The sequence below is a fragment of the Kitasatospora sp. NPDC004614 genome, assembly GCF_042873675.1.
Classification (GTDB): Bacteria; Actinomycetota; Actinomycetes; order Streptomycetales; family Streptomycetaceae; genus Kitasatospora.
The window spans coordinates 1-225,277 of the sequence record NZ_JBIALR010000009.1 but is presented as its reverse complement, the minus strand read 5'-3'; the positions used below and the strand labels follow the sequence as shown (position 1 = coordinate 225,277).

At 72.7% G+C, this 225,277-nt stretch carries 209 protein-coding genes and 7 pseudogenes (1 of these 216 cut by a window edge); 120 read left to right on the top strand and 96 right to left on the bottom strand.

Annotation, left to right across the window (positions count from 1 at the left end; translation table 11 throughout):
* Positions 1–468 carry the 3' portion of a class I SAM-dependent methyltransferase gene (locus ACFYST_RS20845; protein ID WP_387864325.1) on the top strand. It extends 255 nt beyond the left edge of the window, so 468 of the gene's 723 nt are visible here — the last part of the coding sequence; its start codon lies off the left edge, out of view; its stop codon occupies positions 466–468.
* Between the two features lie 77 nt (positions 469–545).
* Here the strand turns inward: ACFYST_RS20845 and ACFYST_RS20840 are convergent, their stop codons facing one another.
* Positions 546–1,979 (bottom strand): FAD-dependent monooxygenase, encoded by a 1,434-nt coding sequence (locus ACFYST_RS20840; RefSeq protein ID WP_387864322.1) that lies wholly within the window; start codon positions 1,977–1,979, stop codon positions 546–548.
* 400 nt (positions 1,980–2,379) lie between these two features.
* Here ACFYST_RS20840 and ACFYST_RS20835 point away from each other — a divergent pair, with 400 nt between their 5' ends.
* Positions 2,380–2,832, top strand: a complete 453-nt coding sequence (locus ACFYST_RS20835) for a hypothetical protein (RefSeq protein ID WP_387864321.1) — start codon at positions 2,380–2,382, stop codon at positions 2,830–2,832.
* A 308-nt stretch (positions 2,833–3,140) separates the two neighbouring features.
* Positions 3,141–4,625, top strand: coding sequence for a SulP family inorganic anion transporter (locus ACFYST_RS20830; RefSeq protein ID WP_387864318.1), 1,485 nt, complete (start codon positions 3,141–3,143; stop codon positions 4,623–4,625).
* A gap of 165 nt (positions 4,626–4,790) precedes the next feature.
* Here the strand turns inward: ACFYST_RS20830 and ACFYST_RS20825 are convergent, their stop codons facing one another.
* Genes ACFYST_RS20825 through ACFYST_RS20815 form a run of 3 tightly spaced genes read right to left on the bottom strand, consistent with a single transcriptional unit; the run spans position 4,791 to position 7,191 of the window.
* Positions 4,791–5,831, bottom strand: coding sequence for an ABC transporter permease subunit (locus ACFYST_RS20825; protein ID WP_387864316.1), 1,041 nt, complete (start codon positions 5,829–5,831; stop codon positions 4,791–4,793).
* On the bottom strand, positions 5,828–6,766 hold the full coding sequence (locus ACFYST_RS20820; RefSeq protein ID WP_387864314.1) for an ABC transporter ATP-binding protein: 939 nt from the start codon (positions 6,764–6,766) through the stop codon (positions 5,828–5,830). The genes ACFYST_RS20825 and ACFYST_RS20820 overlap by 4 nt, the downstream gene beginning before the upstream one ends.
* Entirely contained in the window at positions 6,763–7,191 is a 429-nt protein-coding gene (locus tag ACFYST_RS20815; protein ID WP_387864312.1) for a GntR family transcriptional regulator, read from the bottom strand. The genes ACFYST_RS20820 and ACFYST_RS20815 overlap by 4 nt, the downstream gene beginning before the upstream one ends.
* A 223-nt stretch (positions 7,192–7,414) precedes the next feature.
* Here ACFYST_RS20815 and ACFYST_RS20810 point away from each other — a divergent pair, with 223 nt between their 5' ends.
* Positions 7,415–8,380: a TIGR03557 family F420-dependent LLM class oxidoreductase gene (locus ACFYST_RS20810; protein WP_387647084.1), complete on the top strand. Its 966-nt coding sequence runs from the start codon at positions 7,415–7,417 to the stop codon at positions 8,378–8,380.
* 32 nt (positions 8,381–8,412) lie between these two features.
* Here the strand turns inward: ACFYST_RS20810 and ACFYST_RS20805 are convergent, their stop codons facing one another.
* The 4 genes and pseudogenes from ACFYST_RS20805 to ACFYST_RS20790 form a co-directional block, all read right to left on the bottom strand.
* Positions 8,413–8,673, bottom strand: a complete 261-nt coding sequence (locus tag ACFYST_RS20805) for an alpha/beta fold hydrolase (RefSeq protein WP_387864418.1) — start codon at positions 8,671–8,673, stop codon at positions 8,413–8,415.
* A 302-nt stretch (positions 8,674–8,975) separates the two neighbouring features.
* Positions 8,976–9,050 (bottom strand): annotated as a pseudogene (locus ACFYST_RS20800) (hypothetical protein); the annotation flags it as partial.
* Between the two features lie 136 nt (positions 9,051–9,186).
* Positions 9,187–9,753: a type 1 glutamine amidotransferase domain-containing protein gene (locus ACFYST_RS20795; protein WP_387864309.1), complete on the bottom strand. Its 567-nt coding sequence runs from the start codon at positions 9,751–9,753 to the stop codon at positions 9,187–9,189.
* A gap of 245 nt (positions 9,754–9,998) precedes the next feature.
* On the bottom strand, positions 9,999–10,574 hold the full coding sequence (locus ACFYST_RS20790; protein ID WP_387864307.1) for a hemerythrin domain-containing protein: 576 nt from the start codon (positions 10,572–10,574) through the stop codon (positions 9,999–10,001).
* A gap of 119 nt (positions 10,575–10,693) precedes the next feature.
* On the opposite strand from ACFYST_RS20790, the gene ACFYST_RS20785 reads away from it, so the two are divergent.
* Positions 10,694–10,903, top strand: a complete 210-nt coding sequence (locus ACFYST_RS20785; RefSeq protein ID WP_387864305.1) for a hypothetical protein — start codon at positions 10,694–10,696, stop codon at positions 10,901–10,903.
* A gap of 87 nt (positions 10,904–10,990) precedes the next feature.
* Here the strand turns inward: ACFYST_RS20785 and ACFYST_RS20780 are convergent, their stop codons facing one another.
* Complete coding sequence (locus ACFYST_RS20780) at positions 10,991–11,218, bottom strand: hypothetical protein (protein WP_387647068.1); 228 nt, start codon at positions 11,216–11,218, stop codon at positions 10,991–10,993.
* Between the two features lie 336 nt (positions 11,219–11,554).
* Here ACFYST_RS20780 and ACFYST_RS20775 point away from each other — a divergent pair, with 336 nt between their 5' ends.
* The gene (locus ACFYST_RS20775; protein ID WP_387864303.1) at positions 11,555–12,568 is read left to right on the top strand and encodes an AI-2E family transporter; all 1,014 of its coding nucleotides are present in this window, start codon (positions 11,555–11,557) and stop codon (positions 12,566–12,568) included.
* A gap of 36 nt (positions 12,569–12,604) precedes the next feature.
* On the opposite strand, the gene ACFYST_RS20770 is transcribed toward ACFYST_RS20775, so the two are convergent.
* From ACFYST_RS20770 to ACFYST_RS20755, 4 genes are all read right to left on the bottom strand, one after another.
* Positions 12,605–12,943, bottom strand: a complete 339-nt coding sequence (locus ACFYST_RS20770) for a hypothetical protein (RefSeq protein ID WP_387864300.1) — start codon at positions 12,941–12,943, stop codon at positions 12,605–12,607.
* Positions 12,944–13,075: 132 nt separating this feature from the next.
* Positions 13,076–13,777 carry a hypothetical protein gene (locus ACFYST_RS20765; RefSeq protein WP_387864298.1) on the bottom strand — a complete coding sequence of 234 codons (702 nt, stop codon included), beginning with the start codon at positions 13,775–13,777 and terminating at the stop codon, positions 13,076–13,078.
* 52 nt (positions 13,778–13,829) lie between these two features.
* Positions 13,830–14,453 (bottom strand): class I SAM-dependent methyltransferase, encoded by a 624-nt coding sequence (locus ACFYST_RS20760; RefSeq protein WP_387864296.1) that lies wholly within the window; start codon positions 14,451–14,453, stop codon positions 13,830–13,832.
* Positions 14,454–14,517: 64 nt separating this feature from the next.
* Positions 14,518–15,102 carry a TetR/AcrR family transcriptional regulator gene (locus ACFYST_RS20755; protein WP_387864295.1) on the bottom strand — a complete coding sequence of 195 codons (585 nt, stop codon included), beginning with the start codon at positions 15,100–15,102 and terminating at the stop codon, positions 14,518–14,520.
* A gap of 60 nt (positions 15,103–15,162) precedes the next feature.
* Here ACFYST_RS20755 and ACFYST_RS20750 point away from each other — a divergent pair, with 60 nt between their 5' ends.
* The gene (locus ACFYST_RS20750) at positions 15,163–16,068 is read left to right on the top strand and encodes an alpha/beta fold hydrolase (protein ID WP_387864292.1); all 906 of its coding nucleotides are present in this window, start codon (positions 15,163–15,165) and stop codon (positions 16,066–16,068) included.
* Positions 16,069–16,082: 14 nt separating this feature from the next.
* Here ACFYST_RS20750 and ACFYST_RS20745 read toward each other — a convergent pair whose 3' ends face one another.
* Positions 16,083–16,361, bottom strand: a complete 279-nt coding sequence (locus ACFYST_RS20745; RefSeq protein ID WP_387864291.1) for a hypothetical protein — start codon at positions 16,359–16,361, stop codon at positions 16,083–16,085.
* Positions 16,362–16,366: 5 nt separating this feature from the next.
* The gene (locus ACFYST_RS20740; protein ID WP_387647051.1) at positions 16,367–16,690 is read right to left on the bottom strand and encodes a plasmid stabilization protein; all 324 of its coding nucleotides are present in this window, start codon (positions 16,688–16,690) and stop codon (positions 16,367–16,369) included.
* A 211-nt stretch (positions 16,691–16,901) separates the two neighbouring features.
* On the opposite strand from ACFYST_RS20740, the gene ACFYST_RS20735 reads away from it, so the two are divergent.
* The 9 genes from ACFYST_RS20735 (at position 16,902) to ACFYST_RS20695 (ending at position 28,597) form a co-directional block, all read left to right on the top strand.
* Positions 16,902–17,858, top strand: coding sequence for a SigB/SigF/SigG family RNA polymerase sigma factor (locus tag ACFYST_RS20735; protein ID WP_387647050.1), 957 nt, complete (start codon positions 16,902–16,904; stop codon positions 17,856–17,858).
* An 81-nt stretch (positions 17,859–17,939) separates the two neighbouring features.
* A complete protein-coding gene (locus ACFYST_RS20730) occupies positions 17,940–18,524 on the top strand; it encodes an STAS domain-containing protein (RefSeq protein WP_387864289.1) in 585 nt (194 codons plus the stop codon).
* Positions 18,521–19,039, top strand: a complete 519-nt coding sequence (locus tag ACFYST_RS20725; protein WP_387647045.1) for an ATP-binding protein — start codon at positions 18,521–18,523, stop codon at positions 19,037–19,039. The genes ACFYST_RS20730 and ACFYST_RS20725 overlap by 4 nt, the downstream gene beginning before the upstream one ends.
* 166 nt (positions 19,040–19,205) lie before the next feature.
* Positions 19,206–22,721: a HAMP domain-containing protein gene (locus ACFYST_RS20720; RefSeq protein WP_387864408.1), complete on the top strand. Its 3,516-nt coding sequence runs from the start codon at positions 19,206–19,208 to the stop codon at positions 22,719–22,721.
* A gap of 4 nt (positions 22,722–22,725) precedes the next feature.
* The gene (locus tag ACFYST_RS20715; protein WP_387864287.1) at positions 22,726–25,059 is read left to right on the top strand and encodes a SpoIIE family protein phosphatase; all 2,334 of its coding nucleotides are present in this window, start codon (positions 22,726–22,728) and stop codon (positions 25,057–25,059) included.
* A gap of 22 nt (positions 25,060–25,081) precedes the next feature.
* Positions 25,082–25,507, top strand: coding sequence for an SRPBCC family protein (locus tag ACFYST_RS20710; RefSeq protein WP_387864284.1), 426 nt, complete (start codon positions 25,082–25,084; stop codon positions 25,505–25,507).
* Between the two features lie 59 nt (positions 25,508–25,566).
* The gene (locus ACFYST_RS20705) at positions 25,567–26,433 is read left to right on the top strand and encodes a Rieske 2Fe-2S domain-containing protein (RefSeq protein ID WP_387864282.1); all 867 of its coding nucleotides are present in this window, start codon (positions 25,567–25,569) and stop codon (positions 26,431–26,433) included.
* Positions 26,430–27,029 (top strand): endonuclease, encoded by a 600-nt coding sequence (locus ACFYST_RS20700; RefSeq protein ID WP_387864280.1) that lies wholly within the window; start codon positions 26,430–26,432, stop codon positions 27,027–27,029. The genes ACFYST_RS20705 and ACFYST_RS20700 overlap by 4 nt, the downstream gene beginning before the upstream one ends.
* Positions 27,030–27,130: 101 nt before the next feature.
* Positions 27,131–28,597, top strand: a complete 1,467-nt coding sequence (locus tag ACFYST_RS20695) for an MFS transporter (protein WP_387647029.1) — start codon at positions 27,131–27,133, stop codon at positions 28,595–28,597.
* A gap of 30 nt (positions 28,598–28,627) precedes the next feature.
* On the opposite strand, the gene ACFYST_RS20690 is transcribed toward ACFYST_RS20695, so the two are convergent.
* Positions 28,628–29,908, bottom strand: coding sequence for a ricin-type beta-trefoil lectin domain protein (locus ACFYST_RS20690; RefSeq protein ID WP_387864278.1), 1,281 nt, complete (start codon positions 29,906–29,908; stop codon positions 28,628–28,630).
* Between the two features lie 198 nt (positions 29,909–30,106).
* On the opposite strand from ACFYST_RS20690, the gene ACFYST_RS20685 reads away from it, so the two are divergent.
* Positions 30,107–31,471 carry an NAD(P)/FAD-dependent oxidoreductase gene (locus ACFYST_RS20685; protein WP_387864276.1) on the top strand — a complete coding sequence of 455 codons (1,365 nt, stop codon included), beginning with the start codon at positions 30,107–30,109 and terminating at the stop codon, positions 31,469–31,471.
* A 98-nt stretch (positions 31,472–31,569) separates the two neighbouring features.
* Here the strand turns inward: ACFYST_RS20685 and ACFYST_RS20680 are convergent.
* Both ACFYST_RS20680 and ACFYST_RS20675 read right to left on the bottom strand, forming a co-directional pair.
* Positions 31,570–31,725, bottom strand: a pseudogene (locus tag ACFYST_RS20680) (AAA family ATPase); the annotation flags it as partial.
* A 50-nt stretch (positions 31,726–31,775) separates the two neighbouring features.
* Entirely contained in the window at positions 31,776–32,366 is a 591-nt protein-coding gene (locus ACFYST_RS20675) for a histidine phosphatase family protein (protein WP_387647021.1), read from the bottom strand.
* 69 nt (positions 32,367–32,435) lie between these two features.
* Here ACFYST_RS20675 and ACFYST_RS20670 point away from each other — a divergent pair, with 69 nt between their 5' ends.
* The 6 genes from ACFYST_RS20670 (at position 32,436) to ACFYST_RS20645 (ending at position 36,311) form a co-directional block, all read left to right on the top strand.
* The gene (locus ACFYST_RS20670; protein ID WP_387864273.1) at positions 32,436–32,942 is read left to right on the top strand and encodes a hypothetical protein; all 507 of its coding nucleotides are present in this window, start codon (positions 32,436–32,438) and stop codon (positions 32,940–32,942) included.
* Positions 32,943–32,952: 10 nt separating this feature from the next.
* Positions 32,953–33,798 carry a hypothetical protein gene (locus ACFYST_RS20665; protein WP_387647018.1) on the top strand — a complete coding sequence of 282 codons (846 nt, stop codon included), beginning with the start codon at positions 32,953–32,955 and terminating at the stop codon, positions 33,796–33,798.
* Positions 33,799–33,911: 113 nt separating this feature from the next.
* On the top strand, positions 33,912–34,472 hold the full coding sequence (locus ACFYST_RS20660; protein WP_387864272.1) for a hypothetical protein: 561 nt from the start codon (positions 33,912–33,914) through the stop codon (positions 34,470–34,472).
* A gap of 129 nt (positions 34,473–34,601) precedes the next feature.
* Positions 34,602–35,336: a hypothetical protein gene (locus ACFYST_RS20655; RefSeq protein ID WP_387864269.1), complete on the top strand. Its 735-nt coding sequence runs from the start codon at positions 34,602–34,604 to the stop codon at positions 35,334–35,336.
* 119 nt (positions 35,337–35,455) lie between these two features.
* Positions 35,456–36,157 (top strand): DUF6338 family protein, encoded by a 702-nt coding sequence (locus ACFYST_RS20650; RefSeq protein ID WP_387864267.1) that lies wholly within the window; start codon positions 35,456–35,458, stop codon positions 36,155–36,157.
* The gene (locus tag ACFYST_RS20645; RefSeq protein ID WP_387647009.1) at positions 36,123–36,311 is read left to right on the top strand and encodes a hypothetical protein; all 189 of its coding nucleotides are present in this window, start codon (positions 36,123–36,125) and stop codon (positions 36,309–36,311) included. The genes ACFYST_RS20650 and ACFYST_RS20645 overlap by 35 nt, the downstream gene beginning before the upstream one ends.
* 5 nt (positions 36,312–36,316) lie before the next feature.
* Here ACFYST_RS20645 and ACFYST_RS20640 read toward each other — a convergent pair whose 3' ends face one another.
* The gene (locus ACFYST_RS20640) at positions 36,317–41,182 is read right to left on the bottom strand and encodes a CHAT domain-containing protein (protein WP_387864265.1); all 4,866 of its coding nucleotides are present in this window, start codon (positions 41,180–41,182) and stop codon (positions 36,317–36,319) included.
* A complete protein-coding gene (locus tag ACFYST_RS20635; protein ID WP_387864262.1) occupies positions 41,179–44,700 on the bottom strand; it encodes a right-handed parallel beta-helix repeat-containing protein in 3,522 nt (1,173 codons plus the stop codon). The genes ACFYST_RS20640 and ACFYST_RS20635 overlap by 4 nt, the downstream gene beginning before the upstream one ends.
* A gap of 201 nt (positions 44,701–44,901) precedes the next feature.
* On the opposite strand from ACFYST_RS20635, the gene ACFYST_RS20630 reads away from it, so the two are divergent.
* Both ACFYST_RS20630 and ACFYST_RS20625 read left to right on the top strand, forming a co-directional pair.
* A complete protein-coding gene (locus ACFYST_RS20630; RefSeq protein ID WP_387864259.1) occupies positions 44,902–46,533 on the top strand; it encodes an AMP-binding protein in 1,632 nt (543 codons plus the stop codon).
* Between the two features lie 25 nt (positions 46,534–46,558).
* Positions 46,559–47,428 carry a DMT family transporter gene (locus tag ACFYST_RS20625; protein WP_387864258.1) on the top strand — a complete coding sequence of 290 codons (870 nt, stop codon included), beginning with the start codon at positions 46,559–46,561 and terminating at the stop codon, positions 47,426–47,428.
* 68 nt (positions 47,429–47,496) lie between these two features.
* On the opposite strand, the gene ACFYST_RS20620 is transcribed toward ACFYST_RS20625, so the two are convergent.
* Entirely contained in the window at positions 47,497–49,701 is a 2,205-nt protein-coding gene (locus ACFYST_RS20620) for a M4 family metallopeptidase (RefSeq protein WP_387864407.1), read from the bottom strand.
* A gap of 493 nt (positions 49,702–50,194) precedes the next feature.
* On the opposite strand from ACFYST_RS20620, the gene ACFYST_RS20615 reads away from it, so the two are divergent.
* A complete protein-coding gene (locus ACFYST_RS20615; RefSeq protein WP_387646996.1) occupies positions 50,195–51,082 on the top strand; it encodes a S41 family peptidase in 888 nt (295 codons plus the stop codon).
* A gap of 193 nt (positions 51,083–51,275) precedes the next feature.
* On the opposite strand, the gene ACFYST_RS20610 is transcribed toward ACFYST_RS20615, so the two are convergent.
* Together ACFYST_RS20610 and ACFYST_RS20605 are read right to left on the bottom strand one after the other, a co-directional pair.
* Positions 51,276–52,052: a sigma 54 modulation/S30EA ribosomal C-terminal domain-containing protein gene (locus ACFYST_RS20610; protein ID WP_387864255.1), complete on the bottom strand. Its 777-nt coding sequence runs from the start codon at positions 52,050–52,052 to the stop codon at positions 51,276–51,278.
* A 131-nt stretch (positions 52,053–52,183) separates the two neighbouring features.
* Positions 52,184–52,864 (bottom strand): DedA family protein, encoded by a 681-nt coding sequence (locus ACFYST_RS20605; protein WP_387864253.1) that lies wholly within the window; start codon positions 52,862–52,864, stop codon positions 52,184–52,186.
* Here ACFYST_RS20605 and ACFYST_RS20600 point away from each other — a divergent pair.
* Positions 52,854–53,504: pseudogene (locus tag ACFYST_RS20600) on the top strand (TerD family protein); the annotation flags it as partial. The gene ACFYST_RS20605 and the pseudogene ACFYST_RS20600 sit on opposite strands and share 11 nt — an antisense overlap.
* 135 nt (positions 53,505–53,639) lie before the next feature.
* On the top strand, positions 53,640–55,070 hold the full coding sequence (locus tag ACFYST_RS20595) for a VWA domain-containing protein (RefSeq protein ID WP_387864404.1): 1,431 nt from the start codon (positions 53,640–53,642) through the stop codon (positions 55,068–55,070).
* A gap of 15 nt (positions 55,071–55,085) precedes the next feature.
* Here the strand turns inward: ACFYST_RS20595 and ACFYST_RS20590 are convergent, their stop codons facing one another.
* Together ACFYST_RS20590 and ACFYST_RS20585 are read right to left on the bottom strand one after the other, a co-directional pair.
* Positions 55,086–55,697 (bottom strand): CBS domain-containing protein, encoded by a 612-nt coding sequence (locus ACFYST_RS20590; protein WP_387864250.1) that lies wholly within the window; start codon positions 55,695–55,697, stop codon positions 55,086–55,088.
* Positions 55,694–56,221 (bottom strand): pyridoxamine 5'-phosphate oxidase family protein, encoded by a 528-nt coding sequence (locus tag ACFYST_RS20585; RefSeq protein WP_387646984.1) that lies wholly within the window; start codon positions 56,219–56,221, stop codon positions 55,694–55,696. The genes ACFYST_RS20590 and ACFYST_RS20585 overlap by 4 nt, the downstream gene beginning before the upstream one ends.
* Positions 56,222–56,422: 201 nt before the next feature.
* Between ACFYST_RS20585 and ACFYST_RS20580 the strand changes: the two genes are divergently transcribed.
* From ACFYST_RS20580 to ACFYST_RS20530, 11 genes are all read left to right on the top strand, one after another.
* Positions 56,423–58,018, top strand: a complete 1,596-nt coding sequence (locus tag ACFYST_RS20580) for a M4 family metallopeptidase (RefSeq protein WP_387864248.1) — start codon at positions 56,423–56,425, stop codon at positions 58,016–58,018.
* 47 nt (positions 58,019–58,065) lie between these two features.
* Complete coding sequence (locus tag ACFYST_RS20575) at positions 58,066–58,419, top strand: zinc ribbon domain-containing protein YjdM (RefSeq protein WP_387864246.1); 354 nt, start codon at positions 58,066–58,068, stop codon at positions 58,417–58,419.
* A gap of 136 nt (positions 58,420–58,555) precedes the next feature.
* Positions 58,556–58,924 (top strand): ArsR/SmtB family transcription factor, encoded by a 369-nt coding sequence (locus tag ACFYST_RS20570; protein WP_380482595.1) that lies wholly within the window; start codon positions 58,556–58,558, stop codon positions 58,922–58,924.
* 163 nt (positions 58,925–59,087) lie between these two features.
* Positions 59,088–59,291, top strand: coding sequence for a hypothetical protein (locus tag ACFYST_RS20565; protein ID WP_387646976.1), 204 nt, complete (start codon positions 59,088–59,090; stop codon positions 59,289–59,291).
* A gap of 146 nt (positions 59,292–59,437) precedes the next feature.
* Complete coding sequence (locus ACFYST_RS20560) at positions 59,438–61,048, top strand: SulP family inorganic anion transporter (protein WP_387864401.1); 1,611 nt, start codon at positions 59,438–59,440, stop codon at positions 61,046–61,048.
* Positions 61,049–61,241: 193 nt separating this feature from the next.
* Positions 61,242–61,703, top strand: a complete 462-nt coding sequence (gene crcB, locus ACFYST_RS20555; RefSeq protein WP_387864244.1) for a fluoride efflux transporter CrcB — start codon at positions 61,242–61,244, stop codon at positions 61,701–61,703.
* Positions 61,700–62,050 carry a DUF190 domain-containing protein gene (locus tag ACFYST_RS20550; RefSeq protein WP_387646970.1) on the top strand — a complete coding sequence of 117 codons (351 nt, stop codon included), beginning with the start codon at positions 61,700–61,702 and terminating at the stop codon, positions 62,048–62,050. The genes crcB (ACFYST_RS20555) and ACFYST_RS20550 overlap by 4 nt, the downstream gene beginning before the upstream one ends.
* The gene (gene crcB / locus ACFYST_RS20545) at positions 62,047–62,421 is read left to right on the top strand and encodes a fluoride efflux transporter CrcB (protein WP_387864242.1); all 375 of its coding nucleotides are present in this window, start codon (positions 62,047–62,049) and stop codon (positions 62,419–62,421) included. Before ACFYST_RS20550 ends, crcB (ACFYST_RS20545) begins: the two co-directional genes overlap by 4 nt.
* A 282-nt stretch (positions 62,422–62,703) precedes the next feature.
* The gene (locus ACFYST_RS20540) at positions 62,704–63,906 is read left to right on the top strand and encodes a cytochrome P450 (protein ID WP_387646965.1); all 1,203 of its coding nucleotides are present in this window, start codon (positions 62,704–62,706) and stop codon (positions 63,904–63,906) included.
* Between the two features lie 47 nt (positions 63,907–63,953).
* A complete protein-coding gene (locus ACFYST_RS20535) occupies positions 63,954–64,151 on the top strand; it encodes a ferredoxin (RefSeq protein WP_387864399.1) in 198 nt (65 codons plus the stop codon).
* A gap of 62 nt (positions 64,152–64,213) precedes the next feature.
* Positions 64,214–64,843: an AAA family ATPase gene (locus tag ACFYST_RS20530; RefSeq protein ID WP_387864241.1), complete on the top strand. Its 630-nt coding sequence runs from the start codon at positions 64,214–64,216 to the stop codon at positions 64,841–64,843.
* Positions 64,844–64,846: 3 nt separating this feature from the next.
* On the opposite strand, the gene ACFYST_RS20525 is transcribed toward ACFYST_RS20530, so the two are convergent.
* The 6 genes from ACFYST_RS20525 to ACFYST_RS20500 form a co-directional block, all read right to left on the bottom strand.
* Positions 64,847–65,401, bottom strand: a complete 555-nt coding sequence (locus ACFYST_RS20525; protein ID WP_387864238.1) for an RICIN domain-containing protein — start codon at positions 65,399–65,401, stop codon at positions 64,847–64,849.
* A 23-nt stretch (positions 65,402–65,424) separates the two neighbouring features.
* Positions 65,425–65,979, bottom strand: a complete 555-nt coding sequence (locus ACFYST_RS20520) for an RICIN domain-containing protein (RefSeq protein ID WP_387864236.1) — start codon at positions 65,977–65,979, stop codon at positions 65,425–65,427.
* 23 nt (positions 65,980–66,002) lie between these two features.
* Positions 66,003–66,548 (bottom strand): RICIN domain-containing protein, encoded by a 546-nt coding sequence (locus ACFYST_RS20515; protein WP_387864234.1) that lies wholly within the window; start codon positions 66,546–66,548, stop codon positions 66,003–66,005.
* Between the two features lie 153 nt (positions 66,549–66,701).
* The gene (locus tag ACFYST_RS20510) at positions 66,702–67,331 is read right to left on the bottom strand and encodes an MBL fold metallo-hydrolase (protein ID WP_387864231.1); all 630 of its coding nucleotides are present in this window, start codon (positions 67,329–67,331) and stop codon (positions 66,702–66,704) included.
* Positions 67,331–68,416, bottom strand: coding sequence for an S-(hydroxymethyl)mycothiol dehydrogenase (locus ACFYST_RS20505; protein ID WP_387646951.1), 1,086 nt, complete (start codon positions 68,414–68,416; stop codon positions 67,331–67,333). The genes ACFYST_RS20510 and ACFYST_RS20505 overlap by 1 nt, the downstream gene beginning before the upstream one ends.
* An 88-nt stretch (positions 68,417–68,504) precedes the next feature.
* A complete protein-coding gene (locus ACFYST_RS20500) occupies positions 68,505–69,185 on the bottom strand; it encodes a phosphatase PAP2 family protein (protein WP_387864228.1) in 681 nt (226 codons plus the stop codon).
* A gap of 148 nt (positions 69,186–69,333) precedes the next feature.
* Here ACFYST_RS20500 and ACFYST_RS20495 point away from each other — a divergent pair, with 148 nt between their 5' ends.
* From ACFYST_RS20495 to ACFYST_RS20460, 8 genes are all read left to right on the top strand, one after another.
* Positions 69,334–70,443, top strand: coding sequence for a PucR family transcriptional regulator (locus tag ACFYST_RS20495; protein WP_387864226.1), 1,110 nt, complete (start codon positions 69,334–69,336; stop codon positions 70,441–70,443).
* A 611-nt stretch (positions 70,444–71,054) separates the two neighbouring features.
* Positions 71,055–73,058: a LodA/GoxA family CTQ-dependent oxidase gene (locus ACFYST_RS20490; RefSeq protein WP_387864224.1), complete on the top strand. Its 2,004-nt coding sequence runs from the start codon at positions 71,055–71,057 to the stop codon at positions 73,056–73,058.
* A complete protein-coding gene (locus tag ACFYST_RS20485; RefSeq protein ID WP_387864221.1) occupies positions 73,055–74,200 on the top strand; it encodes a tryptophan 7-halogenase in 1,146 nt (381 codons plus the stop codon). Before ACFYST_RS20490 ends, ACFYST_RS20485 begins: the two co-directional genes overlap by 4 nt.
* Positions 74,173–74,898, top strand: a complete 726-nt coding sequence (locus ACFYST_RS20480; protein ID WP_387864218.1) for a hypothetical protein — start codon at positions 74,173–74,175, stop codon at positions 74,896–74,898. The genes ACFYST_RS20485 and ACFYST_RS20480 overlap by 28 nt, the downstream gene beginning before the upstream one ends.
* A 316-nt stretch (positions 74,899–75,214) precedes the next feature.
* Entirely contained in the window at positions 75,215–76,318 is a 1,104-nt protein-coding gene (locus ACFYST_RS20475; RefSeq protein ID WP_387864216.1) for a hypothetical protein, read from the top strand.
* Positions 76,319–76,466: 148 nt separating this feature from the next.
* Positions 76,467–78,182 carry a cytochrome c oxidase subunit I gene (gene ctaD / locus ACFYST_RS20470; protein ID WP_387864214.1) on the top strand — a complete coding sequence of 572 codons (1,716 nt, stop codon included), beginning with the start codon at positions 76,467–76,469 and terminating at the stop codon, positions 78,180–78,182.
* Positions 78,179–78,550 (top strand): hypothetical protein, encoded by a 372-nt coding sequence (locus tag ACFYST_RS20465; protein ID WP_387864213.1) that lies wholly within the window; start codon positions 78,179–78,181, stop codon positions 78,548–78,550. Before ctaD ends, ACFYST_RS20465 begins: the two co-directional genes overlap by 4 nt.
* 167 nt (positions 78,551–78,717) lie before the next feature.
* Positions 78,718–79,566, top strand: a complete 849-nt coding sequence (locus ACFYST_RS20460; RefSeq protein WP_387864211.1) for an LLM class F420-dependent oxidoreductase — start codon at positions 78,718–78,720, stop codon at positions 79,564–79,566.
* A gap of 7 nt (positions 79,567–79,573) precedes the next feature.
* Here ACFYST_RS20460 and ACFYST_RS20455 read toward each other — a convergent pair whose 3' ends face one another.
* The gene (locus ACFYST_RS20455; RefSeq protein WP_387864209.1) at positions 79,574–80,641 is read right to left on the bottom strand and encodes an aldo/keto reductase; all 1,068 of its coding nucleotides are present in this window, start codon (positions 80,639–80,641) and stop codon (positions 79,574–79,576) included.
* Between the two features lie 85 nt (positions 80,642–80,726).
* Here ACFYST_RS20455 and ACFYST_RS20450 point away from each other — a divergent pair, with 85 nt between their 5' ends.
* The 5 genes from ACFYST_RS20450 (at position 80,727) to ACFYST_RS20430 (ending at position 83,309) form a co-directional block, all read left to right on the top strand.
* The gene (locus ACFYST_RS20450) at positions 80,727–80,921 is read left to right on the top strand and encodes a hypothetical protein (protein WP_387864207.1); all 195 of its coding nucleotides are present in this window, start codon (positions 80,727–80,729) and stop codon (positions 80,919–80,921) included.
* Positions 80,922–81,018: 97 nt separating this feature from the next.
* Positions 81,019–81,423, top strand: coding sequence for an SsgA family sporulation/cell division regulator (locus tag ACFYST_RS20445; RefSeq protein ID WP_387864205.1), 405 nt, complete (start codon positions 81,019–81,021; stop codon positions 81,421–81,423).
* A 49-nt stretch (positions 81,424–81,472) separates the two neighbouring features.
* Complete coding sequence (locus ACFYST_RS20440) at positions 81,473–81,856, top strand: VOC family protein (RefSeq protein ID WP_387646918.1); 384 nt, start codon at positions 81,473–81,475, stop codon at positions 81,854–81,856.
* Positions 81,857–81,912: 56 nt separating this feature from the next.
* The gene (locus ACFYST_RS20435) at positions 81,913–83,073 is read left to right on the top strand and encodes an anion permease (protein WP_387864203.1); all 1,161 of its coding nucleotides are present in this window, start codon (positions 81,913–81,915) and stop codon (positions 83,071–83,073) included.
* On the top strand, positions 83,070–83,309 hold the full coding sequence (locus tag ACFYST_RS20430; protein WP_387864200.1) for a hypothetical protein: 240 nt from the start codon (positions 83,070–83,072) through the stop codon (positions 83,307–83,309). Before ACFYST_RS20435 ends, ACFYST_RS20430 begins: the two co-directional genes overlap by 4 nt.
* A gap of 24 nt (positions 83,310–83,333) precedes the next feature.
* Here ACFYST_RS20430 and ACFYST_RS20425 read toward each other — a convergent pair whose 3' ends face one another.
* Positions 83,334–85,526 carry an MMPL family transporter gene (locus tag ACFYST_RS20425; RefSeq protein ID WP_387864199.1) on the bottom strand — a complete coding sequence of 731 codons (2,193 nt, stop codon included), beginning with the start codon at positions 85,524–85,526 and terminating at the stop codon, positions 83,334–83,336.
* Between the two features lie 305 nt (positions 85,527–85,831).
* Between ACFYST_RS20425 and ACFYST_RS20420 the strand changes: the two genes are divergently transcribed.
* Together ACFYST_RS20420 and ACFYST_RS20415 are read left to right on the top strand one after the other, a co-directional pair.
* On the top strand, positions 85,832–87,088 hold the full coding sequence (locus ACFYST_RS20420) for a sensor histidine kinase (protein WP_387646908.1): 1,257 nt from the start codon (positions 85,832–85,834) through the stop codon (positions 87,086–87,088).
* On the top strand, positions 87,085–87,771 hold the full coding sequence (locus tag ACFYST_RS20415) for a response regulator (RefSeq protein ID WP_387864196.1): 687 nt from the start codon (positions 87,085–87,087) through the stop codon (positions 87,769–87,771). The genes ACFYST_RS20420 and ACFYST_RS20415 overlap by 4 nt, the downstream gene beginning before the upstream one ends.
* Before the next feature lie 35 nt (positions 87,772–87,806).
* Here the strand turns inward: ACFYST_RS20415 and ACFYST_RS20410 are convergent, their stop codons facing one another.
* On the bottom strand, positions 87,807–89,018 hold the full coding sequence (locus ACFYST_RS20410) for a GDSL-type esterase/lipase family protein (RefSeq protein ID WP_387864193.1): 1,212 nt from the start codon (positions 89,016–89,018) through the stop codon (positions 87,807–87,809).
* A 203-nt stretch (positions 89,019–89,221) separates the two neighbouring features.
* On the opposite strand from ACFYST_RS20410, the gene ACFYST_RS20405 reads away from it, so the two are divergent.
* Positions 89,222–90,463, top strand: coding sequence for a benzoate/H(+) symporter BenE family transporter (locus tag ACFYST_RS20405; RefSeq protein WP_387864191.1), 1,242 nt, complete (start codon positions 89,222–89,224; stop codon positions 90,461–90,463).
* 46 nt (positions 90,464–90,509) lie between these two features.
* On the opposite strand, the gene ACFYST_RS20400 is transcribed toward ACFYST_RS20405, so the two are convergent.
* The 5 genes from ACFYST_RS20400 to ACFYST_RS20380 form a co-directional block, all read right to left on the bottom strand.
* Positions 90,510–91,361 carry an alpha/beta fold hydrolase gene (locus ACFYST_RS20400; protein ID WP_387646899.1) on the bottom strand — a complete coding sequence of 284 codons (852 nt, stop codon included), beginning with the start codon at positions 91,359–91,361 and terminating at the stop codon, positions 90,510–90,512.
* A 305-nt stretch (positions 91,362–91,666) separates the two neighbouring features.
* Positions 91,667–92,743, bottom strand: a complete 1,077-nt coding sequence (locus tag ACFYST_RS20395; RefSeq protein ID WP_387864189.1) for an alpha/beta hydrolase — start codon at positions 92,741–92,743, stop codon at positions 91,667–91,669.
* A gap of 222 nt (positions 92,744–92,965) precedes the next feature.
* The gene (locus tag ACFYST_RS20390; protein WP_387864186.1) at positions 92,966–93,937 is read right to left on the bottom strand and encodes an alpha/beta hydrolase; all 972 of its coding nucleotides are present in this window, start codon (positions 93,935–93,937) and stop codon (positions 92,966–92,968) included.
* A gap of 331 nt (positions 93,938–94,268) precedes the next feature.
* The gene (locus tag ACFYST_RS20385) at positions 94,269–94,595 is read right to left on the bottom strand and encodes a hypothetical protein (protein ID WP_387646892.1); all 327 of its coding nucleotides are present in this window, start codon (positions 94,593–94,595) and stop codon (positions 94,269–94,271) included.
* Positions 94,596–94,681: 86 nt separating this feature from the next.
* Positions 94,682–95,266 (bottom strand): peroxiredoxin-like family protein, encoded by a 585-nt coding sequence (locus ACFYST_RS20380; RefSeq protein WP_387864183.1) that lies wholly within the window; start codon positions 95,264–95,266, stop codon positions 94,682–94,684.
* A gap of 66 nt (positions 95,267–95,332) precedes the next feature.
* On the opposite strand from ACFYST_RS20380, the gene ACFYST_RS20375 reads away from it, so the two are divergent.
* Positions 95,333–95,932 carry a TetR/AcrR family transcriptional regulator gene (locus ACFYST_RS20375; RefSeq protein ID WP_387864181.1) on the top strand — a complete coding sequence of 200 codons (600 nt, stop codon included), beginning with the start codon at positions 95,333–95,335 and terminating at the stop codon, positions 95,930–95,932.
* 3 nt (positions 95,933–95,935) lie between these two features.
* Here the strand turns inward: ACFYST_RS20375 and ACFYST_RS20370 are convergent, their stop codons facing one another.
* Positions 95,936–96,355 (bottom strand): restriction endonuclease, encoded by a 420-nt coding sequence (locus ACFYST_RS20370; RefSeq protein WP_387864179.1) that lies wholly within the window; start codon positions 96,353–96,355, stop codon positions 95,936–95,938.
* Between the two features lie 270 nt (positions 96,356–96,625).
* On the bottom strand, positions 96,626–97,276 hold the full coding sequence (locus ACFYST_RS20365; protein ID WP_387646880.1) for a MerR family transcriptional regulator: 651 nt from the start codon (positions 97,274–97,276) through the stop codon (positions 96,626–96,628).
* 92 nt (positions 97,277–97,368) lie between these two features.
* Here ACFYST_RS20365 and ACFYST_RS20360 point away from each other — a divergent pair, with 92 nt between their 5' ends.
* From ACFYST_RS20360 to ACFYST_RS20350, 3 genes are all read left to right on the top strand, one after another.
* Positions 97,369–97,932: a DUF4188 domain-containing protein gene (locus tag ACFYST_RS20360; protein ID WP_387864176.1), complete on the top strand. Its 564-nt coding sequence runs from the start codon at positions 97,369–97,371 to the stop codon at positions 97,930–97,932.
* A gap of 126 nt (positions 97,933–98,058) precedes the next feature.
* Positions 98,059–98,538 (top strand): hypothetical protein, encoded by a 480-nt coding sequence (locus ACFYST_RS20355; RefSeq protein ID WP_387864173.1) that lies wholly within the window; start codon positions 98,059–98,061, stop codon positions 98,536–98,538.
* 188 nt (positions 98,539–98,726) lie between these two features.
* Positions 98,727–99,248: a cysteine/serine endopeptidase inhibitor gene (locus ACFYST_RS20350; RefSeq protein ID WP_387646872.1), complete on the top strand. Its 522-nt coding sequence runs from the start codon at positions 98,727–98,729 to the stop codon at positions 99,246–99,248.
* A gap of 86 nt (positions 99,249–99,334) precedes the next feature.
* On the opposite strand, the gene ACFYST_RS20345 is transcribed toward ACFYST_RS20350, so the two are convergent.
* The gene (locus tag ACFYST_RS20345) at positions 99,335–100,105 is read right to left on the bottom strand and encodes a hypothetical protein (protein ID WP_387864396.1); all 771 of its coding nucleotides are present in this window, start codon (positions 100,103–100,105) and stop codon (positions 99,335–99,337) included.
* Between the two features lie 367 nt (positions 100,106–100,472).
* On the opposite strand from ACFYST_RS20345, the gene ACFYST_RS20340 reads away from it, so the two are divergent.
* The 7 genes from ACFYST_RS20340 to ACFYST_RS20310 all read left to right on the top strand — a co-directional run bounded on the left by ACFYST_RS20340 (position 100,473) and on the right by ACFYST_RS20310 (position 106,452).
* On the top strand, positions 100,473–101,240 hold the full coding sequence (locus tag ACFYST_RS20340) for a PE-PGRS family protein (RefSeq protein ID WP_387864171.1): 768 nt from the start codon (positions 100,473–100,475) through the stop codon (positions 101,238–101,240).
* A gap of 139 nt (positions 101,241–101,379) precedes the next feature.
* On the top strand, positions 101,380–102,003 hold the full coding sequence (locus tag ACFYST_RS20335; protein ID WP_387646868.1) for a sigma-70 family RNA polymerase sigma factor: 624 nt from the start codon (positions 101,380–101,382) through the stop codon (positions 102,001–102,003).
* A 224-nt stretch (positions 102,004–102,227) separates the two neighbouring features.
* Positions 102,228–102,455, top strand: coding sequence for a heavy-metal-associated domain-containing protein (locus ACFYST_RS20330; protein WP_387864169.1), 228 nt, complete (start codon positions 102,228–102,230; stop codon positions 102,453–102,455).
* Positions 102,456–102,983: 528 nt separating this feature from the next.
* Complete coding sequence (locus ACFYST_RS20325) at positions 102,984–104,051, top strand: ABC transporter substrate-binding protein (protein WP_387864166.1); 1,068 nt, start codon at positions 102,984–102,986, stop codon at positions 104,049–104,051.
* Positions 104,052–105,092, top strand: a complete 1,041-nt coding sequence (locus tag ACFYST_RS20320; RefSeq protein WP_387646860.1) for a FecCD family ABC transporter permease — start codon at positions 104,052–104,054, stop codon at positions 105,090–105,092. It begins immediately after the preceding gene.
* Positions 105,089–105,865, top strand: a complete 777-nt coding sequence (locus tag ACFYST_RS20315) for an ABC transporter ATP-binding protein (RefSeq protein WP_387864164.1) — start codon at positions 105,089–105,091, stop codon at positions 105,863–105,865. Before ACFYST_RS20320 ends, ACFYST_RS20315 begins: the two co-directional genes overlap by 4 nt.
* A 113-nt stretch (positions 105,866–105,978) precedes the next feature.
* On the top strand, positions 105,979–106,452 hold the full coding sequence (locus ACFYST_RS20310) for a DUF2231 domain-containing protein (protein WP_387864161.1): 474 nt from the start codon (positions 105,979–105,981) through the stop codon (positions 106,450–106,452).
* A 7-nt stretch (positions 106,453–106,459) separates the two neighbouring features.
* On the opposite strand, the gene ACFYST_RS20305 is transcribed toward ACFYST_RS20310, so the two are convergent.
* The 6 genes from ACFYST_RS20305 to ACFYST_RS20280 form a co-directional block, all read right to left on the bottom strand.
* A complete protein-coding gene (locus ACFYST_RS20305; protein WP_387646854.1) occupies positions 106,460–107,134 on the bottom strand; it encodes a response regulator in 675 nt (224 codons plus the stop codon).
* Positions 107,131–108,372 carry a sensor histidine kinase gene (locus tag ACFYST_RS20300; RefSeq protein WP_387864159.1) on the bottom strand — a complete coding sequence of 414 codons (1,242 nt, stop codon included), beginning with the start codon at positions 108,370–108,372 and terminating at the stop codon, positions 107,131–107,133. The genes ACFYST_RS20305 and ACFYST_RS20300 overlap by 4 nt, the downstream gene beginning before the upstream one ends.
* A 129-nt stretch (positions 108,373–108,501) precedes the next feature.
* On the bottom strand, positions 108,502–110,703 hold the full coding sequence (locus tag ACFYST_RS20295; RefSeq protein WP_387646848.1) for an MMPL family transporter: 2,202 nt from the start codon (positions 110,701–110,703) through the stop codon (positions 108,502–108,504).
* 196 nt (positions 110,704–110,899) lie between these two features.
* Complete coding sequence (locus ACFYST_RS20290) at positions 110,900–112,114, bottom strand: alpha/beta hydrolase family protein (RefSeq protein ID WP_387864157.1); 1,215 nt, start codon at positions 112,112–112,114, stop codon at positions 110,900–110,902.
* Positions 112,115–112,143: 29 nt separating this feature from the next.
* Complete coding sequence (locus ACFYST_RS20285) at positions 112,144–112,980, bottom strand: ABC transporter permease (protein WP_387864155.1); 837 nt, start codon at positions 112,978–112,980, stop codon at positions 112,144–112,146.
* Entirely contained in the window at positions 112,977–113,888 is a 912-nt protein-coding gene (locus ACFYST_RS20280) for an ABC transporter ATP-binding protein (protein ID WP_387646841.1), read from the bottom strand. The genes ACFYST_RS20285 and ACFYST_RS20280 overlap by 4 nt, the downstream gene beginning before the upstream one ends.
* Positions 113,889–114,022: 134 nt before the next feature.
* Here ACFYST_RS20280 and ACFYST_RS20275 point away from each other — a divergent pair, with 134 nt between their 5' ends.
* The 3 genes from ACFYST_RS20275 to ACFYST_RS20265 all read left to right on the top strand — a co-directional run bounded on the left by ACFYST_RS20275 (position 114,023) and on the right by ACFYST_RS20265 (position 116,837).
* Positions 114,023–115,231 carry a sensor histidine kinase gene (locus tag ACFYST_RS20275; RefSeq protein ID WP_387864153.1) on the top strand — a complete coding sequence of 403 codons (1,209 nt, stop codon included), beginning with the start codon at positions 114,023–114,025 and terminating at the stop codon, positions 115,229–115,231.
* On the top strand, positions 115,228–115,887 hold the full coding sequence (locus ACFYST_RS20270) for a response regulator (protein ID WP_387864150.1): 660 nt from the start codon (positions 115,228–115,230) through the stop codon (positions 115,885–115,887). Before ACFYST_RS20275 ends, ACFYST_RS20270 begins: the two co-directional genes overlap by 4 nt.
* Positions 115,888–116,030: 143 nt before the next feature.
* On the top strand, positions 116,031–116,837 hold the full coding sequence (locus ACFYST_RS20265; protein ID WP_387864148.1) for an alpha/beta fold hydrolase: 807 nt from the start codon (positions 116,031–116,033) through the stop codon (positions 116,835–116,837).
* Between the two features lie 135 nt (positions 116,838–116,972).
* Here ACFYST_RS20265 and ACFYST_RS20260 read toward each other — a convergent pair whose 3' ends face one another.
* Both ACFYST_RS20260 and ACFYST_RS20255 read right to left on the bottom strand, forming a co-directional pair.
* Complete coding sequence (locus ACFYST_RS20260; RefSeq protein WP_387646830.1) at positions 116,973–117,341, bottom strand: hypothetical protein; 369 nt, start codon at positions 117,339–117,341, stop codon at positions 116,973–116,975.
* A 305-nt stretch (positions 117,342–117,646) separates the two neighbouring features.
* Positions 117,647–117,850: pseudogene (locus tag ACFYST_RS20255) on the bottom strand (IS701 family transposase); the annotation flags it as partial.
* Positions 117,851–118,010: 160 nt separating this feature from the next.
* On the opposite strand from ACFYST_RS20255, the gene ACFYST_RS20250 reads away from it, so the two are divergent.
* The 8 genes from ACFYST_RS20250 to ACFYST_RS20215 all read left to right on the top strand — a co-directional run bounded on the left by ACFYST_RS20250 (position 118,011) and on the right by ACFYST_RS20215 (position 134,020).
* Positions 118,011–118,310, top strand: coding sequence for a hypothetical protein (locus ACFYST_RS20250; protein WP_387646828.1), 300 nt, complete (start codon positions 118,011–118,013; stop codon positions 118,308–118,310).
* Positions 118,311–118,719: 409 nt separating this feature from the next.
* Positions 118,720–119,370, top strand: coding sequence for a DUF4232 domain-containing protein (locus ACFYST_RS20245; RefSeq protein ID WP_387864146.1), 651 nt, complete (start codon positions 118,720–118,722; stop codon positions 119,368–119,370).
* 158 nt (positions 119,371–119,528) lie between these two features.
* Complete coding sequence (locus tag ACFYST_RS20240; protein WP_387864144.1) at positions 119,529–120,383, top strand: DUF4132 domain-containing protein; 855 nt, start codon at positions 119,529–119,531, stop codon at positions 120,381–120,383.
* Entirely contained in the window at positions 120,380–125,389 is a 5,010-nt protein-coding gene (locus ACFYST_RS20235) for a hypothetical protein (protein WP_387864141.1), read from the top strand. The genes ACFYST_RS20240 and ACFYST_RS20235 overlap by 4 nt, the downstream gene beginning before the upstream one ends.
* A 20-nt stretch (positions 125,390–125,409) precedes the next feature.
* Positions 125,410–126,537, top strand: a complete 1,128-nt coding sequence (locus ACFYST_RS20230) for an AAA family ATPase (protein ID WP_387646821.1) — start codon at positions 125,410–125,412, stop codon at positions 126,535–126,537.
* A gap of 77 nt (positions 126,538–126,614) precedes the next feature.
* Positions 126,615–130,706 carry a DUF5682 family protein gene (locus ACFYST_RS20225; protein WP_387864140.1) on the top strand — a complete coding sequence of 1,364 codons (4,092 nt, stop codon included), beginning with the start codon at positions 126,615–126,617 and terminating at the stop codon, positions 130,704–130,706.
* Positions 130,703–132,529 carry a hypothetical protein gene (locus ACFYST_RS20220; RefSeq protein WP_387864138.1) on the top strand — a complete coding sequence of 609 codons (1,827 nt, stop codon included), beginning with the start codon at positions 130,703–130,705 and terminating at the stop codon, positions 132,527–132,529. Before ACFYST_RS20225 ends, ACFYST_RS20220 begins: the two co-directional genes overlap by 4 nt.
* A gap of 60 nt (positions 132,530–132,589) precedes the next feature.
* Positions 132,590–134,020, top strand: coding sequence for a DUF2252 domain-containing protein (locus ACFYST_RS20215; protein WP_387864135.1), 1,431 nt, complete (start codon positions 132,590–132,592; stop codon positions 134,018–134,020).
* A gap of 42 nt (positions 134,021–134,062) precedes the next feature.
* On the opposite strand, the gene ACFYST_RS20210 is transcribed toward ACFYST_RS20215, so the two are convergent.
* The 6 genes from ACFYST_RS20210 to ACFYST_RS20185 form a co-directional block, all read right to left on the bottom strand.
* On the bottom strand, positions 134,063–134,953 hold the full coding sequence (locus ACFYST_RS20210; RefSeq protein ID WP_387864134.1) for a PaaX family transcriptional regulator C-terminal domain-containing protein: 891 nt from the start codon (positions 134,951–134,953) through the stop codon (positions 134,063–134,065).
* A 52-nt stretch (positions 134,954–135,005) separates the two neighbouring features.
* Positions 135,006–137,378: a bifunctional salicylyl-CoA 5-hydroxylase/oxidoreductase gene (locus ACFYST_RS20205; RefSeq protein WP_387864132.1), complete on the bottom strand. Its 2,373-nt coding sequence runs from the start codon at positions 137,376–137,378 to the stop codon at positions 135,006–135,008.
* On the bottom strand, positions 137,375–139,003 hold the full coding sequence (locus tag ACFYST_RS20200) for an AMP-binding protein (protein WP_387864129.1): 1,629 nt from the start codon (positions 139,001–139,003) through the stop codon (positions 137,375–137,377). Before ACFYST_RS20200 ends, ACFYST_RS20205 begins: the two co-directional genes overlap by 4 nt.
* The gene (locus tag ACFYST_RS20195; protein WP_387864126.1) at positions 139,000–139,914 is read right to left on the bottom strand and encodes an acyl-CoA thioesterase; all 915 of its coding nucleotides are present in this window, start codon (positions 139,912–139,914) and stop codon (positions 139,000–139,002) included. Before ACFYST_RS20195 ends, ACFYST_RS20200 begins: the two co-directional genes overlap by 4 nt.
* Positions 139,914–140,417, bottom strand: a complete 504-nt coding sequence (locus tag ACFYST_RS20190; protein WP_387646796.1) for a cupin domain-containing protein — start codon at positions 140,415–140,417, stop codon at positions 139,914–139,916. Before ACFYST_RS20190 ends, ACFYST_RS20195 begins: the two co-directional genes overlap by 1 nt.
* Before the next feature lie 86 nt (positions 140,418–140,503).
* The gene (locus ACFYST_RS20185; protein ID WP_387864123.1) at positions 140,504–141,310 is read right to left on the bottom strand and encodes a fumarylacetoacetate hydrolase family protein; all 807 of its coding nucleotides are present in this window, start codon (positions 141,308–141,310) and stop codon (positions 140,504–140,506) included.
* Positions 141,311–141,471: 161 nt separating this feature from the next.
* Between ACFYST_RS20185 and ACFYST_RS20180 the strand changes: the two genes are divergently transcribed.
* Positions 141,472–141,906 carry a RidA family protein gene (locus ACFYST_RS20180; RefSeq protein WP_387646791.1) on the top strand — a complete coding sequence of 145 codons (435 nt, stop codon included), beginning with the start codon at positions 141,472–141,474 and terminating at the stop codon, positions 141,904–141,906.
* Positions 141,907–142,027: 121 nt separating this feature from the next.
* Here ACFYST_RS20180 and ACFYST_RS20175 read toward each other — a convergent pair whose 3' ends face one another.
* Positions 142,028–143,263: a peptidase S8 gene (locus ACFYST_RS20175; RefSeq protein WP_387646788.1), complete on the bottom strand. Its 1,236-nt coding sequence runs from the start codon at positions 143,261–143,263 to the stop codon at positions 142,028–142,030.
* 400 nt (positions 143,264–143,663) lie between these two features.
* On the opposite strand from ACFYST_RS20175, the gene cynS reads away from it, so the two are divergent.
* On the top strand, positions 143,664–144,134 hold the full coding sequence (gene cynS / locus ACFYST_RS20170; protein ID WP_387646787.1) for a cyanase: 471 nt from the start codon (positions 143,664–143,666) through the stop codon (positions 144,132–144,134).
* Between the two features lie 193 nt (positions 144,135–144,327).
* On the top strand, positions 144,328–148,281 hold the full coding sequence (locus ACFYST_RS20165) for a cell envelope integrity protein TolA (protein ID WP_387864120.1): 3,954 nt from the start codon (positions 144,328–144,330) through the stop codon (positions 148,279–148,281).
* Between the two features lie 58 nt (positions 148,282–148,339).
* Here the strand turns inward: ACFYST_RS20165 and ACFYST_RS20160 are convergent, their stop codons facing one another.
* The 6 genes from ACFYST_RS20160 to ACFYST_RS20135 all read right to left on the bottom strand — a co-directional run bounded on the left by ACFYST_RS20160 (position 148,340) and on the right by ACFYST_RS20135 (position 152,851).
* Entirely contained in the window at positions 148,340–149,308 is a 969-nt protein-coding gene (locus ACFYST_RS20160) for a serine hydrolase domain-containing protein (RefSeq protein WP_387864118.1), read from the bottom strand.
* Positions 149,305–150,216, bottom strand: a complete 912-nt coding sequence (locus ACFYST_RS20155) for a DUF6895 family protein (RefSeq protein ID WP_387864116.1) — start codon at positions 150,214–150,216, stop codon at positions 149,305–149,307. Before ACFYST_RS20155 ends, ACFYST_RS20160 begins: the two co-directional genes overlap by 4 nt.
* Positions 150,213–150,887, bottom strand: a complete 675-nt coding sequence (locus ACFYST_RS20150) for a hypothetical protein (protein ID WP_387864115.1) — start codon at positions 150,885–150,887, stop codon at positions 150,213–150,215. Before ACFYST_RS20150 ends, ACFYST_RS20155 begins: the two co-directional genes overlap by 4 nt.
* Positions 150,888–150,945: 58 nt before the next feature.
* Positions 150,946–151,128, bottom strand: a complete 183-nt coding sequence (locus ACFYST_RS20145; RefSeq protein ID WP_387646773.1) for a hypothetical protein — start codon at positions 151,126–151,128, stop codon at positions 150,946–150,948.
* Positions 151,129–151,256: 128 nt separating this feature from the next.
* Complete coding sequence (locus ACFYST_RS20140) at positions 151,257–152,483, bottom strand: RNA polymerase sigma factor (RefSeq protein ID WP_387864112.1); 1,227 nt, start codon at positions 152,481–152,483, stop codon at positions 151,257–151,259.
* A complete protein-coding gene (locus ACFYST_RS20135; RefSeq protein WP_387864110.1) occupies positions 152,480–152,851 on the bottom strand; it encodes a YciI family protein in 372 nt (123 codons plus the stop codon). Before ACFYST_RS20135 ends, ACFYST_RS20140 begins: the two co-directional genes overlap by 4 nt.
* A 217-nt stretch (positions 152,852–153,068) precedes the next feature.
* Here ACFYST_RS20135 and ACFYST_RS20130 point away from each other — a divergent pair, with 217 nt between their 5' ends.
* Positions 153,069–154,574 (top strand): MFS transporter, encoded by a 1,506-nt coding sequence (locus tag ACFYST_RS20130; RefSeq protein WP_387864107.1) that lies wholly within the window; start codon positions 153,069–153,071, stop codon positions 154,572–154,574.
* 26 nt (positions 154,575–154,600) lie between these two features.
* On the opposite strand, the gene ACFYST_RS20125 is transcribed toward ACFYST_RS20130, so the two are convergent.
* From ACFYST_RS20125 to ACFYST_RS20115, 3 genes are all read right to left on the bottom strand, one after another.
* Positions 154,601–155,659, bottom strand: coding sequence for an NAD(P)-dependent oxidoreductase (locus tag ACFYST_RS20125; protein WP_387864106.1), 1,059 nt, complete (start codon positions 155,657–155,659; stop codon positions 154,601–154,603).
* A 119-nt stretch (positions 155,660–155,778) separates the two neighbouring features.
* Positions 155,779–156,987 carry a HEAT repeat domain-containing protein gene (locus tag ACFYST_RS20120; protein WP_387864103.1) on the bottom strand — a complete coding sequence of 403 codons (1,209 nt, stop codon included), beginning with the start codon at positions 156,985–156,987 and terminating at the stop codon, positions 155,779–155,781.
* A 106-nt stretch (positions 156,988–157,093) separates the two neighbouring features.
* The gene (locus tag ACFYST_RS20115; RefSeq protein WP_387864100.1) at positions 157,094–158,125 is read right to left on the bottom strand and encodes a zinc-dependent alcohol dehydrogenase family protein; all 1,032 of its coding nucleotides are present in this window, start codon (positions 158,123–158,125) and stop codon (positions 157,094–157,096) included.
* Between the two features lie 225 nt (positions 158,126–158,350).
* Here ACFYST_RS20115 and ACFYST_RS20110 point away from each other — a divergent pair, with 225 nt between their 5' ends.
* Together ACFYST_RS20110 and ACFYST_RS20105 are read left to right on the top strand one after the other, a co-directional pair.
* Positions 158,351–158,851 carry a hypothetical protein gene (locus tag ACFYST_RS20110; protein WP_387864098.1) on the top strand — a complete coding sequence of 167 codons (501 nt, stop codon included), beginning with the start codon at positions 158,351–158,353 and terminating at the stop codon, positions 158,849–158,851.
* Between the two features lie 191 nt (positions 158,852–159,042).
* Positions 159,043–160,374 carry an MBL fold metallo-hydrolase RNA specificity domain-containing protein gene (locus tag ACFYST_RS20105; protein WP_387864095.1) on the top strand — a complete coding sequence of 444 codons (1,332 nt, stop codon included), beginning with the start codon at positions 159,043–159,045 and terminating at the stop codon, positions 160,372–160,374.
* A 46-nt stretch (positions 160,375–160,420) separates the two neighbouring features.
* On the opposite strand, the gene ACFYST_RS20100 is transcribed toward ACFYST_RS20105, so the two are convergent.
* The 3 genes from ACFYST_RS20100 to ACFYST_RS20090 all read right to left on the bottom strand — a co-directional run bounded on the left by ACFYST_RS20100 (position 160,421) and on the right by ACFYST_RS20090 (position 163,424).
* Positions 160,421–161,464 (bottom strand): hypothetical protein, encoded by a 1,044-nt coding sequence (locus ACFYST_RS20100; RefSeq protein ID WP_387864092.1) that lies wholly within the window; start codon positions 161,462–161,464, stop codon positions 160,421–160,423.
* 410 nt (positions 161,465–161,874) lie between these two features.
* Positions 161,875–162,564, bottom strand: a complete 690-nt coding sequence (locus ACFYST_RS20095; protein WP_387864089.1) for a response regulator — start codon at positions 162,562–162,564, stop codon at positions 161,875–161,877.
* Positions 162,561–163,424: a sensor histidine kinase gene (locus ACFYST_RS20090; RefSeq protein ID WP_387646751.1), complete on the bottom strand. Its 864-nt coding sequence runs from the start codon at positions 163,422–163,424 to the stop codon at positions 162,561–162,563. The genes ACFYST_RS20095 and ACFYST_RS20090 overlap by 4 nt, the downstream gene beginning before the upstream one ends.
* 101 nt (positions 163,425–163,525) lie before the next feature.
* On the opposite strand from ACFYST_RS20090, the gene ACFYST_RS20085 reads away from it, so the two are divergent.
* The 11 genes from ACFYST_RS20085 to ACFYST_RS20035 all read left to right on the top strand — a co-directional run bounded on the left by ACFYST_RS20085 (position 163,526) and on the right by ACFYST_RS20035 (position 176,147).
* On the top strand, positions 163,526–164,260 hold the full coding sequence (locus tag ACFYST_RS20085; protein WP_387646749.1) for an ABC transporter ATP-binding protein: 735 nt from the start codon (positions 163,526–163,528) through the stop codon (positions 164,258–164,260).
* Positions 164,257–166,611: an FtsX-like permease family protein gene (locus ACFYST_RS20080; RefSeq protein ID WP_387864086.1), complete on the top strand. Its 2,355-nt coding sequence runs from the start codon at positions 164,257–164,259 to the stop codon at positions 166,609–166,611. Before ACFYST_RS20085 ends, ACFYST_RS20080 begins: the two co-directional genes overlap by 4 nt.
* Positions 166,612–166,850: 239 nt before the next feature.
* Entirely contained in the window at positions 166,851–168,089 is a 1,239-nt protein-coding gene (locus tag ACFYST_RS20075; RefSeq protein WP_387864085.1) for a cytochrome P450, read from the top strand.
* A gap of 49 nt (positions 168,090–168,138) precedes the next feature.
* The gene (locus ACFYST_RS20070) at positions 168,139–169,269 is read left to right on the top strand and encodes an acyl-CoA dehydrogenase (protein WP_387864082.1); all 1,131 of its coding nucleotides are present in this window, start codon (positions 168,139–168,141) and stop codon (positions 169,267–169,269) included.
* Positions 169,270–169,273: 4 nt separating this feature from the next.
* Positions 169,274–170,452, top strand: a complete 1,179-nt coding sequence (locus ACFYST_RS20065) for a GNAT family N-acetyltransferase (RefSeq protein ID WP_387864080.1) — start codon at positions 169,274–169,276, stop codon at positions 170,450–170,452.
* Positions 170,439–170,894, top strand: coding sequence for a type II toxin-antitoxin system RatA family toxin (locus ACFYST_RS20060; protein ID WP_387646736.1), 456 nt, complete (start codon positions 170,439–170,441; stop codon positions 170,892–170,894). Before ACFYST_RS20065 ends, ACFYST_RS20060 begins: the two co-directional genes overlap by 14 nt.
* Positions 170,891–172,135, top strand: a complete 1,245-nt coding sequence (locus tag ACFYST_RS20055) for an aspartate aminotransferase family protein (RefSeq protein WP_387864078.1) — start codon at positions 170,891–170,893, stop codon at positions 172,133–172,135. The genes ACFYST_RS20060 and ACFYST_RS20055 overlap by 4 nt, the downstream gene beginning before the upstream one ends.
* A gap of 50 nt (positions 172,136–172,185) precedes the next feature.
* Complete coding sequence (locus tag ACFYST_RS20050; RefSeq protein WP_387646731.1) at positions 172,186–172,440, top strand: acyl carrier protein; 255 nt, start codon at positions 172,186–172,188, stop codon at positions 172,438–172,440.
* On the top strand, positions 172,437–173,684 hold the full coding sequence (locus tag ACFYST_RS20045) for a beta-ketoacyl-[acyl-carrier-protein] synthase family protein (RefSeq protein ID WP_387646729.1): 1,248 nt from the start codon (positions 172,437–172,439) through the stop codon (positions 173,682–173,684). The genes ACFYST_RS20050 and ACFYST_RS20045 overlap by 4 nt, the downstream gene beginning before the upstream one ends.
* A 31-nt stretch (positions 173,685–173,715) precedes the next feature.
* Positions 173,716–174,747 (top strand): SDR family oxidoreductase, encoded by a 1,032-nt coding sequence (locus tag ACFYST_RS20040; protein WP_387864076.1) that lies wholly within the window; start codon positions 173,716–173,718, stop codon positions 174,745–174,747.
* A gap of 224 nt (positions 174,748–174,971) precedes the next feature.
* Positions 174,972–176,147, top strand: a complete 1,176-nt coding sequence (locus ACFYST_RS20035) for a GyrI-like domain-containing protein (RefSeq protein WP_387864074.1) — start codon at positions 174,972–174,974, stop codon at positions 176,145–176,147.
* Positions 176,148–176,160: 13 nt separating this feature from the next.
* Here the strand turns inward: ACFYST_RS20035 and ACFYST_RS20030 are convergent, their stop codons facing one another.
* From ACFYST_RS20030 to ACFYST_RS20010, 5 genes and pseudogenes are all read right to left on the bottom strand, one after another.
* A complete protein-coding gene (locus ACFYST_RS20030) occupies positions 176,161–176,406 on the bottom strand; it encodes a hypothetical protein (protein ID WP_387864416.1) in 246 nt (81 codons plus the stop codon).
* Positions 176,407–176,512: 106 nt separating this feature from the next.
* Positions 176,513–177,142, bottom strand: a pseudogene (locus tag ACFYST_RS20025) (NAD(P)H-binding protein); the annotation flags it as partial.
* A complete protein-coding gene (locus tag ACFYST_RS20020; protein ID WP_387864072.1) occupies positions 177,102–178,142 on the bottom strand; it encodes an NAD(P)-dependent alcohol dehydrogenase in 1,041 nt (346 codons plus the stop codon). The gene ACFYST_RS20020 and the pseudogene ACFYST_RS20025, both read right to left, overlap by 41 nt.
* A gap of 118 nt (positions 178,143–178,260) precedes the next feature.
* Entirely contained in the window at positions 178,261–178,728 is a 468-nt protein-coding gene (locus ACFYST_RS20015) for a nuclear transport factor 2 family protein (protein ID WP_387864070.1), read from the bottom strand.
* Positions 178,729–179,197: 469 nt separating this feature from the next.
* Positions 179,198–179,410 carry a hypothetical protein gene (locus tag ACFYST_RS20010; protein WP_387864068.1) on the bottom strand — a complete coding sequence of 71 codons (213 nt, stop codon included), beginning with the start codon at positions 179,408–179,410 and terminating at the stop codon, positions 179,198–179,200.
* Positions 179,411–179,503: 93 nt separating this feature from the next.
* On the opposite strand from ACFYST_RS20010, the gene ACFYST_RS20005 reads away from it, so the two are divergent.
* From ACFYST_RS20005 to ACFYST_RS19995, 3 genes are all read left to right on the top strand, one after another.
* Positions 179,504–179,641, top strand: a complete 138-nt coding sequence (locus ACFYST_RS20005) for a hypothetical protein (RefSeq protein ID WP_387864066.1) — start codon at positions 179,504–179,506, stop codon at positions 179,639–179,641.
* 22 nt (positions 179,642–179,663) lie between these two features.
* Positions 179,664–180,161, top strand: coding sequence for an NUDIX domain-containing protein (locus ACFYST_RS20000; RefSeq protein ID WP_387864064.1), 498 nt, complete (start codon positions 179,664–179,666; stop codon positions 180,159–180,161).
* 97 nt (positions 180,162–180,258) lie between these two features.
* Positions 180,259–180,969: a carbon-nitrogen hydrolase family protein gene (locus tag ACFYST_RS19995; RefSeq protein ID WP_387864061.1), complete on the top strand. Its 711-nt coding sequence runs from the start codon at positions 180,259–180,261 to the stop codon at positions 180,967–180,969.
* An 86-nt stretch (positions 180,970–181,055) separates the two neighbouring features.
* Here ACFYST_RS19995 and ACFYST_RS19990 read toward each other — a convergent pair whose 3' ends face one another.
* Positions 181,056–181,433, bottom strand: coding sequence for a hypothetical protein (locus ACFYST_RS19990; RefSeq protein ID WP_387864058.1), 378 nt, complete (start codon positions 181,431–181,433; stop codon positions 181,056–181,058).
* A gap of 153 nt (positions 181,434–181,586) precedes the next feature.
* The gene (locus ACFYST_RS19985; protein WP_387864056.1) at positions 181,587–182,096 is read right to left on the bottom strand and encodes an MFS transporter; all 510 of its coding nucleotides are present in this window, start codon (positions 182,094–182,096) and stop codon (positions 181,587–181,589) included.
* Positions 182,097–182,265: 169 nt separating this feature from the next.
* Here ACFYST_RS19985 and ACFYST_RS19980 point away from each other — a divergent pair, with 169 nt between their 5' ends.
* From ACFYST_RS19980 to ACFYST_RS19970, 3 genes are all read left to right on the top strand, one after another.
* Positions 182,266–183,444: a M20 family metallopeptidase gene (locus tag ACFYST_RS19980; protein WP_387864053.1), complete on the top strand. Its 1,179-nt coding sequence runs from the start codon at positions 182,266–182,268 to the stop codon at positions 183,442–183,444.
* Positions 183,445–183,674: 230 nt separating this feature from the next.
* A complete protein-coding gene (locus ACFYST_RS19975) occupies positions 183,675–184,214 on the top strand; it encodes an SMI1/KNR4 family protein (protein WP_387864051.1) in 540 nt (179 codons plus the stop codon).
* Between the two features lie 149 nt (positions 184,215–184,363).
* On the top strand, positions 184,364–184,858 hold the full coding sequence (locus ACFYST_RS19970; RefSeq protein WP_387864050.1) for a cupin domain-containing protein: 495 nt from the start codon (positions 184,364–184,366) through the stop codon (positions 184,856–184,858).
* A gap of 72 nt (positions 184,859–184,930) precedes the next feature.
* On the opposite strand, the gene ACFYST_RS19965 is transcribed toward ACFYST_RS19970, so the two are convergent.
* Positions 184,931–185,404 (bottom strand): MarR family winged helix-turn-helix transcriptional regulator, encoded by a 474-nt coding sequence (locus ACFYST_RS19965; RefSeq protein WP_387864047.1) that lies wholly within the window; start codon positions 185,402–185,404, stop codon positions 184,931–184,933.
* Positions 185,405–185,461: 57 nt separating this feature from the next.
* On the opposite strand from ACFYST_RS19965, the gene ACFYST_RS19960 reads away from it, so the two are divergent.
* The 3 genes from ACFYST_RS19960 (at position 185,462) to ACFYST_RS19950 (ending at position 187,108) form a co-directional block, all read left to right on the top strand.
* Positions 185,462–186,238 (top strand): alpha/beta fold hydrolase, encoded by a 777-nt coding sequence (locus tag ACFYST_RS19960; RefSeq protein WP_387646689.1) that lies wholly within the window; start codon positions 185,462–185,464, stop codon positions 186,236–186,238.
* A gap of 118 nt (positions 186,239–186,356) precedes the next feature.
* A complete protein-coding gene (locus ACFYST_RS19955; protein WP_387864045.1) occupies positions 186,357–186,512 on the top strand; it encodes a hypothetical protein in 156 nt (51 codons plus the stop codon).
* Positions 186,513–186,514: 2 nt separating this feature from the next.
* Positions 186,515–187,108, top strand: coding sequence for a hypothetical protein (locus ACFYST_RS19950; RefSeq protein WP_387864043.1), 594 nt, complete (start codon positions 186,515–186,517; stop codon positions 187,106–187,108).
* A 170-nt stretch (positions 187,109–187,278) separates the two neighbouring features.
* On the opposite strand, the gene ACFYST_RS19945 is transcribed toward ACFYST_RS19950, so the two are convergent.
* Both ACFYST_RS19945 and ACFYST_RS19940 read right to left on the bottom strand, forming a co-directional pair.
* A complete protein-coding gene (locus tag ACFYST_RS19945; protein ID WP_387864040.1) occupies positions 187,279–187,923 on the bottom strand; it encodes a hypothetical protein in 645 nt (214 codons plus the stop codon).
* 312 nt (positions 187,924–188,235) lie between these two features.
* Positions 188,236–188,820, bottom strand: coding sequence for a hypothetical protein (locus ACFYST_RS19940; RefSeq protein ID WP_387864038.1), 585 nt, complete (start codon positions 188,818–188,820; stop codon positions 188,236–188,238).
* A gap of 746 nt (positions 188,821–189,566) precedes the next feature.
* Here ACFYST_RS19940 and ACFYST_RS19935 point away from each other — a divergent pair.
* The 6 genes from ACFYST_RS19935 (at position 189,567) to ACFYST_RS19910 (ending at position 195,326) form a co-directional block, all read left to right on the top strand.
* Positions 189,567–190,040 (top strand): hypothetical protein, encoded by a 474-nt coding sequence (locus ACFYST_RS19935; RefSeq protein WP_387864036.1) that lies wholly within the window; start codon positions 189,567–189,569, stop codon positions 190,038–190,040.
* Positions 190,041–190,624: 584 nt separating this feature from the next.
* Complete coding sequence (gene hutH / locus ACFYST_RS19930) at positions 190,625–192,283, top strand: histidine ammonia-lyase (RefSeq protein WP_387864033.1); 1,659 nt, start codon at positions 190,625–190,627, stop codon at positions 192,281–192,283.
* 275 nt (positions 192,284–192,558) lie between these two features.
* Positions 192,559–193,554: a beta-ketoacyl synthase N-terminal-like domain-containing protein gene (locus ACFYST_RS19925; protein WP_387864032.1), complete on the top strand. Its 996-nt coding sequence runs from the start codon at positions 192,559–192,561 to the stop codon at positions 193,552–193,554.
* A 10-nt stretch (positions 193,555–193,564) separates the two neighbouring features.
* Positions 193,565–194,332: an SDR family NAD(P)-dependent oxidoreductase gene (locus ACFYST_RS19920; RefSeq protein WP_387648216.1), complete on the top strand. Its 768-nt coding sequence runs from the start codon at positions 193,565–193,567 to the stop codon at positions 194,330–194,332.
* 194 nt (positions 194,333–194,526) lie between these two features.
* Positions 194,527–194,685 carry a 4-hydroxyphenylacetate 3-hydroxylase N-terminal domain-containing protein gene (locus tag ACFYST_RS19915; protein ID WP_387648247.1) on the top strand — a complete coding sequence of 53 codons (159 nt, stop codon included), beginning with the start codon at positions 194,527–194,529 and terminating at the stop codon, positions 194,683–194,685.
* Positions 194,682–195,326 (top strand): hypothetical protein, encoded by a 645-nt coding sequence (locus tag ACFYST_RS19910; RefSeq protein WP_387864029.1) that lies wholly within the window; start codon positions 194,682–194,684, stop codon positions 195,324–195,326. Before ACFYST_RS19915 ends, ACFYST_RS19910 begins: the two co-directional genes overlap by 4 nt.
* 642 nt (positions 195,327–195,968) lie before the next feature.
* On the opposite strand, the gene ACFYST_RS19905 is transcribed toward ACFYST_RS19910, so the two are convergent.
* Positions 195,969–197,300 (bottom strand): NADH-quinone oxidoreductase subunit D, encoded by a 1,332-nt coding sequence (locus tag ACFYST_RS19905; RefSeq protein ID WP_387864027.1) that lies wholly within the window; start codon positions 197,298–197,300, stop codon positions 195,969–195,971.
* Between the two features lie 799 nt (positions 197,301–198,099).
* Here ACFYST_RS19905 and ACFYST_RS19900 point away from each other — a divergent pair.
* Complete coding sequence (locus ACFYST_RS19900) at positions 198,100–199,083, top strand: CapA family protein (protein WP_387864024.1); 984 nt, start codon at positions 198,100–198,102, stop codon at positions 199,081–199,083.
* Between the two features lie 208 nt (positions 199,084–199,291).
* On the opposite strand, the gene ACFYST_RS19895 is transcribed toward ACFYST_RS19900, so the two are convergent.
* Positions 199,292–199,867: a flavodoxin domain-containing protein gene (locus ACFYST_RS19895; RefSeq protein WP_387864022.1), complete on the bottom strand. Its 576-nt coding sequence runs from the start codon at positions 199,865–199,867 to the stop codon at positions 199,292–199,294.
* A 469-nt stretch (positions 199,868–200,336) separates the two neighbouring features.
* On the opposite strand from ACFYST_RS19895, the gene ACFYST_RS19890 reads away from it, so the two are divergent.
* A complete protein-coding gene (locus ACFYST_RS19890; protein ID WP_387864019.1) occupies positions 200,337–200,969 on the top strand; it encodes a hypothetical protein in 633 nt (210 codons plus the stop codon).
* Here ACFYST_RS19890 and ACFYST_RS19885 read toward each other — a convergent pair.
* Positions 200,966–202,180, bottom strand: a complete 1,215-nt coding sequence (locus ACFYST_RS19885; RefSeq protein ID WP_387864018.1) for an NAD(P) transhydrogenase subunit alpha — start codon at positions 202,178–202,180, stop codon at positions 200,966–200,968. The two genes, ACFYST_RS19890 and ACFYST_RS19885, sit on opposite strands and share 4 nt — an antisense overlap.
* Before the next feature lie 145 nt (positions 202,181–202,325).
* Here ACFYST_RS19885 and ACFYST_RS19880 point away from each other — a divergent pair, with 145 nt between their 5' ends.
* The gene (locus ACFYST_RS19880) at positions 202,326–205,916 is read left to right on the top strand and encodes a hydantoinase B/oxoprolinase family protein (protein ID WP_387864015.1); all 3,591 of its coding nucleotides are present in this window, start codon (positions 202,326–202,328) and stop codon (positions 205,914–205,916) included.
* 258 nt (positions 205,917–206,174) lie between these two features.
* Here ACFYST_RS19880 and ACFYST_RS19875 read toward each other — a convergent pair.
* The 3 genes and pseudogenes from ACFYST_RS19875 to ACFYST_RS19865 all read right to left on the bottom strand — a co-directional run.
* Positions 206,175–207,233 (bottom strand): annotated as a pseudogene (locus tag ACFYST_RS19875) (JmjC domain-containing protein); the annotation flags it as partial.
* A 251-nt stretch (positions 207,234–207,484) separates the two neighbouring features.
* Complete coding sequence (locus ACFYST_RS19870; protein ID WP_387864013.1) at positions 207,485–207,643, bottom strand: hypothetical protein; 159 nt, start codon at positions 207,641–207,643, stop codon at positions 207,485–207,487.
* Between the two features lie 197 nt (positions 207,644–207,840).
* Entirely contained in the window at positions 207,841–208,092 is a 252-nt protein-coding gene (locus ACFYST_RS19865; RefSeq protein ID WP_387864010.1) for a hypothetical protein, read from the bottom strand.
* 557 nt (positions 208,093–208,649) lie between these two features.
* On the opposite strand from ACFYST_RS19865, the gene ACFYST_RS19860 reads away from it, so the two are divergent.
* The 4 genes from ACFYST_RS19860 to ACFYST_RS19845 all read left to right on the top strand — a co-directional run bounded on the left by ACFYST_RS19860 (position 208,650) and on the right by ACFYST_RS19845 (position 211,404).
* A complete protein-coding gene (locus tag ACFYST_RS19860) occupies positions 208,650–209,513 on the top strand; it encodes an SDR family oxidoreductase (protein WP_387864008.1) in 864 nt (287 codons plus the stop codon).
* A gap of 161 nt (positions 209,514–209,674) precedes the next feature.
* Positions 209,675–210,370: a type 1 glutamine amidotransferase domain-containing protein gene (locus ACFYST_RS19855; RefSeq protein ID WP_387864005.1), complete on the top strand. Its 696-nt coding sequence runs from the start codon at positions 209,675–209,677 to the stop codon at positions 210,368–210,370.
* Positions 210,371–210,637: 267 nt separating this feature from the next.
* Positions 210,638–210,811 (top strand): hypothetical protein, encoded by a 174-nt coding sequence (locus tag ACFYST_RS19850; protein WP_387864004.1) that lies wholly within the window; start codon positions 210,638–210,640, stop codon positions 210,809–210,811.
* Entirely contained in the window at positions 210,808–211,404 is a 597-nt protein-coding gene (locus ACFYST_RS19845; protein ID WP_387864002.1) for a hydroxylase, read from the top strand. Before ACFYST_RS19850 ends, ACFYST_RS19845 begins: the two co-directional genes overlap by 4 nt.
* A gap of 183 nt (positions 211,405–211,587) precedes the next feature.
* On the opposite strand, the gene ACFYST_RS19840 is transcribed toward ACFYST_RS19845, so the two are convergent.
* Complete coding sequence (locus ACFYST_RS19840) at positions 211,588–212,376, bottom strand: SDR family NAD(P)-dependent oxidoreductase (RefSeq protein WP_387864000.1); 789 nt, start codon at positions 212,374–212,376, stop codon at positions 211,588–211,590.
* Between the two features lie 715 nt (positions 212,377–213,091).
* Here ACFYST_RS19840 and ACFYST_RS19835 point away from each other — a divergent pair.
* Positions 213,092–213,778: an alpha/beta fold hydrolase gene (locus ACFYST_RS19835; RefSeq protein ID WP_387863998.1), complete on the top strand. Its 687-nt coding sequence runs from the start codon at positions 213,092–213,094 to the stop codon at positions 213,776–213,778.
* 106 nt (positions 213,779–213,884) lie between these two features.
* Here ACFYST_RS19835 and ACFYST_RS19830 read toward each other — a convergent pair whose 3' ends face one another.
* A complete protein-coding gene (locus ACFYST_RS19830) occupies positions 213,885–214,076 on the bottom strand; it encodes a hypothetical protein (protein ID WP_387863995.1) in 192 nt (63 codons plus the stop codon).
* A 193-nt stretch (positions 214,077–214,269) separates the two neighbouring features.
* On the opposite strand from ACFYST_RS19830, the pseudogene ACFYST_RS19825 reads away from it, so the two are divergent.
* Positions 214,270–214,815 (top strand): annotated as a pseudogene (locus ACFYST_RS19825) (class I SAM-dependent methyltransferase); the annotation flags it as partial.
* A 140-nt stretch (positions 214,816–214,955) separates the two neighbouring features.
* On the opposite strand, the gene ACFYST_RS19820 reads toward ACFYST_RS19825, so the two are convergent.
* The 5 genes from ACFYST_RS19820 to ACFYST_RS19800 form a co-directional block, all read right to left on the bottom strand.
* Positions 214,956–216,317 (bottom strand): carotenoid oxygenase family protein, encoded by a 1,362-nt coding sequence (locus ACFYST_RS19820; protein WP_387863992.1) that lies wholly within the window; start codon positions 216,315–216,317, stop codon positions 214,956–214,958.
* A 65-nt stretch (positions 216,318–216,382) separates the two neighbouring features.
* Complete coding sequence (locus ACFYST_RS19815) at positions 216,383–216,823, bottom strand: SRPBCC family protein (protein WP_387863991.1); 441 nt, start codon at positions 216,821–216,823, stop codon at positions 216,383–216,385.
* Between the two features lie 53 nt (positions 216,824–216,876).
* Positions 216,877–218,349 (bottom strand): MFS transporter, encoded by a 1,473-nt coding sequence (locus ACFYST_RS19810; RefSeq protein ID WP_387863988.1) that lies wholly within the window; start codon positions 218,347–218,349, stop codon positions 216,877–216,879.
* Between the two features lie 114 nt (positions 218,350–218,463).
* Positions 218,464–219,030 (bottom strand): TetR/AcrR family transcriptional regulator, encoded by a 567-nt coding sequence (locus ACFYST_RS19805; RefSeq protein WP_387648176.1) that lies wholly within the window; start codon positions 219,028–219,030, stop codon positions 218,464–218,466.
* Between the two features lie 529 nt (positions 219,031–219,559).
* Positions 219,560–220,210, bottom strand: a complete 651-nt coding sequence (locus ACFYST_RS19800) for a restriction endonuclease (protein WP_387863986.1) — start codon at positions 220,208–220,210, stop codon at positions 219,560–219,562.
* Positions 220,211–220,422: 212 nt separating this feature from the next.
* Here ACFYST_RS19800 and ACFYST_RS19795 point away from each other — a divergent pair, with 212 nt between their 5' ends.
* Complete coding sequence (locus tag ACFYST_RS19795; RefSeq protein ID WP_387648170.1) at positions 220,423–220,623, top strand: hypothetical protein; 201 nt, start codon at positions 220,423–220,425, stop codon at positions 220,621–220,623.
* Between the two features lie 292 nt (positions 220,624–220,915).
* Here the strand turns inward: ACFYST_RS19795 and ACFYST_RS19790 are convergent, their stop codons facing one another.
* Positions 220,916–222,913: a hypothetical protein gene (locus ACFYST_RS19790; RefSeq protein WP_387863984.1), complete on the bottom strand. Its 1,998-nt coding sequence runs from the start codon at positions 222,911–222,913 to the stop codon at positions 220,916–220,918.
* A complete protein-coding gene (locus ACFYST_RS19785) occupies positions 222,910–223,326 on the bottom strand; it encodes a hypothetical protein (RefSeq protein WP_387863982.1) in 417 nt (138 codons plus the stop codon). Before ACFYST_RS19785 ends, ACFYST_RS19790 begins: the two co-directional genes overlap by 4 nt.
* Positions 223,327–223,518: 192 nt before the next feature.
* Between ACFYST_RS19785 and ACFYST_RS19780 the strand changes: the two genes are divergently transcribed.
* Positions 223,519–224,109 (top strand): TetR/AcrR family transcriptional regulator, encoded by a 591-nt coding sequence (locus ACFYST_RS19780; RefSeq protein WP_387864394.1) that lies wholly within the window; start codon positions 223,519–223,521, stop codon positions 224,107–224,109.
* Here ACFYST_RS19780 and ACFYST_RS19775 read toward each other — a convergent pair.
* Positions 224,091–224,633 (bottom strand): GntR family transcriptional regulator, encoded by a 543-nt coding sequence (locus ACFYST_RS19775; RefSeq protein ID WP_387863979.1) that lies wholly within the window; start codon positions 224,631–224,633, stop codon positions 224,091–224,093. The genes ACFYST_RS19780 and ACFYST_RS19775 overlap by 19 nt on opposite strands.
* Positions 224,634–224,673: 40 nt before the next feature.
* Positions 224,674–224,934, bottom strand: coding sequence for a hypothetical protein (locus tag ACFYST_RS19770; RefSeq protein WP_387863977.1), 261 nt, complete (start codon positions 224,932–224,934; stop codon positions 224,674–224,676).
* Between the last annotated feature and the right edge of the window lie 343 nt (positions 224,935–225,277).

The following is a 225,277-nucleotide window of genomic DNA, read 5'->3' as shown; positions in this document are numbered from 1 at the left end:
GGTACGGTGAGCTACTCGATCGACGACGGATGCGTGCTGAGGACGGTCGCCACCGACTCGGTCGACTGGGTGACCGCCGGACTGTCCCTGAACAACGTGCCCGACCTCGACGCCGCACTCTCGGCCGTCCGGCGAGTGCTGACGGCGCACGGCTCGCTCGTCTTCACCATCCCGCACCCCTGCTTTGAGGCACCCCACGCCACCTGGACGCAGACCGAGGACGGCACCGCCCGCCGGGTCGTCGGCGCCTACCTCGCCGAAGGATTCTGGCGCTCGACCAACCCCGAGGCCGTCCGCCGAGCCGGCAACCAACACCGGACCCTGTCGACGTACCTGACGGCCCTTGTCCGCCACGGTTTCGTCCTGGACGCCATCACCGAGCCGGCCCCGGGCTCCCAACTCGCGGCCGCACAGCCACAGCGAGCCGGGCTCCCGCCATTCCTCGCCGTCCGCGCGCACCGCGGTTGAGCGCGGACCAGTACCAACCGCGCGCCCTCGGCCCCGACGTTCACGAGGGCAGTGGCATCAACTGCCCGCAGTGAGGTTTACCGGCCATGGGGTCGCGGGGTGCCGAACCAGCGGGTCAGGGCGGCCGTCAGGGTGTGCTGGTCGTCGCCGAGCCAGGCTACGTGGCCGTCCGGGCGGAGCAGGATCGCGGGGGCGGGCAAGTCCGGGCAGGGGTCGGTGAGTTGGTCGACGCGGTCGGACCAGGGGGCGGCCGAGAGGTGGCCGGTGCGGTCGAGGAGGAGGCCGCGGGCGGTGTGCAGGTGGGCGTAGAGGCGGCCGGTGGTGAGGGGGATGTCCCGCTGGTGGCGGCCGAGTTGGTCGGGGCCGTCGCCGAAGTCGTAGCGGATGTCCAGGGCCGTGATGATGCCGGTGATGTGGCGGTTGACCTCGGGGAAGTCCATCAGGCGGGTGAACAGGTGGCGCAGGGCGGTCGGGCCCGGGTCGGTGCCGATCATGATGCTCTGGGCGCGGGTGTTGTCCAGGACGGCGGCGCCCACCGGGTGGCGTTCGGCGTGGTAGGTGTCCAACAGGCCGGGCGGGGCCCAGCCGTTGACCTCCGCCGCCAGTTTCCAGCCCAGGTTGAACGCGTCCTGCACGCCGAGGTTGAGGCCCTGGCCGCCGGTCGGCGGGTGGATGTGCGCGGCATCGCCCGCGAGCAGGACCCGGCCCACCCGGTACTGCTCCGCCTGGCGGGTCGCGTTGCCGAAGCGGGACAGCCAACGCGGCGAGTGCACACCGAAGTCGGTGCCCGCCACCGTACGCAGCTGCTGCCGGAAGTCGTCCAGCGTCGGCGCCGTCCGATCCTCGGACACACCGTCGGCCGGCACCACCACCCGGTACTGCCCGTCGCCCTCCGGCTGCAGGCCGAACCGCACCTGGGTGCGCCGCACCCGCTCCACCACCTCGGCGATCCGCTCCGGGTCCTCCGCGGCCGACAGCTGTCCCACCAGGGTCTCCACCGTCGCCGCCTCGCCCGGGAACGCCACACCCGCCAGCCGGCGCACCGTGCTGCGACCACCGTCGCACCCCACCAGCCAGCGCGCCCGCAGCCGCGAGCCGTCCGCCAACTCGACCTCGACACCCTCCTCGTCCTGTGCCAGACCGACCACCTCGCGCCCGCGCCGCAGCTCCACGCCCAACTCCGCGGCGCGCTCCGCCAACAGCCGCTCCGTCACCGGCTGCGGCGTCGCCAGACCGTACGGATGGGCGGTGTCCATGCCCTCCGGCCAGTCCTTCATCACGCCGCCGAACAGGCCGCCGACCCGGTACTCCGGACTCACCGCCCGGAAACGCTCCAACAGACCGCGCTGATCCATCACCTCCACACTGCGCGCATGCAGACCCTGCCCGCGGGACTCCCCAGTCGGAGCCGTCAACCGCTCAAGAACCACCACCTCCACCCCGTGCAGCCGCAACTCGCACGCCAGCATCAGCCCGGTCGGCCCGCCGCCGACCATCAGCACGTCGATCATCAACTCTCCCAAATCGTCCAGCAAGTGAGTTTTCGTCAGATTCGGCGCGCACTTCGCTTCCCGCGCTTCCCCGCCCTTGGTCGGACATTCTGCGACAGCCCGGGGGCCTTGCCGCAAGCCCCCCGTCGCGCTATAGCTTGAGAGTGGCAGGAGCGGCCCGACCGCCCTGCCGTTGCTGTTCCCGGCACCTGTGTTCGAGCCGGCGGCCGGCGCGACGGCGCGCCGTCCCCGGATGCGGCGTGTGCGCGGCGTGTGCGCGGCTGGGAACCGGACAAACCCGTGGCCGAGACCCCGGCAGACCGCCCGCAGCCGCACACCCACGGTGACCGTCCGGATACGATGACGGCACATCAAGTCCGCCGGCGGGGAGCCGGGACGGACGCGAGCCGGGGAGGGCGGGATGCGCCGAGCCGTGCCGCCGATCCGGCTGTTGCGCGCCGGTCCGAGCGCCGCGAGGGTCGCCACGTCGGTTGCCGCGTTGGTCGCCGCGTTGGTCGCCGCGTTGACGGTGACGCTGGTCGTGGCGCTGCTCCCCGGCCCGGCCGGCGGCGACCGGTTCGCGGACGCCCACGGGGCAGCGGTCCGGGCCGCCGGCGCCGCCACTGGCAGCGCCGGCAGCGCGAGCGTCGCGGGCAGCACGGCGGAGGAGGAGCCGGAGAGCGCCGAACGTGGACGCGGCTCCACAACTCCCGCCCCCGCAGCCCCCGTTCGCCGCGAGGCCCGGCCGTCCGCGGTGGCGAAGCGATCGGCGGTCGGCGCGGCCCCGCGCACGCCGCCCGATACCGCCGGCCGTCAGTCCGCACCGGCCGCACGTCCGGCCGGGCCCGCCGTACTTCAGGTGTTCCGCCACTGAGCTGGAGCCGTCCCGCCCGGCCCCGACACCCCGTCACCGACCGACCACCGTCGCGCCGCACCGTGCAGTATCGCCCCGCACCGCACCGTGCCGTATCGCCCCGCATCGCCCCGCACCGCACCGTGCCGTATCGCCCCGCATCGCGCCGTGCCGCCCCGCATCGCGCCGTGCCGCACCGCATCGCCCCGCGCCGCGCAACGTCGCTCCCGCCTGCCCGCGCCCGCCCGCACGCCGGACGGCCGCCGGGCGGACCGGGCGTGCCCCGCGCCACCGGAAGTCCCCGTCACTGCTACGTCCGAGGACCCGCCATGCCCTGGAACCCTGCCCGGGTGCGCGCCGTGCTGCGCACCGATCTGCCCGCCTCGATCACCGTCTTCCTCGTCGCCGTCCCGCTCTGCGTGGGCGTCTCCGTCGCCTCTGGCGCGCCCGCCGAACTCGGCCTGGTCACCGGCATCATCGGCGGCCTGGTGGCCGGCGCGCTGCCCGGCAGCAGCCTGCAGGTCAGCGGGCCCGCCGCCGGGCTGACCGTGCTGGTCCACTCCGCCGTCACCACCTACGGGTTGCCCGCGCTCGGCGTGGTGGTGCTGACCGCCGGGTTGGTGCAGGTGTTGCTCGCGGTGCTGCGCCTGGGGCGCTGGTTCCGGGCCGTCTCCGCCGCGGTGGTGGAGGGGATGCTCACCGGGATCGGCATCGTGCTGATCGCCTCGCAGTCCTATGTGTTGCTGGATCGTAAGGCCGGCGGCGAGGCGCTCGCCAACCTGGTCGGTCTGCCCCTCGCCGCCGTCCGGGCGGTGCACACGGCGGCCGGCGGGGCGTCGCTCGCCGTCGGCGCGGGGGTGGTCGCGGTGCTGGTGCTGTGGAAGTTCGTGCCGCGCCGACTCGCGCTGCTGCCCGGCCCGTTGGTGGCCGTGGTGCTCGCCGCGGCCGCTGTCCGGCTGCTGCACCTTCCGGTGCCGACCGTCCGGGTGGACGGCCTGCTCGACACCCTGCAGCCGCCGGGCGCCGAGCAGTTCGCGCTGCTGGTGCGGCCCGAAGTGTGGGGCGCCGTGCTGGCGTTCGCGCTGATCGCGTCCGCCGAGAGCCTGTTCAGCGCGTCCGCAGTCGACCACATGCACGCGGGGCCGCGCACCGCGTACAACCGGGAGTTGCTCGCCCAGGGCGTCGGAAACACGGTGGCGGGGGCGCTCGGCGCGCTGCCGATGACGGCGGTGATCGTCCGCAGCGCCGCCAACGTGCAGGCGGGCGCCCGGACGAAGGCCTCGCGGATCCTGCACGGCGTCTGGCTGCTGCTGTTCGCGCTGGTGCTGCCGGGTCTGCTGCACCTGGTGCCGCTGGCCGCGCTCGCCGGGCTGCTGGTGCACGCGGGCGGCAAACTCGTCGCGCCCCGGGCCCGGTTGAGGATGTGGCGCGCGGATCGCTCCGAGGCGTTCGTGCTGCTCGCCACCGCGATCGGCATCGTCGCCCTCAACCTGCTGGAGGGCGTGGTGATCGGCCTGGTCGCCGCGCTCGCCAAGACCGCGTGGGACGTCACCCACATCCGGCTGCACGTCGAGCAGTCGCCGGACGGCACCGTGGTGCGGGTGCACGGGAACGCCACCTTCGTCAAACTCCCCACCCTGGTCGACCGGTTGGAGGACGTCACCCCGACCGGCCCGGTGGAACTCGACCTGTCCGCCCTCACCCACCTCGACGCGGCCTGCCGCCAGGCCCTCACCTCCTGGGCCGACCAGCACCGCCGACGCGGCGTCCCCGTCACCGTCACCCCCGGCCCCGAGCTGGTCGGCTCGACCTGACGTATCATCAATAGGTGAGCCCGGCGCCGTGGTTGACAGCCCACGGCGCCGGGCATCGGCGCGTTCAGACGCGGCGGACCGGGCGGCCCGCCGTCGCGTTCAGACGGCGGACCGGGTGACCCGCCGTCGCGTTCAGACGGTGGACCGGGTGACCCGCCGTCGCGTTCAGACGGCGGACCGGGTGACCCGCCGGTAGACCAGGAACACCATGGCGGCCGAGAGAGCCAGCAGCAGGCCGCCCTCGACCAGCTGCATCGGGATGAAGTGCGAGTTCGGGTGGTAGGTCGCCCAGGCCTGGGTGGCCTTGTCGCACGCGTCACCGAGGCGGTAGCAGTCGGCCTCGGTCGCCCGCGTCCCGTTCGCCAGCACCGGTCCGTGGTCCACCAGCCAGGCCCCGTACGGAATTTGGCCGGGGACGCCGCGCCAGTGGCTGATCTGCCCGCCGAGGTTGCCCGTCGCCTCGGACACCGGAACGAAGTACACCCGGAGCGAGCGGACCAGCAGTTCGGCCCCCAGCACGAGGACGCCGGTCACCAGCATCGACACCACGGTGCGGCGCACCAGTTGACCGACCGCCACGCCGACGGCCAGCGCGAACAGCGACCAGGCGAGCGGCGCCAGGCCGATCGTCGCGTAGGTGAAGCCGGGGAAGAGGTCGTTCCGCCCGAAGTCGAGACGGTTCATGTCGAGCGCGAGCCAGGTGTTCAGCGCGGCGAACAGGCCGATCGCGAGGATCACCAGCGCCGCCGGCGCGGCCAGCCGGGCGGTCAGCCAGCGCGCCGGCGACACCGACTGGGCGCGGATCATCCGCACCGTGCCGCGCTCGTACTCCTGGGCGAGCAGCGGTGCGCCCAGGAACATGCCGACCACCGCGGGCAGCAGGAAGAACGGCCGGTGCATCCAGTCGGCGGTCCAGTTCACCGCGTCGTTGACGTCGGTGATGAAGCGGTCGCAGGCCGGCACACCCCAACCGCCGCCATCGCGGCACTCGCCGTGGTACAGGGAGATCTCGCGCTGGAGCTTGAAGTGCAGGAACAGCTGGACGGCGGCCACCAGCAGCATCGCGCCGCCGACGGTCCAGACGGCGAGGCGGTTCTGACGCCAGGCCAGCCAGGCGAGGCCGTGCAGGCGGGAACGGCGGGCGGGAGTGGGCTCCTTGGCCGGGCCGGAAGCGGTGTCGGGCGAGGTCAGCTGTGCGGTGCTCATGCGGCGGCCTCGCTGATGGTCGAGAGGCGGTCGCCCGGGGTACCGGCCTCGGCGGGGTTGCGCAGGTGGGCGAGCAGGAGTTCCTCCAGGCGCGGACGCGTTGCGTCCCACGACTCGGGCAGGTCCCCGGTCGGCGGGCCGGCCGGGTCGGTGCGGATCAGGCCGGTGGCCTGGCGGCCGGTGACCCGCCACTCGATCACCTTCCCGGCGGGCCGCTCCGCGTCGGCCAGGCCGGCCACCAGCCGGTGCCCGTCCAGGAGTTCGTCCAGGTCGCCGGCCAGCCGGACGCGGCCGGACTGCACCAGCAGGACGTGGTCGACCACCTCCTCCAGCTCGGACATCAGGTGCGAGGAGATCACCACGGTGGTACCGCGCTCGGCGGCCTGGGCCAGCAGCAGGCCGGTCAGGTCGTGCCGGGCCAGTGGGTCCAGATCGGCGAACGGCTCGTCCAGCAGCAGGAGTTCGGCCCGCTTGCCGAGCGCCATGGCCAGCGCGACCCGGCTGCGCTGGCCGCCGGACAGCCGGCCGACCCGGGCGTCCGGCCGCAACTCGCCGAGCTCGACGACGCGTTGGGCGGTCGCCTGGTCCCAGGACGGGTTCAGCTCGCGGCCCATCCGCAGCGTGTCGGCGACCGTGAACGTCCGGTACAGCGGCTTCTCCTGCGTCACATAGGCCACCTTGGCCCGCAGTTCGGGCGCCGCGGGGCCCGTCACCGACTCGCCGAGCACCCGCAGTTCGCCCTCGGACGGGGCGAACAGCCGTGCCGCCAAGCCGAGCAGTGTGCTCTTGCCCGCCCCGTTCGGCCCGACCACGCCGCAGACCCGGCCGGTCGGCACCGTGAAGTCGCAGTGCCGGACCGCCCATTGATTCCGGCGGTAGGCCCAGCCGAGGTCCTTCGCCTCGAGTGCGAGCGGCGTACCCATCGCTTCTGTCATTCCTCACCCTTGTCCAGTGTCGTCCGCTCCGCCGGGCGGACCCCGGTCGCGAAGCGCTGATCCAGTACGGAGGCCACCAGCGCGCCGATGTCCTCCCGCTCGAGCCCGGCCTTCCGGGCCCCGTCCACCCACGCCGTCAACTGCGCCCGCAGCGGCCCGTCCTCGGCCGTCTCCGGCCGGGACAGCGACCGCAACACGAACGTCCCCAGCCCCGGACGCGGCGCCACCAGCCCCTCCCGTTCCAGCTCCCGGTACGCCTTCAGCACGGTGTTCGCATTGACCGCCGTCCGCTCCACCACCTCCCGCGCCGTCGGCAACCGGTCCCCGGGCTGAAGGGAGCCGAGCCGCAACGCGTGCTTGGTCTGCTGGACGATCTGCTGATAGGTCGGCACGCCACCGCGCCGATCCAGGCGGTACTCGATCACGGCACCACCACCCTTTCACTAATTGATTAGTGGAATGGTGGCGGTCGGGCGTGGCCAGGTCAAGTCGCCTGGTGAGAGGCATGTTTGACGCCACCTCGGGTCGGGCGGGGTGAGATGCGCGGGCCGTGGTGGACGTTCCACGAGGTGCCCGGGCTTGCTGCGAACGGCGGGAAAACGGGCGGATCCGGGTGCGGGCCCGTGTGACCTGGGCACACGCGCAACCATGGTGCGAATCGGATACACGATGATGACGGAGCAGCGCGGCCCGGCCGATCTGGTCGCGGACGTGGTGGGTGCGGAGCGGGCCGGGTTCGACTTCTCGGTGATCAGCGACCACTACTTTCCGTGGCTGGCCGAACAGGGGCATGCCTCGAATGCCTGGGTGGTGCTCGGCGCGGCCGCCCGGGCCACTGACGCGCTGCCGCTGATGACGTACGTGACCTGCCCGACGTTCCGCTACCACCCGGTGGTGGTCGCGCAGCAGGCCGCGACCGTTCAGCTGCTCTCCGGCGGGCGGTTCCGGCTGGGGCTGGGTAGTGGCGAGAACCTCAACGAGCATGTGATGGGCCGGGGTTGGCCCGCCGCGGCGGTGCGGCAGGAGATGCTGGCGGAGGCCGTCGAGATCATTCGGGCGCTGTTCGCCGGGGGGTACGTCACCCATCACGGGCAGCACTTCCAGGTGGACCGCGCGAAACTGTGGGATCTGCCCGAGCCGCCACCGCCGATCGGCGTCGCCGTCTCCGGCCCGGCCTCCTGCGCGCTCGCCGGACGCCTCGCCGACTTGGTGATCGCGGTCCAGCCGGAACGGTCGCTGCTGACCGGGTTCGCCGAGCACGGCGGAGCGGGAAAGCCCGCCGTCGGGCAGATCCCGATCTGCTTCGACCGCGACCGCGACGCCGCCGTCACCCGCGCCCACCAGCAGTTCCGCTGGCTCGGCGGCGGCTGGAAGGTCAACGCCGAACTTCCCGGCCCGGCCGCGTTCGCCGCCGCGAGCCGGTTCGTGCGCCCCGAGGACGTCGCCCGGATCGTCCCCTGCGGCGACCGGACGGAGGACTTCCTCGGCGCCGTCCGCCCGTTCACGCAGGCCGGGTTCGACGAGCTCGCGCTGATCCAGATCGGCGGCGAGAGCCAACCCGCGTACCTGGACTGGGCGGAGCGCGAGCTGCTGCCCGCGCTCCGCGAACTCTGACGGAACGCCCCGCGCACGCGCCGGCGGAGCGCTCACTCTCGACGGGCCGCCGCACCGCCTGCGGGGCTGACTGCCGAAACGGACCGGCGCGTCGCGTGGGCGCGCAGCTCGTCCGCGTACGGCGCCCAGTGTTCGCGGGTGAGCAGGTGGCCCGCGCCCGGCATGATGCGCAGGCGGGCTCCCGGGACGGCGGCGGTGAGGGTGCGGGCGGCGGACGGGCGCAGCAGCGGGTCGCGTTCGCCGTGCAGGGCGAGGGTCGGTGCGGCGTCCGGGCGAGCGGCCCGCCGGACCACTTCGCGCCGATCTGCCGGCTCTGCGCCTGGGCGTCGCGGAACCCGGCGAGGCCGCGCGCGGCCTCCCGTTCGACGAACTCTCGGACGTCGTCCGGCCCGACGGCGCGTTCGGGAGCGGCGAGGATCCGGGCGAGCGCGACCGCCAGGGCGAGGTTGCCCTCGGGGGTCTCCGGGTGGTGCAGCCGGGCCAGTCGGAGCACCGGCCCCGGGCGGGCGTGGCGCAGCGCGCCGAGCGCGCCCGCGTCGCTGGGCATCGCCGCGGAGGAGGTCAGGGTGAGCACCCGCTGCGGGTGCCGGACGGCGACGCGCTGGGCGACCAGCCCGCCCAGCGAGTGCCCGAACAGGTGGGCGCGCGGCCAGCCCAGTGCGTCCAGCACGGCGACGGCGGCCACCCCCGGATCGCCGCCCTCTTCACCACCCCCGGCCCCGCCGCCCCCCGCGACCCGTTCGAGGACGTACTCACCCGCGCCCTTGCGGGCGTGCTCGGCTGACCGGGCTTCGGTACGGGTCGGCTCAGCCCGCGGCCGGGCGGCCGGCGAAGGCGTTGACCAGGGCGCGCTCGAACGCGGGCAGGTCGTTCGGCCTGCGGCTGGACACCAGCGTGTTGGGCCCGTCCACGCAGACCACCACCTCCCGGTCCACCCAGGTCGCACCGGCGTTCACCAGGTCCGTGCGAAGGCTCGGCCAGGACGTCAAGGTGCGGCCGCGCACCGCGTCGGCCTCGATCAGCGTCCACGGACCGTGGCAGATCACCGCGACCGGTTTGCCGCGCGCGAAGAAGCCGCTGACGAAGTCCACGGCGTGGCGGTCGGTGCGCAGGAAGTCCGGGTTCGCCACGCCCCCCGGCAGCACCAGCGCGTCGAAGTCGGCGGCCGAGGTGTCCGCGGCGACCGCGTCCACCGGGAAGGCGTCCGCCCGGTCCAGGTGGTGGAACGCCCGGATCCTCCCGGGTTTCGTCGACACCAGCCGGGGCGTGCCGCCGCGGTCCGCGACCGCCTGCCACGGCGAGGTCAGTTCGACCTGCTCCGTTCCTCGGGGTGCCGCCAGAAAGGCGACCACGACCTCGTTCAGCTCGTTCATCTCGACTCTCCGCTCCGCGGTCGATCCGGCCCCCGCGGCGCGTTTCACCACCATCGCCACCCGGCAAACCGGCCGGCCGGGACCGGCAGGGCCTGGACCACGTACCGCGCCGCCTCGGAGCCCCCGACCCACCGGGCGGCGCCTGCGTCCTCGCCGGTCCGGCTCACCGGCACGGCGGCGAGCCGGACCGGTCAGCCGGACCGACGCCTGCCCGGCGGTTCTTCTGCGACCTGGTGCCGCGCCGGTCAGCCCTCGCGCATGTCGCCGAAGCGGAACCGGCGGTGCATCCGCTCGTGCCAGGTCAGCTCGGGCGCGACCAGGTCGTCCGGGGGCAGGGTGTCGCGCGGCAGAACGGCCCTGGAGAGCGGCGGGGCGGTCCGCTCGGTGTCGCGGGCCTGTTCGCCCAGGGCCGCCAGCTGGAGCGGGGTGGCGTGGGTGCGGACCGTCGGGAACAACTGGGCCTCCTCCACCCCGAAGTGCCCCGTCGCCTCCTCGATCAGCCGGGCCAGCAGCCGGTCGAACTCGGCCGAGCCGGACGAGGTCGCCCGCAACTCGCGCACCAGCTCGTACAGCACCGCGTGCGTCTGCAGGCCGTGGTCCACCGTGTCGTCACGGGCCGGCCGGCCGCTGCGTGCGATCGGGTACAGGTACTCGTCCTCCGCCGCCAGGTGCCGCACCAGCCCGTCGGCGGTGAGCAGCGCCAGCCAGTTCCGCCGCGGATCGCCCAGCGGCAGGCCCGCCAGCTCACTGAAGCGCACCCGCAGCACGTCGTGATCCGTCGTCATCTGTTCCAACAGGTCCAGCTCCAGGTCGGTCGCCATCGTCAAGCACCTCTTCGTCGCGGTCCCAACCCCTCGCGGATGCGCCTGCCCGCCTCCGCGAACCGGAAACCGCACTCTCCGGCTGCGCCGCGAGACCGCCCCGGGGTTAGCCTCGCAGCGTGACGAACCCGTTCACGGACCCGGACGTCGAGCCGACGCGCGACAAGATCGCCGACGTGCTGGGCCCGGCGATCGAGGGCTGGGACGCGTTGCTGCGCGTGCTGGCGGATGCCGGGGTCGAGACACCCCGGCGGTGGTTCCGGGACGGCGGCCGGCTGGTCAAGGCCGCGGACCGCACCCGGGTGTCGACCGCCTGCGCCCCATCCTGAAGGCCCGCATCGCGCTGCGGTAGCGCGCCTGCGGTAGCGCGCGCGGCCCCGGAACGGGGACGGTTCCTGGTGGGCGGACCGACCCGTTCAGCCCTCGCTGGTGATCTCGATGCAGGCAAGGTCGATCTGGTCGGCGAGTTGGCGGACCAGGCTGGCGAACACTGCGGCCGTCACCGGGTCGAGTTCGTTGTCGTCGCGCTGTGCCCAGTCCTGCCACTCCTCGGGGAGTGCGCGCAGCAGGGCGACCACTTGCAGGGCGGGAATGGCCAGGTCGCCGGAGAGTCCGCAGACGATCGGGACGCTGAGTTGCGCCATGGTGTCCACCTCCTGCTGCGTCGATGCCCGTCCGGGCGTCTGCCCGCGAGCGGGGGGCGGAAACGGGGGGCGGTGCGGCTGTCCTGCGGATGTGCTGCGAGCGGGCCCGGGGCGGCGGGGGTAGTAGTGGTGGTGGCGGGTGGTGAAGGCGCGGGCCGGCGTGCGGGTTGCGGCGCGTTCGGGCGGACGGGAGGCGGGAGTGTGATGGCCGGACGCGCAGGTGGGCCGCGCTCGCGCAACGTCCGTGCGCCGCGAGGCAGTCGCCCGGCCAGGTCGGGGCGGCCGGCGGCCGCGCGCGGCGCCGAGGTGCCCCGGCGGCCGAGCGGGCTGGAGCGGATGGCCGGACGGGCCTGGCGGTTGCTGGCCATCGCGGTGGCCGGGTACGCCGGTTATCTGATCGTCAGTCGGCTGCTGCTGCCGGTGGTGGCGGTGTTCGTCGCGCTGGTGGTCACCGCCGTGCTGCGCCCGCCCGTCGATCTGCTGGCCCGCCGGATGCCGCGCGCGTTCGCGGTGCTGTTCACCGTGCTCGGCGCGATGCTGCTGCTCGCCGGGGTGGGGACGCTGATCGCGGTGGTGATCCAGGCCCAGTCCGGGCAGCTGGGAGGGCAGGTGCGGGACGGCCTGGACCGGCTGGAGCACTGGCTGGAGGGCCCGCCGTTCCACGCCCGGGCCGGCACCCTCGGCGACCTGCGGCACCGGCTCGGCCAAGTGCTCAGCACGCACCGGCAGGCCGTGCTGTCCACGGCCGTCACCGGCGCCGGCTGGGTGGTGGAGGCGGCGGCCGGCGCCGCGCTGGCCCTGTTCTGCGCGGTGTTCTTCACTCACTCCGGCGAACGGATGTGGAGCTGGGGGACGTCCATGCTGCCCGCCCGCACCGGCGAACTGTGGCAGCGGGGCGGCCGCGCCGGGTGGCGGACCTTCGCCGGCTACACCCGGGGCCTGTTCCTGGTCGCGGGCACCAACGCCATCCTGGTCGGCGTGGTGCTGGCCGTACTCGGCGTGCCGCTCGCCGTGCCGCTGGCCGGCCTGGAGTTCGTCGCGGCGCTGATCCCGCTGATCGGCTCGCCGATCGCCCTCGCGATCGCCTCGCTGGTCGCACTCGCCACCCGCGGACCGGTGACCGCGCTGGTGGTGCTCGCCCTGATCGTGGTGATCGGCCAGCTGGAGGGCCACATCCTGCACCCCCTGGTGATGGGCTGGGCGGTGCGCCTGCACCCCGTCGCCATCGCTCTGGCCGTCGCCGCCGGCGCCACCCTGGGCGGGATCGTCGGCGCGGCCGTCGCGGTGCCGGTGCTGTCGGTGGGCTGGGGGGTGTTCCGCGAACTGCGCGGACCGGCGGGAACGACCTGAGGGGGCGCGCGGCGGGGGAGTTCGTGCGCCCGGCGCTCAGTGGTCGTAACGGTGGCTGCCCCGTGACGGGGTGCCGGTGGTCGGGTCGATGGTGCCCGTGCCGAGCGAGTCGGTGGTGGTGGTGGCGGCCGGCTGGCTGTGGCGGTGGCCGTAGTGGTGGCGCCGGTGCAGGCCCGCGCGGATCAGGAGCAGGCCGGCGCCGAAGATCAGCGTCAGGGCGATTCCGGCGAGGAACGCGCCCAGGGTGCTGATGGTGGCGATCTGGTGACCGAACATCGTCACGGCCGTCTCGGGTCCGCCGCCCAGGTTCTCGGCGATCAGCAGCCCGGCGAACGCACCGGACGCGGCGAACAGGAGGAGTCCGAGCAGCAGCATGGGTCCACGTCCTTTCGCGTGCTCCATTGCTCCGTTCACGCGGCGTCTGCCCGCTGGCCCCCCGCTCAATCACCGGGCCCGGCCGAGACGCGTGACCTGTCGCTGTGTCCGGCCGGGTCGGGATGCGCGCCCTCAGATGAGGTCCGGGCACTCCGTGGCGAAGCCGTCCGAGACGGGCTGCCAGACGCCTTCGTCCTGGCGTGCGCTCAGTCGGTCGGCTTCGGTGGCGGTCTCGATCAGCTGGGCGGTGGTCAGGTGGACGGCCGCCGTGAAGACCCGGCCGAGGTGGTGGCAGTGCATCACCGGCCGGAACTCCTCGGAGTACGGCTCGTCGGCGACCGCGAACAGGTCGGGCAGCGTCCAGCCCAGTGGGCCCGCGATGGCGCGCAGCTGGTACCTGTGGTGCGGACCCGGCTCCCAGCTCTCCACCATGCTGTGCAGGGTGCTGCGGGACAGGCCCATGAACGGCAGTTCGCGGAGGCCGAAGCCGCGGTTGTGGATCATCGCGCCGAGCGTGGCGGCGAAGCCGGTCTCGGCGGGAAATGGCTCGGGCCGCACCGGGGGCTCCGTCGCCGCGATGCGGGGCAGTGAGCGGACGAACGCCTCCAGGGCGACGAGTTGCGCGTGGTCGCAGTGGCTGACGCGGTAGGAGAACTGGTACAGGACCTTGGCGTCGCGCTGCGGGGGGAGGAGTTCCGGCGGGACCGGGTGACCGGCGACGGCGTACAGGTCGGCGAGGGGTAGGCCGAGTTCGGCGGCGAGTTCGGTGAGCCGCTGCTGGCTGGTGTCGGTTCCGCTCGCGGCGAGGCTGCTGAGGATGGTGGCCCGTTCCATGGGAGGAAGGTAGCGGATCCGTGAACTCCCCTTCCGGGCAGGCCGGGTGGGGTCAGGCGCCCTGACGGAAGACGAGCAGGTAGCGCCAGAACAGCAGGCGGCGAATGCGGCACCCGGGCAGCAGCGACGCGGCCTCCCGGCGGATCTCGTGCAGGGGCATGGTCGGCATGGCGACCGGCGCCGTGCCCGCCGGTGGAGCCTGGCGGCGGCGGAGCGTTTCGGCGGCTGCCACGGCGAGCCGGGCGGCGGCGTTGACGGGTACGGCTGCCAGGCTCCACGCCCAGTCGAGGCGGGTCTTCTCGGGGTAGCAGCCCAGGATCACCAGGACGCCGCCGGGCGCCAGCGCGTCGCGCAGTGCGGAGACGGTGGCGAAGGGCATGTGGTGGACGGTGGCGAGGCAGGAGATGAAGTCGTAGTGCCCCTGGGGGAGTTGGAGCTCCGTGAGGTCCGCGTGCCGGAACTGGGGTGCCCGGTGGCCGGCCGTCCGTGCGGACGCCGCGCGGGCCTCCGCTATCGCCTCCGCCGACCGGTCGATCGCATCGACCCGCAGGCCCGACTGCGCGAGCCTGCGGGCGAATCGGCCGGTCCCGCAGCCGACGTCCAGGGCCGCACGGCCGTTCCGCGGCACCTGGCGCAGTAGCAGGCGGTGGTAGTGGTCGTTGTGATCGAAGGGCATGATCCGATCCTGCCACGGCGACCGCAAAGGCAACTCGCCTGCTTACCGCTGCTGTTGGGGGGAGTCAGGCCGTCCGGAAGAGCCGGTCCAGGTGGTGGCGGAGGACGGCGGTGGCGGCCTCGGGGGTGCGCTGGCCCAGGAGCACGCTCAGGCCGAGGCCGGCGGAGAGGGCGAGGAGGACGACGGCCTCGTGCTGGGGGTCGGTGATGGCGGCGGCGGTGAGGTGGGCGACGAGGAAGGCCTCCATCTCGTTCGGGGCGGAGAGGAAGGATTGCTCGGCGAGGGCCGGGTCGGTGACGGAGAGGACGGCGTACGCGGTGTAGACGAGGTGGAAGGTGCGGCTCTCCTCGTCGGTGGGGACGGCCTCGACCAGGACGGCTTCGACGATCTCGCGCGGGGACGGGGTGGCGGCGGTGGCCCGGACGCGGTCGCGGACGCGTTCGCCCATCCGGACCCCGAGGCGGGTGAGGGTGGCCAGGAGCAGCTGCTCCTTGGTGTCGAAGTAGTACTGCACCAGGCGGACCGAGACGCCCGCCTCCTGTGCGACGGAGCGCATCGTGACGGCGTGCAGGCCGGTCCGTGCGGCGGAGCGCAGCAGGGCGTCGATGATCACGGCCCGCCGTTCCTCGTGGTCGACCAGCTTCGGCATACGGGCCCCTTCGAACGTTTTTGTGGTACAAACATACCACCAAAAGTTCCGGAGGGGATCATGACCAGGACCAGCGTCGGACACTTCGTCAACGAGGAGGCCCGCACCGCGTTCCTCGACGCCTACGATCGGGCCATGGGCCTGTGGCCCGCCCCGCACAGTGCCCTCGACGTCGAAACCTCCTACGGCACCGTGCACGTCCACCACTACGCGGGGCCCGGCGCGGGGGAACCGGTCGTGCTGCTGCACGGCCACGCCGGCCACCCGGCCAACTGGTACCCGCAGATCGCGGCGCTCGGCGCCCACCATCCCGTGTACGCGATCTCCACCCTCGACGACCCCGGCCGCAGCGTGCAGCGCGCCGTCGCCGCCGGGCCGGCCGAGAACGCCGAGTGGCTCGGCGAGGTGCTGGCCGGGCTCGGCCTGGAACGGGTGCACCTGGTCGGCGTCTCGTACGGCGGCTGGCTGGCCCTCAACCAGGCGATCCGCGCGCCCGGGCGGCTGGCGTCCGTCGCCCCGCTGGACCCGGGCGGCATCGAGAAGGTGCCGGTCCGGTTCTACTTCCACATGATCGCGGGCCTGTTCGGCATGCTCGCACCCCGCCGCTTCCGTCCCGCCCTCGCCCGGCTGCTCGCCAACCCCGCGCTGGTCGCCCCACCCGAGATGCTCGCCCCGATGATGCTCGCCATGCGCAGCTGGAAGCCCACCGGCCGTCCCGCCGCCCCGCCGTTCGGCGACCAGGAACTGCGTGCCGTCACCGTCCCCACCCTCGTGCTGGTCGGTGCCCGCAGCGCGCTGCTGCGCCCGCGCCGGGTGCTGGCCCGGGTCACCGGCCTGATTCCGGGCGTCCGGGCCGAGATGGTTCCGGGCGCGGGGCACGGTCTCACCCTGGAACGGCCGGAGCTGGTCAACGCCCGCCTGCTGGAGTTCTTCGCGGCCACGAGGTCGGAGCACGCGGCGAGTTGACGTTGTTCGGCGCGCTACCGGCCGAGCGGGGGAGAGGCGGGCTGGGGCTCGGGTTCGGGGGTCGGCTCGGGGCCGGGCCGGCCCGGGTCCGGCGGCTCGGGCTCGCTCGGGGGAGGCCCGGGGACGGGCTGGAGCGGCTGCGGGTCGTGCGGAATGGGCGGCGAGATCGGCGGGTCCGGGTCCGGCGTGACGGGCGTCGGGCTGTACGGGCCTGGCGGGTCGGTCGGACGCGGCGGGCTGTCCGGCGGTTCGGGCGGACGCACGTCCGGGTCGGCGGGGATCGGCATCGTCATCCCACTCACCGCCCCAGAGCCTTTTCGAGCTGGTGCTTGTTCATCTTCGAGCGGCCCTCGACGTTGCGCCGGCGGGCCTCGTTGTACAGCTGGTCGTAGGTCGGCCCTTCGGCTCCGCTGTGCGAGCGCTTGCCGCCGCGGTGCGCGGAGGAGACGTCCCGCACCGAGCTGCGCGAGGCCGTCCGGCTCTCGCCGTGCCGGGCGCGTTCCTTGTTGACGGTGCGCGCCGCGATCTCCTCGGCGCGCTGCTCGCTCGCGCCGCGCTTCAGTTGGCTCTCCTTGATGTGCTCGTACTGGCGCTCCCGCTTGGGGCTCGATCCGGCGGGCATGACGGCTCTCCTTTCGTGGCCGGAAGGGGTCACGTCCGCGCATACCCGGATCAGTCGGGACGAATCGGGTTCAAACGCGGCCGATCGGGTACAGGTGGGGCGTCGCTCCGAGCAGGCTGCCCAGTGCGTCCCATTAGCGACGTGCCCGGAGCCATGACCAGAAGCCCGGGCAGGCGCCAGGGCCCACGCCGTCCCCGGGAGATGACTCCCAGTGATCACCACGACCCACCGCCACCGGCCGGCGCGCCGTCGCCGCGCCGGCCGGCCGAACGACCGCCGGTACGGAGAGAGCGACCGCCGGTACGGAGAACGCGGCAGCCGTGAGATCGACCCGATGTACCGGCCGACCCGGCGCGAGATGCGGGCCATGGGCAAGTTCGAGGCCCGGGAGCTCAGTGACGCGCTGTTCCGGCGGCTGGCCGAACTGCCGCCCGAGGATTCGCGGTCGAGCTATGTGCGCGGCACCGTGATCGAACTCAACATGCCGCTGGTGCGGTTCGTCGCCGCCCGGTTCCGGCACCGCCCGGAGGAGCTCGACGACATCCTGCAGGTCGGCACGATCGGCCTGATCAAGGCCGTCGACGGGTTCGACCCGGACCGGGGCGTCGAGTTCGTCACCTACGCGATCCCGACCATCGCCGGTGAGATCAAACGATTCTTCCGCGACACCTCGTGGCCGCTGCGGGTCCCGCGCAGCGTCCAGGAACGCTACCTGGCCGCCGCCCGCGCCTCCGACCGGCTCGAACAGGACCTCGGCCGGCTGCCCGACACCGCCGAACTCGCCGAAGAACTGCACGTCACCGAGGCCGAGGCGGCCGAAGGGCTGGACGCCGGGCGGCTGTGCCGCTGCGACTCGCTCGACTCGCTGCGCGACGACGAGTCCGACGAGACCGGCAGCGCGCTGATCAACCGGCTCGGCTGCTGCGACCCGGAACTCGAACTCGCCGAACTGCGCGTCGCGGCAAGGCCGTTCATCGGCCGACTGCCCGAACGGGAACTCACCGTGCTGCTGCTGCGGTTCTGGGGCGGACTCACCCAGAGCGAGATCGCCGTCGAGATCGGCGTCTCGCAGATGCACGTCTCGCGGATCCTCACCGCCACCCTGACCGGGCTGCGCGAACAGATCGAGGGCGGGACGCGCGGCACCACGGACACGGCGCGTGATTGAGCCTCGCCCAGCCGGGTAGCCGCGCGGACCGTAGCCGCCCCAGGGCGGGAAACCCTACCGCCGGCAGGAGGTGTTCGCACCGTGGACGCCCGGACTGCCACCGGTGCCCCCCTCACCGTCACCCTGCGCCGTCCCCCTGGCGCACTGGTGGTGCGCCCCGAGGGCGAACTCGATCACGACAGCGTCGGCCCGCTCCGCGAAGCCCTGGAGAGGGCCGTCGCCAACCCGCCCGCCCGGCTGGTGGTGGACTGCGGCGGCCTCGACTTCTGCGACTCCACCGGCCTCAACCTGCTGCTGCGGGCGAACGCCGCCATCCGGCAGGCGGGCGTCCCGCTGCTGGTGGCCGCTCCCGGGCGGGTGATGCTCCAGATACTGGAGATCACCGGCGCGGACGAGGTGCTGGCCGTGCGGCCCACCGTCGAGGACGCGCTGACCGACGGGCCGGCCGGGAACGCGGCAGCGCCGGCGAGCAGCGACGAGAGGCCGGCAGCGCCGCCGGGTGGTGGCGGGCCTTCGGGCGGTACTGAGTCCGGCGGTGCCGCGTCTTCGGACAGCACCGAGCCTTCTGCCGCGTCTTCGGACAGTGCTGGGCCTTATGCCGCGTCTTCGGACAGTGCCGCGAGTCCGGAGCCGGGCGGCGCGGAGAGGCCCGGGGAGCAGCGATGAGCGGCCGGCCCGTCGAGGGTCGCACCGAGCGCCGCCGCCTGCCGCTCACTGCCGCGCCCGGCGCGGTCGCCCGCAGCCGGGAGTTCACCCGCCTCGCCCTGCTGGAGTGGGGCTGGCTGCCCGCGCGCGACGCCGTCGGCCGGGCCGCCGCCGAGGACGTGCTGCTGATGACCGGCGAACTCGTCACCAACGCCTGCCAGCACGCGGCCGGCCCGTACGCGCTGGAACTGACCAGGTGCGGGCCGCTGCTGCGGGTCGCGGTGTGCGACGGCGACGACCGGATGCCGGTGCTGCGCGCCCCGCACGTGCCCGCGCGGCCGGGCGGCCACGGTCTGCGGGTGGTCGACCGGCTGGCCGCGGCCTGGGGCAGCGAACCGGTTCCCGGCGGCGGCAAACGGGTGTGGCTGGAGACGATCCGCCCCCCGGCGGAACCCTGGCGGCGACGGTGCCACAGTGGAAGAGATGTCAGTGAACGGCCGGGGCCCCGCCTCACCCGGCGGGCCCGGCCCCGTTGACCGGACCCGAGGTGGTGGTGACGTGGACAGCGCGTCCGACCCGCGCACACCGGAGCCCGCACGGCCCGCGCCCGAATCCGAGCCCGCGCCCGCGCCCGAATCCGAACCCGAGCCCGACCACGCCGACGCGCGGCACCCCGCGGCGCCCCGGCCCACGTCCGACGGCGTGGCGCTGCGCCGGCTGCTGGCCGGGCTGACCGCCGTCCGGGACGGCGACCTGTCGCTGCGGCTGCCGAACGCGCCCGGGGTGCTGGGCGAGATCTCCGGCGTCTACAACGACATGGCGGAGCGGCTGTCCCGGCTGAACGCCGAGGTGACCCGGGTGGCCCGCGAGGTGGGCACCGAGGGCATGCTCGGCGGCCAGGCCGAGGTGCCGCAGGCGGTGGGCGCGTGGCGGGAGCTGGCGGACTCGGTGAACGCGATGGCCGGCAACCTCACCGCGCAGGTCCGCAACATCGCGCAGGTGACCACGGCGGTGGCCCGCGGCGACCTGACCCGTACCATCGCGGTGGACGCCCGGGGCGAGATCCTGGAACTCAAGAACACCGTCAACACCATGGTGGAGCAGCTCAGTTCGTTCGCCGCCGAGGTGACCCGGGTGGCCCGCGAGGTCGGCACCGAGGGCATGCTCGGCGGGCAGGCGGACGTGCGGGGCGTGTCGGGGACGTGGCGCGACCTGACCGACAGCGTGAACTTCATGGCGGGGAACCTCACCGCGCAGGTCCGCTCGATCGCCCAGGTGGCGACGGCGGTGGCCCGCGGCGACCTGACCCGGAAGACCGACGTGGTGGCCCGGGGCGAGATCCTGGAACTGAAGAGCACCGTCAACACCATGGTGGAGCAGCTGAGTTCGTTCGCCGGCGAGGTGACCCGGGTGGCCCGCGAGGTCGGCACCGAGGGCATGCTCGGCGGGCAGGCGGACGTGCGCGGCGTGTCGGGGACGTGGCGCGACCTGACCGACAACGTCAACGTGATGGCGTCCAACCTGACCGGCCAGGTCCGGTCGATCGCCCAGGTGGCGACGGCGGTGGCGCGCGGCGACCTGTCGCGCCGGGTCACCGTCGAGGCGGAAGGCGAAGTCGCCGAGCTGGTCCGCACGTTGAACGCGATGGTGGACACCCTGTCGGCGTTCGCGGCGGAGGTGACCCGGGTGGCCCGCGAGGTCGGCACCGACGGCATCCTCGGCGGCCAGGCCCGGGTGCCGAACGTGGCGGGCACCTGGAAGGACCTCACCGACAGCGTCAACTTCATGGCGCACAACCTGACCAGCCAGGTCCGCAACATCGCGCAGGTGACCACGGCGGTGGCCGGCGGCGACCTGACCCGCAAGATCGACGTGGACGCCCGGGGCGAGATCCTGGAACTCAAGAACACCGTCAACACCATGGTGGAGCAGCTCAGTTCGTTCGCCGCCGAGGTGACCCGGGTGGCCCGCGAGGTCGGCACCGAGGGCCGGCTCGGCGGACAGGCCGAGGTGGAGGGCGTCTCCGGCACCTGGAAACGCCTGACCGAGAACGTCAACGAACTCGCCGGGAACCTGACCCGGCAGGTGCGGGCGATCGGCGAGGTCACCAGCGCCGTCACCGCGGGCGACCTGACCCGGTCGATCACCGTCGAGGCGTCCGGCGAGGTCGCCGACCTGAAGGACAACGTCAACGTGATGGTGGAGTCGCTGCGCGAGACCACCCGGGCCAACCGCGAACAGGACTGGCTGAAGACCCACCTGGCCCGCCTCACCGGCCTGATCCAGGGCCGCCGCGAGCCCGCCGCCGTCGCCGAACTGCTGATGGACGAACTCTGCCCGCTGCTGAACGCCCAGTACGGCACCTGCTACCTCTCCGAGGAGTACCTGACGGAGGACGGCGCGGCCCGGGCCGGCGCCGGGCGGCCGGTGCTGGTGCGGGCCGCCGCCTACGGCCACCGGGCGAGCGACACCCCGCGCCGGTTCGGCCTTGGCGAGTCGCTGATCGGCCAGGCCGGGCGCAGCCGCCGCCCGATCGCCCTCACCGACCTGCCGCCCGGCTACGCCGAGATCGGCTCCGCGCTGGGCTCCGGCCCCCCGCGTGAACTGCTGATCCAGCCGATCACCATGGAGGACCGGCTGCTGGGCGTGGTCGAGGTCGCCACCCTGCACCACTTCACCGACCTGCACCGGGACTTCCTGGAACGCCTCGCCCAGGACATCGGAACCACCCTGGCCACCCTGCTGGCCAACGCCCGCACCGACGAACTGCTCCAGGAGTCGCAGCGGCTGACCGCCGAACTCCGGGCCCGGTCCGAGCAGTTGGTCGACGGCCAGGAGGAACTGCGGCGCTCCAACGCGGAACTCGGCGAGAAGGCCGAACTGCTGGCCGCGCAGAACCGCGACATCGAGGCGAAGAACCTGCAGATCGAACAGGCCCGCCGCGAACTCGAGGACCGCGCCCGCCAGTTGACCTCCGCCTCGATGTACAAGTCGGAGTTCCTGGCCAACATGAGCCACGAGCTGCGCACCCCGCTCAACAGTCTGCTGATCCTCGCCCAGCTGCTCGCGCAGAACTCGGAGGGCAACCTGACGGACAAACAGGTCGAGTACGCCGAGGTGATCCGCTCGGCCGGCTCCGACCTGCTGCAACTCATCAACGACATCCTCGACCTGTCGAAGGTCGAGGCCGGCAAGCTCGACGTCACCGTCGAACGGTTCCCGCTGCGCGAACTGCTCGACTACGTCGACACCGCCTTCCGCCCGCTGGCCGCCGAGAAGAACCTCGACTTCCGGATCGGCGCCGCGCCCGGCGCGCCCGCCGAACTGCGCACCGACCAGGCCCGGTTGCGGCAGATCCTGCGCAACCTGCTCTCCAACGCCGTCAAGTTCACCGACCGCGGCTTCGTCGAACTCACCGTCGAACCCGCCCGGACCGGTGAACTTCCCGGCGGGCAGCGGGAGTCGGGCGCCGTCGCGTTCCGCGTCCAGGACTCCGGCATCGGCATCGGCGCGGACCACCTGGAATCCATCTTCGGCGCCTTCCAGCAGGCCGACGGCACCACCAGCCGCAAATACGGCGGCACCGGCCTCGGCCTGTCCATCAGCCGCGAACTCGCCCGGCTGCTCGGCGGCGCGGTGAGCGCCGAATCGGTACCGGGCGAAGGGAGTTGCTTCACCCTGCTGCTGCCCGACCGGCTCGCCCCCGCGCCCGAAGCCACCGCCGAACCCCGCGCCGGCGAACCCCGCGCCGGCGAACCCCGCGCCGCCGAACCCCGCGCCGGCGAAGCCGCCGGCCCGCCCGGCGCCGCACCCGCCGCCCCGTCACCCGCCCGCGCAGGCCGACTGGCCGGCCGCACCGTCCTGGTCGTCGACGACGACTCGCGCAACGTGTACGCCCTCAGCACCGCCCTCGAACTCGAAGGCGCCACCGCCCTGCACGCCGCCAACGGCCGCACCGGACTCGCCATGCTGCGCGCCCACCCCGAGACCGACCTGGTGCTGATGGACCTGATGATGCCCGAACTCGACGGCTACGCCGCGACCGCCGCGATCCGCGAGAGCGCCGAACACGCCACCCTCCCGATCATCGCCGTCACCGCGAAGGCGATGCCCGACGATCGCGCCCGCAGCCTCGCCGCCGGCGCCGACGACCACCTCACCAAACCCGTCGACACCAACCACCTGATCACCACCGTGCAGCACCGGTTGGAGAGTTGACGCCGTGTCGAAGAGCCGCGAGCAGCACCGCACGGGAGCCGACCCGCGCCGTCTGCTCGCCCTGCGGCTGCGCCACGCCCAGGACGAGACCGAGGACCTGCGCGCCGCCCTCGCCGCCCGCCCGCTCACCGCCCTCGCCACCGGCGTCCTCGCCGAACGGCTCGGCTGCGGACCCGCCGAAGCCGGCAGCCAACTGCTCGCACTCGCCGAACGCGCCCGGCTCACCCCGCAGGAACTCGCCGCCGACATCCTCACCACACTGCCCGGCCCCGCCGACGGCGACACCACGCCCGCCGCCACCGCACCGCCCGACCGACTGCCCGGACGGCCCGAACCCACCGTCGAGGCCGCCCTCACCCAGGCCGCCGCCATGGTCGCCGCCACCGCCGCCGTGCTGTGGACCGCCCGCCCCGGCGGCGTCCTGCACCCCGCCGCCGCACCCGGCTTCGGCGACACCGAACGCGCCGACTGGCGACACGTCCCGCCCGGCCTCGACACGCCCGCCGGGCGCGCCCTGCGACAGCGCACCACCCAGGGCCCCGAAGGCCCGGTCGCCGCCACCCTCGGCGCCGCCCGCGCCCCCTACCGCCTCGCCGTGCCCGTGCACCGCGCCGACGGGCCCGCCGCCGTCCTCGAACTCGCCTGGCCCGAGCGCCCCGGCGACCCCACCACCGCCGAACGCCGCCGCCTGCAAACGATCGCCGAGGTCTGCGCGCTCGCCCTCACCGACCCCGGGCTCGCCACCACCGGCCCCGCCCCCACCGACACCGGCGCCATCGACGCCGCGCTCGCCCCCGCCGCGCTGCTCGACCCCGAACCCGCCCACGGCACCCCCGCCGACTTCCGCCTCGCCCGGGTCAACGCCGCCTTCACCGACCTCGCCGAGCGGCCCCCGCACCGCCTCGAAGGCCACACCCTCACCGAGACCTACCCGCTGGCCTGCGCCGACGGCCTGCTCGACCTGCTGCTCGAGGTGCACGCCACCGGCCGCCCGCAGCACCACGACAGCCTCGCCCTCACCTTCCTGGCCGGTCAGACCCCCGCCCCCGTCCGGCTCGAACTCGCCGCCGCCCGCCACGGCAACCGCCTGCTGGTCAGCTGGCAGCCCGCCGCCGGAACCGACCGCACCGACCACCTGCTGCGCGCCGCCCAGCGCCTCAGCCACCTGGCCGGGTTCGAGGAGGACCTGCGCACCGGCGAGATCCACTGGACGCCGCGCACCGCCGACCTGCTCGGCCTGCCCGCCGGCACCGCCCCCGTCCCGCTCGCCGCCCTCGCCGCGCACGTCCACCCCGACGACGAACAGACCGTCCGCCGGGTCGTCAACTCCGCCGTCCAGCACGGCCGCGCCGACTCCGCGGTGTTCCGGATGCGACACCTCAGCAGCTACACCCACTACGTGCGCCTGGTCGCCGAACCCGTCCTCGACGCCCACGGGCACACTGCCGCCGTCCGCGGCGCCTACCAGGACGTCTCCGCCCAGCACTGGACCGAGACCGCGCTCGCCGCCACCACCGAACGCCTCGCCGACACCCGGCAGGAAGCCGCCGACAACCACCGCCTCGCGCTGCGCCTGCAACAGGCCATCCTGCCGCCCGCCCCGCCGCCGCTGGAGAGCGCCGGCCTGCGCGCCGCCGTCCGCTACCGGCCCGCCTCGCAGCGCGACCGGGTCGGCGGCGACTGGTACGACACCACCCTGCTGCCCGACCGCACCGCGCTGCTGGTGGTCGGCGACATGGCCGGACACGGCGTCGAGGCCGCCACCGGCATGGTCGCCCTGCGCAACGCGCTGCGCGGCCTCGCCTACACCGGCGCCGGGCCCGGCCGCCTGCTCGGCTGGCTCAACGAGGCCGCCGCCGACCTCACCGACGCCACCGCCACCGCCGTCTGCGCCCGCTACCACCCCGACACCCGCACCCTGCACTGGGCCCGGGCAGGCCACCTGCCGCCACTCCTGCTGCGCGACGGCACCGCCGGCCCGCTGCCCATGCCGCACGGCATCCTGCTCGGCGCCGCCGAAGACCCCGAGTACGAGGAGGCCCGGCACACCCTGAGGCCCGGCGACATCCTGGTGCTGTACACCGACGGCCTGATCGAACGACGCGACCAGTCCGTCGAGGAAGCGCTCGACCACCTCGCCCAGGTGCTCGCCGAACCCGCCGCCGACCTCGACACCCTGCTCGACCGGGCCCTGGAACTGAGCGTGGCCGACACCGACGACGACACCTGCCTGATCGCCGTCGAGGTCCTCGGCACGGTCCTCGGCACCACGAACGACGCGTCGGACCACGCGTCCGACCCACCCGCACCGGCCGCACACCCGGCCGGGACGACCTGACGAGAGACGGAGGAGAGCAGCCATGACCATGATCCAGGAGACCGTCGAGGTGGACGTCCCACTGCACACCGCCTACAACCAGTGGACGCAGTTCGAGGACTTCCCCCAGTTCATGGACGGCGTCGAAGAGGTCACCCCGCTCGACGAACGGCACAACCACTGGCGGACCAAGATCTCCGGTATAAGCCGCGAGTTCGAGACCGAGACCGTCGACCGGCAGCCCGACCGGAAGATCGTCTGGCGGACCGTCGGCGGCGACACCGACCAGATGGGCATGGTCAGCTTCGCCCGGCTCGACGACGACCGCTGCGAGGTGCGCCTCGCGATGGACTACGACCGGCAGGGGATGGCCCACCACACCGCCGACACCACGGGGATCATCGACCGACGGGTCCGCGGCGACCTGGAACGGTTCAAGTCCTTCATCGAGGAGCGTGGCGTCGAATGAGGACCCCGGGTTCGCGGCCGGCCGGGTTTGAGGCCCGCCACAACGGACAGCCGCCCCACATGGACAGAGCATGCTGCTCAGGCCCCGCCGACTGGCTGGACGCCCCCACCCACTGGACGTTCCTCGACCCGGTCGCCGACCGCCTCGCCGACTTCATCCAGGCCCTGCCGCTCGGCCGGGTGCGCGACGTGCTGCACGGCGTCCCGCTCGGCCACCCGCTGCACCCGGCGCTCGTCGAGACCCCGATCGGCTGCTGGCTGGCCGCCGGAGTGCTCGACCTCACCGGCGGCGACGACCGGGCCGCCCGCACCCTGACCGCCGTCGGGCTGGTCAGCCTGCCGCCGGTCTTCTGGTCCGGCTGGGTGGACTGGTCCCGGCTGCCACCCGCCCAGCGCCGCCTCGGCCTGGTGCACGCCGCGAGCGCCGCCACCGCCGCCATCCTGCACGGGTGCTCGCTGCGGGCCCGCTGCCACGGCCACCCGCTGCGCGGCCGGGTGCTCGGACTGAGCGGCACCACCGTCGTCGGCCTCGCCGCCGGGCTCGGCGGACACCTGGCGTACCGGCACGCCGCCGGCGCCGCCCACGCCGAGGCCGAGTTCCGGCTCGCGCCGCCCGACTGGCAACCGCTCGGCGACACCGCCGAGTTCCCCGAAGACGTCCCGGTGCGCCGCCGGCTCGGCGAGGTCGCCGTGCTCGTCGTGCACGGCTCCGACGACAGCTGGACGGTCCTCGCCGACCGCTGCACCCACACGGCCGGATCGCTCGCGGACGGCGAACTGATCGACGGCTGCGTGCAGTGCCCGGAATGCCAGTCCCGGTTCCGGCTCAGCGACGGCCACCCCGTACAGGGCCCCGCCACCGCCGTACAGCCCCGCTTCGAAACCCGGATACTGGCCGACCTGCTGGAGGCCCGGCCACCCCGATGACCACCGTCCAGGACCTGCTCGACCGGCACGGCACCACGTACGCCGAGCAGGCCGGCATCCGGCTGCGCGACACCCCCGCGCCGCTCTACCAACTGCTGGTCCTCACGCAGCTGTGCGCGATCCGGATCCGCGCCGACACCGCCGCCGACGCCGCCCGCGAGCTGTTCGCCGACGGGCTGCGCACCCCCCGCGCGATGACCGGGTCCAGCTGGCAGCAGCGGGTCGACGCGCTCGGCCGCGCTCACTACGTCCGGTACGACGAGAGCACCGCCACCGTGCTGGGCGAGGGCGCCGCACTCGTCCGGGAACGCTGGCACGGCGACCTGCGGCGGCTGCGCGAAGAGGCCGAACGCGACCCCGCCGCGATCGGCCGGCTGCTGCGCGAGGTGCCCCGGATCGGCCCCGTCGGCGCGGACATCTTCCGCCGCGAGGCCCAGCTGCTCTGGCCCGAGCTGCGCCCGTTCTTCGACCGCCGCGCCCTGTCCGCCGCTGCCGGTCTGGGCCTGCCGCGCGAGCCCGACGCGCTTGCCGCGCTGGTCCGCCCCGACGACCTGGCCCGGCTCTCCACGGCGCTCGTTCGGTCCACGTTGAGCTGATCGACGGTCGGCCAGGTGGGCGCCGGGGACAGAGCTGGGCAGACGCGCTGACGGTACGTTCGGAACCGCCGGATGTTCGGGACGGTTCGACGGAGGCCGAGATGTCCGCACCGCAGCGCCAGTCCACCGTGGCCGTGGAGACCGACGTCCCCGGCAGACTCGACCGGCTGCCGTGGTCGCCCTGGCACTGGCGGATCCTGATCGGCCTCGGCACCGTCTGGATCCTGGACGGCCTGGAAGTCACCATCGTCGGCAACCTCGCCGCCCGGCTCGCCGAACCCGGCAGCGGCATCGCCATCAGCACCGCCCAGGTCACCACCACCGCCGCCGCGCTGTACGTGGCCGGCGCCTGCTGCGGCGCGCTGTTCTTCGGCTGGCTCACCGACCGGCTCGGCCGCAAGAAGCTGTTCATGGTCACCCTCGCGGTGTATCTCGCCGCGACCGCCGTCACCGCACTCTCCTGGACCGCCTGGTTCTTCTTCCTGTGCCGCTTCTTCACCGGCTTCGGCATCGGCGGCGAGTACGCGGCGATCAACTCCGCCATCGACGAACTGATCCCCGCCCGGGTCCGCGGCCGGATCGACCTGATCGTCAACGGCAGCTTCTGGATCGGCGCGGCGATCGGCGCGTTCGCCTCGATCGCCCTGCTCAACACCGCGCTGTTCGCCACCGACGTCGGCTGGCGGCTCGCCTTCGGCATCGGCGTGGTGCTCGGCCTGGTCATCCTGCTGGTGCGCCGGCACGTCCCGGAGAGCCCGCGCTGGCTGATCACCCACGGCCGCCGCCGGGAGGCCGAGAAGATCGTCACCGAGGCCGAGAAGACCGTCGAACGGGAGACCGGCGAACCCCTGCCGCCGGTGGACGAACCACCGATCCGGATCCGCGAGCGCGGCCCGATCGGCTTCGGCACCATCACCCGCACCCTGGTCGCGCACTACCCGCGCCGCACCGTCCTCGGGCTGGCGCTGTTCATCGGCCAGTCCTTCCTCTACAACTCCGTCACCTTCGGCTACGCCGCGATCCTCACCACCTTCTTCGACGTCCCCGCCGGCGACACCGGCTACTACTTCGCGGTGATCGCCGTCGGCAACTTCCTCGGCCCGCTGCTGCTCGGCCACCTCTTCGACTCGGTCGGCCGCAAACCGATGATCGCCGGCACCTACATCGGCTCCGGCGTCCTGCTGTTCGGCACCGCCTGGCTGTTCCAGCGCGGCTCGCTGGACGCCACCACCATGACCGCCTGCTGGACGGCCGTGCTGTTCCTCGCCTCCGCCGGGGCCAGCGCCGCCTACCTCACCGTCAGCGAGATCTTCCCGCTGGAGACGCGAGCGCTGTGCATCGCGTTCTTCTACGCCGTCGGGACCGCCGCCGGTGGTATCTCCGGCCCGCTGCTGTTCAACGGCCTGGTCTCCAGCGGCCAAGTCGGCGACGCCACACTGGCGTTCTGCATCGGCGCCGCGCTGATGACGCTGGCGGGCCTGGTCGAGGCACTGATCGGCGTCAAGGCCGAACGGCGCAGCCTGGAGTCGCTGGCCGCGCCGCTCAGCCAAGTGCCGTCCGAGCGGTGACGGTGCGTCAACCGTCGCGCGGGGGTCGCGTCAGCCAAGCGTCCACTGCTGGGCGGGCGTGCCGTTGCAGGTCCACAGCTGGAGCCGGGTGCCGTCGGCGGACGAGCCGTTGGGGGAGTCCAGGCACTTGCCGGAGCCGGTGTTCACGAAGGCGCGGCCGCTGCCGTACGACCACTGCTGGGCGCCGGTGCCGTTGCAGGTGTACAGCTGGATCGCCGCGCCGTCGTTGTGCGAAGCGGCGTCCACGTCCAGGCACTTGCCGAGGGCGCGAACGGTGCCGTCGCTGCCGACCGACCACTGCTGGGCGGCGCTGCCGGTGCAGTTGTGCAACTGGATCGGCGTGCGGTCGGCACTGGAAGCCCCCGCCACGTCCACGCACATGCCGCCCGGGCCGGTGATCCGGCCGGTGTAGGGCACCGGGCCGGTGCCCGACGTGGTGGCGTGCACGTAGTCGACCACCATGGTCTGCGGGAAGGCCGACGACCCGTCCGGGCTGCCCGGCCAGTCGCCGCCGACGGCCAGGTTGAGGATCACGAAGAACGGGTGGTCGAACACCCAGCGGTTGCCGCCCAAGTCGGCCGGGGTGCGGGTCTGGTAGGCGTGGCCGTCCACCGACCAGGTCACGGCGGACGGGCTCCAGTCGACGGCGAAGACGTGGAAGTCGTCCGCGAAGGACTGCCCCGCCGGCAGCGAGTACGGCGCGCCGATGCCGCCCGCGCCCGAGTAGCCCGGCCCGTGGATGGTGCCGTGCACGGTGCCCGGCTCGCGGCCGATGTTCTCCATCACGTCGATCTCGCCGCTGTTCGGCCACTGCACCGTGCCGATGTCGTTGCCGAGCATCCAGAACGCCGGCCAAATCCCCTGCCCGCGCGGGATCTTGATCCGGGACTCGAAGTGCCCGTACGCCTGGGCGAAGCTCCGGGCGGTGTTCAGCCGGGCCGAGGTGTACTGGCAGGTGCCGTACCAACAGCCCAGCCCCGCATCGGTGTTGCGCTTCGCCGTGATCACCAGATGCCCCTGGCCGTCCAGCGCGGCGTTCGCCGCACCCGCCGTGTAGTACTGGAGCTCGTGGTTGCCGTTGCCCGAACCGCCGGTCTCCACCGTCCACTTGGCGGGATCGACCGCGGATCCGGCCGGGCCGTCGAAGTCGTCGCCCCAACTCTGTGCGGCGGTCGGTTGGTTGGCGATCGGCGTGGCGACCGTGGCGGCGTGGGCAGCTGGTGCGGCCGGGGCGGCGCCGAGCAGCGCGGCGGCCAGGAGAAGCGCGAGGCCGCCGAAGGATCGGCGGCGGGTGGACGGTGCAGCAGTCATGGACGAACCCGCTTCCTGCTAGCGCTCGTTGACGGTACGCCTGATGGTAAGAACGCGCTCTCGCCATGGCAATGTCAAGGTAGCGCTCACCGCGTGACGGATTTCGATCACCTGGTGTGCACAATCGGTCGCCGTGTGTGAGCGGTGCGGCTTGTGGGCACGGGCACCCCGCAGCCCTCTCGCGGATCGGAGCTCACGGTGAACCTGGCACGCAGCTCGGAGATGGGCGCCGGCCATGCCCTGGTGCTCGGCGCCGGCATCAGCGGCCTGTGCGCCGCCCGGGCCCTCTCCGAGGTCTACGACCGCGTCACCCTGGTCGAACGGGACACCCTCACGGGCGACGGCACCGTCCGGCGGGGAGCGCCGCAGGGGGCGCACGTGCACTCGCTGACGGTCCGCGGCGCGAACGTCCTGGAGGAGTTCTTCCCCGGCTTCGCCGACGAACTCGCCACCGACGGCGCCACCTTGGTCACCGCGCTGAGCGAGGTCGACATCGTGTTCTTCGGCTCCCTGCTGCACAAAGTGCCGCTGGGCACGGTCCTCCAGGCCGGGCGCCCCTTCCTCGAGGAGCGCCTGCGCGCCAAAGTCTGCGCGGCGCCCAACGTCACCCTGCTGGACGGCCGGGAAGCGACCGCCCCGCTCACCACACCCGACCGCACCAGGGTGACGGGAGCCCGGCTGGCGCGCTCGGGCACCTTCGAGGACATCGACGCCGACCTCGTCGTCGACGCCATGGGACGGGCGGGCCGAGGCGCCACCTGGCTGGCGGCACTCGGATACGACAAGCCCACCGAGCAGCGCCAGCGCGTCGACGTGGCCTACGCGAGCCGCCGCTACCGGCTCCCCCCGGGCGCCCTCGGCCCGAACAAGGCCCTCCTGGTCGGCGCGACCCCCGCACGCCCACGCGGCCTGGTCCTCACCCAGCAGGAGGACAACCTCTGGGTGCTCTCCCTGTACGGATTCGGCCGCCAGGACCACCCGCCGACCGCACCCGACGAATTCCTGCTGTTCGCACAGGAGTTGGCCACCGTCGAAGCGTGGGAAGCCCTTCGGAACGCCGACCCGGTCACCGGCGTCGCCTCCTTCGCGTACCCCCACTCCGTGCGCCGGCACTTCCACCGGCTCCGCCGCCTCCCCGACGGCCTGATCTCCATCGGCGACGCGATCTGCAGCCTCAACCCGATCTACGGCGCCGGCATGACCGTCGCCGCGCTCGAAGCCGCCGCTCTGCGCGACTGCCTCGCCGACGGCACACGAGACCTCCCCCGCCGCTTCTACCGGTCCGCCGCGAAATCCGTGCAACTCTCCTGGCTCTTCGCCACCCTGGCCGACCGCTCCATGCCCCAAGTCCCGGGCACCCGCCCCGCGTTGGCCGCCCTCCTGGCCAAGTCCTTCCGCGCCACCATGCGAGCCGCGGCCACCGACCCCAGGGTCGCCGCCGCCGTCTGGAACGCCGTCAGCCTCACCGGCTCCCCGGCCGACCTGGCCCGCCCGCACATCATCGCCGCGACGCTGCGCAACTGGCCGCGCGAGAAGCCGAAGGCTAGCCCAGAGCGACGCTGAACACGTCGCCGTGCCCCGGCCAGCCGTCACGTTCCTCGTGGCTGTCGACGACGAGCGCCGAGACCCGCAGGGCCTGCGCCCGGTACTCGACGTAGCCGCACGTCGCGCTTCTCGCCCGGATCGGCCCGGTCGAACAGCGGGAGCAGCCACTCGTCCGGTGTCAGCCGCAACGCGCGGTGCTGTTCGGCGAGTTGGCGGGCCGTCGTGGTCTTTCCGGCCCCGGGGAGGCCGACCATCAGGAACAGTGTGGGCACGCCCCGATGGTGTCAGCCTGCCGATCTGGACGGCCACCCGATTGTTGCCCTCACGGGACGTTCCAGGCGGCGATGACCGGGTGGCCGTGTTCGGTGGCGAGGGTGCTGAGGGTGCCGGGGTGGGGGTGGCCGAGGAGGCCGGCCGCGGACGGGTCGAGGTCGAGCCAGCGGGCGGCGAGGATGCGGGCCAGGTGGCCGTGGGCGACGACGGCGACGTCACCGTCGGCCAGCAGGGGGCGGATTCGGGCCAGTGCCGCGTCCGTGCGGGCGGCGACCTGCTGGAGCTGCTCGCCGGGGAAGGCCGCTTCGCCGGGGATGACGCCGTCCCGCCACAGGTCCCAGCCCGGCCGGGACTGTTCGATCTGGTCGGCCGTCAGGCCCTCGTAGCCGCCGTAGTCCCACTCGATCAGGTCGGGGTCGGCCATGACGTCGGACAGGCCCGCGAGTTCGGCCGTCCGCAGGGCGCGGCTCAGCGGGCTGCTGAACACCGCCACCGGGCGGCGGCGGGCAGCGAGTCGCGGCGCGAGCGCCCGGGCCGTCGCCTCGCCGGCGGCGGTCAGCGGGACGTCGGTGCGGCCGGCATGACGGCCCGACAGGCTCCACTCGGTCTGGCCGTGCCTGATCACTGTCAACTCGCCCATGGCTGTGCAGGTTAGCCGATGATGTGATCACCATGGCGGGGGTATGTGCGATGCGGCAGGCTGACCGTCATGGAGACGACGCCGTTGGCCGATGGAGATGTTCGCTGGGTGTTTCCGGAGCTGGAGCGCCCTGCCGAGGTCGAGGCGCTGCTGCGCGAAGCGGGCGCGCTGATCGAGGCGCTGGCGGAGCGGTTGGGCGTCCGGCCGAGCCGGACGGGCAGCGGGTTGGAGTTCTGCCGCCCGGGCGGCGAGCCGAACGCGTTCCTGTTCGGTTGCGCCGAAGTGCCCGAGGTCTCGTTCGTCGTCGACCTGGAGGCGGAGCGTGGTGCCGTGCGGCGCTGGGAGGTCGAGGCGAGGATCTCGGTGCGCTGCGACCACGTGGGGCCCTGGGACTGCGGCCATCACATCATCGAGGAGAGGTCCGCGTCGTTCGGCTCCCCGGCGGCCGCAGCGCGAGGCCTGGTGGAGGCGGCCGCGTGGTTGCGGGAGCGTTGCGCGGCCGAGCCGCTGAGCGTCTGGCGGGAGCGGGACGACGAGCCCGGGGAGCGCCGGTCGGTGCCGTCGCGGGCAGTGTGACAATCGGGGCGTGAGTGAAGAATTCGTCGACCTGGGGTTCGTGACGGCGCCGTCCGGTGTGCTGGTGTTCGGCATGGCGTCGTGGATCGACTACTGGCCCGAACTCGGGCTGCCGCTGTCCGAGCGGGCCGCGGCGGCTGCGGCGTCCGGTGGCGGCCATCTGTGGGACGGCGAGTGCGAGGCGGTGGCCGTGCCGGCGGCCGGGGACCGGAAGTTGGCGGTGCGGGCGCAGACCGCGCTCTCCTGGTACACCGAGGAACCGGTGATCTCGCTGCTCGAGGTCGACCTCGGCCTACCCTGGGCCGGGGTTGACGACGTCCCGATCCCGCTCGGGGACCTGCCGGTCGATCGGTGTGGCATGGTCCTCGGCGACGGTGTGGCGCTCGACGCCTGGATCGGGATGGAGGGCGAACCGGCCGACGGTCTCGCCGACCTCACCTACTGGGGGCTCCACGGGCCGGACGCCCACGCGCAGTTCGGCGGGCAGGAGTTCACGACGGACGGCACCTGGGGCTGGCTCGACCTGCCGGTCGCGCAGGCGGAGGCGCGCGCGGTCGAGATCGAGGCGTGGCGGGGCGGCCTGCGGAGCGGAAAGGGCGTTGCCGTCACGGTCAGCAAGCACACCGACTACCACCTGTTCCAGCGTGCCGGCGCGAACCACCCCCTGCTGGCCGGAGCGATCGAGGTCGGCGGCTGCCAGGTGCTCGGCATCGACTGGGAGCCGGCCGACCACTCGATGACGCACCACGGCGAACGGGCCCTCGGCCAGGTCTACCCCGTCACGCTCGAAGCGGACGGGGCCGGCGGGACGGTGCTGCGATGGGCGGTTCAGCCGGCTGATGAGCACGAGGATTGACGGTCAGGTGGCCTCACCGCACAGGTCCGCGCCGTCGCGACGACTGCCAGGCCGCTCGGGATCGTACATCGCGCCAGCATGCCCACCGGCGCCGATGTCGACAAATTGTGCGGGTGCCCGATGAGTTCGTCGGTGCAGGCGTGCTACACAGGCGCATGACGTTCTTTCGTGACCTGAGCCCGTACACCTATTCCGAACGGGAAGTCATTGCCGACGGGCCCTATTTCGCGACGTTCGCCCCCACCTACCGCAGGGTGAACGTGGGGTGGCTGAGCAGATGGCACCGATACTCGAGCGGCGCCGCCCCGGAGGGTTTCCTCGTCCGGCTGCTCGACATCGTCCAGCGGCAGCGCGTGAACGGCACGCGGGGGTTCCACAGTTGCGGGCTCTGTCCGCCCTGGCGGCGGCAGGGCGGGGCGTTGACGGTCGAGCACCAGGGTGGGGCCGTCGCTCTGGGGTCCAGCGAGATTCGTGTCCCGGGCCGGGCCGGCGAGGTCTTTGCGGCGCCGACGTTGGTGGTGCATTACGTGAGCGCGCACGGGTATCTTCCGCCGCCGTCGTTCGTCGAGGCGGTGCTGGCCTGTCCCGAGGGGTGGATGTCCGGGCCGGACGCGGCTGGGGTGCCGGACGGGGCGGAGCGGCAGGACTATTCGGCTCGGGTCGGGGAGGGGTAGACGGACCGTCAATTCGCGAATACCGAGAGCTGTGGTCAATTCCCTTGGCGGAGCCGGCAGCTGCGGCCCATTCGGCGGTGGGGGACGCGACTTTCCAATGACGGCGTTGATCACTAAGGTCTGGGGTCTGTGACCACGAGTGAACCCGGCGACGACCTGTGGGCAGAGTTCGTCAGGGAGTTTGAGAAGAACAACGCGGTGCACGAGCCGAGCGCCGCGGAGCGGGCGGCGGCGGCCCGGCAGCGGCCGGTGCGGCGGCGTTCGCGGCGGTGGCTGGTGCTTCCGGCGGCGGCCGTGCTGCTGGCGGCGGCGGGTGCGACGGCGTACGTGATGCGGCCCGCGGAGAAGAAGGCGCCCGTGGTGGCGGCCGGCCCATCGGGGGTGGCGGGTGCGGCGATCCCGCTGGCCGTGTTCCCGAAGCAGGTGCAGGGGTTCACGCTGGTGGCGGCCGTGCAGAACCCGAGTTGCACGGGCCCGGACACGGTGGGGGCGACCCTCGCCGGGGTGATCGCGCAGGGGAAGGGGTGTCTCGGCGTCGATCTGGCGCTGTACAAGGACGCCGACGGCAACCAGTACAACCTGGCGCTGTTCACCATGAAGGACCCGGTCGAGGCGCTGCACCTGGTGACGTTCCTGGCCGGCAACGCCGACACGTACCAGGTCGCCGTCCAGCTCCCGCCGAAGGACTCCGGCCTGCGCGAACTGCCCGCCGACAGTGGCCTGGTGCAGAACTTCGGGTCGTACGGGCACGGCATGCTGGTCGGCATGGCGCAGTGGTCGGACGGCCGCACCGCCGACTTCAACAAGCTGGCGGACCGGCTCAAGCCGCTGACCGATGCCGTCATGAAAGACATTCCGGCCTGAGGAAAAGCATGACGATGCGTCAACTCGCTTGAACCGTCCCGGGCCGGTGGCCTGCTCGGTTAGGGTGAGGCTGCGCTTCGGTGCGGCGGCGGACGCGGTCGTCGCGGGGCGGGGGAGGAATGGACGCGGTGGTTCCGAGCACGGTGCAGCAGTTGGCCATCCTGGTGGCTCTCGTTCTGCCCGGGATCTTCTACCAGGCCGTCTCCGACCGCCTGCGCGGGCCGCGGGCCTCCGAGCAGGAGCCGCAGAACCGTGCGCTGCGGGCGGTCGCGATCAGCGGTCTGCTGGACGCCGTGTACGCGGTGGTCGCGGGGCCGTGGTTGGCGCGGCTGTTGACCGGGGGCGACGGCGGGCCGCTGGCGGGGGTGCTGCGGCATCCGCGGCAGGCGGGGCTGGCGGTGCTGCTGCTGGTCGTGGCGGTGCCGGCGGGCGCGGCCTGGGTGGCGGCGGCCGTGCGGCGGCGGCGCGAGCGGGCGCACTACGAGCCGACGCCGACGGCCTGGGACTTCCTGTTCGCCGACCGGGACCCGTGCTTCGTCCGGATCCGGCTCAAAGGCGGCCTGTGGGTGGGCGGTTGGCTCGGCTCGCGGTCGGCGGTGTCGGCGTTCCCGCAGCAGCAGGACATCTATCTGGAATCGCAGTGGCGCCTGGGCAGCGACGGGACGTTCCTCGGCAAGGTGCCCGGCACCGCCGGGGTCTACGTCAAGGGCAGCGAGGTCGAGGTGCTGGAAATGCTGGCGCCGCCCGAGTTGGTGGAGGTGCCGGTGACACGGAGGGAGCAGAACGATGGCAGCGAGCAACCCGAAGAAGCGCGGCAGTGACGACGACCTGTCGCTGGAGGGCCTGATCGAGGAGCACGGTTCCCGCCGGATCTTCCGGATCGGCGGCGGCTCGACCGAGCCGGACCAGGGCCCCGAGGGCGCCTCCGGCACGGCGCAGAGCGAGAAAGCACCCGAGAACGGCAGTTCCGAGTAGCTCACTCACGGCCCGATGTGGAGGTGCGCCGCCCACAAGTGCGGTGCGGGCAGTAGGCGTTCACGCAGTGAGCGGACGGCGTGGTGCAGGGCCAACGCCGGGTCGAACGGTCGGAGGCCGGCGGCGTCGTCCTCCGCCAGGGCGGCGTAGAAGTCTCCGGTGACGCGGCGGGCGACCTTGTCGGAGACGCTCCACAGCGTGCCGACGACGTGGGTGAAACCGGCCAGCTGGAACGACGGCGCGAGGTGCACCGCCTCGTCCGGCAGATCGACGCCGCCCTGGGACGTTGAGCAGGCCGACAGGAAGGCCAGTTCGGCGTCCACCGGGCGCTGCGCGAAGAGGTCGAGGGCGCTGAGCCGGCCGTCGTGCAGGATCAGGCCGCTGTTCGACGGGCTGCCCGGGTCGCTGATGCCGTGACAGCTGAAGTGCACCCAGGAGTGCCGGGACAGCGCCCGGCGGACCTGCTCCACGGTGGCGTGCTCGCCGTCCAGCCGCAGGCCGCCGGGGAAGAGCTCCGTCACCAGTGCCGCCTCGGGCTCGGCGCCGGGCAGCGGCGGGCCGCCCGGGGTGTGCGGGAGCGCGACCACCAGCGGGGCGGGTCGCCGTCGGGGTGACGCGGTGGCCCTGCGCCGGGCGCGCAGCAGGGAGCGCACGGTCGGCGTGTACGAGGAGACGGCGCGGTCCATCACCCAGGTGCCGGGGATGTTCCGGCCCTTGCCCGCGGCGTGCAGCGGCAGGAACGCCAGCCGGCCGGTCGGGCACCACCGCAGCCGCGGCCACTCCTCGCCGTCCAGCGGGGTCCCGCGCAGGCCGAGCCGGTTCAGGACGGGCGCGGCCAGGCTGTCCCACAGCCACTCGAGGAGTGTGCTGTGGAAGGTGATCATCTGCTTGGCGGCCGCCATGCCCTGGTCCCCGTAGGCGACGTCGATGCGCCGCTCGTCGAAGGCCAGCGCGGCCGTCAGCACCTCGTCCGGGCTGAGGTCCGGCAGCGGCAGGACGTCGATGCGCGGCTCGCCGCCGCCGCGGGCGGCCAGGATCAGGGCGTGCGAGCCGTACGCGCTGACGTTGACCACCACCACCGGCCCGTGCTCCGCCACCGAGAGCAGCTGACGGGTGGCCGGTGGGCGCAGGAAGTCGTCGAGCCCGTCCAACTCCCGGATTTCCTCAAGGAGTTGGTTCCATCGGCGGGACAGCGTGTGGCGCTCCTCGGCGTCCCGCAGGGCGGCCGCGCCTGCCGTCTCCTGGACGAAGACGGCGTCGGGCCCTTGCTGTTGCAGCGCGGGGTGCTCCCGGCTCAGCCGGTCCCGGATCCGTTCGAACTCCGCGGCGCGGGCCGGGTCGAGCGCGCGCAGCCGGGACAGGTCGCCCTGGTTCTCCAGGCCCTGGGCCAGCAGCACGCCCCGGCCCTGTTCGAGCAGGGCCAGCGCCCGCGCCGGATCGCCCGCCCGGATCGCCAGGGCCGCCGCCGAACTGGCCAGCCCCCGGCCGGAGCTGAGCCGGTCCTCCTGGTCGATCCGGGAGAGATGACGCGGCGCCACGCTCGGCAGCAGGCCCACCGCGTGGGCGAAGCCGTCCAGGGCCTCCGCCCACCGGCCGGTGTGGGCCGCGATGCCGCCCCACGTGCGGGCCGCCTCGAGCCGGGTGTGCGGCGGGAGGACCGGATCCTCGGCCGTCTGCCGGTTCAGCCGGATCACCTCCGCCAGATCGACCCGCTCGCCGTGATCGCCCCGCCGCAGCCACGCCGTCCCCTCGACCCGTTCGCCGTACTGGGCCCGCCGCAGCTGCGCCATCGCCAGCACCTGACGGGCCAGGGCGTGCATCGGGTCGGGGGAGTGCGTGTGGTCGGCGAGGGCCTCGCGGGCGGCCGCCGCGGCCCGGCGCAGCGCCGTCCTGGCGGCACGTTCGGGGAGCAGCTCCGAGGTGCGCAGAGCGGCGAGGGCCAGCCGGGCCAGCGCGGTCGTCCGCAACGGGTGCGGGGAGCCGAGCTCCATCACCAGGTCCTCGAACTGCCGGCAGACGTCCAGCGCGGCCGGGGCGTCCTCGGCCTCGCGGGCCTGCTCGAAGCGCACCACGGCCAGGTTGAGCGCGGCGCGCTCCCGGGCCGGCGACATTCCGCGGCGCCGGTCGGCGGCCTCGCTCAGCAGGGCGAGCGCCTGCTCGCGCAGAGCCGGGTCGTCGGTGGTCGCGGACAGGCCGGACAGGGCCAGGCCGAGGTTGTTCAGCACCTGCGGGCGCTGCACCGAGCCCGGGGCGGTGTGCTCCACGGCCGACCGGAACACGGCAACGGCCTGAACAGCCCAGCTGCGGTCGCCCGTTCGGGACGCCCGGCTGAGCAGAGCGGCCCCGAGGTTGGTGAGGACCAGGCCCCGGTCGCCGTACCCCTCCGGTACGGCGGCGAGCGCGCCCTTCAGGGTGCCCAGCGCGGCATCCAGCTGCTCGTCCGAGCCGGACTCCGCCGCCAGCGACCACTGGAGATAGCCGAGGCCGGCCTGCACGGTCGAGCGCTGCGGGGCGTGCTCCGGCAGGTGGAGCAGCGCGGCACGGCAGCACTCCATCGCCTCGGCCCGAAGCCGCGCGTCCGGCCGGAAGCCGTACAGGTCGGCGAGGCAGGTGGAGAGCCCCTCGAGGGCGTACGGGTGGGGTTTCGGCGCGGTCAGCGCGATGGCCTCGCGGTGGCGGGCGGCGGCCTGCTCCAGGTACGCCGGGTCGCCGGTGAAGTGGAAGCGCCTGCGCAGGTTGTTGCCGAGGGCCACCAGGCAGTCGGCACGGTCCGTCCGGTCCTCGGTCGGCTCCGCCAGGGCCTCGGACAGCAGGGCGGCGGACCGGTCGAGCGCGGCGGTGTCCGAACGCAGCCAGCCGGACGAGTCGAGCGCGGCGGCGAGACGGTGGATCACGGTCAGCTGTCGCGGGTCGTCGGCGGGGGCCATCGCCAGGGCCAGTTCGAGGTAGTGCACCGACCGGTCGAGCACGTCCGCGTCGTCACTGTGGTCGGTGAGATCCAGCAGCGCGGCGCCCAGCAGCAGCCGGTAGTACGCGCGGTCGGACGTGGTGCACCGCTCGTCGGCCGTCACGACCGCGTCCAGCACGGCCACCGCCGTACGGTGGGCGGCCGGGTCGCCGGTGTTCGCCGCGCGCTGCATCCAGTGACCGCCGAGCCGGGCCTCCAGGTCGAGCCGCCGCGGGTCGCCCGGGGGCAGCAGCGCGGCCGCGCTGCTCATCGACGCAGTGGCCTGCTGCCACGCGTCCCCGACCTGCTGGTCGGTGCCGAGCGCGAGGGCCGTCCCCAGCGAGAACCGCACGTCGGCCTCGAAATCCGGTTCGGGGTAGGGCAGTTCGAGGCATTCCCGGTAGTGCACCACCGCCTCGGCGGCGCGCTCGCCCCGGTCCTCCCTCGCTGCGGAGTCGAGCAGGCAGTCGGCCAGGTGCCGCAGCGCCAGTGCGCGTGCGGCCGTGGGCTGCGGCAGTTCCCCGACCAGCCGGCGCAGCAGCGTGATCGACTCGGCCGACGGGTCGTCACTCCCCTCGGACTCGGCCCGCAGACCCAGCAGGTCCGCCAGCACCGAGCCCCGCTCCAGCCGGAGCACCGGGACCTGCGGCGAGGTGGCCTCGAAACCCGCGCCGGCCAGGGCGACGGCCTCCGCGAGATCCCGGGGGTCATGGCCGGCCCGGTAACGCCTGGTCAGGGCGAGCGAGAGCATCGTCAGGGCGTTGGCGGACAGCGCGGTCCCGCCCAGTGCGAGACCGGCCACCTCCCGGGCCGCGTCGAGCGCGACAGCGGTGGCCTCGGCGTCGTCCTCGGCGGCGGCCCCGAGCAGGGCGAGGCTCAGGTTGTGCAGGTACTGCAGCCGCAAGCCCTCGGTGGGCGCGACCTCGGCGGCCCTCCGACACAACGCGACACCTTCGGCCCGCAGCCCAGGCTCTGTCGCAGCCTGGGTGATCAGCACCATGCCCAGGTAGCAGAGCACCTCCGGGTACCCCGACGGGTCGGCGGCGCCGTCCGCTCCGCGCAGCGCCTCGCGGAGGAGGGTGGCGGCCTCCGGCAGGGCGTCGCGGCCGTCGAAGAGGACCGCGGACTGGGCCAGCGCTCGGCCGAGTTCGAGGCGGTAGGCCGCGAATTCGGGGGAGTCGGGCGGGCAGGACGCGAGCGCGGTACGGATTTCGGAGGCGGCGTCGCGGATCGCCTCGTTGTCCAGGGTGACGTCCGCCCAGAAGCGCAGGGTGGTGCCCAGGTTGGCGTGCCGGAGGGCCTGTTCGCCGGGCGTACCGGGGACGGCCGCCACGGCGGCGCGGCAGACCTCCACGGATTCGGCGAGCGAGGGGAGTTCGGCGCGGTCCTGCCAGTCGTACAGCAGGGCCACCCCGAGCCGGGACAGCACCGAGCCCCGCACCGGGCTGTCCGGCGGGCACTGGGCCGCCGACCGGCGGAACAGCCGGACCGCGGCGGCGGGCGCGCCGGGGTACCGCCAGCGCTGGTACGCCAGCGTCATGCCGATCGCCGCGGCGTTCGTGTGCGCTAGGCTCGGCCCGTCGTCCTCGGGGACGTCCTCGCCGGCGGCCACGGCCAGCACCGGCGCGAACTCGGGCGGAATCTCTTCCCGGCGGTGCCGTCGCAGCTGGAGCAGGCAGAGCAACCCCTCGCCGAGCAGTGCCGGGTCGCGTTTGCCGCCGGCCCAGTACGCGAGCAGGTCGGCGGCGCTGAGCACGTAGGCGTGTTCGAGGGGGAGTTCGGTGGCGGGCGGCACCCCGCCGGCCCGGAGTGCGGCCGTTGCCGCGTACGCCTCGGCGGTGGTGAACCACGTCAGCGCCGCAGGATCGGCCGCCGGAAGGTCGCAGTGGGCGGACAGCAGTGCGATCGCCTCGTCGTCGGTCACAGCCAGCTGCTCTCCGCCGGGATGTCGTCAGCGAGCAGCACGATGAGGTCCTCGCGGCTCGGGGTGTCGGCCCCGGCGAGCCGGGAGGCCTGCCGTTCGACCATCTCCTCCAGCAGGGTGCGGGCGTCGCGGGCGTTGGCGGGGTCGCCGCGGAGCTCGCGGCGGGTGAATCGTTCGACGAGCCGGTCGGTGACTTCCGGGGCGAGGCGGTAGGTGTGCCGTTCGGCTTCGCGGACCACGATCTCGGTGAGCTCGGCCGGGTCGTACGGGTCGAACTCGAGGATGCGGGAGAACCGGGAGCGCAGGCCGGGGTTGGAGTCCAGGAAGGTCCGCATCTCCTCGGTGTAGCCCGCCGCGATGACCACCACGTCGTCGCGGTGGTCCTCCATCAGTTTGGTGAGGACGTCGATGGCTTCCTGGCCGAAGTCGCTGTTCGCGCCGAACCGCCGGGCCAGGCTGTACGCCTCGTCGATGAACAGCACGCCGCCGGACGCGCGTTCGAAGGCCTGGCGGGTCTTCTGCGCGGTCTGCCCGAGGTACTCGCTGACCAGGTCGCCGCGGGCGACCTCCACCAGGTGGCCCTTCTTCAGCGCGCCGAGCGCGGCGAGTATCTGTCCGTACAGCCGGGCCACGGTGGTCTTGCCGGTGCCGGGCGGGCCGGAGAAGACCAGATGGTGTGCCCGGGGCGGCGGAGGCAGGTCGGCGTCGGTGCGCCACCTGGCCAGCCGGAGCAGGTCGACCTGGATGTCGACCTGCCGCTTGGCCTCGGCGAGTCCGATCATGCGCCCGAGTTCGGTGATCGGGCCGGTCTCGGGCCGCAGGATGTCCTCCGCGGTGGCGCCGGTGCGCAGGTTCTCCGTCCGCACCCGGTCGTTGGAGATCAGCGCCTCACCCTCGCAGCCGGTGATCTCGCAGTCCGTCAGGCTGCCGTACACGTTCTCGTCCAGGCGGACGCCGTCGCTACCGGCGCCGTGCACCCGTACCCCGCTGAGCGTCAACTGGCTGGTGCTGCGGGCCCACAGGGCCGTGCCCCGGCTGGCGGAGATCTCCAGCCGGTCGATCTCCACGGTGGTGTTGTCGAGGGTCAGCAGCCCGACCTCACCGGCCTTCGTCACCGTGCAGTCGTGTGCGGTGAGCCGGCTGTCCTCGCGGCAGTTCAGGCCGTACAGGCCGGCCCGTTCGATCGTGACGGCTTCGGCGGTGAGACGCGCGGTGTTCTGCAGCAGCAGCCCGGAGGTGGTGACGTCGGCGATGACGGCGCCGACCAGCCGGACGGTCACGCCGGTGCCGGTGCAGCGCACCCCGTTCTGGCAGCGTTCCAGGCGCAGTTCGGTCAGTTCCACCACCGATCCCTCCTGGATCAGGACGGCGCTCTCGGACTGGTCGTGGACCCGCAGCCGGGTGAACTCGCCGCGCGCCTTGTGCACGTTGACGCCGGTGCCGCCGAAGGCCACCGCGCAGTCGTCGACCAGCGGGACGCCGCCGGAGGCGACGCTGATGCCGTGCACCCCGGCGTTCTCGATCCGGCACCGCTCCAGCCGTCCGCGGCCCTGGTCCTCGACGATCACGCCGCAGTCCCGGCAGCGCGCGAACAGGCAGTCCCGGACCTTGGGTTCGGCGCCCCGGGCGATGTAGAGGCCGACGGTGGCGCCGCTGACCGTGGTGTCCTGGACGGAGCCGCGCGCCTGGTGGTCGTAGACGATGCCGGTGGCGTGCACCTCGTCGATCCGGGAGCCCAGGATCTGTACGGCGGAGTGGTCGCCGGCGGCGATCGCGGTGTCGCCGGTGCCCCGGAACTCGCAGCCGCGGATCTCCGCCGTCGAACCGGTCACGTCGATGCCGCGGCCCCGGCTGTCGACGACGGTGCAGTCGGTGATCTCGGCGTTCGCGCGTTCCTTCAGCACCAGCGCGTGGCCCTTGGCGGAGCGGAACGCGGTGCGCTCGAACGTGCCGCCGGCGCCCGCGAGTTCGGTCCGGCCCGCGGTGATCTCGCAGTCCCGCACGGTCAGTTCGGCGCCCTGGGAGGCGAGCAGCGCGTACTCGCCGGGCGCGTCGATCCGGCAGTGGCGCAGCTCCAGGCGGCCGGTGGTGGAGACGGCGATCGCGCCGCGGCCCTCGACGGTCAGGGAGTCGAGCGTGACGGCGCCCTCGCACTCCAGGGCGGACCCTTCGGGGGTCTCGATCACCACCGGCCCCTCGCCCTCCGCCCGGACCACCTCGACGGTGCCGGACACCAGCAGTGGCCCCGCCTCCCGGTACCGGCCCGGCTCGATCAGCACCCGCACCGGCCGGTCCCTCGGCGCGGCGCGCAGCGCCGACCCGAGACTCCGGTGCGCCGCCCCGCGACCCTGCCCGACCCGGACGGTCACGGCCTCGCCCGTCACGGACTCGGCCCGCCTGGTGTGCCCGGCGAGCAGGTTCGAGCCGTACGGGGTCAGCGCGTTCGCCAACTGGGCGGGGAAGACGGCGAGTCCGTGCATCTGGGCGAGCACCGGAGAGTTCAGTGGCAGCAGCTGGACGGCCGGCCCGTCGGTGCGGAACGGCCAGTGCGGCAGCGGCGCCGGCGGGTTCGCCCCCGGGTTGAGCCGGGCCAGCACCGCCGTCACCGCGTACCGCCGCCCGGCGCGCGTGACGGTCTGCTGCCCGGCCTCCAACGAGGCGATCTCGGACCACGGCACGGCCCGCTCCCGGCCGCCGACGGCCACCACCACGCCCCGGCTCTCCACCCGCAACTCGCAGCCCCGGGACAGCCGGAGCACCAGCCACCTGACGCCGAACGTGCCGAACACCGCCACGGTGAGCAGCACCAGCAGCGGCTGGACGGGCGCGAAGGCGCCGAGCGGGGCCATGGCGAGGACGGCGGCGACGATCACCAGCAGCATCACCACCCGGAACCCGCGCAGCAGCACCCGGCCCGGCAGGGACAGCAGCGCGCCGGCCGCGAACACCGAGGCCCCGCCGGGGCCGTCCGGCAGCCGGGTCGTCCCGCCCCAGCGGTCCGACAGGCGCGGGACGAACACCTGGTCGAGGCGCGCCGCCGGCACCGCCAGCGGCGCCAGGTCGAGCAGGATCCCCTGCCACTGCGCCGACCAGCGCGGCGAGCCGCCGCCCGGCAGCGCGGCCGGGCTGCCCAGCGAGGTCCGCACCAGCAGCGAGCCCCGGAAGTGCGGCGCCTCGTACGCGGCCACGAACCCCCGCATCGGCAGCACGCACACCCCGTCGACCGCGTCCCAGGGCAGCCGCACCCTCCGCAGGCCGCCGCGGAGTTCGAGGTACTCGGGATCGACCACCACCGTGACGGGCGCCCACGCGCGCACCGCCTGCCGGACCAGCACCACCGCCCACACCACGGCCGTCAGACCGTCGACCACCATCGCCGCCGGCCGCGTCACCACCCCGGCGAACAGCGGCAGCCCGCAGCCGGCGAACGCGCCGGCCGCGAACAGCGCGAACGCCGCCCGTCGGCGGCGGTACTGCGCCGACGGCCGCAGCCGCACCTGCTCACTCTCCTGTGCCATCGCGCCCCCAGCAACGCCGACTGCCCTCCTGGTCATCAAATCAGCGAACTCCGGCCCCCGGCGGCCGGTTCGGCGTTTTGACCGGTCTGCTGATGGGACGTCAACGACGCGCACCACCCCCACTTGGAGACTGGTCAACGGCGGCCCCGGTGGCCAGCATGGGTACCCGTCGTTCCGCACCACCGCGCCCAGGAGGCCTTCGTGTCGCACGCCCCGAGCCAGCCGAGCCACTCCTCCGGCCCGTCCGGAACCCCGCTGCTCGGCGACACCGTCGGAGCCAACCTCGACCGGGCCGTCCGCGCCTTCCCGGACCGCGAGGCGCTGGTGGAGTGCGCCACCGGCCGGCGCTGGACGTACGAGCGACTCGCCGCCGACGTTGACGCGGTGGCGCTCGGCCTGCGCGCCAGGGGCGTCGGCCGCGGCGACCGGGTCGGCATCTGGGCGCCGAACCGCGCCGAGTGGACGCTCACCCAGTACGCCACCGCGAAACTCGGCGCGATCCTGGTCACCGTCAACCCGGCCTACCGCACCCACGAGCTGGAGTACGTCCTCAACCAGGCCGGCGTGCGCCTGCTGGTCGCCGCCCGGCAGTTCAAGACCTCCGACTACGCCGCGATGATCGCCGACGTCCGCCCGCGCTGCGCCGAACTGGCGGACGTGGTGCTGCTGGACGGGCCGGACTGGGACGAGCTGCTGCTGGCGGGCCGCCGGGAGGACCGGGCGGTGCTGGCCGGGATCGCGGAGGAGCTGGCCGCCGACGACCCGATCAACATCCAGTACACCTCCGGCACCACCGGCTTCCCCAAGGGCGCCACCCTGTCGCACCGCAACATCCTCAACAACGGTTATTTCGTCGGGGAGTTGTGCGGCTACACCGAGCAGGACCGGATCTGCATCCCGGTGCCGTTCTACCACTGCTTTGGCATGGTGATGGGCAATCTCGCCGCCACCTCGCACGGCGCCTGCATGGTGATCCCGGCGCCCGCGTTCGACGCCTCCGCGACGCTGGCCGCCGTCGCCGCCGAGTCCTGCACCTCGCTGTACGGAGTGCCGACCATGTTCATCGCCGAACTCGCCGACCCGGACTTCGACCGCCACGACCTGAGCAGCCTGCGCACCGGCATCATGGCGGGCGCGCCCTGCCCGATCGAGGTGATGAAGGACGTCATCGGCCGGATGGGCATGACCGAGGTGTCCATCTGCTACGGCATGACGGAGACCTCCCCGGTCTCCACCCAGACCCGCGCCGACGACTCGGTCGAACGCCGGGTCTCCACCGTCGGCCGGGTCGGGCCGCACCTGGAGGTGAAGGTCGTCGACCAGGCCACCGGCGCCACCGTCCCGCGCGGCGAGACCGGCGAACTGTGCACCCGCGGCTACTCGGTGATGCTCGGCTACTGGGGCGAGCCCGAGCAGACCGCGCAGGCGATCGACACCGAAGGCTGGATGCACACCGGCGACCTCGCCGTGATGGACCAGGACGGCTACCTGAGCGTCACCGGCCGCAGCAAGGACATGGTGATCCGCGGCGGCGAGAACCTCTACCCGCGCGAGATCGAGGAGTTCCTGTACACCCACCCCGACGTGCTCGACGTCCAGGTGATCGGCGTCCCCGACGCCAAGTACGGCGAGGAGCTGATGGCCTGGGTGCGGATGCGCGAGGGCGCCCGCCCGCTCACCGCCGAGGCGGTCCGGGAGTACTGCACCGGCCGGCTCGCGCACTTCAAGATCCCGCGCTACGTGCACGTGGTCGACGAGTTCCCGATGACCGTCACCGGCAAGATCCGCAAGGTCGAGATGCGCGAGCAGGCGGCCCGGATGCTGAGCGACTGACCGACCGCCGGGGGAGCATGGGGGAGTGCCCGTTCTCGCCGTCCTGTTCGCTGTCCTCGGCGCCGCCTCCAACGCCACCGGCACCGCCTTCCAGCGCAAGGCGGCCGCCAAGCTCGGTCACGGTGGCGGCCTGCGGTTCGTGCTCACCCTGGCGCGGGACCCGGCCTGGCTGATCGGCATCGCCGGATTGGCCGGCGCGGCCCTGTTCCAGGCGCTCGCGCTGAGCTTCGGGGCGCTCGCGCTGGTGCAGCCGGTGTTCGTGCTGGAACTGCCGTTCGCGCTGCTGATCGCCTCGCCGCTGATGCACCGCCGGGTGCCGCGGGCAGGCTGGGCGGGGGTGGCCGCCGTGGTCGGCGGACTGGTGCTGTTCCTCGGCAGCGCCGCGCCCACCGGGGGCACCGACAATGCCCCGATGAGCCGCTGGGTGCCCGTGCTGGTGGGCTGCCTCGGCCTGATGGGCGCCGCCGTCCTTGCCGCCCGGCACTGGCGCTCCCCGCTGTTCCGGGCCGGCGCGCTGGGCAGCGCGGCGGCGGTCGGCAACGCGCTGACCGCCGCCCTGATGAAGTCCGCCACCGGGACCTTCGCCGACCACGGACCGGCCGCGTTCTTCTCCGTCTGGCAGACCTACGGCTTCGCGCTCACCGGAATCGCCGCCGTCCTGCTGCTGGAGAACGCCCTGCAGGCCGGCTCGCTGGCCATCTCGCAGCCCGCCCTGACCATCGGCGACGCCGGGGTCAGCCTGCTGCTCGGCGTGGTGCTGTTCGACGAGACCGTCCGCACCGGCTGGTGGGTGCTGCCCGCGCTGCTCGGGCTGGCCGTGGTCATCGGCGGCGTGCTGACCCTGGTGCGGGCCGTCCCGCACATCCAAGAGGTCGTCAGCTCCGGGAAGAAGTGAGCTTCCGGGAGCTGACGACCTCGGTAAGACGGTGCGTCAGGAGACCGCGCGCGTCAGAAGACCTCGCGTCAGAAGATGAGCTTCCAGTTGTCGATGTAGCCGGTGTCACCGCGGTACATGTCCTGGACCTTCAGCCGCCAGGTGCCGTTGGCGACCTGCGCGGAGGCGTCCACCGTGTAGGTCTCGAGCACGTTGTCGGCGGAGTCGCCGACGTTGGCCTTCTTCAGCGAGTAGACCTTGCCGTCCGGGCCGACCAGGTCGATGTTCAGGTCACCGCGCCAGGTGTGCTTGATGTCCACGGACACCTTGAGGTCGCTGGGCGCCTGGCCCTCGACCTTGTCGACGACGATGTCCGAGAAGACAGCCGGGCCGCCGCCGTCCGGGATCGGCACCCGGGTGGCGTTCGAGACGATGGCCCGGGCGACCTTCCAGGTGAACTTCGTCGTGACGCTGCTGTGGTGGGAGGCCTTGGCGAGCAGCGTGACCTCGTAGGTGCCCGGCGTGGTCGGGGTGCCGGAGACCTTGCCGGTGACGGGGTGCACCTTCAGACCGTCGGGCAGGCCCTCGGCGTGGAAGGTGAGCTGACCGGGGTTGAAGTTGGTGGCCTTGAACTGGAGGTCGGCCTCCTCGCCGACCGCGCTGATCTGGGAGTCGATCGAGTCGACCATGATGCCGTCGACGACCCGCGGACCGACGTTGATCGCCGCCCAGGCGTTGGCGGTGTTCATGTAGGTCTGGCTGGTCTGCCCGTACAGGTCCGCGGCGGCCTTGAGGGTCGCGACGCGGGCGGCGGCGTAGTTGGTGGAGGAGGTCATGTAGGTGGTGAGCGCCCGGTACCAGATCTTGGCGGCGGCGTCGCGGCCGATCCCGGTCACCGACAGGCCGTCGGAGGTCGGCGAGTCGTAGTTCACGCCGTTGACGGTCTTGGCGCCGCTGCCCTCGGAGGCCAGGTAGAACCAGTGGTTGGCCGGGCCGGACGAGTAGTGGACGTCGATCGAGCCGAGGCCGGAGTACCAGGCGTCCTTGGAGCGGCCGTCCTTGGAGGGCTTGTCCATGTAACGCAGCGGGGCGCCGGTCCCGTAGATGTCGATCTTCTCGCCGACCAGGTAGTCGCCCTTGTCCTGGGGGTTGTTCGCCCAGAACTCGATGGCGGCGGCCATGATGTCGGAGGTCGCCTCGTTCAGACCGCCGGACTCGCCGCTGTAGATCAGGCCCGCGGTGTTCGAGGTGACGCCGTGGGTCATCTCGTGGGCGCCGACGTCGATCGAGGTGAGCGGGTGGGTGTTGCCCGAGCCGTCGCCGTAGGTCATGCAGAAGCAGCTGTCGGACCAGAACGCGTTGACGTAGTTGCTGCCGTAGTGGACCCGGGTGTAGGCGCCGACGCCGTCGTTCTTGATGCCGTTGCGGCCGTGGACGTTCTTGTAGTAGTCCCAGGTGAGCTGGGCGCCGTAGGCGGCGTCCACGGCGGCGGTCTGCCGGTTGGAGACGGTGCCGTCGCCCCAGGTGTCGGTCGGGTTGGTGAACAGCGACTTGGTCGAGCCGCTGGTGCCCTTCAGGTCGTACGTGCTGTGGCCGCCGCGGGTGGGGTCGGTCATCGCGAAGCCGCCGCCGGCCGCCGCCGAGGTGCCGATGTTGACCTGGCCGGAGAACTGGCTGTTGCCGATGCCGGTCTCGATGCCCTGGTACTCGAAGATCTTCTTGCCGGTGTTCGCGTCGGTGATGACGTGCAGCTCGGACGGCGTGCCGTCCTCCTGCGTGCCGGTGACGATCGTCTCCCACGCCAGGGTCGGGGTGCCGGACGCGGCCCAGACGACCTTGCGGGCGTTGTCGGCCGCCGGCTCCTCGACCTTCGCGTCCCCGGCGCTGTCCAGCGCGAGGCCCTTGGCGGAGTCGGCGCTCTCCTTCTCGTTGGTGTCGACGGCGATGTCCGCCTCGGTGGCCTTGGTGACGCCCGTGGTCGAACCGTCCGGGGCGGTGTGGACGACCAGGTCGCCGCCGAGCACCGGCAGCCCGGCGTAGGTGCGCTCGTAGCGGGTGTGCACGCTGCCGTCCGCGTCCTTCGTCACGGACTTGACGATCAGCGCCTCCTCCGACCGCAGGCCCAGCGACCTCGCGGTCTCGGCCTTTGACGCATCCGCCGAGGCCAGCAACTCGCCACGCTGGTCCGCAGACAGCTGCACCGGCAGCGCGCCGGCGATGGCCTGGACCTCGGCCGGGGCCTGGTCCGTGGTGTCGGCGGAGGCGACACCGGAGGTCAGGGCGGCCGCGATCATGGCGGCGCCGGCTATCAGAGCGGTTGCGCTGACGGTCTTTCGGGAGGATCGAGTCACACGGAACTCCTTCTGCGACGGCCGCGTGGGTACGGCCGGAGTCAGCCGGGAGGGCAGGGATGGAGCCGCCCGGTAGAGCTGGTGGTTCGAACGTGCAGGACGGTGTCCGACGGGTCGCCGCAGCGCTGTGGTGCGTGTGCGTCTGCAAGGACCTGTGCGGCGATGGGACGGTACAGTGCCAGCTTTGTTGGGAACGCGTCACCCATGCGGCAACAAGTTGGCCGAAATACTTCGTTGCCGACGTAATGTCGAGGTAATCAGCCGTCAATGGGCAGGCCGAGTTTCGACGTTCCGACAGCGGGGGAGCGAGGCGTGAGCGGCGGCCATGGAGGCCGGGTGTGCGTCGACCCGGCGCCACCGAACGCCCCGGGCACCGTGCTCAGGCGCTGTGAAAACCGCTGGTCAGCCGCTCGAGCCCGGGCCTACCATCGCGCGCATGACGACGCATCACGAGATAGTCGAGGCCGCGCTGGCCCGGATCACCGCCGGCTACGTGTTCCCCGAGCAGACGGCCGCCATCGACGCGGCGATCCGCCGCAGGCTGGAAGAGGGCGGGTACCAGGGCCTGGACGAGCGGGAGCTGTGCGAGCACGTCACGGACGACCTCCAGAAGGCCTGCCCCGACAAGCACCTGCGGCTGCTGTGGACCGCCGAGCCGCAGCCGATGGACGAGGAGCCGGAGGACGTTGCCCGCGCCCGCTTCGCGCAGTACGCCCGGGAGAACAACTACGGCATCCGGCGGGTGGAGCAACTCGACGGCAACATCGGCTACCTCGACCTGCGCATGATCGCCCCGGCCGGGGTCGGCGGCCCCGCGATCGCCGCCGCCATGCAACTTCTCGCTCCCACTGAGGCGTTGGTCATCGACCTGCGGCAGTGCCGGGGCGGCTCGCCGGAAGGCGTGCAGCTGTGGTGCAGCTACTTCTTCGCCGACGACCAGGTGCACCTCAACGACATCTACGAGCGGGCCACCGACTCCACCCGCCAGTACTGGACTCTCGGGCACCTCGCCGGCCCACGCTACCTGGACCGCCCGGTCGCCGTGCTGACCAGCGACCTCACCTTCTCCGGCGGCGAAGAGCTGGCCTACAACCTCCAGGCGCTCGGGCGCGCCACCCTGATCGGCCGGACCACCCGAGGGGGCGCCCACCCCACGGACCGCATTCCGGTCGCCCCGCACGTCACCGTGACCGTCCCCACCGCCCGCTCGATCAACCCGGTCACCGGCACCAACTGGGAAGGCATTGGCATCGAGCCCGACCTGTCCGTCGCCGCCGAGGAGGCACTGGAGACGGCACTGAGGCACTTGCGCAACCCCCGGTAGCGGCAGAGCCGGCTGGTGAGGCTGCGGGGCGTGGACACTCGACCGGCAGGCGAGGGGCCGACAAAAGCGGGAGCCGGGGACGGCCCCACACCGTCCCCGACTCCTCTTCCCGCGCTCCCGGACGGGCCCCACACCCGCCGGGAGCTCTTCCCGCCTCCGGACAGACCCCCACGCCTGCCGAAGGCTCGAACCGCTACGCGGCGGGCGTGATCAGCCCGTAGTGCCCGTCGTAACGGTGGTACATGACGTTGCCGCGGCCGGTCGCGGCATCGGTGTAGAACACGAACGGCAACCCGGTCAGGTCCAGCCGGGCCCGGGCCTGCTCACCCGTCAGGCGGGGCACCGTCAGACGGCTGACCACCAACCCCGGCACCGGGTGCGGCAGCGGGCCGGTCGAGGCCAGCCGGTAGCCGCCCGCCGCACCGCGGTAGACCAGGCTGTCGCAACCGCTCTCGGCGTCCGTGAACAGCTGGAAGTCGTAGTCCATCGCCTCCAGTTCGAACACCGCGTCGAGCGCGCCCAGCCGCGCCGCGCTGTAGCTGCGGTGCCGCACCAGCCGACGGTCCTCCGGCTCCACGTGACGGCGCTGCGGGCGGTGCTCCGGGTCCAGGCCGTCGGCCCAGCCGAGCGGCGTGCGGGCCGGCCGGCGGTGATGACGCAGGCGGGCGACCCGCGACACCAGCCGGTCCTGGAGCAGATCGATCGCCTCACGCATCGTCGCCGCAGCGACGTGCGCCCGCACCGGACGTCCGTTGACGTCCACCGTGGCCTGCGCCAACGACGGCCGGGCCACCGCGTGGTTGGGCTCCTGCACCAGCCGCACCCGGACCGCGAGCACCGGCTCGTCCAGCCGGTCCAGCACCGCGGCGATCTTCACCCGCGCGTAGTCGGGGGCGCCGGCCGAAACCTCGCCGCGGGTCTCCACCAGCACCTCGACCTCGGCAACACTACGGGTCTGCAGACGGTTCATCAGAAACTCCTTTCCCGATGACTCCAGCCTGCTCCACAGCCGCCGCCGCGCAGAGGGCCGAACGGTCCACGTGGGGGAGCCGACGGGCCTGGCTGTTTCGGGACGGTCGGCGGGCATGGTTCGACGAGGTGTCAGTCCTGCTTCGGCTCGTCGTTGCTGTCATCGTCCTGTTTGTGCTCGTCTTCGTGCTCGTCCTTGTGCTCGCGGCGGGCCTCGCGTCGCCGGGAACGCAGGTGCCACACCAGCAGGCCCACGAGCACCACCGCCGCCACCACGATCGCCGCCGAACGCCCCACTACGGCCTCGATGTGCGAATACGCGGAGCCCGCGAAATAGCCGAGCAGGACGAACCCCACGCCCCAGATCACCCCGCCGATCGCGTTGAACAGCAGGAACCGGGGGTACGGCATCCGCGACACCCCCGCCAGCGCCGGCATCATTGCCCGGAAGAACGCCACGAACCGCCCCAGCAGCACCGCCACCGGACCCCGACGGCGGATCAGGCTCTGTGCTCCCTCGACCCGGTTCGCGTGCCGGCGCATCGTCTTCGTCCGCAGCACCGCCGGACCGAACCGGCGGCCCACCTCGTACCCCGTCGAGTCGCCGAGGATCGCCGCGGCCACCACCACCAGCACCATCAGGCCCAGCGACACCTTGCCCTGATGGGCAAGCACTCCGCCGAGCACCGCCGCCGTCTCGCCCGGCAGCACGAACCCGACGAACAGCGCGTCCTCCGCGAATACCAGGGCCCCCACCACCGCGTACACCACCGGGCCCGACAGCCCCCGCAGCCAGTCGGTGATGCCGTGCACCCGGACCACCTCGCTCCCGGCTCGCCCGCCGTCCGGGCCTCACCGTAACGCCGGGCCCGCGCCACCGCCCGCAGAACCCGCTGCCCGGGGGGCGCGTCGCATGCCCCTGATGGGCCAGACTGTGCCGGTGACCGCGAGATCCCTGGCCAAAGGCAGCAACCTCCCGATCGACGTGCCCGCCGTGCACGCCGACCTCAGCTGGACGCCCGCACCCGGCGCCCCCGACCTCACCGCCGCCGCGCTGCTGCTGACCGCCGACGGCCAGGCCCGCGACGCAAGCGATCTGATCCGGCATCGACGCACCCCGCACCGTTCCGGCGCCGTCCTCTGCCGCGGCCGCACCGGCCCCGCCGACGCCCCCGTCGAACGGATCGAGGCCGACCTCGCGGCGCTCGACGTCCGCGACGCCGACGTGCAGCGCGTCCTGCTGCTGGCCGCCACCGACGGCGAGGGCACCTTCGGCCGGATCCGCGACCTGACGCTGGCGATCTCCGACGCCCGCACCGGCCTGCCCCTCGCCACCTTCACCATCGAGGCCGGCCGGGAGACCGCCCTGATCGGCGGCGAACTCTACCGCCGCAACGGCCACTGGAAGTTCCGCGCCGTCGGCCAGGGCTTCGCCAACGGCCTGGACGGGCTGGCCGCGGCGTACGGCTTCACGCTGCCCACGGACTCCGCCGAGCAAGAGCCGGAGCCGGAGCCGGAGCCGGTGTTGGAGCCGGAGCCGGAGCCGGATTCGAGGCGGGAGGCCGGGAGTTGGCCCGGGCCCGAGGCCGTGGCGGGGCCGGCGCCGGATGCCGGCGGCGCGCTCACGGTGCCGCGACCGGCGGCAGAGCCGTCGCCCGTACCCGAGCCGAAGCGCGAGCCGGCTCCGGAGACCGGGCGGGCGAACGGGCCGCACACCGCACCGGAGTTGGAGGCCGGGCCGGCACCCGAGCCCCTGCCGGGGCCGGATGCCACCCGTGAGTTGAGGCTGCGCCTGTCGGCCGGGCCCTCGCCCGAACCGGAGCCGGTGCCGGAGGGCGTCCACTTCACCCGCGAGCTCAGGCTGCGCCCGCTGCCGACCCCGCAGCCCGCGCCCGCGCCCGACCCGTTCGCGTCCTCGCCAACCCCGCAGCCCGCGCCCGACCCGTTCGCGTCCTCCCCGGCCCCGCAGCCCGCGCCCGCATCCGACCCGTTCGCGTCCTCGCCAACCCCGCAGCCCGCGCCCGCGCCCGACCCGTTCGCGCTCGCGCCGTCGCCGGAACAGGTCGCGCTCGCGCCGTCGCCGGAACAGGTCGCGCTCGCGCCGTCGCCGGAACAGGTCGCGCTCCCGCCGTCGCCGGAACAGGTCGCGCTCCCGCCGTCGCCGGAACCGCTCTCGGCGCCGCCGGCCGTCCCCCCGCGGCCCACGCACGCGCCCGACATCGCGGCCGCCGCCGCGCAGCAGCTCGCCGCGGCAGGCGAGTCGCAGCTGCCCGTCGACATGCGCAAGCGCCTCTCGTTGCGCAAGCAGCAGGTCGCCGTCAGCCTGCAGAAGCACGGCGCGCAGGGTGTGGTGGCGCGGATTCTGCTGGTGCTGGACGCGTCCGGGTCGATGACGGGGTTGTACGCGCGGGGCGTGGTCGCGGACGTGGTGGAGCGGATGGCCGCCGTGGCCGCGCAGTTGGACGACGACGGGACGATGCAGGCGTGGACGTTCGCGTCCCGCTCGGCCCGGCTGCCCGATCTGAGCGTGCCGGGGCTGCCCGAGTGGCTGCGGCTGCACGTCCGGCCCGGTGAGGCGAGCATGGGCGGGCTGTTCGGCCGTCGTCGTATCCGGGCGCCGAGGCCCGACGGGCGGGTGGACATGAAGGCGGTCGGGATCCAGAACGAGGAGCAGAAGGTGATCGCCGAGGTGCGGGAGTTCGTCCGCGCCTTCCCGTCGCCGCTGCCCACCCTGGTGCTGTTCTTCTCCGACGGCGGCATCTACCGCAACTCCGAGATCGAGTTCCAGCTGCGCTCGGCCGTCGAGGAGCCGATCTTCTGGCAGTTCGTCGGCCTCGGGCATTCCAACTACGGCGTGCTGGAGTACTTCGACCGACTGCCGGGCCGCCGGGTCGACAATGTCGGGTTCTTCGCCGTCGACGACATCAGCACCCTGCCCGACCCGGAGCTGTACGACCGGCTGCTGTCCGAGTTCCCGCAGTGGATCACGGCCGCCCGCCGGGCCGGCATCCTGCGCTGACGAGCCGGCGGGACGTCAGGCCGCGGCGCGCGTGGTCCGGTCGGTGACCGAGACCACGCCGTCGACGGCGGCGCAGAGTTCGCGCAGGGCGAGGGTGTGGCAGTGCGGGGCGGTGGTGCCGCTGAGGGTGACCTCGCCCTGGACGACGTCGACGCTGATCAGGGCGGGGCTGGTGCCTTCGACGGTGGTGAGGATCTCCTCGACGATTTCGCGGCGGATCGCCTGGTCCTCGCGAAGGAAGACCCGCAGCAGGTCGCCGCGGCTGACGGTGCCGATCAGGCGGCCGTCGGTGGGGGAGACCACGGGCAGGCGTTTGACTCGCCGACGGGTCATCAGGCGGGCGGCGGCGACCACCGTGCTGTCGGGGGTGGTGCAGACGGCGGGGGTGGTCATCAGGTCGGCGGCGGTGGTGCCGGTGCCGCGCAGGTGGACGGGGGCGGGCAGCAGGGATGCCGGGTCGTACTGGGCGAGTTGGGTGCGCAGCAGGTCGGCCTCGGAGACGACGCCGAGCGGCCGGTGGTCGGTGTCCACCACCGGCACGGCGGTGATGTCGTACTCGGCGAGCAGTGCGACGATCTCGCGGAAGCCCGTTCCGGGGCTGACGGTGACCACTTGACGGGTCATCATCGCTCCGACGGTGCAGTGCCGCATCGTCCTTCGCCTCCTCGGTCCGCGCCGGTCCGATGCCGACGTTCCCACTCTGCGGGGTGTGCGGCGTCGGGGGCGAGGGCCGGAGGTCCCGGGTGGTGGGGCCGGTCGGCGGGGCGGGGGCGGGGCGGCAGCAGCCGCAGGCCGGACACCCATTCGGGGCGGATCCGGACGGAGACGGCGGGCGGGCCGGTGGCGGCGGTGGGGTGTACGGCGTCGGCGTGGCCGAGCACGGTGACTGTCCAGCCGCTGCCGTCGGCGGGGTCGACCTGGTCGGCCTGGAAGGCGACGACGGTGCCGGTCACGGCACGCAGCAGCTCTTCGTCGGGCTGGTCGACCAGGACGCTGCCGCCGTCCGCGAGGCGGTAGCGGACCGGCAGGACGGCGGGCAGGGCGTGCCGGGTGTAGACGAGCCGGCCCACCGAGTGGCGGGCCATCAGGCGCAGACACTGGCCCGGGTCGAGGCTGAGGCCATCGGGGGAGGAGACGGGTTCGCTGGTCATATCTCCGATCCTGGGCGGTCGGACCCGTGTGGCGGGAGGGCCGTTGGTCGTTTCCGTACCGGTCGAGCGTCCTTCCGATCGGCGGGGGTAGGGCTCCGGGATACGAACCGATTACGTTCTTTTTCTGTTCATAGAACTGTTTGTATGTTCATCGACAGGCTGTCAGTCGGCCAGCCCCCCGCTACCCGACTGGAGTCACGAGTGAGCCCCTCCTCCTCCGCGCGCCGACGCACCCTCACCGCCGGCGCCCTCGCGGCGAGTGCCGCACTGCTCGTCGCCGCAGTCCAGGTCGACACCGCCTCCGCCGCCCCCGGCCGCGACGCGGCGATCGCCCGTGCGGAGGCGAACGTCTCCCACCACGCCGACCTGTTCGGCTTCGGCGCCGGCCAGGGCCTGAAGGTCAAGGACGTCATCATCGACGCGGACGGCACCCAGCACGTCCGCTTCGACCGCACCTACCGCGGCCTGCCGGTGATCGGCGGCGACCTGGTCGTCCACCAGGACGCCCGTGGCAAGCTCGCCGACTCCTCCCGCGCCAAGGGCCACGACGCCGCGGTGAAGTCCGTGGTGCCCGCCGTCTCCCCGCAGCACGGCGCTGCCGCCGCGCTCGGCCAGGCCCAGGGCATATCCGGCGCGACCGCCACCCCCGAACTGGTCGTCTGGGCCGCCGACGGCACCCCCCGCCTCGCCTGGCAGACCACCATCAGTGGCGAGGGCAAGCAGGGCCAGCCGGCCGGCCGGATCGTCGTCACCGACGCCAACACCGGTGAGGCGATCGAGAGTTACGACTCCGAGCAGTCCGCGGCCGGCACCGGCCACTCCGAGTACACCGGCGACGTCCGGATCGACACCACCCAGCAGGCCGACGGCAGCTACACGCTGACCGACCCGGTCCGCGGCCACCTCACCAAGGACGCCAAGAACCTCGGCGCGAGCAGCGTCAAGGCCAGCTCCGGCAGCGCGCTCACCAGCACCACCAACGTGTGGGGCGACGGGAAGAAGTTCTCCACCGACCGGTCCACCGCCGCCGTCGACGCCCACGCCAACACCGCCTGGACGTACGACTACTACCTCAACACCTTCGGCCGCAAGGGCATCAAGAACGACGGCCGCGGCGCCACCGTCTTCGTCCACGTCGGCACCAACTGGGACAACGCCCAGTGGTCCGACACCTGCTTCTGCATGATGACCGGCGACGGCAACGGCACCACCGACCCCGAGCAGGTCGACCTCGACACCATGGGCCACGAGATGACCCACGGCGTCACCAGCGCCACCGCCAACCTGCGCTACAGCAGCGAGTCCGGCGGCCTCAACGAAGCCACCAGCGACATCTTCGGCACCATGGTCGAGTGGTACGCCAACAACGGCGTCGACACCCCCGACTACCTGTTCAGCGACCAGTCCACCCCGCCGTGGCTGCGCCGCTTCGACAAGCCCTCGCTGGACGGCCGCTCCGCCGACTGCTGGAGCAAGACCGTCGGCAAGCTGGACGTGCACTACTCCTCCGGCGTCGCCAACCACTGGTTCTACCTGGCCAGCGAGGGCAGCGGCAGCAAGACCATCAACGGCTTCACCTACAACAGCCCGACCTGCAACAACTCCACCGTCACCGGCATCGGCAACCAGAAGGTCGCCGCCATCTGGTACCGGGCGCTCACCGTCTACATGACCTCCACCACCAACTACGCCGGCGCCCGCACCGCCTCGCTGAACGCCGCCCGCGACCTGTACGGCGCCACCTCCACCGAGTACGCGACCGTCGCCGCCGCGTGGAGCGCCGTCTCCGTCGCCTGACCGCACGCGCGTCCGGATGGCGACCGATCGGCCGCTATCCTGGCCCGATGAGCGACAACCTTCCCCCCTGCCCCAGCTGCGCCGGCCAGTACACGTACGAGATGGACGCCCTGATGGTCTGCCCCGAGTGCGGCCACGAGTGGGCGCCCACCGAGGACGACGCGGCGCAGCCGGCGGGGGAGCGGGAGATCCGGGACGCCGTCGGCAACGTGCTGGCCGACGGCGACACCGTCACCGTGGTCAAGGCCCTGAAGGTCAAGGGCAGCGCCTCCGGCATCAAGGCCGGCACCAAGGTGCGCAACATCCGGCTGGTCGACGGCGTCGACGGCCACGACATCGACTGCCGGATCGACGGGTTCGGCGCCATGCAGCTCAAGTCGAGCGTGGTCAAGAAGGCCTGACCCGCTTCCTGCCCCACCGTGCTCCCGGACTCCCCGCGTGGGGGCCGGGAGCACGATCATTGTCGGGGTCGGCTTGCTAGGGTCGGCGCGACGCCCCCGTGCCCTTCCGGGCCTTGAACGAGACGGTGACGACCACGTGAACGCCGAGAACCCGCAATCGCTCCCGGTGGCCAGTGTGCCGCTGTACCAGCTGAAGGCGGAGTTCTTCAAAACGCTCGGGCACCCCGTGCGGATCCGGGTCCTGGAGCTGCTCAGCACCCGCGACCACGCCGTCGCCGAGATGCTCCCCGAGGTCGGCGTGGAGCCGGCCAACCTCTCCCAGCAGCTGGCCGTGCTGCGCCGCGCCAAGCTGGTGCACGCCCGCCGCGAGGGCTCCACCGTCGTCTACACCCTCGCTAGCGGCGAGGTTGCCGACCTGCTGCGGGTCGCCCGTTCCATCCTCGGCTCGCTGATCACCGACCAGGCCGGCCTGCTCGCCGACCTGCGGGCCGCCGACAACGGCTGACGCGCCGTCACGTCCCTTGCCATGCCCGCGAGGGCGCCGTTGCGCCTCCAACATGCAGACATTGCGACTTGCGAAATTCTTCAAGTCGATACATTCTGATCGGGTGCCCGACAGGTCCGTCCTGCCCGGGCGCCTGCGTGCCGACATGGGGAAGGGGCCGGACGTGACCGAGCTGTTCGAGGATGAGGTCCGCGAGCAACTCGCCCTCGCCGAAAGGGCGTTGCGCGAGGCCCGGGACGCCGACGACGACCATGGCGCGCAGGCCCAGGCCGGCCGGATCGCCGGGCTGCTGCGGATCGCGGAGCAGCACGGCGTCGCCGTCCCGTCCCGGTCCGGAACAGAGCCGGAACCCCAGAAAGAGAGCTGAACGGTGCCCGCGTCGCAGTGTCAGGCCCAGGCGGAGGTCCATGATCCGCTCGCCACGATCCGATGCGGCGGGGCGGCGTGAACGGCGGGGGTGTGATCGGACGGCGGGTGCGGGCGGTACTGCCGAACCGCAAGGTGCTGGCCACCATGGGCCGCGACCCGCGCCGCGACTTGATCGCCGGCCTGACGGTGGCCGTCGTGGCGCTGCCGCTGGCACTGGGCTTCGGAGTGTCCTCCGGGGCGGGCGCGGCGGCCGGGCTGGCCACCGCAGTGGTCGCGGGTGCGATCGCCGCCGTGTTCGGCGGCTCCGGCCTCCAGGTCACCGGCCCGACCGGTGCGATGACCGTGGTGCTGGTGCCGATCGTGGCCCACTACGGCACCCCGGGCGTACTGACCGTCGGCCTGCTCGCGGGCCTGATGCTGATACTGCTGGGGCTCGCCGGGGCCGGGCGCTGGATGGCGTACGTGCCGGTGCCGGTGGTGGAGGGCTTCACGGTCGGTATAGCCGGTGTGATCGCGCTCCAGCAGGTGCCCGGCGCGCTCGGAGTGGCCAAGCCGGAGGGCGAGAACCCGGCGGTGGTCGCCGCCCGCGCAGTGAGGGCGTTCGCGGAGACCCCGCACTGGGCAGCCGTCCTGCTCGCCGCGGGCGTCGCCGCCCTGATGCTGATCGGCGGGAAGCTGCGGCCTGCCGTCCCGTTCTCGCTGATCGCCGTGGTCGCCGCCACCGTGCTGGCCAAGGCCGTCGACCTGCCGGTCGGCGTCATCGGCAAGCTGCCGGCCGGGCTGCCCAGCCCCTCGCTCGGCTTCCTCGACCTGTCCGCCGTACCCGGGCTGCTGCCGTCCGCGCTGGTGGTTGCCGCACTCGGTGGGCTGGAGTCGCTGATGTCGGCGACCGCCGCCGATGCGATGACCGCGAACGACCCCCGCCGGGGCGGCGAGCGGCACGACAGCGACCGGGAGCTGTTCGGTCAGGGCCTGGCCAACCTGGTCGCCCCGCTGTTCGGCGGCGTTGCCGCGACCGGCGCGATCGCCCGCACCGCCGTCAACGTGCGCAGCGGCGCGGTCTCCCGACTGGCCGCGCTGGTGCACGCCGCCGTGCTGGCCGTGGTGGTGTTCGCCGCCGCGCCGCTGGTCGCCGACATTCCGCTGGCCGCGCTGGCCGGCGTGCTGATCGCCACCGCCGTCCGCATGGTCCAGGCCGGCGCCCTGCGTGCGCTGGCCCGCACCGGCCGCGGCGAGGCCGCCGTGCTGGCGGCGACCGCCGTCGCCACCCTCGCCTTCGACCTGGTCACCGCCGTCGGGGTCGGCCTGCTGCTGGCCGGCGCGCTGGCACTGCGCTCCGTCGCCCGGGGCGCCCGGCTGGAGCGGCTGCCGGTGTCCGAGGAGGACCACGCGGGCGGGCGGATCGCCGCCTTCAGGCTGCACGGCCCGCTGCTGTTCGCCGCCGCGCACCGGCTGCGGACCGAGCTGACGGCCGCCGCGCGGGCCGAGGTGGTGATCCTGCGGATGTCCCGGGTCACCGCGATCGACGCCAGCGGCGCGACCGTGCTCGGAGAGGCGCTCGCCGACCTGCACCGCCGCGGCACCCTGGTACTGGTCTCCGGGCTGCACGACGAACACCGGCGACCGCTGGACGCCCTCGGCGTGCTGGACGAGCTCCAGCTCCAAGGGCGGCTGTTCGGCACCTCGGCGGAGGCCCTGGAATACGCCCGGGACAGCCTTCCGTCCATCCCCGCGCCGGCCGTCGGCACCCGCTGAACGGCCCGGGCCGCTCGCACGCCGGGCGGCCCGGCCTGCCCGGTAGAGTGGGCCCAGTAGCACCCCCTCGGGGTGCGTGACGGCGGTGGGGCCCGCCGGACACGAACCGCAGCGGTCTGCTGCCAACGGTCCCTGCTTGTACAGTGGCGCGCCCGGAATTCTCGGGTGCCGTGCGAGTAGGAGACGTGTGCCCGTGGAGAGTTCGACGGCGGTCGGTGCCGAGGCCCGGCAGCGGCCGGTGAGGCGGGGGCCGGACAGTGAACTGGCGGCCGTGATCGGTGTGGTGGCCGTCGGGGGTGTGCTGGGGGCGTGTGCCCGGTACGCGATCGCGCTGGCGTGGCCGACGCCGGTGGACGGGTTTCCGTGGGCGACGCTGGTGATCAATGCGGCCGGGTGCGCGGTGATCGGGGCGTTCATGACGGTGCTCACGGAGGCGTGGCGGGCGCACCGGCTGGTGCGGCCGTTCTTCGGTACCGGTGTGCTGGGCGGGTTCACCACATTTTCCACCTACGCGGTCGACATCCAGCGCCTGATGCTGGCCGGCCGCGCCCCGGCGGCGCTCGGGTATCTGGCCGCGACCCTGCTCGCCGCGATGGTCGCGGTCTGGGCCGGCGCGGCGGCCGCCCGCCGGGTGATCCGACGGAGGACGCGATGACCACACGCATCGAACGGGCGCTGCGGATGACGGCGCTGGTCGGCGAGGACGAACGCTGGCACCACCGCCCGCTGTACGCCGAGATCGTGCACCGGGTGCACGCCGCGGGGCTGGCCGGTGCCAGCGTGTTCCGCGGGGTCGAGGGCTTCGGCGCGTCCTCGATGGTGCACACCTCGCGGCTGCTGTCGGTCGGCGACGACATGCCGATGGCGGTCGTGGTGGTGGACCGCGAGGAGCGGATCCGCTCGTTCCTGCCGCAGTTGGACGACCTGCTGGACCGGTGCCTGGTGACGCTCGACGCGTGCGAGGTGCTCCGGAAGGTCAGGGACGACGGGGAGGCGCGGTGAACTGGCTGCTGGTGATCGTCGGCGCGGCGGTCGGCGCCCCGCTGCGCTACCTGACCGACCGGGCGGTGCAGGCCCGGCACGACACGGTGTTCCCGTGGGGGACGTTCGCCGTCAACGTGTCCGGTTCCCTGGTGCTCGGCCTGCTGACCGGCGCGGTGGCCGCCGGCGCGGCCTCCTCGCAGCTCCAGCTGCTGCTCGGCACGGGCTTCTGCGGGGCGCTGACCACGTATTCGACGTTCTCGTACGAGACCTTGCGGCTGGCCGAGAGCGGGGCCCGGTTCTACGCGGTGATGAACGCGGCGGGCAGCGTGGTGGCGGGTCTGGGGTCGGCGTTGACGGGGTGGGCGATCGCCCAGGCGCTGTGGGTGTGAGGCCGTGGCCCGTTCTCGATCGGCCGTAAGGATGATCCTCCGGCCGTGACGGACCTGGGCATGGCTGGTGGGCGGGGGTCCCGGACCCCGGGGGAGTGGCGATGCGTCGCCGTGATCCGGACAGAATGCCCGCCGGGGCCGGGATCATCTTCCCGTGGGCACGGACCGCGAGTTAGCGTGACGTTGAGTTAGTTGCCCGAGGCACTCAACTGCCCGGGCCGCGCAGTCGCAGGCTCCATCGCCGACGCCACCGCCGGCCCAGCTCCGGGAAGGGAGCACCAGATGGCCACCGCCGCAGAAACCTCCCCCACCATCCACCCCGCCCCGCGCGAGGCGACCTGCCCGTTCGCCCCGCCGCCCGCCTACCAGCAGGCCCGGCACGACGAGCCGATCAGCCGCGTCACCCTGTACGACGGCAACACCGCCCTGCTGATCACCCGCCACGAGGACGTCCGCGCCATCCTCGCCGACAACCGGTTCAGCTCCGACCCGGCGAACCCCGGCTTCCCGTTCCTCACCGAGGGCGCCCGCCAACTCCTCAACGTCAAGCCCACGTTCATCCGGCTCGACGACCCCGAGCACGGCCGGCTGCGCCGCATGCTCACCGGCGACTTCACCGTCCGCAAGACCGCCGAACTGCGCACCGAGATCCAGCGGATCACCGACGAACTCATCGACAGGATGATCGACGGACGCCAACAGGCCGACCTGGTCGAAGAGTTCGCGCTGCCGCTGCCGTCCCTGGTGATCTGCCTGCTGCTCGGCGTCCCCTACCAGGACCACGACTTCTTCCAGGAGTGCAGCCGCACCCTGCTGCACCGCGGCGCCACCACCGAGGAAATCGTCGAGGCCAACAACCGCCTCACCGAATACCTCGACGCCCTGACCGCGTCCAAGCGCGACAACCCCGACGACGGCATCCTCAGCCGCCTGGTCGAGCGCGGTGAACTCGAGATCGAGGACATCGGCGCGATGGGCCGGCTGCTGCTGATCGCCGGGCACGAGACCACCGCCAACATGACCGCGCTGTCCGTGCTGGCCCTGCTCCGCAACCCCGAGCAACTCGCCCACCTGCGCGCCCACCCCGAGGACACGCCCGCCGCCGTCGAGGAGCTGCTGCGCTACCTCAGCATCGTGCAGACCGGCCTGGTCCGGGTCGCCGTCGCCGACGCCGAGATCGGCGGCACCAAGATCCGGGCCGGCGAGGGCGTCATCCTCCAGGTCAACACCGCCAACTGGGACGACGGACGCTACCCCGGGGCCGACACCCTCGACCTCACCCGCGACACCCGCCACCACCTCGCCTTCGGCTTCGGCGTCCACCAGTGCCTCGGCCAGCCGCTCGCCCGGCTGGAACTGGAGATCGCCCTGGAGACCCTGCTGCGCCGGCTGCCCGACCTGAAGCTCGCCGTGCCGTTCGAGGACGTCCCGTTCCGGCACGACATGCTGATCTACGGCGTCCACGAACTCCAGGTCGCCTGGTGAGCGCCACCACGCCGGCCCGCACCGGTGACCCCGCGGCGGCCGGAACCGTGACCGTCTCCGTCGACCAGGACCGCTGCTGCGGCGCCGGACAGTGCGTCCGCAACGCCCCCGAAGTGTTCGACCAGCGCGAGGAGGACGGCGTGGTCGTGCTGCTCGACGCCCGCCCGCCCGCCGAGCTGCGCTCCGCCGTCGAGGACGCCGCCGCGTCCTGCCCGTCCGGGGCGGTCCGGATCACCGAGAACTGACCCGGACGCCCCCGGTAAACTGCCGAACCGTCCCGCCGACCGATGGCGGGACGGTTCGACGTTTGAGGAGGAGTCCCGTCGAGGCCACTGTCGAACTCGCCCCGCACGGCGTCACCGACCTGCGCGGGCAGGCAGGCCCGCCGCTGACGATCCGCTACGGCCCGGGCGCCGCCGTCGTGGTGGCCGGACTGCCCGGCAGCGGCAAGAGCACCCTGCTGCACCGCTGGGACGGCCGCGCCCCCGTCCTCGACCCGCGCACCAGCCGACTGGCCGCTCAGGCCGCGATGCCCGCCCGGCTCCCGTACCCCGTCTACCGGCCCGTGGTGCGCACCCTGCACCTGCTGCGCACCCGCGCCGCGCTGCGCAGGCCCGGGCCGCTGCTGGTGCACGACTGCGGCAGCCGCCGCTGGATGCGGCTCGCCCTCGCGCACTGGGCCCGCCGGTACGGGCGCGAGCTGCACGTGGTGCTGCTCGCCGTCCGGCCCGAGCAGGCGCTGGCCGGCCAGCACGCCCGGGCCCGGACCGCCGCCCCGCGCACCTTCCGCCGCCACGTGCGCGGCCTGACGGCGCTGCTGGCGTCCGTCGAACGGCGGGGGCGGTCAGCGTTCCCGGGTGCCTCGTCCGTGCTGCTCGCGGACGAGACCTCGCGGGAGCGGCTGACCGCCGTCCGGTTCGTGGCCCCGGACCAGTAGCCGTCAGGCGTAGATGACGTTCCACTGCTGGTTGCGGTCGCCCGTGCGGCAGCCCTCGATCGTCACCTGGCTTCCGGCGTGGGAGGTCAGGCAGCCCTGGTCGCCGTCGGCGGAGTGGATGTACGTGCCGATGTCGCCGGCCGCGTACCACCAGCGCGACCGGGACGCGGTGTTGTCGTACGGGTCGTACCAGGGGTTGTACTCGGACAGTTCGCCGGTGTTGTTGAAGCTGTTTCGCAGGTTCCGGTAGCTCTTGGTGGTGCACCAGCCGTCGGTGCACTTCTCCGTCTCCCAGGAGGAGAAGACGACCTGGTTGGCGGAGGTCATGGTGACGTACCACCACTGGTTGGACTGGCCGGTCTGCGCGTAGCTGTACACCGGGGCGCCCTGGTCGATGTTGTGCGCGTAGTCGTCCAGGTACTGGCCGGTGCCCATGTTCAGGACGTGCACCCAGCCCCGGGGCACGGCGGCCTGCGCGGGGGCCTCGACGGCGAACACGCCCGCGAGGACGGACAGGGACACGCCGGCGGCGGTGAGGATCGTTCGGATGTTCTTCACGGTGGGACTTTCCTTTCGGCGGGTCAGCTGTAGGTGATCTGCCACTGCTGGTCGTGGTCGCCGGAGCGGCAGCCCTCGACCGTCACCTGGCCCCAGGCGTGGGCGGTGAGGCAGTCGCCGTTCCAGGCGGCGGAGTGGATGTACGTCCCGGCGTCGCCGCCCACGTAGTACCAGAGCTGCTCGCCGGGCAGTTCACCGAAGCGGGTGTCGTGCTGCCAGCGCTGCTGCGGGCCGAGGACGCCGCGGTTGCCGCTGTCGCGGGTGAGGTTGCGGTACCACCAGCCGGTGAGGCCGTTGCCCTGCTGGGTCTCGTAGGAGGAGAACGAGACCGTGTTGTTGCCGCTGTTGTCCACCCACCACCACTGGTTGGACTGCCCGGTCTGCGCGTACGTGTACACCGGGGCGCCCTGGTTGGTGTTGTGGGCGTAGTCGTCCAGCAACTGGCCAGTGCCGAGGTTCCGGATGTGCGCCCAGCCCTGCGGCACGGCGGCCTGCGCGGGGGCCTCGACGGCGAACACGCCGGCGAGGACGGACAGGGACACGCCGGCGGCGGTGAGGACCCTTCGGATGTGCTTCATGGTGCGGCTCTCCTTCCGGCCGGTCAGCTGTAGAGGACGTTCCACTGCTGGTCGTGGTCGCCCGAGCGGCAGCCCTCGACCGTCACCTGGCCCCAGGCGTGGGCGGTCAGGCAGTCGCCGTTCCAGGCGGCGGAGTGGATGTACGTCCCGGCGTCGCCGCCCACGTAGTACCAGAGCTCCTCGCCCGGCAGGCCGCCGAAGCCGATGTTGGCGGTCCAGAGCTGCTGCGGGCCGAGGACGCCGCGGTTGCCGCCGTCGCGGACGAGGTTGCGGTACCACCACTTGGCCACGCTGCTGTACTGCTGCGTCTCGTAGGAGGAGAAGGTGACCGTGCTGTTGGTGTTGTTGGCCACCCACCACCACTGGTTGGACTGCCCGGTCTGCGCGTACGTGTACACCGGCGCGCCCTGGTTGGTGTTGTGGGCGTAGTCGTCCAGCAACTGGCCGGTGCCGACGTTCTGGATGTGCGCCCAGCCCTGCTGCACCATGGCGTCGGCGGGCGCGGCCGCGGTGATGGTGGCGGCCAGTACGGCGCCGGCCACCAAGGCGCCGACGAATCTCTTCTTCACTGTCTTCCCCCTTGTTCCTGTTCTGCGGGCGACGCCCCCGCGTCGCCGACCAGGTGAGGGGACGGTATGAAAGGCCGTTGGACAGATGATGGACAGCCGAAAATGCCGCCGCCCCGGACGTGGCGTCCGGGGCGGCGGGTGGTTGACGGGCCGTCAGTGGCCGCGGGCGATCCACTCCGCCAGCTGCGGGGCCTCCGCGCCGACGGTGGTCGAGTCGCCGTGGCCGGTGCGCACCACCGTCTCGGCCGGGAGCGTCAGCAGACGGTCGCGGATCGAGTCGACGATGGTCGGGAAGTCGGAGAACGACCGCCCGGTGGCGCCCGGCCCGCCCGCGAACAGGGTGTCGCCGGTGAAGACGGTGCCCAGCTCCGGCGCGTACAGGCTGACCGCGCCCGGGCTGTGGCCCGGGGTGTGCAGAACGGTCAAGGCGGTTCCGGCGACGGTCAGTTGCTGGCCGTCGGCGAGGGCGCCGTCGGGCCCCCGGTCCGGGTGGGTCTGGTCCCACAGCACCTGGTCGTCCGGGTGCAGCAGGATCGGCGCGCCCGTGCGGGCGGCCAGTTCCGGCGCGGCGTCGATGTGGTCGTTGTGCGCGTGGGTGGAGACGATCGCCACCAGTGTGCGCCCGGCCACCGCCGCGGCGATCGCGTCCGCGTCGTGCGCGGCGTCGATCACGATCACCTCGTGGTCGTCGCCGACCAGCCACACGTTGTTGTCGACCTCCCAGGTGCCGCCGTCCAGGCAGAACTCGCCCGCGGTGACCAGGTGTTCGATCCGGGCCGCCATCAGAAGACCACCACCGAACGCAGCACCTCGCCGCGGTGCATCCGGGCGAACGCCTCCTCGACGCCGTCCAGCGGGATGGTCTCGCTGACGAACGCGTCCAGGTCGAGCCGGCCCTGGAGGTACAGGTCGATCAGCATCGGGAAGTCCCGCTCAGGGAGGCAGTCGCCGTACCAGGAGGACTTGAGCGCACCGCCGCGGCCGAACACGTCCAGCAGCGGGAGTTCGAGGGTCATCTCCGGGGTCGGAACGCCGACCAGCACCACGGTGCCCGCCAGGTCGCGGGCGTAGAACGCCTGCTTGTACGTCTCCGGGCGGCCGACCGCGTCGATCACCACGTCCGCGCCGTTGCCGCCGGTCAGCTCGCGGATCGCCTCCACGGCGTCGGTCTCCCGCGAGTTCACCGTGTGGGTGGCGCCCAGGCCGCGGGCGGTGACCAGCTTGCGCTCGTCCACGTCCACCGCGATGATCCGCGACGCGCCCGCCAGCCGGGCACCCATCACCGCGGCGTTGCCGACGCCGCCGCAGCCGATCACCGCGACGCTGTCGCCGCGACCCACCTGGCCGGTGTTGATCGCCGCGCCCAGACCGGCCATCACGCCGCAGCCCAGCAGGCCCGCCGCGGCCGGCGAGGCCGCCGGGTCCACCTTGGTGCACTGGCCCGCCGCGACCAGGGTCTTCTCGGCGAACGCGCCGATGCCCAGGGCCGGCGACAGCTCGGTGCCGTCCTCCAGCGTCATCTTCTGCTTCGCGTTGTGGGTGGCGAAGCAGTACTGCGGCCGGCCCCGCCGACACGCACGGCAACGGCCGCACACCGCACGCCAGTTGAGGATCACGAAGTCACCCGGCACGACATTGTCGACACCCTCGCCGACGGCCTCCACCACGCCCGCCGCCTCGTGGCCCAGCAGGAACGGGAACTCGTCGTTGATCCCGCCCTCCCGGTAGTGCAGGTCGGTGTGGCACACGCCGCACGCCTGCACCTTCACCACGGCCTCGCCCGGACCCGGATCGGGCACCACGATCGGCACCACCTCCACCGGCGCGCCCTTCGCCCGAGCGATCACACCCCGCACAACCTGAGCCATCCCGAAACCCTTCTTGCATATACGGCAATTTCGCGGCGCGGACGCGCCTGTGCCGAACCTACGCCGATCTGCCCGCGCGGCGGACCGTTCAGTCCCCGGACGAGCGACCCGCGGGCCGACGATCCAGCAGCACAGCGCCACTTCCACGGCCCTGACGTGCCAGCAGCGTACCCAGCGCGAGCCACCCCGCCGCCAGCAGCCAGCCGCCCAGCACATCCAGCGTCCAGTGCACCCCCAGGTACACCCGGCTCGCACCGACCGCCCCCGCGAACAGCACCGCCCCCACCACCGCGAGGCGGGCGGCCGCCGGACGGGCCAGCACCACCGCGAGCGCCAGCAGCCCCGCACCGGCCGCGGCCGTGAACGCGTGCCCCGACGGGAACGAGAAACCGGAGGCGTGCACCGCCCGGTCCGCGAGCGGCGGCCGCGGCCGGCCGAAGCCGTGCATCAGCAGCTGGCGCAGCCCCTGGCCGAGCAGCAGCCACACCGTCGGCGCGAACAGCACCAGCGCGACGGGCTTCGGTACCCGCCGGACCATGAGCGCGCCCGCCGCCAGCGCCATCAGGTACGGCAGCGGCGCCGAACCCAGCGCCGTCACCATCGTCGCCACCGTCGTCGCGCCGGGCGGCCGGTGCCCCACGCACCAGTCCAGCACGGCCTGCTCGAACCCGAACGGCCCCCACCCGTGCGCGGCCAGCACCCCCGCCAGCACCGCGAACGCCGCCCAGCAGCCGACCAGCGCCACCGCTGCCTTCCGGCCAGCCGTCATCGTGGAATCTCCCGAGGTCGCAAGCGGCGCACCGCCAGGAACCGCACGCACCGCAGGGGACATCGTACGGGTCCGAACAACAGCAGTCGGAACCGGTCGGCGATCGCTAGGATTCGGCGGTCGAACAGCAGGTGAAGGAGTGTCAAGGATGGCCGAGCAGGCGGTGGCCGGGGAACTCGGCGACCGGTACGTCGGGATGCTCGCCGAAGTCTCCCGCTCCGGGCGCCGGTTGACCCGCGCGGAAATCGAATCACTGCGCGCCCTCGGCGAACGCGGCGCCGAGACCGGACAGGGCCTGCGCGACCTGGTCGCCCACTGCATGAGCGCCGGACGCCGGGCCTGGCCCACCCTCCCCGGCATCGCCGGCGCCGGCACCGTCGGCGAACTGCGACAGGTCGGCGAAGCCCTGCTGATCGCCGCCGAAACCGCCCTCGCCGCCCTCGGCGAAGGCCATGAGCGCGCCCAACGGCTGGCCGTCCGCCAGGAGGAAGCCGCGCGCCGCGAGTTCATCGACGACCTGCTGTACGGCCGCAGCGACCTCGGCACCCTCGCCGAACGCGCCGAACGCTTCGGCCTGCGCCTGGCCCGCACCCACGCCGTCGCCGTCGCCGTCGGCGCCGACCAGCCCTACGGCCACCTGGACGCCGTGGTACGCCGCGTCGAACGCGAACTCACCGGCCGCTTCGGCGAACGCGACGTCCTGCTCGCCACCAAGGACGGCCGGCTGGTGTGCGTCGCCCCCGAGAGCGAACAGGCCGTCCTCGACGCCTTCGCCCGCCTCGCACTCCGCCCCGGCCCCGGCTACCCACCCGCCCGCCGGGTCGCCACCGGACGACGCCACTCCGGGGCCGGCGGCGTGGTGCGCAGCTACGAGGAGGCGCTCGACGCGCTCGACTTCGCGGAACGGCTCGACCTGCCGTCGGAGCTGCTCAAAGCCGAGGAGTTGCTGGTCTTCCCGGTCCTGATGCGCGACCGCGCGGCGATGGCGGACCTGGTGCGTACGGTCCTCGGCCCGCTCGCCGCCGCCCGCGGCGGGGCCGGCCCACTGCTCGACACCATCGCCGTGCAGGCGGAGGCGGGCTACGTCAACGCGGAAGCGGCTCGCCGCCTGGGGGTCAGCGTGCGGACGCTCGGCTACCGGACGGAGCGCATCAAGGCGCTGACCGGGTACGACCCGGCGGACGCACTGCACCGGTACACGCTGGAGACGGCGGCGATGGGGGCTCGGTTGCTGGGGTGGCCGGGGCAGCCGCTCTAGCCTCCGGCGGAGTGCGAGCGCAGGCGGGCGCGAAAGCAGGGGCGCGTGGGGGCACCTGGTGTGCAGGTTCTGCGCGTCAAGAGGGCGTCAAGATTGCCGGGTTCTGGCAATGTGCGGAGGGGCCCGAGCTGGCACGATCTTCCTGTCGCCGGGAGATCGGCGCGGATGGGCCGGCGGGAATCGGGGGATTCGTTCCGTTGGCCCGGGTGTCGACGCTCCGGACCGGGGGGTACGGGGGTCGGCACTGGAGGGGGAAGGCGTCCCGACCGGGGGGTAGGGGCGTCGATGAAGGGGGGGAGCGGCGTCCTGACCGGGGGGTAGGGGCGTCAGCGAGGGGGGAACGGCGTCCCGACCGGGGGGTAGGGGCGTCAACGAGGGGGAAGGGGCCGGCGTCTGTGGGGGGCGGAGCCGGCGCCTGCCCCGTTCTGGGGTTCTGCGGGGCGGGGCCCGTTGAGGTGATTGTCGGATGAGTGGGCTGCGAGCCGTCGGGGGCGGTCGGGGCCGAGCTGCCAGGGTGGCTGACGGCTCATCCCTCCTGCCCCGCGCGTGCCGTGCGCTTCTTGGGCCCGTGCGGGCAACCCCCGACCACGGACGAAGAGGACATCGCAGCGATGACCGACGAGATCGCCTACGCCCGGATCCATCCCGCCATCGGCATGGCCCGGATCGGTAACAGCACCCGCGAGGACGGCTGGTTCTACGGACCGGAGACGCCGGATCCGGAGCCCGCGCCGGTCGGCTTCTACAAGGACGACAGCGGGGCGATCAAGCGTCAGGCCGCCCGGTTCCGGATCTACGGGTACGACAGCCGGCACCAGGTGGTGCGTGAACTCACCGCCACCGAGGCGGGGGTGACGATCGAGTGGGCCGTGCACGTGGCCAACCGGAAGGCCGACTGGTACAACTTCGACCTCGCGCTGGACATCCCCGACATGAAGGGCCAGGCGTCGGCCCGCCGCAACCTCAAGCAGGCGGACCGCGGCAGCCTGATCATCGACCCCGGGCCCAAGACGCTGACCGCCGGGACCAGGGACGTCGTCGAGTTCACCGGCGGCACCTTCCTGGGCAAGTCGGTTCCGCTCGGCCGGATGCACACCGACGACCAGGGCCGCCTGGTCGTTCTCGGCGGCACCGGCGACTCCGGGGCGCCCGGCGGCGAGCCGTTGCACTCGTTCGGCAACAACGACGGCTGGTACGACGACACTTCGGACGGCCCGGTCACCGCGACCCTCACCCTCGGCGGCAAGGAGGTTCCGGTGCAGGGCGCGTGGGTGGTGGTCGCCCCGCCCAACTACGGCCCGGACCTGAAGGCCGTGCGCACCCTGTGGGACGTGCTGCACGACGTGTTCGGCGCAGGTGCCGGCTTCGGCGACAACGACGAGGACGGCGTCAACTTCCAACGGGACATCGAGCCGATCCTGCGGCGGTTCTGCGAACTCCAGTGGGCCAACAAGGGGTTCGCCACCCACTTCGGCTTCGGCGGCCCCGAGGACTTCCTCGCCCCGGAGCTGCTGAAGCGCCTGTCCAGCCCGGCCGAACGCAACCGCGAGCTGCGCCACCAGGTGCTCACCACGATGCGTGACTACAGCCGCGACGGCATGTCGCCGGTGCCGTGGCCGTGGATCTACGGCGACGCGATGGCCCGGACGCCCAAGTCGGTGCTCCAGTACCTGGCGCTGTCCGACACCCAGATCACCCACCTGATCGCCTGGTCCAAGGGCGAGTTCAGCACCACCCCGTGGCCGGGCTTCCCGCGCCGGCTGGAGGACGCCGAGGTCGCCGACCAGCCCGGCCTGCTCGACCGCGCCGCCCTCGACTTCTGCCTCGCCGACGCCTTCCACCCCGGCTGCGAAGTCACCTGGCCGATCCGGCACTCGTCGATGTTCGAGCACCCGTTCCGGATCCTGCGCCGTCCCGACGGGCAGCAAGAACCCGACTACGGGCCGCAGTTGAGCGCCGAGCGGGCGCTCGGCCCCGACGGTCCGCTGCACGCCCAGGGCCCCGGCGACCTCACCCGCTGGATGGCGATCCCGTGGCAGACCGACACCGCCAGCTGCCGGGCCGGCTACGAGATCCAGGCCCTGCCGCCCGACCGCTACGACCCGTACGTGCCGACCTTCTGGCCCGCCCGGGTGCCCAACCACGTGCTCACCGACGAAGACTTCCGGATCGTCAACAAGGAGGACGGGCAGGGCAGTTCGGACGAGGAGCGGGAGGACGCGTTCGCCCGCCGGGCATCCTGGCTGCGCGGCCTGTTCGGGGAGTACCCCGACCAGCTGGCGCAGGCCGTCAGGGAGTGGCACCACTTCGGCATCGTCGAGACCCGCCGGTACACCGTCGGCGACGGGAAGTTCCCGCCGGTGATTCAGGTCGAGTCCGTTCCGGGCTTCGATCTGGAGGGCGTTCCGCACGACCGCAACCTGGTGACCGTGCACGTGCCGGAGACCTCCGTGCTGGACGTCACCACCGTCAGCGGCGTGCTCGGCGATGCCGTCGAACGCACCGGCTTCCGGGCCGAGCAGATCACCGTCGGCTACATCGACAAGCTCGACCCGTTCGGCGAGGAGGCCGCCAACGGGGGCGGCGCCCGCCCGGCGGAGCCCACCGACAAGTGACCCGCTACGACGTCCTGGTGGCCGGCGGCGGACCGGCGGGCGCGGCCGCCGCGCTGACGCTGGTCAGGGCCGGGCGCAGCGTGCTGCTCGCCGACGCCGGACGCGGCCCCGCGCCCGTCGGCGAGGCGCTGCCGGCCGCCGCCCGGGTGCTGCTCGGCGACCTCGGCGCGGGCGGCGTCCTGACGGCCGGCCATCTGCCGTGCCTGGCCAACCGCTCCGCCTGGGGCGGGCCCCGGCTGGCGTCCACCGACAGCGTCTTCGACCCGCACGGCCACGGCTGGCACCTGGACCGCGTCCTGTTCGACCGTCAACTGCGCGAGTGCGCCCGGGCGCAGGGCGCGCACCTGGTCACCGGCGCGGTGCGGATCAACGGGCGGGCCGGGGACGGCAGTTGGCGCGTCGAGCTGCACGGGGCGGGGGAGCGGCGGACGGTGCGCTGCCGGTGGCTGGTCGACGCCACCGGGCGGCGGGCCGCGCTCGCCACCGCGTGCGGGGCGCGGCGCCGCACCGGTGACCGGCTGGTGGCGCTGCACCTCACGCTGGGGCCCGCCGACCCGGCCGACCCGGACACCACCACCACCGTCGAGGCCGCGCCCGACGGCTGGTGGTACACCGCGCCGCTGCCCACCGGCCGCCGCCTGCTGGTCTGGTACACCGACGCGGACCTGCCCGCCGCCGACCCCGGACTACCGGCGTTCGCGGCCCGGCTGGCCGCCACCCGGCACGTCCTCGAACTGGCGGCCCGGCACCCGTGGCCCGCCGGCGCCGCACCCCGGCGGGCCCCCGCGCACACCGCCCGGCTGGCGGACGTCACCGGCGACGGCTGGATCGCCGCCGGGGACGCCGCGGCGGCCTTCGACCCGCTGTCCTCGCAGGGCATCCTCACCGCCCTGTACACCGGCCTGGCCGCCGGCCGCGCCGTGCACGCCCGGCTGGCCGGCCGGGCCGGGGCGCTCGACGCGTACCGCGCCGAGCTGGCCGCCATCGACGCGGCCTACCTGCGCAACCACCGCACCCACTACTGCGCCGAACAGCGCTGGCCCGACCGGCCGTTCTGGCGCCGCCGCCACCCGCACCCCGGCGGGAGCGGACACCCGACCCCCTTGGAGACCGCATGTCCACCGACCCCCGTGCCGACGTGACCAGCCGCGCCGCCGACGCCCCCCGGCACGGCCACCGCTTCCTGCTGCTCGGCCGGAAGACGATCTTCAGCTACCACCTGGCGCTGTACCACGTTCCCGTGCACGCCTTCCAGATGATCACCCTGTTCGGCCTGGCCGACGAGCTCCGCGCGCTGTACCTGAAGGACCTCGCCGAGCACGAGCGCGAGCAGGTCTACTACGCGCTGTTCTCCGAGGGCCACTGGCCGCTCAAGGAGATCGTCGACGGCACCCGCCGCTCGCTCCCGGTGGAACTGGAGCGCGTCACCGTGGACGAACAGGGCAACCGCACCTTCACCACCATCCTGCCCGCCACCGACGCCACCTGCCGCAAGGAGGACGTCCTGCACTACCAGCCGCTCGACGCCACCGGCTACCCCGACTACCTGACCCTGCTCTCCTTCGGCCAGGGCGACGAAGTGCACCTCGCCCACCAGCTCGCGGCGTCGCCCAACTGGGACGAGGTGGTCACCACCGTCGAGCCGCAGGGCTTCGGGCCCGCCGACCTGCGCCCCGCCGGGACGGTCACCATCCCGTCGATCAAGGACGCCCACGGGGTGGTCGGCAAGAGCCCGCTGGTCACCGGCGGGAAGTACCAGGGCCGGATCGACGGCCGGACCGTCAACTTCACCGCGGGCCGCCAGGGTTGGTGGAACAACACCTCCCTGAACGCCAAGTAGCCCGGCCCCCACCGGTAACAGGACGTCCCGGTCGCCCCAGGAATCGATGGCCACTACGCCACAACCGGTAGCCTGCGCTCCGTCGGCAGGCACGGTCGGTTGTCGTGCGAACGGCCGCCCGCCGTAGCCGGACGTATCGGTTCCGGTCAGGACGCTGGGCCGTCGGACGGCGCCCCGCCTAGCATGTGTGGCCACCGGACTCCCCGTGCCACCACGCACCGCGCACCGCACCGTCCGCCTCGCCGGGTGCCGCCCGGCCTCGCGCGCCCCGTCCCCCTTCTCGGACGGGGCGCTCCACCTTGGGGGTTGACCGCCCATGCACACCGGATCCGCCGCACCGCCCGCCCGGCCCGTCCGGGCCGTCCTGCTGGTCCTGGCCCTGCTGGCCGCGCTGCTCGCCGCCGCCGTCCCCGCCGCGGGCCCCGCGCACGCCGCCGTCCCCGACCGCTGGGGCTTCGCCTACCTCGACAACCCGACGCCGCCGCCCGGCTACGTCCCCGACCCGTCGCGCCAGTGGGGCAGTTGGCCGTCCCCGGCGACCAACCCCGTCAGGGTCGACCAGCTCGGCACCGGCAGCTACGTGGTGCACTTCCCACTGATCGCCGGGCCCGGCGGCGTCGCCCACGTCACCGCCGTCAACCGCGCCGGCACCTGGTGCCAGGCGGCAGGCTGGACCGCCGCCGGAAGCGGAATCGACGTCGGCGTGAGCTGCTACCGGCCCGGCGGCGCGCCCGACGACTCGCAGTTCACCGTGCTGTACACCGCCAGCAGCGGCGCCCCCCTCCCGGGCGCCGGCTACGCCTACCTGGACTCCACCCCGGGCGGCACGCTGCTCGACCAGTACAACTCCTCCGGCGGCAGCAACCTCTCCAGCCACGGCTCCACCGGCATCTGGAAGGCCTGGCTGCCCGGCGTCGGGGGCGCCGGTTACCTCGGCAACGTCGAGGTCACCGCCGTTAACCCCGGCCAGGGCGCCCGCTGCAAGGTCACCGAATGGGGGCCGTCAAGCAGCGGCCAGACCCTCGTGGTCAACTGCTTCGACGCCTCGGGTGCGCTCTTCGACACCGAATGGACGCTCAGCTACTCGGTCAGGCGCGCCGTGCACGGGCCCGCGATCCCGCCCAAGAACTTCGGCTACCTCTGGTACAACGGCTCGGTGCCGGCCGCCACCAACTTCAACTCGGCCGGTGGCACCAACACGCTGGCCGTCGGCATCCCCAGCACCGCCACCCTGCCGAGCCTCGCCGTGCCCGCCGACCACGCCCAGGTCACCGCGTTCGGCAGCGGCGCCGGGTACTGTCAGCTCGCGCTGCCCTGGGCGCGCAGCTCCGGCAGCGTCCAGCTGTATCCGATCTGCTTCACCCCTGGGGGTGGGCCCACCACCGCACCGTTCTTCACCGCGTACACCTCAGCGTTCTGACGAGTGTTCTGACGCTGCATCGTTTTTGCGCCCCGCCTCCGTGTCCTCGGGAGGCGGGGCGAGGTGTGCCCACAGGCCGTTTCGTAACCGTACGGGTTCGGGTGATTACTGATAGAGATGGGGGGTCCGTCTCGGCAAGGGAGCCGCCATGACCGTCCTGACCGACCGCAATCCGTCGCCCACGGCGGAACCCGATACGCGCGGCGCAGCGCGCAAACCCGGGAGCGTGCTGGTCCGCTGGATCACCACCACCGACCACAAGACGATCGGCAGCCTTTATCTGATCACGTCGTTCGCGTTCTTCCTGATCGGCGGAGTGATGGCGCTGATCATGCGCGCCGAACTGGCCAGGCCGGGCACGCAGATCGTCTCCAACGAGCAGTTCAACCAGCTGTTCACCATGCACGGCACGGTGATGCTGCTGGTGTTCGCCACCCCGCTGTTCTCGGGTTTCGCGAACTGGATCATGCCGTTGCAGATCGGTGCTCCGGACGTCGCGTTCCCACGGCTGAACATGTTCGCCTACTGGCTGTACCTGTTCGGCTCGCTGATCGCGGTGGGCGGCTTCCTCACTCCCAACGGCGCGGCGGACTTCGGCTGGTTCGCCTACTCGCCGCTGTCGGACGCGGTGCACTCGCCGGGCATCGGCGGCGACATGTGGATCATGGGCCTGGTGTTCTCCGGCTTCGGCACCATCCTCGGCTCGGTCAACTTCATCACCACGATCATCTGCATGCGCGCCCCGGGCATGACCATGTTCCGGATGTCGATCTTCGTCTGGAACACCCTGCTGACCGCCGTGCTGATCATCATGGTCTTTCCCCTGCTGGCCGCCGCGCTGCTCGCCCTGGAGGCGGACCGCAAGTTCGGCGCCCACGTCTTCGACCCGGCCAGCGGCGGCCCGATCCTGTGGCAGCACCTGTTCTGGTTCTTCGGCCACCCCGAGGTGTACATCATCGCGCTGCCGTTCTTCGGCATCATCTCCGAGATCATCCCGGTCTTCGCCCGCAAGCCGATGTTCGGCTACTCCGGCCTGATCGCCGCCACCATCGCCATCTCCGGCCTGTCCGTCACGGTCTGGGCGCACCACATGTTCGTCACCGGCCAAGTGCTGCTGCCGTTCTTCTCGTTCATGACGCTGCTGATCGCCATCCCGACCGGGGTGAAGTTCTTCAACTGGATCGGCACCATGTGGAAGGGCTCACTGAGCTTCGAGACACCGATGCTGTGGGCGTTCGGCTTCCTAGTGACCTTCCTGTTCGGTGGCCTGACCGGCGTGCTGCTCGCCTCCCCGCCGATCGACTTCCACGTCTCCGACTCGTACTTCGTCGTCGCGCACTTCCACTACGTGGTGTTCGGCACCGTCGTCTTCGCGATGTTCGCCGGCTTCCACTTCTGGTGGCCCAAGATGACCGGCCGGATGCTCGACGAACGACTCGGCCGGATCTGCTTCTGGACGCTGTTCGTGGGCTTCCACACCACCTTCCTGGTCCAGCACTGGCTCGGCGCGGAAGGCATGCCCCGCCGCTACGCCGACTACCTGGCCTCCGACGGCTTCACCACCCTCAACACGATCTCCACCATCGGCTCCTTCCTGCTCGGCCTGTCGATGCTGCCCTTCCTCTACAACGTCTGGAAGACCTCCAAGTACGGCGAGAAGGTCGCGGTCGACGACGCGTGGGGCTGGGGCCGCTCGCTGGAGTGGGCGACCTCCTGCCCGCCGCCGCGGCACAACTTCGTCACCCTGCCGAAGATCCGTTCCGAATCCCCGACGTTCAACCTGAACCACCCCGACGTCCCCGACGAGCTCCAGGACGCCGGACACCAGGGCGGCCGGGTGATCACGCACGACGAGCGGTCATGACCGAGCGGACGCCCACCGGCCGGGGCCCCTCCGTCGGCGCCGCGGGCGAGGCCGACACCGGCCTGCGGCAACTCGAGGGCTACCTGTACTGGCAGGACCAGAACCGGCAGGCCCGGCGGGCCGCCGCGGAATTCGCCGACCTGCTGCCCTGGCTGACCGCCGCTCAACGCCTCGACCTGGAGCACCACTTCGTGCACACCCAGCTCCAGGCCGCCCGGCGCGGGCTCGAACAGTTCCGGGAGACCCGGGAACGGCTCCGCGAGCAGTACGGTGCCCGCTACCACCGCCTGCGGGTCCGCTGCCTGCTCTCCGCCCTGCTGGCCACCGTGCTCTGCACAACGGCGTGCCTGGCGGTCGTCCGGCACTGACCGGGCGCCACCGGCCGCCGGGGGTGTTCCCGGGACAGGCCGGGGACGGCCCGGGGAATGATCGAGGTCGCTCGCCTGTTCGGACGTGGGCGAGCAGGGGCCGGTACGGCTCCGGCCGGTTCGCGGCCGGAGCCCGGGCCGGGGCAGGACCGACTGAGGTGGGGATCATGGAACTGGGTGTGTACGGGCTGAGCGCCAAGGCGACGCTGGGGCCGGCCGACACGGCGCGGCTGGCGCGCCGGGCCGAGGAGTGGGGCTACCGGTCGTGGTGGGTGGGCGACCACGTGGTACTGCCCAGCCCCCGGGTGCCGGAATCACCGATGGCACCCACCGATCCGATCCTCGACCCGCTGGTGCACCTGTCCTTCGTCGCGGCGCTGACCGAACGCATGGAACTGGGCACCGGAATCCTCATCCTGCCGCAGCGCAACCCCGTGGTGCTGGCCAAGCAGGCCGCCAGCCTCGACGTGCTCTCCGGCGGCCGGCTGCTGCTCGGCGTCGCGCCCGGCTACCTGGAACCGGAGCTGGCCGCCGTCGGCGTGCGGCTCGCCGAGCGCGGCGGGCGCACCGACGAATACCTGGACGCGATGCGCCAGTTGTGGAGCGCGCCCGAACCGGAGTTCCACGGCCGGTACGCCGACTTCGACCACGTGGACGCGCACCCGCGCCCCGTCCGGCCCGACGGCCCGCGGATCATGATCGGCGGCCACAGCCCCGCCGCCTTCCGCCGGGCCGTGGCCAAGGGCCACGGCTGGATCGGCAACGGCCACAGCCCGCAGGACCTGGCCCGCCACCTCGACGGGCTGCGCAAGGCCGCGGCCGAGGTGACCCGGCCCGCGCACCTCGGCCGGCTGGAGATCAACTTCATGCAGATCGACCCGGTCGAGACCAGCCCCGACGACGCGCGGCGCTACGCCGACCTCGGCGTCGACCGGCTGCTGCTCTACCCGCTGCCGCTGGAGGACCCGGCGGACGTCGAAGCCTTCCTGCGGCGGCACGCCGACCTGCCCCGCTGAGCGGTCGTCAGCGGTCCGCCGCCGCCGCCTCCGCCGCCGCACGCTCGGCGGCCGGGCGGCGGCGCGCGGCGGGGGCGAGCGCAGGGGGAGTCCAGACGCCGTCCGGGTGGTACACGTTGGTGCCCGGTGCGACGATCCCGTCGATCCGGTCCAGCGCCGCGTCGTCCAGCATCAGCGAGGCGCCCTTCAGCAGCCCCTCCAGCTGCTCCACCGTGCGCGGACCGATGATCACCGAGGTGACCGCCGGGTGCGCCAGCGGGAACGCCACCGCCAGCTCCGGCAGCGTGCAGCCCAACTCGTCGGCGAGCTCGACCAGTTGCTCCACCGCCTCGAGCTTGCGGGCGTTCACCGGCAGCGCCGGGTCGAAGCGGTGCGGGTGCAGTGCCGCCCGGCCCGAGGACAGGTCGATCGTGCCGCCCTTGCGGTGACGGCCGGTCAGGAAGCCCGACGCCAGTGGGCTCCACGTCATCACCCCCATGCCGTAGCGCTGCGCGACCGGCAGCACCGAGGACTCGATGCCGCGCGCCAGGATCGAGTACGGCGGCTGCTCGGTCCGGAAACGCGGCAGCGCCCGGCGCTCCGCCACCCAGTGCGCCTCGACGATCTGCTCGGCCGGGAAGGTCGAGCAGCCGAACGCCCGGATCTTGCCCTGCCGGACCAGATCGCCCAGCACCGACAGGGTCTCCTCGACGTCCGTCCGGTGGTCCGGCCGGTGCACCTGGTACAGGTCGATCCAGTCGGTGCGCAGCCGCCGCAGGCTGTCCTCGACCGCCTGCGTGATCCACCGCCGCGAGTTCCCGCCCCGGTTCGGCCCCTGGCCCATCGGGAAGTGCACCTTGGTGGCCAGCACCACGTCCTCACGCCGCCCCTGCAGCGCCTTGCCGACGATCTCTTCCGACTCGCCCGCCGAATACATGTCCGCGGTGTCGACGAAGTTGATCCCGGCGTCGAGCGCCGCGTGCACCAGCCGGATGCCCTCCTGGTGGTCCGGGTTGCCGACCGACCCGAGCATCATGGTGCCGAGGCAGTGTGCGCTCACCTCGATGCCGGTGAGGCCGAGAGTCCGGTAACGCATGGTCAATCCCCTTTGTCTGGCCGTTCGTTGTGCGGCGCGCCGGTGGTCACTGTAGGAGCTGGAGTGGGCTCTAGATCAACTCTCCATGCCCATCCCCGACATCCGCCGCTACACCGAACTCGCCCGCACCGGCGCCGGCACCGAACCCGACCGCCTCGCCCTGCCGCGCGCCCACGAAGCCCGGGTGCTCGACCAACTCGCCGAGCTGCAACGGGCGGTGGACATTGTGCGGTACAAGGTCGCGGTGTACGAGGACTACCTGGAGCAGCACGCGGGCTGACGGCGGTGCCTCTGCGGTTGTGAAGGTTCGGGGTGCGAGGCGCTGGGGCGGGCGGGGCGGGGTAGCCGCCGGGGGACACCGAAGGAGGGCTTCTCGTATGACAGTCTCCGCCGCCCGGGCCACCCGGGTCACGTTGCCGGACAGTCCGCACCCGGAGGCCGGCGTCGAAGCGTGGCTGCGGTTCGACGCCAACGAGCCGTACGCCGTGTGCCTGATGTTTCCGCCGCTGGGGGCCGAGGACGAGCCCATTGAGTGGTGGTTCGCCCGGGACCTGCTGGACGCGGGGCGGCACGCCCGGGCCGGGCGGGGGGACGTGACGGTTGCGCCCGGGCCCGGCGGGGCTGTGCACGTCACGTTGCGGGGCGAGGCCGGGGAGGCGGTGATCAGGGTTCCGGGCGAGGTGGTGGACGGCTTCCTGGGCGACTGCTTCGCGCTGATTCCGGCGGGTGCCGAGTCGTCGCAGCTCGACCTCGATGCCGAGTTGGTGCGGCTGCGGGCCTGAAGCGTCCGGGAGTTGGCGTGCGGTCGGCGGATCGGGGAGACTCGCGCGCATGGTTTCGGTAGTGCAGAACGTGGCGATCGACTGCGCCGACGCGTACGGACTGGCCCGGTTCTGGGCCGAGGTGACGGGCCGGCCGATCGATTCGGACGCGGCGCCGGGGGACCGGGAGACGCAGGTGTCGCTCGGTGGCGGGCTGGTGCTGTACTTCAACCAGGTGCCCGAGCCCAAGACGGTCAAGAACCGCGTCCACCTGTGCCTGCGCCCCGAGACCGCGCGCGACGGGGAGGTCGAGCGGCTGCTGGGTCTCGGCGCGGCCTTCGTCGCCGACCGCCGCAACCCCGACGGCACCGGGTGGGCCGTGCTGGCCGATCCCGAGGGCAATGAGTTCTGTGTGCTGCGGAGCAGTGCCGAGCGGGTCGCGGAGGCGGACTGAGCCGATCGGCGTGCCACGCCGATTCGGGATCGGGAATGCCCGGTAGATTCGGGCCCGTGACCGGCAACGACGCGGTCCTGGCGTTGATGGTGGTCACGGCGCTGGGGTTCGATTTCACCAACGGGTTTCACGACACGGGCAATGCGATGGCGACTTCGATCGTCACCGGTGCCCTCCCACCGCGAGTGGCGGTCGCTGTCTCGGCGCTGCTGAACCTGGTCGGGGCGTTCCTGTCGACCGCGGTGGCGGCGACCATCGCCAACGGGCTGGTGGAGACCGGGGTGGTGACCTTGACCGTGGTCTGCGCCGGGCTGACCGGCAGCATCCTGTGGAACCTGGCGACCTGGTACCTCGGGATCCCGTCCAGTTCCTCGCACGCGCTGATCGGCGGCGTGATCGGGGCGACGATGGCGGCGGCCGGGGCCTCGGCCGTGAAGTGGCAGGGCCTGGTCTCCAAGGTGATCGTGCCCGCCGCGCTGTCGCCGTTCATCGCCGGGGCGGTGGCCGCGACCGGCACCGTGCTGGTCTACCGGTTCACCCGGGGCGTCGCCGAGGACAGGCGCGGGCGCGGGTTCCGGTACGGCCAGATCGGTTCGGCGTCGATGGTCTCGCTCGCCCACGGCACCAACGACGCGCAGAAGACCATGGGCGTGATCACGCTGGCGCTGATCGCGAACGGCACGCTGCCCGCCGGGTCGAAGGCGCCGGACTGGGTGATCCTGTCCTGCGCGGTGGCGATCGCGCTGGGCACGTACATCGGCGGCTGGCGGGTGATCCGGACGCTCGGCAAGGGGCTGGTGGAGATCGAATCGCCGCAGGGAATGGCCGCCGAATCGGCCTCGGCGGCCGTGATCCTCTGCTCCACCGACTTCGGCTACTCGCTCTCCACCACCCACGTCGCCACCGGATCGATCCTGGGCTCAGGCGTCGGCCGCACCGGCGCGATGGTGCGCTGGCAGCTCGCCCGCCGGATGGTGACCGCCTGGCTGCTCACGCTGCCGTCCGCCGCGCTGGCCGGCGCGGTGGCCTACTGGATCGCCGACGGGATCGGCGGGACGGCGGGCGTGGTGGTGATCTTCGTGCTGCTGGTGCTGGCGTCGACGGCGTTCTACATCGCGTCCCGCCGGGCGGCCGTGACGCCGGACAACGTCAACGCCGAGTGGACGGGCTCGGTGACGCCCCAGCCCGTCAAGGCCAACAACCGGGTGAGCCCGTGAACTCCTGGATCAACCTGGACGCGCTCTGGCGGATCGTCGTGGTCGGCCTGCTCACCGGCGCCGGCCTCCCCGCCCTGTTCGCCATCGGGCTGCGCCTGCTCAACCCGCCAGGCACGTCCGTGACGGCGGCGCGGCCGACCGCCGGAGCGGTCGGCCGCGTACTGGCCGGGCTGATCTTCGCGGTGGTGCTCGCGGCGATCGGCTGGGGAATCTCGGTGATCGTCAAGCACCGGTGAGCGCCCGGCCCGCTGCCGGGTGGTTCAACTGGCGCTCCGCTCGAAGGAGTTGACGGGCTCCGGGGCGGAGTGGGTGGCGCGGGCGGTGGGGCGCAGGGGCCACCAGAGGGCGCGGCCGAGGAGGGCGGCGAGGGCGGGGACGAGAACCAGGGAGAGGACGGCGGCGGAGAGCAGGATGCCGAGGGTGAGGGCGAAGGCGATCTGTTCGGTGCCGGGGGTCGCGGCGAGGGTGGCGAAGGAACCGGCCAGCACCAGGCCGGCGGTGGCGATGGTGGGGGCGGTGTGGCGGACGGCGCGGGCGACGGCGGCGCGGGCGGGGCCGGGGTGGCGCATCTCCTCGCGGATCCGGTCGGTGATCAGGATGTTGTAGTCGGTGCCGAGCGCCACCACGAACAGGAACAGCACCAGCGGCAGGGTGAAAGCGACACCGGGTTCGGACCGCAGGTGCTGGAAGACCAGGGTGGACGCGCCCAGCGTGGCGGTGAAGCCTGCGCCGACGGCGAGCATCAGCGCCAGCGGGGCCAGCAGGCTGCGCAGGAGCAGCAGCAGGATGACGGCGATGAGCGCCGCCGCGACCGGGAAGACCAGCTTCAGGTCGTGGTCGATGGCGGTGGAGATGTCCGCGAAGATTGCCGCCGTACCGCCGACGTGGGCGCTCGTTCCGGCGGGGGTGTGCGCGGCGACGGCGGCGCGGACGGGGCCGGAGACCAGGTCGCGGGCCTGCTGGCTCTGCGGGTCGGCGGTCGGGTAGAGGTCGATGCGGGCGGCCCGGCCGTCGGGGCTGAGGGCCGTCCGGCCGACCTGGCCGATGCCGTCCACCCGGGCCAGCTCCTTGGCCAGACCGTCCAGTTGAGCCACCGCGACGGGGCCGCCGTTGTTCGCCGTGACGTACACCGTGGTCGGGTCGGAGACGCCCGCCGGCAGCGCCCGGGAGATCTCGGCAGCGGTGGCGGTCGCCGGGGTGCCCGAGGAGGCGGGCGGGCTGTAGTTCATCCGGATGCCCACCATGCCGGCGGTCAGCGCGCCCAGCAGCGCGACGGACGCCAGCAGCAGGGCCGCCGGACGCCGGGCGACCAGCTCGCCGAACCGGCCCGCGAAACCCTCCCGGGCCGGGCGGCGCAGTGCGCGGGACGGCCAGAACATCCCCCGGCCGCAGGCGGCGAGCAGTGCGGGCATCAGGGTGAGGCTGGCCAGCAGCATGACCAGCACGGCGACCGCGACGGCCGGACCGAGCGAACGGAAATCGCCGAAGCTCGCCACACCCAGAGTGGCGAACGCCGCCACGATGGTCAGCGCGGCGGAGGTGATCGCCGTGCCGACCCGGCCCGCGACCTCGGCCGCCGCCTCCCGGGCGGGCTGCTCGGGCCGGGCGCGCAGCTGCTCGCGGAACCGGAACAGCAGGAACAGCAGGTAGTCGACGCCGATGCCGAGCAGCACCACCGTGATCAGACTCGACGTGGACGGGGACAGCTTCAGCCCGGTGAGCGCCGCCGCCCCGGCCACCGCCCCGCTCGCCGCGCCGCCGACGATCGCGACCGCCAGCAGCGGCAGCAGGGCCGCCAGCACGCTGCGGAACACCAGTACGTTGAGCAGCACGATCAGCCCGGCCAACAGCGCGCTGCCGATCGCGGCGGCGGTCCGGTCCCTGTCGGCGGAGTCCGCCGAGTCGGCCAGGCCGCCGGTGAAGCCGGTGCGCATGCCGGCCTCGGCGAAGCGCTCGCGAGTATCGTCGCGGAAGGTCCGGTAGACGCTCTGCACACCCTCGTTCGAGGAGTCGCCGGTCAGTTCGACGGCGAGCAGTTCGAAGCTGCGGTCGGGGGCGAGCATCGCCGGGGCGACCTTCGGGGTCTGCGAGTGGTCGGGCACCAGGAAGGCCGGATCGTCCTTCTTGCGCGGCATCACGACGCGGTGCTTGCCGAGCCGGTCCGCCTCGGCCTCGATCCGCTTCTGGTCGTCGTCGGTGAGCGCCCGGCCGTCGGTGCGGGCGACCAGGACGGTGACGACGGTGGCGGCCGGGTCCAGCCCGAAGTGGTCCTCGGCGATCCGCAGTGCGGCGGCCGAGTCGTAGCTGCGGGGCAGGAAATCGCCGGACTGCGACTGGGTGACCTTGTCGAACAGCATCGGGCCGAGACCTGTCAGTGCGATCCCCAGCACCGCCCAGACGGCGATGACCTTCCAGGCGTTTCTGGTGGCGAATCCGGTCAGTGCGCGGATCACGAAACCCTCCCGTTGATGGACGCGCACGCCGCCCCTGAAATCGGAGATCGGTGGGTGTGAACGTCGGTGTTTTCGCCGGGACTTTCCGGCCTGATCACAGCTCATCAGCCGATTCGGGCCCGGGCGTCGGGTCGGCGGACGATCCGGGGCGGGGCCCGCGCTCCCGCCGCCCGGCAGCGCCTGGGACCGTGCTCCCAGCGAGAGCCGCCGCAGGGGCCCATGTCCGGCCCGTCCGGCCGGTGCGAGAATGGGGCATCAGCGCAGATCAGCGACCCGGGGCCGACCGGGCACCGGGGAGTTGGGACATGACGGGGACGGTGGGTCCGGAGACGGCGGGCCCAGCAGCTTCGGGGACGGCGGGCTCAGCAGCTTCGGGGACGGCGGGCGCGCTGTCGCGTCGTCGGTCGGAGGGGCTGCCGTGGAGCCAGACCGATGCGCTGGTGGCCGTCGGCGCGAGCCTGCTGGACGTGCTCGGCTACCTGCTGTTCGCCGCAGCCGTAGGCGGCGTCGGCGTGCCCGGCTTCCTGCTCGCCCTGTGTTCCGGGATGCCGCTGCTGGCGCGCCGCACCCACCCGGTGCCGATGTACGCCGGCGTGCTGCTGCTCCAGGCGGCCACCAACCTGGCCGAGCCGGTCGGCATCCACTTCGGTGCCGTCCTGACAGTGGCGCTGTACACGCTCGCCCGCCACGCCCGGCTCCGGGTGACCGCCGCGGCCGTCGCCGTCACCTCGCTGATGACGGTGCTGACCCAGAGCCACTTCCGGGCGCCCAGTTGGGATGCCCTGGTCTCCGCACCGGCCTCCTGCGTGCTGGTGGCGGGCGCGGCCCTGGTGGTCGCCCGCTGGCAGCGCGAGGTGGCCGCCAACCGCCGGCTGCTGGCCGACCGGGCGGTGGCCGAGGAACGCCGGCGCATCGCCCGGGAGCTGCACGACATCGTGGCCCACCACATCACCACCATGCAGCTGATGGCCGGCGGCGCCCGGGCCAACCTCGCCGACCCCGAGGTGGTCCGGGACGCCCTGATCACGCTGGAGTCCTCCGGCCGGCTCGCGCTGCGCGAGATGCGCCAGCTGCTGGACGTCCTGCGGGCCGGCGACGAACCCGACGCCGCGCCGCCCGCCCCGCAACCCGGCACCGACGACCTCGAACGACTCGTGGACGACTCCCGCCTGGCCGGCCTGCCCACCGAACTGACCGTCCACGGCGCCCCGCGCCCGCTGCCGCCGAGCCTCGGCCTGACCGTCTACCGGATCGTCCAGGAGGCCCTGACCAACACCCGCAAGTACGCCGGCCCGCAGGCCCGCGCGACCGTCCGCCTGACGTACCGCCCGGACGCCGTGGTGGTCCTGGTGCGCGACGACGGTGTGGGTGCCGGCGGGGGAGCGGGTGGCGAGGGCGGCGGCCACGGCCTGATCGGCATGCGTGAGCGCGTCGCCCTGCACGGCGGCAGCCTCAGCTGCGGCCCGCACCCCGGCGGCGGCTTCGCCGTCCTGGCCGAACTGCCCCTGACCGCCGACGAGACCGCCGGGGCCGAACCCCGGCACGGAGAGGTACCCGCATGAACGCCGACGCCCCCGCGATCCGCGTCCTGGTCGCCGACGACCAGCCCCTGGTCCGTCGCGGACTGACGCTGATCCTCTCCCCGAACCCGTCCTTCGAGGTGGTCGGCGAGGCCGAGAACGGCGAACAGGCCGTCGCCCTCGCCCAGCGCCTGCGTCCCGACGTGGTGGTGATGGACCTGCGGATGCCCGTCCTCGACGGCGTCGCCGCCACCGAACAGCTCGCCGGCCTCCTCCCCGAGTGCCGGGTGCTCGCGCTCTCCACCTTCGACCTCGACGAGTACGTGGTCGCCGCGCTGCGGGCCGGCGCCCACGGCTTCCTGCCCAAGGACGTCTCCCCGGAGGACCTCGCCACCGCGATCCGCACCGTCCACGCCGGCGACGCCGTGGTGGCGCCCCGCCTGCTCACCCGCCTGATCGCCACCCACGTCCGGTCCCCGCAGCCCGCCCCGCCGACCGCCGCCGCCGCCTCGGTGGCCGACGACATCACGCCGCGCGAACGCGAGGTCTGGCGGCTGATGGCCACCGGGCTGGACAACAACGCGATCGCGGACGCGATGGAGATCAGCCCGTCCACGGTGAAGAACCACATCACCGGCCTGTTCGCCAAGCTCGACGTGCGCGACCGGGCACAGGCCGTCATCGCCGCCTACGAATCCGGGCTGATCACGCCGCAGCGACCCTGAGCGACCTGGACGGGCCGCTGCTTCCTGGTGGTGCGTCAAGTCGCGTGAATGGCAGTGGTGTTGAAGGGCCGATTGGGGCCGAAGGCGTGGCGGGCGAAGTGTTCGCCGATTCGGCGGTGGGCGGCCGCGTCCGGGTGGAGGCCGTCGGGGAGCGGGAGTTCGGCGTACTCGTGTTCGCCGTACAGCCGGCGGCCGTCGAGGTAGTGCAGGTGCGGGTCGTCGAGCGCGCGCAGGCCGACGATCCGGGCCAGTTCCTCGCGGATGACGGTCAGTGTCAGGCGGCCGGCGGCGCGTTCGGCCGGGTTGCCGGTGGCGCGGAAGCGGAGCGTTCCGGCGGTGAAATCCGGCATCAAGGGGCCCGGGGTGTCCTCGTGCAGCGGGCACAGTAGCGGGGAGACCAGCAGCAGCGGGGTGTGCGGGTGCCCTTCGCGGATCGTGTCCAGGAAGCCGTGCACCGCAGGGCCGAACGCGCGCAGGCGCATCGCGTCGCTGTTCACCACGTTGATGCCGACCTTCAGGCTGATCAGGTCGGCCCGCGCGTCCCGGATCGCCCGGGCCGTGAACGGGTCGAGCAGCGCGCTGCCCCCGAACCCCAGGTTGACCAGCTCCACGCCGCCGCGCGCCGCCGCGATCGCCGGCCAAGTCCCGGTCGGGTGGGCCGCGTTGGAGCCGTGGCTGATCGAACTGCCGTGGTGCAGCCAGATCTTGCGCCCACGCTCCGGGAGCGGCTCGACCGGCGCGTCGGTGCGCAGTGCGACCAGCTCGGTGACCTCGGTGTGCGGCAGCCAGATCTCCACGTCCTTCGCCCGCCCCGGCAGGCCCGTGAACCGGGCCGCGCCGATCGGGCCCTCGGTGAGTTCGGCTTCCTGCGTCAGCAGATCCGTGACGGTGCGCAGATTGCCGCCCGCGACCGTGGCCTGAGCGGTCAGCCGCCCGTCGATCAGCAGGTCGTACACCCCGGCGGCGGGCGGCGGGAACCCCCGGTAGGCGCGCCTGGTCGGCAGCGTGTCCAGCTCGATCCGGGTGGCCGCCGTCCGGAACACCACCCGCACCCCCGACGGCTGCGCCTCCGCGACGGCCAACTGCCGGTCCGGCACCTGCCGCCGCGCCCGGCTCGGCAGCCGGTGCGGCAGCATGCCGTGCGGGGTGATCTCGAAGTCGAGGTGGCCGCGCAGGAGTTGGGGGGTGATGGGGGTGGTGATCCAGTCCGGTGCTTCGGTGCTCGGTGCTTCAGCCTTGGGTGCCATAGCCTCTCCCTCGATCGCCTATGCGCATCATGCTGGTTCCTAAGTGACTTAGGCAAATATGGTGGTGATGATGGCGTGGCGTGAAGTGTCTTTGGTGTCGGCGGTGGGCCGGAGCGGCGAGGTGGAACGGGGTGCGGTGCCAGGAGTCGCAGAGCAGCTGACCCGTTGTCGGCCCCTGGCCGGTGGATCGGGATACTGCCGGAATGACAGACGATCTGACGGTCCGACCGGAGAGCGGTGCGGGTGAGGGCGAGCGGCGGCGGAGTCTGCGGCGGGACGTGTCCGGGCCCGCGTTGCTGGCCGGGCTGGTGTGTGTCGCGGTGTCGTTCTCCGGGCCGTTGGTGGTGGTGCTGGCGGCCGCCGCGGCCGGGCGGTTGGATGCCGCGCACACCGCGTCGTGGATCTGGGCGGTGGCGATCGGCAGCGGGATCAGCGGGTTCGCGCTCAGCTGGTGGACCCGGACGCCGGTGGTGACCGCGTGGTCGACTCCCGGGGCGGCGCTGCTGGTGACGAGTCTCGGCCACTACCCGTACCGGGAGGCGGTCGGCGCGTTCCTGGTGAGTGCCGTCGCGGTCACGCTGTTCGGTGTCACCGGCTGGTTCGGACGCCTGATCGCCGCCGTGCCCGAGGGGATCGTGCACGCGATGCTGGCCGGCATCCTGTTCTCGTTCGGCGCCGGGATCTTCGGGGCGGTGCACGGTGCGCCTGTGCTGGTGCTCGGGAGCTTCGTCGCGTTCCTGTTCGCGAAGCGGCTCGCTCCGCGGTACGCCGTGGTGATCGCCCTGGTGGTCGGCGGGGTGCTGGCCGCGCTGACGGTCGGACTGCGGCTGCACCCCGGCTCGGGTGGGCCGACCGTGCCGGTGCTCACCGCCCCCGCGTTCTCCTGGCCCGTGCTGGTCGGCCTGGCGCTGCCGCTCACCATCGTCTCGCTCGCCTCGCAGAACGCGCCCGGGCTGGGCGTGATGCGAGCGTTCGGCTACCGTCCGGACGACCGTCTGCTGATCGGCGTGACCGGCGGGGCATCCGTCCTGCTGGCGCCGTTCGGCTCGCCCGGCGTCAACCTGGCCGCCATCACCGCCGCGATCTGCTCCGGTCCCGAGGCGCATCCCGACCCGCGGCGCCGCTACGTCGCCGGCATGTCGTCCGGTGCGCTGTACGTGCTCGTCGGGAGCTTCAGTGGCGTGCTGGTCGGCCTGTTCACCGGCCTGCCACGGGAGTTGATCGCCGTGATCGCCGGCGTCGCGCTGCTCGCCTCGCTGCAGAACAGTCTCGCCGCCGCGCTCGCCCCCGAACCCGGCCGCGACGCCGCCGTGGTGACGCTGCTCGCCGCCGCCTCCGGCACGACGCTGTTCGGCATCGGCTCCGCGTTCTGGGGCCTGGTGTTCGGCCTCGCCACGCATGCGGTCACGTCCGGACGGCTGCCGCGGTTGGGCCTGGGTCGCTGACGAGCCCCACTGCCGGCGACAGTGGGGCTGTCGGTGGGCCGGTGGTTCAGCGGGTGTCGCGGGCCGCGCGGACGATGAGGTCGGTGACCTCGGCCGGGTGGGAGACGGCGACCGCGTGGGAGGCCTTGTCGATGGTGACGGTGTAGGCGTGGGCGCGCTCGGCCATCCACTTCTCGGCCTTCGGCGGGATGTTGTGGTCCTGGCCGACGGTCATGGCGTAGGAGGGGATGTCCTTCCAGGCCGCCTTCGAGGCCTTCTCGTCCAGGGCGAGGGTGGTGACCGGCCGCTGGGAGGCCGCCATGATCGCGGCGGTGGGAGCGGGGACGTCGGCGGCGAACTGCTGGTGGAACAGCTCCTGCTTGATGGTCAGTTCGGTGCCGGTGCTGCCGTCGGGCATGGGGATGGAGGTGGGGCTGACGGCGTCGCCCAGGGTGCTGCCCGGGTACTTGGCGGCCAGGTCGCTGGCGCTCTCGCCGACGTTCGGGATGAACGCGGCGATGTAGACCAGCGCCTTCACGTCGGGGTCGCCGGCGGCGGCCTGGGTGATCACCGAGCCGCCGTAGGAGTGGCCGACCAGGACGATGGGCCCGTGCACGCTGTCCAGGACGCTGCGGATGTAGGCGGCGTCGCTGGTCACGCCGCGCAGCGGGTTGGCCGCGGCGATGACCGGGTAGCCGTCGTTCTTCAGACGCTTGACGACGCCGGACCAGCTGGAGGCGTCGGCGAACGCGCCGTGGACGAGCACGACGGTGGGCTTGGCCTGGCTCGTCACGTCCTTCTGCGGGGCGGCGCTGCTGGTCACCGTGGTGGCGGCCAGCAGGGAGCCGGCCACGGCGGTGGCGGCGGCCACGGTGGTGGCGGCCTTGACGGCTGAACGGGTGCGGGAGGAACGGGACATGACGGTCTCCTTGTAAGCGGTCGCCGGTGACACGGTCCGGCAGGAAGACGCGGGTGTGCCGCGCTACGGACCGTTCTGAGTGGCGACGGCGGTTGAACGGCCGCACCGATGACGGCGGGCGGCCGGTTGAGCCGGACAGGTCGGCCGGAAGGGCTGCGCGGTGCGCGGCGTCCGGCCTTGGGGGGTGCAGGGCATCCCAGGGCGGCCCGGGGGGAGCCGGGCCGCCCTGGAGCAGGGGCCCCGGGGGGAGCCGGGCCGCCCTGGAGCAGGGGCCCGGGGGGAGCCGGGCCGCCCTGGAGCAGGGGTCAGGACCCGTTGTGCAGGCCCGCGTAGAGGAAGCGGTTGGCCTGGTCGACGGCCGCCTTCGCGGCGTTGGTGTTGGCGAGGGCGTCGAGCATGGCGAAGTCGTGGATGATGCCGTTGTAGCGGACGGAGGTGGTGTCGTTGCCTGCGGCGCGGAGCTTCGCGGCGTACGCCTCGCCCTCGTCGCGCAGCACGTCGGCCTCGTCGGTGATGACCAGGGCCTTGGGCAGCCCGGCGAGCTGGTTGAGGTTCGCGCGCAGCGGGGAGGCGGTGATCTGCTCGCGGTCCTTGGCGTTCGGGGCGTAGGCGTCCCAGAACCACTTCATGGCCTTGCGGGTCAGCCAGGGGCCGTCGGCGAACTCCCGGTAGGAGGGGGTTTCGAAGTTGGCGTCCGTGACGGGGTAGAACAGCACCTGCTCGCGCAGGGCGGGGCCGCCGCGCTGCTTGGCCATGAGCGTGACGGCGGCCGTCATGTTGCCGCCGACGCTGTCGCCGGCGACGGCGATCCGGGAGCCGTCGACGTTGATCTCGTCACCGTGCTCGGCGACCCACTTGGTGGCCGCGTACGACTGCTCGTTGGCGATCGGGTAGCGGGCCTCGGGCGCGGGCGTGTAGTCGACGAAGATGACCGCGGCCTGGGCGCCGTTGGCGATCTGCCGCACCAGCCGGTCGTGGGTGTTCTCGTTGCCGAGGACCCAGCCGCCGCCGTGGAAGTACATGACGGCCGGGAGCTTGCCCGTCACGCCGGCGGGGCGGACGATCCGGATGTTCACCTCACCGGTGGGTCCCACCTTGAGCGTGCGGTGGCTGACCTCGGCCGGCAGCTTGTCGACGGGACCGCTCTGCGCGCCGTCGAGCGCCTTGCGGGCGTCCTCGTAGGACAGCGTGTAGATCGGCGGGTTGTTCGCCGCCGCGTCGGCGAACGCCTGGGCGTCCTTCTCCAGAACCGGCCCGGACGCCTTGGCGGGCGACTTGGCCGGAGCGGCCGAGGCGTTGGCGGCGATCGTGGCGCCGGCGACGAGGGTGACGGCCGCGACGACGGCGACCTTGCGGTTGATGCGGAAGGGGATGGTGCGCATGGGGAAACTCCTGGTCCGGTGGCGAACAGTGAGCGCCACCGGATCGTCAAGGTGGGGTGAGACCGGATCTACGAGGTGAGACCGGAGGTAACTTGCGGGCGCTGCTTGTGGGTTGAGCGGGCTCGGCGAGTGCGTCGAGCGGGCTCGGCAAGTGGGTTGAGCGTGCTCGGCGAGTGGGTCGAGCGTGCTCAGGCGGTGCCGAAGGCAGTGCTCAGGCGTTGCTCAGGCGTTGCCGAAGGCGGTGCGCAGAATGGCGATGGCCTGGCTGATGGCGCCTTCCGCGGCATGGGTCCCGCGCAGGGCGTTGAGCATCACGAAGTCGTGGATGACGGCCTGGTAGCGGACGGCGGTGACGGGGACGCCGGCCTGGCGCAGCTTGTTCGCGTAGGCCTCGCCCTCGTCGCGCAGGACGTCGGCCTCGCCGGTGATGACCAGGGCCGGGGGCAGGCCGGTGAGCTGCTCGACGGTGGCGCGCAGCGGGGAGGCGGTGATCTCGGCGCGCTGCTGCTCGTCGGTCGTGTACTGGTCCCAGAACCACTGCATGGCGTCGCGGCGCAGGAAGTAGCCGGTGGCGAACTGGTGGTACGACGGGGTGTCGAAGGACGCGTCGGTCACCGGGTAGAACAGCACCTGCTGCACCAGGCGGACGTCGCCGCGCTCCTTGGCCATCAGGGTCAGCGCGGCGGACATGTTGCCGCCGACACTGTCGCCGGCCACCGCGAGGCGGGTGGCGTCCAGGCCCTCGCCCGCGCCCTCGGCGACGATCCAGCGGGCGACGGCGTAGTTCTGCTCGATGGCGACCGGGTAGCGGGCCTCGGGGGAGAGGTCGTACTCGGGGAAGACGACGGCCGCGCCCGCGCCGACGGCCAGTTCGCGCACCAGGCGGTCGTGGGTGTGCGCGTTGCCGAACACCCAGCCAGCGCCGTGGATGTAGAGGATCACCGGCAGCGTGCCGGTGGACCCGGCCGGGCGGACGATCCGCGCCCGCACCGAGCCGGTCGGCCCGCCGGGAACGGTGATCCACTCCTCGTCGATCGCCGGCAGCTCGACCTCACCGGACTGAACCTCGTCGACGGCCTTGCGGCCCTCCTCCGGACCCAGGTCGAACAGGTACGGCGGGTTGGCGGTGGCCTCGGCGAAGTCCCGGGCCTGCGGCTCGAGGAACGGGCTGGGGGTGGACTGCGAGTGGGACATGGTGAAGGGCGGCCTCTCGGTGGTCGAAGGGGGGTAAGCCCCAGGTTAGGAACCCGGGTCCGCCCCGCTTGTACGCGCAGCGCACTCGTTCCGGCCGGTCCGCGTACTCGTCGCCGGCATCCGTTGGGGCGTCGACTCGGCGATCACCGAAGGTAGGGAAAGCCCAGGGTCAACAGGGGTAGAGGTGGTGCCAGGGCATGCCGACCTCGATCGCGGTCGCCACCCGTACGCACGGTGCGGCCGGCGCCGCCGCCAGGCAGCTCACGCAGACCGCCCGGGCCCACCCGTTGCGGTTGGCCCGGGACCGGGCTGGTTGGCCCGGGACCGGGCTTCAGCGGTCGGCGGCCCCTTTGTGCCGCTTCCCGTGCTTGTCGGCGGGTTCGGCCTGGTCGCTCGGCCAGTCGTGCGTGACGGTCGGCGGACGTCCCTCCGCGCGGTAGTTCTCGCGGGGCCGCCGGTGCAGCACGCCGACGGGTTCGGCCTGGTCGCTCGGCCAATCGTGCCCGACGGTCGGCGGACGGCCCTCGGCGCGGTGGTCCTCGCGCTGCTCCTCGGGCGCGTCGGTGCGGGCCTTCGCCCGGCGCTCTTCGCGGAGCGCCTCGCGGTCCTGTTCGGGCGTGGGTACGCCGCCCGCGCCGCCCTGCGGCATCTCGTCCATGGCGCCGGCTCCCTTCCTCGCCGTCGGAGCCGTCCGACGGAGTCACTTCGCGGGTGCCCGGCCGGGCGGAGTCCAATCCTGTGTTCTCAGTTCGGCTGGTGCAGCGGCGCTCCGCGGTGCGTCGCGGCCAGCGCGAGCACCTGGTCGACCGTCCAGTGGTTGGCCGCGTGGGTGCCGTAGTGGGCGGCCAGGACCCGGCCGTCGGGGGCGAGCAGGAAATCGGCGGGCAGCCCGAGCCGGCCGCCGAGCGGACGGGCGGCGGGGAGCCGCTCGCGGCCGCGCAGGACCAGCGGGATGCCGACGAGCACGGCGCGCGCGATGGCGGGCCAGACCCGCGGGTCGAGCAGTGCGCGGGCGCCGCGCCCGACGCCGTACATGCGGTACAGGCGCTGCGAGGGGTCGGCGACCAGGGCGAACGGCAGGCCGTCGGCGTACGGCCGGAGTTCCTCGACGGGGGAGTGGAAGACGGCCGCCTCCCGGATCCCGGCCTCCTGCAACTCCCGGTGGCGGACGGCGAATTGGCGCAGGTGCAGGTTGCAGATCGGGCAGCCGGCGAAGCGGCGGAACTGGAGGTGGGTGACGCCGCCCGCGGGGACGGGCGGGAGGGGCGCGCCGGTGGTGTCGGTGGTGGGGACGGTCGGGGCGGCGGTGCCGATCCGGAGGCGGGACATCTGGGCTCCCTCGTAGGTGTAGACCGTACGCCTAAACTGTAGGCGTATGCCGTACGCTGTCAACCCGTGCCCCGTCCCCGCTCTCTCACCAACGACCAGATCGCCGCCGCCGCGCTCGCCGTGATCGACCGCGACGGCCTGCCCGCGCTCTCCATGCGCACCGTCGCCACCGAACTCGACCGCCGCACCATGGCGCTGTACCGCTACGTCGAGGACCGCGAGGAAGTGGAGTGCCTGGTGGTCGACCTGGCGCTCGGTGCCGTCCTCGACCGCGCCGCCGCCGAGCAGCCGACGCCGCGCGCGCGGGTGCTCGCACTGCTGGAGCTGATGCGCGAGGCGGTCGGCGCCCACCCGGGCGTCCTGCCGCTGGCCATCCGCCATCACCGCACCTGCCGGCCCGCGCTGCGCTGGCGCGAACGCCTGCTGGAGGCCCTCACCGATGCCGGCCTGGACGGCCCCGCCCGCGCGGCGGCCCTGCACGCGCTGGTCGCCTACACGATCGGCGCGCTCGAACTCGAACACCAGGGCGCGGCCCCCGGCCCCACCCCCGACGCCTTTCCGCTGCTCGCCGCCGCCCTCGCCACCCGCGACACCACTCCCGCCGGCCCCGCGTTCACCGCCGGGGCGCGGACCGTCCTGGACGGCCTCGGCCTCGGTCTCGGCTGACGGTTACGCGGCGATGTCCAGGATGTCGTAGAGGTGTTCCCCGGCGCCCCAGCGCTCCAGCGCGGCCCGGTCGACCAGGTGGATGCGCTGCTGGTGGGCGAACTTGCGGGCCGGGGCGGTGAATCCGGACAGGCCGACCACGATGGCGATCCTCGCCCGGTGGACGGGCCGGGCGGTGCCGTTGAAGGTCTGGAGCTCGGGGCTGCCGACGGGGCGGCGGTAGCGCTTGCACTGGACGACCACCTTCCGGCCGTCCTCGTCGTGCGCGATCACGTCGGCCCCGAGGTCGCCGGCGCCGCCGACCCGCAGCGCGCCGGAGAAGCCGTCCCGGTCGAGCAGCGCCCGGCACATCTCCTCGAAGCCGCGCGGCGAGGAGTTCGCGAAGTCGTCGAGGGTGAAGTCCGCCGTCCAACTCGCGGCCACCGCCGGGTGGTTCGGGACGGCGGGCAGCCAACCGGGCGCGTTGGCCCGGACGTAGAGGGTGGCGGTGACGGCGGCCAGCAGGGCGATCCCGCCGAGGCCGAGGCCGATGCCCAGGTGCAGCAGGTGCGCGGCGGCCCACCCCCAAGGCCGCCTTCAGCACCACGATGGCGGACGACTCCATACGTCTACCCGCCCCAGCGCAACGACCGCGAAGCGTAGCGCGGCAACGCGGCCATCGGGCACACCCGGTGAACCTTCTCGGTCACAGCACTAGAGGCCGTAGCGGCGGCCGGACTGTTCGGCCTGGGCGAGGCGGCGGAGGTTGAGGAGGACGGGTTCGAACAGGACGGCGGCGGCGACCGCGTACTCGGCCTGCTCCTGGGGGGTGGGGAGGACCTCCATGCGGTCGAGGTCGTAGATGGCGGCCTGTTCCATGTAGCGGGCGTACGGGAGCAGGTCGTCGGCGCTGAGGGGGTAGCCGAGGCGGCCGAGGGTGGCGAGGGCGGCGACCAGGGCCCGGTGGGCGGGGGAGAGGTCTCCCACCTCGCAGGGGGCGGACCAGCCGAGGCGGGTGAACAGGTCGTCAGCGAGCTTGCGGGCGGCGGCAGTTGGCTGGTCCTCGTCGGCCGCGAGGGTCGGCTCGGTGGGGTGGGGCAGCGTACTCAGGGCTGCACCGAGGCGGAGAGTGAGGCCGAGGGAGTCGTCGTCGACGTGCGCGAGCACCTCCCGGACGGTGGCGACCGGGATGCGGCCGACCTGGATCATCGCCCGCACCAGGCGGAGCCGTCGCAGGTGCGATTCGTCGTATTCGGCCTGGGTGGTGTTGATCAGGCGGCCGGGCGGGAGCAGGCCCTCGCGCAGGTAGTACTTGATGGTGGCGAGGGAGACACCGCTGCTTTCGCTGAGATCTGCCAGGCGCATCCTCTTGTGGCCTCCGTCGGCGAGTGTCACTATCCAAGGCATTGATGAGTGGGGCTATCCAATCACGGACGGTCCGACGACAGGGGGATGTCATGTTCGCCAAGCCGATACCGGGCCGAACCACCGCCGCCGCCGAAGGGAACGTTGTCCTCTTCCTGATCGGCATGCGGATCAACCACTTCTGGGCGCCGCACCACTGGCTGCCCGTGTTCCTCGCGATGCCGCGGATGCTGCGCGAACTCTCCCGCGACCCGCAGAGCGGACTGCTCGGCTACCAGCTGCTCACCGGCTCGCCGCGCACGTACTACGTGGTCCAGTACTGGGAGTCCGAGGAGAAACTGCTCAAGTACGCCGCCGCGCCGCAGCAGTTGCACCGCAAGGCCTGGGCGATGATCAACCGCTTCGAGCGCAAGTCCCGTCAGCACGTGGGGATTTGGCACGAGACGTACATCGTCCCGCCCGGCTCCTACGAGTCGATCTACGGCGACATGCCGCCGTACGGCCTCGGCGCCGCCACCGGCACCCTGCCGATCGAGTGCCGCGGCGCCACCGCGCGGGAGCGCTTCGCGCACGGTGCCAAGGGTGCGGAGGGTGCGGAGGGTGCGGAGGGCCTGGAGAGTGCGGAGGGTCGGGAGGGTCAGGAGGATGCTTCCTGACCTGGGGGTTGACCGAATGTGACCGGATGGCGGCGGATAGAGTCTGGCCCGGATCGGCGCCCGGTGTGGGCGTCGGTGAGGACTTGACCTGGCGAGGGCGTGTTGCAGGAGAACGGTGTCGGGGCGATGGATCCCGACCGGGGCGGGAAGCTGGCGGCGCGCTGGTGGAAGTGGGCGCTGTCGGCGCCGGAGGAGAGCTCGCCGGTCGCGGACCGGACCGGCGAGTTCGCCGGCTGGCAGCAGCCGTCGGACGTCTGGTTCCTGGCCGGGACGTACGGCGGCCGGGTGGTCCGGCGGTGCCAGATCCCCGCCGGGAAGCCGCTGTTCTTCCCCGTCCTGAACACCATCCGTCCGGCGTTCGGCTTCTCCGCGCGTCCGTGGCGGATGGAGGTGTCCCGGGCCGAGGCCGATCTGAACGGAATCCCGCTGCCGCTGCGGGAGTTCGCCTCCCGGCGGTTCATGGTGGGTATTTTCCCGCAGGTCGCGTGGGGCCTGTGGGGTGCGCTGGAGCCGCTCACGCCCGGGCAGTACGTGCTGGCGATCAACGGGACGGCCGGGGACTTCGAGGTGGACACCACCTACCACCTGGACGTGGTCGCGTCCTGACGTGATGCGTCCTGGGGTGGCGCGACAAAGTTTACCGAGTTGTGGCCATGACAACATGTCAAAAGTGTGGACCACGAACGGTAGCTTCCGTAGGTTCGGTGCCTTCCGGTGACAGTGCGATCGCCGAACTCCCATTCGGGTTCGGCGAGTTGCCACTGCCACGTCGAGTGCTGCGATGCGGAGGAAGCATGCGTGCCACCCGTAGGAACCTCAGGCTGCTGGCGGGCGCCCCGCTCGCCGCAGCCGCCCTGCTCGCGCTGACTGCCGGCCCCGCCGGCGCCGCGATACCGATCAACAAGCCGATGACCGGCATGGCCACCTACTTCACCGACACCGGCTACGGCGCCTGCGGCACCCAGATCAACGCCGGCACCCAGATGCTGGTCGCCGTCCCCGCCAGCTGGTGGACCACCGCGAACCCGAACAACGATCCGGTCTGCAAGGGCATTTCGGTGAAGGTGACGTACCAGGGCAAGACGCTGACCCTGCCGGTCAAGGACAAGTGCCCGTCCTGCGCCTCCACCCACCTGGACCTGAGCAAGCCGGCGTTCGCCCAGCTCGCCCCGCTCGACCAGGGCGTCATCAACGGGATCACCTGGCAGTTCGTGCAGACCACCCTCACCGGGCAGACCGTCGCGCTGAGCGCCCCGATCAGCGGTTCCGTCGGCGGGCAGGCCGCGCCGCAGGCCGCTCCGCTCACCGGCTTCTAGGCCCCGCTCGGCCGGTGTCCGCGTTCGCGTGCGGGCACCGGCCGGGGCGGTCCGTCAGCGCCGCCGGCCGTCAGCGCCGCCGACCGTCAGCGGCGCCGACGGTCGGCGGACGCCAGGGCGAGGACCGCCGCCACGATCACCACGGCCAGCACCAGGCTCACCGGGCCGGTGCCCAGGTCGAGGCCGCCGCGTTCCCGGCTGACGCCGGCCCAGTCGGCGAAGCACGCGCCGAGCGGGCGGGTGAGGACGTACGCCCACCAGAACGCGAGGACCGGCGGCAGCCGCAGCAGTCGGTGGCCCAGCGCGGGCACCGCGATCAGGGCGGCGAACAGCAGGCCGGACGGGAGGTACCCCCAGCCGAGGGTGGCGGCGGTCAGGTCGCCGACGGCGGTGCCCAGGGCGAAGGTCGCCATCACCGCCGTCCAGTAGAAGACCTCCCGGCGGCCGCCGCGCACCGTCTCCACCGCGAGCGTCCCCTCCGTGCGGCGCCACACCCAGAACACGGCGGCCAGCGCCAGCGTGAACGCGGCGGCCGAGACCGCGTACGGCACCCCCAGCGCCACGTGCGCCACGTCGGCGGCCATCGTGCCGAACACGCTGACCATCACCACGGCCGCCCAGTAGACCGCGGGCCGGTACCGGCCGGCCCGCGCCTGGGCGAAGAGCGCCGCCGCGAGCAGCACCGTGGCACCCGCCACCGCCGGAATCGGCCCGAGCGTGCGCGCCAAGTAGTCGGAGGTGGTCTCGCCCATCCCCGTGGTGAGCACCTTCACCACCCAGAAGCCGGCCGTCACCTGCGGCACCTTGCTCCACAGCGGAGCGGGGCGCTGCCCGTTCAGCCGGTCGGTCCCGGTCATCGTCGTCGTGGCGCCCACAGCGGCGGCACTCCTCTCGGTGGCGCGGCCCGGCCGCGCGGGGTCGTTGCGGTGGCCGGGCGGCAACAGGGTGGGCGGCAGGGCCGGCACCGGTGCGGCAACAGGGCCGGTCAGCAGCATGGCCGGGCGAAGCTGAAGGGAAGCTGAAGACCTCGCCGGTCTCCCGTCCGGTGGGTGGCGGGTCTCCCGTCCGGAGGGTGGCGCAAGGCCGTCGCAGACCAGTGGTCGGCGGGGAAGGCGGCCTGGTTCCCGGGGAGTTGGTGTGACGGTCGTCATAGTCGTGCGGGTGGGCGACAGGTGGGGGAGGGCGGGGTCCGGCAGGTGTGAAGGATGTGATGATGAGCCCGTCATGAAGGCTGGGCGAGTGGTACGGGCAGGCCGGGCTGCGGTGTTCGCGGCCGGATGCGTGCTGCTCGCTGCCGTCGCGCACGTGCTGATGTCCGGGCGGCCGGTGGCCGTCTGGGTACTGGCCGCCGCGTTCGGCGGCGTCGCTGGGCTGGGCTGGTTGACCGCCCGGAGGGAGCGCGGCCCGCTGCTGGTCACCGCGCTGACCGTCGGCGTCCAGGCCGCGCTGCACACGGCGTTCTCGTTCGGGCAGGCAACGGCGGCTCCGGCTGCCGCCCCTGCCGCGACGGACGGGCTCGCCGCGCGCTGGGCGCACCTGCTGCTGTGCAACGCCGGGCCGCTGACCGACGAACAGGCCGCCCGGTTGATCGAGGCCGCCGGTCTCGACCCGGGGACGGTGGCGGCGCTCACCGATCCACCCGGGATGGCAGGTGTGCCCGGGATGCCGGACATGCCCGGCATGGCGCACCACGCGATGGCGATGGCCGGGCCGCACGGTGGCGGGGGTGGCGGCATGCTCGCCGCGCACCTGTTGGCCGCGCTGCTGCTCGGTCTGTGGCTGGCCGCCGGCGAGCGCGCCGTGCACGGGCTGGCCCGGACGGTTGCCGCCCGGCTGTTCGCGCCCGTCCTGCTGCTGCTCGGCGCCGTTCGGCCCGCCTGGGTGCCGTTGCGCTCGCGCCGGTCCAGGGCCTCGGGGTGGCGGCCGCGGTCGCGGCTGCTCGTCCACTCCCTTGCCACGCGGGGACCGCCGGTGGTGACCGCCGTCGCCTGACGGCCACGTCACACCCCGGAGCCGCTCCGCCCCACCACCGCACGCCCCTGCTCGGGCACCGGTGCCGTCGGCGCGCGCCCCGGGCCGGCCTCGCGGCCCGATCCGGCCGCTCCCGTCTCCCGAGCAAGGACACCCGGAGATGATTTCCGCTCTTCCCGCGTCACGTTCCGTCACCGGCCGGACGCGTGCCGACGACCAGACCGTGACCGCCTGGGCGCTGGCCGCCCGCAGCGGCGACCCCGCCGCGGTCGAACGGTTCGTCCGCGCCACCCGCCCCGACGTCCGGCGGTTCGTCACCCACCTCAGCGGCGAACCCCAGGCCGCCGACGACCTCACCCAGGACACCTACCTGCGCGCGCTGCGCAGCCTGCCCAGCTTCGAGGGCCGCTCCTCGGCCCGGACCTGGCTGCTCTCCATCGCCCGCCGCACCGTCGTCGACCGGTTCCGGTTCGCCGCCCGCCGGCCGCGACTGCTCGACACCGACGACTGGCAGAGCGCCGCCGAACAGGTCCAGCCCCACCACCTGCCCGGCTTCGACGAGGGCATCGCGCTCGGCGAACTGCTCGACGCGCTGCCCGCCGAACGCCGCGACGCCTTCGTCCTCACCGCGCTGCTCGGCCTGCCCTACGAGGAGGTCGCCGAACTGACCGGCTGCCCGATCGGCACCGTCCGCTCCCGGGTCAATCGGGCCCGCGGGGTGCTGATCCGCAAGCTTGCGGACGCCGAACACGCCGACTCCCTGGCGGTCGGCTGCGCGGCCTGAACGGTTCCCCGCGAACGGGGGGCGCTCCGGCGTCCCCCCGGCGGGGGTGTGAACGGTGTCGCCGGTCCCGCGCAGCTCCGTGCGTCGAGCGGCGTCGGTGGCGGGGTGTGAACGGTTCCCGGGTCCACCCGATGGGGGCATCGGGCCGCGTGTCCCGGTGCTACCGGCGGGCGGAGTGCGCTGTCGTGGATCCGCATTCACCGATCACGTCCATGGGAGTACGCATGTCCGTCACCACCGGCACCACCGGCACCACCGTCTTCGCCGTCGAGGGAATGAGCTGCGGCCACTGCGAACGGACCGTCACCGCAGGCCTCGTCGCCCTGCCCGGCGTCACCGACGTCGTCGCGGACGCCAAGGCCGGCCGGGTCACCGTCAGCGGCGACGCCGACGAGGGCGAGGTCCGCGCGGCCGTGGATCAGGCCGGATTCACCTTCGCCGGTCGGATCTGACCGGCATCGGCAGAACGGCGGGAACCCGGGCCCGGTCGGGCACGACAGCTGAGGTGTGAATCCAACCCGACCGGCCCCGGGGCCGCCGACGCCGCCACTGGCTTCGCCGCCGGTCTGGCCCCGTCCGCGCGGTCGTCGCCGAATTCCGTTGCTGGGGAAGGGCGGTGGCGGTGGTTGACGACGGACGCCGCAGCGCGGACGGGCTCGTCGCCGCTGATCCGGGCAGCGCCGCCTTGCGTGCCGTCCTGGTCGAGGGTGGGGCCTTGTGATCGCCGAACTCCCGGGCCGGGGACGGGTGGTGGCGGTGGTCGACGGCGGTGTCCGCGACGCGACTGCCCGAGCGCCGCCGGCGGGCCGACCCGTCGTATCCCGTGGCCAACCCGCGCCGCGGCGTGGTCTCGCCGCCCGCGCCCGCTCAACCCGATGCCCGCCCGACAACCTGGGTGCCTGCCGGCCCATGCCTGGTCGGGGTGACGTCAGGTGAACCCCACGCCCCACCACCCGTACTCGGTTTCAGGAGAGTGCCCCATGCGAACCCGCGTTCTGTGCGGCCTGGCCGCCGCAGTGACCCTGCTGGTCTCGGGCTGCGCGAGCAGTGCCGGCGATTCGGGGAGTGCCGGCGTCACGGCCACCCGGGCTGTCGGATTCCCGGTCAAGGTGCTGGACTGCCAGGGGCGGCCGACCGCGTTCGAGGCCGCGCCCGACCGGATTGTCACCAGTAATGCTGCCGCGCTGGAGATTCTGCTCCAACTCGGCGCCGCCGACCGGGTCATAGGCACCGGCTACCCGCCCGGCACCGGCCAACTGCCTGCTGCGATCGCCGAACGTGCCGCGCGGATACCCGTGTTGGGCGAGACGGTGATTGCCAAGGAGAAGCTGCTCGGGTCGGGCGCCGATCTGTACATCGACAGCTTTGCCGCGATGGGTGGGGCGGGTGGCGGCGGGGTGGGTGGGCCGCCGGGTGATCGGGAGTTCGCCGCTGCCGGGATCAAGCACATGTACCTGCTGTCCACTGCCTGCGCGGGTGGTCCGGCAAAGAGTGATCTTGCCGAGGTCGAGCAGGACATCAAGCGGCTCGGCGCCGTCACCGGCACCCTCCCCAGGGCCAACGAGCTGGTCGCCGCCATGGACGGCACGCTCGCCAGGGTCGCCGCCGGGCTCGACCAGCTTCCGGACGAGCGGCGGCCCAGTTATTTTTTCTTTGATTACGACGCCGGGGCGAAGCAGCCAACCGCCGTGTGCCGCAAGCAGATTGCGAACGCGGTCATCACCCTGGCAGGGGCGCGCAACGTTTTCGCCGACTGCGACGCCGACTTCAAGGCGGTCGGCTGGGAGGACGTGATCGCCAAGAACCCCGACTGGATCCAGCTCGGTGTCCGTAGTCGGGGCAGCGCGGACGCCGACCGCAAGGCCTTCGACGAGGCCGAGCGGTTCCTGCGCGACAACCCCGCCACCAGGAACCTGAACGCCGTCCAGCAGGGCCACTTCGTGCGGATCGGCTCCGAGGTCACCACCACCGCCGGGGTCCGCAACGCCGACACCGTTCGGCAGATCGCCGCCATTGTTCACCCCGACCTGGTGAAGGGCGGAGAGTAGATGGCTGCCACTCTTGCCGAGATCCGTCGTGCGCCTCGCGTCGTGGCGGCCGGATTGCTGATCGCGTTGCTGCTTGTCTTAGCCGGGGCGGTCTGTCTCGGTAGTGTTGATGTCCCGCTCCGGGAGGTGTACGGGATATTGGGGCACCACTTGACTGAGAGTCAAGAGGTGTTCAGCACAAGGGATTTGATCGTCTGGGAGTTGCGCCTCCCGCGCGCTCTGCTCGCCGCCCTGGTCGGGGCCGGGCTCGGGCTGGTCGGGACGGCGGTGCAGGCGCTGGTGCGCAATCCGCTTGCCGATCCGTATCTGCTCGGGGTCTCGTCCGGTGCCTCGCTCGGGGCGCTCGGGGCGATTGTGCTCGGGGTCGGGGTGGGGGGCGTGTTCGGGGTCTCGGCCGCCGCGTTCGCCGGGGCGCTCGGGTCGTTCGGGCTGGTGTGGATTGTGGCGCGGCGTGGGGGTGGGTTCTCGCCGCTGAGGTTGGTGCTGTGCGGCGTCGCGGTTGGTCAGTTCCTCGGTGGGTTGTGCAGTTACCTGGTGCTGCGGGCGGGCGACGAGCAGCAGACGCGTGGCGTGCTGTTCTGGCTGATGGGCAGCCTCGGTGGCGCGACTTGGGGTCAACTCGCCCTCCCCGCCGGTGCGGTGCTGCTCGGCGGGATCGTTCTCCAGGCCCGCGCGCGGGCGCTGAACGCTCTGGTCCTGGGCGATGAGACCGCCGCCGGGCTCGGCGTCGATCCCGATCGGTTGCGGCGTGAACTCTTCGTGGTCACCAGCCTGTTGACCGGTGTGCTGGTATCCGTCTCCGGCGCCATCGGCTTCGTCGGACTGCTGGTGCCGCACCTGTGCCGACTGCTGGTCGGCGGCGACCACCGGCGGTTGCTGCCGCTGTCCGCACTCACCGGCGCTGTTCTGCTCACCGCCGTCGACACCGTCGCCCGCACCGCGTTGGATGCCCAGGAGTTGCCGATCGGTGTGGTCACCGCGCTGCTCGGCGCGCCCGTTCTGCTGTTCCTGCTCGACCGGCGACTGGGGGACAAGCGGTGAGACTCGCCCTCGATGATCTGCATGTCGCGCTGGCCGGACGGGACGTGGTGGCCGGTGTCCACCTGGTCGCCGAGGACGGGGAGATCGCCGGGCTGATCGGGCCCAACGGCAGCGGCAAGTCGACGCTGCTGCGGGCCGTTTACCGTCATCTCGCGCCGCGGGCCGGGCGGGTGCTGCTCGACGGCCGGGATGTCACCAAGGTGCCCCGCGCCGAGGCTGCCCGTCATCTGGCCGCACTGCCCCAGGAGCGTGGTGAGGCATTCGAGTTGACGGTCCGTCAGATGGTGGCGCTGGGGCGGCTGCCGCATCAGCGGGCGTTCGCCGCCGACAGTCCCGAGGACCGGGTGCAGACCGCCCGAGCCCTCGACCAGGTCGGGATGGCCGCGCATGCCGAGCGTCGTTTCGCCGATCTCTCCGGCGGTGAGCGTCAACGCGTCCTGCTGGCCCGCGCGTTGGCCCAGCAGCCCGACGTGCTGGTGCTGGACGAGCCCACCAACCACCTCGACATCCGTCACCAGGTCGACCTGCTCGCCCTGTTGCGGGCTCAGCGCGCCACCACCCTGGTCGCTCTGCACGACCTGAATGCCGCCGCGTCCGTCTGCGACCGGCTGCATGTGCTGGCCGGCGGCGCGCTGGTGGCTTCGGGGCCGCCGCGGGAGGTGCTGACGCCGGAGTTGCTCGGCGAGGTGTTCGGCGTCCGCGCCGCCGTCACCGCGCATCCGCTGACCGGGGATCCGCTGATCGCGTTCGACCACCGGGCGCCCGCAGTCTGAACGGGGGCGCCGTTCATGGGGAACTGAGAAGTTGGGCTGCCACCATGGTGCGCGCCCCGCGGCCCCCGCTGCCGGGTGGCTGCCGGGCCTGCCGGTCGGAAGGAGTCTCCTCGGTGAGCACGCTCAACGGTCTGCCCGTGCACATACTTCTGGTTCACATCGTGGTGGTGTTCGTGCCGCTGACGGCGCTCGCGCTAATCGTGTGCGCGCTCAGCCCGGCCGTCGCGCGGCGGTGCGGTCTGCTGCTGCCGGTGCTGGCGTTCGTCACGGCGGCGAGCGTTCCGCTGACCACCAACGCGGGGGAGTGGCTGGAGCACAACGTCGAGCGCAACGACCTGGTGCGCAAGCACGCCGAGCTCGGTGACGGCATGCTGCCGTGGGTGGGCGGGCTGTTCCTGCTGGCGGTGCTGGTCTGGTGGTTCACCCGCGCGGCCAGCACCCGCAGCTTCTCCGGCGCGCTGCGGATCGGCGCCACCGTGCTGTGCGCCGTGGTGGCCGTCGGCGCGGTCGTCGACGTCTACCGGATCGGCGACTCCGGCGCGAAGGCCGCCTGGCAGGACGCCCTCACCTCCAGCAGCGGCCACTGAGCACCGGTTATGACGGGCGGCCGGGCGGGACCAGGCCGCACTGGTAGGCGAGTGCGACGAGCTGGGCGCGGTCGCGGGCGTCCAGCTTGGACATCGCGCGGTGCACGTGGGTGCGGACGGTGAGCGGGCTGACGAAGATCCGCTCGGCGATCTCCTCGTTGCTCAGGCCGGTCGCGGCCAGCGCCATCACCTCGCGCTCGCGGGCGGTGAGCACGGCCAGCCGGTCGGCCGCGGGCTCGGCGGCCGGGCCCGGCTGAGCGCGGAAGCGGTCGATCATCGCGCGGGTGGCGGCGGGCGAGAGCAGGGCGTCGCCGGCCGCCACCGTGCGGATCGCGCCGAGGAGTTCGGCGGGCGCCGCGCCCTTGCCGAGGAAGCCGTCGGCGCCCGCGCGCAAGGCCTGGGCGATGTACTCGTCGATCTCGAAGGTGGTCAGGATCAGCACCCGGGTGCCGGACAGCTCCTCGCTGCCGCAGATCTCGGCGGTCGCGGCGAGGCCGTCGCCGCCGGGCATCCGGATGTCCATCAGGACCAGGTCGGGCCGGGTGGCGCGGGTGATCTCGACCGCCTCGCGGCCGTTGGAGGCCTCGCCGACCACCTCCATGTCGTCCTCGGCGTCGATCAGCATCCGGAAGGCGCCGCGCAGCAGGGCCTGGTCGTCGGCGAGCAGGACACGGATGGTCATCGGAGGGAGTCCTTGTCGTCGGGCTCGGCGGAGGCGGGGTCGGTGAAAGCAGGCGTGTCCCGGCTGCCGGTGCGCAGCGGGAGTTCGGCGGTGACCAGGAAGCCGCCGTCGGGCCGGTGGTCCGCGCTGAGCCGGCCGCCCACGGCGACGGCCCGCTCGCGCATGCCGATCAGGCCGAAGCCACCGGGGCCGTCCTGGCGAAGCGCCGGCCGTCCGATGGCCCGGCCGTTGGCGACGGACAGCGCGAGCCGGCTGCCGCTGTAAGCGAGGGTGACTTCGGCGTCGGCGCCGCGGGCGTGCTTGGCGACGTTGGTCAGCGACTCCTGGACGATCCGGAAGGCCGTCAGGTCGACGCCGGGGGAGAGCGGGCGCAGCTCGCCGGTGACGGTGAGCCGGACCGGCAGCCCGGCCTGTTCGAAGGCGTTGATCAGGTCCGGCAGGCGGTCGAGGCCGGGGGTGGGTTCGAGCGGGGCGGGCTCCTCGGCGCGGCGCAGCAGGCCGACGGTGGCGCGCAGTTCCTGGAGGGCCGCGCCGGTGGCGTCGGTGAGGTGGCTGAGCACCTCGCGGGCCCGGTCGGGGTGCCGGTCCATCAGGTGGACGGCGATGCCGGCCTGGGCGTTGGCGAGTGCGATGTGGTGGGCGACGACGTCGTGCAGGTCGCGGGCGATCCGGATCCGCTCGTCGGCGACCCGGCGGCGGGCCTCCTCCTCGCGGGTGCGCTCGGCGCGTTCGGCGCGGCGCTCGATCGCGGCGAGGTGGGCGCGGCGGTTGCGGACCGAGTCGCCGAGCGCGCCCGGCAGCAGCGCCCAGGCGAGGACGCCCAGCCGTTCGCCGATCGGGCCGTGCGGGCCGAAGGCCAGTGCCGTCGCGGTGAGCAGCACGGCCGAGAGGACCGAGGCGCGGAACGCGGTGGTGCGGTCAGTGCGGACGGCCAGGAAGTAGAGCGCCGCCAGCAGCGGCCAGCCCAGCGCGACGGTGAGCCGCATGCCCGTCGCGGCGAGCGTCACCGTGCACACCAGGGTGACGGCGACCACCGCCCGCGGGTAGCGGCGGTGGAAGAAGACGGCGACGGTGGAGACCGCGGCGAGCACCAGGGTGAGCAGGCCAGGCATCGTGTAGTGCCCGCCGCTCTGGTCCGCACTGACGCCCTGGGTCACGATCGCCACCAGGGCGACGCCGCCCGCCGCGTCCAGCAGGCGGGGGTGGTCGCGGCGCAGGCGCTGCCACAGGTCGGTCATCACGGGGCCCTGGTTCTCGAAGCGGTGGGTGTGCGGTGGCGGGGCCGCCCGGCGGGGGGCGGCCCCGCACGTCAACGGTAACGTTCCGGGCCCGAACAACCGTCCGGGCCCGGAGCGCGGTGACGCAGGTCAGACGGTCGCGGGCGTGTGGTCCGCGGCCGGCTCGGCGTCGGCGGCCTGGAGCTTGGCGCCCTCGACGTCGACGTCCGGCAGCGCCTTGTCGAGCTTCTTCGGCAGCCACCAGGCGCGGCGGCCGAGCAGCGCCAGGACAGCCGGGACGAGTGCCATCCGGACCACGAAGGCGTCGAAGGCGACGGCCGCGGCCAGACCCAGGCCCATCATCTTGATCATCGGTTCGTTCATGCCGATGAAGCCGGAGAACACCGCGATCATGATCAGCGCGGCGGCGGTGACCACCCGGGCGTTGTGCCGGAAACCGGTGACGATCGCCTCGGACGGGGTCTCGCCGTGCACGTACGCCTCGCGGATCCGGGTGACCAGGAACACCTCGTAGTCCATGGCCAGGCCGAACACCACGCCGACCATGAAGATCGGCATCATGCTCATCACCGGACCGGTCTGGTCCACGCCGATCAGATCGGCCAGCCAGCCCCACTGGAAGATCGCGACCACGGCGCCGAGCGCGGCGGCCACCGAGAGCAGGAAGCCGAGCGCGGCCTTCAGCGGGACCAGCACCGAGCGGAACACCAGCAGCAGCAGGACGATCGCGAGGCCGACCACCACGGCGAGGTACGGCACCAGCGCGTCGGAGAGCTTCTGCGACACGTCGATGTTCATCGCCGTGGAGCCGGTGACCAGCGCGGTCGCGCCGGTGGCGGACTTGAGGCCGGCCGCGTCGTCGCGGATCGCCTGCACCAGATCCTTGGTCTTCGCGTCGGCCGGACCGGTCGCCGGGATCGCGTTGACCAGGGCGGTGTCACCGGCCGGGTTGAAGATCGGCGGGGTGACCGCGACCACGCCGGGCAGGCCGGAGACCATCTTGGAGACCTGCTCGGCAGCGGCCTTCGGGTCGGGTGCGCCCTTGGCGTCCACCACGACGGTCAGCGGGCCGTTGAAGCCGGGGCCGAAGCCCTGGGACAGCAGGTCGTAGGCGCGGCGCTCGGTGGTCGAGGTCGACTTCGCCTCGTCGCCGGGCAGGCCCAGACGCAGGTCCAGCGCCGGGGCGGCGATCACGCCGAGGCCGATCACGCCGCCGATCAGCACCAGCAGCGGACGGCGCAGCACGAACCGGGCCCAGCGGGCGCCGCCGTTGTCACCGGTCGCCCGGCGGGTGGTGTCCCCGGCGGCCTTGCGCTCCTTGCGTGGCAGCACCTTGCGGCCGACGAAGCCGAGCAGCGCGGGCACCAGGGTCAGCGCCACCAGCACGGCGATGACGACCGTTCCGGCGGCGGCCACGCCCATCTTGGACAGGAACGGGATGCCGACCACGGACAGGCCGGCCAGCGCGATCACCACGGTCAGACCGGCGAACACCACGGCCGAACCCGCCGTACCCACGGCCCGCCCGGCCGCCTCGCGCGGGGCGCGGCCCTGGGCGAGCTCCGCGCGGTAGCGGGAGATGATGAACAGTGCGTAGTCGATGCCGACCGCCAGGCCCAGCATCATCGCCAGCGTGCCGGTGGTGGCGGACAGGCCCAGGGCGCTGCCCAGCGCGGTGATCAGCGCCATGCCGAGGCCGACGCCGACCACGGCCGTCAGCAGCGGCAGCCCCGCCGCGACCAGTGAACCGAAGGTGATCACCAGCACGACGGCGGACAGCGCCATGCCGATCGCCTCGCTGCTGCCGCCCGCCTCGCCATGGCTGGCCAGCGCGGTGCCGCCCATCTCGACCTTCAGCCCCGCGTCCCGGCCGTGCTGCGCGGCCTGCTCCAGGGCGGCGGTGGCCTCCTTGGACAGCTCGCCGGCCTTGGCCGAGTAGGTGACGGTGGCGTACGCGGTGGTGCCGTTCTGGGAGACGGTGTGCGCCTGGAACGGGTCGACCGCGCCGGTGACCTCGGGGGCGTGCGCCAGCTCGCCGACCGTCTTCTGCACGGCCTGCTGGTTCGGCTCCGCGGTGATCTTCTGACCGTCCGGGGCGACGAACACGATCCGGGCCTGGGCGCCGTCCGCGTGGCCGCCGGGGAAGCGCTGGTTCATCAGGTCGAAGGCCTTCTGCGCCTCCGTGCCGGGTATCGAGAAGGCGTCGGCGGGCGCGGCGGGCGCCTTGGCCGCGAGCACTCCGCCGACGGCCAGCACGGCGACCCAGAGCAGGGTCACCAGCTTGCGCCGGTCGAAGGCCCATCGGCCCAGGCGGTACAGGAACGTGGCCACGGGGGAGCGGCCTCCTTCGGGTTCGGTGCACGGTTGCGGAACATGCCGCAGGCGGCCCCGCGCACCGGTTCCGGCGCGGTCCGCCCGCAGCGTGTTCCATCCTTCGTCACCGCCCCCACCTGCGTCGTCGTCCCGGTGCAGGCAGTTGCGTACTGCGTCCGCAGTAGTGCCGGACGGGCCGGCTCATCCTGGGGGGTCAGGGCAGGTACGCCACCTCGGGGAAGCGGGGCGAGGGGCGGTCGAGCAGTGGGGCGGCGTGGTGGCGCAGGTGGAGGTCGAAGAAGGCGAGCGGGTAGGCCTGCTGGATCAGCAGGGCGCGGGCCGGGTCGATGGTGCCGACCATGCGCTGGATCTGGTCGTCGGGCAGGCCGAGCAGGCGGCCGGCCTGCGGGATCAGCGTGATGTTGTCGCCGTACGACAGGTGGATGGCGCCTGCCGCGCGGACTTCCAGGCGCCAGCCGCGCAGGTGGGACCAGAACTCGGCGACGTACTGGTTTGTCGCGCGCGGGAAGTCGGCGGTCATCAGGAGGAACGGGCGGTCCAGGTCGGCGGTGATGCTGGGGTGCCCGAGGCCGGGCTGCATCGGCCCGTCCAGGCCCAGGCCGGCCCGCACCCGGCCGTCGGCCAGCATGGTGCAGGCGGTGGCCGTGGCGCCCTTCGACCAGCCGAACATGCCGATCCGCGAGGTGTCGAGGGCCGCGCCCAGCCCGTCCGGGAGCGGGCGGCGCTCGGCGTCCGGGTTGCGGCCGGCGGCGAGCTGCTCGACGCAGTCCAGGACGAAACGCGCGTCCGCGGCGTAGTCCAGTGCGTACAGCCCGCCCGGGAGGTCCCCGGGGGTGAGCACCCGCCCGTCGGGCAGCTCGCTGAAGCAGTCACCGAGATGGTCGACCGCCACCACCACATAGCCGTGGCTGGCGAGCTCCTGCACCATCACGGTGTGGTCGGCGCGGTGGCTGCGCGCGCCGTGCGAGTAGACGATGACGGGCAGGCGGTGGCCGGTGCGGTGCACGGGAGCGCCGACCCGCCCGGCGGTGAGCGGGACGAGCGCCGGGTCGAGCGGGAAGCCGACGCCTACCAGGAACGCCCGCATCGTGGCGTCGGGCAGCCACGGGGCGAGCGGCAGGCCGTCGGTGGGGCGGGCCGGGTACCAGATGCTCGCCATCAGCTCGCGGTGCGGGTTCATGCCCGGCATCGGGTTCGGGCGGGAGGTGTCGACCAGGTGCAGCGGCGTCGTGCCGACCGGGAACGGGCCGGAGGGGGCGGGCAGGGTGAGCCGCGGTACGGCGCCCTCTGCGCGGGCGGGCCGAGCGGCGGCGAGCGGGGCGGCGGCGCCGAGGGCCAAGGCGGTGCCCAGGCCCATGCCGGTGCCCAGGAGGCGGCGGCGGGTCAGGCCGGTACGGGGGAATGGCATGACAGCTCCATAGGGAGAGGAGGGGAGGTTCACTGGTCGCGGCGCGGGACGGTGAACAGCGCGAGCAGGACGGCGAGAGCCGCCCAGATCGGGTAGACCGCCCACGCCCCGCCGATCGAGGACGGGTAGCGCTGGCCGGTCATCTCCCCGACCAGGCCCAGCCGGTCCCAGGCGTTGAACGGCTGCATGTGTGCGACCACCGCGCCGAAGTGGGTGTTGTCGCGGACGAACATCGGGACCATGAACAGCAGCGCGAACAGCGCGACCATCGCCGTGACGCTGTGCCGGATCACCGCGCCCAGCGCCAGACCGACCAGCGCGCCCACCGGCGCCAGCAGCGCGGAGGCGAGCAGCAGCCGCAGCGCGCCCGGGTCGCCGATCGACACGCCGCCGTACTTGCCGGCCAGGATCGCCTCGTCCAGCCAGAACGAGACGGACGCCACCAGCAGGCCGAACCCGGTGGCCGTCGCGGCGACCACCAGCAGCTTGGCGGCCAGCACCTCCCTGCGGGCGGGGACGGCGGCGAAGGTGGTGCGCAGCAGGCCGGTGGTCTGCTCGCTGAGGATCGCGATCGCGCCCAGCGCACCCATCATCAGCAGCACCAGCGACGCGCACGGCCGGGTGAACGCGTCGTGCAGGGCGCCGAATTCGGCGTAGTACGCCTGCTGCGGGGCCGGCCAGGAGTCGAACTCGGCGCGGGAGGTGCGTGCGCCGTTGGCGTTCATCGCGACGATGGTCAGCGTGGCGAACAGCAGGAACCAGGGGATCGACCGCAGCGAGCGCAGCTTGATCCACTCGGCGGCCAGCAGGTCGGTGAACCGGGCGGGCGGTGCGGCCCGGTCGATGGTCGGGTGAAAGGTGCTCATGCTCGTGCTCCTGCCGCGTACTCGACGCTGCTGCCGGTCAGTTCCATGAAGGCCTGCTCCAACGAGCCGGTGCGGGGCACCAGTTCGTGGATCAGCAGGCGGTGGTCGAGGGCGGTCCGGGCGATCGAGAGCGCGTCCGGGCCGGTCACCGTCAGTAGCCCGTCCGGTGCCTGCGACACCTGCGCGCCGTCGGCGGTCAGCGCCGTCACCAGCGCCGCGGGGTCGGTCGTACGGACCTGCACGGTCCGCTGCGAACCGCGGGCCGCGAAGTCCGCCACCGTCTCGTCCGCGAGCAACTCGCCGCGTCCGACGACGATCAGCCGGTCCGCGGTGTGCTCCATCTCCGTCATCAGGTGGCTGCTGACGAACACCGTGCGGCCCTCGGCGGCCAGCCGCCGGAACAGGTTCCGGACGAACAGCACGCCCTCCGGGTCCAGCCCGTTCAGCGGCTCGTCGAAGATCAGCACCGGCGGGTCGCCCAGCAGCGCCCCCGCGATGCCCAGCCGCTGCCGCATGCCCAGCGAGAAGCCGCCGATCCGCCGGTCCGCGGCCGCCGACAGCCCGACCTCGCGCAGCACCTCGTCCACCCGGCCGGCCGGGATCGCGTTGCTACGGGCCAGAAAACGCAGCTGGTCGCGGGCAGTTCGGCCGCCGTGCACGTCCCCGGCGTCGAGCAGCGCGCCCACGTGCCGCAACGCCCGCCGCAGACCGCGGCAGTCGCGGCCGGCCACGGTCGCCGAACCGGAGGTCGGCGCGTGCAGCCCGAGAATCATGCGCAGAGTGGTGCTCTTGCCCGCACCGTTCGGGCCCAGAAACCCGGTGACGTGGCCCGAACGGACCGTGAAGGAAAGGTCGTTGACGGCAGTGACACGGCCGTAGCGCTTGGTGAGGCGGGTAACTTCGATCACGGGGACAACGATGCCGGACAGCGGTGTTCGCGCACATTCGGCGACGGGGGACAAACGCGCTGACGGACGATCAACTTCGGGATGTCATCCGTGGGGGACTGCGGCGCCCGAACGATGATCGCTACGCTCGGGGCATGAATCTCACCCGGGTGCCGACGAAGTTCCTCTCCCGCGTGGCACCCGGGACTTGGATGGTGCTGCTCTGGTTCGCCGTCACCGCATACACCGTCTTCGAGCAGATGCACACCCGCGACGGCCTCTCCCCTCTCAACCTGCACCTCGGCACCGAATCGGTCGCCGCGCTGGCCGTGCTCGCCGCGGGCCGCCGCCGACTCCGACCGCTGACCGCGCTGTGCCTGCTGCTGTTCGGCACCATCGCGTCGGTGATGGCGATGGCCGTCGCCGACATCCCGCTGCTCCAGTACCTCGTCGTGGACGTGGCCATCTGCTACCTCGCGGCCACCCAGCCCACCCGCACCTCCGTCATCGCCGGGGCGCTCGCGCTCGGCACCCTGCTCGGCTACTCCGGCCTGCGCGCGCTGTTCAGCATGGACGACTACGGCAGCACCACGCTCACCGGCGCGCTCGCCACAGCGATCGCCTGGCTGATCGGACACGCCGTCCACCAGAGCCACACCCACGCCGAGACGCTGCGCGCACAGGCCACCGAACAGGCCATCACCTCCGAACGGCTGCGCATCGCCCGCGAGTTGCACGACATGGTGGCGCACAACATCGGCATCGTCGCCATGCAGGCCGGCGCCGCCCGCCGGGTCTTCGACACCCAGCCCGCCCGGGCCCGCGCCGCACTCGGCGAGGTCGAGACCGCCGGCCGCGAGACGCTGGCCGGGCTGCGCCGCCTACTCGGCGCGCTGCGCGACGCGGAACCTGCTGACGCTGATGAACTGTCCGCCCCCGCACCGGTGTTGGACGATCTGGCGCGGCTGGCCGCGACCACCACCGCGGCCGGCGTCCGGGTGGACCTGCACTGGAGTGGCGCGCGTCGCCCGCTGCCGCCCGAGATCGAACTGTCCGCGTACCGGATCGTGCAGGAGGCCGTCACCAACGTGGTGCGGCATGCGAAGGCGCGGGCCTGTTCGGTCTCCATCGAGTTCCGCGCGGCCGAGGTGGCCGTCAGCGTGATCAACCCCGGGCCCGGCCCTGCTCGGACGTCCGGCAGCGGACGCCGCGGGTACGGACTGGTCGGCATGATGGAGCGGGCCACCCTGCTGCACGGCGAGTTCAGTGCTGGTCCGCAACCCGACGGCGGCTTCCGGGTGGTCGCGAGGCTGCCGGTCCCCGTACCCAGTGACCTTCTCGTTTCCTTGGAGCCCGCCCGATGATCCGCGTCCTGCTCGTCGACGACCAGCCGCTGGTCCGCGCCTCCCTCGACATGATCATTACGGATGCGCCCGACCTTGCGGTCGTCGGCGAGGCCGGAAACGGCGCCGACGCGGTTCGGCTCGCCGCCGAACTGCGGCCCGACATCGTGGTGATGGACATCCGCATGCCCGGCATGGACGGCATCGAAGCCACCCGGATCATCACCGGCGCCGGCGCGGACGCCCCCCAGGTGCTCGTGCTGACCACCTTCGACCAGGACGAGCACGTCTACGGCGCGCTGCAGGCCGGGGCGTCCGGATTCCTCGTCAAGGACATGGAGTTGGACGACATTCTGGCCGCGATACGGGTGGTCGCCGCCGGGAACGCGCTGATCGCCCCGACCGTCACCCGCCGGCTGATCGCCCACTTCGCCCGGCAGACGGCTCCGGTGGCCCCGGCAGTTCCGGTCACCTTCGAGGCCCTGACCACCCGGGAACGCGAGATCCTCACGCTGGTCGGGCTCGGGCGCTCCAACGCGGAGATCGCCGCGGAGCTGCACCTCACTGCGGCGACCGCGAAGACGTACATCTCGCGGCTGCTGACGAAGCTCGACGCGCGGGACCGGGTTCAGCTGGTGATCACGGCGTATGAGGCGGGGCTGGTCGGGCAGCGTTGAAGTTCAAGCGCTGCGCTTCGGCTGGGGGAGGATGCTGAAGCGCAGCGCTTCGGGGAGGGGCTGCTGAGGACTGTCGGCAGCCGGTCGGCGTGATGTCGGCATTTGTCGGCGGGACGCCGGTGCACAGGTACAGGCTTGTGCACATGACCGAGCTTCTCGCATCGTCCGACGACGGCCACCCCATCACCGCTCTCGACACCGGATCCGGGCCGAACCTGCTGGTGGTCCACCCCGGCGGCGCAGATGCGACGTCCTGGGACGGCGTCACCCGCCACCTCACCGACGACTTCCGCGTCGTCAGGATCCGCCGACGGATCTACGTACCCGAAGCAGATATTGCGCTACCTCACTCGACGACCGTCGAGGCAGCCGACATTGTCGCTGTCGCGAAGCTCCTGGAGTCCCCGGTGCTCCTCGTCGGACACTCCTCGGGCGCCGTCGCCGCGCTGGAAGCCGCACTGCTGGACCCGTCGGCGTTCGCCGGACTGTGGCTCTACGAACCACCCCTGCCCACCAAGGAGTTGATCGCCGGTCCGGCCGGAGCACGGGCCCGTGCCGCGCTCGACAGCGGCGATCCGGCCGAGGCGATGCGGATCCACCTGCGGGACATCGTTCGCATGCCCGCGAACGTGGTGGACGCCATGTTCGCCGACCCACATGTGCGAGCGGCGTGCACCGCATACGCGACGGCACAGATCGCCGACAGCGAGGCGATCGACGCGCTTGGTGTCGGTATCGATCGCTTCGCGACGCTCGAAACCCCGACGACCTTGATCGAAGGCGACCTCAGCCCATCCCACCTGCGCGAACGCCTGGCCGACCTGGCGGCAGTCCTGCCGAACGCGCGGATCACGACGCTCACCGGCCACGGACACATCGCCCACCTGACGGCCCCTGACGCCTTGGCCGACACCATCCGGGACATGGCGCGGCGGGTTCTCCACGCATGACAGCTGCGCTGACTTCCTGGCAGCCGATCTGACGAGTCGCGGGGAAGGGAGAGGCAGCGCGACGGCAACGTTCGTCCTGGTGCGCGGCCCCGGGCCGGCGTGTTGCTGCCGGGCCCGGGGCCGGGCTTGCCGGGATCAGCACTTGATGTAGTGCCACTCCACGCGGCGAACGTGAGAGCCGGTGGGCGAGGAGATGGAGACGGTGGCGTGTGTTCCCTTGCCGGTCGCCCACCTGCTGTCCCGGACATTTCCGTCCCAGAAAACGGCCCGCACGAAGGGGCAACGGCCGTCCGCCGCCGTGTCGTACACCGTGCCGGAAACGTACGTGTAGTTGTTCTGGAAGCAGCCGTTGGCGTACCCCTCGCTGCCGTTGACGTACCAGTTCTTCTCGCAGGCCGTCATGGTGGGGGAGCCCGCGGCCATGGCGGGGGTCAGGCCGGTCGGGAACGTGAAGGCGGCGACAGCGCCGGCCAGGACGGCGGCCTTCTTGAGGTGGTTGAACACGGGAATCTCCTTTGTTCGTTCGCGTCTTGGTGATCGTCCGGAAAGAGGTCGTGCCCAGGTGGCGGCGTGGCAGGAGGACGGGTGCGGCGGCAAGAACGAGCTAGGTCGTTGCAGGTGCCGGCTCGATCGAGAGGCAATGTGATTGCCGCGATCGGCTCTGCTGCCAGCAAAGGTTGGCCGGACACGAACATATCGTCGGACCGGCCGCCGCAGCAGGGCGGAATGCGGCGTGCAAGGGGTAGCTACGAAGCGGGCCGGCAAGGTGGGCCCGGCTTCACTCCTCGCCTGTACGCTCCGCGCGCCGGTCGCGCCCGGTCGTCGACGCGCGGGCCGTGGGCGCCCTCACCGCAGGGGCCGCGCTTCCATTTCTGCGGGGGCGGACCACCGGTAACCAGGTCGTGCAGCGGGCAGATGACGGCGGTGTCGTGGCGGGTGGTGGCTGCGACGTGGAAGTCATCAGCCTGCTCCAACTCGCTTCGCCGGGCCGCGCTGCAGCCGTAATCCGCGTTCGGGGCAGGCAGGGCGCCCGGTCGATCGACGTCCGGCCCCGCAGACCCGGCTGGGAGCTGTCCGGTCGATCATTGATGGCGTGCTCCGGCTGCTTCCGTCGGCTGGGGCCGTCGCCAGAAGCCGATTGCCAGAGGTCTGCCCTTGCGTGACCATCGCTGGATGGAAACGGATGAGGGCCGAAAGCTGATTCGGGTCGTGCGGACGTGTCTGGCCTGCCCGTCGCAGTGGGATGCCTGGACGGCGGACGGCCAGTACCTGTATTTCCGATACCGGCATGGTGAGGGCAGCGTCGAGTGGCACCCCGGCCCTGACTTCGATGACGGTCCGGAGTCTTGGAACGACGGCCGCTCGGGGCTTCTCGTCGAATGGGACGACGGCAGCGACAGCGGTGACATCAACCTTGAGGACTTCCTCTCGGTAGCGGGCTTGGTGCTGGCCCCAGGTGCCTTGGTGTGCTGAGGTTGTGGCACGTGGTCAGGTGCGGAGCCGGATGGCTGGGGCAGCCGCGGTGACGGCGCCGAGGAAGGCGTAACCGTGCTTGTTGTAGTGGGTCGCGACGGCGCGAGAGGTGTTCAGCCTGTTTGCTGGTGCGCTTCTGTGTCGCTCCCGATCGAAGCCCGGTGGCCGTCCGCCTCGTGATCCTTTGCGCAGGTGGGCGGCCTGGCTGCCGGTCTTCTCCGGGATCGTGTGTCGGATGCCGCTGCGGCGCCTCCGCAGGTGCTCGCGGCAGGGCCCGTCGCCGGATGGCGGGGCTTGTACATCGAATGTTTATCGGTGTCGGTGATCATGCCGCAGGCCGAGCGCACTCGGTCGCAAGAACCGCACCGGTCCCGTTCGCGGGGCCGCAGAAACACGAGCGAGAACCAACATGCGTACCCGTCAACTGTCTGCTGCCGTCGGCCTGGTGGCCGCGCTGGGGCTCACCCTGACCGCGTGCGGCTCCGACGCCGCCAGCACTGCCGCGGCCAAGCCCTCCGCTCCGGCCAGCACCGTGCCGAGCGGTCAGGCGTCCGCCCCGGCGAGTGCCCCGGCGGGCGCGCCGGAGAGCTCCCCGGCGAGTGCCAAGGCAAGCCCCGAGGGCGGCGGTGGCGCGGGCGGCCGCAAGTGCACGGCGGCGGACCTGAAGGCCGCGATCGCGTTCGGGACCGGTGCGCAGACGCCGGACGGGCCGGGTGCGGAGGAGATCGAGCTGACCAACCAGTCGAAGTCGGTCTGCACGATGAAGGGTTACCCGGGGGTGGACCTGGTCGGCAGCAAGGGCACCTGGAACCTGACGCGCTTCCAGGGCGTCCAGCCCGAGCAGGTCACCCTGCAGCCCGGCGGCAAGGCGTACGTCACCATCAACTACCTGCCGTTCGCGGGCGACGGCGGGGCCGAGTTCAAGGTGCAGAAGATCGTCCTGACGCCGCCGGACGACACCCACCAGCTGACCGTCGAGTGGAGCGGCGCCAGCCCGCAGGACCAGAGCGGCGCCACCCACCCCGGCACCTACGTGCGTCCCGTGATCGCCGCCCGCTGACGCGTCGACACCAGGCAGGCCCCGACTTCCCCGAGTGCGGCGGGAGATCGGGGCCTGATGTCGTTTCCGGCCGGGCGTCGCAGGGGCGGACGATCATCTGTCGGTGTGGCCGGATACGTTCTTCCCAGCTCAGGAACGGCGGCCGGGAGGGCTCTGACGTGGCATGGCTGACAGCGGGTGACTACGAGGTCACTCTGGAGGCGGACGGAAAGGTCGCGTGCCGGAACGCGGCCGGCCGCCGGTTGAAGACAGTGCCGGCGAAGCTCAAGGACGACCCGGCCGTCGTGCAGCTGCGCCGGCTCGCGGAGTGGCTCGACGCGCACGAGCGGCAGTGCCTGGCGACAGTCGAGCGGTGGATGGTCCGTTCGCTGCCCGTCCCGGCCGCCGTGCTCGGCGCGGTGTGGGCCGACGAGACCTGGCGGTCGGTGCTGCGCGACCTGGTGGTGACGGGAGCCGACGGCTCGGTGGCCGGGTTCCTGCGCGACGCCGACCCGGCGCGCGGCATCGGCGTGGTCGACCTGGACGGCGACACCGTCCGCCTGACCGACGCCGAGATCCGGATCCCGCACCCCGTGCTGCTCGAAGACCTGGACGAGCTGCGGGAGTTCGCCGTCGAGCTGGACGTCGCCCAGCAGCTCCAGCAGCTGCACCGCGAGGTCTGGCAGCGCCCCGCCGACCTCGACCCCACGGACACCCAGGTCGACACCTACGCCGGCGGCCGCTACAAGGAGCTGCGCGAACTGGTCGGCCGCTGCGCCCGGTTGGGCCACCGCGTCCGCGGCGGGTACGCGATCGTGCCGCTGGTCGAGGACGGCCGCACGCTGGAGGCCCGCGTCTGGGTCGGCGACTACTACGAGTACGACGAGTGCGAGACCGGCTCGCTCAGCTGGGTCGACGCCGACGGGCGGCCGGTGCCGTTCGCCGAAGTGGGCCCGGTGGCCTGGTCCGAAGGAATGCGCATGGCCGCCGCGCTGCACGCCGGCCGCACCATCGAAGGGGAGGAGTCGGCATGACGGACAGCACCCGCACCGACGCGCAGTACCACGAAGACCTGCTCGACGCCGGCGCCGTTCTGACGCTCGGCCGGATCGCCGCGGCCGACGGCGTCGACAGCACCGTCGACACGCTGACCGCCCGCAGCTACCGGCACCCCGGGCTGGACGGCCGCACCGTCGTCCGCCTGGTGCCCGCCGCACTCGGCCCGGCCGAGGACCTCGCCGTCGAGTTCCTCGGCCTGATACCGGACGGCGAACCCGTCGAGGTGGGCCAGGTCCGGCAGGAGGCGCTCGGCTTCCCCGCCTGGGCGCTGGTCCACGACCCGGCCAACGGGCACCACGCGCTGGCCGTGGTCAAGGAGATGGAACGCCTCGCCCGCTTCGTCAAGTCCAAGCCCGGCAACGCCAAGGACGGCTTCGACGAAGTCGCCGTCCGCCTCGGTCGTGCCGTCCCGCACTTCCTGCCCACCTACTGCGAACAGGTCGGCCGGATCTTCCTCGAACAGGGCAATCAGAACTACGCCGCCACCTACTTCGGCAAGGCCCGCGAAGCCGAACGCACCCACAGCCTGCCCATCGACGAGGAACGGCTGCGCGCCGTCTTCCTGGAGTTCGCACTCGGCGGCGCTCTGACCGTCAAGGCGCTGCGCCAGTACGTGAAGGAACTCGCCGGACGACTCGACGCGCCCACCGCCTGGCAGCGCTTCCGCCAGCTGTGCGCGGAACGCTCCGCCGCGGGCATGGCCCCGTACGCGGGCATCGCCGAGGACGCCCGGCAGCTGATCCGGGCCGCCGGGCTCGACCGGCAGGAACAGGAACAGCTGCTGCTCGGCGAGCTGCTGACCTCGCCCGCCGTCGGCCGGGCCCCCGCCGCGGTGTGGAAGTCCTGGCGCGGCGCGCTGATCGAACTGGCCCGCCGGGACGACGCGGTCCGGGCCCGGTTGCTGGCGATCCTGCCGACCCCCGCGGGCTCCAAGAACGACGCCGCCACCGACGCGGACTGGCTGACGCTGCTCCAGGAGTCGGGTGCCGAGCAGCTGCTGACGGATCCGAAGACCGTCGGCACGGAGCCCGCCGCCCGCTGGCTCCAGCGCTGGACCGCCCACCTCGACCGGGGCTGGCGCTCCCGCCCCGCCTGCGGCGCCACCGTCGAACTGGCCGGCCGGATGGCCGAGCGGCTGCGCGCCGAGGCCGTCCCGGTGGAGCTCCTGCCCAAGCACCCGACGGCGCTGAACGTCCTGGACGTGCTGCTCGCGGAGGGGGTGCCGGTCGCCGATCCGTCGGACACCCCGACCATTTACCTCGGCCCTTGGGTGGAGGACGGCGGCCCCGGACGCCGCGACCTGGCGGCCGTCGCGGCGGACCCGCGCTTCCGCGCCGCGCTGAAGAACGCCGTCCCGGAGGTCTGGGGAAGGCACGGTGGCAGCACGCTCGGCCCGATCGCCGTCCAATACCCGGTGCTGCGCGCCCTGTTCGTCGAATGGGCCGACGAGCGGGCCGACGCACTGCGCTCCGCGACGGGCCTGGCCAGTGCGTCCAGCCAGCTGACCGCCCTCGGCCCCGTCCGCTCCGCCCTCATCGACGCCAACCCGGCCGCCGCCGCCCGGATCGCCGGAATCGACGTTGCCGCCCTGCTCGGACACACCCTCCGGGCCGGCATCATCGACGAACTCGGCTGGCCCGCCCTGGAGGAGGGCCTGCGCCGCCTCTTCGAGGACGAGGACAGCGGCCGCGTCCCCGGCCGGATCAACCGCAGCGACCTGCAGATCGAGGACGCCTGGCCGGCCCTGATCCTGGCCCGCCGCAACAGGGCCGTCGTGGTCGGCCCGGACGGCATCCTGCTGGAGCACGACCTGCGCTGCCCCGCCGACCTGCCCCGCTGGCACAGCCCCCGCCTGCGTTTCGTCGACGGCGAACTGCTGGTCGCCTGGCGGGAGGACGGCGAGGTCCGCGCGTACTGGTCCGGCCGGCCCGACCAGGTGTTCGTGCCGACCGGCGAACCGGTCGACGTCGGCTACTACGGCCCGCACAACATGAGTGAGGCCTCTCTGCCGCTGCCCGGCGGCGGCCGCGCCACCGGCGGCCGGGTTTTGCACGCCGGCGACACCGTGCTGCCCGTCGAACGGCCCGTGTTCAGCGACGGCGTCGGCCACTGGACGTACCGCCGCGGCGCCCTGGTCGAGTACGACCCGCTGACGGGCAGCCACGGCCGGGCGTCCGCGCCGCCGCTGTTCAGCAAGGGCGGCGACTCGTCCGGCACCCTCCGGCCCGTGCACTCCCGGCTGTTCCCGCTCCAACCCGGTTTGGAACTCAGCCCGCTCGGCACCGACGGCATCCTGCTCGGTGGCTGCCTGCGCACCGGCAACGACCGGGCGACGTTCACCGGCGTCGACGGCCACCGGGTCACCGTGGAGTCGGCCCACCGGTGGCCGGTCGGCCGGATCACCCTGCCCGGCGGCGCAGCCCTCGCCCTGACCGCCGACCAGCGCACCATCCTGCTCGGCCCCGCCGACGGCACCCCCGACCACGTCGCCGAACTCACCGTCTCCCACCCCGGCCAACTGCACGCCGCCGGCACCGCCCTGGTGCCGCCGCTCGACCACTGGCACGCGCTGCGCCCCCGCGACGAGGCCGGCTCACAGCTGCTGCGCGCCGTCACCGACCGGCAGGCCGCCGAACTCCTCGACGCCGCCTGGCCGGTGGACGCCGAGGACGTCGAACCGCCGAGCAGCCCCGAGCTGCTGCTGATCCAGGGCACCGCCCGGCAGGTCGCGGGCAGCAAGGCGCGCCAGGCCGTCCCGGTCGCGGCCGCCGCCCAGGTGCTGCCGGGCCTCACCGACCCGCTGCTGCTCGCGGGCGTCGCCGGACTCGCCCGGCTCGCCACCGACACCGCGACCAGCGCCGCCCGGTTCGCGCCGCTGCCGCAGCCCGAGACCGAAACCCCGGCCGCCCCCGCCGGACCCGTCGGGTACCGGCCGGAGCACGGCGACGACGGGACGCTGCGCGAGGCACTCCAGGGTGTCTTCGGCGGCGCGGACGGCTTCGGGAACCGCTGGCGGCACGAGCCCGAGAAGTGGCACGCGCTCGCCAACCTGCGCACCGTCACCGACCTGTTGGCCGCGCCGCCGCAGGACCGGCCCGCCACCTGGACGGCCGACCCGCACCGCCTCTCCCTGCGGGGCGACCACCACGGCTGGGCCGACCTTCTCGGCCGCACCGCCCCCATCGCCCTGGCCGCCGCCGTCCCCGCCACCGGGCAGCCCGCCCGGTCCGCGCTGGCCCTGCTGCTGACCGAGCTGACCCGTGGCCCACTCGCCGACGGCGGCCCGACACTCCGTCAGGTGACGCTCAGCGAGAAGAACGACACCACGAAGTCCGGGACGTCCAAGGCCCGGGTGGGCCAGGTGCTGCGCCACGGCGACCGCACCGTGGTCGTGCTGGAGTGCCGCAGCCACTACGGGGAGCTCCTGCACTGGGACGCGATCGAGCACGACCCGTCCGGGAAGTTCGGGCCCGTCGCCGACTTCACCATCACCGGGGAACGGCGGTTGCGCGACGACCTGACGGCCGACTGGATCGCCCGCTTCACCGCACAGCTCGCCCAGCACGGCCCGATCGCCCGGCAGCCCGAGCAGGCCGACGCGTTCGACGCGGCCACCGGCATCGGCCGGACCCGGGCCGCTCTGCTGCTCGCCATGCCCGACGGGCTGTACTCCCGGTGGAGCGACTTCCCCACCGCCGAACAGCTCGCCCAGTACGAGCTGAAGGCCACTCAGGCCAACGTTGCCGCGGAGTGGCTGCGCGCCCTCGACCGCACCGACCTGGACGCCGTCCTGGCCGCCCTGCTCCCCGCCGACCCCGCGCAGCTCTGGTCCGACGGCCTGGCGACGGATGCCGCCGCAGCCCGCTGGATCGAGCGCCGCGGACGCCTGCGGACACTCCCCGAGGAGGACCAGACCAGCGTCAACGGGACGACCATCTCCGCGATCGAGCAGGTCCTCAACCCGGAGACCACCGGTTGGCTCGCCCGCACCACCACCCAGCGCGTCCGCCCGACCGAGCACGGCGTCGACCTGCTCCCCGACGACCCCGAGGCGCTCCCGGACGCCTGGACCCTCGCCAGGGCGGTCGACGCACTCCGCTGGCTGGCCCACCGCCTGCCGTACGGCTCCGACCTGCGCCCGGCACTGCCCCGGTCGCTGGCCGCGATCCGCGCCCGCCTCGCCGACCCGGGCCTGCTGCTCGACCTCGGCCGGTACTCCACCGTCCGCGACACGCGGCTCCCGGCCGTGCTGCGCGGCCACTTCGGCCTGCCGGAGCAGAACGGCCAGGCCGGCGAGGAACCGGTGGCCTGCGGCGAGGCGATCGTGCTGGCCCCCAGCCACTACGGCGAAACCGCACACCTGCGGCCGGCCGCGCTCACCGGCCCGGACGACCCGCTGCTCGGCCTGCTCGCCGACCTGCTCGGCACCCAGCGCCACCAGGACGGGCTGGCCGCCCTGCGGGCGCTGCTCGGCGACGACCTGGCCCGGCTGACCGCGCACGGCTCCGCCGCCGACGAACCGGCCGGCTACCCGCAGGACCCGCAGCGCAGCGTCCCCGCGCTGGTCGCCGAGGTCTCCGAGGAGTTCGGGCTCGGCGAGGACGCCGCCGCCCTCTACCTGCAACTGCTCGCCCTCCCCGACCCCACCGACCGCAACACGGCCCGCTGGACCGGCTGGAAGCCCGCCCGGCTCAAGCGCGCCCGGGCCGAACTCGCCGCCACCGACCTGGTGTTGGAGGCCAAGCGGTCCCGGGCCGGCCGGGGCCTGTTCCTGCCCGGCGGCTGGCAGGAGGCCAAGTCGCCCGCCCTGCCCGTCGAGGTCTGGAAGGCCGGCCTGTACGCCATCCCGTCCGACCGGGCGATCCTGCCGCACCTCCCCGCACCCGAACTGTTCGCCCGCGCCTGGCAGCGGATCGCCGACGGCGACCGGCCCGGCTACGAACAGCTCACCACCAACACCCGCCGGCGAGGCCGTCGATGAAGACCACTGGGGATTTCGCTATGAGCACTGAGCCCGACCGGCAGGTCGTCCTGCCCGAGGACAAGTACGCCGCCGAACTCGCGTTCCTCGCCGCGTACGACACCGGCCCCCGCCCGCCCGGCTGGCGGCTCACCCCGCGCGCCGTCGTCACCTTCGTGCTCGGCAGTGGCGGTGAGAAGCTCAAGCACGGCCGTCGCAGCATGACGGTCGAAGCGAAGTTCGTCGGCGACCGCGCCCTGGTCGAACGCTGCGTCGTCACCCTGGCCGGCGAACGCGGCCTGCTGCTGGTCGGCGAACCCGGCACCGCCAAGTCGATGCTCTCCGAGCTGCTCGCCGCCGCCGTCTGCGGCACCAGCGCACTCACCGTCCAGGGCACCGCCGGCACCACCGAGGACCAGCTCAAGTACGGCTGGAACTACGCCCTGCTGCTCGCGAAGGGCCCCAGCCGGGAAGCCCTGGTGCCCTCGCCCGTCCTCACCGCCATGACCACCGGCGCGGTCGCCCGCGTCGAAGAAGTCACCCGCTGCCTGCCCGAAGTCCAGGACGCCCTGGTCTCGTTGCTCTCCGAACGCCGGATAGCCGTCCCCGAACTCGCGGGCAGCGCGGACGCCCAGCTGCACGCCGCCCCCGGGTTCACCCTGATCGCCACCGCCAACCTGCGCGACAAGGGCGTCTCCGAGATGTCCGCCGCCCTGAAACGACGCTTCAACTTCGAGACCGTCGGCCCGATCGGCGACCTCGACGCCGAGATCGACCTCGTCCGGCGCCAGTCCACCGCCGCCGTCGCTCGCGCCGGCGCACCCTACGCGGTCGACGACGCCGTCCTCGAAGCCCTGGTCACCGCCTTCCGCGACCTGCGCACCGGCCGCTCCGTCGAAGGCTGGGACGTCGAACGCCCCTCCACCGTCATGAGCACCGCCGAAGCCGTCTCCGTCGCCACCGCACTCGGCGTCACCGCCGCCTACCTCGACGGCGCCGACACCCTCACCCGCCTCCCCGGCCAACTCGTCGGCGTCGTCCGCAAGGACGACCCCGCCGACACCGCCCGGCTCCTCGGCTACTGGGACGGCCCGGTCCGCCGCCGCGCCGAACAGGGCTCCGCGACCTGGCGCACCCTGTGGGACCTGCGCCCGGCACTGGGGGCCTGACGGCAGTGACCACCGATGCCAAAGCCTCCCCGGCGGGGATCGCGCGGGCCGGCGAAGACTGCCCTGGGACGTCCGCCGTGGGCGCTGCTGCCGACGCCGTGTCCGAGGCTGCCCCGGCCGGGCCCGCCCATTCCGGCGACGAGCGCCCCGGGCCGTCGGCCACCGACACCGTGCCCGGGGCGTCCCCGGCCGAGGCACTTGCCAGGCTTGCCGGTTCGGGCGTGGACGGCCCCGGGCCCTACCTGATCGGCGTGCGCCACCACGCCCCGTCGATCGCGGCCGTGCTGCCCGCCCTGCTCGACGCGGCGCGGCCGGACGTGCTGCTCGTCGAACTGCCCGAGGAGTTCCAGCCGTGGCTCGGCCTCCTCGCCGACGAGCACACCGAGGCACCGGTGGCCCTCGCCGCCGCAACCGCCGACGAGGGTGCCGGACCGGCGTTCTACCCGTTCGCGGACTTCTCGCCGGAACTGGCCGCCCTCCGCTGGGCCGCCCGCCACGGCGTGCCCGCCCTCGCCTGCGACCTGCCGCTCGCCCACCGCGCCGCCGGCGGTGCTGTCGCGGGTTCCGGCGGCGCGGCCGGGCTCGCCGAGGCACTGCGCCGCCGACTGACCGGCCGCCCCGACGAAGACCTGTGGGACCGCCTGGTCGAAGCCCCCGCCCCCGGCTGCACCCCGGAAGAAATCCGCCGCGCCGCGTTGCTCGTCGGCTGGGCGCTGCGGCAGGACGCCCACATCGTCGACCCGCTCGACCTCCACCGCGAGTCGTGGATGCGCGCCCGCATCCACGCCGCCGGGGCGGACGGCCGCCGGGTGGCCGCGGTCATCGGGGCCTTTCACGCACCGGCGCTGCTCGGCGATGCCGGGGCGGCAAGTGCTCCCGCGGCGACGGACGTTGGTCCGCGGGCAGGGGCTGTGCCGGGGCCGGCAAGTGCCGTTCCGGCCTCGGTGACTGCCCCGTGTTCGTTGGCCGCCTCGCCGGTGGAGGTTGTCCCGGACGCGACGAGCAGCTTGCCTTCGGCAGCTGTCGTGCCGTGGTCGGTCGCTGACGGGCTGGTGGCTGATCCGCCGTCAGCGGCTGGCGCGGTACCGGCGACGAGCGTCCCTTCGGGGGCTGGCGCGGTACCGGCGACGAGCGTCCCTTCGGGGGCTGGCGCGGTACCGGCGACGAGCGTCCCTTCGGGGGCTGGCGCGGTACCAGCGGCGGCCGTCCCTTCGGGGGCTGGCGCGGTACCAGCGGCGAGCGTCCCTTCGGGGGCTGGCGCGGTACCAGCGGCGAGCGTCCCTTCGGCGGCTGGCGCGGTACCGGCGGCGACCGCTCCTTCGGCGGCTGGCGCGGTACCGGCGACTGCCCAGGCACAGCCCGTCGCGACCGTGCCGTCGTCGGAGACTGCGCCTGCGTCGACCGGCGGGCCGGAGTCGTACGTCATCTCGCTCGTCCCCTACACGTACCCGCTGCTCGACGCCCGCTCCGGCTACCCCGCCGGGATTCGCGACCCGGAGTGGCAGCACACCGTGCTGGCCGCCGGCGGAGACCCGGACCGGCTCGCCGCGGAGCTCACCCGCACCGCGGTCCGGATCTGCGACGCGCTGCGTGGCCAGGGGCACCCCGCCGGGCCAGCCGATGCGCGGGAGGTGGTGCGGCTGGCGGGAGACCTGGCCCGGCTGCGCGGGCTTCCGGCGCCGGGGCGTGGGGAGTTGATCGAGGCGGTGCAGACCGCCCTCGCGCAGGGGGAACCGCTCGGGCGCGGTCGGGCTGTTGCCCGGGCGCTCGAGGAGGTGTTGGTCGGCAACCGCATCGGTCGTCCGACCCCGGCCGCGCCCCGCACCGGTCTCGGACCGGCCGTCGAGGCGCTGCTCGTCGAACTCGGCCTGCCCGACGCAGCCGAGCCGTCCGCGCGCGATCTCCGGCTCGACCCGCACCGCTCGTCCCTCGACGCCCGCCGCGAACTGCTGCTGCGCCGCCTGGAAGTGTGCGGCGTGCCGTACGGCGAACCGGTCGCCGTGACCGGTGCGGGCGGCACCGACGCGGTCGGGTCGCGGTGGCGGGTGCAGTGGACGCCCGCCGTTGCCGCGATGCTCACCGTAGCGGGAGTGCGCGGGGTGACGCCCGGTCAGGCCGCCGACGGTGCGCTGCGCGAGCGCTTGCGGCGCGAACGGGAGGCGGGCGGCTCGACGGCCCGGCAGACCATCGACGGTCTCGCCGCCGCCGCCGGGTGCGCCCTGCCCGCGCTGACCGCCACCCGGCTCGGCCAACTCGCCGAGGAGGTACCGGCGGTGGCGTCCCTCGCCGAACTGCTCGACGGGCTCGCCCTGCTCGACCGGTTCGCCGCCGGGCACCTGGCCGGCCGCGAGGCGGTCGCGCCGCTGCTCGGCCAGGCCGCCGAGGCCGCCGAATCGCTCACCGCCGCCGCGGTGAGGGGGCTCGAGGGCCTGGCCGGTTCCGACGACTTCGCCGACGCCCGCGCCCTGGTGGAGTTCGCCCGCCGGGCCGACGCCGACGGCGGCATCCGGCTCGGCCACACCCTCCGCCGCCTCGCCGACGACGGCTCGCCGCTGATCCGCGGCGCCGCCGGCGCGACCAGGGTGCTGCTCGGCCACCAGGAGCCCGCCGAGTTCGGCGGGCGGGTCGCCTCCTGGGTGGACGCCGCCTCCGCCCCGGCGGGCCGGGAGGCACTCAGTCGGTCTCTCGGCGGGCTGCTCACCGCGGCCGAGGGGCTGCTCACCGCCGCCCCGGCCGCGCTCGAACCCCTGCTGGCCCGCGTCACCGAGCTCTCCGACGAAGCCTTCCTGGACCGATTGCCCGCCCTGCGTGGCGGGTTCGACACACTCAGCCCGGCCGCCCGCGACCGGCTGCTCGCCGTCGTCGAGGAACGCCTCGGCGCCCGGGTCGACACCCTGCCGACCGAGCTCGACCCGGCCACCCTCGCCACCTGGGCCCGGGCCGATCTGACGGTGCGTCAATTGCTCGAAGCCAGCGGCCTACTGGTCGAAGGTGCGGGATCTCTCGACGAGCTTCACGCGCCCGACGAGCCAACACGCCCGACCGGAACCCCCGGAACGACCCTCCCGCCCGCCGACCGCTGGCGGCTGGTACTCGGACGCCCGGGCAGCGGCCCGGCCCCGACCGGCCGGTCCGCGCGACTCGCCGCCGCGCTCGACGAGCTGTACGGCACCGGCCGGGGCGAGGGTTCCGCGCCCGGCCCGACCGGTGACCGGCGCGGTGGCCGGGAAGCCCCGTACCCGGGCGTCCGGGAGTGGTCGGAGGAACTGGTGGCCCTGTTCGGGCCGGGCATCCGCGAGGAGGTGCTCGCCGCCGCGGCCGGCGCGGGCCGTACCGATGTGCTGGAGGCGCTCGCCCCAGAGGCCGTCCGCCCCTCGGTCGAGCTGCTGCGCACGGTGCTCCAGCACGCGGGCGGCCTGCCCGAAGCGCGCCTTGCCGCCCTGCGCCCGCTGGTCCGGCGGCTGGTGGAGGAACTGTCGCGCGAGCTGGCGAGCACCCTCCGCCCCGCGCTGACCGGACTCACCCTGCCCCGGCCGAGCCGCCGTCGCGGCGGCCCGCTCGACCTCGACCGGACGATCCGGGCCAACCTCGCCACCGCCCGTCCCGGCGCCGACGGAAGCACCGTGATCGTGCCCGAACGGCCGGTCTTCCGGACCAGGGCCACCCAGGCCAACGACTGGCGGCTGATCCTCGTCGTGGACGTGTCCGGGTCGATGGAGGCGTCCACCGTCTGGGCCGCGCTGACCGCGTCGATCCTGGCCGGGGTCCCGTCCCTGACCGCGCATTTCGTGGCCTTCTCGACCGACGTCGTCGATCTGAGCGGACGGGTCGACGACCCGCTGGGGCTGCTCCTGGAGGTCCGCGTCGGCGGCGGGACGCACATCGCGGCGGGCCTGCGGTACGCCCGCGAGCTGGTCACCGTGCCGTCCCGCACGCTGATCGCGGTGGTGAGCGACTTCGAGGAGGGCTACCCGCTCGGCGGGCTCCTGACGGAGACCCGGGCGCTGGTAGGCGCCGGCTGCCAGCTGCTCGGCTGCGCCGCCCTCGACGACACCGGAAAGCCGCGGTACTCGGTAGCCGTCGCCGAACAACTCGTCGCCGCGGGCATGCCGATGGCGGCGCTCAGCCCGCTGGAACTGGCCCGCTGGGTGGGGGAGAAGATCCGATGACAGACACCCGATGGCCCGCGGTGGCCGCCGAGGTGGTCGCGGAGGTGGTGTCGGCCCTGTCGGCGCGCCTCCAGAAGCGGCTCGACGGCGCGGCCGCCAAACTCGCCGACCGCCCGATCGAGCGGACCGGCGACGACTGGACGCTGCGGATCGACGACGAGACCGTGCTGGTCCTGCACGCCCCCGGCGGCACCGTCCGTACGGCCGACGACGTCCGGTGCGGCTGCCTGCTCGCCCCCGACTGCCTGCACCGCGCCGCCGCCGTCACGGCCGCGCCCGTAGCCGACGAACCGGTGCCAACGCCTTCGGAACCCGTGCCGGACACGGGAGTTGACGCCCCGCCGCCGGACGAGCCGCTCACTCCCGCCGAGGCCGAAGCCGTCGACCGCCTGCGCCGGGTCGCGGCCGACACCTTGGCCGCCGGCATCAGCGGCGCCGGCAGCATCCTGCAGGCGGAACTGCTGCGCACCGCCCACCAGGCCCGGCTGCTCGGCCTGCACCGGCCGGCCGCGCTGGCCACCACCGTGGTCACCCGGCTGCGCGCCGCCCGGGCCGCCGAGCCCGGCCACCGGCTCGCCGACCTGGCCACCGCCCATCGCGAACTGCTCGGCGCCACCACCACCGTGTCGACGCCCGGGGAGCTGCGCGGAGCGGCCCGGCAGACGTACCGGGAGGTCGGCTCGCTGCGCCTGTACGGGCTGTTCGCCGAGCCGGTGGTGTCGGCCACGCACGCCGGTGTGACGGTCTGGGTGGTGGACGCCGACGGGAAGCTCGCCACCGTCTCCGACGTCACCCCGCACGCCGATCCGGCCGAAGCCGCGCAACTCGCGGGGGCGGCGGCCGGCCGGCCGGTCCGGCTGGGGGACGCGGCGCTGTCGCACCGCGACCTCGCCCGCGCCGGGCTGGTCGTCCAGGGCGCGACCCGGACCGAGTCCGGGCGCCTCGGCGCGGGCGCGCAGGTCCGGGCCGTGCGCGCCGCCGGGGCCGACTGGGACGAGGAGCCCGTCGCCCGGCTCTGGGCGGAACCGGTGCCCGCCCAGATCGCCCGCGCCCTGACCGCCGGACGCACCCCGCACGAGCGGCGGCCCGCCGGGTCGGACCTGCTGTTCCTCGACGTCACCGTGCTCGGCCCCGGCGCCGTCCCCGGTTCGCCCGGCCCGCAACTGCTCGCCGAGTGCGCGGGGACGACGGTGGCGCTGCTGCCCGCCCACGACCACCCGCGACTCGCCTTCGCCGCCAACCTCGCGGCACTCGCCTCCGTACCCGGCCTGCCGCTGCGCGTGATCGGCCGCCTGGAGCGCGCCACCCACCCGCGCCTGCGCCTGCTGGCCGCCGCCCCCGCCCCGGGACGCCCCGGCCCGCCGCTCACTCTGCCGCCCGCGCACCGCAACCGCGTCAGCCTGGGCCTGGAACGCCTTCAACACGCCGACCTGCCGCCGGGCCGCGCCGAAGCGCCGCCTGCCGCCGCGTTCCCCCCGCAGCCGCCCTTCCACCTGCTGACCCGCCCGCTCGAACAGGCCGTCACCGGCGGCCGCCGGGCGCTGGCCGGACGCTCCGCGCAGGCCGCCGCGGAAGGGCGCGGGCTGCGGGCGGTGGGTCTCGGCACCGCAGAGCAGTTGCTGGTCGCGCTGCACGCGGCGGCGGCGGATCGGGGGCGTGATGTGTTCGGCCGTCTGCACAGCGCCGATCACCTGGGCTTTGCCGCGGCCTGGCTCGCTGCCGCGCGCTACCAGGAGGAACTGGTCACCGCACTCTGCGCGGCCGCCTGGCCGGCCGAGGCCGCCGTTGATCCGACAGGCCGGATCGGCCCGGTGCCGAGATGATCGGAGGTGGGCGTCCGCCGGGCGCCGGAGATGGGTGGGGTGGGCGCGAGGAGGCCTCGGATGGACCAGGAATCGACCACGGCGATCCGGGCCGTGCCGAACGCGACGCCCGAGGAGCGGGCGGCGCTCGGGCGGGAGGCCCGGCGGCGTGCCCCGCGTTCGAGTCATGCGGAGTTCCGGGCGGCGAAGGACCGGCCGGATCCGTTGAAGATCCTGAAGGCGCAGTCGGCGGTCCGGCTGCCCGAGCTGGTGCCGATCCGCTACGCCCGGATGATGGAGTCGCCGTTCCGGTTCTACCGGGGCGCCGCCGCGATCATGGCCTCGGACCTGGCGGGCTCGCCGGATTCCGGTATCCGGGCCCAGCTGTGCGGCGACGCCCACATGCTGAACTTCCGGCTGCTGGCCTCGCCGGAGCGTCAGCTCCTGTTTGACATCAACGACTTCGACGAGACACTGCCCGGCCCCTGGGAGTGGGACGTCAAACGGCTGGCGGCCAGCCTGGTGATCGCCGGGCGGGCCAACGATTTCGACGACGGGGTGCGGGCCGACATCGTGCGGGCCACCGTCCGGTCGTACCGCGAGTCGATGATCCGCTTCGCCGCCCTGGGCAACCTCGACCTCTGGTACACCCGGATGGACTCCGCCCAGCTCCAGGCCCTGGCCACCGGACGCCTCCACAAGCGCGGCCGGACGATGCTGGCCCGCAGCATGGCCAAGGCCCGCACCCGGGACAGCCTCCAGGTCTTCGGCAAACTCACCCGGGTGATCGACGGTGAGGTCCGGATCGCCCCCGACCCGCCGCTGCTGATGCCCATCGACGAACTGCTGCCGGAGATGCAACGTGCCGCGCTGGAACGGGAGTTCCGTAGTCTGGTCGAACGCTACGGCAGCACCCTCAGCTCCGACCGGCGTACCCTGCTGGCCGACTACCGGCTGGTGGACGTGGCCCGCAAAGTGGTCGGCGTCGGCAGCGTCGGCACCCGCTGCTGGATCTTCCTGATGCTCGGCCGGGACGGCCAGGACCCGCTGTTCCTCCAAGCCAAGGAGGCCGGCCCGTCCGTGCTGGCCGCCCACGTCGGCGCCAGCGAGTACCACAACCAGGGCGAGCGGGTGGTGGCCGGCCAGCGACTGATGCAGGCCGCCAGCGACATCTTCCTCGGCTGGGAGCGGGTGCGGGGCCTCGACGACCGGCAGCGCGACTTCTACATCCGCCAACTGCGCGACTGGAAGGGCATCGTGGTCGCCGAGGACCTGGTGCCGTCCGGCATGCAGGTCTTCGGCGAGGTCTGCGGATTCACTCTGGCCCGCGCCCACGCCCGCTCCGGCGACCGGATCGCCATCGCCGCGTACCTGGGCAAGAAGGACGTGTTCGACCACGCGCTGGTGTCGTTCGCCGAGGCGTACGCGGACCAGAACGAACGCGACCACCGGGCGCTGGTCGACGCCGTCAAGGCCGGCCGGCTGCCCGCCGAGGAACTGCCCGCCGGCTAGGCCGCATTTCGTTCGGCTCTTTCGTTCGGCTCGAAAAACGGCCTAACGGGGCGACCAGTACGGCGCGGCGTGGGCGAGGGCGCGGCCCTCGAGGGCGGCGACGAGTTGTTCGAAGAGGTGGACGGCGGCGGGGCCGGACCAGTCGGGGGGCAGGACCTGCGGGGGCAGGCCCGGGTCGCGGAAGGGGAGTTTGCGCCAGTCGTCGACCACGGACAGGTAGCCGGTGAAGGCGTCCCGGCCGTCCACGAACGCGGTCGCGGCCAGGCGGTCGGCCTCGGCGGTGCGGTCGGTGAGGAACTCCCGGTAGCGGCGGTCGATTTCGTCCAGGTCCCAGCCCTTGCGGACCATCGCGGCGAGGTCCTGCCCGCCGACGTGGTCGCCGGTGAAGAGGGCGCACTGGTCGGTCAGGCCGAGTTCGTCGATGGCGCGTCCGGCGGCGGGGAGCATGCGGGCGGGGGCGATCCACACCGCCGCGCCGATGTTGCCGAAGCCGAGCGCGGCCAGGTGCGCGGTCAGTTGGTGGCGTCTGGCGCGGGCGGACTCGGGGACGGAGAAGTTGACGAGGCACCAGCCGTCGGCGAGGTCGGCGGGCTGCCGGGCGTGCCAGATCACCTCGTCGCCGGCGGCCAGTGCCTCCAGCGCGGCGGGCGTCAGTGCGTATCCGCGGACGCCGGAGCGGGTCTGGGCCTCCAGCCAGCCGCGCTGCTTGAGCCGGAAGACCGCGGTGCGGACGCTGGAGGCGTCCAGGCCGGCCTGGGTGAGCAGTTCGACGGTGCCGGCGATCGGCATCCAGTTGCCCAGCTTGCGGACGACGGCGCCGAGGAAGGTGACCAGCACGGTGCGGGAACGGCGTGCCGCGGTGGGCCGGGCGTCGTCCGTGGGCTCGGCCGTCCCGCCGAGTGCCCCGCTCGTCCCGCCGAGTGTCTCGCTCATCCCAGTGAGTATGACGGACGTCGAACCGATGATCGGACCGCACCCCGGGCCCTCACGCGGGAGCCCCGATCCGGTCCGGCGTCCACCGCAGGTGCACGGTGGCGGGGGCGCCGTCGCGCAGCAGCGACAGCCGGGGCGGGACGCGGTCGGTGCGCGCGGTGGGCGGGCGGCGGCGTCCGGCCCGCCACTGCACCGGCCAGTCGGCGCCCGCGCCGCGGTAGTTCTGTTCGGCCGCCGCGTGCAGCGTCCACTGCGGGTCGTACAGGTGGGTGCGGCCCAGTGCGCACAGGTCGGCGCGGCCGGCCAGCAGGATCGAGTTGACGTCGTCCCAGGAGGAGATCGCGCCTACCGCGATCACCGCCACGCCCGCCGGAGCGGCCACCCGGTGGCGGATCCGGTCGGCGAACGGCGTCTGGTAGGAGCGCCCGTAGGCCGGCTTCTCGTTCCTGGCGACCTGCCCGGAGGAGACGTCGATCGCGGCCGCGCCGTGTTCGACGAAGGCCCGGGCGATCTCCACCGCGTCCTCCTCGGTGGTGCCGTCCGGCAGCCAGTCGGTCGCCGAGATGCGCACCGTCACCGGGATCCGCTCCGGCACGGCCCGCCGGACGGCGTCGAACACCTCCAGCGGGAAACGCAGGCGCCGGGGCAGGCTGCCGCCGTACGCGTCGGTGCGGCGGTTGGCGACGGGGGAGAGGAAGGAGGACAACAGGTAGCCGTGCGCGGCGTGCACCTCGATCAGGTCGAAGCCCGCCTCCACCCCGCGCCGCGCCGCCGCCTCGAAGTCGGCGAGCACCCGGTCGAGGTCGGCGCGGGTCGCTTCGCGCGGCACGTGGCAGCCGGGCCCGTACGGCAGCGCGGACGGCCCGATCACCTCCCAGTTGCCGTCGGGGAGCGGCTCGTCGATGCCGTCCCACATCAGCCGGGTCGAGCCCTTGCGGCCCGAGTGGCCGAGCTGGAGGCCGATCTTCGCCGAACTGTGCTGGTGCACGAAGGAGGTGGTGCGATGCCAGGCGTCGCGCTGCGCGTCGTTCCACAGGCCCGCGCAGCCGGGCGTGATCCGGCCCTCGGGGGAGACGCAGACCATCTCGCTCATCACCAGGCCCGCGCCGCCGAGCGCCTTCGAGCCCAGGTGCACCAGGTGGAAGTCGCCGGGCACGCCGTCCACCGCGGAGTACATGTCCATCGGCGAGACGACGACGCGGTTGTTCAGCTCCAACTCGCCGATCCGCACCGGCTGGAACATGGCCGGCGCCGCCGCCAGCCCCTGCTGCCGGGCGAAGTCGCCCTCCACCAACGCGGCGAACTCCGCGTCGCGTTCCTTCAGGTTCTCGAAGGTGATCCGGCGCGAGCGGGTCAGCAGGTTGAAGACGAACTGGGCGGGCTCCTGGTCGGCGTACATGCCGATGTTCTCGAACCATTCCAGCGAGGCCTGCGCGGCCCGCTGGGTCGATTCGACCACCGGCCGGCGCTCCTCCTGGTACGCGGCCAACGCCTCGGGAACGGTTGCCCGTTCGTGCAGGCAGGCCGCCAGCGCCAGGGCGTCCTCCATGGCGAGCTTGGTGCCGGAGCCGATCGAGAAGTGCGCGGTGTGCGCGGCGTCGCCGAGCAGCACCACGTTGCCGTCGTACCAGCGCTCGTTGCGGACGGTGGTGAAGTTCAGCCAGCGCGACTTGTTGGTGAGGACCTGGTGGCCCTTCAGCTCCTCGGCGAAGATCTCCGCGATCCGGGAGACCGCGTCGTCGTCGGACTCGCCCGGCCCGAACTCCTGCCCGGCGGTGCGGTCGAAGCCGGCCCGCCGCCACACCTCTTCGTGCATTTCCACGATGAACGTCGAGCCCGTCGCCGAGTACGGGTAGCCGTGGATCTGCATGGTTCCCCACTCCGTCTGCTTGACGAAGAACTGGAACGCCTCGAAGACCAGGTCGGTGCCGAGCCAGATGTACATGTTGTGCCGGGTGTCCAGCGACGGGCGGAACGCCTCGGCGAGCGAGGTCCGTACGGCGGAGTGCACACCGTCCGCCGCCAGCACCAGATCGTGGGTGGCCCGCAGTTCCTCGACGTCCGGCGCCGGGGTGCGGTAGTGGACGCGCACGCCGAGCTCCGCGGCGCGCCGTTGGAGGATCTCCAGCAGGTCCTTGCGTCCCATCGCGGCGAACCCCTGCCCGCCGACGGTGAACCGGTGGCCGTTGAAGTCGACGTCGATGTCCGTCCAGCGGGCGAAGCCGCGCTCCATCGCGGCGTGCACCACCTCGTCCGCGCCCGCGATGCCGGTCAGCGTCTCGTCGGAGAACACCACGCCGAAGCCGAAGGTGTCCTCGGGGGCGTTGCGCTCCCACACCGTCACCCGGTGCGAGGGGTCCAACTGCTTCATCAGCGCGGCGAAGTACAGCCCGCCCGGGCCGCCGCCGACCACCGCGATCCTCATGCCGTGCCCTCCACTGCCGAGTCCTCGACGAGCCTGCGCAGCCGGAAATGCTGGAGCTTGCCGCTGGGATTGCGCGGCAGCGCCTCGACGAACCGCACCTCGCGCGGGTACTTGTACGGCGCGAGCTGCCGCTTCACGTGGTCCTGGATGCTGCGGGCCGTCGCCGGGTCCGCCGCCGCGCCCGGCCGCAGCACCACGAACGCGCAGACCACCGAGCCGCGTTCGGCGTCGGGCGAGGCCACCACCGCCGACTCCACCACGTCCGGATGGGTGTCCACGGCGGCCTCCACCTCGGGCCCGGCGATGTTGTAACCGGACGAGACGATCATGTTGTCGCTGCGCGCCCGGTACCAGAAGTAGCCGTCCTCGTCGCGGACGAAGGTGTCGCCGGTGACGTTCCAGCCGTTGAGCACATAGTCGGCCTGGCGCTCGTCGTCCAGATACCGGCAGCCGACCGGGCCGATCACCGCCAGCCGCCCCTCCTCGCCCGGGCCGAGCTCCTCGCCGTCCGGGCCGAGCACCGTCGCCCGGAACCCCGGCACCGGCCGGCCCGTCGCACCCGGGCGGATCTCGTCACCCGCGGCCGAGATGAAGATGTGCAGCAACTCCGTCGCGCCGATGCCGTCCACCACCCGCAGACCGGTCTCCGCCCGCAGCTGCTCCCACACCTCCAGCGGGATGTGCTCGCCCGCGCTCACCGCCACGCGCAGAGATGAAATCCGATGCGTCAGACCGGACTTGACGATCTGCCGGTACGCGGTCGGCGCCGTCGCCAGCACCGTCACCCCGTGCTCGGCCACCAGCTCGGCCAGCTGCGCCGGCGTCGCCGACTCGGTCAGGAACGCGCACGCGCCCGCCCGCAGCGGGAACACCACCAGCATGCCCAGCCCGAAGGTGAACGCCAGCGGCGCCGTGCAGGCCACCAGGTCGTCCGGGCGCAGCCGCAGGGTGGAGGTGCCGAAGGTGTTGTCGATCGACAGCAGATCGCGGTGGAAGTGCACGGTGATCTTCGGGACGCCCGTGGTCCCGGAGGTCGGCCCGAACAGCGCCACGTCGTCCGCCGCCGTGTCCACCGCTGCGAACCGGCCCTCCTTGCCCGCCGCCCGCTGCACCAGGTCGTCCTTCGCGCCGCCGCCGACCGGCACCACCGTGAGCTCCGGGAGGCCCCGCACCTCGTCCAGGAAGCGGTGGTCCACCAGCGCCAGCACCGGCCGGGTCTTCGCGACGATCGGCCCCAACTCCCGTGCCCGCAAGGCCGCCATGGTGGCCACCGCGATCCCGCCGGCCCGCAGCACACCCAGCCAGGCCGCCACCGCCCACGGATTGTTCGGCGAACGCAGCAGCACCCGGTTGCCCGGCACCAGGCCCAGATCCTCGGTCAGCACCTGCGCCACCTGCGCCGACCGCAGCTGCAACTCGCCGTACGTCCACACCTCCCCGCCCGGCGTGCGCAGCGCCGGCCGGTCCGGGCCCAGCGCGGCGACCTGACGGTCCAGCAACTCCACTGCGGCGTTCAGGCGTTCGGGGTAGTGCAGCGACTCGGTGGTGAACTCCAGCACCGGCCACTGCCCGGCCGGCGGCAGGTGGTCGCGCGCGAACGTGTCACGGAAGCCGGACTCCGTCATCTGCCGTCCCCCGCCCGGATCATGCCCTCCTGGAGCACCGTCGCCAGATGCACACCGTCCGGCGTGAAGAACCGGCCCTCGCCGAGACCCCGGCCGGACTCCGCCGCCACCGCCTGCTGCGCGTACAGCAGCCAGCCGTCCAACACCCCCGGGCGCGGCGCCCGGTGGAACCACATCGCATGGTCCAGGCTCGCCGTGACCAGCCCCGGCCGCGCCCACCCCAGGCCCAGCACCCGCAGCACCGGCTCCAGGATCGTGTAGTCGCACACGTACGCCAGCGCCGCCGCGTCCCGCTGCGCGTCGTTCAGCCCCTCCACCGGCCGCAGCGCGTCGAACGGCCGCACCCAGACCGCCTGGTGCGGCGCCCGCCCGCCCTCGACGTCCAGGTACACCGGGCCCGGCACGTGCCGCAGGTCGAAGCTGCGCCCCGCCGACCAGTACTCCTTGGACGCCTTCGTCATGGTGCCGCCCTCGCGGTCGGCCAAGTAGGCGGCGGAGCCGGGCAGTTCATCGGGGTCGGGAAGGGCACCGGGCGGCGCGGCGGCGAAGCTGCCGCCGGGCTCGCCCGCCGCGAAGTTGGCCAGGCACACGTACAGCGCCTTGCCCCGCTGGTAGGCGCGCACCTGCCGGGTCGCGTAGCCGCGGCCGTCGCGCAGCAACTCGACCTCGTGGCGCACCGGTTCGCCGATCTCGGCCGGGCGCATGAAGTACGAGTGCATCGAGTGCAGCACCTTGCCGTCCCCGACCGAGCGCATCGCCGCGGCCGCCGCCTGGGCGACCAGGTCGCCGCCGTACGCCTTCGGCCACGGACAGGGCTGGGTGACGGCGGTGAACGCGAGGTCGAAGTGCTCGGGTGCGACGGGCTCCAGGGCGACGGCCGCGGCGAAGAACTCCGAGGTGGTGTCGGCCATCAGGGCCGCTCCAGCCAGTCGGGGAGCTCCGCGTCCGGCACCTCGGGCAGGTTGACCACGATGTTCTCCGGGGTGCGGGTGGTCATCCAGGTCAGCGGGCGGTTGCGGTCGAGGTTGCACTCCACGTGCGGCATGAACGGCGGGACGAACACCCAGTCGCCCTCGGCGAGATCGACGTAGTCGGCGAACTTCGCGCCGAAGTAGATCCGGCCCCGGCCCGACAGCACGTAGCCGCCGGTCTCCGCCTCGCCGTGGTGGTGCGGCACCGACCGGTAGCCGGGCTCGTTGCCGACCTTGCCGAACCACAGCCGCTTCGCCGGGGTGTGCTGGATGCTGACGCCGGAGATCCGGGTGGCGCCCGCCGACTGCCCGGTGTCGGCGGGCTCGTTGCCCGCCCTGGTCACCACCGGGACCACCAGGCCGCTCTCGGTGGCGTACACCGAGTTGTCGCCCTCCAGCAGGTACGAGCTGTAGTCGGGGGAGTTGCCGGGGGTGGGGTCCATGGGAAGCTCCTCGTCGTTGAGGGTCGGTTCGAGAGAGTTCGCTCTGCTGGATCGTCGGCGGTGCCGTGTACGACGGTGGTGCGGGGTCAGTCGGTGAGGCGCACCGTGTTGCGCAGGGTGCCGATGCCGGAGATCGACGTCTCCAGCACGTCGCCGTCGGCCAGGAAGCGCTGCGGGTCGCGGGCGGCGCCGACGCCGCCGGGCGTCCCGGTGAGGACCAGGTCGCCCGGGCGCAGCACGGTGAACGTGGAGATGTAGGCCAGCAGGTCGGCGGCGTCGAAGACCAGCGTCTTGGTGCTGTCGCGCTGCACCTGTTCGCCGTTGACCCGGCAGACCACCTCCAGTCCGGCCGCCGGGTCCACCTCGTCCGGGGTGACCACGACCGGGCCGACCGGGCAGGATCCGTCCCAGGCCTTGCCCTGGAGCCACTGCGCCGTCCGGTTCTGCCAGTCCCGCACCGAGACGTCGTTCGCCACCGTGTAGCCCGCGATCCCGGCCAGCGCCGCCGCCCGGTCGGCGCGGCGCAGCGTGGCGCCGACCACCACCGCAAGCTCGGCCTCCCAGTCCAGCTGGAGGCCGCGCGGCAGCACCAGGTCGTCCTGCGGCCCGGCCAGCGTGTCCGCGAACTTCGCGAACAGCGTGGGGTGGGACGGGAGTTCACGTCCCATCTCGCGGATGTGCTCGGCGTAGTTCAGCCCGCAGCAGAGCACCTTGCCCGGCGTGGGCAGCGGCAGCACGGGGACGGCGCCGGGGATCGGCTCGCCGGGCTGCGGCGTGGCGCCGGTGCGCAGGAAGGCCGACAGGTCGGGGGCCGGGAGCGCGTGCCAGACCTCACCCCGGAGCACCGCGGCACTGCTGCCGCCGCCCGGGCGGGTGACCGTTGCGAGACGCATGGGAGGAACCTCCACTTCGGCACCGCTGCACGCCGCCCGGTGCCGGGAGCGTTGTTTCAATGGTTCTGCGACCGTCACAAGACTGTCAATAGCTGCTACGGTGACGCGCACCGAAGACACCCGACAGCACCAGACGGTTACCAGACCCGCAGGAGTCCTCCATGGCGAGCTACTCGGCCCCCGTCCCGGTCAACCCCGCGTCGCTGCCCGAGCCGCGCGGCTACTCGCACGGCACGCTCTGCGGCAACACCCTCCACCTCGGCGGCCAGACCGCCCTCGACCGGGACATGCGGATCGTCCCCGGCGGCATCGTCGAACAGTTCCGGCAGGCCTTCGGCAACGTGCTCGCCACGCTCGCCGAGGCCGGCGGCCGGCCGGAGGACCTGGTGAGCATCACGCTCTACCTCACCGACATCCCCGACTACCAGGCGCACGGCAAGCAGATCGGCGAGGTCTGGCGCGAACTCGCCGGGCCGGTCTACCCGGCGATGGCCGGCATCGGCACCACCGCGCTGTGGCAGCCCGAGGCGATGATCGAGATCCTCGGCGTCGCCGTCATCCCCGACGACCGGCTGATCCGCCCCGCCGCGTCCTGACCTTTCGCCCTGTTGCTGCCCTGATCATTGACGGCCGCACCCACAACGGAACAAGGGCGGTGACGCGCAGGAGAGGGGGAGTCCCTGCGCGCCACCGCCCGTCGGTGGGTCTGTCCGAGCGTCAGCCGGTGAAGGCCGCCGTGCCGTGCGGGGTGCCGAGGCCGGTCGGGCCGTCGTAGCCGGTGGTGGCGGTGCACAGGTAGCTCGGCGAGCAGCTGCCGTTGGAGCCGGTGGTGACGTCGTACAGCGAACCGGTGTGCGCGTACGGGAACGAGGACGGGTAGGAGCCCGCCGACGGCGTCCCGGCCAGCGCGTAGACGCTCGCGATGATCGGCGACGAGGCGCTGGTGCCGCCGTACACCGCCCAGCCGCTGCCGCCGTACGTCTGGTAGACCGCGACGCCGGTGGCCGGGTCGGCGACCGCCGAGACGTCGGCTATCGTGCGCTTGGCGCAGCCGGTGTCCGTCTGCCAGCTCGGCTTGGCGTCGTAGGCGGAGCAGCCGGAGCCGGTGCCCTCGGTGGAGTTGGTGTACCAGACCGACTCGCCCCAGCCGCGGGTGCTGGAGTTGCGGTTCAGCGAGGTGCCGCCGACCGCCGTGACGTACTTCGAGGCGGCCGGGTACTGCGCGCCGTACGCGCTGTCGCCGGAGGAGACGGTGACGGCCACGCCCGGGTGGTTGAAGTACGTGCTGTCGTACGAGGCGTCGGAGGAGGACTCGCCGCCGCCGTAGCTGTTGGACACGTACTTGGCGCCCAGCGAGACCGCGGTGTTCACCGCGGTGCCCAGGTTGGTCATGGTCGCGGTGGTGGCCTCGACCAGGATGATGTGCGCGTTCGGCGCGATCGCCGAGACCATGTCCAGGTCGAGCGAAATCTCGCCCGCCCAGCCGGAGTTGGACGTCGGCAGCTTCGTCCCGCCGGTCTGGTTGACCTTCTTGAAGCACCCGTTCGCGGTGGTGCAGGCCGGCAGCCCGTACTGCGCCCGGTAGACCGCCATGTCGGACTCGGCGTTCGGGTCGTTGTACGCGTCGACGATCGCGATGGTGGTGCCCGCACCACCGTTCGCCGGGAGGTTGTACGCACTCAGCAGGTCCGCCGGGCCGTAGCCGGACGGGGTCGCGTTCGGGGTGACGCCGAGCGCGTTGACGTGCTGCGTCGCGTTGGTGACCTTCAGCGCGTGGCAGCTCATGGTGTCGCCCTTGGCGAGCGCGTCGCACGCCCGCACCCAGGACACTCCGCCCTTGCTGTAGGTGGTGGGCATGGACTGGGCGCCGGCCGGCGAGGCGGCGAGACCGGTGAACGCGGAGAGGACGAGTGCGGCGGCACCGATGAGGGTCGGCGCGGTGGGGGTACGCAAGGAAGGGCCTCCTGGGGTCGCTGAACCGGGAGCACAACGGCGGACAGGCAGGCAGGAGTTGACGGCGTGATTGGGGGCCGCGGCTCCTGCACCTGGGGAAATCGCACTGGTGAGCCGCGTTCGACGCTAGTGATGCTGTCCCGTCAACTGCAATGCGCGGCAAGGAGATTGGACCTGCCCTTTACCGGCGGGGGGCCGCAGGTGACGGTTCCTCCATACACAGAACGGCGGGGGTAAAGGACGCCTGTCTTTCTCATCTGCGAGCCGCCATATAGATGCGATCTATCGTGACTATCGGCAGCAACTCTTGGACGCTATGGGTGCAGGTCATGCATGGTGGATCTCGCCGGCCCACCGGGCCGGTACACCACCTTCACCCCCGCAAGAGGAGCGCAACCTCATGGTGCACGCGCAGTTCTCCCCGACCGCCCGCGAGGCCCTCGCCGCCCAGGCCGTCGACGCCAAGACCCGCAAGAACCTCACCTGGAAGCAGATCGCCGACGCCTCCGGCCTCTCCGTCGCCTTCACCACCGCCGCCGTCCTCGGCCAGCACCCGCTGCCGAAGGACTCCGCCGACGCGGTCGCCGAGCTGCTCGGCCTCGACGAGGACGCCGCGCTGCTGCTCCAGACCATCCCGGTGCGCGGCTCGATGCCCAACCGCATCCCCACCGACCCGACCATGTACCGCTTCTACGAGATGCTCCAGGTCTACGGCACCACCCTCAAGGCACTCGTCCACGAGGAGTTCGGCGACGGCATCATCTCCGCCATCAACTTCAAGCTCGACGTCAAGAAGGTCGCCGACCCCGACGGCGGCGAGCGCGCCGTCATCACCCTCGACGGCAAGTACCTCCCCACCAAGCCGTTCTGACACCCGGCCGCATCCTCGCGCGGCCGTGCCCCCGTCCGCCCCTCCGGGCCCGCGGGGGCACCGGCATGCCGCCGGGCCGTCCGGAAATGTGTCCGAATTGTGGTGGCGATGGTGCGTGCACGGCCCTAGACTCCGGCTGCTCGAACGTCGGTGATCGGCACGGGCGTTGAGCGACGAACCTTGGGGGGTTCCGATGAGATTGCTGCCGTCGTCCGGCAGGCACCGACGCGCCGTCGGTGTGTTCGCGGCGGGCGCGCTGCTGCTGACCTCGCTGGTCGCCCAGTCCGGCACCGCCTTCGCGGCGGCCGGCGGGTCGTCCGACGCCGCCAAGCCCGCGGCCGAGGCGCCGCGCGCGGGGGGCCCGGAGGCGAAGGCCGAACCGAAGGCCGAACCGAAGGCCGCGCCGAAGCCGGACCCGCAGGCCGAGCACCAGGCGGCCGCGAAGGCGCTGCAGGAATCCGGCCCGACCGGGGCCTGCCCGGCGGAGCTCGACCCGAAGGCACCCGTCACCTGCACGATGGACGGGTCCGGCACCGCGAGTTCGACGCTGAACGTGACGCAGGACCACGACCTGGTCCTGTTCCAGGTGCTCGCCACCCAGCAGTACAGCCTGACCAGGACGCTGACCGCGCCCGACGGCTCGACCGTCGCCTGCGAGAACGTGATCTCCTACGCCTCCGGCGCGTTCCGCTGCGCGACCGGGCAGGCCGGCACGTACACCCTGAACCTGACCAACGCCTACGGGGCGAACTCGATCTCCGTCGCCTACCTGCCGCTGCTGTCCACCGGCGCGTGCAAGACGGTGGCCGGCGACGACAGCAAGCTGGGCACCGCGAAGTCGTTCAGCGGCTCGCTGGGCACCGGCGCGGTCGGCGACTGCTACACCACCGACCTCGCCCCGGGCGACCTGCTGCGCACCTACGGGCCGAACTACCAGGCCACCTGGACCGTCTACGACGGCACCGGCAAGCGGATCTGCGACTCCTACACCACCGGTAACTCGAGCAGCGGCCTGGACTGCGCGCTGACCGGCACCGCGCCCTACCGGGCGACGGTCCAGCAGGTCTCCGGCCAGGCGGTCAACTACACCTTCGCCGCCGCCCGGCTGTCCCGGCCCGAGGGCTGCGCGACCGTCCAGCCGCAGGCCTACGGCGAGGCCCCCGACCTGACCTCCACCACCCGCTGCCGCACCCTGCGGGTGGCCGCCGACGGCCGCTACCAGTACAGCTGGGTGAACAACTCCGGGACGTACCTGCGCGGTCGGCTGTTCCGCACCGACGGCACCCCGGACAGCTGCCAGAGCACCGACTGCACGCTGACCGCCGGCGACCACACCTGGGTGCTGGACGGCGACTCCGGTGACGTGGGCGCCTACGGGATGACGCTGCGCTCGGCGACCGAGACCCGCGGCTGCACCGCCACCCCCGACGACGGCTTCGCCTCCGGCGCCGTCACCGGCACCTTCGACAGCGCCGGGCAGGCCCGCTGCCTGACCCTGCCGACCGCCTCCGGCAAGGGCCTGTACCTGCTCAACCGGCCGCCCACCGACGGAGCCGCGGCCACCGTCGAGATCGACGACGCGGGCGGCGTCAAGCAGTGCGACAACGGCGGCTACGGCTACGCGGCCTGCAAGCTGACCGGCACCGCCCCGTTCCGGGCCGTGCTCACCGCCGGCGCCGGCAAGCCGTACGGGCTGATCGTCCACCGGACCGACAGCGCCGCGGGCTGCACCGCCTGGCCGCAGTCCGGCTACGGCGGCTCCTGGGGCACCGAGGTCTCGCTGAACGCGACCGACCCGCAGCGCTGCCTGAGCATCCCGACCGACCAGCACGCGCCCGCCGAAATGCTGGACTACGCGAACAACCTGAACCAGGTGAACGCGTCCGTGTCCATCACCGACGGCACCGGCGCCGCGGTCTGCTCGACGCAAGGCAGCTCCACCACCACCTGCCGGTTCACCCCGGGCACCTCGTACACGGCGGTGCTGGCCGGCGGCCAGACGGACACCTACAAGATGGTGCGCCGGGACATCTCGCCGAGCGCGCCGTGCACCACCCGCTCCTCGACCGCCGTCGGCGGCCCGTCCACCCCGTTCGACTTCACCTCGGCGCTGGACGCCCGCTGCGTGCGGATCACCGGCGCGGCCACCGACAAGTTCTGGCTGACCAGCCGCACCACCGGCAACCGCTACGAGGCCGGCACGCTGCTGATGGCGGTGGACGCCGACGGCAAGGTCCAGTGCCGGCAGTGGGGCGTCTCCTGCAAGATGACCGGTTCGACCTCGTACGTGGCCCTGGTGGTCGCGTCCGGTTACCAGGGCAAGGCGGTCCACGCGAACGTCGACGCCTGGAAGGTCGGCGGGGCGGACGGCTGGGCCCCCGAGTGCAACGGCAACGTGCTGTCGGCGAACGGCTTCCCGCAGCACAGCGGCATGCTCACCGAGACCGACACCGCGTACTGCGGCGTGATCGACCTGAAGGCCGGTCAGGGCATCACCGTCGCGGGCACCACCAGCAACGCCGGGTCCTTCCTGCCGCCGTGGCTGGCGATCTCCGGCCCGAACGAGTGGACCGACTCCTACAACAGCTACCAGTGCTTCCAGAACTACGGCCAGTTCGGCGGCGCCTGCACGAACTGGAGCTCCACCGACGGCCGGGCGCTGCTGATGGTCACCCCGGACAAGTCCCCGACCCCGGTCGAGTACACCCTCCAGGGCCTGGCCGGAGGCACGAGGCCCGACTACGGCACGCCGCAGACGATCACCCCGGCGACCGGCCGGGCCGGCACCCTGCTGCCGGCCGTGATCCGCGGCACCGGCCTGACGATGGGCAGCAAGATCAAGCTGTCGCAGAGCTCCACGAACAGCCTGGTCTGGCCGCAGTCGGTGAACGCCGACGGCACCGTGCTGAACGTGCTCGTCGACACCAGGAACCTGGCACCCGGCAAGTACGACCTGCTGCGCGACGGCATGGGCTACACCCCGGGCCAGGCCTCGCCGGGCTACGTGCCGAACGCCTTCGAGGTCACCGCGGCCGACACCCCCGTCAAGTCCCGGTTCGTGCCGCTCACTTCGGCCCGCCTCCTGGACACCCGCGACGGCACCGGCGCGCCCAAGGCTCGCATCGGCGCGGGTGGGACGACGAGCCCGCAGGTGACGGGTGCCAACGGCGTCCCGGCCACCGGCGTCACCTCCGTCGTGCTGAACGTGACCGCCGTCGACCCCAGCGAGGACGGACACCTCACCGCCGGCCAGTCCGCGGTGCCGAGCCTGACCTTCGCCGCCCACCGCACCACCGCCAACCAGCTGACGGTGCCCGTGGTCAACGGCAAGATCGACCTGCGCAACGACACCGGGACGCTCGACCTGGTCGCCGACCTCGCCGGCTACTACACCGACGCCACCGACCAGGGCTCCGCCCTCACGCCGATCACCCCCGCCCGCTTCCTCGACACCCGCGACGGCACCGGCGCGCCCAAGGCCCGCATCGGCGCGGGCCAGACGGCTGCCGTGCAGGTGACGGGCGTCAAGGGCGTCCCGGCCGACGGCGTCACCGCCGTGGTCATGAACGTGACGGCCGTGTCCCCGACCGCGACCGGCTGGATCACCGCCCACGCCGACGGGCAGCCGCTGCCCGGCACCTCGAACCTCAACTTCACCCCCGGCCGGACCGTCTCCAACCTGGTGACCGTCCCCGTGGTGAACGGCAAGGTCGACCTGCACAACAGCGCCGGCACCGTCGACCTGGTCGCCGACGTCACCGGCTACTACTCGGCGACCGGCACCAGCACCTTCAGCCCCGCCACCCCGCTGCGCCTGCTCGACACCCGCGACGGCACCGGCGCCCGCCAGGGCACCGTCGGCGCGGGCGGCATCGTCAGCTTCCAGGTCGGCGGCGTCGATGGCGTGCCGTACGGCGCCACCGCTGTACTGCTGAACGTCACGGCCACCGACCCGACCGCCACCGGCTACCTGACCGCCTACCCGCACGGCACCGACCGTCCTGGTACCTCCAGCCTCAACTACGTGGCGGGCCAGACGGTTTCGCACCAGGTGCTGGTCCCGGTCGTGGATGGGCGGGTGGTGTTCTACAACTCCACCGGGAACGTGAACGTCACCGCGGACCTGACCGGCTGGTTCGCCGCCTGACCGGTTGAGAGCATTCGATGGGCCGTCGACGCAGCCAGCGTCGGCGGCCCGTTCTGCGTCAGAGCGCGCGGAAGAGCCGGTAGCCGGTCTGGATGAAGCGGCCGTCGACCCGGGGGCCGGCGTTGGTCAACGCGGCCAGGGCGGTGCCGCGTTGGGGGGAGAAGGCGATGAAGGACGTGCAGCCGCGGGTGCCGCCGGAGTGGAAGAGGACGTCGCCGTCGGGAGTCGGGCGGAGGTTCCAGACCAGGCAGATGCGGTCCGTGGAGCGGGGTTTGACCAGGCGTGGTTGCTGGACGTCGTGGAGGGCGGTTTCCAGCGAGGTGCTCGGGGCGATGGCCGGGTCGAGGTGGAGGGTCAGGTAGCGCAGCAGGTCGCGGGCGGTGGAACGGACGGCGCCGGCGCCCGGCAGGGCGGGGATCTCCCAGGGCGGGAGCGGACGTCCGTGCAGGTGGCCGACGGCGGCGCCGGGCTCGCAGCCGGTGCCGGTGAGTCCGAGCGGTCCGGCGATGCGGTCGGCGAGCAGCGCCGGGTAGGTGCTGTCGGTGCGTTCGGCGAGGGTCCGGCCGAGCAGGCCGACGCCGTAGTTGGAGTAGTGCACCCGTTCACCGGGCTTGTGCCGCAGGCGAGTTCGGGTGATGGCCAGGTCCAGGTCCTCGGCGGAGTAGGCCGCGTACGGGTTGGTGAACCAGGAAGGCAGTGCCGAGCGCCGCAGGCCGGGCGGCAGGCGGGGGAGGCCGGAGGTGTGGGTGGCTAGGTGGAGGAGGGTGAGCGGGGTGTCGGAGACGGTGACGGTGTCCTGGAGGCTCAGGTCGTTCCGGGCGACCAGTTCGGCGAGCAGCAGGGCCGTGAACGTCTTGCTGACCGACCCGAGTTCGAAGCCGGTGTCCGGCGTGACCGGCTCGCTGGAGAGGCCGTCCGTTCGGCCGTGGCAGAGCAGTTGTTCGCCGTCGTCGGGGGAGACGGTGGCGAGGGCGATGGCGGACCCGCGCGGTACGGTCCGGGCGAGTGCCGTGAGGTGCGGGTTCACCGGAGGGCGCGGGCGAGGGTGAGGGTGCCGGCCACCACGCCGACCACGGCGGTGTGTTCGTTGTCCTTGAAGGCGCGCGCCGGGTCCTCGTCGACGGGGTCCAGGTCGCGTGGCAGCAGGCCGTCCTCGCGCTGGGCGGCGAGCAGGTGCTCCCAGCTCCGCGGGTCGCAGACCGGCTCGGGCAGGCAGGCGTCCACGATCAGCAGTTCGCCGAGCAGGTCCCACTGGCCGGTCTCCTGCCAGATGTCGGCCCACACGGGCAGCCAGGCGGCCAGGTACTCGCGCAGCGGCGCGGGCAGCCGGTCGGGCAGAGCGCCCCAGTCGGTGAGGTGGAAGACGGTGTGGGTGACGCTGTAGGCGGTCATCCAGTCGATCGCCCAGGGTTCGGGCCGGGCGCCGAGCCAGGTCGCGGTGGCGAGCGCGTCCCAGGCGGGTCGGCTCTCCAGTCCGATCACGTGCCGGGCGTTGGCGACGGCCAGGCGCCGGTTCGGCATCGACTCCACGGCGTGCGTGGCGCGCAACCCGTCGAGGCCGCGCAGGAGTTCGTCCAGCGACGGGTGCCGGTAGCCGGCCCGGTGGAAGTGCAGGTAGGTCTCCAGCGGGTCGCTGAGCAGCATGTGCCGGAACTGCCGTTCGTACAGCAGGTCGCCCTGGCGCAGTTGCTGCCAGCCGAAGTCGAGCAGCACCCGGGCACGCTCCCGTTCGGCCGGGCCGGAGACGGTCTCGCGCAGTACCAGGGAGGCGGCGAGGGCGCATTCGCCGATCGGCTTGTAGGCGTTGTCGGGGTCGGAGAGGTCGGCCCCTCCGTCGGGCGGCAGGGCGCCGAGGCCCTGCTCGTGCGCGGTGTGCAGCCACTCCAGCGAGCGGGTGGCCAGCCGGTGGGCGTCGGCGAGCACGGCCGGGTTCATGCGGCGGCCAGGTGCTGGGCGACGGCCAGGTCGAGGGCGCTGCGCGCGGTGCCGTCGCCGGTCAGCGCCAACTGCCCCAGCAGCGGCGGTAGTTCCAGCGCGGACGGGGTGCCGGTGTGCTGCAGCCAGGCCAGCCAGCGGACCAGCCGGGCGGCGGTGCGGTGGTCGCGGCGCAGCACGGCGCGGGCGGCGCCGCGGGCGAGTGCGAGCGGGTGCTGGTGGGCGAGCCGGTGCACCGGGCCGTCCAGGGTCGGCAGAGCGAGGCAGGACAGCTGCGCCATCCGCACCGACCAGTGCTGCCAGCCGTCCTCGCCCGGGTCGGGCGGCGGGGGCGGGGGCGGGGCCAGGACGGGGTAGCCGGCGAGGGAGAGGAGTTCGGCGGTGGCCCGGTCGCGCCACACGTGGATCCCGGACTCGTCGGAGGGGAACAGCCGGAACGCCTGGGCGGCGAGCTCGGCGGTCTCCGGCGGGGTCGGGACGCCGGTGAGCAGGGTGGGGGCGAACACGTCCGGGCCGAGCACCCGGACTCCGGCCAGCAGGGCCTGCGGCTCCGGTGCGGCGGGGGCGGGAAGAGCCGCGCCCTCGGCGCCGGTGAGAGCGTCGAGGGTGCGGCCTGCCGCCCACTCGGTCGCGGCAGCGAACTCCCGCTGGGGCGATTCGGCGAACGGCATGGGGTCTGCTACTTTCTTCCGATTCTTCCGGGTTTTCCGATTTGATGCCGGGTCGGTGCTACTTCTTCTCCTTGGGACCCTTCGGGGAGAGCAGCAGGGCGAGCAGGAGCACGCCGACAGCCTCGGGGCGGTACAGCGGGGCGTCGCTGACCGTCGACTCCTCTTCGGTCATCAGCGCCCGCACGGCGCCGAGTTCGGGCGTCGTCGCGCGGTGCGGAGCAAGCACGGTCTGGGCAAGCATCGGATACGCCTCCTTGGGGAAGGACGGACGTCATCGTCGGATCGACGATGTCCTTTCCCCACGCTAGGTGCGGCCCCGGATCGACGCATGTGGAGTTCCGGCTCCGCTGTCAGGGGCATGACCTCATGTCATGGACGCGACTGCCGGGCCCGCGCCCGGGCCGCCCGGAACTCCAGATGGCGCTGCTCGGCGAGGCTCGCGGTGGCCTTCGCGGCACGCCGGTAGTGCGCGAACGCCCCGGCCAGGTCGCCGCTCCGCTCCAGCAGGTGCGCCCGCACCGACAGCAGCCGGTGGTGGCCGGCCAGCCGCCCGTCCTCGTCCAGGGCGGCCAGCAGCGCCAGGCCCGCGGCCGGGCCCTCGGTCTCGGCGAGGGCGATCGCGCGGTTGAGCGTCACCATCGGGTTGGGCGCGATCCGTTCCAGCACCAGGTACAGCGCGTGCACCTGCGGCCAGTCGGTCTCCGCCGCGGTGGCCGCGTCGGCGTGCGTCGCCGCGATCGCGGCCTGCAACTGGTACGGCCCCAGCGCCGGATCCGCCAGCGACGCCCGGACCAGCGCCATGCCCTCGCCCAGCAGCGCGCGGTCCCACTTCGAGCGGTCCTGCTCGTCCAGCGGCACCAGGTCGCCGGACGCCGTCGCCCGCGCCTCCCGGCGGGCGTGTGTCAGCAGCATCAGCGCCAGCAGCCCCGTCACCTCGCTGTCGCCCGGCAGCTGTTCATGCACCGTCCTGGTCAGCCGGATCGCCTCGCGGGCGAGGTCCGCGCGGTGCAGCTCGCTGCCCGAGGACGCCGTGTAGCCCTCGTTGAAGATCAGGTAGAGCACGTGCAGCACCACCCGCAGCCGCTCCTCGCGCTCCGCGCCGACCGGCAGCACGAACCGGCTGCCCGCAGCCCGGATCCGCTGCTTGGCCCGGCTGATCCTGGCCGCCATCGTCGCCTCCGGCACCAGGAACGCGCGGGCGATCTCCGCCGTCGTCAGACCACCCACCGCACGCAGCGTCAACGCCGTCCGGGACGCCGCCGTCAGCGTCGGATGGCAGCACAGGAACAGCATCGCCAGCGTGTCGTCGGTGCCGGGCACCTCCTCCGGCACCACCTCCGCAGCCATCGCCCACTCCCGTTCGCGGCGCGCCCGGTCGCTGCGCACCTGGTCCACCAGCCGCCGCGACGCCACCGTCACCAGCCAGCCGCGCGGACTGTCAGGCACACCCTCCGCCGACCACTGCACAGCCGCCGCCAGCACCGCCTCCTGGACGGCGTCCTCGCAGCCCTCGAACCGGCCGTACCGGCGGACCAGCGTGCCGAGGACCTGCGGCGCGAGCTCACGCAGCAGGCCCTCGAAGTCGGTTGCTGTCATGCCTCCAGGTTTCCGTCGGAGAACATCACCTGACGCACCTCCACCCCCAGACCCGCGATCGCCGCGTCCGGGATCTGCGCCGCCAGCTCGACCGCCCGCTCCTTGTTCTCGCAGTCCACCAGGTAGAAGCCGCCCAGGAACTCCTTCGCCTCCAGGAACGGACCGTCCGTCACCACCGTCTGCCCGCCCCGCACCGACACCACCGCCGACTGCGACGGATCCACCAGCGCCTGCGTGAGGATCAGCTCGCCGGAGTCCTTCAGCGTCTGGATGAACCTGCCGTGGCCGGCGCCGAGACCCGCCTTCTCCTCGTCGGTCAGCGCGTCCAGCACCGCCGGGTTGATGTGCAGGCCGATCAGGAACTTCATCTCGCACTCCTCGTGGTTCGGCGGCCCCGGCCGGGGCCCTCGGGGTGTGGTCGGAGCCGTCGACGCGGTCTTGACATTTTTCGGGCGAGTTCCGGGCGAGAAATTTTTCGCCCGTCGGGACGGGTGGGGGTGTCAAGAACCGCGCGGCCGCTCCGACCACCCGGCGAAACCTCGAGAACCGAGACCTCGAGAACAGGTGAAGAAGGAGCTTTCGGAGATGCGAGTCGACCGGGCACGGTGGGGACTGGCCCTGCTCATGCTGCCGACCCTGATCGTCGCGATGGACGTGACCGCGCTGCTGCTGGCGCTGCCACGGCTCAGCGCCGACCTCGGGGCGGACAACGTCCAACAGCTGTGGATCAGCGACAGCTACGGCCTCATGGTGGCCGGCCTGGTCATCACCATGGGCACCCTCGGCGACCGGATCGGCCGCCGACGCCTGCTGCTGACCGGCGCCGCCGCGTTCGCGGTGCTCTCGGTGGTGGCCGCCTTCGCGGTCGATCCGCTGATGCTCATCGTCGTGCGGGCCCTGCTGGGCGTCGCCGGGGCGACCCTGGCCCCCTCCACGCTGTCGCTCATCACCAACATGTTCCGCGACGAGCGGGCACGCGGCCGGGCCATCGCCATCTGGGCCACCGGCCAGTTCGCCGGCGGCGCGCTCGGGCCGGTGCTGGCCGGCGTGCTGCTCCAGCACTTCTGGTGGGGATCGGTGTTCCTGATCGCCGTACCGCCGATGCTGCTCCTGCTGATCGCCGGGCCGGCGCTGCTCCCCGAGTTCCGCAGCGACCGCGCCGGCCGCCTGGACCCGGCGGGCGTCGGGCTGTCGCTGGCGGCGATGATGCTGCTGGTGTACGGCATCAAGCAGCTGGCTGTGGACGGCATTTCGGGCGGGGCCTCGGCTTGGCCGGCCGTCGCGCTGGTGGTCGGCGCGGTGCTGGGGATGCTCTTCGTCCGGCGTCAACTCCGGGTCGATTCCCCGCTGTTGGACCTCCGCCTGCTGCGCAGTCGGCCGTTCACGGCCGTCCTGGTCGGGCTGGTCTTCGCGGGCGTCGCGATGGCGGGCACCGGGCTGCTGGTCACCCAGTACCTGCAGAACGTGCTCGACCACTCGCCGGCCGTCTCGGCGGTGCTGTTCGCCCCCATGGGCATCGGCGTGGCCGTCGGCACCATGACCGCACCCGCGCTGGCCCGGCGGATGAAGCAGACCACCGCGATCGCGGGCGGCCTGGCCCTCTCGGCACTCGGCGGCCTGCTGCTGGCCGTCGTCGACGGGGACGGCGCCCTGCCGCTGGCGATGACCGGCATCACCGTCCTCGCCCTCGGCACCGGCCCGCTGTTCGCCCTCGGCACCGGCCTCGTCCTCGGCTCCGTCCCCCCGGAGCGGGCCGGCTCCGCCGCGTCCATGTCGGAGACCGGCAACTACCTCGGCGGCTCGCTCGGGTTCGCCCTGCTCGGCGTGCTGGCCGCGATCGTCTACCGGCACGGCATGCACGGCACCTCCGACTCCCTCGCGGGCGCGGTCGCGGCCGCGCAGCGGCTTCCCGCGGAGCAGGGGGCTGCGCTGCTGCGCGACGCGCGGGAGGCGTTCACCACGGCCCTGCACGTCACAGGGCTTGCCGCGGCGGTCATCTTTGCCGCGCTGGCGGTTCTGGTGCTGACGATGCGACAGCCTGCGGCGGCGGGTGCGGTGACGCTTCCGGAGGCGGAGGTGAGCCGGGCGTAGCGGCGAGGGACCCCGGCGGGTGGCCGTCACCCGGTTACCACGGGCACGCCCTCCGGGCGGTCGGCGAGCAGGGCCGCGATGTGGTCCGCGCAGCGCAGGGCCGCCGTAGCCATGGCGGCCCTGGTCATCCCGGCGACGTGCGGGGTGAGCAGGGCGTTCGGCAGGCCGAAGAGCGGCGAGGCGAAGGCGGCGTGCTCGTGCTCGAAGGTGTCGACGGCGGCTGCCGCGAGCGGGTGCGCGGGGTCGCGCAGCGCGTCGGCCAGCGCCTGCTCGTCGACGATCCCGCCCCGGGCGGTGTTCAGCAGGATCGACCCCGGACGCATCAGCGCAAGCTCCGCCCGACCGACCATCCCTCGGGTCCGTGGAGTGAGCGGCAGGTGCAGGGAGACCACATCACTGGTCGCCAGCAGCGCGGTGAGGGAACGGGCCCGGGGCACCGACGCCTCGTCCGGTCGGCGCGAGAGGCCCTGGACCTCCATACCCAGGGCGGTCGCCCGCGCGGCCAGGGCCAGGCCGATCCGCCCGAGTCCGACGATGCCCAGGGCCAGCTCCGACAGCTCCACCGCCGGTGCGGCAGGCGCACGCCAACTGCCTTGGTGTGCCGCCTCGTTGTGTGCCGGGAGATCGCGGGCCAGGGCGAGGAGCTGGGCGAGCGCGAACTCGGCGACCGCATTCGCGTTGGACCCCGGAGTGTGGGTGACAGCGACCCCGTGACGGGCCGCGGCCGCCAACTCGACGTGATCGGTGCCCGCCCCGGCCCGGCCGACCACCCGAAGCCGGTTCGCCAGCCCCGCGTCCGTCGCCGCCGCGAGGAACGCCGCGCGCAGCGGCACCCCCGCACGGGACTTGACCGCGTGGTAGCCGCGTCCGTCCCGGACGGTCTCGGCGAGCAGCGCGGACTCGTCGAAGGCATCGAAGTCCGTGAAGTCCACCCGGCCGCCCCAGACTGCCCGCGCCCCGGCGGGATCGGCCACCCGCCGGAGGTTCAGCGTGACGGCCAGCCCGTGGCCGAGCAGACGCTCCAGTTCCCGACCCAGCAGCTCGCCAGGAGCCGCGTCCAGCAACAGGACCCGGGCCCGCTCCATGTGGCCCCCCTTTCCCCTGCGTGGACCCTACTGCGGGTGCTCACCGGTTCCGTCCCGGGCAGGTACGAGAGTGCGGCGACGCCGGTGGCGGGGTCGGCGGTGCGGACTCCGGGCCCTCGTCAGGAGGCCGGGGCCGTCGGGTGGCCCTGGCTGGTTGTTTCGGCGCGGACCTGCAGCAGGTGGTCGATGCCGCCGAGGCGGCCCCACCCCGGGCTGTTCATGTTCTTGAAGCCAGAGCGGATCTCCTCGAGGACCGTCAGGCCGCGTTCATCGTCGCGCAGGGCGAGGCCGGCGGCGGCCTCGATCCGGGCGTCCAAGTACGGGTCCGTCAGGTGTGCGGCGAAGACCGTGCGCAGCTCAGGAGTGTCGACGGCGGACATGACGAGCTTGTGGAGCGCGTTCGCCCTGGTCACGGGCACGGGATCCGCGGCCAGGTGCAGTAGGGCCGCGAGGGCTTCCTCGTGCTCGGCGGTCCTGGTGTGGAGGATCCTGGAGAGGCGCGCCCGGACCCGGGGATCGGTGTGGTGGGCGTGGTTCAGGACCGCTTCGACTGCTTCGTCGGGGTGGCGGCAGTAGGAGGCGAAGGCGGCGATGACGGTGGCGAGGGCGCGGGGGTCCTGCTCGCTGTGCAGCAGCGGGCGGAGGAACTCCACTGCCTCGTCGGTGAACGGGAGTTCGGCAACATCGTCCTGATCGGGGGCGAACTCGAACCCGATGTCCAGGTAGTGGATGGTGTCGAGTCCGAAGCGCCTGCGATTGAGGTCGGACGCGTCCCGGGCGGCCTCGAGCGCCCAGTCGAAGGTCGCCCGGTCGGCCCGGCGCCCCAGCTCCCAGACCGAGGCGAACCAGTCGTCGTGGTCGGGGTCGGCGTGCACCAGGGCGCGGGCCATCAGCTCGTCCGGTGAGCGGTGGATGCCCAGTACGGCCTCCAGGTCGGTGATGATCGCCCGGTGCGCGGGAGGCGGAACGGCCGCGGCACCGGCCCCCGAAGCGACAGCCTCCTGTGCGATGCGAAGGGCGCGCCGATGCGGGCTGTCTTCGGTCAACGGGTCCTGGCTGCGGGACAGCAGGGCGAACAGCACCGAGTGCCGGCCGTTCTCGGCTGCCCACGTCACGGGGTCCACGCCGCCGTCCCAGGGGCGGTCCACATCCACGTCCCAGACGACCATCCAGTCGACGACCCGTTGCCGTCCGGCCTTCGCGGCGGCGGCCAGCAGAGCCACGGCGTCATCGCCGGCGAGGTCGTCGGCGGTGGCGTCATGCAGGAGTTCGAGCGCCGCGTCGTCGTCTCCGCGTTCGACAGCAGCCAGCAGCAAGGGAAGATCCACCGGTTGATTGTGCCTGCGCGCGGGGCGGCGGGCGAACCGATTATCGGCTCCGGCCGGCCCGCGGGAACGGCGATGCGTGCGGCGTCGTAGGGGCGGTGACGCTGGTTCAGTCCGGGAGGAGGACGGCGACGCCGGTGACGCGGTCGGCGGCGAGGTCGGTGAGGGCCGTGTTGGCCTGGTGGAGGGGGTAGCGGGTGAGGTGGATGGACGGGCGGACGCGGGCTGCCTCGGTGAGGAAGTCGTGGCCGTCGGTGCGGGTGTTGGCGGTGACGGAGCGGAGGGTGCGTTCCTGGAAGAGGTGGTGCTGGTAGTTCAGGGTGGGGATGTCGGTGAGGTGGATGCCGGCGATCGCGAGGGTGCCGCCGCGGTCGAGGGCGGCGAGGGCGACGGGGACGAGTTCGCCGACCGGGGCGAACAGGATGGCGGCGTCGAGGGGTTCCGGCGGGGCGTCGTAGGAGTCGCCGGCGAAGCCCGCGCCGAGGTCGCGGGCCAGGTCGCGGGCTGCGGGGGCGCGGGTGAAGACGGCCACCCGGGCGCCGCGGGCGAGGGCGATCTGGGCGGTCAGGTGGGCGGAGGCGCCGAAGCCCCAGATGCCGAGGAGGCCGCCCGGCGGGAGGTTCGCGCGGGACAGGGCGCGGTGGCCGATGATGCCGGCGCACAGCAGTGGTGCGAGTTCCTCGGCGGCCGGGCCGTCGGGCAGCGGGTAGGCGAAGCGGGCGTCGGCGGTGACGAACCCGGCGTAGCCGCCGTGCCGGTCCCAGCCGGTGTACGTCGAGGCGGGGCACAGGTTCTCCCGCCCGCTGCGGCAGTACCGGCACTGCCCGCACACCCCGGCCAGCCAGGCCACTCCCGCGCGGTCGCCGACCGCGAACTCCGTCACGCCCGGGCCGGTCGACGTCACTCGCCCGACCACCTCGTGGCCGGGCGTGCAGCGCGGCATCCGGGGCGGGAGGTCGCCCTCGGCGAGGTGCAGGTCGGTGCGGCACACCCCGCACGCCTCCACCTCGACCAGGATCTCCCGATCAGCCGGGACGGGCGGCGGCCGTCGCTCCCATTCGAGCGGCCCGTCCCCGCCGCTCACCGGCCCGGGGCGGGCCACCACCCAGGCGCCGTCCCGCGCCGTTTCCGTCGCGCGCATGGTTTCCACCTTTCCAGCGTGCTCCCGGTGTCGGGGAGGGGACGAGTCGGCCCGGTGACCCGGGCCGGTTGTCGGGCCGAATAGGGCCGTCCGGACCATGCCGCAGGACGGCCCACGTCGGAAAGCTGGAGGGGTACGGGGCCGGGTCGAGCGGTGAGGAAGGCGGGCGGCATGCACGCGCATCCGCAGCAACGGAAGAACCCACTGAGGCGGAGCAGTGACCGCGTGCAGTGGTGGGTGGGGCGGCTCCTGCTGGTGCTGGCGGCCGGCGGGATCCCGGCGGCGCTCGCCGTCGGCCTGATCGTCCACCACGACCAGTCCCGGGCGGCCGAGACCGAGGCCGCCACCCGGCACCCGGTGACCGCCCGGCTGGTCGCGGACGTTCCCGCCGCGATGGGCATCACCTCGACCCGGGCCGCCGTCACCTGGAACGCCGACGGCACCGACCACCGGGCGAGCGCCGTGGTGCCCTCCGGCCGGCCCGCCGGCACCCCCGTCCGGATCTGGCTGGACGAACGCGGCGAGGTCGTCCCCCAACCGGCCGGCGCCGGCGAGGCCGTCGCGGTCGCACTGACCGCAGGGCTGCTCGCCGTCACCGCCCTGCCGCTGCTCTGCACCCTGGTGTGGAAGGGCACCCTGCACGTCCTGGACCGCCGCCGCTACGCCGAGTGGGACGCCGAGTGGCAGCAGATCGAGCCGCAGTGGACCCGGCGGCAGCCGAGCTGATCGCGTCGGTGCGGGAGCGTGGCCGGACGCGACACGCAGGCGCGGCGGGTGTCGCGGGCCCGGTGGCCGGTGCGGCGGGACCGCCGGTGGTGGATGGTGGGAGACGGACCCCGGGAGGCACCGCCATGGATCATCAGCCCGCCCCGACGCCCCGGCCGGGACTGCTCACGTTTCTGGGCGGGGTCGGGACCGTGACCGGTAGCAAGTTCCTGGTGGAGACGGACCACGCCCGCGTCATGATCGACTGTGGGCTGTTCCAGGGCCTGGCCGAGCTGCGGCGGCGCAACCGTCGCCCGCTGCCGCTGGACCCCGCCGATGTGCACTGCGTGGTGCTTACGCATGCGCACCTGGACCACTGCGGGTATCTGCCCCGGCTGGTGGCGGACGGGTTCCGGGGGCCGACGGCGCGGATCGCCGAGCTGATCCTGCGCGACAGTGCCCATCTGCTCCAGGAGGACGCCGACCACGCCAACCGGCACGGCTGGTCGAAGCACCGCCCCGCGCTGCCGCTGTACACCGAGCAGGACGTGGAGCGGACTCTCCAGCTGTTCGACCCCGTCGCGCACCACAGCGAGATCGAGATCGCCGACCGGACGGTTCTGCGCCTGCACCCGGCCGGGCACATTCTCGGGTCGTCCTGGGTGCACCTCACGCTGGAGGACGGCCACACGCTCGCCGTCAGCGGCGACCTCGGCCGGCCCGTCCACCCGCTGCTGAATCCCCCGGACCCGTTCACCGGCGCCGACGTGCTGCTGATGGAGTCCACGTACGGCAACCGGCGGCACGAGGAGGCCGCGGCCCGGGAATGGTTCGCGAACGCCATCGACCGCACGCTGGCCCGGGGCGGCACCGTCGTCATCCCGTCGTTCGCCGTGGACCGCACCGAGGTGGTGCTGCACGAGCTCGCCGAGCTCCGCCGCGCGGGGCGGCTGTCGCGCGGCGCACCGGTCTACGTGGACAGTCCGATGGCGCTCGCCACGCTGCGGATCTACCAGGATGCGTTCGCCGAACGGGCGCCCGAACTGCGTCCGGAGGTGCTGGCCCGGGGCGAGGCGGCGATCAGCCCGGAGCCGTTCCGGGCGGTGCGGTCGCTGCCGGAGTCGCTGGAGCTGGAGAACTCCGCGCTGCCCGCGATCCTGGTGTCCGCGTCCGGCATGGCCACCGGCGGGCGCGTCGTGCACCATCTGCACCGGCTGCTGCCCGATCCCCGCAACACCGTGATCGTGGTCGGGTACGCAGCTGCCGGCACCCGGGCGCGGGATCTGGTCGACGGCGCGCGGGTGTTGAAAATGTACGGCGGCTACGTGCCCGTCCGGGCGGAGATCGTCAACGTCCCGGCGTTCTCGGCGCACGCGGACGCCGTCGAGATCGTCGACTGGCTGCGCCCGGCCCCCGCCCCGTCCGCGACGTACCTGGTGCACGGCGAGCCGGAGGGCGCGCAGGCGCTGCGGGACCGGATCGACCGGGAGCTCGGCTGGACGGCCGTGGTGCCGCGGTCCGGGGAGCGGGTACTGGTGCGCTGAGCGTGCCTCTGCCGTGCGCAGGACTCCCAGGCAAAAGGGTTCGGCGTCAGTCGTCGCTGTAGTGCCACTGCTCGATGCAGAACAGGGCCCCGGTGATCGTGCCGTCCCCGACCCGCTCAGCCCGTACCCACACGTTGAGCTCGACCGAGCCCACGTTCCCGTACGGGGTGTAGCAGAGTTCCAGCGGATGGTCCTCGGCGTACCGGAAGAGTTCCGCCTCGACGGCGGAGGGCCGGCGCCCGACCAGTTCGACGCCGTGGAAGAGGACCTGCGGGCCGGTGCGACCGTGAACACTCACCGCGCTCAGTTCGGGGCCGTCCGCGCCCTCCCAGTAGTGCGCGCTCACCCCGGCGTGGTCGTAGTGCTCGTCGTCCAGCTCCCACCTGTCGGGGTCGCGGCCCCCGCCTGGCAGGAACGGGTGATGGCCCTCGCGTTCGACGGGTTCCTCACCGCCCAGCGCGGCGGCCACCTGCCGCGGGTTCATCCCGAACCGCAGCGGCCCGACGCCCCGCAGCGGTGCGCACTCCCAGCGCGGCCGGTCCTGATCGGCCGTCACTGGAGAAGGCCCCAGGGGCGTCCGCGGGTCGTACGAATTGCGGGTCAAGTCGGCGACCAGTTCCGTGTTCCAGGGGTCCTCGGCCAGCTCGGGGCCAGCAATCAGGACACCGGTGATCATCCTGTCGCGACGCTGCATGTGCCCCGTGGACGAGTGCCCCCACTCCTGTGCCACGCACACGGACAGCCCCCAGGCCGGCACCTCCGGCTCCCCGATGCGGTTCACCCGCACCTCCGCCCCGTCGACGAGGGCGAGGCGGTGGATGTCGGCGCGGGCTTCGGAGGGCACCCGGGCGACCAGTTCGACGTCCCGCAGCCGCACCAGCGGCCCGCCCGTCGAGTGGATCAGCACCGCGACCAGCCGCGGCCCCGGCGCGTAGAACGCGGTCAGCCCCGGCTCGTCGTAGCACTCCCGGACGTCTCCCGTCCGCCACGTCAGCTCGGGCCGGACGCCCGCGCCCTCCAGCGCCTCCCGAACCTGCGCCGGGTCCATCCCGAAGCGCAGCGGCCCCACCCCCACCAGCGGATCGAGCACCCACCGCTCCCGTTCCCCCGGCGCCCTGTGCCACCAACCCATACCAACCCCCCCGTGAACGACTCCGGCCACGCCCGGCGCAACCCCGATGATGATCTTCCCCGCCACCCTAGAGGCGGCCTCCGACAGCACCGCAGCCACCGGACTCCCCACGGAGCGCCGGGTCGCCACCGCACCCTCGCCCATCAGTTCGACAGTTGGGACCAGGTGGAGTCCAGGCGCAGCGTGGTGAGGGTCGTCATTCCGGCCCCAGCCGACCGACCGCGGTGGTGTGTCCGAACACGCCGACCAGCATCGTCCAGACCTGCTCAAGCTGGCCGGGTCCGGACGGGTACGGGCGCAGTGGTGGGGGCGGACGCGACAGGCACGAGTGCCGTGCCAGTTGCGACCAGAGGCGTGCCTTCATTCGCCTACTGGCCGGGGGAGACCAGTCCGGTCTCGTAGGCGAGGACCACGGCCTGGGCGCGGTCGCGGAGGGTGAGTTTGGCGAAGATCCGGGCGACGTGAGTCTTGACGGTGGCCTCGCTGAGCGTCAGGTGCTGGGCCAGTTCGCTGTTGGAGAGGCCGCGGCCGAGCATCGTCAGTACTTCGAGTTCGCGGGGTGTCAGCGCCGCGAGGTCGCGGTGGACGGCCGGGGCGCGGTCGGCGGGAGAGGCGGCGGACGGCGGGTCGGTGGCGAAACGTTCGACCAGGCGGCGGGTGATGGAGGGGGAGAGCAGCGCGTCGCCGGTGTCCACCAGGCGGACCGCGGCGGCCAGGTGGGCCGCTGTGACGTCCTTGAGCAGGAAGCCGCTGGCGCCGAGGGACAGCGCGGCGTAGACGTAGCGGTCGAGGTCGAAGGTGGTCAGCATCAGCACCCGGCAGTCCGGCTGCCGGGCGAGGATCCGGCGGGCCGCTTCGAGGCCGTCGAGGATCGGCATCCGGATGTCCATGAGTACGACGTCGGGGCGTAGTCGGGCGGCGAGTGCGACGGCCTCGGCGCCGTCGGCGGCCTCGCCGACCACGTCGATGCCGCGGGCGGTGAGGATCAGCCGGAAGCCGGTGCGGATCAGTTCCTGGTCGTCGGCGATCAGCACGCGGGGCGGAGGAAGCGTGCTCATGCGGCGCCCGCCAGCGGGATCCGGGCGCGGACCCGGTAGCCGCCGCCGAGGCGGTGCCGGGCGTCCAGGTCGCCGCCGTACACCGCGACGCGTTCGCGCAGGCCGAGCAGGCCCCGGCCGGTGCCGTCCGGGCGGCGCCGGGGTGCGGGGGAGGCGCCGCTGAGGATGCTGGGGCCGCTGTTCAGCACCTCGACCCGCAGGTAGCGGTCGGTCCAGCGCACCGTCACCTCGGCCTTTCCGCCGTCGCCGTGGCGCAGCGCGTTGGTCAGCGCCTCCTGCACGATCCGGTACGCCGTCAGGTCGATGCCGGCGGGCAGCGGCCGCGGCTCGCCGGAGATCCGCACCTCCACCGGGAGGCCGGCGAAGGCGATCCGGTCGACCAGCGCGCCGAGTCCGTGCAGGCCGGGCTGCGGCGCGAGGTCGGCCTCCTCGTCGGAGCCGTCCGCCGCGGGGGCCAACAGGCCCAGCAGCTGGCGCAGTTGGGTCATCGTGTCGCGGCCCGCGCCCTCCACGGCGGCCAGCGCGGTGGCGGCGGCGTCGGGCATCAGCGCCAACACCTCGCGGGCGGCGCCGGCCTGAACGACCATCAGGCTCACGTTGTGGCTGACGATGTCGTGCAACTCGTGGGCGATCCGGGCCCGTTCGGCGTCCACGGCGGCCCGGGCCGCGCTCTCCCGCTCGCGCTCCAGCAGCCAGCCGCGGTCCTCCAGCGCCTTGCGGTGCCGCCGCCGTTCGCGCAGCAGCGCGGCGCCGAACCAGCCCGCGGCGGCCAGCGCGGCCAGCAGCGCGCCGACCAGCAGAACTCCCCGATCCCCGTGCACCCCGCCACTCTGGCAGAGCCACAGGTGTACGCGCATCATCCGCCGGATCCAGCGCCGTACATCCCCGGGATGACGACGGTTCAGGGATGCACCTGAAGAGGGACGCCGGGGCCCGGCGGGGTCGGGCAGTGTTCGGTGCCATGACGGAACGAGGCAAGGTCGTCAGGTTGGACGACGCACGCGGCGAGCACGGGGATGTGGTCGTCCGGCTGGACGGCGTACGCAAGGAGTTCGGCGAGACCGCCGCGCTGGACGGGGTCTCGCTGGAGATCCGGGCCGGCGAGGCGGTGGCCGTGATGGGGCCCTCGGGGTGCGGCAAGTCCACGCTGCTCAACATGGTGGCGGGACTGGACCGGCCCAGCGCGGGCCGGGTCGAGGTGAACGGCGAGGACCTGGGCCGGCTGAACGAGACCGGGCTGGCGCTGTACCGGCGCCGCCGGATCGGCATGATCTTCCAGTTCTTCAACCTGATCGACGACCTGCCGGCGCTGGACAACGTCGCACTGGCCGCCCAGCTGACCGGCAGCCCGGCCGGCCAGGCCCGGCGGCGGGCGCTGGAACTGCTCGACGAACTCGGCATCGCCGACCGGCGCTCGGTCTACCCGGCGGCGCTCAGCGGCGGCGAGCGCCAGCGCGTGGCGGTGGCCCGGGCGCTGATGAACCGTCCGGCGCTGCTGCTCGCCGACGAGCCGACCGGCGCACTGGACAGCCGGGCCGGCGAGCAGGTGATGGACCTCTTGATCGACCTCAACCAGATCGGGCAGACCCTGCTGATGGTCACCCACGACAAGCGCCTGGCCACCCGCTGCGCCGGTCGGCTGATCGAGTTGGCCGACGGCAAGGTGGCCCGCGAGAGCGTTCTGGAGCGGGCATGAGCACGTTCTCGAGTCGGGCGGGGTGGGTCGGCTCGGGTGCCGTCTGGCAGGCGTCCCGCGCCGCCGTGAAACGCCGCCGGCTGCAGACCTTCGTGATCGGCCTGGTGGTCTTCCTCTCCGCCACCACCCTGGTGGTCGCGCTCGGGCTGATCGACGCGGCCAGTGCCCCGTTCGACAAGGCCTTCGGTGCTTCGAGCGGCGCCCATCTGACCGCAGCCTTCGACCCGGCCAAGGCCACCGAGGCCCAGCTCGCCGAGACCGTGAAGCAGCCCGGCGTGACTGCCGCGGGCCCGTTCGGCCAGCTCCACGTGGACCTGGAGGACCCGACCGGCGACCTGCCCGAACAGCCCGCCACCCTGGTCGGACGGGCCGACCCGGGCGGGCCGGTGGACCGGCTGGAGGTCTGGATGGGCCACTGGGCCACCGCCCCCGGCGAACTGGTGCTCAACCTGCCCCGCGGCGCCCGCCCGCCGGACTCCCTGATCGGCTCCACCCGCACGATCGCCGGCCGGGGGAGTCTCACCGTGGTCGGCGTGGCCAGCAGCGTGACCGGCACCGCCGACGGCTGGGTGACGCCCGCCCAGCTGACGGAGCTGCACCCCACCGCCGTCCAGATGCTCTACCGCTTCCCGCACGCCGGATCGGCGGGCGACATGGACGCCGCCACGGCCGCGATCACCGGGCAGCTGCCGCCGGGCTCGCTGGTCTCGGGCCTGTCCTGGCTGAAGGCCAAGGAACGGGTCGCCCGGGGCGCCAAGCTCTTCGTCCCGCTGCTGATGACCTTCGGCGTCGTCGGCCTGATCGTGGCCGTGCTGATCGTCGGCAATGTGATCAGCGGCGCCGTGGTCTCCGGCTTCCGGCACATCGGCGTACTCAAGGCGATCGGCTTCACCCCGAACCAGGTGGTCGCCGTCTACCTGACGATGCTGTCCGTCCCTGCCGTGGTCGGCTGCGTGCTGGGCACCGTCGCGGGCAACCTGGCGGCCGTGCCGCTGGTCACCCTGTCGCTGCGCGGCATCGTCGGCACCACCTATGTGATCAGCCCCTGGGTGGACGCGCTTGCCCTGCTCGGCCTGCCCGCCGTGGTGGTGCTCGCCGCGCTGCTCCCGGCGATGCGCGCCCACCGGCTGTCCGCCGCCCGGGCGATCAGCGCGGGCAGCGCGCCGCGCGCCGGGCGCGCCCTGCGGGTCCAGCGCCGGCTGGCCGGGGCCCGGCTGCCGCGCTCCGTCAGCCTGGGCCTCGGCCTGCCGTTCGCCCGGCCCAGCCGCACCGCGCTGACGCTGGCCGCCGTGGTGCTCGGCTCCGCCGCCGTCACCCTGACCACCGGGCTGACCAGCACCATGACCAAGTACGGGGACGCGGTGGAGCACGCCGGCCAGCGGCGGGTCGAGATCGACACCGGCCAGAGCCGGATGAACCAGACCGAGCCGACCCTGCCGAACACCGAGATCGAGGCGAAACTGCGCGAACTGCCCGGCGCGGCAAAGGTGATGGTCAACTCCTACGTGCTGGCCCAGCTGGTCGGCGACCCGCAGCCGGTCATCGTCGACGCGATGCGCGGCGACTCCCAGCAGCTCGGCCCGCTGCTCCTCAAGGGCCGCTGGTTCGGCGGACCCGACGAGATCGTCGCCTCGGCGGGCTTCCTGCACCAGCGCGGACTCGCCGTCGGCGACCAACTGACACTCTCCGTGGGCGACCGGCAGACCCGGATGACCATCGTCGGCGACTGCCTGATCTCCGCCCCCGACCTGGTCTTCGCCGACTGGCAGGGCCTCCGGGCGGCCGCGCCGGACAGCAAGTCGCTCGACCGGGCCCCGCAGTACGTCGTGCAGTTCGCGTCCGACGCCGACCCGGCCGGGTTGCAGCGCGCCGTCAAGGCGATCGACCCCGGGCTCTTCCCGAACGCCGGGACGACGGTCAACGCCGGTTCGGTGACGGTGATCAGCACCTCCGGCATCCTCACCCTGCTGCTCGGCGCGGTCACCGCGCTCGGCGTCTTCAACACCGTCGTTCTGAACACCCGGGAGCGCCGCCGCGACCTCGGGGTGTTCAAGGCGATCGGCATGACGCCCCGCCAGGTGAAGGCGATGATGATCACCTCGATGGCCGCCGTCGGCCTGGTCGGCGGACTGGTCGGGCTGCCGCTCGGGGTGCTCGCCCACCGCCTGCTGGTGAGCGTCACCTTCGGCGCGGCCGGGATCGAACTCCCCGGCTGGATGGTGCACATCTGGTCGCCCGCGAACCTGGCCGCGCTGAGTCTGGCGGGTGCGCTGATCGCGGCGGCGGGCGCGCTGGTCCCGGCCCGGTCGGCGGCCCGGCTGACCGTGGCGGAGGTGCTGCGCAGCGAGTGAGAGCCCGTCGCGTTCCTGCTCGGCCCCGGCGGCATCCCCGCCGGGGCCGAGCATTTATCCGACGGATATTAATTCCTATCGCAGGATGGCCACTTCAATTCAATCTTGGTTTGTGCGCGATTCGACTTCGGGTACTCTCTGACCGGCCGACCGGAATTCCCGGGTCGATTCGACGGGCCTGCGTGCGTGGCGGCGGGCGAAGGTGGGTGAGCGCATTGAACAGTTCGGCAGTTGACCTGATGAATATCGGTGACCAGCCGAATGCGGAAGCGATTCTCTGGTCGGTCTTCGCCCCCGAGGCCCGGGAGAATCCCTACGCCCCGCTCGCGGCGCTGCGCAGGATCACCCCCGTCCTGCACCACGAGGAATTGGACACCCGCTTTCTGACGGGGTTCGCCGAATGCCAGGCCGCCCTGGCCGGCCCGGCCTTCGCGGTGCCCGACCGGGCCTGGATGGAGCGGGAACAGCCCGAGTGGCAGGCCCACTCCGCCGCCGACATGTTCTACGCCTCGCTGCTCGGCACCAACGGAGCCGCCCACGAGCGCCTGCGCGGCCCCCTGGTGAAGGCGTTCGGGCCCCGGCGGACGGCCGCGCTGTCCGCGGCCATCGAGAAGACCGTCGACGAACTGCTCGACGGCTTCGCCGACGCCACCGCCGACGGCGGCACGGCCGACTTCCAGGAACTGGTCGGCTACCCGCTGCCGGTCGCGGTGGTCGGCCAACTGATCGGCGTGCCCGCCGCCGAGCAGGAGCGCTTCCACCGGCTCGGACGCGACGCCGCGCGCCTGCTGGAACCGGTGCGCTCCGACGAGGACTGGCGGCTCGCGGACGAGGCCGTCACCGCCCTGCGCGGCTACTTCACCGAACTGCTGCGCGAGCGCCGCGCCCGGCCCGCCGAGGACCTCACCTCGGGGTTGCTCGCCCAAGCCCCGGTCGACCAGCATCCCCTGGAAGAACGGGAGTTGGTGGACGTCCTGGTACTGGTCTTCGTCGCCGGGTTCGAAACCACCGCCGGGCTGCTCGGGCTCTCGGTGCACGCCCTGCTCACCCACCCCGACCAGGCGGCCCTGCTGCGCGCCGACCCGGGCCTGCTGCCCGGCGCGGTCGAGGAGTCCCTGCGCTGGGACGGGCCGGTGCTGATGACCGAACGGCTCGCCACCCGGCCCGCCGAGATCGGCGGCGTGCACATCCCCGCCGGCGGCAGCGTCACCGCCGTCATCGGCGCCGCCAACCGGGATCCGAGGCGCTACCCGGAGCCCGACGCCTTCCTGGTCCGCCGCCCCGAGCGGCACGTGCTCAGCTTCGGTGCCGGGCCGCACTACTGCTTCGGCGCGGCACTGGCCCGCCTCGAAGGGGCCGCGCTGCTCGGCCGGCTGCTCGCCCGCTTCCCCCGGCTCGCCCTCGCCGGGCCACCGGTGCGGCGCGCGTCCGCCTGCCTGCGCTCGTTCGACGCGCTGCCACTGGTGGCCGTCGGCTGACGGCCACCCGCCGCACGTGTCGTACCGCCACTCCCCGAAGGACGTGCCAGTGAACTACCTGCACCGCGAACGCGCCGAACTCGAAGCGCTCATGCCCGGGTTGGACCAGGCACTCGCCCGCCACCCGCTGACGGCACTGGAGCAGGCACCCAGCCCGGCCATCGAGGAGTTCAAGAACGCCGGCGGCCCCGGCCTGCTGGTGCCCGCCGCCCACTCCGGCGCCGGTGCGAGCGCCCTGCAGGCCGTCCGGGTGCAGCGCGCCGTCGGCGCCCGCTGCCCCTCGCTCGCGGTCGCCACCACCATGCACCACTTCTCCATCGCCGGCCTGGTCGAAGCCGCCAAGTACGGCAACGGCCTGGAAGGGCTGCTGCTGGAGGCGATCGCCAAGGAACGGATGCTGGTCGCGTCCGGATTCGCCGAAGGCCGGCCCGGCCAGAACATCCTCACCCCGCACATCACCGCCGAACGGCGCGGCGACCGGATCGTCCTCAACGGCAGCAAAATGCCGTGCAGCCTCTCCCGCTCCATGGACCTGCTGACCGCCTCCGTCGCCCTCACCGGCGAGGACGGCATCCCGAGGCTCGCCGTCGCACTGATCCCCGCCGCCACCCCCGGAGTCACCGTCCGTCCGTTCTGGGGCACGCACATCCTGGCCGGCGCCGAGAGCGACGAAGTCCGGCTCACCGACGTCGAGCTGGACCCGAGCATGGTGGTCGCCACCGAAGTCACCGCCGACGCCGTGCCCGACACACTCAACGTGGCCGGCTTCCTCTGGTTCGAAGTCCTGCTCACCGCCGGCTACCTCGGCATGGCCAGCGCCCTGGTCGAACGCGCCCTGCACCGCAAAGGCGGCGGCGAGGACGACCCCACGCCCTACCTCGTCCCCGTCGAAGCCGCCATGCTCGCCGTCGAGGCCGTCGCCCGCGCCATGGCCGACGAGGAGTGGAACGAGGCCCTGCTCGTCCAGGCACTCACCGCCCGCTACGCCGCACAGGACGCCATCGCCCGCACCACCCGGGCCTGCCTCGCCGCCCTCGGCGGCATGGCGTTCATCGGCTCACCCGACGGCTCCTACCTCGCCTCCGCCGCCGTCGGCCTGACCTTCCACCCACCGGCCCGCAACAGGATGGCCCGCCCACTGCGGGAGTTCCTCGACGGCCGCGCCCTGCGGATCGGCTGAGCCGGTGGCACCGGGCTACCAGGTCGAAGAGCTGCGCAGCGTCGAGGAGTTGCCACCCGGCGCCTGGGAACGGCTCGCCCCGCCCGACGACCCGATGTGGTCCCGGGGCGTGTTCACCGCGCTCGAACGCAGCCGCGTCGGGCCGGCGGGCTACCGCTACCTGACGGTCCGCCACGAGAGCGACCTGGTGGCCGTCCTGCCACTGTGTCTGTTCCGCGACCTGATGCTCGACCGGATCGTCGGCCCCCAGGAACGCCGCCTGCTCGCCCCGCTGCGCCGCGTCGCGCCCCGCCTGCTGCGGGTCCCGATGCTGTTCTGCGGCCACCTGCTCGGCCAGGGCCACCTGCTGACCGCCCGCCCGCTCGACGCCCCGGCCGGGCGCCTGCTGGTGGACGCCGTCCTCGACTTCGCGCGCCGCGAGGGTCTGGGAACGGTGGTGTTCAAGGACTTCGCCGCCCCCGACCTCGCCCCACTGCGCGAACCGCTCACCGCGGCCGGCTTCTTCCTCGCCCCGGGCCTCCCCGACACCGAACTCGCCCTGTCCGCCGCCACCTTCGAGGAGTACCTGGCCGGCCTCCCCGCCAAGCCGCGGCGCAACGCCCGCGCCAAGATCCGCCGCTTCCAGGCCCACCCCGACCTGCGGATCGAGATCCTTGCCGAATACGCCCACCTGCTGCCCCAACTGCTCGCCCTCTACCGGCAGGTGATGGACCGCGCCGACCAGACACTCGACGTCCTCGACCACGCCTTCCTCACCGCCCTCACCGGCCAGGACGACCCGCGCAGCCGCCTGGTGGTCTGCTTCGAAGGAGCGGAGCCCGTCGGCTTCCTGCTCTGCCTGTTCACCGGCGACGGCGCCATCGGCGCCCGGATCGGCCTCGACTACCGCCTCAACCACGACGCCGCGATCTACCACAACCTGCACTACGCGGCCGTCCGGCTGGCCATGGACAGCGGATGCCGACACATCCGCTTCGCTCAGACCGCCTACGAACCCAAGGTCGAGATGGGCTGCGCGCTGATCGAACAGTGGCACGCCATGACCCACGTCCGCGCCCTGCCCCGCGCGGTGCTCCGCCGACTCCTCCCGGCCACCCTCACCGCCGCCCGCGCCGACGCGCTCGGACCGCACCACACCCAACCGACCCACCGCGAAAAGAGGCCCTCACATGCCGCGCGTTGAAGTGGAGCTGCCCATCGCCGTGGCGCCCGAGGACGCCTGGCCGGTCGTGGTGGACGTCCTCGGCTACCCCGACTGCATGGACAGCGTCGACTCCGTCGAAATCGTCGAACAACCCGACGAGAACCACCGCACCACCGCCTGGTCCGTCCGCCTCAAGGGCTCCGTCCTGCGCTGGACCGAAACCGAACTCATCGACCACACCGCGCGCCGCTTCGACTTCGAACAACTCAGCGGCGACCTCGGCGCGTTCGTCGGCCACTGGGCGGTGAGCGCCGCACCCGGCGGCGGCAGCACCGTCGCCCTGCACGTCGACTTCGACATCGGCATCCCACTGCTCGCCGACATGCTCAACCCCGTCGCGGCCGACGCACTGCGCGAGAGCGCCGCCCAGATGCTCGCCGCCCTCGAACAGCGACTGCTGCTCCAGGCGGTGAGCCGGTGACCACCGCCCCCGCTTTCGATCAGCTGCGCCGCCACTTCTCCCCGAAACTCGCCCTGTCCGGCGGATTCGCCGGCCGCGGCGCCGTCGAAGTGGCCGCCGGAGGCTGCCGGGTGACGCTCTCCGACGGCCGCACCGCACTCGACTTCGGCTCCTACGCCGTCACCCTGCTCGGCCACCGCCACCCCGCCGTGACCGCAGCCGTGCACGCCCAGCTCGACGCCATGCCGACCGCCACCCGCAGCCTCGCCAACCCCGTCGCCGCCCAGGCCGCCGCCGCCCTCAGCGGCTACCTCGGCGACGCGCTCCCCAAGGTCTACTTCGGCCTGAACGGGGCCGACGTCGTCGAAGTCGCCGTCAAACTCGCCCGACTGGCCACCGGCCGCACCCGCGTCCTCGCCGTACGCGGCGGCTTCCACGGCAAATCGCTCGGCGCACTCGCCCTCACCCACAGCCCGCTCTACCGCACCGGCCTGCTCGGCTGCGCCGTCGACGTCGTCCACCTCGACGCCGACGACCCGCACGCCGTCGCCCGCGAAGTGGCGGCCGGCGAAGTGGCCGCCGTCGTCCTCGAACCAGTCCAGGGCGAGAACGGCGCACAGCCACTGCCCACCGAGACCCTGCGCCAGTGGTGCGAGGACGCCGCCCGGCACGGCACCTTCGTGATCGCCGACGAGATCCAGTGCGGCCTGCGCCGCTGCGGCGAACGCTCCGTCGCCCTCGCCGACGGCCTCCCGGTCGACGCCGTCCTGCTCGGCAAACCGCTCGGCGGCGGCGTCGTCCCGCTCTCCGCGCTGCTCTGCACCGAACGGATGTACGCGCCACTCGCCGCCGACCCGTTCCTGCACTCCGCCACCTTCGGCGGCCACCCGCTGAGCTGCGCCGCCGTCCCCGCCGCACTCGGGGTGATCGAGGAACTCGCCGACCACGGACGCCAGTTGGCAGCACAACTGGACGGCGTCCTCGACGAGCTCCGGGCCCGCCACCCCGACGTGGTGCGCGCCGTCCGCGGCCGCGGCCTGCTGCGCGGCATCGACTGCGTCTCGCCGCACGCCGCCGGCACCACCCTGGTCGAACTGGCCGGCACCGGACTCCTGGTGTCGCCCTGCCTGAGCCGCCCCACCACCGTCCGGCTGCTGCCCCCGCTCATCAGCACCGCCGCCGAGATCGCCGAAGCGGCCACCCTGCTGGACGCCGCACTCGCGGCGACCGGACGAACCCTGCGCAGAACAGACGCCGGCTGACCACGGCCGGCACCGAGGCCGCACCCGCGGCGGAAGGAGCGAAGGAAGCTTTGCCCACACGAGAGGAACTGGCCGTCACGGTCAGAACGGTCATCTCCGACGTCCTCGGCACCGACCCCGCCGAACTGCAGGACCGCACCAGCCTGCTCGAGGACTACGGCATCGACAGCCTGGAACTCATGGAGATCGGCGCCCGCCTGGAACGCGCCCTCCAACTGCGCATCGACCCGGGCGACCTGATCGCCGCCCGCGACGTCGGCCACGCCATCGACCTGCTGCGCACCCGGCTGGACACCGCCGTATGAACGGCCGCCACCCCACGGGCGGACACCGCGTCGCCGTCACCGGAATCGGCGTCAAGTCCCCGGCCGGCAACGGAATCGAGGAGGTCTACGCCGCCCTGCTGGCCGGCCGCTCCGCCACCACCCGGCTCGACCGCCTGGCCGACTCCGGCCTGCCCGTCCACATCGCCTGCCTGACCCCGCCGTTCGACGTCACCGCGTACCTCACCCCCCGCGAGGTACGCCAGATCGACCGCCCCGCACAACTGCTGCTCTGCGCCGCCGCCGACGCGCTGGCCGACGCCGAACTGCCCGCTGACCAGCGGCTTGAGCGGATCGGCGTCCAGATCGGCACCGGCATCGGCGGCCTCACCAGCATGGAGGACGCCACCACCGGCTTCGCCCACCGCCCCCGCGACCTGCCCGTGCACACCGTCCCCAGAACCATGAACAACTCGCCCGCCTGCCGGATCGCGCTGCGCCACGGCTTCCAGGGCGTCTGCACCACCTACTCCAGCGCCTGCGCCAGCGGCAGCACCGCCCTCGCCGAGGCCGCCCGCCGGATCCGGCACGGCGAACTCGACGTGGCGGTGGCCGGCGGCGTCGACTCCGCGGTGAGCACCGTGGTGATGGGCTCGTTCGCCCGGATGCGGGCACTGTCCACCCGCAACGACGACCCGGCGACGGCCAGCCGCCCGTTCGACGCCGACCGGGACGGCTTCGTGATGGGGGAGGGCGCGGCCGTCCTGGTGCTCGAACGCTGGGAGGCGGCCCGCGCCCGTGGTGCCCGGATCCACGGCGAGATCGCCGGCTGGGCCGAGACCTGCGACGCCTTCCACATCGCCGCCCCGCACGAATCCGGCGAAGTGGCCGGCCGGTGCATGACGCAGGCCATCGCCGACGCCGGGCTGTCCGCCGCCGACATCGGCCACATCAGCGCCCACGGGACGTCGACGGTGCCCGGCGACCGCGCCGAGGCCCGGGCGATCGACCAGTGCTTCGACGGCCAGTCGCCACCGGTCACCGCCGTCAAGGGCGTCACCGGCCACCTGATCGGCGCCGCCGGCGCGCTCGAGGCCGCACTCGCCCTGGTCTGCGCGGCCCGCGGCACCGTCCCGCCCGTCGCCAACCTGCGCAGCAGCCCCGAGGCGCACTGGGTGGACCTGGTGAGCGGCGCGCCGCGCACCGTCGCGCCCGCCCCCGTGCTGTCCAACTCCTTCGGGTTCGGCGGCCAGAACGCCTGCCTGGTGCTCGCGCCCCCGCTCTGAACCCCCGTCAGCTCAATTCGCGGAGCCAAACATGCGAGTCCTTCTCACCGGGGCGACCGGAGTGGTCGGCACCGAGTTCGCGCACCAACTGCGCGCCGCCACCGCCGCGCACGGCCGGCCCCTCACCCTCGTCCCGGTGGCGCGGCGGGACGAGACGGTGGTGCGCTGGCGGATGGGCGCCGAACCGCCACCCGCCGAACTGGCCGGGCACTGGGACGTCATCGTGCACGCGGCCGCCAGCACCCGCTGGACCCTGACCCGCGACGAGGCCGTCGCCGCCAACCTCGAACCGCTGCGCGCCGTCCTCACCCTCGCCGACCGCGACACCCACCTGGTCCAGGTGTCCACCGCGTACGTCGGCGGCGTCCGCAACCCCGAGGACCTGCGCGGCACCGAGTTCGAGGGCTACCGCAACGGCTACGAGTGGTCCAAGGCCACCTGCGAGGCGATCGCCCGCCAGGCCCACCCCGGCCCGCTCACCCTGATCCGCCCGCCCCTGGTGGTCGGCCGCCGCGGCACCGGCGAGATCGCCCGCTTCTCCGGCCCCTACTCGATCCTCCAGGCGCTGGTCTCCGGCACCGCCGCCGTGGTGGTCGGCGACCCGGCCGGCCACGCCGAGATCAGCCCCGTCGACGAGGTCGCGGCGGCGATGGTCGCCGCCGTCCTCGCTCCACCGCCCGAGCAGCCCCGCACCGAGGTGATCGCCGCCGGCCCCGACAGCCTCGACCTCGACGAACTCCTCGACGTCATCTGCGCCACCCTCAACCGCTTCCGCGCCGCGCACGGCGTCGCCCCCATCGACCGCCCCCCGCTGGTGTCCGTCGACAGCTGGAACCGCTTCTTCCTGCCGCTCGCCGACCAGTGGCTCTCGCCCATCCAGAGCCAGGCCGTCAAACTGCTCGCGATGTTCCAGAGCTACACCAGCATGCGCCGCCCCTTCGACCCCACCTGGAAGGTCGCCGACCCCGCCGCCGCCATGGCCGCCTCCGTCCACCACTGGGCCGAACGCCGCCCCCGCCTCGCCCTGGTCCGCCCCGAACCGTGGACGCTGCTCACGTCCTGACGCCGCGTCAGCAGCCCGCGTTCGAGGGCGACGACCATGCTGCGGCACGGATCGGCGGCGACGACCACGCTGCGGCCCGGATCGACGGCGAGACCGGAACGGGCGGCCTCCGCCGGCATCCTGGTCGGCCGGGTGCTCCGCCCGGCACGCCCGGCCGGTTGAACCTGCCGTCCACCGATCGGTGGACAGTCGCGGCCGACTATTCTAGCGCTAGGATAGTTTCCATGGACTCAGGCCTGACCGCCGCCGAGCTGACGCTGCTCGGGCTGCTGGTGGAGAAACCCCGGCACGGATACGAGCTGGAGGGGGTGATCGCGGAGCGCGGGATGCGGGAGTGGACCGAGGTCGGATTCAGCTCGATCTACTACCTGCTGACGAAGCTCCGGGAGCGCGGACTGATCGAACAGGTCGAGGGATCGGCCGTCGTCGGCGACAAACGGCGCAAGGTGTTCGGCGCGACCGCCGAGGGCCGACGGGCCTGCGCGGCGGCGGCCGAGGCGGCGATCGCCGAACTGCACCCGCTGTACCCGCGCGTCCTGGTCGGCCTGGCCAACCAGCCCGCCATCGGCCGCGAACAGCTGCTCGACGCCCTGGAGCGGCGCTCGCGGGCGCTCGCCGAACGCATCGAGCAAGTGGCCGAAGCCGCCGGGCCGCCCGTGCCCGACTTCGTGCGCGCGATCTTCGACTACTCGCTGGGCCAACTACGCGCCGAACAGAACTGGTTGGACCGTTACCGGGCATCGCTTGGCGGTGCGCACCCACAAGGAGGGGGACCGAGCATGGCACCGTACGACATCAAGAAGGACCTGAAGGAGTTCTACGCGCCCAAGAACACCACGTGGGCCGTCGTGGACGTCCCCGAACAGCAGTTCCTCGCCGTCGACGGCAGCGGCAACCCGAACACCGCACCCGCCCACGCCGCCGCCGTCGAGGCGCTCTACGCCGTCGCGTACACCCTGAAGTTCACGGGCAAGCAGGCCGAGGGTGGCCGGGACTTCGTGGTCGGCCCGCTGGAAGGGCTGTGGTGGGCCGAGGAGTTCGAGGCCTTCACCAGCCGCGACAAGGACAGCTGGAACTGGACCATGATGATCAGCATCCCCGGCTGGATCACCGAGCAGATGATCGACGAGGCCCGGCAGACCGCACTCGCCAAGAAGAAGCACCCCACCATCGCCGACGTCCGCCGGCTCACCCTGCACGAGGGCCCCAGCGCCCAGCTGCTGCACATCGGCTCCTACGACGACGAAGCGCCCGCCCTGCACCAGCTGCACCACGAGTACCTGCCGGCCAACGGCCTGCGGCCCGGCGCCAAACACCACGAGATCTACCTCGGCGACCCCCGCAGGACCGCGCCCGAGAAACTGAAGACCGTCGTCCGCCAGCCGGTCGAACCCGCCTGACCGGTACGGGTGTTCACGGCCCCGTGATCCGGTCGGCGTGCCGGCGGACGTAGTCGCCGACACCGGTGGCCGGGCGCCCGGTGACCAGCTGGACGCCGTCGGCCCGGCGGTCGTAGCGGTTCTCGGCGTGCAGCCGGGCCATGGTGGCGATGTGCTCGAACACGTGGTCCGGCAGCCCGAGCGGCCTGAGGTCGCGGTCGATCCACGCGTCGAGCGGCACATCGGTGTAGCCGACCGGCCGGCCGAGGGCGGCGGACACCTCCGCGGCGACGGCGTCCCCGTCCTGCGAGCGCGGGCCGGTCAGTTCGTAGGTGCCGGCCGAGGTGCGGCTGCGGCTCGGCCAGCACCTGCGCGACCACCGCCGCGACGTCCGCCGCCGCGACCGGCGAGGTCCGGGCGCGGCCGAGCGGCAGCCGAATGGTGCCGTCCCGGGCGATCGAGGACAGGCCGACCCGGAACAGCGGGTTCTCCAGGAACACGGTCGGCCTGACCTCGACCACCGGCAGCCCCGACCAGCCGAGGACCTGCTCCACCAGCCACTGCTGCCGGTGCTGCCGCGACTCGCCCGCCTCGGCCAAGTCCAGCTCGGAGACGGTCAGTTGCGACATGTTGACCAGTACCTCCAGGCCCGGCGCCACCCGCGCCACGGCCGCCGTCGTGACCGCGGCCTGGAGGTACTGGGCCGACACGCCCATGCCGAAGTACACCCGCGTGCAGCCCGACAGCGCCTTCGTCACCTCGCCGATCCGGGTCAGGTCCGCGACCACCACCTCGGCGCCCGTCGCCCGCAGCGCCTTGGCGCGCTCGTCGTCGCGCCGCACCAGCGCCCGGACCGGCAGGCCGCGTCCGCGCAACTCCTCCACCACGGACCGCCCCACGGCCCCCACCCGGCCGGCGGCGCCGGTCACCAGAATCGGCTGCACGCGGGACCTCCTTCCCCTGCCTGTTGTGCCGTCAGACGGTCGCGGCGTCGATGACGAAGCGGTAGCGGACATCGCCGGCCTGCACGCGCTTGTACGCCTCGTTGACCTGGTCGGCGCGGATCGTCTCGATCTCGGCGGCCACGCCGTGCCGCGCGCAGAAGTCGAGCATCTCCTGGGTCTCCGCGATGCCGCCGATGCTGGAACTGCTCATGCTGCGCCGGTTGCCGCCCAGGGCGCGCAGGTCCACCGGCAGCTCCTTCTCGGGCAGGCCGAGGTTGACCATGGTGCCGTCCCGGCGCAGCAGGTCGAACAGGGCGGGGAAGTCGAGCGGGGCGGAGACGGTGTTGAGGATCAGGTCGAAGCGGCGGGCGAGCGCGTCGAAGGTCGCCGGGTCGGAGGTGGCGTAGTAGCGGTCGGCGCCCAGCCGCAGGCCGTCGTCCCGCTTGCGCAGCGACTGCGACAGCACGGTGACCTCCGCCCCCAGCGCGTGCGCGATCTTCACCGCCACGTGGCCGATGCCGCCGAAACCGACGACCGCGACCCGCTTCCCCGGGCCCGCGCCCCAGTGCCGCAGCGGCGAGTAGGTGGTGATGCCGGCGCACAGCAGCGGGGCGCCGGCGTCCATCGGGAGGGCGTCCGGGAAGCGCAGCACGAAGTCCTGATCCACGACGATGGTCTCCGCGTAGCCGCCGTAGGTCGGCCGGCCCTGCCGGTCGACGGCGTTGTACGTCCACACCGGGCCGTCGTCGCAGTACTGCTCCAGCCCCGCCCGGCAGTTGTCGCACGTCCGGCAGGAGTCGACCATGCAGCCGACGCCGACCCGGTCGCCGACCGCGAACTTCGTGACACCCCGGCCGACTTGAGCGACCACTCCGGTGATCTCGTGCCCCGGGACCATCGGGAAGACGGCGCCGCCCCAGCCGTCGTGGACCTGGTGGATGTCGGAGTGGCAGATGCCCACGAAGGCGATGTCGATCAGCACGTCGTGCTCGCCGACCGGCCGGCGCTCGACGGTGGTGCGCGCGAGCGGGGCGTTGGCGGCGGGGGCGGCGTAGGCGGCGACGGTGGTCATTCCGTCGGGTCCCTTCTCTGCGGAACGGGTCTGGGTGTCGGTGTGGCGGGTGAACCACCCGCGCGGCTACCGCCGATGGGGCGACGGCCGGTGACGTCAGGGGGAAGTCACGGGGAAGTCACGGGGAACAGGGGCGGGTCTCGGTCCAGTCGACGAGCAGGCGGCGTTCGGCGAAGAGCCAGCGGCCGTGCTGCTTGACGAACACGTCCAGGTAGCGGATGGCGGCGATCATGACCGTGCGTTCGGCGTCCGCCCCGTAGGAGAGGTGGTGCGCCAGGCAGTAACTCTCGCCCGTCGCGCGGTCGCCGTCCAGGGTGACGGTGCTCCGACCGTTGAAGTGCAGGGTCGCCCGGTGGGAGTTCAGGTCCGCGAAGACCGGCGCGAGGGCCTCCCGGCCGCGCAGCTCCTGGGCCGGATCGGCCGCGCCGGCGTCCATGTGCACCAGGAAGCGGGCGTCCCCGGTGAACAGGGCCTGCTGCCCCGCGGCGTCCCGGCGATCCGCGCAGCGCGCGTACGCGTCGACCAGTTCGCGGATGGCCAGCCGGTCGGCGGCCTCCTGCTCCGAGACCGGGGTGTGGACGGACATGGCGGCTCCCTCAGGACGGCGTCCGGTACACCTGTTACGACACCCCGGGCCCGGGCCGCCCGCAACGCGGACCTGCTGCTCAGCCGCGGAGGGTCCGCATCGCCGTCGCCCAGGTCCGATCAGGCCGCCACCCTCGCCCGCTTCGGCGGCGCCCGCACAACCACCAGTGGGAGGACGCGGTCACCGCACCGTGCCCCCGGCGACCGGGTTGCTGCCCACCAAGCCATCAGCCACCATCTCACCCCCGACGAGCGGAAGTCGGCCCGGCAGCTCCTATCGCCCGTCTCACTCTGCCTGCCCCGATCGGGACACCCGCCGCGAAAACCTCCTCGCCTGGCTGACCATCCGAAGGGATGAATCCCGCGGCGGCCACGTACGGCGCGAGCTCCTCGCCCGCGAGGGGGTCCGCAGTTGCACGAGCTGGCGAAGTACGAGGGCGATCAGAAGTGGCCGTGCACGACAGCCCGGTTCACCCGGCCGGTGAGCTCCTTGCGGAGCTGTCGGGACGAGACGCCTTCGAGGCTGTTGACGAGGCGGACAGGGCGACCTTCGGCAGGTAGTGCACGGGCAGGTGGGCGTGGTCGGTGTCGAAGTCCTTGCAGACGTCGCGCCTGATCTCTTCGCAGCGGGTCGGCATCTCGCTGTCCATGGCTTCGTGCCGGTACTTCGTGACGAAGGCCAAGTGCGCGCAGGTTGCGAACGACCGTTCGGCCCCTGTGGATAGCTGGACCTGGTTCCCATCGCGGTGTCACAGGCCAGCGCTAGCGTGACCCCCGTGCAACTCAGGTATTCCCTCCGCGTCTGTCCGGGCCTGGCCGTCCGGATGATCCCCCTCGACGAGGTGCCCACCCTCCCGGTCCCGCCCTGCCTGCGGCACTGCCTACCGATGCTCACCGACCCGTCCGGCCCGTGAACACCCGTTCCCCTGCTACCCGTTGGAGCTCCCCGTGCTGTCGCTGCGTCAAGCCGTGTGCGTCATCGTCCACGACGAGAAGGCGGGCAAGGTCGTCTGCCTTCACTTCGCCGACAACTCCTGGTCGAAGGTCCCGGCCTGGACGGTCCCCGGCGGCAAGGTCGAGGAGGGCGAGCGGTTGGACGAGGCCGCCGCCCGTGAGCTGCGGGAGGAGGCAGGGCTGGTCGTCGCCCCCGAGGAGTTGCGGCTGGTCCACACCGTTCAGGTCAGGGCGGGGTGGGACGGCAAAGGGCCGTTCCTGCTCTCGGTGTTCGCCGCGACGTCCTGGCAGGGCGAGCTGACGAACACCGAGCCCGACAAGCACCTCGCCGTCCGCTGGGTGGACGCCGGGGCGCTGCCCACCCCGATGTTCCCCACCTCGCACGCCGCCCTCACCGCCTACCTCACCGGCGGCCGGCGGGGCTTCTCCACCCACGGCTGGGACAGCGACGTGGATCCGCGTGCCCTGGTCGAGCAGTGACGTGCGTCATCGGGGCGGGGCTTGACGGGCACTGCGGCCAATAGGTGATCATGGGGCGTCACCTGTGCGCCTACGTTCGAACGACAGGAGTCGGAGAGTGGGAACCCCGCTGGCAGTCGCTGCGGTACAGCCCAGTTGGGCCAGGGCGGATGTCCTGGCCAACGCGGAACTGCACGCCCGGGCGATCGTGCGGGCCGAGGCCCGACTGGTCGTCTTCCCCGAACTCTCCCTCACCGGGTACGACCTCGGTGCGCCGTCACTCGCCACGGACGACAGCCGCCTCCGGCCGATCGTGGAAGCCTGCCGCGCGGCCGGCGCAGTCGCGCTGGTCGGCGCTCCGGCGCGGGACGCGGACGGCCGCGAGTACATCGCCACGCTGGCAGTGACCGGCGAGAGCGTGACCGTGGCCTACCGGAAAATGTGGCTCCACGGAGCAGAGTTCGACCGCTTCACCCCCGGCGAGAAGCCGACCGTGCTCACCGTCGACGGCTGGCGGCTCGGACTGGCCATCTGCTACGACGCGGCCGTGCCCCAACACGCCGCCGACACGGCGGCACTCGGAATCGACGCGTACGTCGCCAGCACCATCTACGGCCCGGACTCCCACAGCCGCCGCGACTCCCACATGCGTGAACGCGCCACCACCCACGCCACCTGGGTCGTCCTCGCCACAGCCGCAGGCCCCAGCGGCACCTTCGCCCACACCTCCGGCGGCTCGGGCATCTGGACACCGAACGGAGACCTCGCCACGCAGGCCGGCCCCGACGCGGGCCAGACCGTGGCGTTCAGTCTCCCCGCCCTGGCCTGACCAGCCGCGCCATGGACCTGCGCGCGGAACTGATGCCCCCGCCGGTGAGCCGGCCAACGTGACGCACCACCAGGGGAAGGCCAGGTTCACCCCGGCGCGCTCCAGGGGTCGGCGGCCCACTCGGTCGACCACGAGCACGCCTCACCGAACGCGGCGATCAGCTCGAACGGCAGCTCCCGATCCGCCTGCCCGATGGCCAGCGCAAGCCACCGACCGGAGGACGGCGGCTGCCACAGCCGCATGCTTTCGGCGACGTTGCTCAGGAAGCCGAGCGGCTCGGGAGCCACGAACTCGGGGTCCGGATGGTCGAACCCGAGATACGGCCACAACTCGACCGTCCTGGGGCTGCCCCAACGGGCGGTCAGCACGGCCGCCAGCGCATCGAGGTCGGCCGCCAGTTCCTCCTCGGCCGCGTCGACGGTCTCCGCGCTGCGGTCCTCCCAGAAGTCCCGACTCTCCCGCAACACGGCCACCCGGTACCCAGGCCCACCCCACCCGCCAGCCGTGCCCGGTCGCTCCTCGTGCTCCGGGAACGGTAGGGCGCTCAGTTCATCGACGACCGACAGCTGAGCCTCGGTAAAACCCGTCGGACGGTGCTGACTTGCCATGCGCGCAGCCTAAACGCTGTCCCGGACGGTCCGGACCGGCGAACCCGTCAGGACGGCCGGCGACGCCGGTAGCAGGCCCAGGCCAGGGCCAGCACTACCGGCCCCCACAGCATTGCCGGCGTGATGCACACCCGGGCCAGGAGCATCACCATCCGTTGCTGTACCCCACCTCGGGCAGGACGCCCATCCAGGCGAGCGGGCCCGGCCGCGTTCCGCCGGCGGATACATCGTCTGCACGACGGACAGCACCTGCGGAACCATCAGCGCGGCGCGCAGTCCTTGGACGACGCGGGCGCCGACGAGGGCGATCGTGTTCGGGGACAGCCCGCAGGCCGGCGAGGCGAGGACGAACCCGGCCGCGCCCAGGACGAACAGACGCTTGCGGCCGAAGAGATCGCCGAGCCGGCCGCCGGTGATCAGCGCGGCCCCGAAGGCGAGCGTGTAACCGGCGCCGATCCACTGGACGGTGGCGTACGGGCCGGGGGGTGAGGCGCATTTGGCCGCGAGGAGACAGCCCACTTGGATCTCTCCATGCTTCTCCGCACTGCGGGGTGTTACTGGGGCGTGAGGCGGTGCAGGGGCTGGTCCACCATGGGCGGGGAGCGGCAGACGGAGCGCGTCCGGTGGGAACGTTCGACGTGGTGCGTGCGGTGCCGGTGCGGCACAACTGATGGGGTGGGGAGAGGGAATGAGCAGCAGTGAGGGTGACCGGGCGGCGTCGGTGATCGAGCTGGCGCAGGAACTCGTCCGCCGGCCGAGCAGGGCCGGCATCGACGACTACGGGCCGGTGCTCGAGGTGCTGGAGGACTGGCTCGGCGTCCGGGGCCTGCCGCACCGGCGGCTGTACCACCAGGGCGAGTCGGCGGGGCTGCTGGTGGAGATCCCCGGTGGGCGACCGGGTCGGTGGTGGGCGCTGGACGCCTGCGTGGACACCGCCCCGTACGGCGACGAGAGCGCATGGTCGTTTCCCCCGGACAGCGGTGACGTCGTGTCGGGCTGGCTGCGGGGGAGGGGCAGCGCCGACTCGAAACTGGCAGCGGCGATGTTCTGCCACATCGCGGCCGACCTGGCGCCGCGCGCCGCCGAGTTGCACGGCGGCCTCGCCGTGCTGCTGGATGTCGACGAGCACACCGGCACCTTCGGCGGCGCGCGCGCCTACCTCGCCGACGAACACGCGGCCCGTCCGGAAGGCGTGATGATCGGTTACCCGGGCCTGGACGAGATCGTGGTCGGCGGCCGTGGCCTGTGGCGGGCGGTGATCGCCGTACCCGGCCCCGCCGGGCACTCCGGATCGAGCCGCACCCAGGTGGGTGCCGTCTCCCGCGCCGCCCACCTCGTCCGCCTCCTGGACGCGGCCCACCTGCCCGGCGCCGACGGCGCATCGGGGTTCCCGCTGGGGCCGAAGCTCACGGTCACCGCCTTCCACGGCGGCGCGGGCTTCTCCACCACACCGGACCTGTGCGAGCTGAACGTCGACGTGCGCACCGTCCCCGGCTTCGACGCCCGTGAGGCCGAGGCGCTGATCCGCAAGGCCGTCGCCGAACTGGACGCCGACATGCCTTCCCCACGGCCGACGGACGTCACGCTGGTGGCGAGCTGGCCGCCGTTCCGCCTGACCGAGGACGAGCAACCCGCCGCCGCACTGTTCGAGGCGACCGCGGCCCAGGGACTGCGCGTGCACGCGAAGGTCGCCGGTCCCTCCAACATCGGCAACCTGCTCGCCGGAGAAGGTATCCCGGCCACGGCCGGCTTCGGCGTGCCCTACGAAGGGCTGCACGGCACCGACGAGCGGGCACACCTCGCCGCACTGCCCCAGGTGTTCGCCGCCTACCGGCAGGCCGTCCTGAGCCTGCTGTCCCAGCCGTAGGCGGCCGCGTCCCAGCCGGGTCCCGGATTCTTTCCACCGCGATCCCATCGAGGCCCCAACTTCAGCTCTGGGGAGAAAGGTTGAGAATCGGTGCCGGATTGACGGCGGTGGAGAACCTGCGGACTGCCGGCTGCCCCGCACGGCACCCGTGGTGTCCTGGAGCTGCCCATCCGGGATCCGGTACCGGTACCAACGTCCTCAGCCTCTGCAACAAGAAGGAGTGGCACCTCGTGGTCAACATCCTCGACACCCTCACAGGCCTGCTGCCCCGTCCCGCCGACGTCCGTCCCAAGGACTGGGACTCGGTACGCCGACGGCTCGGTGCGGACCTCCCCGCCGACTACAAGGTCTTCATCGACACCTACGGCGGCGGCTACGTCGACAACTACCTGTGGATCCTCGAACCCGGCTGCGCCAACGAGTACTACGACCTCTTCGAGGCCATCGAGGAACGCGCCGAAGCCAACGAGTACCTGTGGTCCAGCAGCGAGCCGAAGCCCGCCCAACTCGACCACGCCGACGCCCGGATCATCCCCTGGGCCTCCACCGACAACGGCGAGTTCCTGTACTGGCTTGCCGAGCCGGGCCAGCACCCCGACCAGTGGACCGTCATGGTCAACGAAGCCCGCGGCCCCTGGTGGGAGCACTTCGACCTCACTCTCACCCGCTTCCTCGCCCGCTCCCTCACGGGCGAGACGCGCTCCGAGATCCTCTCCGACCTCTTCCCTTCCGATCCTCACGACTTCCGGCCCTCCGGCCTCTTCGGGTAAGGGGCAATCTCTTCGGGTAAGGGGCAACTGCCTTGCCGCCGGGGCGGTTCGGCCGGGCGGGTCTCCGGTCCGCAGGCGGCAATTGACCCATGATCTCCGGGCAGGATTGACCTCTGTGGCGGGCCATTCGGAACTCTAGGCTCGTGATCATGACGAACGTGAACCTGCCCGCGATGCTGACCCGCCGCACCGACGCCGAGACCTGTGCCGATCCCAGCAGCGTGATGACCCTGCTCGGTGAGTCGGACGCGGCGCTCGGCGGTTTCACCAGCTACCGCTCCCGCTTCGCCGCCGGCGCGCCGGGGGCGCCGGCGCACTTCCACACGAAGGCGACGGAGCTGTTCTTCGTGCTCGGCGGCTCGCTGCGGGTGCTGATGGGCGATCAGGTCACCGTGCTGAACGAGGGCGATTTCCTGGCGGTGCCGCCGCGCACCCCGCACGCGTTCGCGGCCGCGCCCGGCGCGGAGGCCGATGTCCTGTTCGTCTTCACCCCGGGCCTCGGGCGGTTCGACTACCTGCGCCTGCTCGGCCGGGTCATGCGTGGCGAGGCCGATCCGAAGGAGATCGCCGAATCCGCGGAACGTTTCGACAATCACTACGTGGACAGCCCCGTCTGGCGCGCCGCACTGGAGGCATCCGCCTGAGCGGCCGCCGGACCGCACCGCTTCCGGTCCTGCGGGGGCGGCGATGCCCGGCGGCCCGGAGTGCGGCCGGGCTCAGTCGACGTCGGCGTCGCCCATGACGTGGAGGAGCCGGGACAGGACTCGGAGGCAGGCGTCGATGTCGGGGCCGGTGAGGTCGTCGGCGGCCTGGCGGAGGACTGCGCGTTCGCGGTCGAGTACCGCGGTGATGGCGGTCCGGCCCGGTTCGGTCAGCCGGATGAGGGAGGACCTCTGGTGGGCCGGGTTGGGAACGGACTCGACCAGGCCTTTCGCGGCCGCGTCGTTGACCATGCGCTGGACGAACTGGCGGCTGAGCGTCTGCGCCCTCCCCATCTGGGGGACGGTCATGGGCCCGTGGTCGCGGAGCAGGTTGAGCACGGCGCGGATTCCGGCCGACAGCCCCTCGGCGGACATGTCCTGCTCCACCGTGCGGTGGGTGCGCCGGTACAACGGCCCCACCAGGTCGAACACCTCGGTGAGTCGGTCCGTCAGCTCTTCGGGCACCGGGCCGGTGTCTGCTTCGTCCACACCCCCATGATGGCACCCCGGTTGTCATTCTCCTGCAATAGTGACACCTTGGTTGTCATGAATGATCTGTTCTGGCTGGACACCGGCACCGGCAAACCCCTGGTCCTGCTGCACGGCGGCTTCCTGGACCACCGCATGTGGAACGACCAGATCCCCGCCCTCGCCACGCAGTACCGCGTCATCGCGCCAGACGCCCGCGGCCACGGCCGGTCCGCCAACGCCGCCGAACCGTTCCGGCACACCGACGACCTCGCCGCGCTGCTTCGACACCTGGACACCGGCCCCGCGATCCTGGTGGGCGTCTCCATGGGAGGGAGCATCGCGGTCGACACCGCACTCGAACACCCCGAACTGGTCAGCGCCGTGGTCGTCAGCGGCGCCGGAACCAGCGAGCCGGACTTCACCGACCCGTGGACCCTCCGGACCTGGACCACCTGGCAGACGGCGATGGCCGCCGGCGACCTGAACGCCGCCGTCGACGCCTTCACGCTCTTCGCCGCCGGACCGGACCGCACCCTCGACGAACTCGCCCCCGACGTCGTCGGCCGCCTGCGCGAGATGACCCACAGCACCCTGTCCAAGCACACCGCCGGCGAACCCGACCTGCGCATCCCCATCCGCGACACCTGGAACCGCGCCACCCGCATCGACGTGCCCGTACGGGCCATCAACGGCGCCCTCGACTCGCCCGACCACATCACCATGGCCGAACGCCTCACCCGCGCCGCCCCCAACGGGCACACCGTCACGATCGACGGGACCGCCCACTACCCCAACATGGAACGCCCGGAGGCCTTCAACAAGGCACTCGAAGACCTCCTGCGCACCCTGTGACCACACACTCACACCCCCCGGGCCGCGGCGCGCAATCTCCTGCCGCGCTGCTGTGCCCGGGGCCAGGCGGGCGTCGTGTGCCGGCACTGTCGGTCGCGGGTCGTAGGTTCGGGCGGTGATGACTATTGACCCGCAGGCCGCCTACCAGGTGCCCGGCGTCCTGCCCGACCCGTGGGAGGTGCTGCGCGGGACGAAGTGGCCGGCGCTGGAGACCGCGTGCGGGTCGGGGGCGAAAGTGCCGCGGTTCTGGTGCGGTTGCTCGACGAGGACCTGACGGTGCCTGAGACCCGGGAGGCACTCGGCGGCCTCGAGCCGGTTCGGCACCAGAACACCATCTACGGCGCGACCCCCGCGACCGCCCTGTTCGTCGCGGCGCTCCTCGCCCACCGCGCGCCACGGCGGGAGGGGGCGGCGGACGGTGTGGACGTGCAGCTGCTGAACTGGCTCGCCGACGTCGCCCACGACTTCGACGACGCGTGCGTCGCGGCAGGAGACCGGTACTTCAACGGGCGCTATCTGGACGGCTACCCGGCCATGGTCGCCATACGCGCGCTGAGGCCGGTGCTTCACCGTGCCGTCGAACCGTTCCTCGACGATCCCGATGCCGCCGTCCGCGACACCGCGCTGGCCGCCGCCCTCGCCCTCGCCGAACACCCCGCTCTGGCCCCGCACCGCGACGACCTCGCCGCCCGCGCTCGCCGCCTCCTGCGCACCGGCGACACCCGGTGGCGCCGTTGGCAGGCTCTCGACGCCCTGACCGCCTGGGGGCACGACACCACCGGCCTCGCCCGTCCCGGCGACGACAACCGCAGTCCCTACATCACCACCCAATCCCCCGACGCGGACTTCGCCGACCATCCGCCGTTCTGACAACTCCTCGCGCCACGGCCCTCCGGCCCCGGGGTGCGGCGTGGACTCACCTGTGACGCCGGCTGGTCGGTTGCTCGTTGGTGTGGCGCTCCGAGCCTGCCGGCGGCGATCGGCGCGTGGGTCGACGGGGCGAAGAAAGGCGGGGTTCGGCGGCTCCAACATGCCGCGTTCTAGGAGTAGTTGCCGCCGAGGAGGACGCGGTAGACGATCCTGGTGCCGTCGGTGCTCACCTCGGTGCAGAGGGTGCGACGGTCGAGCAACCAGCCGTTCGCCTCGCACCGTTGCCGGGGCCGGAGCCGGTCGGCGGCTGCCGCGGTCGGTACGTCGGGTGGGCCCGCCAGGTAGAGCGTGCGCCAGCAGGTGGCGGCGTGGCCGTTGCCGCAGCCCTTGCCGGTGTCGAGGACGGTGTAGCCGGGCGGCGGTTCCGGCATGGCCGTCCGGGACGGGATCCCCGCCTCGTGGAAGGCCACGAGCGCCAGCAGCGGGGTCGCGGCGAGGACGAGGCCCAACTGGCCGTAGAACGCGATGCCTGCCGCCCGGGACCAGCCGGCCGGACGCTCGGTGCGCCGGCCGGCGATCCGCCGGTCCAGCCACAGGCCGATCAGGACGGCCAGTTCGGCGAGCGGCGTGTAGAGCAGGTAGAGCTCGGCCTTGCTGCGCGGGTGCAGCAGGTCGAACGCCACCGCGAGCACCAGCGCCAGCCAGAGCGTCAACGCGGCGGCGACGGCTGCCCGGAGCGGCGTGGGACGGGCGCGCAGCAGCCAGTGGACGAGCGGCAGCAGTGCGAACAGCACCCCGACGACGGCCCACGTCACGATCCCCACGATCCGAAACCCTCCCAGCGGCGGACGACGGCAACCCGGGAAGTCGGACGCCCGGGAAGCGGCCGCCGGTTCCGGCACGACGGGCGCCGGCCGGACAGGGAGGCCGGCGGCTGTGGCCGCGCGACCGGCTTACGGCCTGCGCCCGCGTGGTCATGCGCGTCGAAGCTCCGGTTGAACAAGTCGCCTTGTTCTTCCGGAGCTTCGGGCCGTCACCGGGTGCCCGTGCGGTCGAGCGCCGCTCTCACGTGGTCACCGGATGCTGCCGGGTCTGTGGGGTCTGCGGGGTCTGCGGGGTCTGCGGGGTCAGCCGGTGGTGCTCCAGCTGTGGGCGACGTCGATGACGAGTCGGTTGTCGAGTTGGAAGACCTCGAACGGCAGGCGTGCCCGGACGCCGAGGCCGAACTGGGTCTCGCCCTCCATGCTGCCGGCGAAGCGGGTGTCCACGAAGGTGCGGTGGCCGGTGAGGTCGACGCCCGGGAGCGGGTCGCCCGACCGGGCCGGGTAGACCTTCTGCCAGGTGGAGGGGTCGTAGGAGCTCGCGCCGACGACGATCTCCAGGACGGCGCCGCCACTCACCGGGATCGGTGTGCCGGAGCCGGCCTGGTAGATGGTGTTGCCGTTCGTGTAGTGCACCCGGTAGGCGAGCGGGTTCTCCGGCGAGGTGCCCGGGACGTCGATCACCAGGCGGTCGAAGCACTCGTGGGTACCGGTGCGGATGTTCGTCAGCGCCTGCGGCTGGTACGGGACGGTCCGGTCCTGCCGGTCGAGGCTGCCCCACACGGCCTGGCAGTCGGTGGTGGCGGTGACGGCCGAGGCCGTCGGGACCGCGGTCGCCGCCACCCCCGCGGCGAGCATCACGGCAGCCAGCGCGGTGGTCCACCGTCGCATGTCGTTCCCCCTATCTGCGCCGGCCCCAGTGGCCGGCCCGCAATAATTCACGCGCCGGCGCGCGGAAAGGTATCGGGCATACGGGAACTGATCCGTTCCGCGCGGCCAGGCGGCCGGTCCACAAGCCTGTAGGTCCACGAACACCGCAGGGGAGAAAACCTGACATGTCGACACTTCCCGAGGCCGCCACGCCACCAGGCCGCCGCCGCGTCCTGAGGCCGCCACGCGACCAGGCCGCCGCCGCGTCCTGAGGCCGCCACGCGACCAGGCCGCCGCCGCGTCCTCGCCCTGGGAGCGGCCCTCGCCGCGGCACCCTGGAGCACCCCTCCCGCCGCACTCACCGTCAGGAACGGCAGCACCGTCACCCTGACCCGCACCACGCGGCTGCGCCGCCTCCTCGTCGAGCCCGGCGGCACCCTCACCGCCCCGGCCGGGCAGGTGCTGACGCTCACCGTCGACGGCGTGGAGACCGGCACGGAGCCGACCGTCACGGGCGGCGACCGGGTCCGGATCGCGCCCGGCGAGTACCGCGGCGGCGTGGTGGTCAGCGTGTGCGAGCAGAACGCCGTGGCCTTCCAGGGCCTCGAGTTTCAGCTCCGGCGGGCCCTGCACGTCACCGCCGACGGGCCGGACGCGGCCAGGTCCGTGCTCGCCGCCCGGCTCGGCGGGCGGGTCGGCGGGCGGGTTGGCCGGTCCGGCGCCGACAGTCTCATCGTCCGGTCCACCGGCGAGGTGTTCCCGGCAACGTGCGCACCATCAACCTGCTGGGCCGGGGCACGACGGCCGCCTACCTCGGCTGCGAACTCTCCTCGGAGGGCTGGGGCGTGCTCTCCAGCGACGTCGGCCAGGACCGCCGGCTGGCGGCCGTCAACAGCCGGGTGACCATCACCGGCCGGTCCGGCTACGGCGCCTACGCCATCGGGGACGCCACCGAACGCTTTCTTGGCTGCGAGTTCGACGTCGCCGACTACGCCGCCGTCGTCCGCGGCGGCACCGTGCACTTCGGCGACAGCCACCGGGCCGCCGTGCGCGAGCTGAACGACATCTGGGAACTCGGCCTGACCGAACGCGAGTTGACGACCCTGATCCCGCGGTCGGGGCAGTCGGGGACGGTACGGTCGCGGCGCTTCGGCGTGATGTGGCACGGCCCGGGCACGGATCGACAGCGGCACGGATCGACGGCGGCACCGTGTTCCGCGCCGGGGAGGCCGTGTTCCTGAACAAGGGCCAGGCCGTGCGGATCACCGTGGACGGTTTCGGACGGGCGGCAGGATCGTCGAGGAGCTGCCGATGAGCTCGCCGGCGTTGCCCTTCAAGGTGCGCCGGTAGTCGTCGACCCCCGTGCCCCCGAATCCTGCGGTGGCGCTGCTGGAGAGGCTCGCGACGAGGGTCGTGGCGCCCGTGCAGGTGGCGCTCGTGGGCTCGGCGGCCGTGTGCCGGCCGTGCCTGCCGTGCCTGTTTCGCCTGCCGGGCCGAAGCCGGTCAGCGTTCCGGCGGCCGTCAGGGCGAGTGCGGCGGCCCAGGTCCGCGGGCGGATTTTCGGTACGGGTATTATTCCTCTTTTCGGAAATTCCGTGCTGGGGTGGATTCGGCGACCGCGAAATCCGGGCGACCCGCCTCTTGTTGCGATGCCAGGTTCCGCCTGCGGAGGACTATCGGAACGGGCCGCCGACTTCCAGCAGATGGGGCAATTCTGATGACAAATCATTCGTCCGGGCGACTTTCCCGAAATTAATTTTCCTTCGCGCCGAGCTTTCGCCTACGATCGGTCTGCCTGGAAATCTGACGTCGGGAGGGAATTTCCGTGGGTGCGGTGCTGCTGCTCGGCGCGGATTCGCTGAGCGTCGAGGACGTAGCGGATTTCGCCCGCCGACCGGACGGGTGGGACATCAGGCTGGACGAAGCCGCCGAGGACCGGATGGCGGCATCCGCCCGGGTCAAGGACGAGCTGGTCGCGTCGGGCCGGCCCGTCTACGGGGTGACGACCGGCTTCGGCGACAGCTGCGGTCGGCACATCGGCCCGGCCAAGGCCGCAGACCTGCAACGCAACCTCATCGCGGGCCACTTGGCGGGGATCGGCGAACCAGCCCCGGCCGAGGTGGTCCGGGCCACCATGCTGATCCGGGCCAACTGCCTGGCCCGGGGCTACTCCGGCGTGCGAGTCGCCGTGGTGGAGCTGCTGGCCGACTGCCTGCGCGCGGACATCCTGCCGGTGATCCCACAGCGCGGCTCCGTGGGGGCCAGCGGAGACCTCGTCCCGCTCGCCTACCTCGCCGACCTGCTGACCGGCCACGGCACCGCCCTGCACCGGGGCGAGCTTCGGCCCGCCGCCGACGCACTGCGTGAAGTCGGCCTGACGCCACTCCGGCTCGCCCCCAAGGAGGGCCTGGCGCTCATCAACGGCACGTCCTTCATGGCCGGTTACGCCGTCGCCACGATCCGCGCCGCCCACGAGCTGTCCGCCGTCACGGACCTCTGCACGGCGCTCGCCGCCGAGACGCTGGAGGCGAGCACGGCGCCGTTTGAACCCTTCCTCCACCAGCACAAGCCACACCCCGGGCAGTACACCAGCGCCGCGCGGGTCCGCCGCCTGCTGCACGGCTCAAGGCTGGCCGTCCGGCACGAAGACCGGGTCGGCGCCAACCCCAGGCTCGCCGGGGACGGCTACCAACTGCTGCGCTCAGGCCTGCAGGACAGGTACTCCGTCCGCTGCGCACCACACGTCACCGGCGTCCTGAACGACACCCTCGGCTGGGCCGCCGACTGGCTGGACACCGAGATCAACTCCACCAACGACAACCCACTGTTCGACCCCGACACCGGCGAGGTCCACCACGGCGGAAACTTCTACGGCGGCCATGTCGGGCAGGCGATGGACGCCCTCAAACTCGCCCTGGCCAGCATCGGTGACCTGCTGGACCGTCAGACCGCCCTGCTGGTTGACGAGAAGAGCAACCACGGGCTGACGGCCAACCTCATTCGGCCGGTGCTCGACGCGGACTACGAATCGGGCCTTCACCACGGCTTCAAAGCCGCACAGAGCGCCTCCTCCGCACTGGCCGCCGAGGCACTGAAAAACACCATGCCGGCCACGGCGTTCTCCCGCTCCACCGAGTCCCACAACCAGGACAAGGTCAGCATGGCCACCGTCGCGGCCCGGGACGCCTGGCACACCGTCGAACTCGTCCAGCACATCGCCGCCATCACCCTGGCCGCCCTCTGCCAGGCCGCCGACCTGCGCGGCAGCGACCGCCTCGCACCGGCCACCCAAGCGGCGTACGACCTGGTGCGCACCGTCGTCGGATTCCTCGACCGGGACAGGCGGCTCGACACCGAACTCGCCGACCTGGCCGCACTGATCGCCTCCGGCAGGATCGGCGCACTGCTCACCACCACGGACGGCCACCTGACGGACGAACTGCCCGAGCAGGCAAGGAGGTCCGGTGTCCATGGCCACGCCTGAGCCCGCGCTGTCCGCGCCGCCGCTGTCCGAGTTGCTGGTGCGCGAGACGGTCGGCGCCGTGCTCGGCACCTCCCTGCACGAGTGGCACGCCGACCGGCCGCTCGCCGAACTTCCGGACGCGATCTACGACAGCCTCGCCCAACTCGAAGTGCTCACCCGGATGGAGCGCGCCCTGCGCCTGCTGCCGCGGCCCGTCGAACCGCACCAGCTCAGCACCGTCGAAGCCATCCACGAGTACGTCGCAGCCGCCCCCGCGCGGCCGGCGGTAGGCATCCGTGAGCACCGCCCGCGTCGCCGGCACCGGAATGTTCCTGGCCACCGGGTTCGGCACCGGCACCGAGCAGGTGTGGCAGGCCGTGTGCCAGGGCGACACGGCCATCGGACGCTGCCCGGACCTGACCGACGTACTCGCCGCCCGCCTGCCCGCCGCCCCCGCCACCGCCGCGCAGCTGATCGAGCAGGCGGGCCGCGGCGCACTGCGTCATGCCGCCCTCGACCCGGCCGCCCTCGACCCGGCCGCCCTCGACCCGGCCTCGCTCGACCCGTACGAGATCGGCCTCACGCTCGGCACCAACGCGGAATCGGAACGCCTCTGGTTCGACTACCGCTCGGCGTCCGACACACACCCGGAGCACCGCGAGCACCATGACCATCCCGCGCACACCTGCGCCGACCGGCTCGGCGCCGCGATCGGCAGCCGCGGCCCCAAGGCAGTCTTCACCACGGGCTGCATCGCCAGCGCCAACGCCAACGCCATCGGCCACGCGTACGACGTCATCGCCGAGCGGCGCGCCACCGTCATGCTGGTAGGCGGCTACGAGGCACTGAACCTCACCACGGTGGCGACCTTCGCCAGTTGGAAGGCGATCGACCCCGCGCCGTGCGCCCCGTACGGGCGCAGCGGCGGCCTGAACCTAGGGGAGGCGGTGGCGTTCCTGGTGCTGGAGGCGGAGGAGTCCGCCCGCGTCCGCCGCGCGCCCGTCCACGCGTACGTGCTCGGCTACGGCCTGGCCGGCGACGCCCACCACGTCACCGCCCCGCCACCCGACGGGGCCGGGCTGCGCACCGCGATGCTCGGCGCGCTTGCGGACGCGGTGCTCACCCCCGACGCCGTCGGTTACGCCAACGGCCACGGCACCGGCACCCCGGCGAACGACACCGCCGAACTGAGCGCGATGCGGCCCGCCATGTGGCGGAGCATCGCCACGCCCGAGCGGACCGACGCGTTTCTCGAAGCTCTGCGTCAGCAAGCCCCTGTACCAGCACCATGAGGGAAGTCCGATGGGCCGACTCGACCGCAAGACCGTTCTGATCAGCGGCACCAGCTCCGGCATCGGCCGGGCCGCGGCGCTGGAGTTCGCCCGCGAGGGGGCCAGGGTGGTGGGCTGCGGCCGCGACCCGGAGGCGGCCGACGAGACCGCCCGCCTGGTCAAGGAGGTGGGTGGCGAAATGATCTCGCTCGCGCCCGTCGACCTGTCGGTCCGGGCCGGGGCCGAGGAGTGGGTGGAGTACGCGCTGTGCGAGTACGGCGGCTTCGACGTGCTGTGCAACAACGCCTCGTCGATGCGCAACGCGCCCTTCGACCGGCTCACTCCCAAGGACTGGCACTACACCATCCGCAACGAACTCGACCTGGTGTACCAGTGCACCTCCGCGGCCTGGCCGCACCTCACCAAGCACGGTGGCGTGGTCCTCAACATCGCCTCGATCTCGGGCTCCCGCGGCGCGCTGTTCGTTCAGCAGGGCGCGCACGGTGCGGCGAAGGGCGGCGTGCTCGCGCTGACCCGGCACCTGTGCGGAGCGGGCGGCGCGCACAACATCCGGGTCAACTCGATCAGCCCGGGTCTGATCCGCACCCCGGCCACCGCACCGCACATCGACGACCCGGACGGCGGTGTCCCCGCCCTGCTGCGGACCATCCCGGCAGGCCGGCCGGGCCGCCCAGAGGAGGTCGCCAAGCTCGCGGTGTTCCTGGCCTCCGACGACGCCGCGTACATCAACGGCGCGGACTTCGTGATCGACGGCGGCATCAGCGCGATGGCCGGCTGAGCTCCGCCGCCACCTGACCGACCGACAGGACACCCACATACCCGACCTCGACGTCGGCCCCACGGCCGTCCGGCCACCGACCGCCGTCGCGCCACCGACCGCCGTCGCGCCACCGACCGCCGCCGACCGCCGACCGCCGCCGCGCCACCGAGCGGCCGAGCGCCACTGACCGGCCGAGCACCGCCGCGCGGCCGCTGACCGGCGCGGAGTACCTGGAGAGCCTCCGCGACGGCCGCGAGGTGTGGATCTACGGCGAACGCGTCAAGGACATCACCACCCACCCGGCCTTCCGCACCACCGCCCGCTCCGTCGCCGGGCTCGACGACACCCTGCGCCGTGGTCGGGGGCGATGAATCCGTACCCCCGAGAACCGTCGAACCGTACGACTATCGCGGTCGCCACCACCGAGGGCTACAGCTCGCGCCCCGGCGGAGCCCAGGCCGAACTACTGGCTGAGGTCAACAAGTACGAGAGCGACCGCAACCTGGACCTTGTCCTGGCCGAGTTCCGCAACTACCAGCAGGGCATCCTGCCCGCCGGCCCCGGCGCCCGCAGCCTCACCGAGTTCTTCGCCGGCGTCGACGAGAAGCTCGAACCCGCCGCAGCACCGGCACCCCGGACTCAGCGCAGCGACCGGGACGTGCTGAACCTGCTGACCAAACGCGCCAAGACCCTGCACATTGGCCCGGCGAACTTCTGCTGGTTCACCGCCCCCTCCCGCGCGCTCTGCCTCAAGCTCGCTGGCACCCCCACCGCCGACCGACCATTGGTCGGGATGTGTGACTCCGCCCGCTGCCCGCAGGCCACCCACCACCCCTGCCACCGGCTCGTCCGGGCCGAGCACGCCGCCCGGACGAGGACGTTCCTCGGTGACCTGGGCAAGACCCGCAAAACCGAACACGCCCGCCTGCAGAACGACTACGACCGGGCCATTCGAATCGTCGCCGAGATCGATGCGGCAACCCTCCACCAACCCGATGAGGACTCCGTATGAGGATCACCGCAGCCCAGCGCGCCGAGAACGAGAACCGCATCCAAGCCGCCATGGAGCGGCTTCTTCGCGGCGAGATCCCGCCCGGCGGGAAATGCGACATCCGAACTGACCACGATCGCCGACACCTTGCGCCTCGCCGCGCAGGTCGACGTGCCCGACCCCACCGACCTGCGGCTGGAACAGGCATTGCTGCCCCGCGATGCGTTCTTCGGCCCCACCGAGCACGTCCCCACCGGAACGGCCGCGGGCCGGATCGCGGCCGAAATGCTCACCCCCTACCCACCCGGCATCCCGGCCGCAGTACCGGGCGAGCGTCTCAACGAAGCCGTCATCGCCTACCTGTCCAGCGGCCGAAGGGCGGCATGCTCATCCCTGACGCCGCCGACCCCGGCCTGGACAGTATCCGCGTCGCCGTCGAGCACTGATGTCCGCCAGCCGGTACGACCGGGCGTGCACCGTGGGGGCCGGTCCGGCTACGTGTTCGCGGCGACCAATCTCTGCCCACGCACTGGTCGGGCCCCGCCCGCCGTCTGCCGCCCGCCGTCCGCCGCCCGCCGGTCGGACGCGGGGCAGTACCCGGTGCCGCCGGGCGAGTGCGCCCGTTCCGCATGCCGAGCTGACCGCGCCCTGGCGCGGCGGCGCTCACCGGTCGACGCCTCCCATCACCGGGTCGATGCTCCCCACCGCGACGATGACGTCCGCGAGCATGCCGCCCTCGCACATCGCGGCCATCGTCTGGAGGTTGGTGAAGCTCGGGTCGCGGAAGTGCACCCGGTACGGCTGCGTGCCGCCGTCGGAGACGACGTGCACGCCCAGCTCGCCCCTGGCGGACTCGATCGCCGCGTAGGCCTGGCCGACCGGGACCGGGAAGCCCTCTGTCACCAGCTTGAAGTGGTGGATCAGCGCCTCCATGGATTCGCCCATGATCTTCCGGATGTGGTCGAGCGAGTTGCCCAACCCGTCCGGGCCGACAGCGAGTTGGGCCGGCCAGGCGATCTTCTTGTCACCCACCATGACCGGGCCGGGGGACAGCCGGTCCAGGCACTGCTCGACGATCCGCAGCGACTGGCGCATCTCCTCCAGCCGGATCAGGAACCGGCCGTAGGCGTCCGCGGTGTCCGCCGTCGCGACCTCGAACTCGTAGTTCTCGTACCCGCAGTAGGGGTCGGTCTTGCGCAGGTCGTGCGGCAGCCCGGTGGCCCGCAGGATCGGGCCGGTGGCGCCGAGCGCCAGGCAGCCGGCCAGGTCCAGGTGGCCGACGTCGACCAGCCGCGCTTTGAAGGCCGGGTTTCTGGTCGCCAGTTTGTCGTACTCGTGCATCCGCGAGCGCAGCAGCTTCACGCCCTCGCGGATCAGGTCCGGCGCACCCGGGGGCAGGTCCTGCACCACGCCGCCCGGCCGGACGTAGCTGTGGTTCATGCGCAGGCCCGTGACCAGCTCGAAGATGTCGAGAATGACCTCGCGGTCCCGGAAACCGTAGACCATCAGCGTGGTGGACCCGATCTCCATCCCGCCGGCGGCCAGCGCCACCAGGTGCGAGGAGATCCGGTTGAGTTCCATCATCAGCACCCGGATGACGTCGGCCCGCTCCGGGATCTGTTCGGTGATGCCGAGCAGCTTTTCCACCGCCAGGCAGTAGGCGGTCTCGTTGAACAGTGGCATCAGGTAGTCCATCCGGGTCACGAAGGTCGTGCCCTGGACCCAGTTGCGGAACTCCATGTTCTTCTCGATGCCGGTGTGCAGGTAGCCGATACCGCAGCGGGCCTGTTTCACCGTCTCGCCGTCGATCTCCAGGACCAGGCGCAGCACGCCGTGCGTGGACGGGTGCTGAGGCCCCATGTTGACGATGATCCGCTCGTCGTCGGCCTGCGCGACGGCGTCGACCACCTCGCCCCAGTTGCTGCCGGTGACGGTGTAGACGCGGCCCTCGGTGGTGTCCCGCGCTTCCGACGACTCGTGCTCGATGCCGCTCATCAGCCGTATGACCTCCTGACCTCCGCTCGGGTCGCCGATCGCCTGATGTGTTCGCGTCACGGAGCGTGATCGGACACGACAGGACCGCGGCCGTCCGAGCGGGCCGACCCCCGGGCTCCCGTACGGGCGCGACTCGGCGGCTCGGGCTCCTCAAATCCAGGATCGCGTACATCTGCCATGAGCACCCGGCCGGACCGGTGCGTCACACCAGCCACGGCCGGGCAGACCGGGCGTCTCGTGATCGGCACGCACCGCGCCGAAGGTCCGGCGCATGACGGACCCTCCCGGGCGACAGCCGCCACGCCGCCCGGCTGTGAACTCCTTGGGCGGGCTGCGGCCTGCCGCGGAGGGGGCGCCCGATCTACCGTGAAGGTATGGACAGCACCCAGGTGCCCCCGGGCGTCGGCGCTGGCGGTCACCGGCGGTTCTGGCCAGCGGCCGGGCGGGACTGATTTCTGCCCTGCGGTGTCCAACCGCGGACACGGCCGGCCGGAAGGAGCGAGTCGATGGGTACACCTCCGAACGATCCGGTGCCGCCAAACCCGACACCGGCGCCAGGCCCCGGTGGGCCCGAGCCCGGGCCCGTGCCCGGACCGGTGCCCGCGCCGGGCGGCCCCGACCCGGCACCGCCGGCTCCTCCGCAGCCCGGGCCCGATCCGCAGCCACCCCCTGCGCCCGCGCCGGAACCGGGCCCTCACCCCGGCCCGTTGCCGGGACCTGTACCGGCACCCGAGCCGAGGGCTGGACCAGCCAGGTGACGCCGACGTCCGAACACGGCGAGCGGGAACGGATCGGGAGAATGGCGCTCAAGGTGGCACTGGCCGGTGACACGATGCTCGGGCGTGGCGTCGCCGAGGAACTGCGGCGCTCGCCGACGCCGCAGACGCTGTTCGCCGCCGAGGTGCGGGAGGCACTCGCGGAGGCCGATCTCGTGGTGCTCAACCTGGAGTGCTGCGTCTCCGACCGAGGGCACCGCTGGCCGGACCCGTACAAGCCGTTTTTCTTCCGGGCGCCTCCCTCAGCGGCGAGGGTGCTCGCCGAGCTGGGGGTGGACTGCGTGACCCTGGCCAACAACCATGCCCTGGACTACGGCTTCGACGCCCTTGCCGATACCCGCGTCCTGCTGGAGGGCGCCGGTGTCCGTACGGTGGGAGCGGGCCGGGACGTCCGGGCGGCCCGGCAGTTCGCGGTGCTGGAGACGGGCGGGGTGCGGCTGGCGGTGGTTGCCGCCACCGACCATCCGGAGGACTACGCGGCCGACGACCAGCGTCCCGGGGTGGCCTGGGCCGACCTCCATGCGGGCGTACCCGACTGGCTCCGGGCGCTGGTGGTCCGGGCCGCGCGGGAGGCCGACATCGTGCTGGTCACCGCGCACTGGGGCCCCAACATGACTTCCCGACCGCCGCGGCACGTGCTCGCGGCGGCACCCCAGCTGCTGGCGGCCGGCGCGACATTGGTGGCAGGGCACTCCGCCCACGTCTTCCACGGTGTAGCCGACCGGATCATCTACGACATGGGCGACTTCGTCGACGACTACGCCGTCCACCCGGCGCTGCGCAACGACCTGGGGCTGCTGTTCCTGGTCACCTTCGACGGACCCGAGCCCGCACGCCTGACCCCCGTCCGGTTGGAGGCACTGCCCCTGTTCCTCGACAACTGCCACACCCGCCTCGCCCACGGCGACGAGTGGGAGTGGATCCGCGGCCGGTTCACCACCGCCTCCGCCGAGCTCGGCACCCACGTGGGCCGACGGGCCGGACGGCTGACGGTCGACTGGAGATGAGTGACGGGGAGGTCAGGCTGGTCGAGGAGAGCCCACACCGCTTCCGTATCGAGCAGTGGGACCGGACGCGAGTACGAGTCGGCCGTCACCGGAGGCAGCACGGGGGTGATCGCCTCGGTGATCTCCCTACGTGAAGCAGGTCGTGTTGTTGGCAACGCAGCCGTTCAAGGGACCTCGGCCCACCTCGGGCGACGGAAACAGGGCCCGGTCATTCCGGCGTGTCACCGGTATGTTCGCCATGTCCTGACAGGCTCCGGCCGATCTCCCGCCCCCAGGCGTCGACCGCGGACCAGTCCCGATGGTCGCCGTACCGCAGTCCCATCGCCCGGAACTTCACGCGTCCGGCGCGCGTCAGGTGCTCAGGTTCGACGACCCCCGAGAACAGGCGGTGCCCGCGAGGACGGAGTTCGGCGATCAGATCGCCCACCACGTGCTCCTCCTCGCGGGCGGCCAGCGCCCGCCACGGGCCCCGCAGCGCATCCGGCATTCCCACGGTGAACAGCCAGAGATCCCGGCCCGCGAGCAGGCCGGCGTTCGCGCGGACGAACCGCGACGCGGGCGGGAGCCACACCATGTCGTGAACGGCGCTGCCCACCACGTATGCGTCGTATCCGGCCGGATCGGCGGCGGCGTCGACGGCGACCGCGTCGACCTCGCACCCCTGCTCCCGCAGGCGTGCCGCGAGGCGTTCGGCGATGCTCCGAGTCGAGCCGTGGACACCGGCGTACGCGACGAGCACACGGGCAGCGCCGTGCCGGTCGGCGGTCCCCGGGGCAGCGTTCACGTTCACCAGTCTCATCGGCCGGGCATCCGGCCGCGACCATGCGCACCCTGGCGCGGCTGGGTCCAGCGCACGGTTTTCGGCCGCCCCCGTCCCGCTCCACCGGCGTGTGTTGTGCGTGAGAAGACGGGCCTTCGAGCGGGCGGCCATCTCGCTGGCGGCCCGGCGGTGGAGGAGGGCGGTGACTCTGGGGGGAGACTCCTGACGCTGCTGGTGATGAAGCCGTCGCCTCTTCTCCTCGTTGAGCCGGGTTCCCGTGCTCTTACGGCGCTTCGTCATATTCGTCGCCGGATCGGAAGCGAATCACCGACCGGCGGGATGCTTCCGCGTCGAGTGGTCGACTGAACTCAGAGCGTGGCGGCCGCCGGTGGCGACTGTCGCCCGATGGCCGCCGAGAGGAAGCTGGTGGGAGGGACTGCGCGACGTGGCCGAGCGGGTGGCCCGATGTTCCGCGCGAGACGGGAGCCGATCGATGTCGGATACCGGTGATGGTGAACTGCTGGATCTTGTCGGCGAATTGGCTGTTCTGGTCCGGCTCGCCGCGGAGGCGCTGGACGGCGCGACCGCGGCGCTGACGGCCGAGGTCGGTGCGGCGGGCGCGGTGGTGCGGTCGGAGAAGGCATTGGCCGAACTGCGCGGGCGGATCGAGGAGGACGCGGGTGCCGTGCCCGCGGGGTTGCGGGCCGTGGTGGTCGGCGTGCAGGTGGGGCGCGAGGTGGAGTGGCTGGGGGTGCTCGCCCAGCGGCTGCTGGAGCTGGCCTGGGCGCGGCAGGATCGCGAGCCGTTTCCGGAGCGGCTGCGCACGCCGCTGCGCGGAATCGCCGAGGCGGCGGTCGGCCTGGTCCGCAGGGCGGCCGACGTCCTGGAGCAGGCCGCACCGGAGGGCGTCGCGGACCTGCTGTCGGACGTACCCGAGACGGCCCTGCGGCAGCGTCTGTTGTTCGAGCGGCTGCTCACGGCGAACACGCCGGTCGACGTCCGCACCGTCGCCGACCTGGTACTGCTGTCCGGGCACTGCAGGCAGTGCGCGGAGCACGCCGGTGCGATCGGGCGGTGCGCCCTGCTGTTCACCGGCCCCTCGTTGCGGCACGCGGGTCGAGGCTAGGGCGGAGGCGGGCCGACCGCGGCCGTTGCGGCGGCGAGCAGTCGCCGCGTCGCGGCGTGTCGGACGGTTCCGTGGTGCGTCACCACCATGGGGTCCTGCACCGGATCGGTCGGATCGACACGGAGCCCGTCGCGACGGGCCAGGTGGGTCAGCAGCGCCAGCACGTTGTGCGCGTACGCCTGCGAGGCCGTCGCGGGGACTTGGGCGGCGAGCTCGCCGGCGCCGATCACGAGCACCCCGTCGCCGACCAGGGTCGTGGCGTCCGGCCCGGCGCACTCGAGGTTGCCCTGCGCCCAGCCGTCCGCAGGAGCGGGCACGTGCGCGGGCCCGGTCGTCAGGTCGACCAGGACCGAGCCGGGCCGCATCGCCGCCACCGCGTCGGTGCGCAGCAGCATCGGCGGATCCCCGCCGGGCACGTCGAGCGCGGTCACCACGAGGTCGTAATGGGGCACGGCCGCCGCGAGGACCTCACTCAGCGCGGAGCGGCGGTGCGCCAGCGTCTCGCCCAGTTCCAGGTCATCGGCCACCGGGTCGAGTCCGGGCAGGGCCAGCAGCTCGGCGCCGAGCGCGACGGCCTGCGCCCGCTCGACGCGGCGCAGTTCGACGACCTGTACGCGGGCGCCGAGGCGGCGGGCGGTGTCGACGGCCTGGAGCCCGTCGGGCCCGGCGCCGACCACCAGCGCCCGGACCGGTTCGAACGCCGCGTCCTCGGTGCCCCACGGCGGCAGGCAGCGGCCCAGTCGTTCGGCCGCGAGCAGCACCGCCCGGTAGCCGGCGATCCGCGCCTGGGACGCCGTGGCGTCCATCGGACGGGCTGCGGGCAGCCTGGCGTCCGCCAGGTCGAGGCCGATCGCGGTGACCCCGCGGTCGGCCCACTGCCCCACCTGGCGGGGGATCGAGGTGGGGCGCAGCAGGGCGATCAGCAGGTGCCCGGGGCGCAGGTCGGGCAGTCGGTCGAGGGTCGGCGGATGCACACCGATGAGCGCGTCGGCGCGGTGCAACAGCTCGGCGTGTCCAGCGAGTTCGGCTCCGGCCGCGATGAACTCCTCGTCGTGCAACCAGGCCTGGGCGCCGGCGCCGGGTTCGATCAGGACCGTCAGCCCGAGCTGTCCGACGGTGGGAACCACGTCGGGCACCAAGGCCACCCGCCGTTCGCCCGGCGCGGTCTCCCGGAAAACGCCGAGGACGGTTCGGGGTGCTCCGGTCTCCATGTGCGTCTCACCGCCCTCCGGGACTGGCCGTATGTCCAGTATGTCCTTGATTGCGACCTCGGCTCCCCCGGGCGGATACTCGACGAGGGGCGCCGCCGGGCGTGGCCCGCCGAACCGGCGCCCCGAAGCGGCGGAAGGGGCCGAAATGCCCGGCCGGGGCTGGCAGTTCTGGGTGGACCGCGGCGGCACCTTCACGGACGTGGTCGCGCTGGCCCCCGACGGCCGGCTGCTGACCCGCAAGCTGCTCTCGCACGACCCGGCCCGCTACCGCGATGCGGCCGTCGCCGGCATCCGCGCCCTGCTCCCGTCGGGCGACGGGCGGATCGACTCCGTGCGGATGGGCACCACGGTGGCCACCAACGCCCTGCTGGAGCGGGCGGGCGAACCGACCGCCCTGGTGGTGACCCGGGGCTTCGCGGATGCGCTGCGGATCGGCTACCAGAACCGACCGCAGATCTTCGCCCGGGAGATCACTCTGCCCGAGCCGCTGTACACCCGGGTGATCGAGGTGGACGAGCGGATCACCGCCGACGGCACGGTCCTGCGCCGGCCCGACCTGGACCGGCTCGAAGGCGAGCTGCGCCAGTGCCGGAGGGACGGCATCGGCGCGCTCGCGGTGCTCTGCCTGCACAGCTACCTGCACCCCGCGCACGAGCAGGAGATCGGCCGGCTTGCCGAGCGGCTCGGTTTCGGCCAGGTGTCGCTCTCAAGCGAGGCGAGTCCGCTGATGAGGTTGGTGCCGCGCGGCGACACGGCCGTGGCCGACGCCTACCTCTCGCCCGGCCTGCGGCGCTATGTCCGGCAGGTGGAAGGGGAGTTGAGCGGTGTGCCGGTGATGTTCATGCAGTCCAACGGCGGTCTCGCCGCAGCCGGTCACTTCCGCGGCAAGGACGCGATCCTGTCCGGCCCGGCCGGTGGCATCGTCGGCATGGTGCGGATGTCCCGACTGGCCGGATTCGAGCGGGTGATCGGCTTCGACATGGGCGGCACCTCCACCGATGTGTCGCACTACGCGGGCGAGTTCGAGCGGGTGGTGACCACCGAGGTCGCCGGGGTGCGGCTGCGGGCGCCGATGCTGGCGATCCGCACGGTGGCGGCCGGCGGCGGCTCGGTGCTGCGCTTCGAAGGCGGGCGGCTCCGGGTCGGCCCGGACTCGGCCGGCGCCGACCCCGGGCCGGCCTGTTACCGGCGGGGCGGGCCGCTCACCGTCACCGACGCCAACCTGCTGCTCGGCCGGATCCAAGCCGAGCACTTCCCACGCGTCCTCGGGCCGGACGGCGACCAACCGCCCGATCTCGACCTGGTACGCCGTCAATTCACCGTTCTGGCCGGCCGGATCGCCGCAGACTCGGGGACGGGCTGCTCGCCGGAGCAGGCCGCGGAAGGCTTCCTGCGGATCGCGGTCGGCAACATCGCCAACGCGATCAAACGGATCTCGGTGCAGCAGGGCCACGACGTCACCAGGTACGCGCTGACAACCTTCGGCGGCGCCGGCGGCCAGCACGCCTGTGCGGTCGCCGAGGCGCTCGGCATCCGCACGGTGCTGGTCCCGCCGATGGCCGGGGTGCTCTCCGCGCTCGGCATCGGCCTGGCCGACACCACCGTGCTGCGCGAGCACGCCGTCGAACGCCTGTTGGAGCCCGAGGTCATGGCGGACCTGCGCGCACTGTCCGAGGAGCTGGCGGCGGGTGCCACGTCCGAGCTGCGGGAGCAGGGGATCGCGCCGGACCGGATCAGGCTGGCACACCGGGCCCGGCTGCGGTACCACGGCACCGACACGACACTGGACATCGCACTCGGTGAACTCGGCGACATGGTAAGGGAGTTCGAGCAGCGACACCGAGCCACCTATTCCTTCCTGATGGACCGTCCGATCGTCGTCGAAGCCCTCGCGGTGGAGGCCACCGGCCTCACCGAGCAGCCGGACCTGGGCGCGCCGCAGGTCCACCGGAACGGACCTGCCGTGCTCCCCGCCGTCCGGATGGCCACCGGCGGCCAGTGGTGCGAGGTGCCGCTGCTGCAACGCGAGCGGATGCGCCCGGCCGACACCGTCACCGGGCCGGCCGTGATTGCCGAGGCCGGTGCCACCACGGTGGTGGACGACGGCTGGCGCGCCACCGTCACCCCCGCCGGCCACCTGAAGATCGAGCGGATCGCCGACCGGGCCGGGCCCACGGTCACCGCCGAGGCAGACCCGGTGCTGCTTGAGGTGTTCAACAACCTCTTCATGGCGATCGCGCAGCAGATGGGAGCCCGGCTGGAGTCGACCGCCCAGTCCGTCAACATCAAGGAGCGGCTGGACTTCTCCTGCGCACTGTTCGACCCGGAAGGCAACCTGGTCGCCAACGCCCCGCACATCCCGGTGCACCTGGGCTCGATGGGCACCACCGTCAAGGAAGTGCTCCGCCGCCGCGGGCCGGTGATGCGGCCGGGCGACTCCTACGCCGTCAACGACCCTTACCACGGCGGCACCCACCTGCCCGACATCACCGTCATCACCCCGGTCTTCGACCCGGCCGGCCGCGAGATCCTGTTCTTCGTCGCCTCCCGCGGCCACCACGCCGAGATCGGCGGAATCACCCCCGGCTCGATGCCGGCGACCAGCCGGGAGATCGAACAGGAAGGCGTGCTCTTCGACAACTGGCTGCTGGTGGCCGACGGCAGGCTCCGCGAGGCCGAGACGCTGCGCCTGCTCACCGACGCGCCCCATCCCTCGCGCGACCCGGCCACCAACCTCGCCGACCTGCGGGCCCAGATCGCCGCCAATCGCAAGGGAGTCGACGAAGTCAACGCGATGATCGAGCAGTTCGGGCTCGATGTGGTCCAGGCCTACATGCGGCACGTGCAGGACAACGCCGAACGGGCGGTACGCGAGGCGATCGGCGAACTCGCCGACGGCTCCTACCGGTACGAGACCGACAGCGGCGCGGTGATCGCGGTACAGATCCGGGTGGACCGCCGCCGGCGCACCGCCACCGTCGACTTCACCGGCACCTCCGCCCAGCTCGACAGCAACCTCAACGCGCCGTCCGCCGTGGTGAACGCCGCGGTGCTGTACGTCTTCCGCACCCTGGTGGCCGACGACATCCCGCTCAACGACGGCTGCCTGCGCCCGCTGCGGATCGTCGTCCCACCCGGCTCGATGCTCGCCCCACGCCCACCGGCGGCCGTCGCCGCCGGCAACGTCGAGACCTCACAGGCCGTCACCGGCGCGCTCTACGCCGCCCTCGGCCTCCAGGCCGAAGGGTCCGGCACGATGAACAACCTCACCCTCGGCAACGACCGCCACCAGTACTACGAAACCATCGCCTCCGGCTCCGGCGCGGGCCCCGACTTCGACGGAGCCGCCGCCGTCCAGACCCACATGACCAACTCGCGCCTGACCGACCCCGAGGTCCTGGAGTGGCGACTGCCCGTCCTCCTCGACGAGTTCGCCGTCCGGTCCGGCAGCGGCGGAACGGGCCGCCATCGTGGCGGTGACGGCGTGGTGCGGCGGATCCGCTTCCGCGAGCCGATGACGGTCAGCGTCCTGTCGAGCCACCGCCGCGTCCCCCCGTACGGCATGGCCGGCGGCGCACCCGGCGCACTCGGCTCCAACCGCCTGCTGCGCCGGGACGGCACGGTCGAGCCACTGGCCGGCTTCGAGACCGTGCACGCCGAACCGGACGACGTCCTAGAGGTCGAGACCCCGGGCGGCGGCGGATACGGCGAGCCGCAGCCACCGCAACACCGATGACGCCGCATGGGCTGGGACACTTCCCGGAAGGGCTGTGGCCGGTTGGCGCCTCAAGGGAGATCTGCGGGGGCTGGTGACCGCGAGCGCGAAGGGAACTGAGCGGACCGCGACCGACCCGGGTCTGACGGGCCTGTCGCTCCCGAAGCCCCCGTCATGGCCGCCGATTCCGTTGAGGCTCCGCCACCACGTCGGTACCTGGGCACTGCGGTCGCAACGACTGCGGTAGCGGGAACCCTTCGAACGACGGGAACAGGGCACCACCGGCCGCCCGCTGAGCAGCAGCCGCAGGGCGGGTTCGGCCTTGGCCGCGAAGACGAGACGCTGTCCGGCGGCGAGCACCTCCACGGTGCTGTCGGTCGAGTGGATCTCCGGACGGAAGTTCGTCGTGCACACCGCGGCGGCCAGCGGCCCGAAGACGTCCAGGTGCGGAACCTGCCGGGCGGGCCCGGCCGCGCGCTCGTAGGCGGTGAGGAACTCGGCGGGTGTCCGAAGGTCCACCAACTCCCGTGCGGCGGACCGCAGTCCGCTGTCGTCGGCACCCGGGGTGCGGACGAGGTCGTGCCGGAACACCTCCTGCTCGCGGCACCAGTCGGCGAGCCAGGCCATCCAGCTGGCGCCGGTGCGCTTGGTGATGCCGAACGTGACGTGCAGCGAGTGCCCGGCACTCCCATGGCCGGCGCTACCGGCCCGGTGCCAGTGCCCTCGCGGAATGTGCATCACGTCGCCGGCGCGCAGAACGCCGGACCACAGCACCTCCTCGCTCGGCGTCGAGTTGGGGTCAGAGTCCCGATACATGGGTGCCACCCGGGACGGGCCGCGGACCTCCCAGCCCTTCTCGCCCGCCAGCTGGACCACCACAACGTCGTGGTCGTCTCAGTGCAACGGGGAGCCCTCCGCCTCACCGGTGGTCCAGTAGACGTTCACCTGGACCCGCTCCCCGCTCCACCACTGCAACGCCCGGCACGCCACCTCCAAGGTGGGGTCCGCGACGTTCGCCTGATCGAGGATCACCGTCGCGCCCTCCCGGAGCAGCCGCCCCAGCGCGTCCATGTTCACCATCGGGATGCTCTGACCCCGGGGGCTGACGTTGTCGGTGAAGTAGACCGCCGGGTGAACCTCGGCCTGCTCCTGGAACACCCGGAACTGCGGCCGGTACAGGCTGCGCCGCATCACCAGGTCGAGGAGCCGCTGCGGGGTGAGCAGCCGTTCCACGAGTCCCTCTTCGTCCGTGCGACCTCGCGCGAACCGGTGGCCGATCGGCTCCGGTCCCGTCCATCCGAGCGCCGTCTCGACGGCGTCGATCAGCTTGTGCTCCACGTGTACCTCCTCTGAATTCCGGTTGCCGGACCGGCCGGGGGGGGGCCCCGGCCCCCCCCCCGGGCCCCCCCCCGGGCCCCCCCCCGCGGCCCCCGGGCGGGGGGGGGCCCCCCCGCCCCCGGGGGGGCGCCCCCCCCCCCGCCGGGGCGCGGGGTCGTCCCTGTTGTGCCGCCCCGTGACCCGCCTATTATGGCGGGGGGCCGCCCGGCCGGGGCCCCCGCCCCCCGCCGGGGCCCCCCCGGCCGGATTGATCACTCGCTCTCGTGCAGGTTGCCGTCGCCGCCGGGCCACGGGTCGTCGCCGCCCGAGCCGGCGTTGTCCGATCGGAGGCTGTCGTACCGGTCGTGCACGGCACTCAGTTCTTCTGCCACGAGCAGCAGCTCGTCGTTGGTCGTCGGATTGCCCGCCATCTCTCGCTCCTTCTTGGTCTCCGGTCTGCTGCCGGAGGCGATCGGGAAGCGGAGCCTCGCCCGCGTCAAGGCAGGGCATGCCTGAGCTGAACGCGGGACGGGCCCCGCGTTGGTCGCTCATCATCACCCGGGTGTCACCGGCCGTCATATTTCTTCGCGAATGTGACGACCGGTCAGGACATCCCCCACACTGACAACTACGTTCCCGCGCAGAGCAGTTCGAGCTGACGGTGCGCATCGACGGTATCCGTGCCGCCACGCTCCCGCCTGGCGAAGCCGGAAGCGCCGATCGACAAGACCAGCCGATGCCGTTCCCGGCCATCGCTGGTGCTCACCGCCGCATTTCGGTTGCAGTCGCTTGCCGTGCCGACGCTCCGGGAGCGCAGCGCCGACGCGGCCGGCTTCTCCTTCGGGACGACGCACGGCAGCGCCCGCCCCGTGGTGAACACCGGTCGTCGACGTCGGCCGCCGTGAACCCGAACCACCCACTGGTGTGGAGGACTTCCATGACGCTCGCCCCCGGCGCCGATACGTAACGCCGACCCGGACGGTGTCCTGGGCGACGGTCGCGCCGACAACTCCAGGTAGTCAGCCTCGACCCCACCAGTCTCGCGACAATATCCGGACCCGCAAGCAATCTCCTCGTCGCCACTGCGCCTGCAGCACAGCTCGCCGACCCATTCGCGCACGGCAGTGCGAGCAGCTGAGCAGTCGACATCACGAGTTCAGTTTCAGTAGCTACCACGGTGTCCACTGCTATAGCCTGTAAAAATCGCTCTCTCGTGCGCCCTTAAAACCCGATTGGCCCACTTGGGTTGCTAGCCCTAGTGGAATGCGTCGATCATTGTCGTGCAACACTCCCGGGTCGGGACACTTCGCTTTTGCCCCGAGAGGGGGATTCCTCTCACGTTAAAGCCAGCACCTCGGCATGTCTCAGCCCGCTCTCAGTGAACGGCTGACCGTCGACGACTGCGGGCACGGTTAAGCGCGAGAGGAAGTACTCGGTATGGCGAATACAGCACTCAGGAAGGTCCTTGTCACGGGAGCTGGCACCGGCTTCGGGTTCGAAGCCGCCATGCGCCTGGCCAAGAAAGGATTCGACGTGATTGCCGGCGTCGAGATCTACGCCCAGGTACAGACACTGAAGTGGCAGGCAGCCGGGCGCGGGGTGAAGCTTCAGGTGGAGAAGCTCGACGTCACGAACAGCGGTGACCGTCGCAAGGCCCTCAACTGGGGTGTGGAAATCCTCGTAAACAACGCCGGCATCGGCGAAGGTGGCTCCACAGTTGACATCCCTGAAACGAACATTCGGAACCAGTTTGAGGTCAATGTCACCGGGCCCCTTGTCCTCACTCAGGGGATCGCCAAGCAGATGGTTAAGCGCAAGGCAGGCCGCATCGTCTGGGTTTCTTCGAGGGAGGGTCTGAACGTCAACCCATTTACTGGCATCTACTCTGCCTCCAAGCATGCCGTCGAAGCGATCGCCGAGACCATGGCTTACGAGCTGCAGGAGCACAATATCGAGGTCGCCACGGTCAACCCCGGGCCATTCTTGACCGGGTTCAACGACCGCATGTTCCAGACCTGGGAGAGCTGGGAGGATGACCCATCGCAGCGCATCTTTGACTACTCCAAGCTATCCTTTCCCCGCACGCAGTTCGATCCTGAAGTGGTCTATTCGACGTTGACGGCTGTCGCTGCTGGCGAGGTTGACAGTTATCGCAATTTGGAACCAAAGTCGATGATTGAAGAGACCAAGCATCTTCAAGAGATTCCGTGGGAGCGCAAGATTATGGACGGCCTTGGGGCTCGACACCCGTCCGTCCAAAACTCATACGAGATGCGGCCTGAGACTCCTGCGACCAAGTGACCTCGCGCCTCCCGAGCGGCCCTTAAGTAGAGAAGGCTCGTGAGTTCGTTCTTGCCGGTCCCACTCGCTCGCCTCAAGCTCCGCGAGCAAGTCCCGCCGGATCGCGGTGTGAACCGCTTTTATTGACATCAGATTCCTCCGACCTTCAGAGGCGTTCTCTCATGGCCAAGATTCTTTTCGTGATGACCGCAGCGAGCTACTGGACGCTCAAGAACGGCCACCGGCACCCGACCGGGTACTGGGCTGAGGAGTTCACGAGTCCGTACAGCGTGTTCACCGGGGCCGGCCACGAGGTCACCATCGCCACCCCGGGCGGTGTCGTGCCCGTCTGCGACACGATGAGCCTGCGGCCCCGCTTCACCGGGGGCGAAGAGGCATCCGTCGAGGAGGAAGGCATCATCGAGGAGGCCGAGCAACTCCGCCACGCCATCCCGATCAAGGACGTGGACCTCCATGACTACGACGCGGTCTACTACCCAGGAGGCCACGGCCCTATGGAGGACCTGTGGCGCGATGCCGATTCCGGGCTACTTCTGAGGAGGGCCCTCGCGTCCGGCAAGCCGCTCGGCCTCGTCTGCCATGCCCCGGCGGCACTGCTCGCCACCCGGGACGAGAGGGGCGACACGCCGTTCGCCGGATACCGCGTCACCGGATTCACGAACGACGAGGAGGCGGGCGTCGGGTTCGCCGACAAGGCCAAGTGGCTCATGGAGGACGAGGTCAGGAACCTTCCCACGGACTACTCCCGCGGCCCGGTGTGGGAGTCGTACACGGTGGTCGACCGCAACCTGTACACCGGACAGAATCCGGCGTCCTCCGGCCCGCTGGCCACGATCATGCTCAAGAACCTCTCGTAGGCGCGGGACCAACCGCGTCACCGCGGGACAGCCTGTACCACCGGCGCAGCCTTCTGTGTGACCCTTCCGTCCCGATGTCGAGTGCTTGGATCTGGGACGCGCGGGCGTTCGCGCACGCCCGACGAGCCGCCGGGGCGCTGCTGGGAGCGCCCGTGCAGTCTGAGGGGCCGGACAGGCCAGGTGAGTTGTGCGCGGTGTTAGGCCGATCGGGTGGCCGGCCTTCGCCGTTCAGAGTGCAGCCTCGGTGTACGGGCTACGTTCGGGCCCGTGACCGGCAACGACGCGGTCCTGGCGTTGATGGTGGTCACGGCGCTGGGGTTCGATTTCACCAACGGGTTTCACGACACGGGCTTCGGGATGGGCGTGTCGCCCGCGTACCTGGAGGCCGCGACGACGGTCGCCGCGGCCGCGCGGGAGAGCGGGGGCTCGATCTGCTGGTGAGCATCTCGCAGATGACGGTCTCGCAGATGGACCTCACCAGCGGTGCGGAGTCCCGGCAGCAGCGGCTGCACTGGCTGACCGAGCACGTCCTCGACTGGTCGGGAATTCCGGTCGTCCACGTCCGGCCCACCGTGTTCATGGAGAATCCGCTGTTCGCGCGGATCGCTCTCGCCTCGATCCTCCGCGACCGCACGATCCGCCTGCCGTTCGGTTCCGCCCGGACCTCGCCGGTCGCCGCAGCCGACGTGGCGGAGGTCGTCGCACGGCTGCTGCTCGATTCGGCGCCACCGTCCCGCGGCGTCTACGAACTGACCGGGGCGCGCTCGCGTGACATGAGCGCCATCGCGGCCGAGTTCTCCGCCGCTTTGGGCCGGGTCATCACGTACGTCGACGTGCCGTACGAGGAGTGGCTGGACCGTGACCTCAGGACGCAGGACCTGCCGCCCCACGTCTTCGAACACATCGCCACGATGGCGCGGCTGCACGGCGAGAACCGGTACGACCGGGCCACGAACGAGGTTGCCGAACTCCTCGGACGCCCCCCGTTGGGCTTCGACCACTTCATCAGGAATACCCCCGGCCTGCGGCCGTAGGCCGACTCCGCCATCTCTTGCCGTGGTCCGCCGGGTTTCTCGGTTGTCAACGGAGGAGACACCTTGGCATCGACTCGGAGCCCGAAAAGGTGGCACAGCCCCTGGCCCGGAGGATCTCGTGGTCTCACGGCGGAGGTGGCTAGGCACCAGGTGACGATCATGCTCGACGTGAACCCCGACGCCTCACAGGGAGTCCACGAGCCCGCCGTCGATGACGAAGTCGGCACCCGTGATGTTCGCGGCACCGGGACCGGCGAGGAACAGGACGAGGGCCGCGACCTCCGCAGGGCGGGTGAAGCGGCCGGTTGTGGACTGGGCCGCGGCGGCGCGGGCCACGTCGTCGGGGCCGATGCCGCGGGACCGTCCGACCGTGGCGGCGACGCCATCGGTGCCCTGCCACAGCGCGGTCTCCACTGGGCCGGGGCCGATCGTGTTCACCCGTACCCCCTGTGGTCCCACCTCCTTGGACAGGGCCTTGCAGAAGTTGGTCAGTGCGGCCTTGGCGGCGCCGTAGTCGATGATCAGGGGGTCCGGCAGCCGGGCGTTGACCGACGTGACGGTGACGATGCGTCCCGCGCCGGAGGCGAGCAGGTGCGGCAGGGCGGCCCGGGTGGTGCGGGTGGTGCGGACGGCGGTCAGGAGGTTGACGCTCAGGGCCCAGTCCCAGTCCTCGTCGGTCACGCTCAGGAAGCCGTCCACCCTCGGGCGCACCGCTCCGACGTTGTTCACCAGCACGTCGATGCCGCCATGGAGCCGGGCGGCCTTGGAGATCAGCCCGGCCGGACCGCCCGGTATCGCGAGATCTACTTCCACGACGGTGAGGTCCGCGCCCTGCTTCACGTGCGCGTCGAGGGCCTCGGTGCGTGTCCGTGACCCCGCGACGACATGGCATCCCGCTGCGAGGAACGCCTCGGTGATCGCCAGCCCGATGCCGCGCCCGGCCCCGGTGACGACGACGGTCTGGCCGGCCAATCCGTCGTCGTCACCGGGCCTCGCCGATCGCGACGGTGTGGAAGGGGTCACTGCGAGGTCTCCACGGTCGGTCGTGTCGGCTCGCCGAACGCGGTGTCTGCCGAGTTGCTGTGCGGTCGGCGTCCGTGAACGAGGACGACGGGGAACGAGGTTGTCACGGCTGGAGCCTCTCTGCGCGTGCGTGCGCGGGTGCCCTGACCCGGTATGTCCATATCAGACCGGAACCCCGGCGGACCTGCATCGGGAAGCGCCGTGGTGTTCACGGTCGGCTACCGAACAGCTGCGGGCCGGGTGTGAATCCGGAGGGGCTTCAGCACCGCCCGCGCGTTCTCCTCGACTCGGGGACGTGCAGGTGCAGGGTGAGGGTGAAGGCGCCGTCGGCGGCGAGGGGCAGCGAGTCGGTCCGGTTGAGCGGGGGCTCCCGGGTCCTGGGCCTGGATGAGCAGGACGGTGTTGCCGGTGTCGGGGTCCGTGCGGGTGGTGTGGTGGCCGATCGAGTAGATGTCGGAGGGGTTGTCGATGAGGAAGCCGTCGGCAGTGACGCCGGTGGTCGAGTAGACGGCGTCGGCCCCGGTTCCAGGACGATCACTGCAGTCCGAACCCGTGGACGGAGGCGGAAGGACCGGCAGCGGTCGCGGTCGACTGCGAGGAGTCATAGCGTGATCACCCGGTGCAGCCGGATCTCGCGGCTCGACGACGACGAAATGAGGACCCCATGGCCAGCAGGGCCAGCATCGTCTTCGCCCACGGACTCTGGGCCGACGGGTCGTGCTTCAACAAGCTCATCCCCGCGCTCCAGGCCGAGGGGCACGCGGTCTCCAGTTCGCAGCACGGCCTCGACTCGCTCGAAAGCGACGTCGCGTGCGTCACCCGCTCCATCGACTACGTGCCCGGCCCGGTCGTGCTCGTCGGGCACTCGTACGGCGGGACTCTGATCACCAAGGCCGGCGTTCACGACCGCGTGGGCGCGCTGGTCTACATCGCCGCGCTTGGCCCGGACGAGGACGAGACCTCGCAGGAGCAGCAGAACAACTACCCCCGTACGCCCGTGTTCGATCACATCGACGTCTCCCACGGCCGGATCTGGCTCAAGGAGTCGGGCACCGGCGACTTCTGCGGCGATCTGCCGCCGGCCGAGCAGAAGCTCGTTCGGGCCGTGGGCGCCGTGCCGGTCCCCGACCTGTTCGACCAGCAGGTGCCCGGTACCGCCTGGCGCACCAAGCCGAGTTGGTGCATCGTCGCGAACAACGACCGGACGGTGCACCCCGACCTGGAACGGGCCTCCGCCGAGCGCATGGGCGCCAAGGCATACGACGTCGACAGCAGCCACGTGCCGATGCTCTCGAACCCGGACTTCGTCCTCGACGTCATCCGCGACGCCGCGAAGTCCCTCGAAGCGTAGGCGCCGGCCGACCGGACTCCGCCCGGGTCTGTTCCCGGGCGGCTCTCTCCTGGCGGCGCGGACGGTGGGTCACGGCGAGCCTCCACGGAGGTCTTCAAGCAGCAGATCAGTCAGGGCCAAGGTCCGGTCCGAGCTGGAGATGGCGCTCGCTCCGGCCGACCAGTTCAAGGAGGCCGTCCCGCAGACGTCCTTCATCCTCACGGTGCATGAGCTGAAGCGTCTCGCCAGGAACGCGGCCGAGCTGATGACGCTCTCCGCCGACCTCCAGGCCGAAAGTGTTCAGCTCGAGCTCCTTCACCGGACCACTCGTCCGGCGGGAAGCAGTTGCTCGGGATCACCCCACCGCCCGATCCATGATCATTCTCGGCGCCAACGGCTGCGGTACGGCGGTTGACGCTACGCCGGTGATCACGGGCTTCAGTGCGGCCGACCGGCCTGGCGCAGGGGTTTGGCGGGTCAGGTCAGCGTGTTGGAACTGCCGGAGGGAGCCAATGCAGATCGGCGGCGGCAGCCACCAGCTGGACGGCTTCTTCAACATCGACCTGGTGGCGCCGGCCGACTTCCTCTCGGACGTGCGTGAAGGCATCCCGCTGCCGGACAACACCCTCGAACTGCTCTTCAACGAGCACTTCATGGTGCACATCGACCACCCGCGCTCCGCCAAGGGCTTCGCCCGCGAGAGCTTCCGGGTGCTTGCCTCCGGCGGGCAGATCATCACGGGAGTGCCGGATGCCGCCCACGTGCTCGGCCGCTACCCTGCCGCCCCGGTCGCCGCCGACGAGCTGATCGAGCGCTGGTACTCCCAGCGCAGCTGTCGCGACGACATCAACACCTACCTCGACCTGATCAACTACGTCTTCCGCGATCGGGACGACAACCCCACCTGCACGCCACACCTCTGGGCCTGCGATTTCGAGAAGCCGGCCCAGCTGTTCACCGAGGCCGGCTTCGCCACCGTGGAGCCCTGGACCTTCCACGCCTCGCTCGCCAACTCCAAGCGCGAGCGGGCGAGCGTCTACGTCATCGCCACCGAGTAGGAACTCGGCCCGAACCAGCGCGGTGGTCCGGGAGTACCGGACCACCGTCTCACCGGGAGGCGTCCGCAATGGGGTTGAGCCACACTCTGGCCGCCATGACAACGACGACCGGCTCCGCGTCCCCGGTGTGGTGCGGTGGTTCAGCCGCGCGGGGCGTCGAGGTCGCTGTCGGGGATCCAGGAGCCGTGGATGCCGCCGGTGACGCGGCGCGGGAGATGGACGGTGGCGATCCGGTCGAGGCCGGCGGCGTCCAGGACCAGGAGCTGGGAGGCGTCCTGCTTGAGGTCGGAGACGACGGTGAGGAGGTAGCCGTCGTCCTCGCGGGTGGCGCCCGCGGCGGGGACGAAGACGGCCTCGCTGGGCAGCCGGGCGTCGCCGGCCTGGTGGACCAGGCGGCTGCCGGTGGTGCGGTCGTACTTGACGATGCCGTAGCCGCCGAAGCCCTCCTGGTCGGGGAAGGAGACCGCGTACTGGTAGCGGTGCTCGGCGCCGAGGAAGTCTTCGTTGAGGGTGGGGAACTCGACCGCGAGGTCGTCGATGACCTGCTCGTCGACGCGGCCGGTGGTCAGGTCGACGACCCAGCGCCGGGTGTAGGAGCGGGTGTTGGGCTCGGTGCCGCGCCCCGGCGCGCCGACCCACCAGTTCCAGGAGAGCTGGAAGCCCTCGCGGTCCACGGTCGGCCCTTCCAGGACGATGCGGCCCTGGGCGTCCTCGTAGGCGTTGGCGGCGTGCAGCATGTTGCCCGGCTCGATGGCGAACCACCGGATCTTTCCGGCGCCCTGAGGGCCACGCGGCATGACGCCGATCCGGGCGGGCTGGGCGTCGTTCCAGCCGTAGGGGATGCCGGAGTGCTCGTTCGGGTCGAAGGTGACGGTGCCCTCGACGAACACGACGTGGTTGCGGGTGATCGCGAAGTCGTGCTTGAGGGAGGCGGTGGCGCCCGGCACCTCGAAGCCGTGCGTGACCCGGCCCTTGGCGTCGGCGACGTAGTACATCAGGTAGGGCGGGAACGGGGAGGAGCCGAAGAAGTGCAGCTCGCCGGTGACCGGGTCGGTCTTCGGGTGGGCGGTCATGGCGCTGCGCAGCTTGCCGTCGAAGTCGTAGGCGCCGACCGTCTCCAGCTCCGGGGTGAGCTCGAAGGGGAAGTTGGCTTCGCACAGGGCGAGCAGGCGTCCGGCGTGCTCGATGACGTGGGTGCCGGCCGTGCTGGCGGTCAGGTCGGGGCCGTGGCCGGTCATGTATGGGGCGCCGTCCAGGGCCGGGGTGTGCACCCAGCGGTTGCGGTACCACTCGGCCCCGCCGTCACGCAGGCGAATGCCGTGGACCATGCCGCTGCCCTTGAACCAGTGGGTGGGGGTGACGCCGGGCTTGGGGTTGTGGCTGTTGCGGATCAGCCGGCCGGTCAGCTCCGGGGGCAGGTTGCCCTCGACGGTCAGGCCGACGGCGGTGACCTCGTCGGCGACGGGGGTGTAGTGGCCGGTCAGGTACGGCTTGCTGGACATGGCAGGGACCTCTCTGGTCGGTTCGAACGGTGAGCTGCGGAGCCGGATTGCGGCGTCGGATGGTGTCAGCGCTGCTGCTCGGCGCGGGCCTTGAGGCTCGCCAGCCAGGTGGTCAGGGAGTGCTCCAGCGCTCGGCCGAGCTCCCCGGCGGCGGCGTCGACGGGGGCGCCGCTCCAGGACTCCTCGGTGCGGACGGTGACCTGGTCGCCGGTCTGCTCGAAGGTCCACACGTGGACGCCGTCGATGCCGTTGGCGGGGCCGCCCCACACCAGCCGCTCGCCGGGGACGATCTCTCGGACGGTGGAGGTGATGTCCAGGCCGTGGGTCTTCCAGTGGAAGGAGCTGCCGGGCTGCAGCGGGCCGTCGAGCTCGGCCCGGTCGACGTCGGCGTTCCAGTCGGCCCAGGCGTCGATTTCGGTGTGCAGGGCCCAGACCTTCTCGATCGGAGCGTCGATCACGGTGGACAGGCGGACGATGACGGGGGCGGTCTCGTCGATGGTGAACATGGCGGTGGTTCCTCTCGGGTGATCCGGTGATGGGTGTCGGGTCTGGCGGTGGGTCAGTTGGTGGGGACGGTGGTCGAGGCGGGGGCGGGTACTTCCGCGGCGGGGTCGGGTGCTTCCGCGGCGGGGGCGCCGCCGCGCCGCGTCAGACCTGCGGCGAGCAGGGCGGTGGCGGCCAGGACCGCGGCCGAGATGCCGAAGGCGGTGCGGTAGCCGGCGGTGAGCGCGTCCAGGTGGGGCTGGTGGGTCGCGGTGCGGGCCGTGGCGGTGCCGGCCAGGGTGGCCAGGACGGCCAGGCCGATCGCGCCGCCGACCTGGCGCGTGGTGTTGACCAGTCCTCCGGCCAGGCCGGAGTCCTGCCGGTCGACGCCTTCGACGGACAGCGCGGTCAGTTGGACGAAGGCGATGCTCAGGCCCAGGCCGATGAGGATGCTCGGACCGAGGACGTCGGCGAGGTAGCCGCCGCGGGCGCTGATCCGCGACAGCCACAGCAGGCCGGCTGCCTCGGTGAACAGCGCGGCGGTGACGGTGGCGGTGGCGCCGATGCGGCGAGAGACGTGCGGGGCCAGCGTGGAGCCGAGCATGTTGGCTGCGGCGAGCGGGAGTTGGCCGAGGCCGGTGAGGAGCGGGCTGGAGCCGAGGACCTGCTGTTGGTAGAGCGGTAGGAAGAAGAACAGGGCGATCCAGACCGAGCCGAGCAGGGCCATCAGCACGTTTCCGGCCGTGACGCGTCCGGCGCCGAACAGACGCGGGGGCAGGAGCGGGTTCGGGTGGCGGCGCTCGATCAGGACGAGCGCGACCGTCAGCAGTACGGCAACCGCGAAGGCGCCGAGGACCTGCGGGTCGGTCCAGCCGGAGCGGCGGGCCGTGGTCAGCCCCCAGACCAGGGCGGTCAGTGCGAGCGTGACAGCGGCGGTGCCGAGGACGTCGAACCTCCCGCTCTCCCGCACCGAAGTCCTCGCGACGAAGGCGGCGGACGCGGCGAGGACCAGGAACGCGCCGATCGCGACGGCATGGAAGATCCACCGCCAGCCGAGCGTCTGGGTCAGCACCCCGCCGAGCAGCACCCCTGCCGCGCCGCCCGCGCCGGAGACCGCTCCCCACACGCCCAGCGCCCTCCCTCGTCCGGGGCCGGATGGGAACAGATCCATGACCAGAGCCAGGGCCGCAGGGGCGATGGCCGCAGCCCCGAGGCCCTGCACGGCGCGGGCCGGGATCAGGATGCCGGGGGAGGAGGCGACCCCCGCCGCCACCGAGGCCGCACCGAACAACGTGAGGCCGCCCAGCAGGACCGTCCGCCGTCCAAGCAGGTCCGCGGCGCGGCCGCCGGCCAGGAGCAGCGCTCCGAACGCCAGGCCGTAGGCGTTGACCACCCAGGTCGTGCCGCTGTCCGACAGGCCGACGCCTGCGCGGATCTGCGGGAGGGCCACGTTCACGATCGAGGTGGCCAGCATGACGGTGAACTGAGCTCCTGCCAGGGCCGCGAGCGTGGGCCCGGGGCTTCTCGTGGTTCCGGAAGTACTGGACATCCCATCCTCCATGAGTGTTTAACCACTCACTCTCATGAGCCAAAAATATGAGTGATTAGCCACTCACTTTTGGAGCCAGGGAGACGGCGGGGCTTACCCCGCCGACCGTCCTGCTCAGTAGTGCGTGACGCCTGCCGCCAGCGTCCGCATCCAGGGCCCGTCCGCCTCGTCCGCGCCCATCGAGACGATCAGGTGGCACAGCATGCCGACGGCGAAGAACTGCTGGATCTGCTCGTCGCTACCTCCGGAGGCGCCGCGCACGTACTCCACCAGCCGCGCGTAGCCCCGGCGGACCACCTCGCGCACAGCTGGCTCCGAGACGGCGGCGGCCTGGGCGTGCAGTTGGATCAGCATCAGGTCGTTGTTGCTGATCAACCGGGCATAGGCATCGCCCATGGCCTCCAGTACCGCCTCCGGCGAGCTGCCTGTGGCCTCGGCGGCCCCGCCCTCCAGACTTGCCCGCACCTGGACGAAGCAGTGCTCGACCACGGCCGCGAACAGCGACTCCTTGCTGGGGAACAGGCGGTAGACGTAGGCCTGGGAGATGCCGGCCGCCTTGGCGACCTCGGTCGTCGTGGTGCCCCAGTAGCCCCTCGCCGCGAAGGCGCCGATGGCGGTGCGCAGCACCGTCTCGCGGCGTTCCTCGGCGGTGGACAACTGGCGGGCTCGCTCCTTGCTCATGTGAGTATTCAACCACTCACACTTTTCGGAATCAACAGGCACACCCACGCGACCGGTGACGATTCCCGGGGTGGCTGCATTCGCGCCGGCTCGCGGCACGGGTGCCTGTGATCGATCGGGGCTCCGGCAATCACCCGGGGATGACGGGCCTTCTCCCGCGGCAGTGGACACACGAGGTCTGCCCGGCCGCACTGGTGGAGGACCGGCTGCGGGAGGTGCTTGGTCCATGGATCGTGCTCCGCACTGCGCCGGTGCGCATGTCGCGCGTGAAGCCCTTCACGAGCTCCACCGTGTCCGGGTCCAGCAGCAGGTACACCAGGACCGCCCGGTGCGCGGCGGACGGCCGGAAAAGCACCGACGCAGCGTTCCGCAACCAAGCCGATCACTCACCGCAATCGACCGCAGAAGTTGGACCAGAACCACAACTCATGACTAGAGCCAACGCACAGGCCGCCAAGGACTTCGCGCGCCCAGCGTCCGGCACCGCCCCGGACGCCCTCCGGCCGCCTCCCGCCGTACTGAATACGGGTCAACTCCAAGGCGGTCGGCCGGCTCCTTCCGCCCACAGGGCCAGCGCCCGGCGGTCGACGGCGCGGATCCCGACGACCAGGGCGCAGAACGCGGCGGCGGCCTTGGTGAAGGTGCTGGTCGTGACGACCAGTGCGAGGTCGCAGCGGTGGACGTCGCGGTAGGTGCCGTTGACCTTCTGCACGTCCTGGGAGCCCACCAGCGTCTTCGGGCCGTACCGCTTGGCCTGGATCAGGATCCGCTGCCCGGTCGGCGTGGTGGCCGGGACGTCGGCGGCGAGGTCGCCGGCGCCGCCGACGACGGTGACCTTCGTGCAGCCGTCGCGCCGGCACAGCACCGCCAGCGCGTGCTCGAACTCCTTCGGGCCCATCGACAGGAACGCCCCGATGTGCCGCAGTTGCGCGACCTGCCCCTCGTGCTCCCGCCTCGACGCCGCCACCCGGCCGCGAACTACCAGCAGCGCGACGGTCCAAGCGACGCCCAGCAGGCCGAGCAGGAGCAGCAGATGGTGCAGGAGCCACCCCAGCGCGAGCAGCAGCAGGATGACCGCGGCGGTGGCCAGGCCGAAGACGACGACGATGCCGTCGTTGCGGGCCCGCGCGCGGCGCTTGGCGCTGCGGCGGCGTCGAACGGGCCTGCGGGTGCGGGCCACGACACTTCCCCCTCCGGGCCGGAATCCTGGCCGAGAGCGTAGGAGGCGGCGGCCGCTCGTCGCAGGCGGTCGGGTCCAACCGGCCGGATCGCGGCGGTCGGTGGCCGAACGGGCCGTGTTGCCCAAGGCCGAACTTTCCCGATCCCGCCCCGCGACCGCCACACTTCTGGCACTCTCACCCAGAGCATCCGAAGCATCACTTGGGGTAGGCAATGCAGTTCACCTTCAGCGCGATCGCGCTCCTCGGCGTCATCATCGTGCTGCGCCTGCGCAGGCCGACCCAGCCGCGCACCCGCTTCGACGAGAAGCTGAGCGCGGTGTACTGCGTGGTCTTCGGCGTCCTGATCGCCGCCACCCCGGCCGGCCAGGCCATCCTGCACTTCGTGGCCTCCCTCACCCAGAACATCCACTGACCGCGACCCTCGTTTCCGGTCCTCCACGCCCCAAAGCGGCGGCGGTCGGCGGGTTCTCCTCAACGGCACCGTCGCGTCCCTTGCCGCCGCCACCCGCTGATCCCGCGTCCGGCAGCAGACGGCGGACGCCGCCGCCAGGACCAAACGCACCCGTGACACCTGGAGGAGAAGCGCACGTGCCGCCGATGCCGGACGGCGCGCAGCACCAGGTGGCGGGGATTCCGTCTCCGCCCCCGCTCTGCGCGCCGTCACGCCTCCTCTCCTGCGCGAAGCCCGGGGCGGGCGGACTAGCTCACCCCTGAGGGCAGACCGGCAGGAGGGCCTTCAGGGTCTCACCGTCGCTCAGCACCACATCACCTGAGGCGAGTGCGGCGACGACGTCCGGGTGGGCGTTGTCGAGGCTGACGCTGCTGTTGGCGAGCCTGTTGCCGGCGCGTTCCTGGACGTCGGCCTGGTTGTTCAGGTCGTCGGCGCGTGCCTGGATCACCGACTTCACTTGGGAGTCGGTGGCCTCGGCGGCTGCCGCGCTCAGGGCTCTGGCAGATGTGCGGTAGTACGCGGCCAGGTCCTGCGGGGTGCGCACGTTGTCTGACTGATGGGACGCGGCGCGGTAAGCGGTGGAACAACCCGCCGGGATGCTGGGGCCGTTGGCCGCGACGACGGCCACCGTCGTCGCGCCGCCGGCCACCGCGATTGCTGTCACCGCCGCAACGGCCGGTTTGGCCTGCGCGAGCTGCAACAGCTTGCGTCCGATCCGGGCGACGTGCCGGCCGATCTGCCCGGCGGAGGCCGACTGCCCCGCGCCGGTCACTGCCGTCACGGCGGCTTGCCCGGCACTGGAGGTGAGGAAGGCCAGGGCGGCGGCTGCCGCGATTGCGTCGCCGTTCAGGAGCTTGCGGGTCTGTTCGCCGGTCCGCAGGTAGAAGTCGACGTCCTCGGTCAGCCCGGCCTGGGAGGCGGCCATCTGCCCGACGGCGTACAGCTGGAGCGCCGCGCGACGGTGGCCGGCACGGAGGGCGAGCGGGATGGTGGCGCGCACGAACCGGGACGCCTGAGCCCGCTTGCCGGCCGCGTCGAGCCCGTTTGCGACGGCCAGCAGCAGTTGCGGGTCGGGCAACGGCAGCGCAGGGCCTGGGACCGTGGCGTTGGCCAGCAGAGCGAGGATTCCCTCGGCGGCGGTGGCCGGCGGCACGGGCGGCCACCGCTGCGACTGTACGGCGGCGAGCGCGTCGGCGGTGATCCGGTACTCGGCTCCGTCGCCGTGGAGGGTGACGAGGCGGCGGTCGTACAGTTCCGGGCCGCAGGACGTGGCGTGCGGATGGCCGGTCACGGCCGCGAACCAGGCGGCGTGCAGGGGCACTCCGAAGGTGGCGAGCGCGACCAGGACCTGGCGGGCCGGTTCGCTCAGTGCCACCGCCAGGATTTCGGCCTGCTGCTGGGGGCTGACCTGCCCGGGGTCGACCGGGCCGGGGCCGTCGAAGGGCGCTTCGCCCGTCCGGGCCCGCCATTCGTCGGAGGTGCGGATGAACGCGGCGTACTGGAGCAGGCGCTGCGGCCGGCCCTCGGACATCCGGTACGCCTGCTCGAACTGGATGTTCTGCAAACCCACCGGGCCGAGCGGGAGCCCGAGTTCGGCGCTGAGCAGTTCAGCGGCGGGGCCCGGGGCAAGGGGCTGGACATGGTGGACGGCCTCGGGGTCGTTCGACAGGGTGCGGTACGGCGAGGTGAACAGGAAGGTGCAGCCAGGGAAGGTCTGCTGCAGTCGGGCGAGGTCCGCGCCGGTCAACGCGCAGTCGATGATGGTGAAATGGGCGTCGACGTCGGCGACGGCGGCGCGCAGCAGCTCCTCATCGACGCCGCGCAGGAACTCCTTGCCGAAGATCCGTCGCGCCAGGCGGTCGTAGACGGCAGCGAGGGTGTCGGCCGGGCCGGCCTGCGGCAGCAACACGGCGCCGCGCAGGCCGTGCGCGCCCAGGCAACCGTTCGCCTCCAGGGCGATCGCCTGTTTGCCGACGCCCGACAGGCCGTGCAGCTGCACGCTCCGGCCGCTGCGGAGCTGGTCGGTAACCTTTCCGACCAGCGCCTCCCGGCCGAACAGCGTGCGCCGCAACGGGGGCTTCAGTACGTCGAGTTGCCGGACGGGCAGCTCCAGAAGACTCGGCGTGCCGGCGAAGCGGTTGTCGATGTAGACGACGTTGGTGGCGTAGTCGCCGGAGCTGATAACGCCCAGGTTGTCTCCGTGGTTGACGATGGACCGGTGACCGGGTCGGCTCCCCTCGCGCTCGCTCATCGGCGCTGGACGTTCAGGGCGCTGTCGCCGGTGGAGACGATCCCGCTGACCGAGCCGCCCACCGCGATGCTCCGCTCGCCCGATGCCTGCACAGTCGCGTCGGCGGCCGGCAGTAGCGCCGCCAGTTCACGGGCGAGCTCGGGGTCCTCGGTCAGCAGACGGCGCAGCTGGCGGCGCAGCACCGCGACCGTGTCGGGGTCCTCGGTGGCTTCCGCGAGGTCGGTCACGGCGTCCACCACGGACTCGGGCCGCGGGTTGCGGCTCAGGATCCGGTTCAGCAGCCGATGGCCGAGCCGCACGGTCGCATCCGCGGCTTCGTCCTCCGCCCTGGTCAGTATTCCCGCGCCGTAGACGCCTGCCGCGGCACTCACGGCGGGTACGACCTGACCGAGCAGCGCATCCATGTCCAGCATCGCTCCCCCAAAGGCGGAGGCTCCTCCGGCCTGCCGCGGCTCGGCGTCACCCCCGCCGGGGCGGGTAGGCGCCGGCCGGGTACAGGAGGCAGCCGACCAGAGTCACCACAAATGTGGTAACCCACCTGTGGTACCACGATCGGGGTAGTGTGGGCAACAGGGCGACAGGGCAATGAGGACAGGGAACTGATGATGAACCACGAACGCCGCGATCGACTGGGCGACGCCGCCATCGAAGTTCTGGCGGCGTCAGGCGGACGCGGCTTGACGCACCGGGCCGTCGACGCGGCCGCGCAACTCCCGCAGGGCACGGCGAAGAACTACTTCCCCTCCCGCGAGGCCCTACTGCGCGCCGTCGCCGAGCGGTGCGCACAGCAGTACCGGGCCGTCGCCGAGCAACTGGCCGCCTCCGGGCCGCCCGCCGACCGCAAGGCCCTGACCGCGGTCCTGCGCGGACTGCTGGAAAACGTCGCGGGACCGGGGCGCCCGCGCATCGTTGCCTACCTGGAACTGCAGATCGAGGCAGCGCGCCAGCCCTGGCTGGCGGCCATCGTCGACGACATCGCCGCCGCCGACATCGCCGGCCTCGAAGCAGTCCAGCGCACGGCCGGCCTTCCCGTCACCCCGGACACGGCGGCGGCCGTTACCCTCGCCCTCCACGGCGCACTCCTCCACCTAGTAGCCCGCAGCCCCGCCACCACGGCCACCACCCGCGCCGGACTCGACGACCCCGACCAATTCGTCCGCACCCTCCTCGACACCGTCTACCCCCCGCCGCAGTGACCCGGCGCGGCCACGCCATTCACCGACTCCGGCCCTTGCAAACGCGCCGCCCGATCGAGCGGCCTCCGACGGGGCCCAGCGGTTGATGGGTTCCGCAACCGACGCACGGACCGATGTCGGCGGGCAGCGCCTCGGTGAGCCGCTTGGAACAGCCGCAAGCGGCGTCCTCCTTGGGCCCGTCGACGGTCCGCGAAGCGGGTTCGGCCGCCGGCCGGTCCGGTGAGCAGTTGCTCGTCCTTCAGCAGTCTGATGGCGCTGGAGATGGTGGTGTGACTGACGCTGTACGCGGCCGCGAGCTCGCTGCCGCCGGGAAGAGGTTTGCCGGGTTGCCACCGGCCGCTCTCGATTTCGGCGCGCAGCGCAACCGGGAGGGGCAGGGTGCGGCCCTTTCGCGGTCCGGGGAGGCCGACGGTGGCGGTGGTCGTGGTGTCCACGGTGGGCTCCGGTTCGCGTCGGTCCCGGCCGGCGAGGGGCGAGAGGCTGCGGACTACGCTGATGGCCGGGCCCCTCACGTCGACGAGCATGAGGGGCCCGGCCATCTTCGGGGCCGGTGCTGATGCGGGATCAGGGTCCGGCGATCACCCAGGTGACGAACACGGCCTGCATGGAGTCGTGGACTCGGTGGACGAGGCTGATGCGGGCGGTGTAGTCGTCGACCTCGGGGTCGGTGCCGCCGGGCACCGGGATGCCGAGCCGCGGGTAGAGCGCGAGGCGTTCGACCAGCTCGACGGCGTCCAGTTCGTCGGGGCGCAACTGAGCGAGGGCGGCTTCGACGGCGTCGGAGAGAGACGTGCAGCGGCTCGCGCGGTGCGGTCGGCTGGTCATCGGTCACCGGTCGCCGCCAGCGGCACGCACCCGGGGTGAAGACGTCACCGGCCGGGCTCCAGTGCAACTCCAACGAGGTACAGGTCGATCGGGTGTTGACGGCCTGGGGACGCCAAGCGGTGCTCGTCTGCCCTGAGGCCTCCACGGGCCGGGCGGCAAGGTGGGCATCCGCTTGGCGTCCCCGGGCCGTCAACACCCGTCTCCGTGTGGTGGTGTCCGCGAAGGCGCCGGGCGCCGCCGCTCTACAGCTAGAAGACTGATGAAGATGTTGGGTTCTGGCCCCGCCGTGTGAGCGGTGGGGCCAGACTCGCCTTGTGGCGATGGGGGAATGGGCGGGGGAGAC

Coding starts and splice junctions, on each gene's coding strand:
- ACFYST_RS20500 (WP_387864228.1), bottom strand. CDS start 69,185: ATGACGGCTGGCCGGAAGGCAGCGGTGGCGCTGGTCGGCTGCTGGGCG.
- ACFYST_RS19980 (WP_387864053.1), top strand. CDS start 182,266: ATGAGCAGCAGTGAGGGTGACCGGGCGGCGTCGGTGATCGAGCTGGCG.
- ACFYST_RS20590 (WP_387864250.1), bottom strand. CDS start 55,697: ATGATGACCCGTCAAGTGGTCACCGTCAGCCCCGGAACGGGCTTCCGC.
- ACFYST_RS20445 (WP_387864205.1), top strand. CDS start 81,019: ATGACAGTCTCCGCCGCCCGGGCCACCCGGGTCACGTTGCCGGACAGT.
- ACFYST_RS19900 (WP_387864024.1), top strand. CDS start 198,100: ATGGCGCTCAAGGTGGCACTGGCCGGTGACACGATGCTCGGGCGTGGC.
- ACFYST_RS20675 (WP_387647021.1), bottom strand. CDS start 32,366: ATGGGCGAGTTGACAGTGATCAGGCACGGCCAGACCGAGTGGAGCCTG.
- ACFYST_RS19805 (WP_387648176.1), bottom strand. CDS start 219,030: ATGAGCAAGGAGCGAGCCCGCCAGTTGTCCACCGCCGAGGAACGCCGC.
- ACFYST_RS20220 (WP_387864138.1), top strand. CDS start 130,703: ATGACAGACACCCGATGGCCCGCGGTGGCCGCCGAGGTGGTCGCGGAG.
- ACFYST_RS20650 (WP_387864267.1), top strand. CDS start 35,456: ATGGACGCGGTGGTTCCGAGCACGGTGCAGCAGTTGGCCATCCTGGTG.
- ACFYST_RS20235 (WP_387864141.1), top strand. CDS start 120,380: ATGACGGACAGCACCCGCACCGACGCGCAGTACCACGAAGACCTGCTC.
- ACFYST_RS20060 (WP_387646736.1), top strand. CDS start 170,439: ATGCCGCGCGTTGAAGTGGAGCTGCCCATCGCCGTGGCGCCCGAGGAC.
- ACFYST_RS20250 (WP_387646828.1), top strand. CDS start 118,011: ATGGAAACGGATGAGGGCCGAAAGCTGATTCGGGTCGTGCGGACGTGT.
- ACFYST_RS20790 (WP_387864307.1), bottom strand. CDS start 10,574: ATGGCGACCGACCTGGAGCTGGACCTGTTGGAACAGATGACGACGGAT.
- ACFYST_RS20825 (WP_387864316.1), bottom strand. CDS start 5,831: ATGAGCACCGCACAGCTGACCTCGCCCGACACCGCTTCCGGCCCGGCC.
- ACFYST_RS20560 (WP_387864401.1), top strand. CDS start 59,438: ATGGGCCGCGACCCGCGCCGCGACTTGATCGCCGGCCTGACGGTGGCC.
- ACFYST_RS20765 (WP_387864298.1), bottom strand. CDS start 13,777: ATGGAACGGGCCACCATCCTCAGCAGCCTCGCCGCGAGCGGAACCGAC.
- ACFYST_RS20205 (WP_387864132.1), bottom strand. CDS start 137,378: ATGAGGATCGCGGTGGTCGGCGGCGGCCCGGGCGGGCTGTACTTCGCC.
- ACFYST_RS20740 (WP_387647051.1), bottom strand. CDS start 16,690: ATGCCCGCCGGATCGAGCCCCAAGCGGGAGCGCCAGTACGAGCACATC.
- ACFYST_RS20365 (WP_387646880.1), bottom strand. CDS start 97,276: ATGCGCCTGGCAGATCTCAGCGAAAGCAGCGGTGTCTCCCTCGCCACC.
- ACFYST_RS20210 (WP_387864134.1), bottom strand. CDS start 134,953: ATGAGCGAGACACTCGGCGGGACGAGCGGGGCACTCGGCGGGACGGCC.
- ACFYST_RS20275 (WP_387864153.1), top strand. CDS start 114,023: ATGAATCTCACCCGGGTGCCGACGAAGTTCCTCTCCCGCGTGGCACCC.
- ACFYST_RS19880 (WP_387864015.1), top strand. CDS start 202,326: ATGCCCGGCCGGGGCTGGCAGTTCTGGGTGGACCGCGGCGGCACCTTC.
- ACFYST_RS20075 (WP_387864085.1), top strand. CDS start 166,851: ATGAATATCGGTGACCAGCCGAATGCGGAAGCGATTCTCTGGTCGGTC.
- ACFYST_RS20090 (WP_387646751.1), bottom strand. CDS start 163,424: ATGATGCGCGTACACCTGTGGCTCTGCCAGAGTGGCGGGGTGCACGGG.
- ACFYST_RS20325 (WP_387864166.1), top strand. CDS start 102,984: ATGCGAACCCGCGTTCTGTGCGGCCTGGCCGCCGCAGTGACCCTGCTG.
- ACFYST_RS20440 (WP_387646918.1), top strand. CDS start 81,473: ATGGTTTCGGTAGTGCAGAACGTGGCGATCGACTGCGCCGACGCGTAC.
- ACFYST_RS19815 (WP_387863991.1), bottom strand. CDS start 216,823: ATGTTCACCATCGACGAGACCGCCCCCGTCATCGTCCGCCTGTCCACC.
- ACFYST_RS19810 (WP_387863988.1), bottom strand. CDS start 218,349: ATGTCCAGTACTTCCGGAACCACGAGAAGCCCCGGGCCCACGCTCGCG.
- ACFYST_RS20450 (WP_387864207.1), top strand. CDS start 80,727: ATGCCCATCCCCGACATCCGCCGCTACACCGAACTCGCCCGCACCGGC.
- ACFYST_RS20840 (WP_387864322.1), bottom strand. CDS start 1,979: ATGATCGACGTGCTGATGGTCGGCGGCGGGCCGACCGGGCTGATGCTG.
- ACFYST_RS19775 (WP_387863979.1), bottom strand. CDS start 224,633: ATGCTCGTCGACGTGAGGGGCCCGGCCATCAGCGTAGTCCGCAGCCTC.
- ACFYST_RS20700 (WP_387864280.1), top strand. CDS start 26,430: ATGACCACCGTCCAGGACCTGCTCGACCGGCACGGCACCACGTACGCC.
- ACFYST_RS20670 (WP_387864273.1), top strand. CDS start 32,436: ATGGAGACGACGCCGTTGGCCGATGGAGATGTTCGCTGGGTGTTTCCG.
- ACFYST_RS20480 (WP_387864218.1), top strand. CDS start 74,173: ATGTCCACCGACCCCCGTGCCGACGTGACCAGCCGCGCCGCCGACGCC.
- ACFYST_RS20215 (WP_387864135.1), top strand. CDS start 132,590: ATGGACCAGGAATCGACCACGGCGATCCGGGCCGTGCCGAACGCGACG.
- ACFYST_RS20395 (WP_387864189.1), bottom strand. CDS start 92,743: ATGCGCACCATCCCCTTCCGCATCAACCGCAAGGTCGCCGTCGTCGCG.
- ACFYST_RS20190 (WP_387646796.1), bottom strand. CDS start 140,417: ATGGACCCCACCCCCGGCAACTCCCCCGACTACAGCTCGTACCTGCTG.
- ACFYST_RS20385 (WP_387646892.1), bottom strand. CDS start 94,595: ATGGACGAGATGCCGCAGGGCGGCGCGGGCGGCGTACCCACGCCCGAA.
- ACFYST_RS20360 (WP_387864176.1), top strand. CDS start 97,369: ATGTTCGCCAAGCCGATACCGGGCCGAACCACCGCCGCCGCCGAAGGG.
- ACFYST_RS20455 (WP_387864209.1), bottom strand. CDS start 80,641: ATGCGTTACCGGACTCTCGGCCTCACCGGCATCGAGGTGAGCGCACAC.
- ACFYST_RS20080 (WP_387864086.1), top strand. CDS start 164,257: ATGAGCACGTTCTCGAGTCGGGCGGGGTGGGTCGGCTCGGGTGCCGTC.
- ACFYST_RS20300 (WP_387864159.1), bottom strand. CDS start 108,372: ATGACCGACCTGTGGCAGCGCCTGCGCCGCGACCACCCCCGCCTGCTG.
- ACFYST_RS20390 (WP_387864186.1), bottom strand. CDS start 93,937: ATGTCCCACTCGCAGTCCACCCCCAGCCCGTTCCTCGAGCCGCAGGCC.
- ACFYST_RS20835 (WP_387864321.1), top strand. CDS start 2,380: ATGCGCCGAGCCGTGCCGCCGATCCGGCTGTTGCGCGCCGGTCCGAGC.
- ACFYST_RS20330 (WP_387864169.1), top strand. CDS start 102,228: ATGTCCGTCACCACCGGCACCACCGGCACCACCGTCTTCGCCGTCGAG.
- ACFYST_RS19960 (WP_387646689.1), top strand. CDS start 185,462: ATGAATGATCTGTTCTGGCTGGACACCGGCACCGGCAAACCCCTGGTC.
- ACFYST_RS19940 (WP_387864038.1), bottom strand. CDS start 188,820: ATGCGACGGTGGACCACCGCGCTGGCTGCCGTGATGCTCGCCGCGGGG.
- ACFYST_RS19890 (WP_387864019.1), top strand. CDS start 200,337: ATGTCGGATACCGGTGATGGTGAACTGCTGGATCTTGTCGGCGAATTG.
- ACFYST_RS19780 (WP_387864394.1), top strand. CDS start 223,519: ATGAACCACGAACGCCGCGATCGACTGGGCGACGCCGCCATCGAAGTT.
- ACFYST_RS20520 (WP_387864236.1), bottom strand. CDS start 65,979: ATGAAGCACATCCGAAGGGTCCTCACCGCCGCCGGCGTGTCCCTGTCC.
- ACFYST_RS20285 (WP_387864155.1), bottom strand. CDS start 112,980: ATGAGCACCTTTCACCCGACCATCGACCGGGCCGCACCGCCCGCCCGG.
- ACFYST_RS20695 (WP_387647029.1), top strand. CDS start 27,131: ATGTCCGCACCGCAGCGCCAGTCCACCGTGGCCGTGGAGACCGACGTC.
- ACFYST_RS19885 (WP_387864018.1), bottom strand. CDS start 202,180: ATGGAGACCGGAGCACCCCGAACCGTCCTCGGCGTTTTCCGGGAGACC.
- ACFYST_RS20540 (WP_387646965.1), top strand. CDS start 62,704: ATGGCCACCGCCGCAGAAACCTCCCCCACCATCCACCCCGCCCCGCGC.
- ACFYST_RS20550 (WP_387646970.1), top strand. CDS start 61,700: ATGACCACACGCATCGAACGGGCGCTGCGGATGACGGCGCTGGTCGGC.
- ACFYST_RS20015 (WP_387864070.1), bottom strand. CDS start 178,728: ATGTCCGTCCACACCCCGGTCTCGGAGCAGGAGGCCGCCGACCGGCTG.
- ACFYST_RS20085 (WP_387646749.1), top strand. CDS start 163,526: ATGACGGAACGAGGCAAGGTCGTCAGGTTGGACGACGCACGCGGCGAG.
- cynS (WP_387646787.1), top strand. CDS start 143,664: ATGGTGCACGCGCAGTTCTCCCCGACCGCCCGCGAGGCCCTCGCCGCC.
- ACFYST_RS20135 (WP_387864110.1), bottom strand. CDS start 152,851: ATGAAGTTCCTGATCGGCCTGCACATCAACCCGGCGGTGCTGGACGCG.
- ACFYST_RS20410 (WP_387864193.1), bottom strand. CDS start 89,018: ATGGCACCCAAGGCTGAAGCACCGAGCACCGAAGCACCGGACTGGATC.
- ACFYST_RS20505 (WP_387646951.1), bottom strand. CDS start 68,416: ATGGCTCAGGTTGTGCGGGGTGTGATCGCTCGGGCGAAGGGCGCGCCG.
- ACFYST_RS20725 (WP_387647045.1), top strand. CDS start 18,521: ATGAGCGGCCGGCCCGTCGAGGGTCGCACCGAGCGCCGCCGCCTGCCG.
- ACFYST_RS19905 (WP_387864027.1), bottom strand. CDS start 197,300: ATGAGCGGCATCGAGCACGAGTCGTCGGAAGCGCGGGACACCACCGAG.
- ACFYST_RS20575 (WP_387864246.1), top strand. CDS start 58,066: ATGAGCGACAACCTTCCCCCCTGCCCCAGCTGCGCCGGCCAGTACACG.
- ACFYST_RS20200 (WP_387864129.1), bottom strand. CDS start 139,003: ATGACGGAGTCCGGCTTCCGTGACACGTTCGCGCGCGACCACCTGCCG.
- ACFYST_RS19970 (WP_387864050.1), top strand. CDS start 184,364: ATGACGAACGTGAACCTGCCCGCGATGCTGACCCGCCGCACCGACGCC.
- ACFYST_RS20150 (WP_387864115.1), bottom strand. CDS start 150,887: ATGCCGTTCGCCGAATCGCCCCAGCGGGAGTTCGCTGCCGCGACCGAG.
- ACFYST_RS20760 (WP_387864296.1), bottom strand. CDS start 14,453: ATGCCCTTCGATCACAACGACCACTACCACCGCCTGCTACTGCGCCAG.
- ACFYST_RS20635 (WP_387864262.1), bottom strand. CDS start 44,700: ATGGCACAGGAGAGTGAGCAGGTGCGGCTGCGGCCGTCGGCGCAGTAC.
- ACFYST_RS19955 (WP_387864045.1), top strand. CDS start 186,357: ATGACTATTGACCCGCAGGCCGCCTACCAGGTGCCCGGCGTCCTGCCC.
- ACFYST_RS20610 (WP_387864255.1), bottom strand. CDS start 52,052: ATGAACCGTCTGCAGACCCGTAGTGTTGCCGAGGTCGAGGTGCTGGTG.
- ACFYST_RS20495 (WP_387864226.1), top strand. CDS start 69,334: ATGGCCGAGCAGGCGGTGGCCGGGGAACTCGGCGACCGGTACGTCGGG.
- ACFYST_RS20810 (WP_387647084.1), top strand. CDS start 7,415: ATGGTGCGAATCGGATACACGATGATGACGGAGCAGCGCGGCCCGGCC.
- ACFYST_RS20035 (WP_387864074.1), top strand. CDS start 174,972: ATGGACTCAGGCCTGACCGCCGCCGAGCTGACGCTGCTCGGGCTGCTG.
- ACFYST_RS20710 (WP_387864284.1), top strand. CDS start 25,082: ATGACCATGATCCAGGAGACCGTCGAGGTGGACGTCCCACTGCACACC.
- ACFYST_RS20775 (WP_387864303.1), top strand. CDS start 11,555: ATGGCCGGACGGGCCTGGCGGTTGCTGGCCATCGCGGTGGCCGGGTAC.
- ACFYST_RS20400 (WP_387646899.1), bottom strand. CDS start 91,361: ATGTCCCGTTCCTCCCGCACCCGTTCAGCCGTCAAGGCCGCCACCACC.
- ACFYST_RS20750 (WP_387864292.1), top strand. CDS start 15,163: ATGACCAGGACCAGCGTCGGACACTTCGTCAACGAGGAGGCCCGCACC.
- ACFYST_RS20340 (WP_387864171.1), top strand. CDS start 100,473: ATGAAGGCTGGGCGAGTGGTACGGGCAGGCCGGGCTGCGGTGTTCGCG.
- ACFYST_RS20130 (WP_387864107.1), top strand. CDS start 153,069: ATGCGAGTCGACCGGGCACGGTGGGGACTGGCCCTGCTCATGCTGCCG.
- ACFYST_RS20180 (WP_387646791.1), top strand. CDS start 141,472: ATGGCGAGCTACTCGGCCCCCGTCCCGGTCAACCCCGCGTCGCTGCCC.
- ACFYST_RS19910 (WP_387864029.1), top strand. CDS start 194,682: ATGAATCCGTACCCCCGAGAACCGTCGAACCGTACGACTATCGCGGTC.
- ACFYST_RS20045 (WP_387646729.1), top strand. CDS start 172,437: ATGAACGGCCGCCACCCCACGGGCGGACACCGCGTCGCCGTCACCGGA.
- ACFYST_RS20820 (WP_387864314.1), bottom strand. CDS start 6,766: ATGACAGAAGCGATGGGTACGCCGCTCGCACTCGAGGCGAAGGACCTC.
- ACFYST_RS20155 (WP_387864116.1), bottom strand. CDS start 150,216: ATGAACCCGGCCGTGCTCGCCGACGCCCACCGGCTGGCCACCCGCTCG.
- ACFYST_RS19870 (WP_387864013.1), bottom strand. CDS start 207,643: ATGGCGGGCAATCCGACGACCAACGACGAGCTGCTGCTCGTGGCAGAA.
- ACFYST_RS20185 (WP_387864123.1), bottom strand. CDS start 141,310: ATGCGTCTCGCAACGGTCACCCGCCCGGGCGGCGGCAGCAGTGCCGCG.
- ACFYST_RS20040 (WP_387864076.1), top strand. CDS start 173,716: ATGCGAGTCCTTCTCACCGGGGCGACCGGAGTGGTCGGCACCGAGTTC.
- ACFYST_RS20140 (WP_387864112.1), bottom strand. CDS start 152,483: ATGACAGCAACCGACTTCGAGGGCCTGCTGCGTGAGCTCGCGCCGCAG.
- ACFYST_RS20020 (WP_387864072.1), bottom strand. CDS start 178,142: ATGACCACCGTCGCCGCCTACGCCGCCCCCGCCGCCAACGCCCCGCTC.
- ACFYST_RS20510 (WP_387864231.1), bottom strand. CDS start 67,331: ATGGCGGCCCGGATCGAACACCTGGTCACCGCGGGCGAGTTCTGCCTG.
- ACFYST_RS20830 (WP_387864318.1), top strand. CDS start 3,141: ATGCCCTGGAACCCTGCCCGGGTGCGCGCCGTGCTGCGCACCGATCTG.
- ACFYST_RS20345 (WP_387864396.1), bottom strand. CDS start 100,105: ATGACCGGGACCGACCGGCTGAACGGGCAGCGCCCCGCTCCGCTGTGG.
- ACFYST_RS20420 (WP_387646908.1), top strand. CDS start 85,832: ATGACGGGGACGGTGGGTCCGGAGACGGCGGGCCCAGCAGCTTCGGGG.
- ACFYST_RS20405 (WP_387864191.1), top strand. CDS start 89,222: ATGACAGACGATCTGACGGTCCGACCGGAGAGCGGTGCGGGTGAGGGC.
- ACFYST_RS19770 (WP_387863977.1), bottom strand. CDS start 224,934: ATGACCAGCCGACCGCACCGCGCGAGCCGCTGCACGTCTCTCTCCGAC.
- ACFYST_RS20115 (WP_387864100.1), bottom strand. CDS start 158,125: ATGCGCGCGACGGAAACGGCGCGGGACGGCGCCTGGGTGGTGGCCCGC.
- ACFYST_RS20165 (WP_387864120.1), top strand. CDS start 144,328: ATGAGATTGCTGCCGTCGTCCGGCAGGCACCGACGCGCCGTCGGTGTG.
- ACFYST_RS20270 (WP_387864150.1), top strand. CDS start 115,228: ATGATCCGCGTCCTGCTCGTCGACGACCAGCCGCTGGTCCGCGCCTCC.
- ACFYST_RS20380 (WP_387864183.1), bottom strand. CDS start 95,266: ATGTCCCGCCTCCGGATCGGCACCGCCGCCCCGACCGTCCCCACCACC.
- ACFYST_RS20460 (WP_387864211.1), top strand. CDS start 78,718: ATGGAACTGGGTGTGTACGGGCTGAGCGCCAAGGCGACGCTGGGGCCG.
- ACFYST_RS20305 (WP_387646854.1), bottom strand. CDS start 107,134: ATGACCATCCGTGTCCTGCTCGCCGACGACCAGGCCCTGCTGCGCGGC.
- ACFYST_RS19785 (WP_387863982.1), bottom strand. CDS start 223,326: ATGCTGGACATGGATGCGCTGCTCGGTCAGGTCGTACCCGCCGTGAGT.
- ACFYST_RS20795 (WP_387864309.1), bottom strand. CDS start 9,753: ATGAACGAGCTGAACGAGGTCGTGGTCGCCTTTCTGGCGGCACCCCGA.
- ACFYST_RS20465 (WP_387864213.1), top strand. CDS start 78,179: ATGACCGAGCGGACGCCCACCGGCCGGGGCCCCTCCGTCGGCGCCGCG.
- ACFYST_RS20415 (WP_387864196.1), top strand. CDS start 87,085: ATGAACGCCGACGCCCCCGCGATCCGCGTCCTGGTCGCCGACGACCAG.
- ACFYST_RS20645 (WP_387647009.1), top strand. CDS start 36,123: ATGGCAGCGAGCAACCCGAAGAAGCGCGGCAGTGACGACGACCTGTCG.
- ACFYST_RS20230 (WP_387646821.1), top strand. CDS start 125,410: ATGAGCACTGAGCCCGACCGGCAGGTCGTCCTGCCCGAGGACAAGTAC.
- ACFYST_RS20585 (WP_387646984.1), bottom strand. CDS start 56,221: ATGACCAGCGAACCCGTCTCCTCCCCCGATGGCCTCAGCCTCGACCCG.
- ACFYST_RS20335 (WP_387646868.1), top strand. CDS start 101,380: ATGATTTCCGCTCTTCCCGCGTCACGTTCCGTCACCGGCCGGACGCGT.
- ACFYST_RS20095 (WP_387864089.1), bottom strand. CDS start 162,564: ATGAGCACGCTTCCTCCGCCCCGCGTGCTGATCGCCGACGACCAGGAA.
- ACFYST_RS19790 (WP_387863984.1), bottom strand. CDS start 222,913: ATGAGCGAGCGCGAGGGGAGCCGACCCGGTCACCGGTCCATCGTCAAC.
- ACFYST_RS20355 (WP_387864173.1), top strand. CDS start 98,059: ATGGATCCCGACCGGGGCGGGAAGCTGGCGGCGCGCTGGTGGAAGTGG.
- ACFYST_RS20780 (WP_387647068.1), bottom strand. CDS start 11,218: ATGGCGCAACTCAGCGTCCCGATCGTCTGCGGACTCTCCGGCGACCTG.
- ACFYST_RS20265 (WP_387864148.1), top strand. CDS start 116,031: ATGACCGAGCTTCTCGCATCGTCCGACGACGGCCACCCCATCACCGCT.
- ACFYST_RS20350 (WP_387646872.1), top strand. CDS start 98,727: ATGCGTGCCACCCGTAGGAACCTCAGGCTGCTGGCGGGCGCCCCGCTC.
- ACFYST_RS20125 (WP_387864106.1), bottom strand. CDS start 155,659: ATGGAGCGGGCCCGGGTCCTGTTGCTGGACGCGGCTCCTGGCGAGCTG.
- ACFYST_RS19835 (WP_387863998.1), top strand. CDS start 213,092: ATGGCCAGCAGGGCCAGCATCGTCTTCGCCCACGGACTCTGGGCCGAC.
- ACFYST_RS20245 (WP_387864146.1), top strand. CDS start 118,720: ATGCGTACCCGTCAACTGTCTGCTGCCGTCGGCCTGGTGGCCGCGCTG.
- ACFYST_RS19920 (WP_387648216.1), top strand. CDS start 193,565: ATGGGCCGACTCGACCGCAAGACCGTTCTGATCAGCGGCACCAGCTCC.
- ACFYST_RS20620 (WP_387864407.1), bottom strand. CDS start 49,701: ATGATCGCGGCCGCCCTGACCTCCGGTGTCGCCTCCGCCGACACCACG.
- ACFYST_RS20615 (WP_387646996.1), top strand. CDS start 50,195: ATGACGACGCATCACGAGATAGTCGAGGCCGCGCTGGCCCGGATCACC.
- ACFYST_RS19855 (WP_387864005.1), top strand. CDS start 209,675: ATGGCCAAGATTCTTTTCGTGATGACCGCAGCGAGCTACTGGACGCTC.
- ACFYST_RS20290 (WP_387864157.1), bottom strand. CDS start 112,114: ATGCCATTCCCCCGTACCGGCCTGACCCGCCGCCGCCTCCTGGGCACC.
- ACFYST_RS20755 (WP_387864295.1), bottom strand. CDS start 15,102: ATGCCGAAGCTGGTCGACCACGAGGAACGGCGGGCCGTGATCATCGAC.
- ACFYST_RS19795 (WP_387648170.1), top strand. CDS start 220,423: ATGCAGTTCACCTTCAGCGCGATCGCGCTCCTCGGCGTCATCATCGTG.
- ACFYST_RS20145 (WP_387646773.1), bottom strand. CDS start 151,128: ATGCTTGCCCAGACCGTGCTTGCTCCGCACCGCGCGACGACGCCCGAA.
- ACFYST_RS19860 (WP_387864008.1), top strand. CDS start 208,650: ATGGCGAATACAGCACTCAGGAAGGTCCTTGTCACGGGAGCTGGCACC.
- ACFYST_RS20770 (WP_387864300.1), bottom strand. CDS start 12,943: ATGCTGCTGCTCGGACTCCTCCTGTTCGCCGCGTCCGGTGCGTTCGCC.
- ACFYST_RS20745 (WP_387864291.1), bottom strand. CDS start 16,361: ATGACGATGCCGATCCCCGCCGACCCGGACGTGCGTCCGCCCGAACCG.
- ACFYST_RS20705 (WP_387864282.1), top strand. CDS start 25,567: ATGGACAGAGCATGCTGCTCAGGCCCCGCCGACTGGCTGGACGCCCCC.
- ACFYST_RS20320 (WP_387646860.1), top strand. CDS start 104,052: ATGGCTGCCACTCTTGCCGAGATCCGTCGTGCGCCTCGCGTCGTGGCG.
- ACFYST_RS20475 (WP_387864216.1), top strand. CDS start 75,215: ATGCACACCGGATCCGCCGCACCGCCCGCCCGGCCCGTCCGGGCCGTC.
- ctaD (WP_387864214.1), top strand. CDS start 76,467: ATGACCGTCCTGACCGACCGCAATCCGTCGCCCACGGCGGAACCCGAT.
- ACFYST_RS20195 (WP_387864126.1), bottom strand. CDS start 139,914: ATGGCCGACACCACCTCGGAGTTCTTCGCCGCGGCCGTCGCCCTGGAG.
- ACFYST_RS20490 (WP_387864224.1), top strand. CDS start 71,055: ATGACCGACGAGATCGCCTACGCCCGGATCCATCCCGCCATCGGCATG.
- ACFYST_RS19820 (WP_387863992.1), bottom strand. CDS start 216,317: ATGTCCAGCAAGCCGTACCTGACCGGCCACTACACCCCCGTCGCCGAC.
- ACFYST_RS20690 (WP_387864278.1), bottom strand. CDS start 29,908: ATGACTGCTGCACCGTCCACCCGCCGCCGATCCTTCGGCGGCCTCGCG.